At 72.2% G+C, this 230,686-nt stretch carries 186 protein-coding genes, 2 tRNA genes and 1 pseudogene (2 of these 189 running past the window's edge); 89 read left to right on the forward strand and 100 right to left on the reverse strand.

Annotation, left to right across the window (positions count from 1 at the left end; genetic code table 11):
- A protein-coding gene (locus ABZ857_RS08570; protein ID WP_357039676.1) for an indolepyruvate ferredoxin oxidoreductase family protein crosses the window boundary here: on the reverse strand, positions 1-1,707 show its beginning. Its footprint begins 1,749 nt before the window's first position; 1,707 of the gene's 3,456 nt are visible here — the first part of the coding sequence; it begins with the start codon at positions 1,705-1,707; its stop codon lies beyond the left edge, outside the window.
- 165 nt (positions 1,708-1,872) lie between these two features.
- Here ABZ857_RS08570 and ABZ857_RS08575 point away from each other — a divergent pair, with 165 nt between their 5' ends.
- Positions 1,873-2,352, forward strand: a complete 480-nt coding sequence (locus ABZ857_RS08575; RefSeq protein WP_193205244.1) for an Lrp/AsnC family transcriptional regulator — start codon at positions 1,873-1,875, stop codon at positions 2,350-2,352.
- On the opposite strand, the gene ABZ857_RS08580 is transcribed toward ABZ857_RS08575, so the two are convergent.
- The 6 genes from ABZ857_RS08580 to ABZ857_RS08605 form a co-directional block, all read right to left on the reverse strand.
- Positions 2,327-3,826, reverse strand: coding sequence for a protein kinase (locus ABZ857_RS08580; RefSeq protein ID WP_357039679.1), 1,500 nt, complete (start codon positions 3,824-3,826; stop codon positions 2,327-2,329). The genes ABZ857_RS08575 and ABZ857_RS08580 overlap by 26 nt on opposite strands.
- A gap of 107 nt (positions 3,827-3,933) precedes the next feature.
- The gene (locus ABZ857_RS08585; RefSeq protein WP_357039682.1) at positions 3,934-4,962 is read right to left on the reverse strand and encodes a LacI family DNA-binding transcriptional regulator; all 1,029 of its coding nucleotides are present in this window, start codon (positions 4,960-4,962) and stop codon (positions 3,934-3,936) included.
- Positions 4,963-5,027: 65 nt separating this feature from the next.
- Complete coding sequence (locus ABZ857_RS08590; RefSeq protein ID WP_357039685.1) at positions 5,028-6,713, reverse strand: hypothetical protein; 1,686 nt, start codon at positions 6,711-6,713, stop codon at positions 5,028-5,030.
- A gap of 27 nt (positions 6,714-6,740) precedes the next feature.
- Positions 6,741-7,547 carry a carbohydrate ABC transporter permease gene (locus ABZ857_RS08595; protein ID WP_357039688.1) on the reverse strand — a complete coding sequence of 269 codons (807 nt, stop codon included), beginning with the start codon at positions 7,545-7,547 and terminating at the stop codon, positions 6,741-6,743.
- Complete coding sequence (locus ABZ857_RS08600) at positions 7,544-8,512, reverse strand: sugar ABC transporter permease (RefSeq protein ID WP_357039691.1); 969 nt, start codon at positions 8,510-8,512, stop codon at positions 7,544-7,546. The genes ABZ857_RS08595 and ABZ857_RS08600 overlap by 4 nt, the downstream gene beginning before the upstream one ends.
- A 14-nt stretch (positions 8,513-8,526) precedes the next feature.
- Positions 8,527-9,801 (reverse strand): extracellular solute-binding protein, encoded by a 1,275-nt coding sequence (locus ABZ857_RS08605; RefSeq protein ID WP_357039694.1) that lies wholly within the window; start codon positions 9,799-9,801, stop codon positions 8,527-8,529.
- 352 nt (positions 9,802-10,153) lie between these two features.
- Here ABZ857_RS08605 and ABZ857_RS08610 point away from each other — a divergent pair, with 352 nt between their 5' ends.
- Positions 10,154-13,795, forward strand: a complete 3,642-nt coding sequence (locus ABZ857_RS08610) for a LamG-like jellyroll fold domain-containing protein (RefSeq protein WP_357039696.1) — start codon at positions 10,154-10,156, stop codon at positions 13,793-13,795.
- A gap of 176 nt (positions 13,796-13,971) precedes the next feature.
- Here the strand turns inward: ABZ857_RS08610 and ABZ857_RS08615 are convergent, their stop codons facing one another.
- Positions 13,972-14,550, reverse strand: coding sequence for a helix-turn-helix domain-containing protein (locus ABZ857_RS08615; RefSeq protein ID WP_357039699.1), 579 nt, complete (start codon positions 14,548-14,550; stop codon positions 13,972-13,974).
- Between the two features lie 222 nt (positions 14,551-14,772).
- Between ABZ857_RS08615 and ABZ857_RS08620 the strand changes: the two genes are divergently transcribed.
- Entirely contained in the window at positions 14,773-16,209 is a 1,437-nt protein-coding gene (locus ABZ857_RS08620; protein ID WP_357039702.1) for an MFS transporter, read from the forward strand.
- A gap of 24 nt (positions 16,210-16,233) precedes the next feature.
- Positions 16,234-17,121 (forward strand): oxidoreductase, encoded by an 888-nt coding sequence (locus ABZ857_RS08625; protein WP_357039705.1) that lies wholly within the window; start codon positions 16,234-16,236, stop codon positions 17,119-17,121.
- Positions 17,122-17,197: 76 nt separating this feature from the next.
- Here ABZ857_RS08625 and ABZ857_RS08630 read toward each other — a convergent pair whose 3' ends face one another.
- The 8 genes from ABZ857_RS08630 to ABZ857_RS08665 form a co-directional block, all read right to left on the reverse strand.
- Positions 17,198-18,892, reverse strand: a complete 1,695-nt coding sequence (locus tag ABZ857_RS08630; RefSeq protein ID WP_357039708.1) for an AMP-binding protein — start codon at positions 18,890-18,892, stop codon at positions 17,198-17,200.
- A gap of 62 nt (positions 18,893-18,954) precedes the next feature.
- Positions 18,955-20,301: a TIGR02679 family protein gene (locus ABZ857_RS08635; RefSeq protein ID WP_357039710.1), complete on the reverse strand. Its 1,347-nt coding sequence runs from the start codon at positions 20,299-20,301 to the stop codon at positions 18,955-18,957.
- Complete coding sequence (locus ABZ857_RS08640) at positions 20,298-24,704, reverse strand: TIGR02680 family protein (protein ID WP_357039713.1); 4,407 nt, start codon at positions 24,702-24,704, stop codon at positions 20,298-20,300. Before ABZ857_RS08640 ends, ABZ857_RS08635 begins: the two co-directional genes overlap by 4 nt.
- Positions 24,701-26,209: a DUF2398 family protein gene (locus tag ABZ857_RS08645; RefSeq protein ID WP_357039716.1), complete on the reverse strand. Its 1,509-nt coding sequence runs from the start codon at positions 26,207-26,209 to the stop codon at positions 24,701-24,703. Before ABZ857_RS08645 ends, ABZ857_RS08640 begins: the two co-directional genes overlap by 4 nt.
- The gene (locus ABZ857_RS08650) at positions 26,206-27,762 is read right to left on the reverse strand and encodes a TIGR02677 family protein (RefSeq protein WP_357039719.1); all 1,557 of its coding nucleotides are present in this window, start codon (positions 27,760-27,762) and stop codon (positions 26,206-26,208) included. The genes ABZ857_RS08645 and ABZ857_RS08650 overlap by 4 nt, the downstream gene beginning before the upstream one ends.
- A gap of 417 nt (positions 27,763-28,179) precedes the next feature.
- Complete coding sequence (locus ABZ857_RS08655; protein WP_357039722.1) at positions 28,180-28,899, reverse strand: haloalkane dehalogenase; 720 nt, start codon at positions 28,897-28,899, stop codon at positions 28,180-28,182.
- 11 nt (positions 28,900-28,910) lie between these two features.
- The gene (locus ABZ857_RS08660) at positions 28,911-29,282 is read right to left on the reverse strand and encodes a TIGR03618 family F420-dependent PPOX class oxidoreductase (protein WP_357039725.1); all 372 of its coding nucleotides are present in this window, start codon (positions 29,280-29,282) and stop codon (positions 28,911-28,913) included.
- The gene (locus tag ABZ857_RS08665; RefSeq protein ID WP_357039728.1) at positions 29,279-30,094 is read right to left on the reverse strand and encodes an NAD(P)H-binding protein; all 816 of its coding nucleotides are present in this window, start codon (positions 30,092-30,094) and stop codon (positions 29,279-29,281) included. Before ABZ857_RS08665 ends, ABZ857_RS08660 begins: the two co-directional genes overlap by 4 nt.
- A 286-nt stretch (positions 30,095-30,380) precedes the next feature.
- Here ABZ857_RS08665 and ABZ857_RS08670 point away from each other — a divergent pair, with 286 nt between their 5' ends.
- Positions 30,381-31,454: a LacI family DNA-binding transcriptional regulator gene (locus tag ABZ857_RS08670; protein ID WP_357039731.1), complete on the forward strand. Its 1,074-nt coding sequence runs from the start codon at positions 30,381-30,383 to the stop codon at positions 31,452-31,454.
- 168 nt (positions 31,455-31,622) lie between these two features.
- On the opposite strand, the gene ABZ857_RS08675 is transcribed toward ABZ857_RS08670, so the two are convergent.
- Entirely contained in the window at positions 31,623-33,338 is a 1,716-nt protein-coding gene (locus tag ABZ857_RS08675) for an RICIN domain-containing protein (protein ID WP_357039734.1), read from the reverse strand.
- Positions 33,339-34,193: 855 nt separating this feature from the next.
- Between ABZ857_RS08675 and ABZ857_RS08680 the strand changes: the two genes are divergently transcribed.
- Entirely contained in the window at positions 34,194-36,650 is a 2,457-nt protein-coding gene (locus ABZ857_RS08680) for an N-acetylmuramoyl-L-alanine amidase (RefSeq protein WP_357039737.1), read from the forward strand.
- Between the two features lie 140 nt (positions 36,651-36,790).
- On the opposite strand, the gene ABZ857_RS08685 is transcribed toward ABZ857_RS08680, so the two are convergent.
- Complete coding sequence (locus ABZ857_RS08685; protein ID WP_357039740.1) at positions 36,791-37,549, reverse strand: neutral zinc metallopeptidase; 759 nt, start codon at positions 37,547-37,549, stop codon at positions 36,791-36,793.
- A gap of 495 nt (positions 37,550-38,044) precedes the next feature.
- Between ABZ857_RS08685 and ABZ857_RS08690 the strand changes: the two genes are divergently transcribed.
- The 3 genes and pseudogenes from ABZ857_RS08690 to ABZ857_RS08700 all read left to right on the forward strand — a co-directional run.
- Positions 38,045-38,548: a hypothetical protein gene (locus tag ABZ857_RS08690; protein ID WP_357039743.1), complete on the forward strand. Its 504-nt coding sequence runs from the start codon at positions 38,045-38,047 to the stop codon at positions 38,546-38,548.
- Positions 38,549-38,572: 24 nt separating this feature from the next.
- Positions 38,573-38,809 carry an ATP-binding protein gene (locus ABZ857_RS08695; RefSeq protein ID WP_357039746.1) on the forward strand — a complete coding sequence of 79 codons (237 nt, stop codon included), beginning with the start codon at positions 38,573-38,575 and terminating at the stop codon, positions 38,807-38,809.
- Positions 38,810-38,856: 47 nt separating this feature from the next.
- Positions 38,857-39,042, forward strand: a pseudogene (locus ABZ857_RS08700) (IS5/IS1182 family transposase); the annotation flags it as partial.
- 91 nt (positions 39,043-39,133) lie between these two features.
- On the opposite strand, the gene ABZ857_RS08705 reads toward ABZ857_RS08700, so the two are convergent.
- Positions 39,134-39,550 carry a hypothetical protein gene (locus ABZ857_RS08705; protein WP_357039749.1) on the reverse strand — a complete coding sequence of 139 codons (417 nt, stop codon included), beginning with the start codon at positions 39,548-39,550 and terminating at the stop codon, positions 39,134-39,136.
- 8 nt (positions 39,551-39,558) lie between these two features.
- On the reverse strand, positions 39,559-46,977 hold the full coding sequence (locus ABZ857_RS08710) for an RHS repeat-associated core domain-containing protein (protein ID WP_357039751.1): 7,419 nt from the start codon (positions 46,975-46,977) through the stop codon (positions 39,559-39,561).
- Between the two features lie 419 nt (positions 46,978-47,396).
- On the opposite strand from ABZ857_RS08710, the gene ABZ857_RS08715 reads away from it, so the two are divergent.
- On the forward strand, positions 47,397-48,482 hold the full coding sequence (locus tag ABZ857_RS08715) for a Dyp-type peroxidase (protein ID WP_357039754.1): 1,086 nt from the start codon (positions 47,397-47,399) through the stop codon (positions 48,480-48,482).
- 296 nt (positions 48,483-48,778) lie between these two features.
- Here ABZ857_RS08715 and ABZ857_RS08720 read toward each other — a convergent pair whose 3' ends face one another.
- Positions 48,779-49,324 carry a hypothetical protein gene (locus ABZ857_RS08720; protein ID WP_357039757.1) on the reverse strand — a complete coding sequence of 182 codons (546 nt, stop codon included), beginning with the start codon at positions 49,322-49,324 and terminating at the stop codon, positions 48,779-48,781.
- Between the two features lie 424 nt (positions 49,325-49,748).
- Positions 49,749-50,741: a glycoside hydrolase family 11 protein gene (locus tag ABZ857_RS08725; protein ID WP_357039760.1), complete on the reverse strand. Its 993-nt coding sequence runs from the start codon at positions 50,739-50,741 to the stop codon at positions 49,749-49,751.
- 501 nt (positions 50,742-51,242) lie between these two features.
- Here ABZ857_RS08725 and ABZ857_RS08730 point away from each other — a divergent pair.
- The 6 genes from ABZ857_RS08730 to ABZ857_RS08755 all read left to right on the forward strand — a co-directional run bounded on the left by ABZ857_RS08730 (position 51,243) and on the right by ABZ857_RS08755 (position 65,703).
- Positions 51,243-52,226, forward strand: coding sequence for a BtrH N-terminal domain-containing protein (locus ABZ857_RS08730; RefSeq protein ID WP_357039762.1), 984 nt, complete (start codon positions 51,243-51,245; stop codon positions 52,224-52,226).
- 57 nt (positions 52,227-52,283) lie between these two features.
- Complete coding sequence (locus tag ABZ857_RS08735) at positions 52,284-52,475, forward strand: hypothetical protein (protein ID WP_357039765.1); 192 nt, start codon at positions 52,284-52,286, stop codon at positions 52,473-52,475.
- Between the two features lie 41 nt (positions 52,476-52,516).
- Positions 52,517-53,053, forward strand: coding sequence for a hypothetical protein (locus ABZ857_RS08740; RefSeq protein ID WP_357039768.1), 537 nt, complete (start codon positions 52,517-52,519; stop codon positions 53,051-53,053).
- A gap of 571 nt (positions 53,054-53,624) precedes the next feature.
- The gene (locus tag ABZ857_RS08745) at positions 53,625-55,184 is read left to right on the forward strand and encodes an alpha-L-arabinofuranosidase B (RefSeq protein WP_357039771.1); all 1,560 of its coding nucleotides are present in this window, start codon (positions 53,625-53,627) and stop codon (positions 55,182-55,184) included.
- 227 nt (positions 55,185-55,411) lie between these two features.
- Positions 55,412-60,376, forward strand: a complete 4,965-nt coding sequence (locus tag ABZ857_RS08750; RefSeq protein WP_357039774.1) for an amino acid adenylation domain-containing protein — start codon at positions 55,412-55,414, stop codon at positions 60,374-60,376.
- Positions 60,373-65,703: an amino acid adenylation domain-containing protein gene (locus ABZ857_RS08755; protein ID WP_357039777.1), complete on the forward strand. Its 5,331-nt coding sequence runs from the start codon at positions 60,373-60,375 to the stop codon at positions 65,701-65,703. Before ABZ857_RS08750 ends, ABZ857_RS08755 begins: the two co-directional genes overlap by 4 nt.
- Before the next feature lie 25 nt (positions 65,704-65,728).
- On the opposite strand, the gene ABZ857_RS08760 is transcribed toward ABZ857_RS08755, so the two are convergent.
- Positions 65,729-66,841: a hypothetical protein gene (locus tag ABZ857_RS08760; protein WP_357039780.1), complete on the reverse strand. Its 1,113-nt coding sequence runs from the start codon at positions 66,839-66,841 to the stop codon at positions 65,729-65,731.
- Positions 66,838-67,176: a PadR family transcriptional regulator gene (locus ABZ857_RS08765; protein WP_357039783.1), complete on the reverse strand. Its 339-nt coding sequence runs from the start codon at positions 67,174-67,176 to the stop codon at positions 66,838-66,840. The genes ABZ857_RS08760 and ABZ857_RS08765 overlap by 4 nt, the downstream gene beginning before the upstream one ends.
- A gap of 282 nt (positions 67,177-67,458) precedes the next feature.
- On the opposite strand from ABZ857_RS08765, the gene ABZ857_RS08770 reads away from it, so the two are divergent.
- From ABZ857_RS08770 to ABZ857_RS08835, 14 genes are all read left to right on the forward strand, one after another.
- Positions 67,459-68,061 (forward strand): cupin domain-containing protein, encoded by a 603-nt coding sequence (locus tag ABZ857_RS08770; protein ID WP_357039786.1) that lies wholly within the window; start codon positions 67,459-67,461, stop codon positions 68,059-68,061.
- A gap of 140 nt (positions 68,062-68,201) precedes the next feature.
- Positions 68,202-69,317 carry an ABC transporter substrate-binding protein gene (locus tag ABZ857_RS08775; protein WP_357039789.1) on the forward strand — a complete coding sequence of 372 codons (1,116 nt, stop codon included), beginning with the start codon at positions 68,202-68,204 and terminating at the stop codon, positions 69,315-69,317.
- A gap of 18 nt (positions 69,318-69,335) precedes the next feature.
- Entirely contained in the window at positions 69,336-70,244 is a 909-nt protein-coding gene (locus tag ABZ857_RS08780; RefSeq protein ID WP_357039792.1) for an ABC transporter permease, read from the forward strand.
- Between the two features lie 11 nt (positions 70,245-70,255).
- On the forward strand, positions 70,256-71,035 hold the full coding sequence (locus ABZ857_RS08785) for an ABC transporter permease (protein WP_357039795.1): 780 nt from the start codon (positions 70,256-70,258) through the stop codon (positions 71,033-71,035).
- Positions 71,036-71,039: 4 nt separating this feature from the next.
- Positions 71,040-72,200 carry an ABC transporter ATP-binding protein gene (locus ABZ857_RS08790; protein WP_357039798.1) on the forward strand — a complete coding sequence of 387 codons (1,161 nt, stop codon included), beginning with the start codon at positions 71,040-71,042 and terminating at the stop codon, positions 72,198-72,200.
- 77 nt (positions 72,201-72,277) lie between these two features.
- The gene (locus ABZ857_RS08795; protein WP_357039801.1) at positions 72,278-73,714 is read left to right on the forward strand and encodes an FAD-binding oxidoreductase; all 1,437 of its coding nucleotides are present in this window, start codon (positions 72,278-72,280) and stop codon (positions 73,712-73,714) included.
- Between the two features lie 114 nt (positions 73,715-73,828).
- Complete coding sequence (locus ABZ857_RS08800; RefSeq protein ID WP_357040206.1) at positions 73,829-74,185, forward strand: cupin domain-containing protein; 357 nt, start codon at positions 73,829-73,831, stop codon at positions 74,183-74,185.
- A gap of 255 nt (positions 74,186-74,440) precedes the next feature.
- On the forward strand, positions 74,441-75,010 hold the full coding sequence (locus ABZ857_RS08805; RefSeq protein WP_357039804.1) for a TetR/AcrR family transcriptional regulator: 570 nt from the start codon (positions 74,441-74,443) through the stop codon (positions 75,008-75,010).
- Positions 75,011-75,071: 61 nt separating this feature from the next.
- A complete protein-coding gene (locus ABZ857_RS08810; RefSeq protein ID WP_357039807.1) occupies positions 75,072-76,247 on the forward strand; it encodes a GDSL-type esterase/lipase family protein in 1,176 nt (391 codons plus the stop codon).
- A gap of 158 nt (positions 76,248-76,405) precedes the next feature.
- Entirely contained in the window at positions 76,406-76,627 is a 222-nt protein-coding gene (locus tag ABZ857_RS08815; RefSeq protein WP_357039810.1) for a glycosyltransferase, read from the forward strand.
- Positions 76,628-76,703: 76 nt separating this feature from the next.
- Positions 76,704-77,936, forward strand: coding sequence for an MFS transporter (locus ABZ857_RS08820; RefSeq protein WP_357039813.1), 1,233 nt, complete (start codon positions 76,704-76,706; stop codon positions 77,934-77,936).
- A 322-nt stretch (positions 77,937-78,258) separates the two neighbouring features.
- Positions 78,259-79,608 carry a potassium transporter TrkG gene (locus ABZ857_RS08825; protein ID WP_357039816.1) on the forward strand — a complete coding sequence of 450 codons (1,350 nt, stop codon included), beginning with the start codon at positions 78,259-78,261 and terminating at the stop codon, positions 79,606-79,608.
- 1 nt (position 79,609) lies between these two features.
- Positions 79,610-80,263 carry a TrkA family potassium uptake protein gene (locus tag ABZ857_RS08830; protein WP_357039819.1) on the forward strand — a complete coding sequence of 218 codons (654 nt, stop codon included), beginning with the start codon at positions 79,610-79,612 and terminating at the stop codon, positions 80,261-80,263.
- A 228-nt stretch (positions 80,264-80,491) separates the two neighbouring features.
- A complete protein-coding gene (locus ABZ857_RS08835) occupies positions 80,492-81,532 on the forward strand; it encodes a PP2C family protein-serine/threonine phosphatase (RefSeq protein ID WP_357039822.1) in 1,041 nt (346 codons plus the stop codon).
- A gap of 80 nt (positions 81,533-81,612) precedes the next feature.
- On the opposite strand, the gene ABZ857_RS08840 is transcribed toward ABZ857_RS08835, so the two are convergent.
- On the reverse strand, positions 81,613-83,475 hold the full coding sequence (locus tag ABZ857_RS08840) for a thiamine pyrophosphate-dependent enzyme (RefSeq protein WP_357039825.1): 1,863 nt from the start codon (positions 83,473-83,475) through the stop codon (positions 81,613-81,615).
- Positions 83,465-86,626 (reverse strand): FAD-binding and (Fe-S)-binding domain-containing protein, encoded by a 3,162-nt coding sequence (locus ABZ857_RS08845; protein ID WP_357039828.1) that lies wholly within the window; start codon positions 86,624-86,626, stop codon positions 83,465-83,467. The genes ABZ857_RS08840 and ABZ857_RS08845 overlap by 11 nt, the downstream gene beginning before the upstream one ends.
- Positions 86,627-86,900: 274 nt before the next feature.
- On the opposite strand from ABZ857_RS08845, the gene ABZ857_RS08850 reads away from it, so the two are divergent.
- The 5 genes from ABZ857_RS08850 (at position 86,901) to ABZ857_RS08870 (ending at position 91,907) form a co-directional block, all read left to right on the forward strand.
- Complete coding sequence (locus tag ABZ857_RS08850) at positions 86,901-87,110, forward strand: hypothetical protein (RefSeq protein ID WP_357039831.1); 210 nt, start codon at positions 86,901-86,903, stop codon at positions 87,108-87,110.
- A gap of 51 nt (positions 87,111-87,161) precedes the next feature.
- Complete coding sequence (locus tag ABZ857_RS08855) at positions 87,162-88,928, forward strand: thiamine pyrophosphate-dependent enzyme (protein ID WP_357039834.1); 1,767 nt, start codon at positions 87,162-87,164, stop codon at positions 88,926-88,928.
- A 320-nt stretch (positions 88,929-89,248) separates the two neighbouring features.
- Positions 89,249-90,205 (forward strand): NAD(P)-dependent oxidoreductase, encoded by a 957-nt coding sequence (locus tag ABZ857_RS08860; RefSeq protein WP_357039838.1) that lies wholly within the window; start codon positions 89,249-89,251, stop codon positions 90,203-90,205.
- Positions 90,206-90,356: 151 nt separating this feature from the next.
- Entirely contained in the window at positions 90,357-91,271 is a 915-nt protein-coding gene (locus ABZ857_RS08865) for an alpha/beta fold hydrolase (protein WP_357040209.1), read from the forward strand.
- A gap of 9 nt (positions 91,272-91,280) precedes the next feature.
- Complete coding sequence (locus tag ABZ857_RS08870) at positions 91,281-91,907, forward strand: TetR family transcriptional regulator C-terminal domain-containing protein (RefSeq protein ID WP_357039840.1); 627 nt, start codon at positions 91,281-91,283, stop codon at positions 91,905-91,907.
- 66 nt (positions 91,908-91,973) lie between these two features.
- Here the strand turns inward: ABZ857_RS08870 and ABZ857_RS08875 are convergent, their stop codons facing one another.
- From ABZ857_RS08875 to ABZ857_RS08885, 3 genes are read right to left on the reverse strand one after another with little or no spacing between them, the layout of a single operon-like run.
- The gene (locus tag ABZ857_RS08875) at positions 91,974-92,858 is read right to left on the reverse strand and encodes an AraC family transcriptional regulator (protein WP_357039843.1); all 885 of its coding nucleotides are present in this window, start codon (positions 92,856-92,858) and stop codon (positions 91,974-91,976) included.
- Positions 92,859-92,889: 31 nt separating this feature from the next.
- Positions 92,890-93,585, reverse strand: a complete 696-nt coding sequence (locus tag ABZ857_RS08880) for a response regulator transcription factor (protein ID WP_357039846.1) — start codon at positions 93,583-93,585, stop codon at positions 92,890-92,892.
- Positions 93,578-95,728 carry a sensor histidine kinase gene (locus tag ABZ857_RS08885; protein WP_357039849.1) on the reverse strand — a complete coding sequence of 717 codons (2,151 nt, stop codon included), beginning with the start codon at positions 95,726-95,728 and terminating at the stop codon, positions 93,578-93,580. Before ABZ857_RS08885 ends, ABZ857_RS08880 begins: the two co-directional genes overlap by 8 nt.
- A gap of 204 nt (positions 95,729-95,932) precedes the next feature.
- Here ABZ857_RS08885 and ABZ857_RS08890 point away from each other — a divergent pair, with 204 nt between their 5' ends.
- From ABZ857_RS08890 to ABZ857_RS08930, 9 genes are all read left to right on the forward strand, one after another.
- On the forward strand, positions 95,933-96,610 hold the full coding sequence (locus ABZ857_RS08890; RefSeq protein ID WP_357039852.1) for a hypothetical protein: 678 nt from the start codon (positions 95,933-95,935) through the stop codon (positions 96,608-96,610).
- Positions 96,611-96,668: 58 nt separating this feature from the next.
- Positions 96,669-97,715 (forward strand): LacI family DNA-binding transcriptional regulator, encoded by a 1,047-nt coding sequence (locus tag ABZ857_RS08895; RefSeq protein WP_357039855.1) that lies wholly within the window; start codon positions 96,669-96,671, stop codon positions 97,713-97,715.
- Between the two features lie 314 nt (positions 97,716-98,029).
- The gene (locus tag ABZ857_RS08900) at positions 98,030-100,249 is read left to right on the forward strand and encodes a glycoside hydrolase family 36 protein (protein WP_357039858.1); all 2,220 of its coding nucleotides are present in this window, start codon (positions 98,030-98,032) and stop codon (positions 100,247-100,249) included.
- Positions 100,250-100,311: 62 nt separating this feature from the next.
- Entirely contained in the window at positions 100,312-101,658 is a 1,347-nt protein-coding gene (locus ABZ857_RS08905; RefSeq protein ID WP_357039861.1) for an ABC transporter substrate-binding protein, read from the forward strand.
- Between the two features lie 149 nt (positions 101,659-101,807).
- Positions 101,808-102,761, forward strand: coding sequence for a sugar ABC transporter permease (locus tag ABZ857_RS08910; protein WP_357039864.1), 954 nt, complete (start codon positions 101,808-101,810; stop codon positions 102,759-102,761).
- A complete protein-coding gene (locus ABZ857_RS08915) occupies positions 102,758-103,639 on the forward strand; it encodes a carbohydrate ABC transporter permease (protein WP_357039867.1) in 882 nt (293 codons plus the stop codon). The genes ABZ857_RS08910 and ABZ857_RS08915 overlap by 4 nt, the downstream gene beginning before the upstream one ends.
- A gap of 139 nt (positions 103,640-103,778) precedes the next feature.
- Positions 103,779-105,230: a hypothetical protein gene (locus ABZ857_RS08920; protein WP_357039870.1), complete on the forward strand. Its 1,452-nt coding sequence runs from the start codon at positions 103,779-103,781 to the stop codon at positions 105,228-105,230.
- The gene (locus tag ABZ857_RS08925) at positions 105,227-106,357 is read left to right on the forward strand and encodes a hypothetical protein (protein WP_357039872.1); all 1,131 of its coding nucleotides are present in this window, start codon (positions 105,227-105,229) and stop codon (positions 106,355-106,357) included. The genes ABZ857_RS08920 and ABZ857_RS08925 overlap by 4 nt, the downstream gene beginning before the upstream one ends.
- Before the next feature lie 122 nt (positions 106,358-106,479).
- Positions 106,480-108,705, forward strand: coding sequence for a P-loop NTPase fold protein (locus ABZ857_RS08930; RefSeq protein WP_357039875.1), 2,226 nt, complete (start codon positions 106,480-106,482; stop codon positions 108,703-108,705).
- Positions 108,706-108,720: 15 nt separating this feature from the next.
- On the opposite strand, the gene ABZ857_RS08935 is transcribed toward ABZ857_RS08930, so the two are convergent.
- A complete protein-coding gene (locus ABZ857_RS08935; RefSeq protein ID WP_357039878.1) occupies positions 108,721-109,179 on the reverse strand; it encodes a hypothetical protein in 459 nt (152 codons plus the stop codon).
- Positions 109,180-109,316: 137 nt separating this feature from the next.
- Here ABZ857_RS08935 and ABZ857_RS08940 point away from each other — a divergent pair, with 137 nt between their 5' ends.
- Complete coding sequence (locus ABZ857_RS08940; protein ID WP_357039881.1) at positions 109,317-109,559, forward strand: hypothetical protein; 243 nt, start codon at positions 109,317-109,319, stop codon at positions 109,557-109,559.
- A 46-nt stretch (positions 109,560-109,605) separates the two neighbouring features.
- On the opposite strand, the gene ABZ857_RS08945 is transcribed toward ABZ857_RS08940, so the two are convergent.
- From ABZ857_RS08945 to ABZ857_RS08955, 3 genes are read right to left on the reverse strand one after another with little or no spacing between them, the layout of a single operon-like run.
- Positions 109,606-110,874 carry a cytochrome P450 gene (locus ABZ857_RS08945; RefSeq protein ID WP_357039884.1) on the reverse strand — a complete coding sequence of 423 codons (1,269 nt, stop codon included), beginning with the start codon at positions 110,872-110,874 and terminating at the stop codon, positions 109,606-109,608.
- Between the two features lies 1 nt (position 110,875).
- Positions 110,876-111,076 (reverse strand): ferredoxin, encoded by a 201-nt coding sequence (locus ABZ857_RS08950; protein ID WP_357039887.1) that lies wholly within the window; start codon positions 111,074-111,076, stop codon positions 110,876-110,878.
- A complete protein-coding gene (locus ABZ857_RS08955) occupies positions 111,073-111,690 on the reverse strand; it encodes a helix-turn-helix domain-containing protein (RefSeq protein WP_357039890.1) in 618 nt (205 codons plus the stop codon). The genes ABZ857_RS08950 and ABZ857_RS08955 overlap by 4 nt, the downstream gene beginning before the upstream one ends.
- 129 nt (positions 111,691-111,819) lie before the next feature.
- Here ABZ857_RS08955 and ABZ857_RS08960 point away from each other — a divergent pair, with 129 nt between their 5' ends.
- Positions 111,820-112,956, forward strand: a complete 1,137-nt coding sequence (locus tag ABZ857_RS08960) for a histidine kinase (protein ID WP_357039893.1) — start codon at positions 111,820-111,822, stop codon at positions 112,954-112,956.
- 169 nt (positions 112,957-113,125) lie between these two features.
- Positions 113,126-113,902, forward strand: coding sequence for an FCD domain-containing protein (locus tag ABZ857_RS08965; protein ID WP_357039896.1), 777 nt, complete (start codon positions 113,126-113,128; stop codon positions 113,900-113,902).
- Here the strand turns inward: ABZ857_RS08965 and ABZ857_RS08970 are convergent.
- The gene (locus ABZ857_RS08970) at positions 113,886-114,575 is read right to left on the reverse strand and encodes an isochorismatase family protein (protein ID WP_357039898.1); all 690 of its coding nucleotides are present in this window, start codon (positions 114,573-114,575) and stop codon (positions 113,886-113,888) included. The genes ABZ857_RS08965 and ABZ857_RS08970 overlap by 17 nt on opposite strands.
- A gap of 145 nt (positions 114,576-114,720) precedes the next feature.
- Here ABZ857_RS08970 and hydA point away from each other — a divergent pair, with 145 nt between their 5' ends.
- The 4 genes from hydA to ABZ857_RS08990 all read left to right on the forward strand — a co-directional run bounded on the left by hydA (position 114,721) and on the right by ABZ857_RS08990 (position 119,689).
- Positions 114,721-116,142, forward strand: coding sequence for a dihydropyrimidinase (gene hydA, locus ABZ857_RS08975; RefSeq protein ID WP_357039901.1), 1,422 nt, complete (start codon positions 114,721-114,723; stop codon positions 116,140-116,142).
- Positions 116,139-117,590, forward strand: coding sequence for an aldehyde dehydrogenase family protein (locus ABZ857_RS08980; RefSeq protein ID WP_357039904.1), 1,452 nt, complete (start codon positions 116,139-116,141; stop codon positions 117,588-117,590). Before hydA ends, ABZ857_RS08980 begins: the two co-directional genes overlap by 4 nt.
- 9 nt (positions 117,591-117,599) lie before the next feature.
- Positions 117,600-118,337 carry an SDR family NAD(P)-dependent oxidoreductase gene (locus ABZ857_RS08985; RefSeq protein ID WP_357039907.1) on the forward strand — a complete coding sequence of 246 codons (738 nt, stop codon included), beginning with the start codon at positions 117,600-117,602 and terminating at the stop codon, positions 118,335-118,337.
- Positions 118,338-118,537: 200 nt separating this feature from the next.
- Positions 118,538-119,689: a glutathione-independent formaldehyde dehydrogenase gene (locus ABZ857_RS08990; protein WP_357039910.1), complete on the forward strand. Its 1,152-nt coding sequence runs from the start codon at positions 118,538-118,540 to the stop codon at positions 119,687-119,689.
- Between the two features lie 43 nt (positions 119,690-119,732).
- On the opposite strand, the gene ABZ857_RS08995 is transcribed toward ABZ857_RS08990, so the two are convergent.
- The 3 genes from ABZ857_RS08995 to ABZ857_RS09005 are packed head-to-tail and all read right to left on the reverse strand — an operon-like array spanning position 119,733 to position 122,535.
- Positions 119,733-120,200, reverse strand: coding sequence for a RidA family protein (locus ABZ857_RS08995; RefSeq protein ID WP_357039912.1), 468 nt, complete (start codon positions 120,198-120,200; stop codon positions 119,733-119,735).
- Positions 120,201-120,231: 31 nt separating this feature from the next.
- Positions 120,232-121,662, reverse strand: coding sequence for an amidohydrolase family protein (locus ABZ857_RS09000; protein WP_357039915.1), 1,431 nt, complete (start codon positions 121,660-121,662; stop codon positions 120,232-120,234).
- 12 nt (positions 121,663-121,674) lie between these two features.
- Positions 121,675-122,535 carry a polysaccharide deacetylase gene (locus tag ABZ857_RS09005; protein WP_357039918.1) on the reverse strand — a complete coding sequence of 287 codons (861 nt, stop codon included), beginning with the start codon at positions 122,533-122,535 and terminating at the stop codon, positions 121,675-121,677.
- Positions 122,536-122,683: 148 nt separating this feature from the next.
- Between ABZ857_RS09005 and ABZ857_RS09010 the strand changes: the two genes are divergently transcribed.
- Positions 122,684-123,589, forward strand: a complete 906-nt coding sequence (locus tag ABZ857_RS09010) for a D-isomer specific 2-hydroxyacid dehydrogenase family protein (protein ID WP_357039921.1) — start codon at positions 122,684-122,686, stop codon at positions 123,587-123,589.
- Between the two features lie 17 nt (positions 123,590-123,606).
- Here ABZ857_RS09010 and ABZ857_RS09015 read toward each other — a convergent pair whose 3' ends face one another.
- From ABZ857_RS09015 to ABZ857_RS09035, 5 genes are read right to left on the reverse strand one after another with little or no spacing between them, the layout of a single operon-like run.
- A complete protein-coding gene (locus tag ABZ857_RS09015) occupies positions 123,607-124,413 on the reverse strand; it encodes an SDR family NAD(P)-dependent oxidoreductase (RefSeq protein WP_357039924.1) in 807 nt (268 codons plus the stop codon).
- 9 nt (positions 124,414-124,422) lie between these two features.
- Positions 124,423-125,334, reverse strand: a complete 912-nt coding sequence (locus tag ABZ857_RS09020; protein ID WP_357039927.1) for a transporter substrate-binding domain-containing protein — start codon at positions 125,332-125,334, stop codon at positions 124,423-124,425.
- A 43-nt stretch (positions 125,335-125,377) separates the two neighbouring features.
- Complete coding sequence (locus tag ABZ857_RS09025) at positions 125,378-126,142, reverse strand: amino acid ABC transporter ATP-binding protein (RefSeq protein WP_357039930.1); 765 nt, start codon at positions 126,140-126,142, stop codon at positions 125,378-125,380.
- On the reverse strand, positions 126,139-127,068 hold the full coding sequence (locus tag ABZ857_RS09030) for an amino acid ABC transporter permease (protein WP_357039933.1): 930 nt from the start codon (positions 127,066-127,068) through the stop codon (positions 126,139-126,141). The genes ABZ857_RS09025 and ABZ857_RS09030 overlap by 4 nt, the downstream gene beginning before the upstream one ends.
- A gap of 51 nt (positions 127,069-127,119) precedes the next feature.
- Positions 127,120-127,902 (reverse strand): FCD domain-containing protein, encoded by a 783-nt coding sequence (locus ABZ857_RS09035; RefSeq protein WP_357039936.1) that lies wholly within the window; start codon positions 127,900-127,902, stop codon positions 127,120-127,122.
- A gap of 943 nt (positions 127,903-128,845) precedes the next feature.
- Between ABZ857_RS09035 and ABZ857_RS09040 the strand changes: the two genes are divergently transcribed.
- The 3 genes from ABZ857_RS09040 to ABZ857_RS09050 all read left to right on the forward strand — a co-directional run bounded on the left by ABZ857_RS09040 (position 128,846) and on the right by ABZ857_RS09050 (position 131,933).
- A tRNA-OTHER gene (locus ABZ857_RS09040) sits at positions 128,846-128,910 on the forward strand.
- Between the two features lie 85 nt (positions 128,911-128,995).
- Positions 128,996-129,067 (forward strand) — tRNA-Ser (locus tag ABZ857_RS09045).
- Positions 129,068-129,179: 112 nt separating this feature from the next.
- The gene (locus ABZ857_RS09050; RefSeq protein WP_357039939.1) at positions 129,180-131,933 is read left to right on the forward strand and encodes an LAGLIDADG family homing endonuclease; all 2,754 of its coding nucleotides are present in this window, start codon (positions 129,180-129,182) and stop codon (positions 131,931-131,933) included.
- A gap of 90 nt (positions 131,934-132,023) precedes the next feature.
- Here ABZ857_RS09050 and ABZ857_RS09055 read toward each other — a convergent pair whose 3' ends face one another.
- Positions 132,024-133,235 carry an MFS transporter gene (locus ABZ857_RS09055; protein ID WP_357039942.1) on the reverse strand — a complete coding sequence of 404 codons (1,212 nt, stop codon included), beginning with the start codon at positions 133,233-133,235 and terminating at the stop codon, positions 132,024-132,026.
- A 137-nt stretch (positions 133,236-133,372) separates the two neighbouring features.
- Between ABZ857_RS09055 and ABZ857_RS09060 the strand changes: the two genes are divergently transcribed.
- A complete protein-coding gene (locus ABZ857_RS09060) occupies positions 133,373-134,311 on the forward strand; it encodes an AsnC family transcriptional regulator (RefSeq protein ID WP_357039945.1) in 939 nt (312 codons plus the stop codon).
- Between the two features lie 83 nt (positions 134,312-134,394).
- Here ABZ857_RS09060 and ABZ857_RS09065 read toward each other — a convergent pair whose 3' ends face one another.
- From ABZ857_RS09065 to ABZ857_RS09115, 11 genes are all read right to left on the reverse strand, one after another.
- Positions 134,395-135,651, reverse strand: coding sequence for an MFS transporter (locus tag ABZ857_RS09065; protein WP_357039947.1), 1,257 nt, complete (start codon positions 135,649-135,651; stop codon positions 134,395-134,397).
- A 6-nt stretch (positions 135,652-135,657) separates the two neighbouring features.
- The gene (locus tag ABZ857_RS09070; RefSeq protein WP_357039950.1) at positions 135,658-137,253 is read right to left on the reverse strand and encodes a hypothetical protein; all 1,596 of its coding nucleotides are present in this window, start codon (positions 137,251-137,253) and stop codon (positions 135,658-135,660) included.
- A 122-nt stretch (positions 137,254-137,375) separates the two neighbouring features.
- A complete protein-coding gene (locus tag ABZ857_RS09075) occupies positions 137,376-138,503 on the reverse strand; it encodes an ABC transporter ATP-binding protein (RefSeq protein WP_357039952.1) in 1,128 nt (375 codons plus the stop codon).
- Positions 138,500-139,291: an ABC transporter permease gene (locus tag ABZ857_RS09080; protein ID WP_357039955.1), complete on the reverse strand. Its 792-nt coding sequence runs from the start codon at positions 139,289-139,291 to the stop codon at positions 138,500-138,502. The genes ABZ857_RS09075 and ABZ857_RS09080 overlap by 4 nt, the downstream gene beginning before the upstream one ends.
- Positions 139,288-140,259 (reverse strand): ABC transporter permease, encoded by a 972-nt coding sequence (locus ABZ857_RS09085; protein ID WP_357039958.1) that lies wholly within the window; start codon positions 140,257-140,259, stop codon positions 139,288-139,290. Before ABZ857_RS09085 ends, ABZ857_RS09080 begins: the two co-directional genes overlap by 4 nt.
- Before the next feature lie 108 nt (positions 140,260-140,367).
- Positions 140,368-141,438 carry an extracellular solute-binding protein gene (locus tag ABZ857_RS09090; RefSeq protein ID WP_357039961.1) on the reverse strand — a complete coding sequence of 357 codons (1,071 nt, stop codon included), beginning with the start codon at positions 141,436-141,438 and terminating at the stop codon, positions 140,368-140,370.
- Positions 141,439-141,558: 120 nt separating this feature from the next.
- Positions 141,559-142,986 carry an aminobutyraldehyde dehydrogenase gene (locus ABZ857_RS09095; RefSeq protein WP_357039964.1) on the reverse strand — a complete coding sequence of 476 codons (1,428 nt, stop codon included), beginning with the start codon at positions 142,984-142,986 and terminating at the stop codon, positions 141,559-141,561.
- Positions 142,983-144,674 carry a thiamine pyrophosphate-binding protein gene (locus ABZ857_RS09100; protein WP_357039967.1) on the reverse strand — a complete coding sequence of 564 codons (1,692 nt, stop codon included), beginning with the start codon at positions 144,672-144,674 and terminating at the stop codon, positions 142,983-142,985. Before ABZ857_RS09100 ends, ABZ857_RS09095 begins: the two co-directional genes overlap by 4 nt.
- A 219-nt stretch (positions 144,675-144,893) precedes the next feature.
- Positions 144,894-145,952, reverse strand: coding sequence for an NAD(P)-dependent oxidoreductase (locus ABZ857_RS09105; RefSeq protein ID WP_357039970.1), 1,059 nt, complete (start codon positions 145,950-145,952; stop codon positions 144,894-144,896).
- 11 nt (positions 145,953-145,963) lie between these two features.
- Entirely contained in the window at positions 145,964-146,872 is a 909-nt protein-coding gene (gene puuE / locus ABZ857_RS09110; RefSeq protein WP_357039973.1) for an allantoinase PuuE, read from the reverse strand.
- 64 nt (positions 146,873-146,936) lie between these two features.
- Positions 146,937-148,313: an amidohydrolase family protein gene (locus ABZ857_RS09115; RefSeq protein WP_357039975.1), complete on the reverse strand. Its 1,377-nt coding sequence runs from the start codon at positions 148,311-148,313 to the stop codon at positions 146,937-146,939.
- Positions 148,314-148,845: 532 nt separating this feature from the next.
- On the opposite strand from ABZ857_RS09115, the gene ABZ857_RS09120 reads away from it, so the two are divergent.
- Together ABZ857_RS09120 and ABZ857_RS09125 are read left to right on the forward strand one after the other, a co-directional pair.
- Positions 148,846-149,568: an SDR family oxidoreductase gene (locus ABZ857_RS09120; protein ID WP_357039978.1), complete on the forward strand. Its 723-nt coding sequence runs from the start codon at positions 148,846-148,848 to the stop codon at positions 149,566-149,568.
- Between the two features lie 95 nt (positions 149,569-149,663).
- On the forward strand, positions 149,664-150,347 hold the full coding sequence (locus ABZ857_RS09125; protein ID WP_357039981.1) for an endonuclease V: 684 nt from the start codon (positions 149,664-149,666) through the stop codon (positions 150,345-150,347).
- A 114-nt stretch (positions 150,348-150,461) separates the two neighbouring features.
- Here the strand turns inward: ABZ857_RS09125 and ABZ857_RS09130 are convergent, their stop codons facing one another.
- The 5 genes from ABZ857_RS09130 to ABZ857_RS09150 all read right to left on the reverse strand — a co-directional run bounded on the left by ABZ857_RS09130 (position 150,462) and on the right by ABZ857_RS09150 (position 154,465).
- The gene (locus ABZ857_RS09130; protein WP_357039984.1) at positions 150,462-150,770 is read right to left on the reverse strand and encodes a thiamine-binding protein; all 309 of its coding nucleotides are present in this window, start codon (positions 150,768-150,770) and stop codon (positions 150,462-150,464) included.
- Positions 150,771-150,807: 37 nt separating this feature from the next.
- Positions 150,808-151,104, reverse strand: coding sequence for a hypothetical protein (locus tag ABZ857_RS09135; protein WP_357039987.1), 297 nt, complete (start codon positions 151,102-151,104; stop codon positions 150,808-150,810).
- Positions 151,105-151,355: 251 nt separating this feature from the next.
- Entirely contained in the window at positions 151,356-151,841 is a 486-nt protein-coding gene (locus ABZ857_RS09140; protein ID WP_357039989.1) for a DUF6194 family protein, read from the reverse strand.
- A gap of 131 nt (positions 151,842-151,972) precedes the next feature.
- Positions 151,973-152,830, reverse strand: coding sequence for a universal stress protein (locus ABZ857_RS09145; protein ID WP_357039992.1), 858 nt, complete (start codon positions 152,828-152,830; stop codon positions 151,973-151,975).
- Between the two features lie 216 nt (positions 152,831-153,046).
- Positions 153,047-154,465, reverse strand: a complete 1,419-nt coding sequence (locus ABZ857_RS09150; protein ID WP_357039995.1) for a cellulose binding domain-containing protein — start codon at positions 154,463-154,465, stop codon at positions 153,047-153,049.
- Positions 154,466-154,681: 216 nt separating this feature from the next.
- Between ABZ857_RS09150 and ABZ857_RS09155 the strand changes: the two genes are divergently transcribed.
- The 3 genes from ABZ857_RS09155 to ABZ857_RS09165 are packed head-to-tail and all read left to right on the forward strand — an operon-like array spanning position 154,682 to position 159,594.
- Complete coding sequence (locus ABZ857_RS09155) at positions 154,682-155,821, forward strand: glutamate--cysteine ligase (RefSeq protein ID WP_357039998.1); 1,140 nt, start codon at positions 154,682-154,684, stop codon at positions 155,819-155,821.
- A gap of 3 nt (positions 155,822-155,824) precedes the next feature.
- Positions 155,825-157,606 (forward strand): N-acetylglutaminylglutamine amidotransferase, encoded by a 1,782-nt coding sequence (locus ABZ857_RS09160; protein ID WP_357040001.1) that lies wholly within the window; start codon positions 155,825-155,827, stop codon positions 157,604-157,606.
- On the forward strand, positions 157,606-159,594 hold the full coding sequence (locus tag ABZ857_RS09165) for a prolyl oligopeptidase family serine peptidase (protein ID WP_357040004.1): 1,989 nt from the start codon (positions 157,606-157,608) through the stop codon (positions 159,592-159,594). Before ABZ857_RS09160 ends, ABZ857_RS09165 begins: the two co-directional genes overlap by 1 nt.
- A 16-nt stretch (positions 159,595-159,610) precedes the next feature.
- Here ABZ857_RS09165 and ABZ857_RS09170 read toward each other — a convergent pair whose 3' ends face one another.
- The gene (locus tag ABZ857_RS09170; protein WP_357040007.1) at positions 159,611-159,820 is read right to left on the reverse strand and encodes a hypothetical protein; all 210 of its coding nucleotides are present in this window, start codon (positions 159,818-159,820) and stop codon (positions 159,611-159,613) included.
- A gap of 151 nt (positions 159,821-159,971) precedes the next feature.
- Complete coding sequence (locus ABZ857_RS09175; RefSeq protein ID WP_357040009.1) at positions 159,972-160,727, reverse strand: hypothetical protein; 756 nt, start codon at positions 160,725-160,727, stop codon at positions 159,972-159,974.
- Between the two features lie 17 nt (positions 160,728-160,744).
- On the opposite strand from ABZ857_RS09175, the gene ABZ857_RS09180 reads away from it, so the two are divergent.
- Entirely contained in the window at positions 160,745-160,930 is a 186-nt protein-coding gene (locus tag ABZ857_RS09180) for a hypothetical protein (RefSeq protein ID WP_357040012.1), read from the forward strand.
- Positions 160,931-160,986: 56 nt separating this feature from the next.
- Here the strand turns inward: ABZ857_RS09180 and ABZ857_RS09185 are convergent, their stop codons facing one another.
- The 3 genes from ABZ857_RS09185 to ABZ857_RS09195 form a co-directional block, all read right to left on the reverse strand.
- Positions 160,987-161,739 (reverse strand): sulfite exporter TauE/SafE family protein, encoded by a 753-nt coding sequence (locus tag ABZ857_RS09185; RefSeq protein WP_357040015.1) that lies wholly within the window; start codon positions 161,737-161,739, stop codon positions 160,987-160,989.
- A gap of 179 nt (positions 161,740-161,918) precedes the next feature.
- Complete coding sequence (locus tag ABZ857_RS09190) at positions 161,919-162,362, reverse strand: protein-tyrosine phosphatase family protein (RefSeq protein WP_357040017.1); 444 nt, start codon at positions 162,360-162,362, stop codon at positions 161,919-161,921.
- A gap of 48 nt (positions 162,363-162,410) precedes the next feature.
- Positions 162,411-162,944, reverse strand: a complete 534-nt coding sequence (locus tag ABZ857_RS09195; protein ID WP_357040019.1) for a GNAT family protein — start codon at positions 162,942-162,944, stop codon at positions 162,411-162,413.
- A 394-nt stretch (positions 162,945-163,338) separates the two neighbouring features.
- Here ABZ857_RS09195 and ABZ857_RS09200 point away from each other — a divergent pair, with 394 nt between their 5' ends.
- Complete coding sequence (locus ABZ857_RS09200) at positions 163,339-164,388, forward strand: LacI family DNA-binding transcriptional regulator (protein ID WP_357040022.1); 1,050 nt, start codon at positions 163,339-163,341, stop codon at positions 164,386-164,388.
- A 28-nt stretch (positions 164,389-164,416) separates the two neighbouring features.
- On the opposite strand, the gene ABZ857_RS09205 is transcribed toward ABZ857_RS09200, so the two are convergent.
- The 4 genes from ABZ857_RS09205 to ABZ857_RS09220 all read right to left on the reverse strand — a co-directional run bounded on the left by ABZ857_RS09205 (position 164,417) and on the right by ABZ857_RS09220 (position 169,248).
- Complete coding sequence (locus ABZ857_RS09205) at positions 164,417-165,787, reverse strand: GH1 family beta-glucosidase (RefSeq protein WP_357040025.1); 1,371 nt, start codon at positions 165,785-165,787, stop codon at positions 164,417-164,419.
- Between the two features lie 68 nt (positions 165,788-165,855).
- The gene (locus ABZ857_RS09210) at positions 165,856-166,695 is read right to left on the reverse strand and encodes a carbohydrate ABC transporter permease (protein WP_357040028.1); all 840 of its coding nucleotides are present in this window, start codon (positions 166,693-166,695) and stop codon (positions 165,856-165,858) included.
- Positions 166,688-167,719, reverse strand: coding sequence for a sugar ABC transporter permease (locus tag ABZ857_RS09215; protein WP_357040031.1), 1,032 nt, complete (start codon positions 167,717-167,719; stop codon positions 166,688-166,690). The genes ABZ857_RS09210 and ABZ857_RS09215 overlap by 8 nt, the downstream gene beginning before the upstream one ends.
- Positions 167,720-167,928: 209 nt before the next feature.
- Positions 167,929-169,248, reverse strand: a complete 1,320-nt coding sequence (locus ABZ857_RS09220) for an extracellular solute-binding protein (RefSeq protein WP_357040034.1) — start codon at positions 169,246-169,248, stop codon at positions 167,929-167,931.
- A 581-nt stretch (positions 169,249-169,829) separates the two neighbouring features.
- Here ABZ857_RS09220 and ABZ857_RS09225 point away from each other — a divergent pair.
- Entirely contained in the window at positions 169,830-170,510 is a 681-nt protein-coding gene (locus ABZ857_RS09225; protein ID WP_357040037.1) for a hypothetical protein, read from the forward strand.
- A gap of 108 nt (positions 170,511-170,618) precedes the next feature.
- Positions 170,619-171,635: an alcohol dehydrogenase catalytic domain-containing protein gene (locus tag ABZ857_RS09230; protein ID WP_357040040.1), complete on the forward strand. Its 1,017-nt coding sequence runs from the start codon at positions 170,619-170,621 to the stop codon at positions 171,633-171,635.
- A 33-nt stretch (positions 171,636-171,668) separates the two neighbouring features.
- On the opposite strand, the gene ABZ857_RS09235 is transcribed toward ABZ857_RS09230, so the two are convergent.
- The 3 genes from ABZ857_RS09235 to ABZ857_RS09245 form a co-directional block, all read right to left on the reverse strand.
- Entirely contained in the window at positions 171,669-172,184 is a 516-nt protein-coding gene (locus ABZ857_RS09235; protein ID WP_357040043.1) for a hypothetical protein, read from the reverse strand.
- A 25-nt stretch (positions 172,185-172,209) separates the two neighbouring features.
- Positions 172,210-172,377 (reverse strand): hypothetical protein, encoded by a 168-nt coding sequence (locus ABZ857_RS09240; RefSeq protein WP_357040046.1) that lies wholly within the window; start codon positions 172,375-172,377, stop codon positions 172,210-172,212.
- A gap of 67 nt (positions 172,378-172,444) precedes the next feature.
- A complete protein-coding gene (locus ABZ857_RS09245) occupies positions 172,445-173,587 on the reverse strand; it encodes an FAD-dependent oxidoreductase (protein WP_357040049.1) in 1,143 nt (380 codons plus the stop codon).
- Between the two features lie 107 nt (positions 173,588-173,694).
- Between ABZ857_RS09245 and ABZ857_RS09250 the strand changes: the two genes are divergently transcribed.
- Entirely contained in the window at positions 173,695-175,326 is a 1,632-nt protein-coding gene (locus ABZ857_RS09250) for an integrase (protein ID WP_357040051.1), read from the forward strand.
- Here the strand turns inward: ABZ857_RS09250 and ABZ857_RS09255 are convergent.
- Together ABZ857_RS09255 and ABZ857_RS09260 are read right to left on the reverse strand one after the other, a co-directional pair.
- The gene (locus ABZ857_RS09255) at positions 175,316-176,083 is read right to left on the reverse strand and encodes a TSUP family transporter (protein ID WP_357040054.1); all 768 of its coding nucleotides are present in this window, start codon (positions 176,081-176,083) and stop codon (positions 175,316-175,318) included. The genes ABZ857_RS09250 and ABZ857_RS09255 overlap by 11 nt on opposite strands.
- A gap of 51 nt (positions 176,084-176,134) precedes the next feature.
- On the reverse strand, positions 176,135-177,019 hold the full coding sequence (locus tag ABZ857_RS09260) for a DUF2268 domain-containing putative Zn-dependent protease (protein ID WP_357040057.1): 885 nt from the start codon (positions 177,017-177,019) through the stop codon (positions 176,135-176,137).
- A gap of 117 nt (positions 177,020-177,136) precedes the next feature.
- Between ABZ857_RS09260 and ABZ857_RS09265 the strand changes: the two genes are divergently transcribed.
- The 4 genes from ABZ857_RS09265 to ABZ857_RS09280 all read left to right on the forward strand — a co-directional run bounded on the left by ABZ857_RS09265 (position 177,137) and on the right by ABZ857_RS09280 (position 181,627).
- Complete coding sequence (locus ABZ857_RS09265; RefSeq protein ID WP_357040060.1) at positions 177,137-178,093, forward strand: hypothetical protein; 957 nt, start codon at positions 177,137-177,139, stop codon at positions 178,091-178,093.
- Positions 178,094-178,121: 28 nt separating this feature from the next.
- On the forward strand, positions 178,122-179,444 hold the full coding sequence (locus ABZ857_RS09270) for an alpha-amylase family protein (RefSeq protein WP_357040063.1): 1,323 nt from the start codon (positions 178,122-178,124) through the stop codon (positions 179,442-179,444).
- Between the two features lie 43 nt (positions 179,445-179,487).
- Positions 179,488-180,840, forward strand: a complete 1,353-nt coding sequence (locus ABZ857_RS09275) for a histidine kinase (protein ID WP_357040066.1) — start codon at positions 179,488-179,490, stop codon at positions 180,838-180,840.
- Positions 180,841-180,973: 133 nt separating this feature from the next.
- Positions 180,974-181,627 (forward strand): response regulator transcription factor, encoded by a 654-nt coding sequence (locus ABZ857_RS09280; protein ID WP_357040069.1) that lies wholly within the window; start codon positions 180,974-180,976, stop codon positions 181,625-181,627.
- 189 nt (positions 181,628-181,816) lie between these two features.
- Here ABZ857_RS09280 and ABZ857_RS09285 read toward each other — a convergent pair whose 3' ends face one another.
- On the reverse strand, positions 181,817-182,932 hold the full coding sequence (locus ABZ857_RS09285; protein WP_357040072.1) for a class I SAM-dependent methyltransferase: 1,116 nt from the start codon (positions 182,930-182,932) through the stop codon (positions 181,817-181,819).
- Between the two features lie 417 nt (positions 182,933-183,349).
- Between ABZ857_RS09285 and ABZ857_RS09290 the strand changes: the two genes are divergently transcribed.
- Positions 183,350-184,573, forward strand: coding sequence for a beta-ketoacyl-[acyl-carrier-protein] synthase family protein (locus tag ABZ857_RS09290; protein WP_357040075.1), 1,224 nt, complete (start codon positions 183,350-183,352; stop codon positions 184,571-184,573).
- 8 nt (positions 184,574-184,581) lie between these two features.
- Here the strand turns inward: ABZ857_RS09290 and ABZ857_RS09295 are convergent, their stop codons facing one another.
- Complete coding sequence (locus tag ABZ857_RS09295) at positions 184,582-185,334, reverse strand: hypothetical protein (protein ID WP_357040078.1); 753 nt, start codon at positions 185,332-185,334, stop codon at positions 184,582-184,584.
- Between the two features lie 125 nt (positions 185,335-185,459).
- Here ABZ857_RS09295 and ABZ857_RS09300 point away from each other — a divergent pair, with 125 nt between their 5' ends.
- The 3 genes from ABZ857_RS09300 to ABZ857_RS09310 are packed head-to-tail and all read left to right on the forward strand — an operon-like array spanning position 185,460 to position 188,364.
- Positions 185,460-186,503 (forward strand): AAA family ATPase, encoded by a 1,044-nt coding sequence (locus tag ABZ857_RS09300; protein WP_357040081.1) that lies wholly within the window; start codon positions 185,460-185,462, stop codon positions 186,501-186,503.
- Entirely contained in the window at positions 186,500-187,420 is a 921-nt protein-coding gene (locus ABZ857_RS09305; RefSeq protein ID WP_357040084.1) for a DUF58 domain-containing protein, read from the forward strand. The genes ABZ857_RS09300 and ABZ857_RS09305 overlap by 4 nt, the downstream gene beginning before the upstream one ends.
- Positions 187,417-188,364: a VWA domain-containing protein gene (locus ABZ857_RS09310; RefSeq protein WP_357040087.1), complete on the forward strand. Its 948-nt coding sequence runs from the start codon at positions 187,417-187,419 to the stop codon at positions 188,362-188,364. Before ABZ857_RS09305 ends, ABZ857_RS09310 begins: the two co-directional genes overlap by 4 nt.
- A 19-nt stretch (positions 188,365-188,383) precedes the next feature.
- Here ABZ857_RS09310 and ABZ857_RS09315 read toward each other — a convergent pair whose 3' ends face one another.
- The 3 genes from ABZ857_RS09315 to ABZ857_RS09325 form a co-directional block, all read right to left on the reverse strand.
- The gene (locus ABZ857_RS09315; protein WP_357040090.1) at positions 188,384-189,796 is read right to left on the reverse strand and encodes a hypothetical protein; all 1,413 of its coding nucleotides are present in this window, start codon (positions 189,794-189,796) and stop codon (positions 188,384-188,386) included.
- Positions 189,797-190,027: 231 nt separating this feature from the next.
- Positions 190,028-190,906, reverse strand: coding sequence for a hypothetical protein (locus tag ABZ857_RS09320; RefSeq protein ID WP_357040093.1), 879 nt, complete (start codon positions 190,904-190,906; stop codon positions 190,028-190,030).
- Complete coding sequence (locus ABZ857_RS09325; RefSeq protein WP_357040096.1) at positions 190,906-191,466, reverse strand: RNA polymerase sigma factor; 561 nt, start codon at positions 191,464-191,466, stop codon at positions 190,906-190,908. Before ABZ857_RS09325 ends, ABZ857_RS09320 begins: the two co-directional genes overlap by 1 nt.
- A 129-nt stretch (positions 191,467-191,595) precedes the next feature.
- Between ABZ857_RS09325 and ABZ857_RS09330 the strand changes: the two genes are divergently transcribed.
- The 5 genes from ABZ857_RS09330 (at position 191,596) to ABZ857_RS09350 (ending at position 195,788) form a co-directional block, all read left to right on the forward strand.
- The gene (locus tag ABZ857_RS09330; protein ID WP_357040099.1) at positions 191,596-192,240 is read left to right on the forward strand and encodes a methyltransferase; all 645 of its coding nucleotides are present in this window, start codon (positions 191,596-191,598) and stop codon (positions 192,238-192,240) included.
- A complete protein-coding gene (locus ABZ857_RS09335; RefSeq protein ID WP_357040102.1) occupies positions 192,237-192,788 on the forward strand; it encodes a TrmH family RNA methyltransferase in 552 nt (183 codons plus the stop codon). The genes ABZ857_RS09330 and ABZ857_RS09335 overlap by 4 nt, the downstream gene beginning before the upstream one ends.
- A 236-nt stretch (positions 192,789-193,024) precedes the next feature.
- Complete coding sequence (locus ABZ857_RS09340; protein WP_357040104.1) at positions 193,025-193,822, forward strand: glycerophosphodiester phosphodiesterase; 798 nt, start codon at positions 193,025-193,027, stop codon at positions 193,820-193,822.
- A 119-nt stretch (positions 193,823-193,941) separates the two neighbouring features.
- Positions 193,942-195,291 (forward strand): MFS transporter, encoded by a 1,350-nt coding sequence (locus tag ABZ857_RS09345; protein ID WP_357040107.1) that lies wholly within the window; start codon positions 193,942-193,944, stop codon positions 195,289-195,291.
- A gap of 152 nt (positions 195,292-195,443) precedes the next feature.
- A complete protein-coding gene (locus ABZ857_RS09350; protein WP_030509898.1) occupies positions 195,444-195,788 on the forward strand; it encodes an RNA polymerase-binding protein RbpA in 345 nt (114 codons plus the stop codon).
- Between the two features lie 60 nt (positions 195,789-195,848).
- Here the strand turns inward: ABZ857_RS09350 and ABZ857_RS09355 are convergent, their stop codons facing one another.
- The 5 genes from ABZ857_RS09355 to ABZ857_RS09375 all read right to left on the reverse strand — a co-directional run bounded on the left by ABZ857_RS09355 (position 195,849) and on the right by ABZ857_RS09375 (position 201,487).
- Positions 195,849-196,709, reverse strand: coding sequence for a universal stress protein (locus ABZ857_RS09355; RefSeq protein ID WP_357040110.1), 861 nt, complete (start codon positions 196,707-196,709; stop codon positions 195,849-195,851).
- A 101-nt stretch (positions 196,710-196,810) separates the two neighbouring features.
- Positions 196,811-198,973, reverse strand: coding sequence for an MMPL family transporter (locus tag ABZ857_RS09360; RefSeq protein WP_357040113.1), 2,163 nt, complete (start codon positions 198,971-198,973; stop codon positions 196,811-196,813).
- Between the two features lie 23 nt (positions 198,974-198,996).
- Positions 198,997-199,545, reverse strand: a complete 549-nt coding sequence (locus ABZ857_RS09365; RefSeq protein ID WP_357040116.1) for a helix-turn-helix domain-containing protein — start codon at positions 199,543-199,545, stop codon at positions 198,997-198,999.
- A gap of 98 nt (positions 199,546-199,643) precedes the next feature.
- Positions 199,644-200,348 carry a zinc-binding dehydrogenase gene (locus ABZ857_RS09370; protein ID WP_357040119.1) on the reverse strand — a complete coding sequence of 235 codons (705 nt, stop codon included), beginning with the start codon at positions 200,346-200,348 and terminating at the stop codon, positions 199,644-199,646.
- A 194-nt stretch (positions 200,349-200,542) separates the two neighbouring features.
- Positions 200,543-201,487: an SDR family NAD(P)-dependent oxidoreductase gene (locus ABZ857_RS09375; RefSeq protein ID WP_357040122.1), complete on the reverse strand. Its 945-nt coding sequence runs from the start codon at positions 201,485-201,487 to the stop codon at positions 200,543-200,545.
- 139 nt (positions 201,488-201,626) lie between these two features.
- On the opposite strand from ABZ857_RS09375, the gene ABZ857_RS09380 reads away from it, so the two are divergent.
- Entirely contained in the window at positions 201,627-202,226 is a 600-nt protein-coding gene (locus ABZ857_RS09380) for a helix-turn-helix domain-containing protein (protein ID WP_357040124.1), read from the forward strand.
- 28 nt (positions 202,227-202,254) lie between these two features.
- On the opposite strand, the gene ABZ857_RS09385 is transcribed toward ABZ857_RS09380, so the two are convergent.
- Positions 202,255-202,851 (reverse strand): TetR/AcrR family transcriptional regulator, encoded by a 597-nt coding sequence (locus ABZ857_RS09385; RefSeq protein ID WP_204051213.1) that lies wholly within the window; start codon positions 202,849-202,851, stop codon positions 202,255-202,257.
- A gap of 109 nt (positions 202,852-202,960) precedes the next feature.
- Between ABZ857_RS09385 and ABZ857_RS09390 the strand changes: the two genes are divergently transcribed.
- Positions 202,961-203,767, forward strand: coding sequence for an SDR family oxidoreductase (locus tag ABZ857_RS09390; protein WP_357040127.1), 807 nt, complete (start codon positions 202,961-202,963; stop codon positions 203,765-203,767).
- Positions 203,768-203,827: 60 nt separating this feature from the next.
- Here the strand turns inward: ABZ857_RS09390 and ABZ857_RS09395 are convergent, their stop codons facing one another.
- A complete protein-coding gene (locus tag ABZ857_RS09395) occupies positions 203,828-204,847 on the reverse strand; it encodes a serine hydrolase domain-containing protein (RefSeq protein ID WP_357040130.1) in 1,020 nt (339 codons plus the stop codon).
- 79 nt (positions 204,848-204,926) lie between these two features.
- Entirely contained in the window at positions 204,927-205,829 is a 903-nt protein-coding gene (murQ, locus tag ABZ857_RS09400; RefSeq protein ID WP_357040133.1) for an N-acetylmuramic acid 6-phosphate etherase, read from the reverse strand.
- A gap of 29 nt (positions 205,830-205,858) precedes the next feature.
- Between murQ and ABZ857_RS09405 the strand changes: the two genes are divergently transcribed.
- On the forward strand, positions 205,859-206,965 hold the full coding sequence (locus ABZ857_RS09405; RefSeq protein ID WP_357040136.1) for a DUF1343 domain-containing protein: 1,107 nt from the start codon (positions 205,859-205,861) through the stop codon (positions 206,963-206,965).
- A 2-nt stretch (positions 206,966-206,967) separates the two neighbouring features.
- On the opposite strand, the gene ABZ857_RS09410 is transcribed toward ABZ857_RS09405, so the two are convergent.
- From ABZ857_RS09410 to ABZ857_RS09450, 9 genes are all read right to left on the reverse strand, one after another.
- A complete protein-coding gene (locus ABZ857_RS09410; protein WP_357040138.1) occupies positions 206,968-207,834 on the reverse strand; it encodes a GNAT family N-acetyltransferase in 867 nt (288 codons plus the stop codon).
- Positions 207,831-208,850 (reverse strand): ABC transporter ATP-binding protein, encoded by a 1,020-nt coding sequence (locus ABZ857_RS09415; protein WP_357040141.1) that lies wholly within the window; start codon positions 208,848-208,850, stop codon positions 207,831-207,833. The genes ABZ857_RS09410 and ABZ857_RS09415 overlap by 4 nt, the downstream gene beginning before the upstream one ends.
- Positions 208,847-209,890 (reverse strand): ABC transporter ATP-binding protein, encoded by a 1,044-nt coding sequence (locus ABZ857_RS09420; protein WP_357040144.1) that lies wholly within the window; start codon positions 209,888-209,890, stop codon positions 208,847-208,849. The genes ABZ857_RS09415 and ABZ857_RS09420 overlap by 4 nt, the downstream gene beginning before the upstream one ends.
- A 6-nt stretch (positions 209,891-209,896) precedes the next feature.
- Positions 209,897-210,829 carry an ABC transporter permease gene (locus ABZ857_RS09425; protein WP_357040147.1) on the reverse strand — a complete coding sequence of 311 codons (933 nt, stop codon included), beginning with the start codon at positions 210,827-210,829 and terminating at the stop codon, positions 209,897-209,899.
- Positions 210,826-211,860 carry an ABC transporter permease gene (locus ABZ857_RS09430; protein ID WP_357040150.1) on the reverse strand — a complete coding sequence of 345 codons (1,035 nt, stop codon included), beginning with the start codon at positions 211,858-211,860 and terminating at the stop codon, positions 210,826-210,828. Before ABZ857_RS09430 ends, ABZ857_RS09425 begins: the two co-directional genes overlap by 4 nt.
- Entirely contained in the window at positions 211,857-213,674 is a 1,818-nt protein-coding gene (locus tag ABZ857_RS09435; protein WP_357040153.1) for an ABC transporter substrate-binding protein, read from the reverse strand. The genes ABZ857_RS09430 and ABZ857_RS09435 overlap by 4 nt, the downstream gene beginning before the upstream one ends.
- Positions 213,675-213,824: 150 nt before the next feature.
- Positions 213,825-215,303, reverse strand: coding sequence for a glycoside hydrolase family 3 protein (locus tag ABZ857_RS09440; protein WP_357040155.1), 1,479 nt, complete (start codon positions 215,301-215,303; stop codon positions 213,825-213,827).
- Positions 215,304-215,397: 94 nt separating this feature from the next.
- Positions 215,398-216,402, reverse strand: a complete 1,005-nt coding sequence (locus ABZ857_RS09445) for a BadF/BadG/BcrA/BcrD ATPase family protein (protein ID WP_357040158.1) — start codon at positions 216,400-216,402, stop codon at positions 215,398-215,400.
- Positions 216,403-216,488: 86 nt separating this feature from the next.
- The gene (locus ABZ857_RS09450; RefSeq protein WP_357040161.1) at positions 216,489-216,713 is read right to left on the reverse strand and encodes a hypothetical protein; all 225 of its coding nucleotides are present in this window, start codon (positions 216,711-216,713) and stop codon (positions 216,489-216,491) included.
- Positions 216,714-216,880: 167 nt separating this feature from the next.
- Between ABZ857_RS09450 and ABZ857_RS09455 the strand changes: the two genes are divergently transcribed.
- The 3 genes from ABZ857_RS09455 (at position 216,881) to ABZ857_RS09465 (ending at position 219,551) form a co-directional block, all read left to right on the forward strand.
- Positions 216,881-217,465: an MFS transporter gene (locus tag ABZ857_RS09455; RefSeq protein ID WP_357040164.1), complete on the forward strand. Its 585-nt coding sequence runs from the start codon at positions 216,881-216,883 to the stop codon at positions 217,463-217,465.
- Between the two features lie 249 nt (positions 217,466-217,714).
- Complete coding sequence (locus ABZ857_RS09460; RefSeq protein WP_357040167.1) at positions 217,715-218,335, forward strand: copper chaperone PCu(A)C; 621 nt, start codon at positions 217,715-217,717, stop codon at positions 218,333-218,335.
- Positions 218,328-219,551: a Dyp-type peroxidase gene (locus tag ABZ857_RS09465; protein ID WP_357040170.1), complete on the forward strand. Its 1,224-nt coding sequence runs from the start codon at positions 218,328-218,330 to the stop codon at positions 219,549-219,551. The genes ABZ857_RS09460 and ABZ857_RS09465 overlap by 8 nt, the downstream gene beginning before the upstream one ends.
- A 174-nt stretch (positions 219,552-219,725) precedes the next feature.
- On the opposite strand, the gene ABZ857_RS09470 is transcribed toward ABZ857_RS09465, so the two are convergent.
- Positions 219,726-220,460, reverse strand: a complete 735-nt coding sequence (locus tag ABZ857_RS09470; protein ID WP_357040173.1) for a YcnI family protein — start codon at positions 220,458-220,460, stop codon at positions 219,726-219,728.
- A 104-nt stretch (positions 220,461-220,564) separates the two neighbouring features.
- Positions 220,565-221,155: an MFS transporter gene (locus ABZ857_RS09475; protein WP_357040176.1), complete on the reverse strand. Its 591-nt coding sequence runs from the start codon at positions 221,153-221,155 to the stop codon at positions 220,565-220,567.
- Positions 221,156-221,402: 247 nt separating this feature from the next.
- On the opposite strand from ABZ857_RS09475, the gene ABZ857_RS09480 reads away from it, so the two are divergent.
- Together ABZ857_RS09480 and ABZ857_RS09485 are read left to right on the forward strand one after the other, a co-directional pair.
- A complete protein-coding gene (locus ABZ857_RS09480; protein WP_357040179.1) occupies positions 221,403-223,265 on the forward strand; it encodes a cytochrome c oxidase assembly protein in 1,863 nt (620 codons plus the stop codon).
- A gap of 160 nt (positions 223,266-223,425) precedes the next feature.
- On the forward strand, positions 223,426-224,082 hold the full coding sequence (locus ABZ857_RS09485; protein WP_357040182.1) for a hypothetical protein: 657 nt from the start codon (positions 223,426-223,428) through the stop codon (positions 224,080-224,082).
- 42 nt (positions 224,083-224,124) lie between these two features.
- On the opposite strand, the gene ABZ857_RS09490 is transcribed toward ABZ857_RS09485, so the two are convergent.
- Positions 224,125-225,843 carry a DEAD/DEAH box helicase gene (locus ABZ857_RS09490; RefSeq protein ID WP_357040211.1) on the reverse strand — a complete coding sequence of 573 codons (1,719 nt, stop codon included), beginning with the start codon at positions 225,841-225,843 and terminating at the stop codon, positions 224,125-224,127.
- Positions 225,844-226,014: 171 nt separating this feature from the next.
- Positions 226,015-227,541, reverse strand: coding sequence for a von Willebrand factor type A domain-containing protein (locus ABZ857_RS09495; RefSeq protein WP_357040185.1), 1,527 nt, complete (start codon positions 227,539-227,541; stop codon positions 226,015-226,017).
- Positions 227,542-227,716: 175 nt separating this feature from the next.
- Between ABZ857_RS09495 and ABZ857_RS09500 the strand changes: the two genes are divergently transcribed.
- Positions 227,717-228,901 (forward strand): MFS transporter, encoded by a 1,185-nt coding sequence (locus ABZ857_RS09500; RefSeq protein WP_357040188.1) that lies wholly within the window; start codon positions 227,717-227,719, stop codon positions 228,899-228,901.
- Here ABZ857_RS09500 and ABZ857_RS09505 read toward each other — a convergent pair.
- Positions 228,868-229,692: an SAM-dependent methyltransferase gene (locus ABZ857_RS09505; protein WP_357040191.1), complete on the reverse strand. Its 825-nt coding sequence runs from the start codon at positions 229,690-229,692 to the stop codon at positions 228,868-228,870. The genes ABZ857_RS09500 and ABZ857_RS09505 overlap by 34 nt on opposite strands.
- A gap of 104 nt (positions 229,693-229,796) precedes the next feature.
- On the opposite strand from ABZ857_RS09505, the gene ABZ857_RS09510 reads away from it, so the two are divergent.
- Positions 229,797-230,686: the 5' portion of an MFS transporter gene (locus ABZ857_RS09510; RefSeq protein ID WP_357040194.1), read on the forward strand. The gene runs 433 nt beyond the window's last position; 890 of the gene's 1,323 nt are visible here — the first part of the coding sequence; its start codon is at positions 229,797-229,799; its stop codon lies off the right edge, out of view.

Below are 230,686 nucleotides of genomic sequence, written 5' to 3' on the forward strand. Positions count from 1 at the left end.
CAGCCGGACGCCCCGGTAGGTCTCGGGCTCCGGGGTGGTGATCACGACCCGGCGCACGCCCTCGGCCGCCAGCCACCGCGTCAGCGCAGGGACGTCGAGGCGGCCCTCGGCGCGCTGCCCGCCGGTCATCGCCACCGCGTCGTTGTAGAGCAGCTTGTACGTCATCGAGACGGCGGCCGCGACGGCGGCGCGTACGGCCAGCGAGCCGGAGTGGTGGAAGGTGCCGTCGCCGAGGTTCTGGGTGAAGTGGCGGTCGGAGGTGAAGGGGGCCAGGCCGAACCACTGGGCGCCCTCGCCCCCCATCTGCGTCATGCCGACCTGCCTGCCGCGTCCGTTCCCGTCCAAGGCGATCATGGCATGGCAGCCGATGCCCGCGCCCACCAACGTGTCGTCGGAGGCGCGCGTGGAGGCGTTGTGCGGGCAGCCCGAGCAGAAGTACGGCGTGCGGGCGGCGACCAGCGGGAGCGTACGGCGCTTCGCTCGGGTCGCGGACGGGGCGGGCGACAGGATGGCCGCCTGCCGGGGAAGCCGGTCAGGGCCGAGGCAGGTGGCGAGCGCCCCGGCCACGTCCTCGGCGCCGAGCGTGCCGCGCGCCGTCAGCAGTTCCCGGCCGATGACGTCGGGACGCTGCCCGGTGTCGTACAGCGCCTGCTTGAGGTGCCCCTCCAGGAACGGCACCTTGTCCTCGACCACGATCACCCGGTCGAGCCCGGCGGTCATGGCGGCGAGGTCGTCGTACGCGAGCGGGAACGGCATGGCGAGCCGGATGAGCCGCAGGCCGAGGTGGTCCATCGCGGCCTCGTCCAGGCCGAGGTCGGCCAGGGCGCGCAGGACCACGGCGTAGGAGGTGCCGGACGCGAGCACGCCCGTCGTGGCCCGCGGCGCGTCGTGGGTGACCCGGTTGAGGCCGTTCGCGCGGGCGTACTCGCGGGCCAGGCCGAGCCTGCGGGTGAGCATGTCGTGCTCGGCCTCCAGCGAGGGCGGGCCGACCAGGGTGGGCGGCGCCCCGCGGTCGGCGCGGTCCGGCGCCGGGACACCGGACCGGATGGTCGCGCGCAGCGATCCGAGGTCGACGGTGGCGGAGGCGTCGGCGACGTCCGCGACGATCTTCAGGCCGGCCCACAGGCCGGTGGCCCGCGACAGCGCCACCGCGTGCAGCCCGAGCTCGACGACCTCGGCCACCGAGCCGGGGGCGAGCAGCGGCATCGACAGGCTCTGGCACATCGGCTCGCAGGAGCTGGGCACGGTCGACGACTTGCTGCCGGGGTCGTCGCCGATCCAGGCCACCGCGCCGCCGAGCGGCGCGGTGCCGGCGAGGTTGCCGTGCCGGATCGCGTCGGCGGCCCGGTCGAGGCCCGGGTTCTTCCCGTACCAGAACCCGGTCACCCCCTCGTGCCGGCGGCCCGGCACCTGGGCGAGAAGCTGGGTGCCCGCGACCGCCGTCGCCGCGAGCTCCTCGTTGAGGCCGGGCCGGGCCACCACGCCCGCCTCTTCGAGGAACCGCGCGGCCCTCGCCATCTCCAGGTCGACCCCGCCCAGCGGCGAGCCGGGATATCCGGAGACGAAGACCCGCGTGTCCAGGCCGCGCGCGGCGTCGAGGCGGCGCTGCTCCAGGGTCAGCCGGACGAGGGCCTGGACGCCCGAGATCAGCACGGTGCCGTTCTCGGCCGCGTACTTGTCGTCGAGCGAGACGGGAGGCGTGGACACGGGCGAACCTCCTGAGGTCTGGGGGTGGCCCACAGCACACCAATGTCCCGGCGTACGCGCAAGCATCACGCGAGAAGGGGCCGCAAAGACGCAAAAAGATGGAGGAGCCCGCCCGGACCGCTACTGTTCTTTGCGCCGACGCCGGCGACGAGAGGGAGCGTGCCCATGGCGGAGATCGACGACATCGACCACCGGCTGCTGCGCCTGCTGCGCGAGGACGGGCGCAGGACGTTCTCCGAGATGGCCGCCGAGATCGGCCTGTCGGTGGCCGCGGTGAAGCGGCGGGTCGACCGCCTGCGCGAGATCGGCGTCATCACCGGCTTCACCGTGCGGATCGACTACGCCAAGCTCGGCTGGGGCATCGAGGCGTTCACCGAACTGCGCTATCCCGGCACCACGCCGGTCGGCAAGATCGTCCGTACCGCCACGGACGTGCCGGAGGTGCAGGAGGTGTTCACCATCGCGGGCGACCCGGACGCGCTCATCCACGTCCGCGTCCGCGACCTCGGCCACCTCCAGCAGGTCATCGACCGGCTGCGCCGCGCCGGCGACGTGACAGGCACCAAGACCCTGCTCGTGCTCGGCTCGTGGACCCGCGACATCGGGCCGGTCGAGGACCTCAGTCGTCGTCCTCCCGCGCGCTGAGGCCGGTGGCGTTCAGGAAGTCGACCAGCGGGCCGTCGGCCAGCCTGCCGGACTGGTACGCCTTTCTCAGCTTGATGAGCAGGTCGCGGACGCGCCGCGCGGCCTTGTCACCCCTGTCCCGGCCCCTGGACATGTCCCTGGCCGTCTTCCTGATCGCCTCGTGGGCGTCGCGGGCCAGCTTCGGCTCGATCCCGCCCCGGCTCTCCTGCTCCTGGACGGCGTGGTCGAAGGCGGCCAGCCACTCCTGGTAGCTCCGGTAGACGCGGCGCGTGGACGGCGTGGGCGACGGCTTCGGAGACGGACTGTGGGACGGTGTCCTGGACAGCCGGGGCGTCGGACTGGCCGTGACCTTCCTCGTCGGGGTGGGTGACGTCCCGGCGCCGGTGGCCGCCGGCGACTGGGCGGCGACCGCGGGTTCCGCCTGCCCGCCGCCGTCGGACAGCGCCGCCACCCCGATCGTGACCGCGGCGAGCCCCGCCACCGCGGCGCCGAGCCGGATGAGCGTGCGCCGCTCGGGCGACGCCCCCGGAGTACGCCCGGGAGGGCCGGCGGGCGGCGGGGCGTCGAGCAGCGCGGTGTCGCCCGCACGCGCGCCGTCCGTGTAGGACGCCTGCGGCGGGGGCGGCGCCGGTGTCCCGGCCCTCCGGACGGGCTCCCCCGCGGAGAGGGCGACGGCCGCCAGGACCCGGCGCGCGACCTCCGCGTCGGCGGGACGGGCGGCGGGGTCCTTGGCCAGCAACGCCATGATCAGGCGCTCCAGCTCGGCGGGGATGTCGGGGCGGTGCCGTCCGGGCGGCACCGGGGCCTGGTGGATGTGCTGATACACCAGCTCCGGAGCCGACCCGGTGAACGGCGGATGCCCGCACAGCAGCTCGTAGCAGACGCATCCCAGTGCGTAGAGATCGCAGGCGGCCCCGCCGCCCCTGCCGTCGATCTGCTCCGGAGCCAGGTAGGCGGCGGTGCCGACGACGGTGCCCACCATGGTGAGCCGCGCCGCCTCGGTCGCCACCTGGGCGACGCCGAAGTCGACCACCTTGAGCACGCCGCTCGCGGTGAGGTGCAGGTTGGCGGGCTTGACGTCCCGGTGCACGACCCCGGCGCGGTGGGCGGCGTCCAGGCCCGCGGCGGCCTGGCTCATGAGGTCGCACGCCTCCGCCACGCCGTACCGTCCCCGGTCGAGCAGCTCGGCGGCCAGGCTGCGGCCGGTGAGCAGCTCCATCACCAGGTACGGCCGCGCGTCCTGCTCGCCCACGTCGAGCACCGTCACCACGTTCGGATGGACGACGCGGGCGGCGGCACGGGCCTCGCGGGCGAAGCGCTCCCGCGAGGCGACCCCGGCGACCTGCGGCGCGAGGATCTTCACCGCCACGGGACGGTGCGCCCGCAGGTCCCGGCCCCGCCAGACCTCGCCCATCCCGCCCTGGCCGATCAGCTCCTCCAGCTCGTAACGACCGCCGAGCATGGACGGCACCACGTCCCGCACCTCCCCATCGCGACCGCGCCCAGATGATCGGGAGCCAACCTATCCTCTCGGGCAGGCCGGGCGGGAACGGGCGGTCGGGCCGGATCGGCCCGGATCGATCACGGTGGCGGCGCCGTGCTCGAACGCAGGGAGATCGGCTGGGAGAGCAGAACGTGACGGGGCGGCGTGCCGGGCTCGGCCATGCGCTGGGCCAGCAGTTCGACGGCCCTTTCGGCCATGTCGGTGATCGGGACGTCGGCCGCGGTGAGCGGCGGGTGGAACTCCTCGGCCCAGTGCCGCCCCACGACTCCGGTGACGGAGAACTGCCGGGGTACGGCGCGGCCGAGGCGTCGCAGCGCGCGCTCGATGCCGGGCAGGGCCGCCTCGTTCACCGTGACGACGCCGGTCACCCCCGGCCGGGCCGCCAGCAGGTCCTCCACGCAGGTCTCACCTGCCGTCGCCTCGTCGGGGCAGCACGAGGCGGTCGCGGCCAGGGAGCGTTCCGCCGCGGCGGCGTTGAACCCGTCCAGGGCGCGGCGGGCCGGGCCGTAACCGGAGTCCAGGAACTCTCGCGGCCGGTTGATCAGGGCGATCTCGCGATGCCCGAGGTCGGCCAGATGACGCACGCAGCTCGCGACGAGCCCGTGGTAGTCCAGATCCACCCAGTATCCGGTCGCGGCGTCCGCGGTATGGCCGATCGCCACGAAGGGCACGCCGGACTCCCGCAGGCGGGCGGCCCTCGCGTCGCGCAGCCGGACCTCCATCAGGATCACACCGTCGACGCGGCGACCGCGGACCATCCGCTCGAACGAGCGGTCGTGCTCGCCGCCGCTGGGCGACAGCAGCACGTCCAGCTCGCGCCGGCCGGCGGCGGCCACGATGTCGGCGACGAAGCCGAGCTGGATCGGAGTCAGCCGCCGCCCGGCGGGCGGGATGACCAGGCCGATGGTACGGGTGCGGCCCTCCGCCAGGGCTCTGGCGCTGGCGTTGGGCCGGTAGCCGACGTCGTCGATGACCTGCAGGATGCGCCGGCGGGTCGCGGCGGAAACCGCCCGCTTGCCGCTGAGAGCGTAGGAGACCGTGCTCCGCGACACGCCCGCCCGCCTGGCGATCTCCCCGATGTTCACCCGTCCCCCGCGGCAACTCATCGACACGATGTTTCGAATCGATTCGACAGCTGGTTATGCAGGCTACGCACGCGTGCGCGCTCGTGTCAAAGCCGCCGTGTCCCCCGTTCGAGTCGCCGTTGTCGGGCGGCGGCGAGGATGAGGTAGGCGCTGGCCGTCCAGGTGTAGGCGCGGTCGCGCAGCCCCTCACCGGTGCGGGCGTCGAAGTTCTCCGCGAAGCCCGAGCGCTCGCAGAGCCTCAGGAAGCGGGCGCTGATCTCGTCGGCCAGCCCGGTGTGGCCGGCGCGGCGCAGGCCGTCCTCGATGAGGACCGTCGAGGGGGCCCAGATCGGTCCGCGCCAGTAGCCGTCGTCCTGGTAGTGCTCGGACGCGGGGTGTTCGGTGGCCGGTCCGAACGCGGTCAGGTGCGTGGCGATGCGTGCGGCGAGCGCCGTGTGCACCGGCCCGGGGAGCTCGTCGCCGAGCACGATGGGCATGAGGTCGAGCAGGCTGGAGCTGCGCCAGGTGCTCCCCGAGTGCGCGCCGCGGGCGACGAACCCGTCCCCCGTCCACAGCTCGGCGAGCAGCGCGTCGCGCATCCGGTCGGCGGCGCCGGACCAGCGGGCCGCCGCGGCGGGGTCCGGGGCCCGGCGGGACAGTTCGCGCATCTGCAGGATGAGGAAGGCGGCCAGGTCGGCGGTCTCCACGACGCGTTCGGGGTCGAACGTGGTGGCGTTGTCCCAGCCGCTGTCGTTGCCGTGCTGGTAGTGCGGCAGCTCACGGCCGGGGACACGACGCGCCGTGAGCCAGAAGGTCGTCCAGCGTTCGAGCAGCCGGTAGACCTCCTCCGGCTCGGCCGCCGGTGGGAGGCGGCGCAGGGCCCAGCCGTGGATGGGCGGCTTGACGAAGTTGTAGAGGATCTCCGAGTGGGTGACGGAGTCGGGCAGCGCGCCGGCGTCGTCCTGGTGGTCGAAGGGCAGCCGGAACTGGTCCCAGGCCAGGCCGGGCAGGCCGTCCGCGAGGGCGATGGCGTTGAAGCAGTGGTCCCAGCTCCACACCTTGTCCATCCAGTGCTTGGACATCAGCACGGCGGGCCGGGCGACGAACCCGGCCGGGCGCACGGTCGCCGACCACAGGACGTAGGCGGCCAGCTCCGCCGCGGGCGTCCGGTCGCTGCGCCAGGGCGCGACCGCCGCGGTGAACGCGTCGAACTCGGCCCGCGCCGCCTTGACCACCTGCTCGAACGTGTCGGTGCCGCTGTAGGGGGCGCGAGCCGTCTCGTACTCCTCGACGGCGATCTCCCACTCGCCGCTCAGGACGACGCCCCGTTCGGCGGTGCCGAGCGCCTGCGCGCCCCGCGCCTCGGCCTGCCCGGCGAGCACCGTGACCCGGTAGCGGCGCCCGGTCTGATAGACGGTGAAGACGAACGATCCGTCCACCGGGTCCTGGTAGAAGTACGGGCCGCTGAACGGCGTCAGGACGGGGTCGGCGGCCAGGAGGCTCAGCCCGAGGCCCCGGCCGCGCAGCCGCACCGTGTCGGCGTTCTCGTACGCGAGGTCGATCCGGCCGCCGGCGCGGCTCCAGGTGAGCTGGTGGGGCCTGGCGGTGACGTCGCTCTCGGCGGACGGCGCCAGCCGCAGGATCGGATGCATCCCGGTCTGATGAGAGACCAGATGCACGTCCCGGGCGTAGGTCTTCTCGCCGACCACCGGCGAGAAGCCGAACCAGGAGCCGCGGTAGCTGAACGGGATTTCCCGCAGGGAGAACACCGGGCCTGAAGCGGCGACGGTCATGAAGAGGGGGTCCCTTCTCGAAAAGGTTCAGTCCTTGACGGCGCCGGCGGTGACGCCCGCGGCGACGTAACGCTGGGCGACGACGAGCAGGACGGTGGCCGGGATGGACGCGACCACGGCGGTGGCCATGATGGCGTTCCACTCCTGGTTGTTGTTGCCGATGTAGTGGTAGATGCCGAGCGTGATCGGCTGGTGGGCGCCGCCCTGGTCGAGGGTGGAGGCGAAGACGAAGTCCGACCAGGCCCACAGGAACGCGAACAGCGACACCGTGATGATCGAATTGCGGGAGACCGGAAGCACGATCGACCAGAAGGCGCGCACCACCCCGGCGCCGTCCACCCGGGCCGCCTGCAGCAGCTCCTCGGGAATGCCGGACATGAACGTGGTGAGGATCAGCACCGCGAACGGCACCGCGAGGGTGGAGTCGGCCACGATCAGCCCTGGGACCGTGTTCAGCACGCCGGTGGTGAGGAAGATGGCGTAGAAGCCCATCGCCATGATGATCCCGGGGATCATCTGGGCGATCAGCAGCACGAAGCTCAGCACGCCGCCCCCGCGCGGCCGCAGCTTGGCCAGCGAGTACGCGGCCGGCGCCGAGACCAGCAGGGTCAGGAGCACGGTGCCCAGCCCGACGACCAGGCTCACCCCCAGGTAGGGCAGCTGCCGCTCCAGCACCGCCCGGTAGCCGTCCAGCGTGCCGTGGACCGGGAACCAGTACGGCGGCGTCTTGCGCATGTCCTGGTCCCGCGTGAACGACACGTTGACCATCCAGTAGACCGGGAACAGCATCACGGCCGTCAGCGCCAGCCCGACGGCGGTCTTGAGACGCCTCATGCCGCGGCCTGCCGTCGCTGCACGCGGATGTAGACGAGCCCGAAGGCCAGCGCCATGAGAATCAGCAGATTGCCCACCGCCGCGCCGGGGCCGAAGGAGGGCACGAGGTTGCCGAAGCCGAGCCGGTAGGACCAGGTGGCGAACGTGGTGGAGGAACCGCTCGGCCCGCCCTTGGTCATGATCCAGATGATGTCGAACACCTTGAGCGTGTAGACCAGCCCCAGCAGGACGGTGATCGCCGACACGGGGCGCAGCAGCGGGAAGGTCACCCGCCGGAACCGCTGCCAGGCGCCGGCTCCGTCCAGCGCCGCCGCCTCGTACACGGCCGAGGGGATCGCCTGCAGGCCGCTGTAGAGCACGACCAGGTTGAACGGGATGCCGATCCAGATGTTCGCGATGATCACCGACCAGAGCGACCAGTCGGGGGAGGTCAGCCAGTTGACCGGGCCGGCGCCGACCCGGCTCAGGGCGGCGTTGACCACGCCGGAGTCGCTGTTGAGCATCCACGACCAGGTCGAGGACGACACGATCAGCGGCAGCAGCCACGGCACCAGGAACAGCGCCCGCAACGTCGCCGAAAGCCGGAAGTTCTTCTGGAAGAACAACGCCAGCGCCAGCCCGATGGCGAACTGGAAGGCCAGCGACACCAGCGTGAACACGATCGTGTGCCACAGTGCCGGGCCGAACGTGGCGTCGGCGAACACCTTGGCGTAGTTGGCGAATCCGGCGAACGGCGCGTCCCCCCGCACGAACGAGCGCACCGTGTAGTTCCGCAGGCTCAGCTCGACGTTGCGATACAGCGGGTAGGCGTAGAAGACCAGCAGGTAGACGACGACGGGGGCGAGGAACGCCCACGCCGCCCACTGCCCCGCTGCCCCCTGTCCCGGGCGAGTGCGTCCCGCCCGGCGCTCCCGCCCCTGAGCGGGGACGGGGGCGCGGGCGGTACGCACCGGCGTTCGTGTCACTCGGCTCATGCTCATTACTGCGTCGCGCTCGCCGCCGCCGACTGCGCCGCCGCCATCGCCTCCTGCGGAGCCGTGGAACCGCTCAGCGCCGCCTGCACCGCGCCCCACATGGGCTCGGAGATCTTCGGATACTTCGTGCCGAGGTTGTCGCTGGTGCGGCCCTTGGCCGCCTTGACCGCCTCCACCCACACCTTCAGCTCGGCGTTCTGCTCGACCTGCTTGGCCTGCACCGCTTCCGTGGGCGCGATGTACGACAGCGTCGTCGTCGTGGTGAGGGAGTTGTCCGTGCTCGTCAGGCAGCTCACGAGCTTCTGGGAGGTGGCGTAGCGGGCGGTGTCCGACTGCACCGGGATGCCGACGAACTCGCCGCCGGTCGGGGCGGGAGCCGTGCCGCCGTCCTTGCCGGGGATCGGGATGATGCCGTAGTCGAAGCCGGTCTTCTTGGCGTTGGCGAGCTGCCAGGTGCCGTTCTCCGCGAAGGCGTAGTCGCCGCCGGCGAACTCCTGCCAGCTCGTCGTCTGGGTGTTGTTGATGACCGAGTTGGGGGCGTAGCCCTTCTTGAGCCAGTCGGCCCACAGGGCCACCGCCGAGACGCCCTCGGGCGAGTCCAGTTTGGTGAGGTTCGCGCCGGAGCCCCAGAACCACGGCAGGAACTGGAAGCTGCCCTCCTCGGTGCCGATGGCCGAGAACGTGATGCCCTTCTTGCCCGCCGCCTTCACCTTCTCCAGCGCCGCGGTCAGCGACGCCCAGTCCTTCACCGCCGCCGCGTCCACCCCGGCCTTCTTCAACACCTCCTTGTTGTAATAGAGGGCGAGGGTGTTCGCCCCGATCGGGACCCCGTACGTCTTGCCGCCGATCTGGCCCGCCGCGAGGAGGTTCGGCGCGATCGACGAGACGTCGAGCCTGTTCTCCTCGGTCGTCGTCAGCACGCCGGCCTCGGCCAGCGTCGAGACGACCGGGTTGTCCACGATGAGCACGTCGGGTGAGTTGCCCTGCTGGGCCGCCAGCAGCGCCTTGTTCGTCAGATCGCTGGTGTCGTAGCCGGTCCGCTCGACCTTCGTCCCCGCCTGGGTGCCGCACGTTTCCAGCAGCTTCACCCATTCGGAGCTCTTGTCGTACTGGGGGTACGGATCCCAGATCGTGTAGGTCCCGCTCCCGGCGGCCTGGCTCGAGCTCGTCGAAGCACCGCCGCCGGACGGTGACGAGCAGGCGGCCAGCCCGGCGGCGGCGGCGGCCAGCACCGCCGCGCCCATGCCGGTCACACGCCGGCCGCTTGACCCTGATCTCATTGACGTGACCTCCGCTGACAGCGTTACGCGCCTGTTTCCGATTGGAGTCGAACCGATTCGGCGAATCGGTTCGCTGACGATAGGCCCGGTTCGTCGTCTCCGTCAATGGGATGCGCGGCAGGATTTGCGGATCGCCGCCGATGTGCGCCGTAACGGCTTCCCGGCTTCGCCCCGCTGCCGTGCCGGGCGGGCGCCGTGACACGCGTCCGCGCGTGACGGCGCGATGACGATGACGTGCCGCGAGGGTTTCCGGCCCTTGACCACTTCGCGGCACCCCGCTTATCGTCCAGTCGAATCGATTCGCCGAATCGATTCGACTCACCACTCACTCCCCCCGCGAATGGGACAGCGCATGGCCGTACCCTTGTCCGGGCGAGCACGCAGGCTCGCGCCTCACGCCGTTCTCGTCTCCGCCCTCGCGATGACCGCGATCCCCCTTGCCGCCTTACCGGCGCACGCCTCACCGACCGACAGCGCCGGCGCACCGGCACTCGTCCTCCACTACGACTTCGAAGGCGACCTGTCGAGCGGCGTCGTCGAGGACCGCTCCCCGTCCGGTCTCGACGGAGCCCTGGCCAACCCCGGGTCGGCCAAGGCCGCCGCGGGTCCCGACGGCACGCAGGCCCTGTCGCTGCCCGGCGGCCCGACCGGCTCGGCGACCGCCCCCTACGTGACGATCCCGAACGGCCTGTTCCGCGACCGCCACGCGATGACCGTCTCCACCTGGCTGAAGTGGGCGGGCGGCGCCGACTTCCAGTGGGTCTACAACCTCGGCAAGGACGCCGCGACCGCCACCTTCGTCACCCCGTCCTACGCGGGCGACGCGACCACGAGATCGTCCATCAAGCCGGTCAACGGCAGCGCCGAGGTGGGGGTGCCGGGCGCGCAGAAGCTGCCCACCGGTCAGTGGGTCAACCTCGTCACCACGATCGACGGCAGGACCCTCACCTACTACGTGAACGGCGTGGCCATCGGCAGCACCACCGCGCAGATCGACCTGGCCGCGGTGATGCACTCCGACCGCAACGGCACCTCCGGCTTCCTGGGCAAGCCGTTCTGGGGCGGGCACCCCTTCCTGGCCGGCGACCTGGACGACTTCCGCGTCTACGACGCCGCCATGAACGCCGAGCAGGTCGCGGAGCTCGCCGGAGACCACAAGGCCACTCTCACCAAGGTCGAGCAGACCTCCTTCGAGATCGTCACCTACCCGGGCACCGCGCCGGCACTGCCCGCGACCGTCAACGCGCAGTTCTCCGACGGCATCCGCCGGGGCGTGCCGGTCACCTGGGAGGCGGTCGACCCGGCCGGTTACGCCAAGCCGGGCAGGTTCACCGTCAAGGGCACCGCGTACGGGACCACGGTCGAGGCCGCGGTCAAGGTCGTCGCCAACGACCTGACCATCGACCTCGGCACCGAGACCGGCGCCTTCCACGGCGGCGCGTCGGGCACCCTGTACGGCGTGTACGGCGAGGGCGTGCCTACCTCCAACCTTCTCGAGGGCATGCGGCTGCGCACGGTCGCGACGAAGGCCCAGGACGGCCTGCAGCACCCCGGCGCCGACGCGCTGGAGGTGGTCAAGCCGCTCGCCGACAGCACCGGCGGCGACGTGTACATCTACATGACCGACATCTACCGCGGCTTCCCCTACCAGTGGCCCGGCGACACTCCCGAGGCCAGGCTGGACGACTTCAAGGCCAAGATCGCCAAGCAGGTCGACCAGGTCCTCAAGCTCGACCCCAAGTATCAGGACCACATCGTCTTCGTGCCGTTCAACGAGCCCGAGGGCAACATGTTCGGCACCGGCGCGTGGAGCTACAACAAGATCAATTGGCTGAGCGACCCCCAGTACTACTTCAAGGCCTGGGACGAGGTCAACGCCCTGATCAAGGGCAGGATGCCGAAGGCCAGGATCGCCGGCCCCAACACCAGCGTGCTGTACGACCAGGTGCAGGGCTTCCTGCGGCACGCCGTACAGGCGGGGACGGTCCCCGAGGTCATGACCTGGCACGAGCTGGGCGACCCGGCCCGCATCCGCACCAACGTGGCGAAATACCGCCAGTGGGAGCAGTCCATCTTCACGGGCACCCCGTACGAGGGCAGGCAACTCCCGATCAACCTGGACGAGTACGCCTTCAACTACCACACCTCGGTGCCCGGCCAGATGGTCCAGTGGGCCTCGGCCATCGAGGAGTCGAAGGTCGACGCCGACATCGCGTACTGGAACATCGACGGCAACCTGTCCGACTCGGCCGTGCAGGCCAATCGCGGCAACGGCCAGTGGTGGCTGCTCCACGCCTACGGCCAGATGACCGGCAACACGGTCAAGGTCACCCCGCCGCGGCCGAACGTCAGCTACACGCTGCAGGGCGTCGCGACACTCGACAAGGCCAAGGCACAGGCCCGCGCGCTGTTCGGCGGAGCGTCCGGTCTCGTCGGCATCCACTTCAACGACGTCGACACCACGCTGTTCGGCGGCACGGTGCACGCCCTGATCCAGGAGATCCCCTGGACCGGCCAGATCGGCGACTCCGCGCAGCCCCGCGTCGTCGCCGAGCTGAACCGGAAGGTGACGGACGGCGCGGTGAGCTTCGAGTTCGGGTCCGCGCTGCCCGCGTTGAAGGAGTCGTCGGCCTACCAGATCATCCTCACCCCCGGCGACCACGCCGCCTCCGGCACTCCGGCGACCACGCTCTGGCAGGCCACGTACGAGGCGGAGGACGCCGGCCACACCGGCGCGGCGTACAGCAGGAACGGCCCCGAGGGGACTCCGTCCGACGTCGGCAGGTTCTACACCTCCGGCGGCTACGACGTCGGCGGGCTGCGCACCGGCTCCGACGTCACGCTGAACTTCTCGGTGTCGGTCCCGCGGGACGGCACGTACGACCTGTCGGTCTTCGCGAACTCGCTGAACACCTCCAGCGCGGTCCAGGCACAGGGCCCGACCAACGTCTTCCTCCGGGTCGACGGCAAGGACGAGCGGGAGCTCCACCTTCCGCTGGGGTACAAGTGGGTGGTCTGGGACCACACCGACACGAAGGTCACGCTGTCCAAGGGGGACCACACGATCACCCTGGCCGCCAGGAGCCTTGACGGCACCCGCGCCACCAAGGGGGACGCGATCGTCGACAAGATCGACCTGTCTCTCGCCAACCCGGCCGCGAGCGAGGCGATCTACGAGGCCGAGTACGCCACGCTCGACGGAGCGAGCACCGGCTACAGCGAGAAGAAGGTGTCCGGCTCCGGCGTGGCCGACCTGCGCAAGGGACAGTCGGCGACGTTCTGGGTCTACTCGCCGGGCGACGGCGAGTCCACGCTCGGCGTGGACCTGCGCGGCGGCGGCAAGGGCACGCTGACCGTCAACGGGCAGGAGATCACCGAGCCCTCCGGGTCCTCCCAGGTCAAGACGTTCCTGTCCGGCGGCGTGAACAAGATCACCTACACTGCGCGGACGGGCCGGGTGCGGCTGGACCGGCTGCGGGTCGAGAAGACCGAGGGCACGCTCGCCCCGACCTGGTATGAGGCGGAGTCGGCCCACGTCGCCGGCGCCGCCAAGGTGGCCGCCTATCCGCTGGCGAGCGGCGGGAAGGCCGTCACCGGCATCGGCGGCGCCCCCGGCAACGCCGGCACCCTGACCTTCGACGTCACCGCCCCCAGGAACGGGACGTACGCGCTGACCGTTCGCTACTCCAATCCCGAACAGTCCCCCGCGTCCCACTACAACCCCGACCCGCTGGCCCGCCACGCCGAGATCTCCGTCAACGGCGCCGCTCCGCAGCGGGCCTGGTTCCCCCACTCGTTCCACGCCGACAACTTCTGGGAGCTGACCATCCCCGTCCAGCTCAGGAAGGGAGCCAACACCGTCGCCTTCGCCTCGCGAGAACTGCCGAACTTCGACGGCGACACCTACATCTCCGAGACCTTCCCGGACATCCTGCTCCGATCGAAGTACGCCCCGATCATCGACAAGATCGCGGTGACCCCGATCGCCGGGTAGCACGCCGGGCACATCAGCCGGGCGGGGCCGTCGGCCCCGCCCGGCATTCCTGTTTTCCCGCCACCTTTCCCCCCACGGTGACGGCGGCGCATCGGCACCCCGCGGCACGGCCCGGGCGGCCGGCCCGGCCGCCGCCTGTCGTGACCGTTGCCCGGCCTGCCCCAGCGGGAACCGGTTCAGGCCGGACGGGCCCGGACGCCGTCGAGGGCCATGCCCAGCACTCGCTCTCGCTGGTCGTCGTCGACGAACCCGCCCCCGGTGATGCCGGAGATCATCCGCAGGACGTCGTCGAAGCTCACGTCGCCGCGGACCACCCCGGCCTCCCTCGCCCGCTCGAACAGCGGCTCCCCCGCCTCGTACATCGCGGCCCGGCTCGACCGCATCATCTCCGAGTCGCGGTTGAGCGCCTCGTAGATGGCCCGCTTGGTGGCCGCGTAATCCACGAACCGGCGCAGCCAGGCGGCCAGCGCCTCCCACGGCGGCAGGTCCGCGACCTGCCCCGCCGCGTTGCACAGCTCGTCGATCTCGTCCAGGTAGACGCTGTCGAACAGGTCCTGCCGGGTGGGGAAGTTGCGGTAGAGCGTGCCGATGCCGACACCGGCGCGCCGGGCGACGTCCTCCAGCGAGGCTCCCGTGCCGTGTTCGGCGAACGCCTCACGCGCGGCGGCGAGCAGCGCGTCGAAGTTGCGCCGCGCGTCGGCGCGCTGGGGGCGCCGCACCCTCGTCCGGGGGCCTTCGGCCGCCTTCTCGTTCACCGGGATCCTCCCGAGGTTGTATCGGAGGCATACCTCCGCTAATGTGGAGGCACGCCTCAACTTTAGCAGGCGGGCGTTCGCGTTCGCGGTGGCCCTGCTTCGCCACCCCCACCTCGCCGTCCCTGTCTATCGCCATTCATGCCGTTCAACCCTGCCCTCGGCCAGGGCGCCCTGACCCGGCCGCGCCGCGGCGCGCCGGTTCCTCCTGTCAGAAGGATGTCCATGTCACGCACCACCTCGCCGCGGCGGCTGACGTTCCTCGCGCTGTCCGCCGCCACGGCCGCGTTCTCCATGCTCCAATCCCTGGTCAGCCCCGTGCTGTCCACCATCCAGCACGACCTGCACACCGATCAGAGCACGGTGACCTGGGTGCTCACCGCCTGGCTGCTGTCCGCGTCCGTCGCCACACCCCTGATGGGCCGCATCGCCGACATGATCGGCAAGGAGCGCGCGCTGCTCGTCGCGCTGGCCGCCATCGCGCTCGGCTGCCTGGTCGCCGCCCTCGCCCCCAACGTCGGGGTGCTCATCGCCGGACGGGTCGTGCAGGGGCTCGGCGGCGCCGTGTTCCCCGTGGCGTTCGGGATCGTCCGCGACGAGTTCCCCGCCGCCCGGGTGCCCTCGATGGTCGGCGTCCTGTCCGCCGTCATCGCCACCGGAGGCGGCGTCGGAATCGTGCTGGCCGGCCCGATCGTCGCGGCCCTGGGCTGGCGGTGGCTGTTCTGGATCCCCATGATCCTCGTCGCCGCCACCGCGGTCCTGGCGTACCGGTACGTCCCGCGGTCCCCGGTCCGCACCCCCGGGCGGGTCAACTGGGCCGCCGCCGCGCTGCTGTCGGGCTGGCTGGTGACGCTGCTGGTCCCGCTCAGCGAGGCGTCCTCCTGGGGCTGGGGCTCGGCCGCCGTGATCGCGCCGCTCGCCGCCGCCGTGGTGCTGTTCGCCGCATGGATCGCGGTCGAGCTGCGCTCGCGCGACCCGCTGATCGACATGCGCATGATGCGGCTGCCGGCCGTGTGGACGACCAACCTGGTCGCGCTGCTGTTCGGCGCGGGCATGTTCGCCTCGTACGCCTTCCTGCCGCAGTTCATGCAGATCCCGCCGGAGGTCACCGGCTACGGCTTCGGGTCGAGCGTGACCGAGGCCGGGCTGCTGATGCTGCCGATGCTCGTCACGATGGCCGTCGCCGGCACGGTGAGCGGCCCGATCACCCGCGTCGTCGGGGTCAAGGCCCAGCTCGTGTGGGGGTGCGCGCTCGGCGCGCTGTCCAGCGCCGGCGTCGCCCTCTACCACGACCGGCCCTGGCAGCTCGCCGCCGCGACCGCCGTGTTCGGACTCGGGCTCGGTCTGGCCTACGCCTCGATGACCAACCTGATCGTGCAGAGCGTGCCGGCCGGCCAGACCGCCGTCGCCGGCGGAATGAACACCAACATCCGCACCATCGGGGGCTCCATCGGCACCGCCGTGGTCAGCTCCATCGTCACCGGCCACCCGCGCGCCGACGGCCTGCCGTACGAGTCGGGCTTCACCACCGGCTTCCTGGTGCTGGCGGCGACCCTGACGGCCACCGTCGCCGTGGCGCTGCTCGTTCCGGCGGCCCGCCGCCGTACGACGTCCGGCGCCGAGACGGCCGGGCGGGTCCCGGCGGGCGCCGGGGCGCGCTGAATTCGCGACAGAAAGGATCCGATCATGTCGAGGACCTGGCTCATCACCGGCGCGTCCCGAGGCCTGGGACGGGCGCTCGCCGAAGAGGTGCTCGAACGCGGCGACCGCCTGGTCGCCGCCGCGCGCCGGCCGGAGCGGCTGGACGGCCTCGTCCACGCCTTCGGCGACCGGGTGCGCGCCGTCCGGCTGGACGTCACCGACGCGGCCGCGGCCCAGCGCGCCGTACGGCTGGCCGTGCGGGAGTTCGGCTCCCTGGACGTGCTGGTGAACAACGCGGGGTACGCGAACTCCTCGCCCATCGAGGAGACCTCCGACGAGGACTTCCGGGCGCAGTTCGAGACCAACCTGTTCGGCCTCGTCACCATGACCAAGGCCGCGCTGCCGGTGCTGCGCGCCCAGCGGTCCGGCCACATCCTGCAGATCGGCTCCGTCGGCGGCCGGGTCGGCGGCACGCCGGGGCTCGGCGCCTACCAGGCGGCCAAGTTCGCCGTGGAGGGGTTCTCCGAGGTGCTCAACAGCGAGGTCCGGCCGCTGGGGATCACCGTGGTCATCGTCGAGCCCGGCGGCTTCCGCACCGACTGGGGCGGCTCGTCGATGCGCATCCCCCCGGTGGGACCCGACTACGAGGGGACCGTCGGCCGGGTCAACGCCTACCGGCGCGCGGCCGACGGCGCCCAGCCGGGCGATCCGCGGCGCGCGGCCAGGGTGATCGCCGGGCTGGTCGACGTGGACGATCCGCCGCTGCGGCTGCTGCTCGGCTCCGACGCGCTGCGCATGGCCGAGCAGGCGTCCCGCGTCCGTGCCGCCGAAGCCGAACGGTGGGCCGCCGTCAGCCGTTCCACGGACTTCGACGGGATCGTCGGGATCCCCGAGTCGGCCGTCTCGCGACTGCTCCCGCAGCACGCGCGCTGACGGCCCAGGCCCCTCTGCCCGGCCCCGCGTCCGCGCGGCCGGCCATGGGGGCCGGGCCTGTGGAGGGGCAGCCCGGTCAGGCGCGCAACTCGGGGAACTGGTCGTCCCGCCACTCCCCGGACGGCGGGGTTCCCGCGTCCGCGGCGTCGGTCTCCCTGGCCCGCAGCTCGACCCGCCGGATCTTCCCCGAGATGGTCTTGGGCAGCTCGGCGAACTCGATCCGGCGCACCCGCTGGTACGGCGCGAGCCTCTCGCGGGCGTGCCGCAGGATGGCCGCGGCGGTCTCCCTGTTCGGCTCCCAGCCCGCGGCCGGCACCACGTACGCCTTCGGCACGGCGAGGCGGATCGGGTCGGGGGCGGGCACGACCGCCGCCTCCGCGACGGCGGGGTGCTCGATGAGCACGCTCTCCAGCTCGAACGGCGAGATCTTGTAGTCGGACGCCTTGAACACGTCGTCGGTGCGTCCCACGAAGGTGATCGAGCCGTCGGCGTCCCGGACCGCGACGTCACCGGTGTGGTAGAGACCCTCGGACATGGCCCCCTCGTCGCCGTCCAGATATCCGGTCATCAGGTTGACCGGGCGGGCGGCGAGGTCGAGGCAGATCTCGCCCTCGTCCGCGGGCCGGCCGGTCACGGGATCGACGACGACGACCGGGACGCCGGGAAGGGGACGGCCCATCGAGCCCGCCTTCACGGGCACGCCGGGCGTGTTGGCGATCAGCGCGGTCGTCTCGGTCTGGCCGTACCCGTCGCGGACGGTCAGCCCCCACGCCCGCTCCACCTGGGCGATGACCTCGGGGTTCAGCGGCTCCCCCGCGGCGACCGCCTCACGCAGGCCGCCCGGCCCGTCCCCGAGGTCGGCCTGGATGAGCATCCGCCAGACCGTGGGCGGCGCGCAGAAGGTGGTCACCCCGGCGCGGCGGATCTGCCCGAGCAGGGCGGCGGCGTCGAAGCGGGAGTAATTGTGCACGAACACCGTCGCCTCGGCGTTCCAGGGCGCGAAGAAGCAGCTCCAGGCGTGCTTGGCCCAGCCGGGCGAGCTGATGTTGAGGTGGACGTCGCCCGGTCGCACGCCGATGAAGTACATCGTCGTCAGGTGCCCCACCGGGTAGGACACCTGGGTGTGCCGCACGAGCTTGGGCCTGCTCGTCGTCCCCGAGGTGAAGTACAGCAGGAGCGGGTCGCCGGGGGAGGTCCGGGCCTCGAACGGCTCCGGCTCCGGCATCGCGTAGGCGTCGCCGTACCGGAGCCATCCGGCCGCCTCGCCCACGCAGACGCGGCCGTACTCTCCCGGCACGCCGTCGAACTTGTCCGTGTCGGCCGCGTTGGCGATGACGTGCCGGACACGTCCTCGCCGTACGCGGTCGGCGAGGTCCGCCGTGCCCAGGGCGGTGGTCGCCGGCATGATCACCGCGCCGAGCTTCATCACCGCCAGCATCGACTCCCACAGCTCGACCTGGTTGCCGAGCATCAGCAGCACGTGGTCGCCCTTGCCGACCCCCTGGGCGGCCAGCCAGGCGGCCACCCGATCGGAACGGCCGGCCATCTCGTCGAAGGAGTAGCGCCGCTCGGAGCCGTCCTCCTCCACGATCCACAGCGCCGTACGGGCGTTTCCCCGCGCGATGGCGTCGAACCAGTCCGTGGCCCAGTTGAACCTGTCGCCGAACACCGGCCAGGCGAACTCACGTGCCGCCCGCTCGGGCTCCTCCCCTAAGCGGAGCAGCAGGTCACGGGCTTCCCGGAAGACATGGGTGCTGGTCGTCTCGCTCACGCGGAACTCCTCATCGTCGAAGCGGTCCCAGCCGTCAACGTACGGCCGTCCCACGCACCGTGTCAGCCCCCCAAGATCTGCATGCGGAGATCGGCGAGCAGCGGATCGGCGACGGCCTCCTCGTAGACCGCGCTCCCATGCTCGCTCATCGCGTCCGCGAGGCCGGGATCCCAGGGCGTCGGCACCGGCCGCCCGGAGAGCCGGACGCGCTCCTCGTCGTCACCGGCCTCCCCGCCGCCGACCTCCCCGCCGCCGGCCTCCGCGTTACGCGGCTTCCCGTTGCCGGCCTTCCCGTCGCCGGCGAGACCGGCGAGATAGTCGGCGGCGGTCATGCGCCACGGCTCCGCGCCGTGCCGCCGCACGACGGCGCCGGCCATGTCCACTCCCGGCCAGTCGAAGTCGCCGTGGTAACGCAGGCGGGCCCCGTCGCGCACGGCGATCGCCGCCAGCCGGTGGAAGGCCGTCGAGGGGCGTCCCTCGGTGCAGATGAGGGGCGGGCATCCCGGCCCCAGCTCCGCCGCCGCCCGCCGCAGGACGGCCGGGTTCTCGCAGACGTGGACGACGGGAACACGCAAGTCGAGCGGGAAGGTGTTCAGCTGGTGGAGCGTGACCTGGAACGGCGTGCCGAAGCGGGCGGCGCCGGTCAGCCACTCCCCCAGCCCCTCGCCCTCCGCCGGCAGGTTCAGGACGAGGATCCGGCTGGCGAGATCGTCGACGACGACCTCGTAGCGGTCCCACAGTGCACGGCGCTCCTCGGCCGTGCCCGGGAGCGGAACGCCCGCGCGGATCGCGAGCGCCCGCAGGACCAGGGTGGACAGGGTGGTCCGATGGTTGAGGGCCTTGGGGTCGTCGGTGACCTCGGCGGCCAGTCCGGCGAGGGTGACCGGCACGCCGCCCTCGGGCCGGTCCTCCAGGAACTCCAGGACGCGGACGGCCTGCGCGAGCACGCCGACGGTCTCCGGGCGCGCGACGAGCCTGCCCACCGTGCCGTTACGACTCACCGCGCCCAGCCAGGTGCGGAACCACTCGGCGCTCTCGTGCAGCGGGCTCTCCTCCGCGGGCCGCAGGGCCTCACGCCTGGTGGCGAGGGCGCGGGCGGCTTCGGCGGGGTGGTTCGCCAGTGGGCGGCCGTCGATCGCCTCCAGCAGCCCGGCGAGGCTGAGCTCGGTGCCGGCGCGGACGACGGCGTCGAGATCGCGCAGCGTCACCCGGATGCGTTTGACGCTCGGGTCGCGGTAACGGCCGGTGATGCCGATGATCGCATTGCGCTCAGCCTCGCCCTGAACCTCGACGCTGACCGTGGCGTCCAGGCTGCCGCCGTTGTTCTCCAGGCCGCGCCGCGCGGCGCGGAGCAGGCGCCGGTACTCCGCCCCCCGGTAGCGCTCCACGGCATCCGAGGCCGAGGTCATATCGCGGCCTCCGCGTCGTCGGGTTCCTCGTCGCCGTCGGCGGCGAGGAGAGTGCCCTCGGTGAGGGCGGGGGCGCGGCGGCCCGGCCGGAAGCCGAGCAGCGTCTCGGCCAGCTCCTCGTTGCCGGAGAAACCGGCGTCGGCGTCGATGGTCTGGGCGCCGTCCCAGAGCATCAGCATCGCCGACACCGCGTGCGCGCTCTTGTCGTGGTGCATGTCGTAGTGCGCGGCCATCGGCACGGTGTCGAAGTGGACCCACAGGTCGTGGCCGGTCATGAACAGATCGAGGCCGAACTTCACGGTCAGGCCCAGCAGCTCGGGCTTGTACCGGTCGTCGATGCCGGCGAACGCCTCGTCCAGCGCGATCATGCGCGGGCAGGTGGGCTTGGCGGACGAGTAGAGGGCGTTGGCCGCGGCGAACAGCGGGAGGTGGATGGCCGCCGACTTCTCCCCGCCGGACATCTCCTCGTGCTTCGCCCGGGTGAGCTTCACCTCCTTCTCCCCCGGCACGGCCAGCACCAGCTCGAAGCCGTACCAGGTGCGGTAGTCGAGCACGTCGGCCAGGGCCTGCCTGTACGTGGCACGCGGATGGGCGGCCCGGTAGTCGCGGATCATCTCCCGCAGCAGGCCGCGCAGCTCGGCCAGCCCGGCCGCGCCGAGCCCCTGCGCGTCCCGGTCGAGGAGCCGCGAGACCGCGACCTGCCGATCGTTCAGCCTGTCGGAGCGGCCCCATCGGATGCCGATCCTGGTGCCGGACGACATGGGCCGCGACCGGGTGTCGTCGTTCATTCCGCGCACCAGGTCGCGCGCGGTGCGGACCCGGTCGTGCACCTGCTGGGCGAGCGCCGTGAGCAACTCGTCCTCCAGCACCGTCCGCTCCCGCTCCTCAAGCAGCATTCCTTGCTCCTGGACGCGGTCGGCGACCCGCCGGGCGAACGCGGCGACCGGATTGCGTCCGCCCTCGTCGCTGACGTAGACCATGACGACGCCGGTGGGGTCGTGCTCCAGGCGGTAGTCCTCGGCGCAGCCGTCCAGCGCGTCCTGGAAGGTCCGCAGCGAGGCCGACAGCCGGCTCGCGGCGTTCTTGAGCGTGCCCTCCCCCGGCACGCGGATGTCGGCCATCTCCGTGGCGAAGGCGTCCAGCAGCGCGGCCACGTCTCCCGGCAGCACCCGGCCGACCAGGGCGGCGGGATCCGGCGGCGGTCCGTCCCCCTCTCCAGGGCCAGGGTGGGCGGACAGCTCCGCCGCCACCGACGCGGCCGCCTCCGCCGGCTCGGGCCAGCCGACGTGGGCGGGCCACGGCGCCGTGGCGGTGACGCCGAGCAGCGGGCGCAGCTCCAGGTGCGCGTACGGCCCGAACGACGCGACGTGCTCGAAGAGGTGCCCGAGCGCCTGGCCGAGGGATGCCTGGCCGTGCTTGAGATCGTTCTGGGCGACGATCAGCGCCTCGTTCTCCCGCGCGGCCGTGGCGGTGTGCTCCTCGCACCGCCGGCGGACCTCGGCGAGGCGGCGCTCGGCCTCGTCGACCTGGGCGAGCACCTCGCGCAGCGGGGCGTCCAAGGCCTCCTCGCCCGCCCTGAGCTCCTCGGCGTCGGCCCGATGCTCCCGCTCCTTGTCCTCCAGAGCGCGGGAGTCCACGTCGTGCCGCTCGCGCTGCCGTGCGATCGCCGCCTGGCGGGACGCCAGGTCCCGCTCCTCGGACGCGGCCCGCTCACGGCCGTCGTGCAGCCGCTGCGCCGTGGTGAGGAAGTCGTCGACGGCCCGTGCGACCGCGTCGACCTCCTGTTCCGCGACGGGCATGCTCCTTTCCGCCGCGACCTGGCGCAGCCGCCGGCGTGCCGCGTCGACCTGGGCCACCGCGGCGTCGAGGTCGCGGCGGCGGTCCGCGAGCGCCGACCGCGCCTGGGCCAGCAGCGCGGACTCCTGCGACACGCGGGCGACGGCCTCGACGACCGCCGTGGCGGGCGGAAGCTCCCGCCGGGCCCGGGCGAAGTCCTCCAGGCGGCGGTTCGCGCGCGCCAGATCCCGCTCGGCGTCCTCGTGCGCCAGGCTCGTCTCGCCGATCACCTCGTCGCACTCGGCGAGCCTGGCCGCGCGGCGGTTGGCCCGGTTCGTGGCGCCGATGTACTCGGGCGACGGCTTGGGCCGGGCGCCGAGGAGCAGGCCCAGGCCGAACTGGGCCCGGCCGGTCACGATCGGCGCCGGTCCGCCCTGTTGATCCCGGCGGGGCGTGATCGTGTCGGACACCGCGACCGACCGCAGCACGTCCGCGACGACCGCCGCCGGCACCAGGTCCTGCTCCTCCGGCACGAGGACGTCGGCGAGCGTCCGGCCCGACGGGCGGCTCTCCTCGGGCAGCGGGAGCAGGTAGCCGTCGGATTCCAGGACCGCGACCGCGTCGAGGGTGTGCCGTTCCTCCGGGTGCACCCAGGCGGTCAGCAGCCCCGCGCCGTACAGGGCGCCTTCGAGACCGGCAGCCTCCTTCTCGTCGAGGCCGTCGGCGAACCGGACGAGCCGCCACAGGGGCGCCCCTGGGCGTCCCTCGCGGTCCGCCGTCCTGCGGTCGTCGTGCGGCGGCGCCTCGTCGCGTTCCGCCGCGATCTCCTCGCGCTCGCGGCGCAGGCGGACGAGGTCGGCGGCGAGGTCGCGCACCCGGGCGGACAGGCGTTCGGCGGACCTGGCCGCCTCCGTCCGCCGTTCCTCGGTCCGCACGCTGTAGACCTCGGCAGGCGACGGCGCCCCGGCGTCGCCGGCGCGGGCGAGGGCCTCCGCCAGCGCCTCCACGTCGGCGGGCCCGGCCACCGCCTCGCCGTCCTCCAGGTATGCGTCCCCCCGGCGCTCGTTCACCGGACGCGCGTCCTCCGCGTATACGTCCTCCGGGCGCTCGTTTGCCTGGGGCTTTGACGAACGGGCCCAGCGGTCGGCCCAGGCGTCGAGCGCCTCCCGCGCGAGGCGGCGCGCCGTCGCCAGCGCGGCGTCGGCGGCCTCGCAGCGCGATTCCCGTTCCGCGACGTCCTTGTCCGCCTTGTCCCGGTCGGTCTCCGCCCGCAGGCGGTCCCGCTCCGCCCCGGACACCTTCGCGATCTCGTCGCGGACCTTCGCGACGTCGTCCCGGCGGGCGGCGGCACGTGCCCTCGCCGTCGTGAGCAGGTCCTCCCCCGTGTCGGCCGGGCCGTCCCCGTCGTGGGAGACGCCGGCCCGCTCCGCCGCGTCGGCGAGGTCGGTTGCGTGGCGGACGATCGCCGCCCGTGCGCCCTCCAGCCGCTCCGCGAGTTCGCCGGCCTCGCCTTCCAGGGCGGCCAGGTGCTCGGCGCCGTCCGCCAGCCGGGCGCGCTCCCGTTCGATCTCCTCGCCCGTCTTGGCGATCTGGCGGCGACGCAGCTCCAGCTCGCCCCGCGCGCGGTACGCGTCGTCCGCGCGCAACGCGGCGAGGCGGCGCTCCAGCCCTTCCCGCTCGGCCTCGGCCGCGGCGGCCGCCGCCGAGGCGGCCTCGCGTGCGGCCGCGGCCCTCTTCCGCGCATCCTCGGCCCGCACGAGCGTGCGGGCGTGCTCCACCGCGCCGTCCATCTCGGTGTGGATGCGGGCGAGCCGGGCCTTCGCGTGAGTGCGCAGGTAGGCGACGTAGTCGGTCAGGAACGCGCGTACGGCCGCGTCCGCGACGGCGAAGTCGTCGAACTGCTTCTGGACCGCCGCCAGGTTCTCGAAGTCGCGGGCCGCCTGGTCGACGAGCTCCTCGTCGATGGGGCTGAGACCCGAGGTGAGCGTGGCCGAGACCTTGTCGGGGTCGAGGTCCTTGGCCAGCAGCGGGCGGCGCAGCGCCAGCAGCAGGTCGAGAAGCTGGGTGTAGCGCTCCCTGCCGAGCCCGAACAGCCGGGCGTCCACCGCGTCCCGGTAGTGCGTGGCGGTCTCGCTGTGGGCGTCCGGCCCGAGGACGGCCTTGAGCTGCCGCTCGGTGAGCGGCCGGGAGTCGGGCGCGAGCAGCCCGAAGTCGACGCCGAGGCGCTTGTCGGTGACGAAGAACGAGGTCCGCACCCCGTCCCTGTGCCGGTGCGCGCGGATTCCGATGATGAGGGTGACCGTCTCGTCGGTCTCGGCGGGCTCCGCCCCGATCCCCCGCCGGGCGAACTCCATCCACACGTAGCCGTACTCGGCCTCCTGCCCCCGGTAGAGCAGGTTGGACTTCATCGTGCGGTTCTCGCCGCTGAACGGGTCGAGCCGCCGGGCGTCCGCGACACCGTCGAGGATGAAAGGGAAGAGCACCTCCAGCGCCTTGGTCTTGCCCGAGCCGTTGTGCCCGCGCAGGACCAGACGTCCGTCGGCGAAGACGAACTCCTCGTCCACGTAGTCCCAGACGTTGATCACTCCGGCTCTGCTGGGCTGGAACCGGTCGGGCGGCGGCGTCATCGCTCCTCCTCCTGCGTGGACGAAACCTCCTGCGTGGACGGATCCCTCTGTGTGGACGGATCCCGCTGCGCCGGCGGGGCCTCCGATACCGGCGGATCCTCCGGCGCCGACGGATCCTGCTGCGCCGACGGGTCCTTCTGCACGGGCGAGCCGGGCAGTGCCAGCGACAACTGGCCGCCCGAGGTCCGGGTGGGCAGGGCGGCCCGGATGTTCCGGTATCGCAGCGCGGCGGGCAGGACGAGCACGCCGCCCGGCACCGGCCTGAGCAGCATCAGGTCAGCGAGGAAGCCGACGACGGCGTCGAGCAGCCCTCGGGGGTCCTGCTGCCAGGTGGTGGTGAACGAGGCCGCCCCGAACTCGTCGTACAACTCGGTCGTCATCGCCTCGAGGCGGCTGCGCTCCACGAACGGCGCCTCGGCAGGCGCGGGCCGGTCACCGGAGGACGGCTCGGCCTCGGACGGCGACCAGGCGAGCTCGGCGACGATCCCGTCCCGGGGCAGCCCCGCGTCCATCCGTGCGACGAGATCGGCCTGGTCGTCGGCGAGCGCGGGTACGGGCAGAGGCTCCGGCACGTGCTCGGGATCCTCCAGCAGGTCGGCGATCTTCGCCAGCAGGAGTCCCGCCGCCCGGCTCACCGCGTTGCCCCGGCCCGGGAACGGCCGGTCGGTGAAGACGCCCCCAGGGTCGGCGAGCATGACGCCCTCCGCGCGCCGTTCCAGGACCAGGCCGGTGAACCGGACGAGGTCCTCGGCGAGACCCGGGGCACGCAGCGCGTCGGCCACCTCGGGCTCGACGTCCGCGTAGTACACCACGGGGAACTCGACGAGCAGCCGCCGCGCCCTGCGGGCCGGGTTCGAATGCGGCGGCTCGTGCACAAGGCCGGCCGCGCTGGTGAGGTGCTGGACGGGCCGGGCAGGCTTGAACAGCACCGCGCAGATGTCGTGGTCGATGTCGTACAGCGCGTCGCCGCGTTCGGTGTCGCGCGCCCACCACTCCAGGCTGCCGTCGGACAGCCGGAGCGCGCCACGGTCCACCAGCCAGCCCAGCACGTCGACGATGGCGGCCTTGTGCGATCCGATCGCGGGGTCGAAGCCGAGACCGTCGATGGAGGTGGCCAGCGGTGTGAAATTCCGCACCAGCTCCGCCAGGCTGATCTCGATGCGGGAGCGCTGGAACGACCCGAGGACCAGGCACAGGTAGGCGAGCCTCCGGCGGTCGAACGGCTTGCCCTTGCGGGAGAAGATCGATCGCTGTGTGTCGTCCAGGACGTCGAGGCGGCGGACCAGGCGCACGTGGTGGGTCGTGGCGATCAGCGTGTAGCCGAGCAGTTCGCGGAAGTCGCGCGTCATCTCGTCGGCCCAGCGCAGCACCTGGTCGAGCACGCCGGGCCGCGGCCGCTCCTTGGTGATCAGGTCGCAGGTCAGCACGCGGCGGACCGCCTGCTGGTAGGAGCCGAGATCGGCGACGGAGACCCCGGCGGCGGCCCGGGCGCGAGGACTCGTCACCTGGAACCTCCTGCCTTCGAACCTGCCTTCGAACCCGTCACCGGCGTCCGCCCGGCGATCTCGACCCGGACCCCGGGCAGGTGGAGCAGTCCCTGCGTGGTGCGCACGGCGCTCCCGGTGTCGCACGGCACGAGCCGGATCATCACGGCGTCGTCGGCGCCGGAGCCCCTCTTCAGCCGGCCGGCGACGACCGTCCGTCCCTCCAGCGCCCGCGTCATCAGTTTCAGCAGGACGCGGGTCTCGGACTCGTCGAGCACCCGCCCGTGCGCGCCCAGCTCCGCCAGGTGGCCGGCGGCCGCCCGCTCGGCCGCGCGTTCCGCGGCCTGCTCGCGGCGCAGCGCCGCCCGCGCGCCGGGGTTGCCGCGCACCGGCGCGGGCACGCCCGGGGTGGGTGCCTTCCCACTGCGGAAGAGCGTGACCGACACCTCGACCCCCGGCGCGTCCCACCAGGTCGCCCTGGGCGAGATCTGTTCGGTGTCCTCATGGGCGGCGCCCAGGTGCCGCGCGCCCCGCAGGTTGAACGCCGCGCCCATCAGCGCGTGCGCGGCGCCCTCGTCCGGCGCGTTCCAGACCCACTCGGCCAGATGCCGCAACTGGGTGGCCCGGTTGACGCCACCGCGCTGCGCCTCCGAGATCTGCCGCAACAGCGCGATCACCCCCGACACCGCGATGCGCGTGGCGTTGCGCAGCTCCCCCGCGCGGGACTCCTGCGATCCCTCGGGGGCGAACCACGCCCGCAGGGCGGACCAGCGGCGGCGCCAGTCCTCCAGCCGCTCGTGCCGACTCATGAAGGGCCGCTCGTCCGCGGCCGCCGCGCGGTCGAGCAGGGAGGCCAGGCCGCTCGCCTCGACGTCACGCACGGCCGTGGCCAGGCGGGGCAGGTAGCGGTCGAGCTCCGCCATGAACTCGGACATGTGCGTCAGCAGGGCGTTCTTGTAGCGGAGGAACGTCTCGGGAGAGGCGTCGGTGGACCGGATGATCTCGCCGAGTGTCACGTGGAAGTGCGCGGAGCGGCGTCCCATGTCCTCCATCACCGAGTCCAGACGGGACAGCCTGCGGTAGACCTGCTCGCCCTCCCCCGCGCGGTTGGCCGCCGCGAGCGTCTTGAGGTCCTCCAGGATGTCGGAGAAGACCAGCCGCGACAGGTTGGCGTCCTGGATGCGGGCCGCGAGCAGTCCCTCGACCGAGGTGTACGCCCAGTAGCCCAGCTCGCTGAACTGGTAGACCGACTGCCTGTTGCGGTAGCGGACCAGGTTGCCGGCCCGGGACGCGTCGTCGAACCGGTGCACCACCCCGTCCAGGTACAGGGCGTCGAGCCGGTCGCGCAGGTTGCCGTCGAACGTCGGGACCTCGTCGTGGAGCCGGGCCAGCTCGTTCAGGGCCGCCTGCACCTCCCCGGCGTCCACCTGGACCTGGTGCACCTCACGCAGCCGGTCCATCGCCCGCAGGACCCAGAGATAGGCCACATGGTCGTCGCGCCTGGTGAAGTTGAACAGCCTGAACCGATCGCTGATCGCCAGCGCGTCGAGGTCCAGCGCCCTGCGGTCCGCCATCCGGCCCCCCAATCCGTGTCGCACCCGCCCGATCGCGGAGTCCCGCCCACGAGAGGCGGGCGGGGCTCCGCGTGCCGAGACGACCGTATTGGAGGGCACCGACAGTTGCGACCTGCCCCGGGCGTCCGCGGGCGATCCGCCTTCGGATCACCGGAAGCAGGAGTCGGCCCAGATGGTCTGGGGACCGGCGCCGGCTCTCCTGGTCGGGCCCGCCTCGGCCCGAGGCGCGCGTGGAACGTGCACGCCCCGGCACCTGGAGACCCGGACGCCCGGGTGTCACCGGAGCCCGTGCGCCTGCGCCCAGTCCCGCGACGGCCGCGGCGATCAGCTCGGGGTGGTCTTCCGGGGTGTGGTGCCCCGCGACCTCGTCGTACTGCCGGATCTCGAGGCCGGCCATGGTGGAGGCGCACCAGTCGATCATGTCCTGGTGCACCATCGTGCCGGGTCCGGGCGCGAAGGCGAGCAGCAGCTTCGGCACCTCCGGGCTGGCGGCCAGCCATGCGTCGTACGCCTCCACGCGTGCCACCACGTCGGCGGGCTCGCCGCCCAGCGGCATCGAGCGCGCCACCGCAGCAGCGGCAGGCGGCTCTCCCTGGTCGGGTACGGCTTGCGGTAGACGGCGAGGTCGCTCTGGCCGATCGGGGTGGAGACGGTGCCCGGCAGTCCCTGTTCGATGAATGCGTCGTCGTCCAGGATCATCTTCTCCCCGACGCCGTCCGTCTTGATCGCCGCGAACAGCTCCCGGCCGCCTTCGGGGAACTCCTCCCAGCTCATCGGCTTGACGATGGTCTCGGTGAAGGCGATTCCCCGCACCCGGTCCGGGTGGCGGGAAGCCCAGTCGAAGGCCAGTGCGCCACCCCAGTCGTGGCCGACGAGGACCACATCGCGAAGGGCGAGGGCGTCGAACCAGGCGTCCAGGTAGCGCGCGTGATCCGCGAAGGTGTACGCGATGTCGGGCTTGCCGGAATCACCCATGCCGATCAGGTCGGGCGCCAGCCGGCGGCCCTCGCCGATCGCGGGGATGACGTGCCGCCACAGGTGGGATGAGGTGGGGTTGCCGTGCAGGAAGACCATCGGCGCACCGGAACCGATGTCGCGGTAGTGGATGGTGGAGCCGAGAACGCGCTGAACAGGCACGACAGGTCCTTTCAGATGTCGAGCTTCATCGTTCGATCGACCGCGATCCCGATGACGACGCGGCCGGGCGGGTTGGGCGGGGCGACGCCGTAGCGTCCGGCGTAGCGACGGACCGCCTCGCCGACGCGGCCCGGGTCGTCGTCGACGGCGGCGGAACCTTCGAGGGTGACCCAGCGGAACCCGTCCACCTGGCAGAGGGCGGCACGGCCGCCCTCCGCCAGGTTCCGGGCCTTGCGCGAGGAGGCCACGGAAGGCACGCGGGCCAGGGCCGCTCGGGAATCCCAGGTGAAACGCACGGCCACCACGTGCGGCGAGCCGTCGGGGCGAAGGGTGGTCAGGGTCGCCACGCGCGACTCGGCGAGGAACGCCTCGATCGGGCTCATCGGAAGGCGGCGACGTTGCGACCGGCCCAGTCGGCGAAGGACAGGGGCGCACGGCCGAGGACCCGCTCGACGTCCGGGCTGACCCGCAGCTCGGCCTCCGTCGGCTCGCCCAGGATGGCGAGCGTCCCCTCCACCACCTGCTCGGGCATGAACCCCAGCATCTGCGCCCGCGCCTCCTCCCGGGTCTGCTCGGCGAACCGCACCGGCGCACCCAGTGCGGCGCCGATGGCCGCCGCACGTTCCCGCGGCGTCGCCTGCGCGGGTCCGGTCAGTTCATAGGTGCGGCCCACGTGCCCGTCCTCGCACAGGACCACAGCGGCGACCTCGGCGATGTCGGCCGGGTCGACGGTCGGCAGGCCGATGTCGCCGAACGGGGCGGCGACGGCGTCGCCGCGTCGGATGGACTCCGCCCAGGCGTAGGCGTTGGAGTGGAAGCCGCCGGGCCGCAGGATCGTCCACTCCAGGCCGGACCGGCGCACCGCGTCCTCGAAGGCGGCGGGGTGGCGGTAGAACTCCGGTCTGGTCCCCGCCCCCTGCGAGGACAGCAGCACGACCCGCCGGACCCCGCCCGCCCGGGCGGCGTCGAGGATCGCCTGCGGGTCCTGACCGGCCACCAGCAGGAACAGCGCGTCCGCACCGTCGAAGGCGTCCTTCAACCCGGCGGGGTCGTCCAGGTCTGCTCGCACATGCCGTACGCCCCGGGGCGGTTCCGCGGCCCGCCGCGAGACGGCGGTCACCCGCTCACCCGCGGCGGTGAGCAGCGCGACCAGTGGGCGTCCGACGTTCCCGGTGGCACCCGTAACCACGATCATTGTTACTCTCTTCCTTCTTAGTTAGTTGGCTGACTGATAAGAGACCGTAGCGGCTCATGAGCCGCTTGTCGACTCTTGGACGGCCGGCCGGCTCAGTAGTACGGCGAACGTGCGCGACCCCACCCGCGCCCGCCGGGGTACGGCTGCAAGCGCGACCCGCTCGCACTATGAAGTCACCCCACCCGGCCTTCCGGCGCGACGAACGCGGGCGGCCCGATGCCGGCGCAGGACGCGGCGAGGAAAATCGACGACGAGGCGAACGCCGCCATCAAGTAGGCTCTCACCCATGGGGGTTACCGGTAACATGCCAGCCGACGACGCTCCGCGCGGCCGGTCCGCGAGCATCTGGGACGTCGCCCGGGTCGCCGGTGTCTCCCAGCAGACCGTCTCCCGTGTCATCAACGGCAAGGCCCGGGTCAGCGAGTCGACCCGGGCCAAGGTCCTGCAGGTCATCGCCGAGCTGGGCTACCGGCCGAACCGGCTGGCGCAGGCGCTGGCCGGCGGTCCGGTGCGCTCGGTCACCGTGCTCACCTCCGACACCGCCCTGTACGGGGCGGCCGCCACGCTGCGTGGCATGGAGGAGGCGGCCAGGACAGCCGGCTTCTCCGTGGGGATAAGCGTGCTGGAGCGTGACTCCGACCAGACGGACATCGCCCTGCGGCTCAACCGGCCGGGCGAGGCGGTCATGGTGATCGCCTTCGACGAGGCGGGCGTGCGCGCCCTCCGGGCGCTGCCGCCCGACGTCCCGGTGGCGGCGGCCGTGGAGCGCCGCCCGGACGGCACCGCCGATGGCGCCACCGACGGCACGCAGGACGGCAACCCCTGGCAGGTCTGGCTCGACGACAGGGCGGCCGCCGCCCACGCGACCCGCTACCTGCTCGGCCTCGGGCACCGGACGGTCCACTATGTGGCCATCCCGTCCACCACGAGCGTGCTGCCGCAGCGCACCCAGGGCTGGCAGGACGCGCTGCGCGCGGCCGGGCGCCCGGTGCCCGAGCCGCTGCACGGCGGATGGACCCCGCGTTCGGGCTATCTCGCGGTGCGCTCCCTGCTGGCGAACCGCTCGGTGACGGCCGTCCTGTGCGGCAACGACGACCTCGCGCTCGGGGTCATGCGGGCCGCGCGCGAGGCCGGGCGGGACATCCCCGGCGACCTCAGCGTGGTCGGCTTCGACGACTCCCCGCCCTCGGCCTATCTGAACCCCTCGCTCACCACTGTGCGGCTCGACTTCGAGGGGCTCGGCCGCGCCTGCTTCGGCCTGCTGCACCGCAGACTGGAGCCTCGGTCGGCCTCTCCCGTGCCCGCGTGGAGCGAGCCTGAGCTCATCGTGCGGGAGAGCAGCGGCCCCGCACCGGCCTGACCTCCCCCGTTGCGCGCAACGAGGGAGAGCCCGTCACCGTCCGCCGGCGCACTGGTCCACCTCGTACGGGAGTGACGCGCCGGCTCGCCTCGACGGCGAATCGGCGCGTCCCCATCGGCGCGCCCCTGGCCGCGGTACGGCACCGCGGCCAGGGGATCGGCATCGGAATCAGCGCGGGGTGAGAACCAGGCGGTAGGCGCCGCCGGCGTTCTGGTTCGCGATCGGGATGGTGACGCTGCCGTTGGTGACGGTGTAGGCGTTCGACCACACCTGCGTCGGTCCCGACACGTTCGTGGTGCGTCCCGATCCGGGCACGGACTCGAGGGTGGCGGTGACCGAGGAGCCCAGCCCGCCGATGCCGTCCACGCGGATGGAGCTGTTGCCCGACTGCCCGCCGAAGACGATGCTCACGGTCCTGCTGCCGCTGTCGTAGGCGGCCACGGCGTCGTTGGACGTGGTCGGGGTCACCTTCACGATGTTGCCGGTCTGGTCGGCGTACCACTTGTACATCCAGTACGACGCCGTCGGCTGCCCGTTGTACAGCAGGCCGTTGAGCGTGCCGGCCTCGTACCAGAACGCGCGCTCCGCGTCGCGGACGCCCGCGCGCTCGAACTGCGCCACGTAGTGGTTCGCGCTGCTGGGGACGTCGATCTCGCCGGTCGCGGCGTACTCGTTGATGGAGATGGGCCGCGGAGATATGCCGAGCTCACGCTCCAGATTGCGGTAGGCCTGGACGTTGCCGGTCACCTGCTGCCATCCGCTCAGCTCGTGCCACGACACGACCTGCGGCAGCGTGTTCGTCGCCTTAGCGTTGGTCAGGAAAGACCGCATCCGGTTGACGTCCCAGTATGAGTAGCTGGGTCCCATGATGGCCGTATTCGGCTCGCTCTGCCGGATGCGCTGGTAGGTGCGCACCCACCCGTCGTTGAAGGAGACGCCCGACGCCGAGGGCCAGGTCCAGTCGGGCTCGTTCCACGGCTCCCAGGCGTCGATGTTGGTCACGCCCGCCGACTTCGCCGCCGCGATCATCTTGTCGATCCGGCTGTACCAGTCGTTCCAGTTCGTCCAGTTGTACGGGAAGCCGTCGAAGCTGTCGGCCATGTCGACCGTGATCACGGCGCCGATGGCGGCGGCGTTCCGCCAGACGTTCAACGTGTCGCCGATCGGGACCGGGGAGCCGTTCGGCCGGTGCTGATGCAGCGGCGGCGGCTGCCGGAGCTGGTGCAGCTTCAGCGGCTGCATGATCGACACCGGCGGGGTGTTCGCGTCGGACAGGCCGTACAGGGTGCCGGAGCCGACGCGGGTGACCGGGCGCACGACGGTGCCGGCGTCGACGACGAGGGTGGCGCCACCGCCGGTCGTGGTGCTCCACTTCTGGTTGCTCTGCCCGTTGCAGGTCCACAGGATGACCGCGGTGCCGTTGGCCGTGCCCGCGTGGTCGACGTCCAGGCACAGCCCCGACTGGACTCCGGTGACGGAGCCGTCGGAGTTCTGCCGCCACTTCTGGTTGTTCTGGCCGTTGCACGACCAGATGACGACCTGCGTGCCGGGCGAGGTCTGGTTGTTGTAGGCGTCCACGCACCGCGTGCCGTTCAGCGTCCGCAGCTCGCCGGCCGAGGTGAACTCGAACGCCTGGTTGGCCTGGCCGTTGCAGTCCCAGATGTCCAGGATCGTGCCCAACGTGTCGACGTTGCCCTTCACGTCCAGGCACCGCCCGGAGGCGGCGCTGACCAGCGGCGCGGTGGCCGCCGACGCCGGGGGCGCGGGTGACGCCACCAGCCAGGCGAGGGCGGTGACGATCGCCGTGAGGACGGCGGCGACGGTGGGCCGGCGCCGTCGCCGGGCCGCCGCATGGGCGGATGACTCGACGGGTGCCTCGTGCATGTCTCTTCTCCTCGGGGGAGCCGCTGATGTGGGAGGACTTCGCGGGTAGGAGGGCCAGGATGCGGAGCGGTGCGGGACGGGGGCGCGGGAGGGGCTGTGCGGGACGGAGCGGAGCAGTGCGGGACGGGGCGGTGCGAGACACGGCGGAGCCGGCCGCTCGGGCGGGCCGCCGCGGGCTCTGCGAGTGGGTGCTTACCGGGAAATGAGGCCTGTGCGTTATCGGTAACACAATCGTTTAGGGCGTCCCTCTCCCCCTGTCAAGACCGCCCTCGGCCTCGCCACCGTTACCGCACGTGAAAGAGCCCGGAAGGCGTGAAACCTTCACACCCACCCGGTTCCGCCCGCCTCCGATGTTGACCTGATCAGGTGATACCGATAACATCAGGCACTGATCTTTTCCCTGCCGGCCCCGTCCCCGGTGGTGACGCACGCGTCGCGGGCCGCGGGTTCGAACCGGACAGGCGACGGGGCAGGGCCGAGGACGGGGCACCTGCGACGTCGTCGAGACGGGCCCGGCCCCTGCGGTCACCGTCGACACGGGCGCGTCGTACCTGCCGGTCAACCGCGACAGCGGCAATGCCCTCAAAGTCTGGGAATCGCCCACCTCCGACGGTGGCCGTATCTCGCGGTACGCCGACCTCGACGGCACCCACCAGCAGCGGCAGCTCGTCGAGGTCACCGCCTATCCCGACCCGGGCCACGTTTCGGCGAGGATTTTCATCTGACTCAATATGTCTGGCGAAAAGTTACGATCTCGACGAGATTTGCGTGGCGCTCTGGCGTACGCCCGCGCGCGGCGGTGTGATTGCCCCGGCCTGATCCCCCCACAGGCATTCGAGAAGGGGTCGCACAACGTTGAGAACTCCACATCGCGGCATCGCCGTCGCGGTCGCCGCGGCGGCTTCGCTGTTCCCCGCGGCGCCGGCCGTCCTGGCCTCCACCTCCACGGCAGGGCCGCGGGTCTCCTGCACGGCGACGCTGTCGGCGCCGACGCGTGAGGCGGCCTTCGGCGAGGCGGCCAAGGCGACGGGCGTGCCCGAATCGCTGCTGAAGGCCGTGGCATACATGCTGTCGCGGTGGGACGACCACCAGGGCAGGCCGAGCTCCGACGGCGGCTACGGCGTGTTCGACCTCGGCGACCGGGCGCCCGAGGCCTGGGACGGCGCGGACAAGGGACGAGCGACCGGCGCCAAGAGCCAGATCTCGGCGGCGGCCGAGCTGACCGGCCTGACGGCCGAGGCGTTGCGCCGGGAGCCGAACGCCAACATCTGCGGCGGTGCGGCACTGCTGGCGTCCTACCATCACGGCGGCGACGGCCTGGGCTCCTGGCGGGAGGCCGTGGCCCGGTTCGGCGCGAAGAACGACTTCGTCCGGCAGGTCTACCAGACCCTGCGCACCGGCGAGAGCCGCGTCACCACCGACGGCCAGACGGTGACCCTCTCCGCCGACGACTCGATCGCCCTGCCGCCCGCGCGGCTCGCCGCCGGCGCGGGCGTCGACTGCCCGTCCGGCCTCGACTGCGAGTGGCTGGAGGCGCCGTACGCCAAGCGCGTCCCGGCCGACCCGGACAACACCACACGCTACGGCAACCACGACATCGCCGACCGGACCGGGCCGGGCGGGCCGAAGCTCGACTACATCGTCATCCACGACACCGAGGGCTACTACGAACCCTCGGTGCGGTCGGCTCAGGATCCGACCTATCTCGCCTGGAACTACACCATCCGCTCCGCCGACGGCCACATCGCCCAGCACCTCGACCCCAAGGACGTCGGCTGGCACGCCGGCAACTGGTACGTCAACATGCACGCCATCGGCATCGAACACGAAGGCTTCGCCGGAACCGCCACCTGGTTCACCGAGTCCATGTACCAGACATCGGCCGCCCTGGTGAAACACCTCGCGCAGAAGTACGGCATCCCCCTCGACCGGGCGCACGTCATCGGCCACGACCAAGTCCCCGGAACCGTCCTCGGCGCCACCACGAGCATGCACTGGGACCCCGGCCCCTACTGGGACTGGGACCACTACTTCACACTGCTCGGCGCCCCCATCGGCGGCGAACGGGCGGCCACCACCGACGTCGCGCCGGGCGATGTCGTGGAGGTGCGCACCGGTTACCAGGACAACCCGCAGCCGCTGACCGGCTGCGCCGCCGCCTCCCCGCACTCCCCCGACTGCGTCCCCGGGGCCGGCACCAACTTCCTGCCGCTCTACCAGTCGCCGTCCGAGACCGCGCCGCTCGCCGCCGACCCCGGCTGGAAACCCGGCTCCACCGCGGGCACGACCTATGTGAGCGACATCAGCGCCCGCGTCGTCTCCGGCCACAAACTCGTCGTCGCCCAGGTCCAGGGCGACTGGCTCGGCGTATGGTGGGCCGGCTCCCTGGCCTGGCTGCACAACCCCGCCGACCGGCCCGTCGTGGTCCGCACCCAAGCCAAGACCGTCACCGTGAAAACCGGAGCGACCACCCCCGCCTCCGTCTACGGCCGCGCCTACCCCGAGCCGACCGCCTACGCCGGCACCGGCATCCCGGTCCAGGCCCTGTCACCGCTGGAATACAAGATCCCGGTCGCCCAGACTTATGCCGTCAGCGACGACGACGTCGTCACCGACTACTACCGAGCGACCACCTTCGACGGATCCGCACCCGGCGACCGCACCGACCTCAAGGGCCAGGACCGCTACTACCAGCTCTGGTACGCCCACCGCCAGGTCTTCGTCCGCGCCGCCGACGTGGACCTCCACGACGCGCGGCGGTCGCCGGTGTCCACCACCGCACCGCCGGTGATCAGCGGGGCCGCCAAGGTCGGCGGGGAGCTCACCGCCTCACCCGGCACCTGGTCGCGGCAGGTGACGGGCTTCACCTACCAGTGGTTCGTGGACGGCAAGGCCGTCTCCGGGGCCACCGAGTCCACGTACCGGCCGGGTGTCGCGGACCTCGGCAGGACCGTGGTCGTCGAGGTGACCGTCGACGACCCGTACTTCGCGGCCACGTCGGCCAGGTCGGCGGCCACCGCGCCGGTCGCGCCGGGGACGTTCACCTCGGCCGAGCCACCGGCCGTGACCGGAACGCCCAAGGTCGGCCGTACCCTGCGGGCGTCCCCCGGCACGTGGACGCCGTCGCCCGAGAAGGTCACCTACCAGTGGCTGCGCGACGGCGTCCCGGTCAAGGGCGCCACGGGGCGGACCTACCACCTCACGGGCCACGACCGCGGCGCCCGCATCGCCGTACGGGTGACCGTGTCGGCGAGGGCGTACGCGAAGGCCACCGCCACCTCCGCGGCGACCCGGCCGGTGACCTCCCGATGAACGGGTGACTCCTGACGGAACGGCCGGCCGGGGAGGGCGATCCTCCCCGGCCGGCCGCGCCTGCCGGCGAGGCCCGCGCCGGTCGCCGGTCGCAGTTCGGGCGTCACTCAGGGCGTCCACGCCGCGGGATGCCCGGGGCCTCAGGCCACCTTGGCGGACGGCACGGTCCACGTGTTGCAGGAGGCGGGGTCTCCGGTCGCGAAGCCCTGACCGGCCCAGTAGGTGAGCGACTTCCTGCTTCCGGTGTTCTTGCCCGCCCAGTCACGCATGTAGAAAAGCATGTCGTCCCAGTCCTCCCGGCCACGGCGAAGGGACTTCCAGACGCTCGCGACGAAGGTGCTCGCGAGGCAGATGTTCTGCAGGTAATACCGCCGGTTCTGCTCGGCGTACTCCGCCTTGCTGCCGTAGGGAAGCTTGTTCACGGCGCGGTGCATGCCGGTGAGGTTCTGCACGTGCTCGCCGTACAGCGAGGCCATCAGGAAGAACAGGAAAAGGTCGTCGGGGTCCTCCAGGAAGTCCTTGTTCAGGACGATCTCCATGGTGCGGGTGGCTTCACAGTAATAGGTGCCCCAGTCCTTCCACTTCGCACCGCAGAATCTCGCCGGTGCCTTGGTGGCGTACACGACCCTGGGCGTGGACCACTTCAGGCCCGCCGCCTTGAATTCCCCGGCCCAGGTCCGGTTGAGGCAGGTGAGGACGCCGTTGAGGTAGCTTCTCGCCGATTTCGGGTCGAGCTTCTTGATGGGCTTTTCCGGGCACGCGCTGGTGGGCAGCGCTCCGGCCTCGTACAGGGCGTTCTCTGTGAGGGTCTTGTCCTTCACGGGGCGGGCGGCGGCGGAGGTGGCCGGGACAAGCGCGACCGCCGTCGCGGCCGCAAGCACGATCATGGTCTGTTTCACGGCCGACGAGGCTATAGGCAACGCGAAGCCAGGCGCAAAACGATTCGCAGCAATTTATCCGAGTCGAGATGTGACCGCGAAGAGCGCACCTATATCGACGGTGATCTCGCACAACCTCGTGACGCGGCAAAGGCGCTGACTCAAATGCTCTCTGTGGTGGTGCGGGAGGACGGGAGCGGAGGCGGCCGACCCTGGGCGAGGTAACCGGACACGCTGGCGTATCGCCGCGCTCGCCAGGAGTGGCACCGAGCCGCCGAACACCCAGATTACGGATACTCCGATAAGAAGTACGTCGTTCCAGGAGACCCGCCGTTGCCTCTACAAACCAGGCTCGAAGTGGTCCGAGAGGCCCCGTTGACGAACCAAGCGAAACCATGATCGCATCGTCAAGACCCACTTGGTTGAAGAGAGCTTCCACCGGAGGGAAGGAAACCACCTCAGCCCACGTCGGCCACCCTTGGCGTGCATGTGATTACTCCATGTAACCTCCTGGCCATGACAACGATCGATCGCGGAACGCTTCTGGAGCTGGTCCGCAACCGCCCCCTGCTCGCAGCAGAGCTCCTCGGGGACGCCCTGGCTGCTGACGGTGAAGAGGCGAGCGATGAGGAGACGCTCCGGCGGCGATTCCCCCGGCTGGAGCTCACGAGCACGGACGAGCCCGCCCTCGCCGCCCGCTACCGCGAGATCATCACCGACGCGCGCAGGGCCCGCAGGCACCAGGCGGAAGCCGTGTTCGAGGGGTTGATCGCGTTCCTGCGTGCCCGCATCGCCGAGGATCTCGACGCGTACCGGGCCGCGGACGCCGGGAAGCCCGACTCACACAAAGTGGAGCAGGACCTGGCCGCGAAACGGAACCGCGTGGATTTCCTGGAGTCCGTGCTCGTCAACGAGCTCTACCTGGCGCTCGAAGAACACGCCCAGGCGGAGCACCTGCTGAAGCTGGAAGCATTCGCGTACAACTGGCACACCGACTACCAGGACGACTGGCAGCCCTGAGCACCGCACCCACCGCGCCAATGAATGGTGCGGGGAATTGACGCGCGGCTGCGGCGGCTGCTCTCCGAACCACTCGACAACGCCCGGCGACACGCCGGCACTCTTGTCCTCGTCCACGTCCGGCGTACGGCCGACAACGCCCAGCTCGTCGTAGCCGGCGACGGGATCGGTGCGGAGGACCGGGAGCGGATCTTCGACCGCTCCACCCGCCTCGACGCCGCCCGCTCTCGCGACGGGGCGGCACCGGCCTCGGCCTGGTGATCGTGTGGAACATCGTGTACGCCCACGAGGGCGAGGTGCACGCGGCACCGGAGTGCTACGGCCCTTGGAAGACGGTCCACAACCGGCATCGCCGCTGGTTACTGGACGGAACGTGGGCCCGTATCCTCGACCGGCTCCGTGCGGGGTGCGACGAGGCCGAGGGCAAGGACTGGACCGTCAGCGCCGATTCCACCATCGTGCGCGCGCATCAGCATGCGGCGGGGGCACGTCGTGTCCCCTCCGCCGATGCCCCTTCCAAGGAGTCGTCCCTCCCTCCAGGTGGCCGACCCAGAGCTCCCAATACTCGGCGCGACCGACCCGTACTTATGCCATTGCAGCGTGAATGACCTGCGTCCCATCACGAACCGCGTCAAGCAAGGCCTGGTACTCGCGATCACCGCATTCCGCAGATGGGTTCTCAAGGGTGCGCAGGTAGGCCTGCCAAAATTCATATATCGTGCCGGCGACGTTGCCCGGCAACACAAGAAGTCGTGGATATTCACCTTCACGGAGTGGGCGCCGACCGGGATCCTTGTACCACATGTTCAGCCTGGCCATTGCAGAGATCCACGAACCGACCAGCTCGATGAGATCATTCCCGACAGTCGGGCTTGCCAGAATTGAGAGGGCAAGGTTCAGCGACGGCACCGGCGTGGGCACCGTCAGCTCTTCCGGTGGTGTCCAGCTTGGCGGCGGATCACGAAACTCCCGCATCCAATCAGGAAAATTGTCGACTTCCATCACCTCCTTCAGAAGTTAGTATTGAACAGCCACGACAGAATGCCGCTGGTAGTTTTAGGAACTCCTTCAACCCCGCCAGCCCGAAGAATGTCGCCACAGTAAGTCAGGCAACTCTTGTGCTCCAGATCATATAGCCCAAGCATTCCTCGCGCCTGGTATACCTCCTGCGCGGCAAGGGCACCACCCGCCCTGGGCAGCGGGATCTCGATGATCCCGTCGGCTCCGGGCCCGCCAGTCCAGGTTCGGGAGAATGCCTTCGTTCCAACGGTCCCCAGTTGATGCGTGTGCATCGAATCTCCCCCGAACTGGATCACTTCGATGGAAGCATGCCCCGCCTCACCTGGCGCTGCCGGCGGGTGCAGGTGGACACGCGCCAGCCCATCCGGCCCACAGCCACTGTTGTGAACGAGGATGGGGGTAGAGCCCGCCAGCACATGGTAGGTGTGCAGATGGGCGACGGTCAGGTTGTAGACCCGTGTGTGAGCGGTCTCCCTTGTGACCGCGGTGACCTGGACATGGGTGCCCGCGCCGGTGCGCAGCCACATGCCAGGCTTCAGCCGGTCGGCGGTAAGCCACTTTTCGAGGACCGGCTCCCAGAAGGGATGCCCGTCCGTGGCGGTGACCGTCCCAGTCGCGGTTCCGCCTGGGCCGTCCGTGTCGACGGTTATGTGGATGAGCTGTTTGTCGCCTTCCCCCGTGATGAGACCGGTGACCTCTTCGGGGCGGGTCTCGCCGGTCTCCGGGTCGGCGGCCAGCACCTTGTCTCCGACGCGTACGGCGGAGATCGGCTTGCGGCTGCCGTCGGCCATCACCACTAAGGTGCCGGCGGTGAAGCTGTTGAGCAGGCACCGCCCGAACTTGGGCAGCTTGGCGAACGCGCCGAACAGGCCGCCCAGCAGGCAGCCGCTCAGGGCCGCCCCACCCACGCCGCTCAGTCCCCAGTCGACCTTGCGGCCCGACAGGCGCTGGCTAAGGTAGTCGATTGCGCCGTCGGTGAGGCCTCCAACCAGGCAACCGACGACCAGAGGGTTGTTGCCGGAGGGGTCGGTGTAGTTCGTCGGGGAGTTCCCGGCGTAGGCGTACAGGTTGGTGCCGCCGGCGATTCCGATGGGGTCCTCGCTGATGAAACGCTGCAGCGTGGGGCTGTAGTAGCGGGCCCGGTAGTACATCAGGCCGGTGCCGTCGTTCTCCCGGCCGGTGTAGGTCAGGGCGTTGCCTTCCGGGTCGCCGCTGACGGTGGCGTTGCCGTACGGGTCGTAGGCGTAGGACGCGGTGATTTGGCCGGAGGCGTCGCCGAGCGCTAGGACGGAGCCGAGTGGATCGGTCAGGTACACCCGGGTGCCGGCAGGCGAGGTACGGGCGAGCCAGCGGTCGATGCCGCCGGAGAGCAGGGTCGTGCCGGGGCCGTTGCCGTCGGTTTCGGTTACGGGGTTGCCCTGACCGTTCAGGTAGTTGCGACTGTTCCCTGCGACGGTGCGGCGGTCCCGGTCCCCGAGGGGGTCGTAGCCGAAGGTAGCGCTCAGGCCGGTGCGGTTCAGGCCGGTGAGCTCGCCGCGGGCGTTCCAGTTGTAGGTGGTGGTGCCGTCATTGGTGAGGTTGCCGTCGTTGTCGTAGGTGAGGTTCTGGCCGTCTCGGCCGGTCAGGCGGTTGGCGTCGTCGTAGGTCAGGCCGGTAACGGCTTGGGGCAGGGTGATCCGGGCGAAGTCACCTGTGGCCTCGGCCAGGTCGCCTGTGGGGCCGTACACCTGGTTCAGCACGCCTTTGACGGTGCTGCCGTGTTTGTAGGTCACGGCCGTGACCCGGTTGCGCGTGTCGTAGGTGTAGTTCTGGCTCCAGGAGCCGGGCAGGTCGAGACGGTCGACGCGTCCGAAGCCGTCGCGGTGGACGTCGGTCTGCTGCGCCCCCTGGGCGATGCGGGTGACGTCACCGGCGTCGTCGTAGGTATAGGTGACCGGAGTTTGACCGATGGCGGTCATGGAAGCGAGCCGGTGCGCGACGTCGTAGGTGTAACCGATCGCGCCGTTCGCCGTGGTCACCTGGGTCGTGCGGTCGAGGCTGTCGTAGCCGAAGGTGGCCGGGGTGGTGGTCGCGGTGTCGGTGACCTGCTGTAACCGGTCGAAGGCGTCGTAGGAGAACGTGGTGCGCGACTCCGCAGTTGTGCCGCTGACGCCGTAGGAGACGCGGGTGGGCCGGCTCAGCGTGTCGTAGTCGATCTGAGTGACCGTGCCCTTGCGGCTCACGGTGGTGGCGGGGCGTCCCGCGGCGTCGTAGGCGGTGGAGGAGGAACGGCCCAGCGGGTCGGTGAACCCGATGACCCGGTCGGAGTCGTCGTAGTTCCAGGTGATGCTGTGCCCTCGGGCGTCGGTGAGCGTACGCAGGTTGCCGGTGTCGTCGTAGCCGAAGGTCAGCGTGTGGCCGAGCGGGTCGATGGTCTGGGTGACCTGGTTGCGCGAGTCGTAGACCACACGCGAGGTCGTACCGTTGGGAGCGGTCACCCCGATCCGGCGCCCCGCGGCGTCGCTGAAGAAGGTCGTGGTGGCGCCCGCCGAGTCGGTGGCGCCGGCCAGTTGGCCGTGGCGGTAGGTGAACGTCGTGGTCTGCCCGGTGAGATCGGTGACCGAGGTGAGCTGTCCGGCGCGGTTGTGTACGTAGGTCGCCGAGCGGCCCATCGGGTCGGTGACCGAGGCCAGGTTGCCGTTCTGGTCGTAGCCGAACTTCGTAGTCTTGCCCAGCTCGTCGACGATTTTCGTCGGCTGGCCGTACGGTCCCGTGTAGGTGACCTTGGCGGAGTCGGTGGCGTCCGCGGTGCCCGCCAGAGTGGTGGTGTGGGTGACGTTCCCCCGCGCGTCGTAGTGGTAGGCCCTGCGCCGTCCGAAGGGGTCGACGACGGCGTCCACCCGTTGGTCGGTGCCGCGTTCGTAGGTGACGGTGCGCGCGAACGGCGTGCCATATGCGGTGGTGTCGGTGTTCACCAGGCCGTCCGCGAAGGTGACGCGCCGCACCCTGCCACCGGGTTCGGTGACGCGCGTCTCGGTGATCTGGCCGTTCGCGTCGGTGGTGTAGGCGAAGTCGTACACCTGCCCGTCGGTGAGCGTCTGCCGCCGGACCCGCCCCGCGGTGTCGTACTCGTTGGTCAGGTAGGTGATGCCGCGGCCGTCCCTGGCCGTGGCGAGGCGTCCGGAGGAGTCGTAGGTGTAGCGGGTCACCTTGCCCGCGGGGTCGGTCACGGTCTCCAGGCGTCCGGCGGCGTTGTAGGTGTATCCGACTGTGCGGCCTATGTTGTCGCGGGCCTGGACGACGCGGTGCTGGGCGTCGTAGCTCAGCTTGATCCACTTGCCGCTGGGGGAGGTGATCTGCGTCAGGTCCTCGGTCGGATTGACGGCCCGGGTGAGCCGGATCTCGTTGCCGTACCGGTCCCGGATCGCGCTGAGCCGCGAGTACTGCGGGAAGACGTACTCGGTGCCGTCCCGGAGGGTCAGGCGCCAGTCGCCGACCCAGCTGCCGTTCCCCTTGAACCACACCCTCGAGCCCTGGAACTCCCCGGTGGTGCCGCGCGCCTCGAACACGGCGTCGGTGAAGCTGACGCCGGGCGAGGTCCGCACGTAGTGGACCTTGCCGCCGCCGGGGATGTAGAGGTCCACCTCGGTGTACTGGTCCTCCGAGTGGAGGATCATGCCGTAGCGGGAGGTGATCCCGGCCCCGAACTCACGCGACTCGACGTCGCCCTGCCACATGACACGGGTCACGTCGATCGGCATCACGTCGTCGACGGCGAGGTCGGTCCGGGTGTCGGACATCAGGCCCGACGACAGCTCCACCGGGTCGCCCGAGAGCCAGTCGGTGAAGTCCTTCATCCACTTCTTCAGCCACGGCGGGATGAACTCGGTGTTGAACATGGCGCCGTGGAACGCCCACACCTTGGTGCCCGGGTCCGGGACGACCTGGCGGGCGTCGGCGCTCACCCGGCCCTTGCCGTAGACGTACCAGCCGCGCCGCTCTGGATCGTAGTTCCAGAAGTCCACCCGCGTGCCGGCCGGCAGCTTGGTGTAGTTCGGATAGATGATCTGCGCCCCGTCGGGGAAGATGTACGTCCCGCCCGGCTGCACAGTGAAGTAGACCGGCACGATGCCGCGCTCGGGCAGCGGGAACGGCGGCCGGTCGATCGGGATCGGCGTGATCCCCAGCTCGGTCACGATCCGGCCGCCGCCGTCGCGGATGACCGAGCCGGCGGGGATACGCACCTCCAGTCCCGGGATCTTCGGGGTGCGCAGCACGGTCTCCGCGGTCGTCGGCGAGGGGAAACGCACCATGTGCTCGGTATCGAGCTGCTGCATCCAGATGGTGTACGGCAACGCGGTGGTCCGGTCGGCGGCCACCTCCACCTTGATCTCGTAGTGGCCGTACCTGACGCCCTTACGGCCCGCCGGGCCACCGTCGACAACCAGGGTTCCCGTCCCCGCGGGCGCTCCGATAAGCAGGAACCTGCCCTGGGCGTCCGTCTCCCCGCGTGCCTCGCCGAGCCGTACGGCGACGCGCGGCAGCGCCCGGCCGTCCACCGTACGGACCTGGCCCGACAGCGCGGTCTGGCCGGACGCCGCGGTCAACGCCTGCGCCGGCTGTGCGGGGCCGCGCCGGATGTTCCAGTCGAAGCCGCCCAGGTTGACGTGGTCCGGTTGCCATGACGGGCCCTTGCTCATCGCCTCCCCCGCCAAGGCCTGGACGTACGGAGGCGTGAGCCCCGAGGAGGACGGCACGGGCGTGGGTGTGGGAGTCGGTGTGGGAGTGGGAGCCGGCGCGGTGCGAGCCGCCGGCGCGGCGGCCGTCCTGGTGGCGAGCGCGAGGGTGACCGTTCCCGTGGCCGCGTTGCCGATGTCCACCACGACCTTGTAGGACCCGGAGACGGGCAGGGCCGGAACCGTGACCGCCCCGTCGGCGCTGAGCGTGGCGTACCCGCTCAGCTCGGTGCCGTCGGGTTTGATCACTGTGACGAACACGTTGCTTCCGCCGAACGACGCCACGCCGGACACGTTCAGCCGCAGAAGCTGCCCACTGGTGCCGCTGAAGGTGTAAATCGCGTCCTGCCCCGCCCGGGCGAGCGTGGCCGGCAGCGCCGCGCCGTTCACGGCCAGCTCGCCGGGCAGGACCGACAGGGAGCCGGTCACGGTGATGCTTCCTGTCACCCCGTACGCCGGGTCGATGACGAGCTGGTAGGTGCCCGACGCCGGGAGCGACAGCAGGTCCAGATCGCTCTTCGAGTACGCCGCGACGCTCCGGTCGTTGACCACGACCGTCCCGTCGGGCGCCACGAAATCGAGGTAGATCTGGTCGGTGAACGTGTTGGCGGTGAACCCGAAGTTCACCGCCTGCCCTGCCGTCCCGGTGAAGGTCAGGACGGCGTTCTGGCCGAGACGGCTGATCGTCACCGTCTTCGCGGGTCCCGTCGTGGTGACCTCGCCGGCGGCAACAGGAGTGGAGAGCGTCGCGGTGACGTTGCCCGTCCCGGCGTCGACGATGTCGAGCCGAAGCCGGTAGGTGCCGTCGGCCGGCAGCGTCAGGTCGACGTTCCCCTTGCTGTAGGCCACCAGGAGCCGCCCATCCACCAGGAGCGAGCCGTCCGGTCTGCTGATGTAGATGTAGGCGTTCTTGGTCAGCGTGGTGCTCAGCCCGAGGTTGACCTTCGTGCCGGCCGTCCCGGTGAAGGTGAAGACGGCGTCCTGGCCGGGGCGGGTGATCGACGCGGTGAGCGCGGAACCGTTCACCGTGAGCGGCCCGGCGGTGGCGGGAGGGGAGAGCGTCAGCCGCACCCCGCCGGTGCCGGCCGACGCGGGGTCGAGCCGCACGGTGTAAGTGCCGGTCGCGGGCAGCCGCGTGAGGTCGATGTCGGAGGCAGAGTAGATCTTCAGGAGAGTCCAGTCCACCAGGACCTTCCCCGAGGGGTCCTTGACGGTGAAGTTGGTGTCCTGGTTGAGCGTGTTGGAGGTGAGGCCGATGTTGGCCATCTCGCCCTCGGTGCCGCTGAAGGTCACTACCGCGTCCTGACCGGGACGGGTGATGGCGATCTGGGTCGCGGCGCCCGTGGGAGTCAGGACGGCGGTCTGCGCGGCCGACAACGTGAGGGTGACGTTGCCGGTTGACGCCTGGTTGGGGTCGATGCGGACTACGTACGTGCCGGACGCGTCAAGCACCGGAAGGTCGATGTCGGCGACCCCACCGCTGGTGACCTGATAGTCGCCGACCAGAACCGACAGGTCGGGGGCCAGGATGTCGACGAAGGCGTAGCTGGTCAGCGTGTTGGCTGTGAAGCCCAGGCTTAAATCGTCGCCCTCCTGGCCCGTGAAGGTGAACAGTCCGTCCTGACCGGGCCTGGACATCGCGGCGACCGACGGCGAGCCGTTCACGGCGAGCTGCCCGCCAGCCGGAGCGCTCAGGGTCACATGAACCTGCCCGGTGTCCGTCGCGACGTTGGGATCGAGCAGCAACTGATAGGTGGCGCCAGCCGCCAGACGGGTCAGCTCCAGATCGCGAGCCGGAATGCCGGACAGCTCGGCGACCACCTTGCCCTTGGGGCCGACCACCTGAGCCGTGATCGAGCTGCTGAAGGTCGAGGCCGTCAGCCCGATGCCGACCTGGCCGTCGTCGGGGGCTCGGAACACCACCAGCGCGGCCTTGCCCGCGGTGCCGACGCTGACCGCCTGGGGGGGGCCGCCGACCGTCATCGGGGTGACACTCTCGATGAGGGCCGCGTCGACGCCCGGGTAGGGCACCGAGAACCGGCCGGGCACCTGCGTACCGCCCGCGGGAGTGGTCACGAGGATGTCGCCGGTGGTCGCTCCGAGGGGAACCACGAACTGCAGGCTGGTCGCGGTGACCGCCGTCACCTCGGCGAGGGTGCCGTTGACGTCCACCACGTTGTTGGCGAGCACCGGGTCGAAGCCCGAGCCGGTCAGTGTCACGGTGGTGGACGGGGGCCCGGCCGTGGGCGAGACCGCGGTGACGGCCGGTGGCGCCGCGGCGACGGTGAATGTCTCCCCGGTGACCGTGGTGCCGCCGACCTGCACGCGTACAGGGCCTGCCGTCACCGCGGCCGGCACCTCCACTTGGAGCGAGGTGGGGGTCGCCCCGACGACCGTTGCCGTCGTGCCGTTGAAGGTCACCTGATTCGCCGATTCGGTGGCGGAGAAGCCGGTGCCGTTGATGGTGACGGTCGCCCCCGGCCGGCCGGAGGTGGGGACCACACTCAGCACCGACAGGTCGGTGGACGGGAAGCGGTCGACGCCGAGCAGGTTCCCGGTGGGGTCGTAACGGTAGCGGGCCGTGTCCCCTGAAGGTTGGGTTACCCCGACCAGACGTCCGGCGGCGTCGTAGGCGTAAACGGCCGGACCGGGTTCTGGCCCCGCGGCGACATCTGCGGCTCCTGCGAAGCCCACTTTCACGGGATGTGGTCCAGCGGTGGGAGATTTCGGGACGGCGGCGTTTCCAGAATCGACATGGGCCGGAGATCGCGCTGAATCTGATCCTGAGGCCGAGTGGCTCGGAATCGACGGCAACGCCATGCTCAGGCTGAGCAGAGCGGCAACGACCGTGAAACGTCCCCGTATGCGCATGCCCCGTCCGTCCGCAGAATCTTCGAGGGCCGGTCGCCCCGCACCTCTTGACACATTGTTCAATTCGCTTGAAGATCGCTGTCGACAGGAGGGATCATGACATAAGGCACAACTTCCAGCAAGAGCTGATTAGGAAACCCATCCTTTCGAGGGACGCGTGATCAAGAATTACATTCATGAGCGATCTACCAGGCGATTTTTATGCACGGCAGGATAGGGGGCGCCGGAATCGCCGTTCACTGATGCCCGAAATCTTCAATGGGCCGCTGTCCCGGCGGAAGGCGTTGACGACGGCGGGGACGGTGGTGGGCGGCGCTCTACTCATGAGCGGTAGCGGTGGGTATAGCCCGCAGGTTCCTCAGCCGATCATGCTCATGTCACCGCCGCCCACGTACGCGGAATTCACCGCCATCGACATCGGTGAGGCCACGTCGTTCTTCCGCGAACTCAGGGCCTCGATGCTGATGTTGCCCGCCTCTGTCGAGATCACCATCGGGCTCGGGGCATCGCTATTCGATAAGGGGGTGCCTTTTCAACGTCCCCGGCAGTTGAGACAGATGCCGTCATTCCCGGGGGACCTACTCGATCCCGATTTCACGCACGCAGATGTGCTGATTCAAATCTGCGCGGCGACGACGGAAGAGGCGCAGAGCGCAACTCAGGACCTGCTGAGCCGGATTCCCCACCACCAAATCCGATGGTCGGTGCACGGCTTCAGAAGGGACAACCGAGAGGAGAACGGCCGGGCGCTCACCCGCAATCTCTTCGGGTTCACAGAAGGCTACGGTAATCCAGATCGTCAAGACAGCCAGCGGGCGTTGCGAGAGATGATCCAGGTCCCCGATACGGCACAAGAGCCGGTCTGGGCACGCGCCGGCACCTACCAGGTGGTCCGGCTCATCCGACTAGCCCACGCGCTATGGGACGCCGACCCCGTGAACGTGCAGGAAAAGGTCATCGGCCGGCGACGTGACGGAACGCGCTTGGACGGGGCTGCCCCGTTCGCCAATACGCCGTTCACCGGAGACGACGATGGATCAATCACTCCACTGGACTCCCACGTTCGCCGAGCGAATCCCCGTCTGCCGGGAATCGAACCGCCTCGCATGCTTCGCCGCAGTTTCTCCTATAGTCGGGGCAGGGACGGCTTCGGCAATCTGGACGAGGGACTGTTGTTCGTCTGCTATCAGGCCGACCTGGCGCGTGGGTTCGAAGCCGTCCAGCAACGCTTGGCGGGCGAGGCTCTGGGCCGGTACACGCTCACGACAGGTGGTGGCTATTTTTTCGTCCCCGCCCAACTGAACCCCGACCGGTGGTGGGATGGCTGAGGTCAAGCTGTTCGGCCCGATCGCCTCCTTGCCGCAGGCGCGCTTGTCGCGTCCGCTCTTGTCGCCCCCGCCGCGCTGGTCGTTCCGGCCCACGCCTCCGCCACCACGGCTGCGGCGAGTTACTACCAGCGCGTCGGCAACCACTGCAACTGCATCACCCCGGGCGCCTACTGACGGGGAACGCAGAGAACAGCCCCGCCCTCCTTGGGCGGGGCCGGTACCGCAACTCGCTCGCCAACAGCGTTCACATCATCGAGGGGACGAACGCCAGCGTCGAGATGTGCAACGAGACGGGACTACAGCCAACCCGTCCAACTGCCCCCGGGGGTTATCTGCCACTTGTAGTGCCACATGTTGTCGGGACCGTAGACGGCGATTCCCAAGTTCCCTTTGCCGTCCGTGGCACACCAAACGCCCTGGCCGGAAGCGATGAGGCCACCGAGGCTGTGCCAGCCGCTCCAGTCACCAGCCGGCGTCGTCTGCCAATTGTGGTTGACATCCCCGCCGGCGGCCTTGACGAAGATCTCCAGCCGGCCGTCCTTGTTCCTGTTGCCGCACCAGCTGTCGTAGATCACTCCGCCGAGGCTCTGCGACGAGGACCAGGATTCGTCGGCGTTCTGCCACCGGTGCCAGAGTGCGCCGGGGTTGGTGTAGTACGTGGTCGCCGTGCCGACCCGGAAGATCTCCGGACGCCCGTTCAGGTTGTACAACGTCTGCGACTGTCCCGACGGGACGGTGTACCAGGAACCGTTCCACACCTCGTCGGCAGATGCCCGTATTGCCGGCACCACGCAGCAGAGCAGGACAGCGGTCACCACGACCGCCACACGTCTGCGAAGCATTTCCACTCCTTTCGTTGGCATGAAGCCGGGGGACGGCTTAGGCAGAGCATCGGACAGGCCGGTATAGGCGAGGTATAGGTTCTGGTGAAAAGCGCTGCGGCGCCTCAAGATCAGTCCTGTCTCCGGCAGGAGGCTGGACGCCATACGGCGCAATCAACCTGGTTGAAGTCTGGCGCCAGGCTGAAGGCCGTTGTGGCAGGTGAAGGTGCACACGTCAGACCTCATGCTGAAAGATCCTGACAGCGCGCTGACGGAATGCCGAGGTTCTGACGGACGTGAAGTTCGCTCCCGGCAAAGTGTGCCGGTTGGAGCGACGGAGGTGGTCAACGCCGATAGCAGGGCGGCCATCGGCCGCCCTGCTATCGGCCGCCGCGCCGCGGGTGTGGGCGCAGTGGTGCGAGTGTGGTGTGACGCGGGTGCGGGGTCAGCTCGCGCTGCAGGAGACCGTCGGCCAGGTCCAGTTGCCGTTGTGCTGGATCGTCACACCCCAGTTGTTGCCGCTGCCGTTGGGCTTGGCGGTCAGCACCTGAGAGCTGGGATAGCTGGCGGTGATGTTCCAGGTAGAGAGGATCTTCGCTGGGGACGGCACATTCATCGTCACGGTCCAGTTGTTCGAGCCGCTGACCGAGACGTTGAGGTTGTAACGGTCACTCCACTGCTGGCCGGCGGACAGCGTCGCGGTGCAGCCGCCGCCGGTCGGGGGCGGGCTGGAGCTGCCGGTGGGGGCAGAGCCGCCTATGGTGATGTTGGAGTTTCCGCTGCTCTGGTATCCCTCGGTGGCGAGGATCTGGTAGTCGTGGCTGCCCAGGTTCATGCCGTAGCGGGCCCACGCGTCGAAGTGGTTGCCGGTGGTGATGCTTCCGCCGGTCCTCTTCTGCTGCCGGACGCTCCAGTACTGGTTGAACGTCTTGTTGCCCTCGATGGAGGGCGCGTTGTAGCGGGTCGTCTGGTAGATGTCGTAGGTGCCGCCGTCGGTGGTGACGGTGCCCTTGTAGGTCCCCGTGGGCCGGTAGGTGCCCCAGTTGTCGACGACGTAGTACTCCACGAGCGGGTTTCTGGTCCACCCGTAGAGAGCCAGGTACGCGTTGCCGGACGGGTTGAAGCTGCCCGAGTAGGTCACGGTCCTGCGCCCGCCGGTGCTCCAGCCCTTGCCGGCGACGAAGTTGCCGGTGTTGCGCCATGAGGTGCTGTAGTTGCCGCCGGACCCCAGCTCCATGGAGACCGTTCCCTGGCTGTCGGTCCAGAACGAGTAGAAGTAGCCGTTGTTGGTGCCCGTCTGGTTCGTGGTCACGGCCGCGTGGGCGACACCGGGCAGCATCGCCACGGCCGCGGCCAGCACCACGGCGCAGGCCCGGCCGACCAGCAGCCGGACGCGGCCGCGTCTGCGGCCTTTCCAGTGAGCGGGGGCGTCGATCATGCGCGCTTCCTCCTCATGAAGGCAGGCGGGGGCCAGGCGGCGTACGACGAGTCGGCGGGGCCGTCAGTAGGCGGGTCGCGGCCACCGGACGTCAACGCCGCACACTTCCGAAAACTATCGGAATATTGACGAAAGTATCGGATCGGACTTGTCCAGTTGTCAATGATTCCCGCAATGCCGCCGGAGCCTTATGCTGGCGGATATATGCGTTATCGCTGGACAACGTCCACCATTAGGCCAGTGCAAGTCCCGCTAAGTCATCCGGAATCCGGATCGAAGTCCTTGAAAGTTTCAGTTTCATCCCGGGGCGTACCACCCCCGCTCCCCCACGGAAGGCGTGCGTACTGAATCGCCGGTAGCGTCCCGTGCCGGGCAAACATCGCGCGAGGTCCTCCGGGACGGCCACCGCCCCGGCGCTGGACTCTCCCACCGTGGGAGGCTTCATGCTGCTTCCAGCGGTTGATCTGACCGTTCGCCGCGCCAGCATGAGGAGAGCGACCCATGGCCATCGTGAAGGGCATCGAGACCCGTGGCATGCAGCACTGCGAGACCACGGCGCTGGGGGTGCTGTTGCGGCATGAGGGACTCGACCTGTCCGAGCCCATGCTGTTCGGGCTGGGCTCGGGCCTGTCCTTCATCTATTGGGACAGCAAGGGCATGGCGTTCCCCTTTCTCGGAGGCCGCGTCAAGCCCTTCGACCTCACCAGGAACCTGGCCGCCCGGCTGGGGCTGACGTTGACGGACGAGGAGACCACCTCACCGCGCAAGGCGTGGGAGAACGTGGCCGCCCCCATCGACGCCGGTCGGCCGGTGGGCCTCCAGCTCGACTGCTACCACCTGGACTATTTCCGCACGAAGGTGCACTTCGGCGGTCATGTCGTCGCCATGTACGGCTACGACGAGCACGACGTCTACCTCGTGGACACCGACCAGCAGGGAGGAGCGGTGCGCACCAGCCGGGCCGGCCTCGCCGCGGCACGAGCGGAACGCGGCCCGATGACCGCCAGGAACCGCTCCTTCACCATCACCCTGCCGGCTCACCCGCTCTCCTGGCAGGACCAGATCATCCCCGCCATCAAGGACTGCGCCGACGCCTTCCTCTCCCCTCCCATCGCGAACCTGGGCCACCGCGGCATCGAGAAAGCCGGAAAACAGGTGCCCAGGTGGCTGATGCGGGCCGGCGAGCCGCAGCAGGACCTGCCGCAGGCCGCCCTCCTCATGGAGAAGGGCGGCACCGGCGGCGCCCTGTTCCGCGCCCTCTATCGCGACTTCCTCGACGAGTGCACCCGGCTGATCGACGACGGCAACCTCCGTACCGGTCACCGGTTGTACGCGGAGGCCGCCGTCCTGTGGACGCACGTGTCCACCCTGATCGCGAAGGCGGGAGAGAGTGGCGACGCGGGGTACCTCGGGCACGCCGGCGTCATCCTCCACGATCTTTCACGCATCGAGAAGGACGCCATGCAGGCACTGCGTCGGTTGTAGCGCACAGGGAAAGCCCGTTGTCTCCTTTTCCGCCGCCGCGTCCGGTACGCCTGGCTGTTGCCCCAGCGTGCGGATGAGGTCCTGGCGGGCTCCGGCCACCTCGCCGAGGTCGTCGCGAACCCGAACGTGTGGGTGGGCAACCGGGAAGAGCTGAGCGACCAGTCTCCCCGCGCCGGCCTGCCGGTCATGAGCATGAGCGAACACGCAGCCTTGATCGACACGGCTGAGCTCCTGCTTCAGAGGAGCTGATCCGTGGCCGACCGATCGGAAATCGCTGGTGGAATGTCCGTGTGGACAGAGTGCTGATCGCGGGGATCTCCGGGGCGGGGAAGACGACGATGGCCAGGGCCCTGGAGCAGCGGCTCGGGCTCCCCCGTCACGAGCTCGACGCGTTGCACCACGGGCCGGGCTGGACGAAGCGGCCGGAGTTCGAGTCCGACGTCGACCACTTCTCGTCCGAGCCTCGGTGGGTGACGGAGGATCAGTACCACGGGTTCCTGCACGACCTGCTGTGGGAACGGGCCGACACCGTCATCTGGCTCGACCTCCCCCGCCGCACCGTAATGCACCGGGTCGTACGCCGCTCGCTCGCCTGCGCCGTGGTCGGGAAGGAGCTGTGGAACGGCAACCGGGAGAGGGTGCGGGACTGGGTCGACCCCGGGCACCCCATCCGCTGGGCATGGTCCCAGCACGCACGGAGGCGGACGACGACGCTGGAGCGCGTCGGCCGGCATCCGCATCTCACCGTCGTACGGCTGCGCACCGCGGGCGAGGCCCGCCGGTGGCTCGCCGGCGTCGGCACCCGCGAGGAGGCGGGGCGACCGTGAGCACCCCGAATGACGACAGGTGCCAGGTCCTCTTTTCGAAACGCCACACCCGGCACGGAATGTTATCTATAACATTTTCGACCTGCGATTCGGGTCGGAGAGGACGTGACGAGGCGCCTGCGGGCGGCGGGTACGGCAGGCATCTGCCGTCACTGTGAGCGATTCCGGCGCGCCCGTCAAGACCGGAAACAGGTCGAGCGGCGGCGCAGTGCGCCGGTCGTGAAACTTTCACGATTTCCCGTCCTCCGCTCGCGGGACCGGCCGGACGCGTACGTCACGGCGGGCGAGCGAGTATCGCCTCCAATGGCATGACCAGCGGTAACGCAACGCTGATCACCTCGCAGGGTCGCAGTCGCTCGTCCGCGAGGTCAACCCGGGACGAGACCCGGACGGCGCACGCGAGCGCCCCCTCAGCGAATTCGGGCCTTGACGGAGATGGGTCAGACGCCAAAACTGAGCGCACCGATCCCCGTGCACGACTGTGAGACGGCGGCGGCTCACAGTCGTGATTGTTAGCGCTAACAAAACATCGGTCAGAGACACCCCCCACCAGGAAGGCACGAAAGCCATCATGATTTCCCGATTACGGCATCTGAAGAGGGCGGCGCTGTCCGCGGGCGCGGCGATCACGCTCGCCACCGGAGTGCTGGCCGGCATCTCCGCACCGTCGGAGGCCGCCACGCAGGGGCCGTGTGACATCTACGCCGCGGGCGGCACGCCGTGTGTGGCGGCGCACAGCACCACCCGCGCTCTCTATGGCAACTACAACGGGGCGCTCTACCAGGTGCGCCGCTCCTCTGACAACACCACCCGCGACATCGGCGTGCTGAGCGCGGGCGGAGTCGCCAACGCCGCCGCACAGGACTCCTTCTGCTCCGGCACCACCTGCCTGATCACGATCATCTACGACCAGTCCGGCCGGAACAATCGCCTCACCCAGGCGCCTCCCGGCGGGTTCTCCGGTCCCGCCGCGGGCGGCTACGACAACCTCGCGGTCGCGACCGCGGCGCCGATCACGGTCGGCGGCCACAAGGCGTACGGCGTCTACGTGGCCCCCGGCACCGGCTACCGCAACAACGCCACCAACGGCGTCGCCAAGGGCGACCAGCCGGAGGGCATGTACGCCATCTTCGACGGCACCCACTACAACGGCGGCTGCTGCTTCGACTACGGCAACGCCGAGACCAACAGCCGCGACAACGGCAACGGCACCATGGAGGCCATCTACTTCGGCAACAACAAGGTCTGGGGCTACGGCGCCGGCAACGGCCCCTGGATCATGGCCGACCTGGAGAACGGCCTGTTCTCCGGTGTCAACCAGCGATACAACGCGGGCGACCCGAGCATCAGCCACCGGTTCCTGACCGCCATCGTCAAGGGCGAGCCGAACCACTGGGCCATCCGCGGCGGCAACGCCCAGTCGGGCAGCCTGTCGACCTTCTACAACGGGGTCCGGCCCAACGTCGCGGGCTACAACCCGATGAAGAAGGAAGGCGCCATCATCCTCGGCATCGGCGGCGACAACAGCGTCGGCGCCAGGGGCACCTTCTACGAGGGCGTGATGACCTCCGGCTACCCGTCCGACGCCACGGAGAACGCCGTGCAGGCCAACATCGTCGCCGCCGGATACGCCACGTCGACAGGCGGCGTCCAGAACGGCACGCTCACCCCCGGCTCGGCGATCTCGCTGCGCGCGACGACGTCCGGCTACACCGACCGCTACATCCGGCACCAGAACGACAACGCCGTCACGTCGGTGATCACCTCGTCCAGCTCCACCCTGGACAAGAACGACGCCACCTGGATCGTGCGCAGCGGCCTGGCCAACAGCTCGTGCGTGTCGTTCGAGTCGAGGAACTACCCGGGCGACTACCTGCGCCACCAGAACTACCAGCTCTACCGGCAGCGCGACGACGGCAGCTCGCTGTTCGCCGCGGATGCCACCTTCTGCCCACAGGCGGGGAAGAACGGCCAGGGCACGTCGTTCGCCTCCTACAACTTCCCGGCCCGGTTCATCCGCCACTACAACAACACCGTCTACATCGCGAGCAACGGCGGCTCGAACGCCTTCGACAGCGCCACCTCGTGGAACGACGACGTCAGCTGGATCGTCAGCCAGCCCTGGGCATAAGCCCCACCATGAGCGGAGCCGCCCCCGGCCCTCGGGGGCGGCTTTCCGTTCCCGGCGACGCGATTACAGGAAGTGGTCAAATTTCCGGACCATCGCAGGTCCAATTCGGTTCGATATCACTGAGATAACAGAACGATCTTCGGTCTAACTCATCCGTGGCGCCGTTTGTGACGATGCCCGCGTGCGATCCATGCACCACCTTCCCTTCCGACACGAGGAGATCGCAGGTGGCTGGCAACCTTGCATCGATCGAACCGGCCCACAAGGCCTTCGAACGGCAGGCGCGACGGACCCCGCAACACACGGCGGTCGTCTCCGGGACCACCCGCACGACCTACGCCGAACTCGACGCCCAGGCCAACCGGATAGCCCACGAGCTCGTCTCCCGCGGAGTGCGGCGTGGCTCGGCCGTCGGCGTGTGCCTGCACCGCGACGAGAGGCTGATCGCGGCGCTGCTGGGCGTCTGGAAGACCGGCGCCGCCTACGTGCCGCTCGACCCGGCCTATCCGGCCGACCGGCTGGAATTCATGATCGCGGACGCCGGGGTGACGCACACGGTGACCTCCGCCGAGCCGGCCGGGCGGCTGCCGCGACGCGAACTCGTCCTGCTGGACGAGATCGGCGACCGCCCCGACTGGGATCCGGACCTGCCGAGCGACCCGGCCGACCTGGCCTACGTCATCTACACCTCCGGCTCGACCGGCCGTCCCAAGGGCGTCGCGATCGAGCACCGCAACGTGATGACCCTGCTCCGCTGGGACGCCGGCTACTTCACGGCCGAGGAGCTGGCCGGGTTCCTCGCCTCCACGTCCGTCTGCTTCGATCCGTCGGTCCCCCAGCTCTACCTTCCGCTGCTGCTGGGCGGCACGGTGATCATGGCGGACAACCCTCTCGCGCTGCACACCCTGCCCGCCAGGGACGAGGTCACGATGGTCAGCGCCGCGGCCTCGGCGCTGACCGCGCTGCTGCGTGAACCGTTGCCGCCGAACGTGCGCACGGTGCTGTCCAGCGGCGAGCCGGTGAGCCGGGCGCTGGCCGACCGCGTCTTCGCCAACCCCGGCGTACGGCGGATGGTGAACCTGTACGGCCCCACCGAGTGCACCGTGCACTGCTGCGCCCACGAGATCGCCAGGGACGAGACGGGCGAGCCGCCGATCGGCACGCCGTACGCCTGGTCGGAGCTGTCGGTGCGGGGCACGGGCGGCGGGACGCTCGGCGACGGCGAACTCGGCGAGCTGTGGGTGGCCGGGCCGCTGGTCGGCCGGGGCTACCTCAATCGGCCCGAGCTGACCGCCGAGCGGTTCGTGACCGACGCCGAGGGCGTGCGACACTACCGCACCGGCGACCTGGTCCGCAGGGAGGGCGGCGTCTACTTCTACGAGGGGCGGATCGACGACCAGGTGAAGGTCGCGGGCTTCCGCGTCGAGCCGGGTGAGGTGCGGGGGAGGCTGGAACGCCACCCGCTGGTGAACCAGGCCGTCGTGCTCGCCCCCGCCGACGAGGAGGGCACCCGCAGGCTCGTGGCGTACGTCGAACCGGCCGGCCCCGGCCTGGACGACGGGCGGTTGCGGTCCTGGCTGCGCGAGTGGCTGCCCGACTACATGATCCCCGCCAGGATCGTGTTCCTCGACGCCATCCCGATCGGCCCGACGGGCAAGGCGGACCGCTCCCGCCTGCCCGAGGTCGCCTTCTCCCCGTCGCGGGGCGGCACAGAGCCGCAGCGGGACGACACCGAGCGACAGCGGGACGACACCGAGCGACAGCGAGGAAGCACAGAGCCGCAGCGGGACGGCGTCGAGCGGCGGATCGCCGCCATCATCGCCGAGACGCTCGGCGTCGAACGGGTCGGCGTCCACGACCACTTCCTCGACCTGGGTGGGCACTCTCTGGCCGCCGCCAGGATCTGCGCCGGGATCGAGCAGGCGTTGGGCGTGCGCGTCGCGCTGACGACGTTCCTGGCCCGGCCAACCGTCGCCGAGCTGGCCGCGTACGTCGCCGAAGCCGTGTCGTCCGGCCCGTCGTCCGCCCCGTCGTCCGCCGTACCGGGCGCCGTGCCGGGCGCCGTGACGCCGCTGGTCCGCCACGCCGGCCGGATCCGCTATCCGCTGCCCGCCGCCCAGCGCGGCAAGCTCCTGCTGCGCGAGGTCAGCCAGAACCCGCACGCCACCGCCATCGCCTTCCGGCTCGGGCTGCGCGGCCTCACCTCGGCGGAGCCGCTGCGCGCCGCCCTTGACGCGATCGTGCGGCGCCACGAGGCCCTCCGCTCCGTCGTCGTGGACGGCGTCGCCACCGAGGTCAGGCCCCCGTCGCCGGTGCCGCTGGACGAGCACCGCCCGGCCTCCCCGGCGGAGGCCGACGCGCTGCGGCGGGCCGCGGTCGCCGGCGACTTCGACCTCTCCCGGGACTCGCCGCTGCTGCGGGCCACCCTGCTGTGGTCCGGGCCGGACGGCGCGGAGCTGGTGCTGCTCACCGACCACACCGCGTTCGACGGCGCGTCGCTGGGGATCGTGATGCGGGAGCTCCTCGACGGGCTCGCCCACGGCGGCGACGTCCTCCTGCCGGAGCCGCCGCTGCAGATCGGCGACGTCGCGCTGCGCGAGCACGAGACCGTACGGGACGCCGAGGCGTTGCGGGCCTTCTGGTCCGAGGAGCTCGCCGGGGCGGTGCCGCCGTACGAGCTGCTGCCCCGCCGGGACGACCGCCCGAGCCGCCTGCGCGGTGAGCGCCTCGTACGGCGGCTGGACCCGGACACGGTCGCGCGGATCGGCGAGCTCGCGGCGGGCTGCGGCGCGACGCCGTTCGCCGTCCACCTGACCGTGCTCGGCATGCTGGTGGCCGGGCTGACCGACCGGCGGGACGTCGTCGTCGGGGCCGCCGTGGCCGACCGCGCCGCCCCGGGCCTGGAGGCCGTGGTGGGCGTGCTGGTCGACGTGCTCCCGGTGCGGCTGCGCCTGGACGACGGGCTGTCGCTGCGCGCGGCCGTACGGCACGCGGGGGCCGCGACCGCCCGCGCGATGGACCACCGAGGGCTGACCGAACAGGAGCTGACCGAGGCGACGGGCGTCGAGCGCCCGCCCGGCTGGGTGCCGACCCCCGTCACGCTCTCGATGCAGCCGCCCGAGGTGCCCCTCTCCCTGGACGACGGGGGCGTGGGCGTGGACCTGATCGGCGAGCTGGACGCCGGCAGCGTGCAGGTGCCGCTGATGGTCTACGTCAACGCCACAGCGGCCGGGCCCGAGCTTCAGGTCGAGTACGACCTGGAGCACCTGGATCGGGCCGCGGCCGAGACCCTGACCGGCCGTCTGGTCCGCCTGCTCGACGACGTACTGGCGCACCCGGACCGGCCGCTGTCGGCGTTCGAGGTGATCGACGAGGAGGAACGGGCGGCGCTGCTGGCCGCGGGCACCGGTGCGCCGCTGCCCGCGGACGCGCCCCGGACGGTCGTGCGGGCGGTGCTGGAGCAGGCCGTGCGGCGTCCGCACGCCCCGGCGGTCGTCGACGGCGACGGCGTGCTCACCTACGGCGAGCTGGTGAGCCGGGCGTGGCGGGTGGCCGCGGCCCTGGGACCGGAGGCGTCGGGCTCCCGCGTGGGGGTGTGCCTGCCCCGCGACCGGCACCTGCCCGCCGCGCTGCTGGGCGTGCTGCTCGCCGGCGCGGCCTACGTCCCGCTCGACCCGGGCCACCCGCTGCGGCGGCTCCGCCACCAGGTGGACGACTCCGGCGCCAAGGTGATCGTCACGGCGGGCGAGGGGCTCGCGGTGGCCCGCAAGCTGGGCGGCGTCGTCGTCGACCTGGCCGAGCTGCCGTCGCCGAAGGCCGCGCCGGACGGCGTGGAGGTGGCCCCCGGCGACCTCGCCTACGTCCTCTACACCTCCGGCTCCACCGGCAGGCCCAAGGGCGTGGAGATCACCCACGCCAACCTCGCGGCGTTCGTCGCCTCGATGACGATCACTCCGGGGGTGGGGCCGGACGACGTGATGCTCGGCCTGACGCCGTTCTCGTTCGACGTGTTCGGCTTCGACGTGTGGGTGAGCCTGTGCCGGGGGCTGCGGCTGGAGCTGCTCGGCCGCGACGAGGCGCTCGACGGGCGGGCCGTCGCACGGCGGATCGAGGAGGCCGGGGTCACGCTGATGACCGCGACGCCGACGACGCTGCGCATGCTGGTCGCCTCAGGCTGGCGCGGCGATCCCTCGGAACGCGGCGGGAACCCGCGGGTGATCAGCATCGGCGAGGTGCTCGACCCGGTCCTCGCGGGCGAGCTGCTGGACCGCGGGGTCGAGCTGTGGAACGCCTACGGCCCCACCGAGACCACGATCTACTCCACCATGATCCGGGTGACGGCGCCGGTCGGCGACCGGGTGCCGATCGGCCGGCCGCTGGCCGGGGAACGGGCGTACGTGCTCGACCGGGCGGGCCGCATGCTGCCCGCGGGGGTGACCGGCGAGCTGTGGATCGGCGGCGCCGGGGTGGCCAGGGGCTATCGCGGCCGGCCTGACCTGACCGCCGCCGCCTTCACCGACGACCCGCTCGGCACACCCGCCGGGGATGCGGCGGGCGGGCGCCGTTACCGCACCGGCGATCTGGCCCGCTGGCGGCCCGACGGCACACTCGACTTCCTCGGGCGGCGCGACGGGCAGGTGAAGGTCCGCGGCCACCGGATCGAGCTGGGCGAGATCGAGGCCGTGCTCCGAGAGACCGGGCTCGGGGAGAGTGTCGCCGACGCGGCCGTGACCGTGCACGGGGGCGACCACCTGGTCGGCTACCTCTCCGCGCCGCCGGGGACCGACGTCCGCGAGCTGGAGCGGCGGCTGAGCGCCCGGCTCCCCGACTACATGGTCCCCCGCCGCTGGGTGCTCCTGGACGCCCTGCCCGTCACGGCCTCCGGCAAGGTGGACCGCACGGCCCTGCCGGAACCCGGCGACGAGACGCCGCGGGTGCCGCCGGGCACCGAGGCCGAGCTGCTGGTGTCCGAGGTGTGGGGCGCCGTCCTGGACCGCGCGGAACTCGGCGTGGACGACGACTTCTTCGCTCTCGGCGGCCACTCCGCCACCGCCGCCCTCGTGGCGGCCCGGCTGAGCGACGCCCTCGGCCTGACCGTGCCGGTGCGCCTGCTGTTCGAACGGCGGACGCTGGCCGGCTACGCCGCCGGCATCGAGGCCCTGCTGCTGGCGGACCTGGAGGTGACGCCGTGACCATCAGCGACGAGCGCAGAAGCGCCCTCGCCGACCGGCTCGCGGCGGCCCGCCGCGCCGCCGCCCGGGCCGTCCCGGCGATCCCCGTCAGGAGCGGGGACGGCGGCCCCGCTCCCCTGTCGCCCGCGCAGGCCCGCCTGTGGTTCCTCGCGCAACTCGACGACGTGGCCGCCTACAACGTGCCGACCGTCGTACGGCTGCGCGGCCCGCTGGACGTCCCGGCGCTGCTCGGCGCCGTACGCGACCTCGCCGACCGGCACGAGGTGCTGCGCAGCCTGTTCACCGACGACGGCGCGGTCCCCGTCGAGGCCGAGCGGGTCCCGATCACGGTCGAGGACCTCGACGACGACGCCCTGCTCGACGCGCGGCTGCAGGAGGAGCTCGCCCGGCCGTTCGCGCTGGACGCGCAGCCGCCCGCCCGTGTGCTGCTGCTCAGGCTCGCCGCCACCGGGGAGCATGTGCTGTCGCTGACCGTGCACCACATCGCGTTCGACGCCTGGTCGCGGAACCTGGCGCTGAACGAGCTCGCCGCCCTGTACGCGGCGCGGCTCGGGCGCGCAGATCCGCCCGCGCCGCCGCAGGTGCAGTACGCCGACTACGCGGCCTGGCTCGCCGGGCAGCCGGAGGGCGACCTGTCCTGGTGGACCGGACGGCTGGCCGGGCTCGAACCGGTCCTGGACCTGCCGGTGGACCGGCCGCGGCCCTCGGTCGCCGATTGGACGGGCGCCACGGTCCCGGTGCGGCTCGCGCCCGCGCTGACCGCCCGGGTGCGGCAGGCCGCCGCCGAGACCGGCTGCACGCCGTTCATGGTGCTGCTCGCCGCCTGGCAGGAGCTGCTCGGCCGGGTCTGCGACACCGACGACGTGCCGGTCGGCGTGCCCGAGGCGGGACGGCTCCATCCCGGCACCGCGCGCATGCTCGGCTGCTTCGTCAACACGCTCGTCCTGCGGGGGGACAGGTCCGGCGAACCGACCGGCCGCGAGCTGCTCGCCCGGACCAGGGCCGCCGTGCTCGACGCGCTCACCCACCGCGACGTGCCGTTCGACCGGATCGTGGAGCACCTGCACCCCGAGCGCAACCTCGCCACCACGCCGATCTTCCAGGTGCTGCTCAACGTGCTGGAGGACGGCCCGCAGGCGCCGGACTTCCCCGGCCTGACCGCCGAGCAGGTGCAGTTTCCCCTGCGCACCACCAAGTACGACCTCAACCTCGCCCTCGACAACATGGGCGAGACGTACGAGGGCGAGCTCGCCTACCGGGTCGACCTGTTCGACGAGGCGACCGCCCGGCGCGTCGCCGGCTGGTTCCTCACCCTGCTGGACGGCATGCTCGCCGACCTCGACGCGCCCGCGGCGGCCGTACCGCTGGAGCCGGTGACCGGGCCCGCGGTCTCGGGCACGCGGATGCCGATGGACCTGACCCGGCCGCTGCACGCGTTCGTCGGCGACCACGCACGCCGCACGCCGGGGAAGACGGCGGTCGCCGACGCCTCGGGCTCGCTCACGTACGGCGAGGTGGACCGGCTCGCCAACCGCCTGGCCAACCACCTGGTGGCGGCAGGGGTGCGGCCGGACGAGCCGGTCGGCGTCCTGGTCGGGCGGCACCGGGGGCTGGTTCCCGCGCTCCTCGGCGTGCTGCGCGCGGGCGGGGCGTACATGCCGATGGACCCCTCCTATCCCGACGACCGTCTCGGCTACATGCTGGAGACGGCGGGCGCGCGGGTCGTACTGGCCGATCCCGAGCACGCGAACCGGCTCCCCGGCACGCTGGTCCTGCCCGACCTCCTGGCCGCGGGGCCCGAGGATCCTCCGGACGTCGACGTCGCCCCGGACCGTCTCGTCCACGTGATCTTCACGTCCGGCTCCACCGGGCGGCCCAAGGGCGCCGGGATCGAGCACCGGTCGGCCCTGCACTATCTGCACGGCCTGGCCGAGCTGGTGCCCGACGTCCACGAGTCGTACGGCGTGGTCTCCACCATCGCCTCCGACCTGGGACTGACCTGCCTGTACGGCGCGCTTTTCCGGGGCGCCGCGGTCCATCTCGTGGACCAGGAGACCGCCACCGACCCGGAGGCGTACACCGCCTACCTCGCCGCGCGTCCCATCGATGTGATCAAGATGGTGCCCAGCCATCTGGAGCTGCTGGCCGCCCACGGCGACCTGGCCCGGATGCTGCCGCGCCGGCTGCTGATCCTCGCCGGGGAGGCCACGTCGTGGGAACTGGCCGAGCGCATCCGCGCGGCCCGCCCCGACCTGGAGGTGCAGATCCACTGCGGGCCGACGGAGACGACGGTCTCGGTGCTCGGCGGCCGGGCGCCCGGCACGCCCACGGGGCCGGGGTCGGTGCCGCTCGGCCGCCCGCTGCCCGGGGTGGACTGCTACATCGTGGACCGGGCCGGCCGCCCGCTGCCCGCCGGGGTGCCGGGCGACCTGTGGGTGGCGAGCCCCAGCGTGGCCCGCGGCTACCTGAACCGCCCCGAACTGACCGCGCAGAGATTCGTCCCCGATCCGGTGACCGGAACCCGGCGCTGCTACCGCACCGGCGACCGGGTCCGGCTCAACTCCGCGGGGCTCGTGGAGTTTCTCGGCCGGATGGACGACCAGGTCAAGATCAGGGGCTTCCGGGTGGAGCTGGGCGAGGTGAAGGCCGCCCTGCAGGAGCAGCCCGGGGTCCGGGAGGCCGCGGTGCTGCCGGTCGGCGAGGGGCACTCCCGGCGGCTGGCCGCCTGGGTCGCGCCCGCCACCGTGGACGTCGCCGCGGTCCGGGCCGGGCTGCGTGAGCGGTTGCCCGACTACATGGTCCCGCCCGCGATCGTCGTCCTCGACGAGCTGCCGCTCACCCCGCTCGGCAAGATCGACCGGGCCCGTCTGCCGGCCCCCGAGGCGGCGCCCGCGGCGGAACGGGTGGCGCCGAGCACGCCGGCCGAGGCACGGATCGCCGCCGTGTGGGCGGACGTCCTGGGCGTGACGGACTTCGGCGTCGACGACGACTTCTTCGCGCTGGGCGGCGACTCCTTCCGGGCGGTGCGGGCGGTCCGGGAGATCGACCCGGCGCTCCGGGTGATCGACCTGTTCACCCGGCCCACGGTGCGTGAGCTCGCCGCCCACCTCGACGGCGGCGCGCAGGCCCCCGCCGGGCTGCTGCATCGCCTGGCCGGTCCGCGTACGGCGACCCGCACCCTCGTCTGCCTGCCGTACGGAGGAGGTTCTGCCGCCGCCTTCCGGCCGCTCGCCGAGGAGCTGGCCCGCCTGTCTCCCGGCACGGCGGTGGTCGCCGTCGAGCTTCCCGGGCACGACTCCGCGCGGCCCGGCGAGGCCATGTTGCCGATCCCGGAGCTGGCCGACCGTCTCACGGCCGAGCTGGCCGGGATCTCCGGCCCGATCGCCTTGTACGGCCACTGCGTCGGGTCGGCCGCCACGACCGAGCTGGCGTTGCGGCTCGAGGCCGCCGGGACGCCGGTCGCCGGTGTCGTCGTCGGCGGCAGCTTCCCCGACGCGCGGCTGCCCGGACGCCTGTCGGCCTGGTGGAACCGGAGGTTTCCCTCCCACCGCTGGTCCTCCGACCGCGCCCAGCGCGACTTCCTGCGCACCCTGGGCGCGGTGGACGACGACTTCGGCGACACCGGCATCATGCTGCGCGCCCTGCGGCACGACGTGGAGGAGGCGCAGGCGTGGTTCAGCCGCCATCTCAACTCCCCCGCGTACGAGGAGCGCAGGCTCAGGGCGCCGCTGCTGTGCGTGATCGGCGAGCGGGACCGGTCGACCGAGCTCTACCGGGAGCGCTACCGCGAGTGGGGGGCGTTCGCCGAGCGGGTCGAGCTCGCCACGATCCCCCGGGCCGGTCACTACTTCCTGAAACATCAGGCCGAGACGCTGGCGCGGCTGATCGGCGAGCGTCTGGACCGCTGGGCCGGCGGCGACCTGCCCGATCCGGTGGGGCGGGTCGAGGTCGCCGGGCGGAGCGCGCGGCAGGAGCTGCGGCGCTTCTACACCGTCGCGGCCGGGCAGACCGTGTCGCTGCTCGGCGCCGCGCTGACCTCCTTCGCGCTGGGCGTGTGGGCCTACCAGGAGAACGGCCGCGTGCTGGACTACGCCCTCGTCAGCATGCTCGCCCTGCTGCCGTCGCTGCTGGCGGCGCCGCTGGGCGGGGCGATCGCCGACCGGGTGGACCGGCGGCTGGTCATGCTGACCTGCGACGGCGTCTCCGCCGTGGCCACCGCGGCGCTGGTGATCCTGCTCTGGCTGGGACGGCTGGAAGTGTGGCAGGTCGGGATCATCGCCGGGCTGCTGTCGCTGGTGACGGCGTTCCACCGGCCCGCCTACCTGGCGGCCGTCGCGCAACTGGTGCCCAAGCCCTATCTCATGCAGGCGAACGCGCTGGCCAACCTGGGCACCGGCCTCGGCATGCTCATCGGCCCGCTGGGCGGCGCCGCGCTCGTCACGGTCGTCGGGCTGCACGGCGTGGTGGCGGTGGACGTCGTCACGTTCCTCGCCGGGCTCGGCACGCTGCTGCTGGTCCGCTTCCCGGACAGGCTGTTCCGCCGTCTCGAGGAGTCCTTCGGGCAGGCCATCGCCGGCGGCTGGCGTTTCCTCGTGCGGCGGCGCCCGCTGATGATCATGATCGGGTTCTTCGTCGTGGAGAACTACCTCGGCATGCTCGCCCTGGCCGTGACCGTGCCCGCGGTGCTGTCGTTCAGCGACGTCGCGGGCGTGGGCACGGTCACCGCCATGCAGGGCCTGGGCGCGGTGCTCGGCTCCCTCACCATGGTGTTCTGGGGTGGCACCGAGCGGCGCGCGATCGGCATGGTCGGCTTCGTGATCGGGTTCGGGGCCGGGGTGCTGCTCGTCGGCCTGCGGCCCTGGCTCCCGCTGGCCGCCTTCGGCGGGCTGATGTCGTGGGCGTTCCTCAGCGTGCTGAACGCGCATTGGCTCGCCATCATCCAGCTCAAGGTCGGGCTGGAGCTCCAGGGCCGGGTGCTTGCGACCAACCAGATGCTCGCCGTGTCCATGACGCCGCTGGCGTTCCTCACCGCGCCGGTGCTGGCCGACGACGTCTTCGGCCCGCTGCTCGTCCCGGGCGGTGCCCTCGCGGACACGGTCGTCGGCGACGTGGTCGGAGTGGGGCCGGGGCGCGGCGTCGCGCTGTTGCTGGCCGTCTGCGGTGCGCTGCTGATGCTCTGGGGCGCGCTGGGACTGTGGTTCCGGCCGCTGCGGCGCATGGAGGACGCCCTGCCCGACGCGGTCGCGGGCGCCGAGATCGCCGACGACCTCGACGCGGTCCAGGTCGAGGCGGACGCCAAGCTGCTGGAGGACGCCGTTCGGACGTAGAACGCGATATGCCTGGCCGGGAGCGCTATCCGGGCTGCCCGCGCACCACGGTGAGGTCACGGTCCGTCGCCCGCAGCGCCCGTACGCCGATGACGACGAGCGTGATCCCGCCCGCCACGAGCACGGCCAGTTGCAGGGTCGCGTTGAGGCCGATCACGCCGGTCTCGCCGGTCTCGCCCCAGGGCATCGTGCCCACCCGGGCGAGCACGGCGGGCCCGGTCAGGATCGCCGCCCCCAATGCCACGGGCGCGGCAGGCTTTCCCGACGCCCCGTGCCGGGCCAGGCACCACACCGTGACCGCCAGCAGCGACACGCACATGAGGCCGGGCGTGTCGATCCACATCCAGGCGGACATGAGGGGCTGCGCCGGGACGGTCCCCGCTCGCACCATCGCCGCGAGGACACCGACGACCACACTGAGCAGGACGCCGGCGGCGATCGGGAGCGCGAGCAGGAGCAGGGCCCGCCGCGCGGGCAGGCGGGGCTGCGGCGCGTCGCGGTGGAATCCGATCGCCAGCGCCAGCACCGTGACCACGGCCGGCAGGACCGAGCAGGCCCAGCTCACCACGCCTTCCGGCCGGACGAACAGCGGCGGGAACAGCACGAGCGGCACGACCAGGGCAGCGATGGCCGCCGCCTTGGCCGTGCGGGCGCGGCCTCGGACGAGCGCGCCGAGGCCGGCCGCCCACAGCAGGGGCGTCAGGTCGGCCAGCACAAGCCGCACGCGCTCGGGCGACCCCGGATCGCCGATACCCATGACACCGTCAGGGAGAGCATCCGCGGGGATGCCGTATGTGAGCACCGCCTGCCCGGCGTACAGGCCGCTGATCACCGTCCAGAAGACGAGGCCGAACAGGGCGGCCCCGCGGACCGCCTCACCCCACAGGTAGGACCTTGGCGGTGACCCCGGACCGCCCAGCCGCAGCCGCAGCGCGAGCGCGGCCACGCTGGCGATCTCCAGGAAGCGCGGGCGCTGGTCATCGTGTCCGGCCCGCCCGGACTGGGCGCCTTCCAGGAAGGCCGAGACCATCTCCTCCTCGCGCTCGGCGCGGTAGGACGCGGGCAGCAGCCGCAGCCACCGCCGGTAGCGTTCCTCCAGCACGCTGTGTCCACTGGTTCGCTCGCTTCGCTCACTCATGCCGGCCCTCCCGCCTGCCTGAGCCGCAGCCGCTCGACGGCGCGGCGCGCGTTGCCGGCCAGCCGTACGGCCTCCTCCTCCAGCGCCCGCGCACCCTCGTCGGTCAGCCGGTAGTAGCGGCGCAGCCGCCCCTGCCGCACTTCCTCGCGGTCCGCCTCCACGAACCCGTCGGCCGCGAGCCGGTCCAGCACGCCGTACAGGGTGCCGATCTTGAGTTGGACACGCCCTCCGGAGAGCCGCTCGACCTCCTGCGCGATGCCGTAGCCGTGCCGCGGCTCGTCGACGAGTGCGGTGAGAACGAGGAACGCCGGTTCCGTCATCGCCCGTGCTGTCACGCTTCCAGAATATATCGGCAGACATGATATTCAAGCGCGCCATACAGCCATGGCCAGGCCCCTTCCATCGTCCTGCCGATGGGGACACGTCGCCGTTCTCCCTGACGGTCGGCGCGGGTTCGGAGCGCCTCGACGCCCGGCGTCGGGACCAGGACCAGCATCATCGACTGCTATGTGACAGTTTCGTTATCTGCGAGCCCCTTGAGAATCCGAGGACCGTCTCTATACAGTCCCTGCATCCCAATCAAACAGAATGTTTAGTAAAGAAGATCGGAATGTTTGATGGTGCTTGAGGTCGGGGCTGACGACGACTCCGAGGCGGACGCCGTACGTCTCGGGGCGCGCATCAGGGCATACCGCGCCATGCGCCAGATGACACTGCGAGACCTCGCCGGCCAGGCGGGGGCCAGCCCCGGCTTCATCAGCCAACTCGAACGCGGACACACCAGCGCGAGCATCGGTATGATCCGGCGGATCGCCGGGGCACTCGGTCTCACGGTGGCCGACCTGTTCAGCGAGAGTGACATCGTCGCGCCCCGGGTCATGCGCCGATCCGAGCGCCCGGAGTTACCCACCGGACCAGGAACCCGTAAGTACCTGATCTCGCAGCGACCGCTCCAGAACCTGGAGATGTACAGCGGTGAGTTCGACCCCGGAGCCTCCACCGGCGACGAACCCTACACGCACGGTGACTCCCAGGAGATCCTTCTGGTGCTGCGCGGCCGAGCCACCTTGTGGATCGGACCATCGGAGTCGGCGTCCTCCTACGAACTGGAGGCCGGAGACAGCATCGAGTACCGGACCTCGACGCCGCACCGCGTCGTCAACGAGAGCACAGAACCAGCCGAGGTGCTCTGGGTGATCAGCCCGCCCACCCCGGCCTGACCTGTCGGCACGAGGGACCGCCATCCCTCGGGACCGACACCTGCACGGCGGCTTCCACGCCCTCCACGCGCCCGCGGCTTTGCGTGGCGCGACGAGACGCACGTGAGCCCGCTCAATCACCCGCTACCAAAGGGGAATCCATGGCAACAATATCACGATTCGTCTCTTTCACCGCCGTCGCCGCGTCGTTGCTCCTCGCGGCGGCCTGCGGCGGCGGCACGCCGGAGCCCGCGCAGATCGACCTCGGCTCCGGGCCGGCCACCGCCGGCACCGTGAAGAAGGACGCGCTGAAGGGCGTCAACCTGACCTTCGTCTCGTACGGCGGCGTCTATCAGAAGGGCCAGCAGGAAGCGGCGGTGGACCCGTTCGCCAAGGAGTCCGGCGCGCAGGTGCTGCAGGACGGTCCGACCGACTACGCCAAGATCAAGGCGCAGGTCGACTCCTCCAACGTCACATGGGATGTCGTGGACAGCGACGCGATCTGGGCCCAGGCCCAGTGCGGCAAGCTGCTCCAGCCGCTCGACTACTCGATTATCGACAAGTCGAAGATCCCGGACGGGCTGGCCACAGAGTGCAGCGTCCCTGCCATGCAGTACGGGATGGTCCTCGTCTACAACGCGAAGAAGTTCGGCGCGAACCCGCCCCAGGGCTGGAAGGACTTCTTCGACACGGCGAAGTTCCCCGGCAAGCGGGCGATCCCCGGTGTTCCGGGTGACGCCTCCCCCGGTCCCTGGGAGGCGGCGCTGATCGCCGATGGGGTCGCGCCGGACAAGTTGTTCCCGCTGGACGTCGAGCGAGCGAGCAAGAAGCTGACCTCCGTCCGCTCCGACCTCGTCTTCTGGAAGACCGGCGCCGAGTCGCAGCAGCTCTTGGAGTCGGGTGAGGTCGACATGGCCATGGTCTGGAGCGGCCGCGCGTACGCGGCGGTCAAGAACGGCGCGCCCTTCCAGGTCCAGTGGAACCAGTGGATGCCGATCATGGATGCGATCAGCGTGCCCAAGGGCGCCAAGAACCCGAAGGCCGCGATGGCGCTGATCAACTACTACCTGGGCGCGCGGCAGCAGGCCAAGCTGACCGAGCTGACCTCCTACTCCCCGATCAACACCGACGCCAAGCCGGCTCTCGACGACCTCGGCGCCTCCTTCCTCACCACCCGGCCGGAGTCCGCTTCGAAGGCCACCCCGATCGACTCCAAGTGGTGGGCGGACAACCAGCAGGCGATGATCGAGAAGTGGTCCGCCTGGCTGGGCGGCTGAGGCGGGACCTGATCTGACATGGTCCTCGACCAGCTTTCCGGCGATGTTCCCGGCGCCGCCCGTCCCGCAGCCAACGCGCCCTCACCGGTGCGAACGGCCCCCGATGCGGGCGGGCGCCGCCCGGCGCTGCTGATCCTGCCCGCGCTGATCGCGCTCGCCGCGTTCTTCATCTACCCCCTGGCCCTGGTCGCCTGGAACGCCTTCACCGATCCGGCCCCGGGCCTCGGCAACTTCACCTGGTTCTTCAGTGAGCGGGCCAACCTCGAGACGCTGGCCCGCACGTTCACCACGGCCCTGTGGGTCACGGTCGTCTCACTCGTGCTCTCCTACCCGTACGCGTACGCGATGACGGTGGCGGGCTCGCGCGTCCGCGGCCTGCTCATGATGCTGGTGCTCCTGCCGTTCTGGACCAGCCTGATGGTCAGGACCTTCGCCTGGGTGATCCTGCTGCAGGACACGGGTGTGATCAACCAGATACTCGGAGCGATGGGCCTCGGCCCGTTCAGCCTGATCCGCACGCAGGCCGGGGTGATCATCGGCATGGTGCAGTTGCTCATGCCGTTCATGGTGCTGCCGTTGTACGCGGTGATGTCCGGCATCGACGGGCGTCTGCTGCCGGCCGCCCGCAGCCTCGGGGCCCGCCCGGCCACGGCGTTCGTCACGGTGTACATGCCGCTGTCACTGCCGGGTGTCTCCGCGGGGTGCCTGACGGTGTTCATCAGCGCCCTCGGGTTCTACATCACTCCGGCGCTGCTCGGCTCGCCGACCGACGCGCTGATCTCGCAGCAGATCTTCACGCAGGTCAACGGCCTCCTCAAATGGGGACGCGGCGGCGCCATGGGCGTGGTCCTGCTCGGCCTGACGCTGGCCATGATCGCACTGCTGGCCGTCTCGCTGCGCCGTGCCGGAAAGAGGGTCAGCGGATGAGGACCTTCCGTTTGGGACGCGCGTTTCTGTGGGCGCTGTGCGCTGTCATGGGCGCCTGGCTGGTCGTGCCGGTCCTCATCGTCATCCCGCTCAGCTTCACCGGCAAGCCGTCCCTGAAGTTCCCGCCGGACAGCTGGTCCACCCGGTGGTACGCCAACTTCTTCGGCGACAGCGCCTGGATGTCGGCGCTGTGGACCTCTGTCCAGGTGGCGCTGCTCGTCACCGTGGTGGCCACCGCGCTCGGCACCGCAGCCGCGATCGGCCTGACCCGGGCACACGTTCGCGGGCTCGGCGCGGCCCAGGGGGCGATGCTCGCGCCGATGATCGTGCCGGGTGTCGTCCTGGCGATCGGCACGTACTCGGTCTTCCTGAAGTTGCAGCTCGTCGGCTCGCTCGCCGGGTTCGTCATGGCGCACACCGTGCTCGCCCTGCCGTTCGTGATGATCCCGGTCACGGCGAGCCTGCGTGGCTTCGACCGTCGCCTGGAGAACGCCGCCGCGAGCCTCGGTGCGGGGGGGTGGACGACCTTCCGCACGGTCACGCTTCCGCTGGTGGCTCCGGGCGTGGCGTCGGGTGCGCTTTTCGCGTTCGTGACCAGCTTCGACGAGGTCGTGGTCTCCCTGTTCATCCAGAGCCCGTACCTGCAGACCCTGCCGGTCAAGATGTACGCCAGCGTGACCCGGGAGACCGACCCCACCATCGCCGCGGCTGCCACGATGATCATCGTTCTCACGACGACGCTCGTCTTCGCCGCCACTTTCTTCGTCGCCAGGAGGAGCCGTGCCAAGTAGCGCCGTGTCGAGTAGCAATGTCCAATCACCGGCCTCGAACGCCGCGTCCGGCCGCAACGACCTCGCAGGTCGTGGCGCCCGGATCGAGCTGACCGATCTCTCGAAGCGCTACGGCGACTTCGCCGCGGTGGACGACATCTCACTGGTCATCGAGCCCGGCGAGTTCATGACCCTGCTGGGGCCCAGCGGCTCGGGCAAGACCACGACCCTCAACATCGTCGCGGGGTTCGTCACCCCGACGGCCGGGTCCCTGAAGGTCGACGGCGCGGCGATCGAGTCGACGCCGGCGCACAAACGTGACATGGGCGTGGTGTTCCAGCACTACGCGCTCTTCCCGCATCTCACCGTGGCCGAGAACATCGCCTACCCGCTCAAGCGGCGGGGCATCCCGAAAGGCCGCCGGGCAGAGCTGATCCGCGCCGCGCTCAATACGGTCCACCTCGGTGAGTACGGCCACCGCTATCCGCGCGAGCTCTCGGGCGGCCAGCAGCAGCGGGTCGCCGTCGCCCGTGCGATCGTCTACGGCCCGCGCGTGCTGCTCATGGACGAACCGCTCGGCGCGCTCGACAAGAAGCTGCGCGACTGGCTGCAACTGGAGATCAAGCGCATCCACGCCGAGTTGGGAACCACGTTCGTCTACGTCACGCACGACCAGGAGGAGGCGCTGGTCCTCTCCGACCGGATCGCCGTCTTCAACCACGGCCGCATCGAGCAGGTCGGCCCTGCGAGCGAGCTGTACGAGCGCCCAGCCACCCTGTTCGTCGCGAAGTTCCTCGGCGAGTCGACCGTGCTGCGTGGAGACGCCACCCGTGAAGGTGACGGCTCGGCGGTCGGCGTGTGCGCCCGCACGCTCCAGACCCCCGGGCAGATCGAGGGCTCCCGAGCCGCGATCGTCGTACGGCCCGAGCGGCTCGCCGTACGGCCCGGCGGCCACCAGCCGGAACCCGGCTGGAACGCGCTGCCGGCCACCGTCACCGGGGAGATCTACCTCGGCTCCAGCCGGAAACTCGAGCTGACCCTCCCCGACGGCTCTCCAGCCCTGGTGCGAGAGCAGGCGGGGACGCTGAGCGACGCACGTAAGGGCGACGAGGTCACCCTGACATGGCGGGTCGGAGATTCCGTGCTACTCCCCGACGACCCCGATGTGGAGGCGGTCTTCACCTGACCGGCCCGGATGGCCGCCGGACGCGCGCTGAGCGCGGTGGGCCATCGGCAAGCACAGTATGCAGCCATGGAGTTCTTATGAGTGACAACGGACTGAACGGCATCCCCTTGACGAGCGACTTCGCCAACGGCGGCCTCTCGTTCTGGTACCGGCAGATCGGCATTCCCGGGCAGCGCCCTGCCCTGCCCGGGTCGCGGGACTACGACGTGGCAATCGTGGGCGGTGGCTACACCGGCATGTGGACCGCGTACTACCTGAAGAAGGCGCAACCCGACCTGCGGATCGCGATCCTGGAAAAGGAGTTCGCCGGGTTCGGCGCCTCTGGGCGCAACGGGGGCTGGCTGTCGGCGGAGTTCGCCGGCTCCCGCGAGCGACACGCCGCCGCGCGCGGGCGGCAGGCCATGATCGATCTCCAGCATGCCATGTTCACAGCCGTGGGCGAGGTGATCGAGGTCGCGAAGGCCGAGGGGATCGACGCGGACATCCACAAGGGCGGCCTGATCCACGTCGCGACGAATCCGGCGCAGGACCGACGCACGCGGGCCAACCTGGCAGCCCTGCGCACCTGGGGCTTCGCCGAGCAGGACATGCGGCTGCTCACCGCCGACGAGCTGGGTGAGCGCATCCGGGTCGCCGGGGCGCTGTCGGCCACCTACAGCCCGCACTGCGCGCGCATCCAGCCTGCGAAGCTCGCGGTCGGACTGGCCCGCGTCGTCTCCGGCCTGGGCGTGGACATCTTCGAGAACACCACCGTTACCGAGATCCTCCCGAGGAGTGCCGGCAGGGCGGGCAAGGCCGCGGCCGTCACCGACCGGGGTACGGTCACCGCCGAGTACGTCATCCGCGCCACCGAGGGTTTCACCGCAAGCATCAAGGGACAGCACCGCCAGTGGCTGCCGATGAACAGCTCGATGATCGTCACTGAGCCGCTCTCGGACGAGGTGTGGGAGCGGATCGGCTGGCGGGGGTACGAGCTGCTCGGCGACGAGGCGCACGCGTACTGCTACGCCCAGCGCACCGCCGACGGCCGCATCGCGATCGGCGGGCGCGGTGTCCCCTACCGGTACGGCTCACGCACGGACGTGCGCGGAGCCACCCAGCCGCAGACGGTCGCCGCACTCTGGAAGATCCTGACCACCCTGTTCCCGGCCACCGCCAAGGCGAAGATCCAGCACTCGTGGTGTGGTGTGCTCGGCGTGCCCCGCGACTGGTGCTCCACCGTCCACGTGGACCACACCACCGGCCTGGGCTGGGCCGGCGGCTACGTCGGAAGCGGTGTCACGACCACCAACCTGGCCGGACGCACGCTCCGCGACCTCGTGCTCCGGCAGGACACAGAGCTGACCGCTCTGCCCTGGGTAGGCCGCCAGGTACGCCAGTGGGAGCCGGAGCCGCTGCGCTGGATCGGCGTACAGCTGATCTACTCGCTCTTCCGCACGGCCGACCGCCGCGAGACGCGGATGGAAAACACGTCAGCCTACGCCCGGCTGGCCAATCTCATCTCCGGCCGGTGACCCGGCTGTCGCCTTCGGCGAGTGCCCGCGGCCATGTGAACGCCCTGGCGCCGTCGAGGGCGAAGCCGTTACTCATACACCTCAGGCCTGTCAGAAGGAAAACTCTTGAGCGACATGTTCAACGCCCTGGCCCACCTCGTTGACGCCGCCCAGGCCGGGCTGCCTTCCCCGCAGCCCAAGCCGACCAGCCTGACCGGGCAGGAGGAGAGCACCCTCGTGCTCTGGGCAGCCGACCGCGACGGCGCCGAGGCCGGGATCTGGGAGTGCGAGCCGGGCACCTTCACGGCCGTCCGCGACGGCTTCCACGAGATCTGCCAGATCCTTACGGGCCGCGCCACCGTGCGCGGGGAGGACGGCCAGGTCGTGGAGCTGGTCCCCGGTTCGACGGTGGTCCTGCCGGATGGCTGGCGGGGCACCTGGGAGGTCCACGAGACCATGCGCAAGACGTACGTCACCGTAACCGCCCGCTGAGCCGAGCAGAGGATCATCCACCGGCGCCGGGAAGACGACGCGGGAAAGGAGCGACAGTCGATCTTCCGTTAACGACAACCTCCCCGGTCGCGCCCGTATGAATCGACAGCGCCCCGACAGGGGTGTCACGCCTCCAGAATATATCGGAAGACAGGATATTCAAGAGCACCGCACCTCTCCGTGAGCACCATCCGCGATTTGCCTAAGCCTGTTAGGCAAATCCATAATTGGTTCAGGCCAAGCAGGGAGAGGGTTATGGTGCGGGCAGGGCTGACCACGGAGCGCCTGATCAGGGCGGGGGCGGAACTGGCCGACGAGGTCGGCTTCGACCAGGTGACGGTCTCGGCACTGGCCCGGCGGTTCGGCGTCAAGGTCGCGAGCCTGTACTCGCACCTGAAGAGCTCCCAGGACCTCAAGACCGGGATCGCCCTGTTCGCGCTGGAGGAACTCGCCGACCGGGTCGCGGACGCGGTGGCCGGGCGCGCCGGCAAGGACGCCCTGGCCGCCTTCGCGGCCGCCTACCGCGACTACGCCCGGGAGCATCCCGGCCGCTACGACGCCGCCCGGCTCAGGCTCGACCCCGAGACGGCGGCCGCCAGCGCCGGCGTCAGGCACGCACAGATGACACGGGCCATCCTGCGCGGCTACGACATCGCGGAGCCGGACCAGACACACGCGGTCCGGATGCTGGGCAGCGTCTTCCACGGCTACGTCAGCCTGGAGATGAGCGGAGGCTTCAGCCACACCGCCGTCGACCCGGAGCAGTCCTGGTCCTGGATCGTGGACTCCCTCGACACCCTGCTGCGCAACCGGACCACGCCCTGACTCCCAGGGGCCGCACCGACGCATCGGAACACTTCGGCAATCCCGATCGACAGGCTGAGCGATGAGCATCGAGCACGACTGGATCACCACACCCGTCACCCCGGACCTCCTGCGCGGCGTCCTCGACGTGGAACGCACGGCGCACGGCCTGCTGCCGCACCGGCTGCCCGCCTGGGCTCGCCGGCAGATCCCCGACGAGCAACTGGCCATCGCCGAGGCCCAGCCGTCCGGCGTACGTCTGGCGTTCCGGACCCGGGCCACCACCATCGAACTGGACACGCTGCCCACCAAGAGGGCCTACCGGGGACTCCCGGCCCCGGCGGACGGCGTGTACGACCTGCTCGTCGACGGCCGCCTCGCGACCCAGGCCACCGTGACCGGCGGCAACGTCCGCACGATCGACATGGCCACCCAGTCCGTCGAACTCCGCGAAGGACCTCCCGGCACCGCCCGGTTCACCGATCTGCCCGCGCGTGACAAGAACGTCGAGATCTGGCTTCCCCATACGGAGATCACCGAGCTGATCGCCCTGCGCACCGACGCCCCGATCGAGCCGGCGCCGGACAGCGGGCGCAGGGTGTGGCTGCACCACGGCAGCTCCATCAGCCACGGCTCGAACGCCGCCCACCCGACCGCCATCTGGCCGGCGCTGGCCGCCGCCCGGAGCGGAGTGGAGCTGATCAATCTGGGGTTCGGCGGCAGCGCCCTGCTCGACCCGTTCACGGCCCGCGCGATGCGGGACACCCCCGCCGACCTGATCAGCGTCAAGATCGGCATCAACATCGTCAACGGCGACGTGATGCGCCTGCGCGCCTTCACCCCCGCGGTCCACGGCTTCCTCGACACCATCCGCGAGGGGCATCCGGCCACACCGCTGCTGGTCGTGTCCGCCATCCTGTGCCCGGTCCAGGAGGACACCCCCGGCCCGCTCGCGCCCGACTTCGACGGCGGGACCGTGCGGTTCAAGGCCACGGGCGACCCGGCCGAACGCGCCGCCGGGCGCCTGACGCTCAACGTCATCCGCGGCGAACTCGCCAGGATCGTCCGGCAGCGTGCGGTCGACGACCCGAACCTGCACTACCTCGACGGCCGCGACCTCTACGGCGAGGCGGACTACGCGGAACTGCCGCTGCCCGACGAGGTGCACCCCGACCCCGCGGGACATCGCCGCATCGGCGGGAACTTCGCACGCCTCGCGTTCGGCGCCGGCGGCCCGTTCGCCGTCACGACCGGCTGACCGCGATCCCAGCGGCACAAGACGGCACGCGGCCGGCCGAGTTTATGGTCTCGGTCTACGGGCAACCGGCTTTGGTAGATCGCGTTAGATGATCATGCCCGGGAGGGCGCGCATCCGCCCTGCGGGGTGGCGTGCGCCCGTGCTCGAAAGGCACTGCGATGCTGACACCGGTCTGGGAGGTCGAACCCGGCACCAAACACAACGGCCTGCTCGTCGACCCGGTCGATCTCGACGGCGTACGCGCCGCGCTGGCGCGGCTGCTCGACGATCCCGCGCTGCGGCGGGAGCTGGGCGAGCGTGCCCGGGCCGGGGTGCTCAAGCGTTTCACGATGCGACGACTGGCCGGCGACTACCTGAAGGTGATCGCAGGAGCTCCCTGAGTCGCCTGCGCCTGTACGGCGACCGGGGCGCCGGAGCGCCCCGGTCCGGCTCGAAAGCATGGAAAGGGGGGGACACGTGCGCTCGCAGCGGGCATCCGTGTTCATCGTGTTCGTGCTCAACGGCGTCATCGCGGGCTCCTGGGCGCCACGCATACCGACGCTGGCCGGGAAGATCCACGCGGACCCCGGCGTGCTCGGCATCGTCCTGCTCGGCGCCAGTGTCGGCCTGACCGTGGCCGCGTCGTTCGCGGGCCGGTTGTGCGCCCGCTTCGGCGCCCCCGCCGTCGTGGTCGCGTCGGCCGTCAGCGCCGCGTGCGCGCTGCCCGTCCTCGCGCTCGTCACGACACCACTGCAACTCGGCCTCGTCCTGGTGTGGATCGGCGCGTCCTTCGGCGTGTTCGACGTGTCGATGAACGTCGCCGCCGTGACCGTCATCCGCCGCGTCGAGCGGCCGCTGATGCCGGTCTTCCACGCCGGATTCAGCTTCGGCGGACTCGCCGGCTCGCTGGGCGCCGCTTTCGCCGCCGGTCGAGGCGTCGACCTGCTCCCGTACTTCGCCGTGGTGACCGTCGTCTCGCTGGCCGTCACCGCCGGCGTGATCCGGTTCGTGCCACGGGAGGAGCGCGCGGCCGTCACCCGGGAGCACGGCGGGCCCGACCGCCGCATGCTGCGCCGCCCGGTGCTCTGGCTGCTCGGCAGCATCGCGTTCGTCTCCGCCATCGTCGAGGGCTCGAACGGCGACTGGTCGGCGTTGTTCGCGGTCCGCGAGCGAGGCGTGTCCGAGGGGGCCGGCGCGCTCGTGTTCTCCGTCTTCTCCGTCGCGATGGCGGTGGTCCGGTTGCTCGGTGAGCGGATCCAGCGCCGCTTCGGCCCCTTCGGGATCCTGGTCGCCGGATCGCTGTTCGCCGGGATCGGCCTGCTGACGGCCGCGATCGTGCCGGTCGCCTGGCTCACCTACGTCGGCTACGCGCTGGCCGGCGGGGGTGTCGGGCTGGTGTTCCCGATCGTGCTCGACCTCGCCGGCGCGGTCAGCCGGCGCGGCGACGGCACCGGCGGCGAGCGGGAGATCGGGTTCGTCACGAGCATCGCCTACTCGGGCTTCCTCGTCGGACCGCCCATGATCGGCGGCGTCGCCCAGCTGACGAACCTGTCGTTCGCGGTCGGCTTCATCGGGGTCGTCGCGATGCTGATCGTCCCGGCCGCGCTGTCCTCGGCCGCGGCGCGGCGGCGCGAGAAGCGATCCACCGGCGATGCGGACAGGCGCGAGACCACGCTCAGGACCGATCTGTCGGTTCCGGCTGAAGACTGAAGACCGAACCTGGGCTTTACATCGTAGATTCGCGGCCGGGCACGGTGGAGGGGCCGTCCGGTCAGGTCCGGCCCTGATGTGCCTGGTGGGAAATGTGCTGTTACGGTAGGCCGCGGTGTGCCGGGAAGTCGGGTCGGCGAGTGGTCCAGTTGCCCGCACGGAGGTTCTCGGTGATATCACGGTCGGCCCCCCAGGGTGGCACGCACGAGCCGGGCCGCCCGCGCCGGCGCGTACGAGACCGCGAACACAGCCGCGAGAGCAACCGCGAGGGCGTCCGCGAAAGCATCCGCGAGGGCATCCCCGAGGGCACGGAGCGACCGGCATGAGACTGTTCTGGGCCATGGTGGCGCGTTTCCACCAGCCGGCGCAGGTCATCACGACCGTGTTCGGCGCGACGGTCCTCCTGGGGACGGCCCTGCTGTCCAGTCCGCTCGCCACGACCTCGGGGAAGCCCGCGGACTGGGTCACCGCCCTGTTCACCGCGACGTCGGCGGTGTGCGTGAACGGGCTGACCGTCGTCGACACCGCCACGCACTGGTCGGCGTTCGGCGAGGTCGTCATCGCCGCCCTGATCCAGGTGGGCGGCCTCGGCATCATGACCCTCGCGACCGTCTTCACCCTGCTCGTCTCCCGCAGGCTGGGCCTGCGCGCCCGGTTGTCGGCCCAGGCCGAGACCAAGGTGCTCAACGGCAGCGACCTGCGGCGCGTGGTGGGCAAGGTCGTCGTGTTCAACCTGCTCTGTGAGGCCGTCGCGGGGACCGTTCTGACGCTCAGGTTCGTGCTCGGGTACGGCGAGCCCGTCGGGCGCGGCCTGTACCTGGGCCTGTTCCACGCGGTCTCGTCGTTCAACAACGCCGGTTTCGCGCTGTGGCCCGACAGCCTGGTGAGGTTCGCCGGCGATCCGTGGATCTGCCTGACCGTCGCGACGGCGGTGATCGTGGGCGGGCTCGGCTACCCGGTGGTGTTCGAGCTGCGCCGTTCCTGGCGCCGCCCCGGCCGCTGGTCGCTGCTGACCCGCATCACGCTCACGGTCACCGCCGTCCTGCTGGCCGGCGGCACTGTGGTCTTCCTCGTCACGGAGTGGACCAATCCCCGCACACTCGGGCCCCTGGACGAGCAGGGCAAGCTGCTCGCCGCGTTCTTCACCGCCGTCATGCCGCGCAGCGCCGGGTTCAACAGCCTCGACATCACGCAGATGCACCCCTCCAGCTGGCTGGTCACCGAGCTGCTGATGTTCGTCGGCGGCGGCAGCGCGGGCACCGCCGGCGGCATCAAGGTCACCACGCTGGGACTGCTCACGTTCATCGTCTGGGCGGAGCTGCGCGGCGAGAGCCGGGTGAACATCGGCCACCGCCGCCTCACCGAGGCGGCGCAGCGGCAGGCGGTCTCGCTCACCGTGCTGAGCGTGGGCCTTGTCGCGCTCTTCACCTACGTGCTTCTGGTGCTGACGCCGCACTCCCTGGACCAGGTGCTCTTCGAGGTCGTCTCCGCCTTCGGCACGACCGGACTGTCCGTCGGCGTCGCCTCCGTCGTCTCCCCCGCCGCGCAGGTGCTGCTCACGCTGCTGATGTTCATCGGCCGGATCGGACCGCTCACGCTGGGATCCGCGCTGGCGCTCAAGGAGCGCACCCGCCGCTATGAATTACCGGAGGAGGACGTCATCGTTGGCTGACATGAGAAACGACCCCGTGGCGGTGATCGGTCTCGGTCGCTTCGGCACCGCGCTCGCCCTGGAGCTGGTGCGGCGCGGCACCGAGGTGCTGGCCGTCGACCACCGCCCCAAGGTGGTGCAGAGCCTCGCGGGGCAGATCACCCACATCGCCACCGCCGACGCCACCGACCCCGAGGCGTTGCGCCAGCTCGGCCTGCCGGACTTCTACCGCGCCGTGTGCGCCATCGGCAGCGACCTGGAGGCGAGCATCCTCACCTCGTCGCTGCTGGTGGAGATGGAGATCGACGACATCTGGGCCAAGGCCGTCAGCCGGCAGCACGGCCGCATCCTCAGCCGGATCGGCGTCCAGCACGTGGTCTTCCCCGAACACGACATGGGCGAGCGCGTGGCCCACCTGGTGAGCGGGCGGATGCTCGACTACATGGAGGTCGACGAGAACTTCGCCCTGGTCAAGACCCTCCCGCCGAAGGAGTACGTCGGAGTCCCCCTCGGGGAGTCCAGCCTGCGCCGCAAGTACGGGGTGACGGTGGTGGCGGTCAAACGGCCGGGCGAGGAGTTCACCTACGCCACCGCGGAAACCGAACTCGGCTACGGCGACGTCATCATCGTGTCCGGCCGTACGGACCAGGTGGAACGCTTCGCGGAACTGCCCTGACCGCGTGGGGAAAGGCCGGATGCCGGCTTTACCGGCCGCCGCGTCACGAATTCGAGTAACGTCACTACTCGTAGTGATCAGATGGGGCACGCCGCGACTTGACCGACCGGCCCGAAATGGCGCCATCCGTCGCGGACAATGGGGAGTGCCCCGTTCACTACGCGGGAAGGAGTAAAGCCATCAGGAAAGGAATCATGTGCTGACGTGGGGGCCGGCAATGGAGTCGCGATGAATTCCCAGAGCGTCCTTCGTTCGTTGCCGTTCATCGTGATCTTCCTGGTCGTCGTCGTCGACCTGAGCATCGGGCCCGGTGTGGGCTTCCTGCCGCTCCTCACCCTGGGCCCGACCTTCGCCTCGGTGGCCGGCGGCGTTCGCCGTACGGCCCTCATAGGGGCGCTGGCCCTCGTCATCTGCATCCCCCTGGCCGTCTACAACGACCTCCTCGGCACACCGCAGAACAACCTCACCCTCGTGACGATCATCGGCGTCACCGCCGCGAGCATGCTCGCCAGCAGGCTGCGGATCCGGCGGGAGCGCGAGCTGGCCAACATCCGGCTGGTCGCCGAGGCGGCCCAGCGGGTGCTCCTGCGGCCGGTCCCCCGCCGCGCCGGCGACCTGCGGGTCGCGCTCTCCTACACCTCCGCCGCCGCGGAGGCCCAGATCGGCGGGGACCTCTACGAGGTGGTCACCACCCCCGAGGGCGTACGGATCCTCATCGGCGACGTGCAGGGCAAGGGCCTGGAGGCGGTCGAGACCGCGGCGTGGGTGCTCGGCGCCTTCCGCGAGGCGGCCTACGACCAGTCAGAACTCGCCGGCGTGGTCGAGCGGGTGGAGACCAGCCTGGCCCGGCACCTGAGCGGCGAGAAGTTCGTCACCGCCATCGTCGCGGAGGTCCACGACGGGGAGATCTCCCTGCTCAACTGCGGCCACCCCGCCCCTCTGGTGCTGCGGCGCGACGGCGGCGTCCACTTCGCGGAGCCGCAGGAGGAGGCCCTCCCGCTCGGTCTCGGCATGCTCGGCTCGCCGCGCCCGAAGCCGCACCGGGTGCCGTTCGGGGACGGCGACCAGATCCTCTTCTACACGGACGGCGTGGTCGAGGCCCGGGACCGGGAGGGCCGCTTCTACCCGCTCGCGGAGCGGGCGCATCTGCTGCGGGGCGCCGATCCCCAGGCGGCCCTCGACGGACTGCGCGCCGACCTGCTGCGCCACGTCGGCGGACCGTTCCCCGACGACGCCGCCATGCTGCTGCTGCACCGTCATCCTGGATAAGCCTGGCATCCCGGATAAGCCTGGCATCCCGGATAAGCCTGGCACCCCCGGCTGGCTCTGGGGCCCCGGCTGACACGACGTCATTGCGGGTGCTCGCCCCTGGCGCGGTCGCGGAGCCTGCCCACCAGCGTGGCCGCGGCCTGGCCGACCCTCCGGGGTACGGCGTGCGCAGGGCTGGCCGCGAAGCTCGACTCGTCCAGCATGTCCTTGACCATCTGCAGGGCGATGCGGTTGCGGTTCGGCGTGCCCTGCACCAGCGCCTCGGTCAGCTTCTGCACCTGGTGGCTCTTCACCTTGGCCGGGAGCGGCGGCTCGTGCTGGTCGACCAGGCACTCGACGATGACGGGACCATCCCACGAGAGCGCCTCGTACATCTGGTCGGCGCAGCTTCTCGGGTCCGTGATGCACATCCCCCGGGCGCCGCACGCCTCGGCGAATTTGACGAAGTCGATCGGGGCGAGGTTGACGCCGTACTCGGGGTTGCCGAGGAACACCATCTGCTCCCACTTGATCAGGCCGAGAGAGTTGTTCTTCGCCACCACGATCTTGATGGGCAGCTCGTGCTGCACGGCGGTGAGGAAGTCACCGAGTTGCATCGTCAGCGACCCGTCCCCGGTGAAGGCGACGACCTGTCGTCCCGGATAGGCGACCTGCGCGCCGATGGCGTACGGCAGGCCGGCCGCCATCGAGCAGTTCGTGCCGGAGAAGCTGAACATCTGCCCGCGGCGGATCTTGATCTGCCGGGCCGCCCAGCTCGTGACCGTGCCGGAGTCGCCGCACACGATGGCGTCCGGTCTGAGCGCGCCGTTCAGCGCCCAGGCGGGCACCTGCGGCTTCATCGGCGTGTCGGTGCGCGTGCCGCGCTCCTCCATGAGCCGCCACCACTCGCGCATGCCCTGCTGGGCCCTGGTCAGGAACGACCTGTCCTCGTTGCGGGTCAGCAGCGGCAGGAGCTCGGCCAGGGTGGCCCGCGCGTCGCCGGCCAGCGGCACGTCCACCGGGTAGCGCAGGCCGAGCCGTTCCGGCCTGTCGTCGATCTGCACGCACACGGCCTGCCCGGGCGAGGGGTAGTACTCGATGTACGGCATGGTGGACCCGACGATCAGCAGCGCGTCGCACTCCTCCATCGCGTCCTCGCTCGGGCGGCTGCCGACCAGGCCGATGGGCCCGGTGGTGTAGGGGCTGTCGTCGGGCACGCAGTCCTTGCCGAGCTGGGCCTTGACGATCGGCGCGCCGAGTTTCTCCGCCACCGCCTCCAGTTCGTCCACCGCGCCGCGGGCGCCCGCCCCGGCGAGGATGACCGGCCTGCTGCGGCCCGACAGCACCCGCGCGGCCGCGTCGAGGTCCTGCCGGCGCGGCACCCGGATCGGCGGCCGGTAGGCGGTGGAGGTGTGGCCCTCGACGTTGCGCCGGAAGCGGCTGCCCGAGCCGGCCGGGGCCGCCTGGTAGTCGATCGGGAACGTGAGGTGGGCCGGGCCGCGCTGGGTCAGCGCCGTGCGCACGGCGTAGTCGGTGACGTTGACGACGTGCGCCGGCCCCATGATGCGCTGGTTGTACAGCGCCACGTCGTCGAACATGTAGTCGGTGTTGACGTCCTGCAGATAGCTGGTGCCGACGAGGTCGTGGTAGGTCATGCCGCTGATCGCGAGCAGCGGCGCCTGGTCGGTCCGCGCGTCGAGCAGCCCGTTGAGCAGGTGGGCCGCGCCCGGCCCCGAGGTCGCGAAGCACACCCCGAGCCGCCCGGTGAACTTGGCGTAGCCGACGGCGGCCATCGCGGCCACCTCCTCGTGGCGGCAGTGGATGTAGCGCAGGTCCTGCCTGCGGTTGTGCAGGGCGTCCATGAAGCCGTTGATGCCGTCGCCCGGCAGCCCGAAGACGACGTCCACCCCCCACTGGATCAGCCGGTCGACGAGGACGTCCGCGGCGGTGAGCTCATCGCCCATGATCGGTCTCCCTCGATGAAACGCGTACGCGCCGCCGGGCGGCGAGTGCCGCCGCGACGGCCACGGCGGCTCCCGCGCCGCCGGCGACGGCCGCGCGGAGGCCGTCACGCCCGCCGGCTCCGTCTCCGGCGGCCTCCCTGGCGGCGCTGTCGACCGCCTGGTCCACGGCGTGGCCGGTCGGCCCGAGTTCGCCCTCGCGGATCGCGAGGGCCAGCACCTGGGCCAGGTGCAGGGGCCTGCGGCCGGTGCCGGCGGTGATCTGGCCGCGGCAGCTGAACCCGTCGGCGACGATCAGCGTGCCGGGGTCGGCGGCGCGCGCCTTCGGGAGCAGCACCCGCTCCCCCGCCGCCATCGACACCGCGTAGTGCTCGCCGGCCTCGTAGCCGAAGCTCCCGGCCATTCCGCAGCACCCGGAGTCCGGGATCTCCACGTCGAGTCCCATGTCGCGCAGCAGCGCGCGCTCGGCCTCGAAGCCCATCACCGCGTGGTGGTGACAGTGCACCTGGACGAGCGCCCGACGCCGCAGCCGGGGCGGCGGCCAGCCCGGCGCGTGCCGCGTGAGGAACTCCGACAGCAGGTAGCTGCCGGCGTGCAGCCGCCGCGCGTCGAGGTCGTCGGGCAGCAGGTTGGTCAGCTCGTCGCGGAAGACGGCCAGGCAGCTCGGCTCCAGGCCGACCACCGGGATCCCGGCCTCGACGAGCGGGCCGACCGCGTCGAGCACCCGGCGCAGGTAGCGCCGCGCGAGCGTGAGCATCCCGTAGTCGTACAGCGGGCGGCCGCAGCACAGGGGACCCTCGGGCACGATCACGCGGAACCCGGCGGCCTCCAGGACGTCGACGGCCGCGACCCCCACCTCCGGCTGGAAGTGCTCGGTGAAAGTGTCCGGCCACAGCAGGACGGGCGGCCCGCCCGGGTTGCGCGGCACGTGACCGGCCATGACGCGGCGGAACGTGCGGGGCGCGAAGCGCGGCACGTCACGCTCGGGCGCGATCCCGGCGGCCAGCTTGACCACCCGGCCGAGCACCGGCGCGTGGGTGACGGCGTTGGCCAGGCGCGGGACGCGCGAGGCCAGGCGGGCCCACACGTCGACGAGCCCCAGCGCGTACGCCTGCCGGGGCCGCGGCCGGCCGGCGTAGTAGTGGTGGAGGAACTCGGCCTTGTAGGTGGCCATGTCCACCTTCACCGGGCAGTCGCTCTTGCACCCCTTGCATGCCAGGCAGAGGTCGAGGGCCTCGCGTACGGCCTCGCTGCGCCAGCGGTCCCCGACGGGGCCCGCGCTCTCGGCCATCTCCTGCAGCAGCCGGGCCCGGCCCCGGGTGGAGTGCTTCTCCTCGCGGGTCACCATGAAGCTCGGGCACATCACCCCGCCGGACAGGTGGCGGCACTTGCCCACGCCGAAGCAGCGGCCGGCCGCCTCGGTGAAGCTGCCGCCGTCGAGCGGGTAGCCGAAGACGTGCTCCAGGTCACGCGGGCGGTACGCCGGCCCCTCGCGCAGGTGCGCGTCGAGCGGGTAGGGGTCGATCAGCTTGTGCGGGTTCATCCGGCCGTCGGGGTCCCAGACGCGCTTGAACTCCTCGAACGCCCGCATCAGCTCGGGCGGGAACATGCGCGGCCACAGCTCGGCCCGCCCGTGCCCGTCCCCGTGCTCCCCCGACAGCGACCCGCCGTACGCGACGACGAGGTCGGCGGCCTCCTCCATGAACCGCCGGAAGGCCCGGACGCCGCCGAGGCTGCGCAGGTCGAAGTCGATGCGGCTGTGGACGCATCCCTGGCCCCAGTGGCCGTAGAAGACGGCGTCGTAGCCGTGCCGGTCGAGCAGGCTCAGGAAGTCGCGCAGGTAGGGCCCGAGCACGTCCGGGTGGACGGCGGCGTCCTCCCAGTTGGGCCAGCCGCCGTGGCCGCCCAGGCCGACGGGCATGCGGGCGGTGCCGGCGGAGTGGCGCCGGATCTCCCACACCGCGGCCTCGTCGGCCGGGTCGTCGTAGAACCTGCAGCTCGGGCCGTGCGGGCGCGCCCGCACGGCCCGGACCAGCCGCGCGGCCCGCGCGTCGGCCTCGCGCTGGGTCTCGCCGCCGAACTCCATGAGCAGCCACGCCCGGCCGGGCGGCAGCAGGTCCTCGCCGCCGAAGCGGATCCCCTTGGCATGGAGGTTGGTCACGACGTGGCGGCTGGTGAACTCCAGTCCGATGGCCCCGAACCGCAGCAGCCAGGGCACGTCGTCACCGGAGGAGGGGATGTCGGGGTAGCCGAGCACGACGAGCGCGCGGCGGGGCGGCAGCCGCACCAGCCGGCAGGTCGCGTCGAGGGTCAGCGCCAGCGTGCCCTCCGAGCCCACGAGCGCCCGCGCGACGTGGAAGCCGTTCTCGGGGAGCAGCGCGTCGAGGTTGTAGCCGGACACCCGGCGGGGGATGTCGGGCAGGCCCCGGCGGATCGTGTCGGCGTAGGTGTCGCGGATGTGGCGCAGCCCGGCGTAGATGGCGCCGCGCCGCCCGCCGGCCGCGATGACGCACTCCAGCTCGTCCTCGCCGGTGGCGCCCACCCGCATGCGGGTGCCGTCGTAGGTGAGGATCTCCAGGTCCTCGATGTTGTCGACGGTCTTGCCCGCCGTCACCGAGTGGGTGCCGCAGGAGTTGTTGCCGACCATGCCGCCGATCGTCGCGTGGTCGTGGGTCGCGGGGTCGGGGCCGAAGGTCAGGCCGTACGGCGCGGCGGCGTCCCTGAGCCGGTCGCAGATGACCCCGGGCTGCACCCGCGCGGTGCCGCGCATGGGGGCGAGCTCGGCGATCCGGTCCATGTGGCGGGTGAAGTCGAACACCACGGCCCCGTTGACGGCCTGCCCGGTCAGCGAGGTGCCGCAGCCGCGGGCGAGCACGGGAGCACCGAAGCGGCGGCACACCTCCAGCGCGGCCTCGACGTCGGCGGCGTCCCTGGGCGTCACCACGCCGACCGGCACCTGCCGGTAAATCGACGCGTCGTAGGCGTACATGGCCCGGTCGCCGCCGCCGAACCTGACCTCGCCCGCGATGGCCTCGCCGAGCCGGTCGCGCAGTTCTTCGGCGTACGGAGGCAGTGGCGGGTTCCTCGCCTCTCCCGCCCCCGGCCACGCGCGGGGCGGCGCCGACGGCTCCGGTCCCGGGAAGACACGGGTCATGTCCGCCTCCTCGCGGATCGCCGGCCGGCCGGACACGTGTGCCTGACGGGCGTGCAGCGGCGGCCTCCCGCGGCGACCCTTCCCGCCGAGCGCCGGGAGGACCGCGGGGGCGGGTAAAAGCGCGGCGGGGATTCGCCCATGCGGGCCGTGCGATTTCCGGTTCTGCTGCGCACAAAGCCGCTGTGACCAGCGGATTCGTTTACGTGTACGGGGGGCGGGAAGGGCGTTTTCCGAGCCGTTCGATGCCGTGAGTCGTTCGATGCCGGAGTCGATCATGAACGTGCAGAGCAACGCGGTGAAGAGCGCGGGCGACACCCTGGCGTCGGCGATCGGCAGTGTCGCGGGTGCCGTGGCCGACCCGAAGGGCGCCCTGAAGCAGGCGAAGTCGGCCGTGTCGTCCCCGAAGCCGCTCGCCGTCGCCGCCGGCCTCGCCGCCGCGTACGTCCTCGGCTGGCGCCACGGCCGCCGAAGCGCGACGCGGTGAGGGGCGCGGGCGCCCGGGCACCCGTACGGCTGATCTCAATCGGAGGCGGACATGACCGAGATCGTGGGTGAGAGCCTGGCCCGGCGGCTGGTGGAGTGGGGGGTCGACACGATCTTCGGGCTCCCCGGCGACGGGATCAACGGCCTGATGGAGGGCTTCCGCCGGCACCGGGACAGGCTGCGGTTCATCCTCGTCCACCACGAGGAGGCGGCCGCGTTCATGGCGACCGGTTACGCGAAGGCGACCGGCCGTCTCGGCGTGTGCGCCGCGACCTCGGGGCCGGGCGCGATCCACCTGCTGAACGGCCTGTACGACGCCAAGCTCGACCACGTGCCCGTGCTGGCCCTGACCGGCATGCAGGAGACCTCGGTGCTGGGAACCCACTACCAGCAGGAGGTCCACCTCGACCGCCTGTACGCGGACCTGGCCGCCTACAACCTGATGATCACCAATCCGCAGCAGATGCCCGGCGTGGTGGACCTCGCCGTGCGCAACGCGCTGACCAAGCGGACGGTGTCGCACCTGACCTTTCCCAACGACATCCAGGTGGCGGCGGCGGCCGAGGACCCCTACCGGCACGTCGGGCCAGGCAGCCCGCCCGCGAGCCTGCCGACCTGCTCTCTCCCGCCGCTGCGGCCCGTGGAGGAGGACCTGACCAGGGCGGCCGAGGTCCTGCGGCAGGGCGAGCGGATCGCCATGCTCGTCGGCGTCGGCGCCCGGCACGCCCGCGAGGAGGTGCTGGCGGTCGCCGAGAGGCTGGCCAGCCCGATCGTGAAGACCCTCCCCGGCAAGTTCGTGGTGCCCGACGACCACCCGCTCACCACCGGCGGGCTCGGCCTGCTCGGCACCGCGCCGAGCGAGGAGCTCATGGAGGAGTGCGACACGCTGTTCATGGTCGGCACGTCCTTCCCCTACGGGAAGTACCTGCCGCCCGACGGGCAGGCCCGGGTGGTGCAGATCGACGCCGAGCCCACCCTGCTCGGCATCCGCCGGCCGACCCAGGCCCCGATCGCCGCCGACGCCAAACTGGCGTTGCAGGCGCTGCTGCCGATGCTGGACCCCGCCAAGGACCGGTCGTTCCTGGAGAAGTACCAGCGGAAGATGGACGCCTGGCGGGAGGACATGCAGGCGCTGCAGGACCCCTCGCGCGATCCCATCGCACCGCAGTACCTCATGGCCTGCGTCGACGAGGCGGCCTCCGACGACGCCATCCTGACCTGCGACTCAGGGACCATCGCGACGTGGGCCGCGCGGCACTGGACGATCCGCGGCGGGCGGGAGTTCTACCTGTCGGGCAACCTCGCCACGATGGCCCCGGGCCTCCCGTACGCCGTCGGGATGCAGCACGCCTTCCCCGGCCGCCAGGTGATCGCCTTCGTGGGCGACGGGGGCTTCGCCATGCTCATGGCCGACTTCCTCACCGCCGTACGGCACGACCTGCCCATCAAGGTCGTGATCAACAACAACAACAGCTACGGGCAGATCCTGTGGGAGCAGATCATCCTCGGCTACCCCGAGTACGCCGTGCGGCACCGGCAGCCCGAGGCCGACTTCTCCGCCTGGGCCCGCGCCTGCGGAGCGTACGGCGCGAAGATCAAGGACCCGAAGGACCTGCCGGGCGCGATCCGCGAGGCCCTGGCGCACGACGGGCCGGCCCTGGTGGACTGCGACGTCAATCCCAACGAGCCGCCGATGCCGGGCAAGGTCAAGTACGACCAGGCCAAGCACTTCACCGAGGCGTTCCTGCGCGGCCAGCCGCACAAGGCGGGCGTCCTCGCCACGGTCGCCCGCGACAAGATCAACGAACTGCTTTCCTAGTGGGGTGTCCACGGACCTTGGCCGGGTCGGTCACTGCGCCGGAAGGGACCTCCGGCCCTCGCGAAGCCCGCTTCGCCGGGCCTTCCCCGCGGTCCTCGCTCTCTTCCGCTCCGCTCCCTCCACCCCGGTGAACGTGGGTGGACAGCGCACTGGCCAGGTCGCCCTGAGGGCAGGATTGTGACCCTCCGCCCACCGACCGCAGGGAGCCGGGGTCGCGATCGTGCGCCTCCGCGTGGGCCTGGGCGACCCGCTCTGCGGCGTGCCCGGCGGGGCGGCCGGCAACCCGGGCGTACACAATCGTTCAAGACCGCCACCGCGTCATGGGCTACAACGGTCCCCGGCGCCGCCCGGAGAGGGCGGCGCGGCGACGTGCGCGGGGAGGCGAGCGGATGGACGTGGGTTTCGTCGGTCTCGGGATCATGGGGCAGCCCATGGCGCTCAACCTGGCCCGTGCGGGAACCCCCCTCGTGGTGTGGAACCGCACGGCCGCCAGGAGCGAGCCGCTGCGCGCCGCGGGCGCGCGGGTGGCGGGCAGCGCGGCCGAGGTGTTCCGGCGGGCGCGGGTGGTGATCCTCATGCTGGCCGACGAGGCCGCGATCGACGCGGTGCTGGAGCGCGGCACGCCCGCCTTCGCCCGCACCGTCGCGGACCGGGTCGTCGTCCACATGGGCACGACCTCCCCCGTCTACTCGGCCGGGCTGGAGGCCGAGGTGCTCGCGGCCGGAGGCCGCTACGTCGAGGCGCCGATCTCCGGCTCCCGCGTGCCCGCCGAGCAGGGGCGGCTGGTGGCGATGCTGGCCGGCCGGGCGGACGCCGTGGAGGAGGTGCGCCCGCTGCTGAAGCCGATGTGCGCCAAGACGGTGGTGTGCGGGCCCGCGCCCAAGGCGCTGCTGATGAAGCTCGCGGTCAACATCCTCCTGATCACCACGGTCACCGGTCTCGCGGAGTCGCTGCACTTCGGCGAGCGCCAGGGCCTCGATATCGGGCTGCTCGTCGACGTGCTCAACTCGGGCCAGATGGCGAGCGACGTGTCGCGGGTGAAGGCGGTCAAGCTGGCCGGGCGCGACTTCGCCGCCCAGGCCGCCATCGCCGACGTGCTGAAGAACAACCGGCTCATCGCCGAGGCGGCCCGCCGGGCCGGCATCGCCTCGCCGCTGCTGGACGTCTGCCACGCCCTGTTCGGTGAGACCCTCGCGCTGGGCCACGCCGATCTGGACATGGCCGCCGTCGTCCACGCGATCGAGGCCAGGACAGCTGGGGAAGACGCCCGCGGATGACCTCTCGCCCGGTCGTCGTCATCGGAGGGACGACCACGGATGTCACTGACGTCGGCGGAGAAAGCGCTCGGCTGGCCGCAGCCCACTGCCGCTGAGCCCCATCCCGTTGTTAGGATACGACTGTATCCATTCAGGAGGGGTCACTGTGCGCATGCCCGACCGGCCGTCGTCCTTCGTCAGCGACTCCGCCCGTGACAAGTACTACGCCACCTATGACCGGCTGCTCCGCGAGCTGTGGCCGGTGCCGGTGGACGCTGTCGACGTGGAGACCCGCGCCGGCAGTGTGCGGATCCACCGGGCCGGGCCCACCACGGGAGATCCCGTGGTCCTCCTGGCCGGTGCCGGCGGGAACGCGCTGGCCTGGTACCGCTACATGGAGCCGCTGGCGCGCAGGCGTCCGGTCCTTGCCGTCGATCCGCTCGGCGAGCCCGGCCGCTCGGTCCAGACGCGGCCGCTCGCGACCGGCGCCGAGGTCGGCGGCTGGCTCACCGACATGCTGGACGCGGTCGGTGCCGAACGCGCGCATGTGGTGGGTTCCTCTTACGGCGGCTGGACCGCGGTGGAACAGCAGCGTGGCGGGGGCGGCAGGGTCGCGGCGCTGACGCTGGTGGATCCGGGCGGCTTCGCGCCGTTGACCGGGCGTTTCTACCGGTGGGCCCTTGCCGGGGCCATCGCCTCCATGCTTCCTCGTACTCTGCGACACCGCATGGCCGGCGTAGCGGGCAACGGCACGCTGCGCGAGGACGCGCTGATGGAGCTGATGCTGGCCGGACGGTCCTTCCGCCGGCGTCTGCCCATGCCGCCGATTTACGCCGACGAGCAGGTACGGGAGCTGTCCGTGCCCGTGCAGGTGCTGCTGGGCGAGCGCAGCGCGCTGCTCGACGCGGAGGCGGTGGCCGCGCGGCTGGCCGGCATCGCGCCGTCCTGGCGCGTGGAGATCGTGCCCGGCACCGGGCACGCGCTGCCCGTCGAAGCTCCTGACCTGGTCGTCGAGCGGATCCTTACCTTTCCCGGCCAGGCGTGGCCCGGGATCGCACCACCGAACCACAGCGCGACCCACCGCTAGGAAACCGGCATGCCCAGACAGGTGGATCACGATGAGCGGCGGCGCCGGCTGACCGAGGCGCTGCTGCGCATCGCCGGCACTCGCGGCCTGCAGGCCGTGTCGATGCGGGAGATCGCCGCCGAGGCCGGGGTCTCACTGCGCGTCGTCCAGTACTACTTCACGAACAAGCAGGCCCTGCTCGAGTCCGGCCTCGCCGAGCTGGGCGCCCGCATGGACCGCCGGGTCAGGCAGCGGGCTGCCGCCACCGCGGGCGGGCTGTCCACGCGAGGTCTCTTCGCCGCCGTCCTCGGCGCGATCCTTCCCTCCGACGAGCAGAGCCGCCTGGACTCTCTGGCCTGGACCGCCTACTACACGGCCGCCCTCACCGACCCGGCGCTCGCTGCGACCGGGCTCACGCTGCCCAACGCACTGGAAGACTTCCTCACCGAACGGTTCGCTATCGCGCAGCAGGCCGGGGACGTCGACGCCGATCGTGACCCGCGTATCGAAGTCGCCGCCCTTCTGGCCCTCGCCAACGGCCTGACCTCCAGCGTCCTCAGCCGGCAGCGCAGCCATGAGGCCGCCGCCGCGATCATCGACTACCACCTGGACCGCCTGTTCGGGCCGGCGTCCACGCTACGGCCGCCCCCGGGCTGAGACATCACCCGGACACCGTGGCCACACCGTGGCCACACCCTGGCCACACCCTGGACACACCCGCGCTCACGCGAGCGCGGCGGTCCACCGGGCGGGTGTGAGGCCGTAGGCCCGTTTGAACATGCGCGACATGTGGGCCTGGTCGGCGAAGCCGGCGAGCTGGGCCGCCTCGGCCAGGGGCACGCCGTTGCGCAGCAGCCCGCGGGCCAGGTCGAGCTGCCGCATCGTGCGGAAGCGGGTCGGGCTGGTGCCGAACGCGACGCGGAACTGCCGCGCGACCGTCCACCGGTCCAGGCCCGAGACCTGTTCGAACTCCGTGAGCGTGTGCCGCACCGTCGGGTCGCCGGCGATCAGGTCGCGCACGCGGGCCAGCGCCTCCAGCGCCAGCGGAGCCCGCCCGCCGGGCCGCGGGGAGCTCCATGCGGAGGGGTTCCGCATGCCGGAGTGCCGCACGAGCGTGCGGACCACCCGCAGCGTGAGCGTCAGCCGTTCGACCTCGTCCAGCGGCTCGTCGATGTCCCGCAGCCACGCGGCGAGCGCCGGGTCGGCGTCGCGCCGCCCGATCACGGGGTCGGCGACGAACGGCAGCGGCGCCCCGCCCAGCGCCTCCTGGACGAGGGAGGGATCGAGGTAGATGATCCGGTAGCCGAACCCCTCGTCGGTGCCCGCCACGCCGTCGTGCGGTTCGTCGGGATGCAGGACGTGCCACTCCCCCGGCAGGCAGTGCCTCGGCTCGCCGCGGTAGCGGAACGTCTGCACGCCCCGCAGCGTCATCCCGATCGCGTACGTGTCGTGGCGGTGCGTGGCGAACCCCTCGCCGACGAGCGACGCCTCCAGCCGCTCGATGCCCGCCGCGCCGGAGCCGAACCGCAGCCGGTGGCCGGGCCGGGCCCCGCCGTCCGGCAGATGCCGGCGCAGGCCCGCAGCGCCGTCCGGTGACTCGTGCCGCACGCGCCGAGACTACAGGCGTTCGCGGCCGTCGTCAGGGCCGCCGGCCGCCGTTACCACGGCCGAGCCCCGCGTCCCGGGCCCGGATGATGGCCTCGGCACGGTCGGCGACCTGCAGTTTGGCGAAGATCGTGGAGACGTTGTTGCGCACCGTCTTCTGCGACAGGAACAGCGCCTCGGCGATCTGCGCGTTGGTGCGGCCCGCCGCGACGAGGGAGAGGATCTCCCGCTCGCGCGGCGTGAGCTGGGGGAAGACCTCCTGGTCCGCGGCCGGAGGTCCCTCGGTGAAGAACTCGGCGACCCGGCGGGCCACGGCGGGGCCGAAGATGGCCTCCCCGTGGGCCACGGCGGTGACGGCCCGCAGGATCTCGCTCTGGTTCGCCCCCTTCAGCAAGTAGCCCCGCGCCCCGGCCCGCATGGCCGCGAACAGCGTGGCGTCCTCCTCCGACATCGTCAGCACGACCACCCCCATGCCGGGGTTCGCGGCGATGATCCGCCGGGTCGCCTCGATGCCGTCCAGGTCGGGCATGCGCACGTCCATCACCACGACGTCCGGTCGCAGGGCGGCGGCGCGTTCGACGGCCTCGCGCCCGGTGGCGGCCGTGCCCGCCACCTCGACGCCTGCCATCGAGCCCAGCAGCGCGGCCAGGCCGTCCCGGTAGACCGGATGGTCGTCGGCCAGCAGCACCCGGATCGGCCGGCTCGGTTCTTCAGACACCTCTTCAGACACCGGTGAACTCCCTCGTCTCCGTCAGCGGCAGCCGCGCGTGGACCACCGTCCCCCCGCCCTCCGGGCAGGTGACCACGCAGTCGCCGCCGAGTTCGGCCGCGCGCTCCCGCAGGGACCGCATCCCGACGCCCGCCGTGACGTCCTCGCCGATCCCCACCCCGTCGTCCCGTACGACGACGTGCAGCATGCCGTCCCGCACGGCGAGCCCGATCTCGCAGCGGGCCGCCTCCGCGTGTCGCGCCACGTTCGCCAGCGACTCGGAGACGATGCGGTAGGCCGCCACCTCCACCGCCGCGGGAAGCGCGGGCAGCGGCTCGTCGTCCCCGGTCAGAACCCCGCCCATGACCACGGTGAGCCCGCCGCGGAAGCGGCCGGCCTGCTGCTCGACGGCCCCGCGCAGACCCAGCTCGTCGAGGGCGGGCGGGCGCAGGTCGTGCACGATCTGGCGGACCTCCGCGACAACGGCCGACACCTCCTCCGCCGTCCGCGCGAGGATCGCGTCGGCCTGCTCCGGAGCGGTGCGCGACAGGTTGCGGGCGGTCTCGATGCGCAGCGCCACCGCGCCGAGGCTCGGCCCCAGCCCGTCGTGCAGGTCCCGCCGCAGCCGCCGCCGCTCCTCCTCCCTGGCCACCACCATCGTGGCGCGGATGCGCTGCAGATCGGCGCTCATCTCCGTGGCGCGGGCGGCCGCGGCGGCCTGCCGTACGAGGTCGCCGAGCAGCCGCTGGTCGCGCACGTTCAGGTCGGTGCGGCACAGCACGAGCCGGCCCACCTGCTCGCCCCGGTAGGCCACCGGCAGCGACACCGCCGGGCCGCGGGCCACGCCGTGCTCGACCGCGGAACGCTCCCCGTCCGGCCTTTCGATCTCCACCCGTACGTAGGACAGCCGGAACGCCTCGGCCAGCGTGCGGGCCAGGGCGACGAGCTGCTCGCCCGGGCCCGCCGCGAGTTCGAGCCGTTCGGCCAGCGCCGAGACGGTCGCGTACGGATCCTCGCGCGGCCCGCGCAGCAGCCGCCTGACGGTGCGCACGAGCCACGTCCGGGCGGGAAGGTAGACGAGCGTGACGACCGCGATCGCGGCGAGTGCCGCCTGGCGCTCGTCCACCGCCCCGGCGGCGGCGGTGAAGACGGCGGCGTCGACCACGACGACGAGCACGGCCGCCATGCCGTAGCCGAAGGTCGCGGGCAGCAGCCGGTCGACGTCGTACAGCCGGTGCTTGGCCACCGCGACGACCACGGCGAAGGAGGCCACCGCCACGGCCACGGGGAGCAGGAACGCGGGCACGTCCGGCGGCAGCACCAGCGGGAGCAGCAGCACGAACATGCCGGCCAGTGCCGCCCACATCAGCCACCGGATCTGCGCCCTGCGGTCGGCGTCCCCGGGACCGCCGGACCCCGCGGCACGGTAGCGGTGCACCGTCACCGCGAACGGCACGACCAGGCTCACCACCACCGCCGCCGAGGCGGCCGTCAGCAGCGGCTCCCAGACCGCGTACGGCAGGGGCAGGGTGACCGGGTCGAGCGCCAGCCGGGCGAGCTCGGGCGGAAGCGGCACTCCCCCGTGCCGGCTGAGCACCGACACGGGCGCCACCAGCCGCAGCGCGGGCAGCGCCGCGGTCAGCGCGAGGCTGGCGATCGAGAGCCGGCGCCAGAGCGGGGCGCCTGGGAGCCTCCCGTCCGGGAACAGCAGGATCAGCAGCGGCAACTGGAGCAGCAGCGCGGCGCCCAGCCGGGTGTAGAACCAGTAGGCGGCCGACGCCCCCGGCAGGCCCGGCTGGACATACACCGCGTACGTCGCCCACGCGGCGGCGGCCCCGTTCAGCAGCCACATCACGCCGGAGCCGGTCAGCACCCACGCGACGGGGTGCCGCGGCAGGCGCCGCAGCAACAGGACGCCGGGCACGGCCTGCGCGAGCCCGGCCAGCGCGGAGGTCCATCCGGGATCGAGCTCGGCGCCCGCGGGCACCCGCGCTCCCCTCGCGAGGACATCCAGCAGCACCGTGCCCGCGACCACGGCGAGCAGGGCGGCGACGGCGGACACCACGGCCGCCGCTGGCAGACGGCCCTCGCCCGCGGCTGCGGCCCCGGCGGCCTCCGGCTCGTCCGCCGTCTCCGCTTCCGCCGCTTCCCCTGCTTTCCTCACGGCAAGCATTGTGACGGGTCGAATCGCCCGGTTTTGCACGGAGCCGGGGTGTCCCGGCCGAAGGAGGACCCGCGTCCCGAATCGGACGGACATGTCAGGGGCGCGATCGGGGACCGGCGGCCCTGCCCTCCCGGGTCCGGCGTCCCCGAGCCTTGACCCCGCGCGGCCGTCCCGGCCAGCGAACGAACCGACGAAGGACGTCACATGGAACCGCACTACACCACGACCCCGGCCAGAGCCCGCACCGACGTGCGCGCGGGCGCCCCCGTCCCGCCCGAGACCGGGCCCGCCCCGATCACCGTGGGCAGGGTTCGCCGCCTCGGCCTCGGGCTGGCCGCCGGAACGCTGATCTGGGCCGTGACCATCTTCCTGTTCGACCCGTCGGCCGACGGCACGGCCGGACGGATCGGCGACCTGGGCGGGCTGGCCTTCCAGATCGGCCTGTTCGGCCTGCTCACCGTGCAGTCGCGGACCGGCGCCACGGGCACCTCGCGAACCAGTGTGATCATGCTGAGGACCGAGGCCGTGCTGCTCGCCCTGGCGAGCGTGTGGTCGCTGCTGCACGCGATCCTGCCCGAGGCGGCGGGCGACGGCGTGCTGCTCGGCGTGCTCGACCTGTTCTGGCCGCTGTCGATGCTCGGCATGTTCGTGATCAGCGTCAAGCTCCTACTGGCCCGCCGCTGGAGAGGTCTGCTGCGCTGGTGGCCCCTGGTCGCCGAGAGCTGGGGCGTCGTCACCGTCCCGGCATACGCGCTGGTCGGCGACGCGGCGTCCCGGTGGGTCGGCGGCGGTCACCTGCTCGTGGGATACACCGTGCTCGGCCTGCTGCTCGCCCGGCGGCCGGAGGACGCCCTGCCGGAGCTGGAGGCGGCGGACTCGTGACCACTCGGCCCGGACGGCGGTTTTGACCCCGGCTCGCCACACCGATCACGATGGGGGCGTGAACGAAACCCCTGTTGAGGTGCCCTCGCCGCGTCCCGGCCGGGAGACGGTGCCGAGCATCCGGGACGTCGCGGCGGCGGCGGGCGTGTCCAGGCAGACGGTGTCCCGGGTGCTCAACGCCTCACCCAAGGTGAGCGACGAGACGCGGCGGACCGTCATGGAGGTCATCGAACGCCTGCAGTACCGGCCCAACCGCGCGGCCCGGGCACTGGGGACGGGGCGGGCGCGAGCCGTGACGGTGGTCACCTCCGACACCATCCTGTACGGGTACGCCTCGACGCTGCAGGGCATCGAGGAGGCGGCGCGGGTCGAGGGGCTGGCCGTCGGGGTGCGGGTGGTCGAATCGGACCGCGAGGGCGACGTGCGCAACACCGCCGGCTACGTCAGCGACCCGAGCGCGGGGGGCGTGATCGTGATCGCGTTCGACGCGGCCGGCATCGCGGTGCTGCGTGCGCTTCCCGAGTCCCTGCCCGCGGTGGCCGCGATCGAGCCCGGCGTGCCGGGCGTGGGGCGGCCCGCGATCTGCCTGGACGAGCAGCAGGCCTCGGCCGAGGCGACGCGGCACCTGCTGGCTCTGGGGCATCGGACCGTCCATCACGTGGCGATCCCCTCGGAGTCGGAGCACAGCGGACGTCAGGCGGGGTGGCGCCGTGCGCTGGCCGAAGCCGGAGCGGCCGTTCCGCCGGTGGTGGCGGCGGGCTGGGACGTGCGATCGGCGTACGAGGCGGGACGGGTCCTGGCGGCCGATCCCGGAGTGACGGCGATCTTGTGCGGCAACGACGACATCGCCCTGGCGGTGCGCCGCGCGCTGTTCGAGGCGGGCAAGGACGTGCCCGGTGACGTGAGCATCGTGGGCTTCGACGGGGTGCCGGGCTCGGAGTACTGGACGCCGGCGCTCACGACGGTCGAGATGGACTTCGCCGGGCTGGGCCGCGCCACGGTGGCGGCGGTGCTGGCCGAGCTCGCCGGGGAGCCCCAGCCCGCGGTGTCGCTGACGCCGCCGCGGCTGGTGGTGCGCGAGTCGACGGCGCCCCCGCGCCGGTGAGCCGCATCCCCGCCGCCCGGCCCGCCCGTGAAACGCCGCCCGGCCCGCCCGTGAAACGCCGTGCGGCCGCGGCGGCCAACGGCTGATCCGGGCGGGCCGACGGATGTTATTAACAACAACGTAACGGGCTCTTCCCCTTGGTCGTGTGACCGGTCACACTCGCATTCGTGCGGATGTGACCGGTCACACGCATGCGGAGGGGTGATCCCCGGGCTCGCCCGCCGCCCGCGGCCTGTCTCCTCGCGAGGGTCACCGTCACGTCCCGCGCGCGCAAGGACCTCCGGAGAACCCGGCTCGATCGTCAGGAGACGCAGTTGAACTCACGGCACACCGAGACCAGCCTGGTGTGGGGGCACTCGGCACTGCGGGTGGTGATCGCCATATCACCCGACGGTGTGGTGAGCATCCGCGAGCTGGGCGCGGGCGACCCGGGGCCGAGGCCGCCCGCGCAGCCCCTCGTGGAGGTGCTGCTGGCCGGTCAGGGACGGGCGCGGGCGTCCCACCGCTTCTCCGACACCGCCGTCGGCCGCCGCTTCGCCTACGTCGGGGCCGAGCAGGTCCGCGACGGGCAGTGGCACGAGCTGCGGGTCACCGTGCGGGACGAGCAGACCGGTCTGGAGGCGCACACGCACCTGCGCTCGGCCGAGGGCGTGCCGGCCGTACGGTCCTGGACGACCGTCGTCAACCGCGGCACCCGGGAGGCGGTGGTGCTGGGCGTGACCTCGTTCGCCGCCGGGTTCCCGGCCGGCTCGGCCGGCCGTCTGCAGGTGGTGCGCGCCGACAGCGAGTGGCTCGGCGAGAGCCGCTGGCGCGTACGGCCGCTGCGCGAGGAGATGGCGGACCTCAACCTGCCGCTGCACGGCCAGGACGGCCGGGGCCGCCTGGCGGTCACCAGCACCGGCACCTGGTCGACGGGGCAGCACCTGCCCACGGCGGGCCTGCTCGACCCGGACTCCGGCCGGGCGTGGCTGTGGCAGGTCGAGCACAACGGCCCGTGGCGGTGGGAGGTCGGCGAGCGCAGGGACGGCGCCTACGTCGCGCTGCTCGGCCCCACCGACATCGACCACCAGTGGCACGCCGTCCTGGCCCCCGGCGAGTCGTTCACCACGGTCCCGGCGTCGGTGGCCGTCTCCTCCGGCGGGCCGCACGGTGTCTCCGGTGGGTCGCACGGTGTCTCCGGTGGACTGCACGGTGTTTCCGGTGGGCTGCACAGCGTCTTCAGTGGGCTACACGGCGTCTTTGATGGACTACACGGCGCGGCGGCCGCGCTCACCGCCCATCGCCGCGCCCTGGTGCGCCCCCATCCGGACCGGACCCGCCTGCCCGTGGTGTTCAACGACTACATGAACACCCTCATGGGCGACCCGACGACCGCGAAGCTGATCCCGCTGATCGACGCCGCCGCCGAGGCGGGCGCCGAGGTCTTCTGCATCGACGCCGGCTGGTACGACGACGACGGCGACTGGTGGGACAGCGTGGGCGAGTGGCAGCCGTCCCAGACGCGGTTCCCGCGGGGCATCGAGGAGGTCCTCTCCCACATCAGGGGGCGCGGCATGGTCCCGGGCCTGTGGCTGGAGCCCGAGGTGATCGGCGTACGCAGCCCGATGGCCGACAAGCTGCCCGCCGAGGCGTTCCTGCAGCGGGGCGGCACGAGGATCGTGGAGCACGGCCGCTACCACCTCGACCTGCGCCACCCGGCCGCCGTCGCCCATCTCGACGAGGTCGTCGACCGGCTCGTGGAGCAGCTCGGCGTGGGCTACTTCAAGCTCGACTACAACATCGACCCCGGCGCGGGCACCGACGTGGACGCCGCGAGCCCGGGCGCCGGGTTGCTCGCCTGCAACCGGGCCCACCTGGCGTGGCTGGAGGCGGTGCTGGACCGCCACCCTGACCTGATCCTGGAGAACTGCGCCTCCGGCGCGATGCGCATGGACTACGCCCTGCTGTCGCGGATGCAGCTCCAGTCCACCAGCGACCAGCAGGACCCCCTGCGGTATCCCCCGATCGCGGTGGCCGCTCCCCTGTCCGTCCTGCCGGAGCAGTCGGCGAGCTGGGCCTACCCCCAGCCGGACATGGACGACGAGCAGCTCGCCTACAGCCTGTGCACCGGCATGCTGGGCCGCCTCTATCTGTCGGGGCACCTGCCCACCATGACCGGCGCGCAGCGCGACGCGGTCGGGGCGGCCGTCGCCGCCTACCGGGACATCCGCGCCGACCTGGCCGCGGCCGTCCCCGTCTGGCCGCTGGGGCTTCCGGGCTGGGACGACCCCTGGCTCAGCCTCGCCCTGACCACACCGGACCACACGTACGTGGGGGTCTGGTGCCGCGCGGACGAGCGGGCGACCGCCTCGCTGTCCCTCCCGCACCTCGCCGGACGTCAGGCCGGCGTCGAGCTCGTCTACCCCCGCCACCTGCCCGGCTGGGGCGCGGAGTGGGACCGGGAGACGGGCCGGCTCGTCCTCACCAAGCCGGTTTCCGGCCCTTCTGCCCGCATCTTTCGCATTTCACCCGTCTCATCATCCTCGCCCGATTAATCCCACCTGCTCTACAATCCCGGGCCTGCGGTCCGGGCGCCCCCAGAAGAGAGATCGAACCCATGAAGAAATGGCAGACCCTCGCGGTCGTCGCCGTGCTCGCCGCGGGCGCCGCGGCCTGCAGCGACCCCTCTGTGGACTCCTCAGTGGATCCCGCCGCGGACCCCGCCGGCGGCACCTCGGACGCCGCGGCCGCCGCCACCTGGGCCGAGCCGACGGCCAGGCTCGACGGCGTCTCCCTGACGATCTGGGCCGCGCAGAACAGCAACGCGGTCCCCAAGCAGGTCGTCGACGCGTTCAGTAAGGCCACGGGCGCGATGGTCGAGATCGTCACCATTCCCGACCCGTACGAGCAGGGCGTGCAGACCAAGGTCGCCACCGGGGACAAGCCCGACCTGGCGTTCTGGCAGCCGACCGCGTCCATGCTCACGGCCATCAACGCCAAGGCGAACCTGCAGCCGCTGGACCAGGCCCCCTGGCTGTCCAAGCTCGCGCCCCAGCTCAAGGACATCACCGGCATCCTGAACGGCACGCGGTACGCCGCGCTGGTCACCAGCCCGGCCGTCGAGGGCGTCTACTACAACAAGGAGGTCTTCGCGGCCAACGGGATCACCGAGACCCCGAAGAACTTCGACGAGATGGTCGAGCTGGCCCGCACGCTCAAGGCCAAGGGCGTCACCCCCTTCTACGAGATGGCCGGCGACCGGTGGGCCACCCAGTGGTGGGTCCAGGTCCAGCTCGCCGACGCCGCCAAGGACGGGCTCTGGGACAAGATCAACAAGGGCCAGGAGACCTTCTCCAGCCCGGTCGTGCTCGGCGCGATCAAGAAGTACAAGTCGCTGATCGACGAGGGACTGTTCAACAAGGACATCAAGACCGCCACGTTCGAGGACCAGGGCAAGGCCCTGCTCGACGGCAAGGCCGCCATGGTGGTGCAGGTCAACTCCTTCTTCGGCCAGCTCCAGGCGACCGCCGACACCGCCACCCTCGACAAGAGGATCGGCTTCTTCCCGATCTCCCCCAGCGGCAACGTCGGCACCTTCATCCCCGACCAGTCCAACGCCCTGGTGGCCTTCACGACCGGCGACGCCAAGCGCGAGGCCGCCGCGCGGCAGCTCCTGTCGTTCTGGATGGGCCCCGGCTACAAGGACTTCGTCGCCGACCGCGACACCGTCTCGCTGGAGACCGACGTGCCGAGCCCGGCCTCGGTGCCCAAGGCGCTGCGGCAGGTGCACGACTCCCTCGGCGAGGCCGTCGGCTCCATGCAGGCCTTGGCCGTGGCCAACCCCGACCTGTACATCAACCTCGCCGACATGATCACCGGCACCATGACGCCCGAGCAGGTGGCCTCCACCACCCAGGAGCAGTTCGCCCAGCTCGCCAAGGCCGCCGGCGCGGCCGGTTTCTGACGCCCGACGACTCGCGGCCGACAACTACGCGCCCGACGACTCGCGCCCATCGACTCGCGCCCATCGACAGACCCATTGACAGGGCGCGGAGGCCGCGGCTCGCCCCGTCTCCGCGCCCGGTCGATGGGCCCGGCACCTGAGGACATGCCATGCTGACTGCCACGGACACCCCCGTCCCGGACCGGCCGCTCGCGCCGCCGCCCGCCCCGCGCGGTCCCGCCGGCCGCACCCGCCGCAAGCCGGACCGGACCCACCCGATGTGGTTCATGGCCCCGGCGTTCGCGATCCTGCTGGTGTTCTTCTTCCTGCCGACCGCGTTCAACTTCGTCTACGCGTTCACCGACTGGTCGGGCTTCAAGAGCGCCATCAGGCCGGTCGGGTTCGACAACTTCGCCGACCTCGCCTCCAGCGGCACGCTGTTCTCGGCGCTACGCATCACCGTGGTCTACGCCGTGCTCGTGGCGGTCTTCCAGAACCTCTTCGGGCTGGGCCTGGCCCTCCTGCTGGAGCGCGACACCTGGGTCAACCGCACGCTGCGGGTGTTCTTCCTCATCCCGGTGCTGATGTCCGCACTCGCCGTGGGCTACATCTTCCAGGCCCTGCTCAAGCCCGAGGGCAGCCTCAACCAGGTGCTGTCACAGGTCTTCCGGCACCACATCGACTACGCCTGGCTGGGCGATACCCGCTGGACCATCGTCGTGGTCGCCCTGGTCCACGCGTGGAAGTGGATGGGCCTGTCCATGCTCATCTACCTGGCCGGGCTCAAGACGATCCCCGAGGAGATCATGGAGGCGTCCCGCATCGACGGCGCCTCGCGCTGGCACGCGTTCCGGCGCCTGCGCTTCCCGCTGCTCGCCCCGGCGATCACGTTCAACGTCGCCACCGCCCTGCTCGGCTCCATGAACGGCTTCGACGTCGTGCAGGCCACCACCGGCGGCGGTCCCGCCCGGACGACCGAGATCCTCAACATCTTCATCTACCGGACCTTCGGGCAGGGCCTGTTCGCCCAGGCCACGACCATGAGCCTGGTGCTGTTCCTGCTCGTGTCGCTCATGGCCTTCCCCGTCATCCGCATCCTGCGCAAGCGTGAGGAGATCCTGTGACGCCGCACTCCCCCGCCCGCCGGCCCGCCTCCTCCATGACCGGCTCCGTGGCCAGGGACGCCTCGTTCCCGACCCGCCTGCAGCCGTTCGCCGCCACGGCGCTGGCACTGGTCGTCATCGGCATCCCGCTGTGGCTCGTCGTGGCGACCGCCGGCAAGTCGCGGGGCGAGGCCCTCATCCCGGACCTCACCCCGCCCACCCACTGGCACCTGCTGGAGAACCTGGGCGAGGTGTGGAGCGAGGGCGAGGTGCCCGCCGCGTTCTTCGGCAGCCTCCTCGTCGTGGTGCCCGCCGTCATCGGCGTCCTGATCTTCGGGTCGATGGCGTCCTGGATCCTCGCCCGGCGCGCCACCCGGCTCAACGCCGTGCTGTACGCGCTCGCCATCAGCGGCATCATCCTGCCCCCCGCGGTGGTCACGGTCGTGCTGCTGCTGCGCCAGCTCGGCCTGGCGGGCAGCGCCGTCGGGATGATCGGCGTCTACATGGGCATCTACATGTCCACCGTCATCTTCTTCGTCACCGGCTTCGTCCGCACCATCCCCACATCACTGGAGGAGGCCGCCCAGATCGACGGCGCCGGGCCCGTGCGCGTCTTCTTCCACGTCGTCCTGCCCCTGCTGCGGCCGGTCCTGGCCACCGCCACGATCCTCGTCTGCCTCTACGTCTGGAACGACGTCTTCTACGCCTTCTTCGTGGTCGGCGGCCGCCTCGACACCCTGCCGCTCAACCTCTTCCGCGTCGCCGGCGCCGGGCTCTACCTCAACAACTGGCATCTCATCTTCGCCTACGTCATCCTCATGAGCCTGCCGCTCGTCGTGGTCTTCGCCGTCGCGCAGCGGAAGATCATCTCCGGCATCACCAGCGGCGCCGTGAAGTAACGACCGCGCGCGCCCTTTTCGCCTCCGATCCCGGCGGTGCCCGTCGAGCCCGCCGTACCACCCCCTCCGGGGCGCTCACGCGTCCCGGTGACAGGAGAGGACACCCATGCACCGACAAAGGTCATTCCGGCGTGCCCGCGTGACGGCCGTGACCGCGGCCCTCGCCGCGGCGGCCCTGACCGCCGGGCCCCTCGCCGGCCCGGCCGGCGCGGACACCGCCGCCGACGTCGTCGCGGTCGACTTCGCCCAGGCCACCGGGCCGGTCCACGGCGGCGCGACCGGCATGCTGTACGGCCTGTCCGACCCGGGCGTCCCGGGAGACCCCCTCGTCGCCGGCGCCCGGCCGCGTACGGTCGCCCAGAAGGCCCCGGACGGCGACCAGCACCCCAACGGCGACGCGCTCAAGATCGCGGATGGCTTCTTCGCCTCGGGCGGCGAGGAGATCGTCGTCTACATGCAGGACGTCTACAGCAAGTGGCCCTACGAGAACCTCGGCATCGACGACTACCTCGCCAAGGTCGACGCGATGGTCCGCAAGGTCGTCACCGAGCGCCCGAAGGACAAGGACAGGTTCGTCTGGGTGCCGTTCAACGAGCCCGACTGGATCTGGTACCAGAACTGGTCCACGATGAAGCAGAAGTTCTTCAGCGACTGGAAGGCGGTCGTCGAGCGCATCCGCTCGATCGACCCCGGCGCCCGCATCGTCGGCCCGAACGAGTCGTGGTACAACCCCGGCCGCCTGCGCGACTTCCTCACCTGGGCCAAGGACGACACCTGCGGCGGGAAGAGCTGCCTGCCGGACATCATGGCCTGGCACGAACTGTCCCGCGGCAGCCTCGCCGACTACCGCGGCCGCTACGAGGACTACCGGCGGATGGAGCGCGAACTCGGCGTCGGCCCGCTGCCGATCAACATCGACGAGTACGGCAACCGGCGTGACATGTCGGTCCCCGGCCAGATGGTCCAGTGGATCACCATGTTCGAGGACACCAAGGTCGACGCCGACATGGCGTTCTGGACCTACGCCGGCAACCTCTCCGACCACGCCGTGCGCACCCGCCAGGCCAACGGCGCGTGGTGGCTGCTCAAGTGGTACGCGGACCTGACCGGACAGACGGTGAAGGTCACCCCGCCGCAGCCGGACGTCCCCGACACGGTCCAGGCCCTCGCGGCCGTCGACCCCTCCGTACGGCGGGGCACCGTGCTGGTCGGCGGCGGCGCCGCGCCGGTCCGGCTGGACCTCTCCGGGCTCGACCCCGCGGTCTTCGGCACGCGGGTCGACGTCGTCGTGTCCAAGACGACGTGGACCGGCTACGAGGGCGACGCCACGCGGCCGCCGGTCGTCGCGGCCACCCGGACCACTGTGCGTGGCGGCACGCTCCAGGTCGACCTGCCGGGCGGCGACGTGATGGCCGCCTACCGGGTCACGATCGTCCCGTCGAGCGGCGGCGCGCCCGCGCCCGACGCTCCGTGGAGCGTCTCGGTCGAGGCCGAGTCGGCCACGCTCACCTCGGCTCAGGCGTACAACCAGGACACCACGGCCGACCCGCAGCTCTACGCGACCTCGGCAAGCGGGACGTCGGCTCCATGAACAAGGCCGGCTCCGCCGTCACGTTCCCGGTGACCGTGCCCCGCGACGGCCGCTACCGCCTGGGCGTCTTCCAGGGCGCGAACAAGGCGCCGGGCAGGCACGCGCTGTTCGTGGACGGCACGCTCGACCAGATCGTGCAGTACTCCGCCGACCTCGGCTGGACCTACCGCGGCCGCACCGACGTGGAGGTCGAGCTGACCGCCGGCGCCCACGAGCTGTCCCTGCGCACCAGCGCCGACGGCACGACCCTGCTGCCCGGCAGCGACATCACGCTGGACAGGTTCGACCTCACCGAGGTCACAGGACCCGAGCGGGCGGCGTACCCGGCCGACGAGGCCCGGCTGTCCGGCGGCGCGGGCATCGCCCGTGAGGGCAAGGGCGCCGCCGTCACGCTCGGCGGCACCGCCCGCGCGACGTTCTTCGCCGCCGTGAGCGAGGACGGCTACTACGACCTCACCTTCTCCTACAAGGCGGCGGGAGCCGGCGACCTCGACGTCCGCGTCGACGGACGGCGGATCGCCGGGGTGCGGGCCACGCGCCCCGGCGAGGCGGCCTCCCGGGCCCGCGTGTACCTCCCGGCCGGCGTCTCGGTGGTCCAGGTGGGCGGCCCGGCCGGCCTGCGGCTGCGCGGCCTGACCACGGTCCGGGCCGAGGAGGCGGACGCGGCGGCCTACCGGATCGAGGCCGAGCAGGCGCAGCGCGCCGGAACGGCCCGCGTGGTCACCGTCCCGGCCACGAGCGGCTCGAACGCCTCCGCCGGCGCCTACGTGGGCGACATCGGCAACGGCGCGGGCAACACGCTCACCCTGACCCGGCCCAAGGGGTTCGGCCCCGGCGAGTACGTCCTGGTGGCGCGCTACGCCAACGCCGACAGGAACACCGGGCACCCGTACAACACCGACGTCATCAGCCGGTTCCTCGACATCACCGAGACGGGCGGGGCGACGACGCGCGGCGTGTTCCGGCACAGCTACGCGTGGGACAACTTCTGGTCCCAGGCGACGCCGCTCACCCTGACGACCGCCTCCGGGGCGCTCGTCCTCGGCAACGCCACGGCGTACGCGCCCAACCTCGACCGGTTCGAGCTCGCGCGGCTCGTGCTGGAGGTCGACAACACCGCCAAGTGACCGGCAGGGCCCGCCGTGCCCGTCCACGGCGGGCCCCCCTTCGCCCACCGGCCGTACGGACGACCGGGTCATGGTAGGTGAGAAGTGCCGCATGTCCTGTCGGGGCGTAGGACGATGTGACCATGAGCACTCCCCCGGCTTCCACAATCGAGCAGGCCGTCGCCGGCATCAGCGACGAAACAGGGGCGGTCAGGGGCGCCGGCGTGCTCGTCGCCGCGGATCTCGTGCTGACGTGCGCGCATGTGATCGCCCGCGGGAGTAACGAGCAGCCGGGGACCGTGCTCGTGGACTTCCCGTTCCTCCGCACCGGGCCCTTGCGGGCGAGTGTCCACTTCTGGGCGCCGCAGGTGCCGGGTTCGGAGCCCGGAACCGGGGACCTCGCCGTCCTCCGGCTGGAAAGGTCGTTGCCGCCGGACGTCCGGCCGGTCGAGTTCGCCGCCGCCGCGCCGCCCGGTCTTCAGGTCAGCGCCTACGGATTTCCGCGCGGCTACCAAGACGGGCGCTGGGCGTCCGGGCGCACGGTGGGAAGCCTGCCGAACGGCGCCGTCCAACTGGAGGCCACCGACAGCACGGGGTTCACGGCCGGCTACTCCGGAGCGCCCGTCTGGAGCCCCGAACTCGGTGCGGTGCTCGGCATCCTCTACGCGGTGGACGGTCCAGACGACAGAGCCGGGTACATGAGCCCGGCTCCCGCTCTCGCCGAGATGTGGCCGGAGTTCGGCGCCGTCGTCCGCTCTGCTCGGGAGCGGGCCGCCGAGGTTCCCGAGGCCCGGCGCCGAAGGCCCGGAGAGTTCGCGCCGGGCGGGCGGGAGCGCACGCAGTGGGTCAGCGACGCGCCGGCCGACCGCGATGTGCTCAGGCGGGCCGCGCTGGCGAACGTGCTCGCCAGGCAACTGCGCCACGCGCGGACGGAGGCCCCGGACGCGTCGTTTCTGGTGCACGTCGACGGTTCGTGGGGGACGGGCAAGAGCACCCTGCTCAAGCTGCTCGCCCGCGACCTGCGGAGCGACTCGATCGTGGCTTTCTTCGACACCTGGCGGCACGTGCGGATCGAACCACCCTGGTGGGCGCTGCTCACCACCATCCGCAAGGCGGTCGTCCAGCACAGGCCCCGCTGGCGGCGTCCCTTCTTCCTCATACGAGAGCTCCTCGCGCGTGTCCGTCGCGACGGCGCCCCTCAGGTGCTGTCGGGCCTGCTGCTGGTCGGCGCGGCGCTCCTCGCCGCGTTCCTGTTCAGGGCGGGCGTCATCACGGTCCGCAGCGTCGAGCCGACCTTCAAGACCGTCACCACCGTCGTCGGAGCGGCCGGCGCGCTGTGGACGGCCGGGATCCTCGTCAGCAGGTACGCGATGTGGGGATCGGCGCGCAGGGCCCGCACCTTCGAGCAGTCCCACACCGACCCAATGAACGACGTCGCCGAGCACATCGCCTGGCTCGTGCGCCACGCCGGCCGGCCCATCGTCGTCTTCGTGGAGGACCTCGACCGCTGCAACGCCGACTACGTCGTGAACTTCCTCGATTCCGTCCAGACGCTCGTCCGCGACGTGCCCGAGCACTGGCGTCGGCCCGTACGCCACACTCCGGACTTCCATGCCCCGAGCTTCGTCGTCGCGATGGACGGCGCCTGGCTGCGCTGCGCCTACGAGAACGCCTACGAGACGTTCACATCGGCGGTCGCCGAGCCGGGACGCCCCATCGGCTACCTGTTCCTGGACAAGCTCTTCCAGCTCAGCGTCCCCATGCCCAAACTCGGCGGAGCCAGCCGGGACCTGTACTTCGGCGAGCTGCTCGGCGTGAACGTCGCGAAGCCACCGCCGGCCACCGCCGACCGGGTCCGCGCGGCACTCACCACGAGCAGCGACGAGATCGAGGTGCTGGAGACGTTGGCGAAAGCCGACCCCCAGGTCCGCGAGATCGTGGCCTCGCAGGCGGTCGAACGGATGCTCGACGCCGGCGTACAGGACGTCTCCCACCACGCCCTCGCGAAGTTCTCCCGGTTGCTGCACAGCAATCCGCGCGCGATGAAACGGTTCGTCAACACCTACACCGTCCTGCGTGCCGTACGCGTTCTGGAGGGCAGCCTGGTGCCGACCGACACCCTCGCGCTGTGGACGCTTCTTCGCATCCGATGGCCGGAGCTGGCGGACTACCTGGAGTCGCATCCCGAGGCCGTCGAACGGATCACGGAAGGTTCCGGTGTGCAGGACCTGCCGGAGTCGCTCTCGCAGTTGGCGGCCTCGCAGGACCTCCATGAGGTGCTGTGTGGCGTACCGGGCGTGACGCTCACGCCGGACGTGATCCGCGCCTGTTCCGGAGCGGGCGACGACCTGGCACCGCTCCGTACGTAGAAACCGGCGGGCGATTCACGCTCTGATCGTCTTCGTCGCGCAGTGCGCGGCCGGGCCTTCGAGTCCTTTGGTGACGCAGACCCGCAGGTCGACCCTCGTGACCTTGCCACGCGACTCGAAGAGGAAGCCCACGTAGCGGCTGCCTGAGGGCGAGCACAACCCGCGGGACGGCGACCGCTCCCTCTCGCCGGTGCGGTAGTGGAACACGGCCTGGACGGAGGCGCAGTGGCCCCGGTGCCGGTCGCGGTCGTACAGCCGGCCGTAGATCTGGAAGTACCGCTCCCCGAAGCCGGTGGTCCACACCCGTGCCTCGGCCCGCCCCGAGTGCGCGGGCGACGAGGTGACCGTCCCCCGGCCGACGTCCGCCCCTGTGACCGCGCCCGTGACCGCGCCCGTGACCGCGCCGGCCGCCGTCGCGGGCAGGCCCGCCGCCAGCGCACCGGCCAGCGCCACTCCCAGAATCGCCGCACGCATCGCTTCTCCTCTCCTTTCCCTCCTGATTACGGCAGACCGCTTGGAACCGTCTTGCGTCCCGCTGCCGCCGCAGGCCGGGCTCCCCGCTTCGGCTGGCGGGGCTGCCGGACGACGAGCGCGACCGGGTCCGCGCGGAGGTGCGGCGGCGCTACCTGCCCGGCGGCGAGGGCCGGCTCGACGGCGCCGTCCGCTGCGCACGCGACGATCCCGGCGAGCTGGCCGCGGCCATGCTGGGCGTCCTCGGCGACACCGAGGCGGCGGACCGGCTCGCCCAGCGAGGGGCCGCGTACGTGCGGGAGCGCTACAGCTGGGCGCGCACCGCCCGGCGCACCCTGACGGCGTACGCCGACGCGGCGCGCCCCCGTCCTGCCGCTCGATGACGGCCGGCCCCGATCATCCGGACCCCGGCGACGACCTCGCGGGCGGTCAGCCGATGCGGAGCGGAAGCGTGCGCGGTCCCCGCACCTGGCCGGGGGCCCAGGCCACGGCCGAGGGGTCGGCGAGGCCGAACACGGGGACCCGCTCCAGCCAGACCTCCAGGGCGACCCGGAGCTCCATGCGGGCCAGGTGCGAACCCACGCACCGGTGGATGCCGAGCCCGAACGCCGCGTGCCGGTTGATCTCGCGGTCGATGATCACCTCGTCGGGCCGGTCGAACTGCGCGGGGTCGCGGTTGGCGGCCGGGAACGACAGCAGGACCCAGTCGTCGGCCTTCATGTCGACGCCGCGCCAGTGCATGTCCTCCTTGACCAGCCGGGCCATCGTGACCGGCGCGTACGCCCGGAGGAACTCCTCCATCGCGGTCGGCAGCAGCTCCGGCTCGGCGACCAGGCGCTCGCGGTCGGCCGGGGTCTTCGCCAGGTGCCACAGCGAGGCGCCGATCGCGCTCCACGTCGTGTCGATCCCGGCGATGAGCAGCAGGGCCATCGTGCCGGCCACGTGCGAGGGGTCGAGCTTGTTGCCGTACAGCTCCGCCTCGATCAGGTAGGTGGTGAGGTCGTCGCGTGGGTCGCCGACGTGGTCGCGGATCTGCTCCAGCAGGTAGTCGAACAGCTCCCCCATGTTCGCGACCCGCTCTTCCGGCGGAAGGTTCACGCCTTCGAGCGCGTGCTCGATGAACTCCCGGAACCGCGGCCCGTCCTCGGGCGGGAAGCCCAGCATGTCGGAGATGACCCGCATCGGGATGTGCTGCGCGTAGTCACGGGCGGCGTCGACGATCTCCGCGCCCTCGAACGCGTCGATCAGCGAGTGGCAGAACGCCCGGGTCGCCTCCTCCCGCTTCGCCACCTCCTTCTTGGTGAACGCCGGGAGCAGCAGCTTGCGCGCGTCGTGGTGGAACGGCGGGTCGGAGGAGATCGGCGGTACGGCTCCCACCGGCGCGATTTCCCTGGGCGGCCGGTAGTTGCTCATGATGATCGCCCGGGAGGAGAAGCGCTCGGTGTCGTAGGCGATGGCCGCGACGTCCTCGTACCGCGTCGGCAGCCATCCGCCGCCGAACCTCTCGGTGTGCGCGATCGGGCAGCGCTCCCGCAGGTCGTCCTGGATGGGGTACGGATCGGCGGCCCACTCGGGCTCCAGGTGGGAGAAGTCGGTCGCCCAGTCGGAGACGGGCCCGGTGATGATCTCGTTGCGCGTGCCGAGGGGCGCCTCCTGCGACTCCCGGAAGTCGCGGACGAAGCGGTCGTCGACGGTCATCTCACGCCTCCTCAAGGAGAGCGACCGCCTTCTCGGGACAGTTGGAGGCCGCGACCCGCGCCGCGCGCTCCTCGCCCGGCGGCACGACGCCGTCGCCGGCGACCTGCCCGTAGCCCTCGTCGTCCTCCTTGAACAGGCCGGGCGCGAGGTCGTAGCAGCGGCCGTGTCCCTGGCAGCGCTCGGGATCGATCTGCACTTTCACTGGTGCTCCCCCTTGTGGTGTGTGGGGTCGGTCGGGGCGATGGCGGTGACGAGACGGGTGAGCAGGGCGCTCCACTCCTCGTCGCCGACCGCGTGCAGGTCCGGCGTGAGGAGCGCGCTGCCCATCGCGAGCAGGAGGCACAAGTGGGCGACCGCGCCGGGAGAGAGGGCCGCGTCGATCTCGCCGTCGTGCTGGGCGGCGCGGACGAGCCCGGCGAGCCAGTCGGCCCGCTCGCCGACGTAGTCGTGCATCGGGCGGGCCACGTCCTCGTCACGGCGGGCCGCGACGAGCGCCTCGACGATCAGGGAGCCGCGGGCGTCGGGACGGCGCGGGAGGCGGCGGCCCACGGCGACGAGCAGGTCCGCGACCGGCCGGTCGGGGTCGGCGGCCAGCAGATCGGCCAGCAGCCGCGGCCCGTGGGCGCGCAGTGCGGCCACGATCAGCTCCGCCTTGGAGCCGAAGTGCGCGTACAGGGCCCCGTTGCTCACCCCGGCCGCCGCGGCGATGTCGGCCACGCGCGTGCCGTCGTACCCGCGCCTGGCGAACACGTCGACGGCGGCGCGCAACAGCCGCTCCCGCGTCTCCGCGGCGGTGACGCCCGGGATCCGCCCCATGCCGGAATTAAATGGCCGTTCATTTGATTCCGTCAAGACCGCCCCGCGTCGAGCGCCCGGTCTTCAGGCGGGTGACGTGCGGCGATGCTCGATGTGACGACTATCGGATAAAAGTCGCAAACTAGCATCATGTGGACAAAATGGGGGATAGTTCGCCGTCGTGACTGGTTCGTCGACGCGGCGCTGGCCACGGCCGTCATCGCCTTCACCATCCCCACCACCCTCATCGGCTACAGCTTCTCCCTCTGGGGCAGCACGCCGGACGGGCTCGAGATCGCGATAGGGGCGATCACCGCGGCGGCCATGCTGGTGCGGCGCCGCACCCCCTGGCCCGCGATCGTCGCCTCGGCCGTGTGCGCCTGCTTCACCGGGCAGGTCGTGCCGATGATCCTCGCCGTCTTCTCGATGACGGCCGAGCACCGGGTGCGCCGGTGGCAGTACGTCGCCCTGGCCCTGACGGTGGTCTACTTCGCCGTCGACTACGTGAACCCCCACACCGACCACTCGGTCTACCTGAACATCGTGCGCGCGCTGACCCTCATCTACCTGCCCGCGGTGGTCGGCACCTGGGTGTACGCCTACCGGCAGCTCATCAGGGACCTGCGTCTCGGCGTACGCGAACGCGAGGAGATCGCCGCCTCCGAGGAGCGCCGCAAGATCGCCAGGGAGATGCACGACACCGTCACCCACGCGGTCACCGCGATGGTGCTCAACGCCGGCATGGCCCGTGACACCACCGAGCCGGGCGAGATCCAGGAGCTGACGGCGGCCATCGAGGACAAGGGTGTGCAGGCGCTTGGCGAACTGCGGCAGCTGCTCACCGTGCTCCGCCGCGAGGACGGGGACCTCGCCGAGGGCACCGAGGCGATCGCCCGGCTGGTCGGCGAGGCGCAGGCGACCGGAATCAAGGTGGATCTCCGCCTCGACGCTCCCCCGGGGGCGCTGCCGAGACAGGTCTCGCACGCCTGCTACCGGCTGGTGCAGGAGGGGCTCAGCAACGTGCGCAAGCACGCGCCGGACTCCCGGGTGCAGGTCACGTGCGAGGTCACAGGCGACCAGGTGGCCGTCTCCGTGGTCGACACGCCGGACCGCGGCGATCCCGGCGGAAAGGCGGTCAGGGCCGCGCCCTCCCTCGGTGGCGGGTACGGCCTGGCCGGCATCCGGGAGCGCGTGTCCCTCGCGCAGGGCCGGTTCTTCTCCGGGCCGACTCCCGAGGGCGGTTTCGTGCTCGCCGCCCGGCTCCCCCTGCGGCGGCCGGACGGCTGAGGCGCCGGGGGTCGAGCTCACCGATCCCGACAGCCGGGTACGGCGCCTCGAACGACGTTCCAGGCGCCGGGCGGAACGATATTATGGGCGCTTCAGTGGGGTCCTTGAGGATGGGGAGGCTCGCAAAGTGGCTAGGCGAGCGCGACCATCGGCTTCCGACGCATCCACGGTGAACGGCACCACTCCCGAACTGAACCTCGAAGAGGAGCGGCTGCTCGGCATCGTGTTGCGGGCCGACGGTCCCGTGGGCGCCCGGCTCGCGGGCCGCCAGCTGCGCGAGAGCGGGCTGGAGGTCAGCGAGGCGACCGTCTCACGGATCTTCAAACGCCTGGACGACTTCGGCCTCACCATGCCCTCGGGACGCAAGGGCCGCACGCTGACCGAGCACGGGCGGCGCTGCGCCGAGGCGTTGTCCGCACGGCAGCGCCACGAGGAGGAGTTCGCCCGGGCCTTCGACATCCGCACCGTGGAGCAGCTTCTCGACCTGCTGCACGCCCGGCGCGGCGTCGAGCGGGAGATCGCCGGCCGGGCGGCGAGCAAGGCGACCGACGACGACGTCGCGAGCCTCGAGGAGATCCTGCGCAGTCACGAGAAGCGACTGGCCGACGACGAGGACGCCCGCCAGGTCGGCATGGACTTCCACCGCGCGATCGCCCGCATCGCGGGCAGCGACCTGCTGGGGGCGCTGGCGGGCGCCGTGCTCAACGAGTCGCTCATCCCGCTGGAGAAGGTCCTCGACGTGATCACCGGCGGTCACGGCACCGTGGGCCAGTCCGTGCCCGAGCACGTGGAGATCGTCTCCGCGATCCGCCGCCGCGATCCGGCGGCGGCGGAGGAGGCGATGGCCCGTCACCTCACCCGGCTGATCGACGAGGTCACCGAGTTCTCCCGCAGCGACCAGGTCCGCATCTTCGACCGGTTGCTGATGTTCACCCGCCAGTCGTGACGGCGCCCGTCCGCGGGCGTCGCCCGAGGTGGTCGATGACCTCCTCGATGGGCAGCACGTCGGCGTAGCGGGCGTTGATGTCGAACAGGTTGGCCTCGTGCGCCGAGGCCGAGCGGTCGCCGACGGCCTCGGCCGGGACGATGGCGCGGAAGCCGTAGTCGAGGGCGCTCTCGCAGGTCGAGCGGATGCACCCGCTGGTGCTGCACCCGACGACGATCACCGTGTCGATCCGCTGGGCGACGAGGATGCTCAGCAGGTTGGTGTTGAAGAACGCGCTGGCCCGCGGCTTCTCGATGAGCGCCTCGTGCGGGCGGCGGTCCAGTTCGGGCACCAGCCGGACGCGCTCCGACCCGCGGATCATGCGCTCCGAGTGCGGGGTCTTGAGCCGGGTCACGAGGGGCAGGTCGGAGTACGTCTCGTCGTACGCCATGGTGGTGAACACCACCGGGATGTCGTCCCGCTCGCGCACGACCTCCAGAAGCCGCCGGATGTTGTGCAGCACGCCGTCGAGGTCGGCGCCGATCATCTCGTCCGGCCGTGTCCAGGCACCGGCCATGTCGATGACCAGGAGGGCGACGCGTTCCCCCCATCCGACACTCCCGGCGAACCCGGCCGCCAGGTACTGGTCGAGCAGGTCCCGGTTGCCGAGGCCGTGGGTCTGCACAGCGGTCATGTTGGCATCACCTTTCACCCAGGGGCGACGATTTACGATCGTCACCATACAGCCATCTTCCTCATTTTTGATAGACCTGGACACTAGCAGGGGCTTTGCGATAGACATCGTTCTGTATTGATGGATAATCGCCGGGAGATGTCTGGTGCGTGATGACTTTGACCTCGTAGTGAGCGGCGCGCTCGTCGTGGCGGAGCACGACATCGAGGTCGCCGACCTCGGCGTCGCGGGCGAGAAGATCGCGGCGCTCGCCGCGCCCGGCACCCTGAGGGGGACGCGGATCGTCGAGGCCCGTCCCGGCTCGGTCCTGGTCCCCGGGGGGATCGACACCCACACCCACATCGCCTGGCCGATCGCGGAAGGCGTCCGCAGCCTCGACGACTTCGCCTCCGCGACCCGGGCGGCGGCCGTCAGCGGCACCACCACGGTGATCGACTTCGTGCCGGCCTCCGGCGGGTCGCTCGTGGCCGCGGCGCGCGAGCGCATGGCCGAGGCGGCGTCATCGGTGATCGACTACACCTTCCACCCGGTGATCGCCCGCATCACCCCGGAGCGGCTGCGCGAGATCCCCACTCTGGTGGACGAGGGCCTGGCCTCCTTCAAGATCTACACGACGTACGACGACCGGCTCGACGACGGCGAGATCAGGGCGGTGATGACCACGGTGGCCGAGGCGGGCGGCCTCGCCGGATTCCACGCGGAGAACCACGCCATCCTCGAACACGCCAAGTCCGCGGTGCTGGCCGAGTCCGGCGCGGTCATCGACCGGTTCCCCGGCAGCCGTCCCGGCAGCGCAGAAAGCGCCGCGATCGGCCTGGTGACGCACTTCGCGCGGGAACTCGGCGCGCCGGTGTACGTCTACCACGTCTCCGGCGGCGAGGCGCTGTCCGCCATCGAGGCCGCCCGCGAGACGGGCGTCCTGGTGCAGGCGGAGACCTGCACCCACTATCTGGTGCTCGACGACTCCGTGTACGGACGCCCCGACGGGTGGAAGTACGTCATCACGCCGCCGATCAGGGACGCCGCCGATCAGGACCGCCTCTGGGGCGCCCTGCGCGCCGGAGTGCTGGGCAGCGTGGCCTCCGACCACTGCGCGTACGGCCTGGAACACAAGCTCCCCGGCGCCGCCGACTTCACCGCGCTGCCTCCTGGGGCCCCCGGCCTGGACGCGCGCCTCCCCCTGCTGTGGCACCACGCGGTGACCCGGGGCCGGCTCGGCCTGCGGGGATTCACCGAGGTGTCGGCCACCGGCCCGGCCCGCACGTTCGGCATCTATCCCCGCAAGGGCGTCATCCGTGTGGGCGCGGACGCCGACCTCGTGCTGTGGAACCCCGAGCGGGAGTGGACCTGGCCGGTCTTCGAGGCCGGCTGGGGCAGCGACTACGAGCCGTACGAGGGCATGACCGGCGTCGGCCTGCCCGAGCTCACGATCTCCCGCGGCCGGGTGGTGGCCCGCGACGGCCGCTTCACGGGCTCCGGCGGAGCCGGGCGCTTCGTCCCCCAGCGGATCGACATCGGTCAGTGGCCCAGGACGGCTCCGGCGGCACAAGAGGCGGTGCGGAAATGAGCGGTGAACGGCTGATGTTCGTCGGCGGCGAGTGGACCGAGGCCCGCGACGGAGCCCGGACGCCGGTCGTCGAGCCGGCCACCGGCACGACGCTGACCTCGGTGCCGGCGGGCGGGGCGGCGGACGTGGACCGGGCGGTCGCGGCGGCCAGACGCTGCTTCGACGAGGGCCACTGGAACGGCGAGGTGCCACCCCGGCGCCGCGCCGCCGTGCTGAACCGCATGGCCGAGGGCATCCGCGCCCGCGCGGACGAGCTGGCCCGGCTGGAGGTGCGCGACTCGGGCAAGCCCCTGCGGAACGCCCTCGCCGAGGTGGAGGAGGCGGCCTTCGTCTTCGAGTACTACGCGGGGTGGGTGACCAAGCTCGCCGGCGAGGTGACCCCCGTGGGCCCCGGGGCGATCAACATGATCGTGCACGAGCCGGTCGGGGTGTGCGGGCTCATCGTCCCCTGGAACTTCCCGCTGCTGATGGCCGCGCAGAAGGTCGCCCCCGCGCTGGCCGCCGGGTGCACGGCGGTGCTGAAGCCCGCCGAGGACACCCCGCTGACCGCCCTGGAACTGGCCGCCGTCGCGGCTGCGGCGGGACTGCCCGCCGGGGCGCTGAACGTCGTCACCGGAACCGGGCCGGACGCCGGCGCCCCGCTGGTGGAGCACCCAGGCGTCGACAAGATCAGCTTCACCGGCTCCCGGGAGGTCGGGGCGACGGTCGCCGCCGGCGCCGGAGCGGCGCTGAAGCGGGTCACCCTCGAACTCGGCGGCAAGTCGCCCAACATCGTGTTCGCCGACGCGTCCTTCGACGAGGCCGTCGCGGGCACGTGCAGGGGCGTCTTCGACAACCAGGGCGAGGTGTGCTCCGCGGGCACCCGGGTGCTGATCCAGCGGGACGTCTTCGACGCCGCGCTGGCGGCGATCACGGAGCGGGCGAGCGCGCTCCGCCTCGGCGACGGGCTTGACCCGCTGACCACCATGGGCCCGCTGGTCTCGGCCCGGCAGCGCGACCGGGTGAACCGCTACATCGAGATCGGCGAGCGGGAGGGCGCGCGGGTCGTGTACGCCGGCACGCCGCCCGCCGGAGACCGGCTCGCCGGCGGCTACTTCGTCCCCCCGGTCGTCTTCCACGCGCCGTCCCAGCGCCTGCGGATCGCGCAGGAGGAGATCTTCGGGCCGGTCATGACCGTGCTGCCGTTCGACGACGCCGACGAGGCGATCCGGCTCGCCAACGACACGGCGTTCGGCCTGGGCGCCGCGATCTGGACCAACGACGTCCGCCAGGGCCTACGCGTCGCCAAGGCCGTACGCGCGGGCGTGGTGTGGCTGAACGACACGCAGGCCGCCCCGACCGAGGGGATCTGGGGCGGGTTCAAGGCGAGCGGGATCGGCCGCGAACTGGGCCGTCAGGGCCTGGAGGCCTACCTGGAGCCCAAGCAGATCTACATCAACCTCACCTGAAGGAGCAGCATGTCCGTGTTGGAGGGGCGGGTCGCCCTCGTCACCGGAGGCGCCCGCGGCATCGGCAGGCACGTCGCCGCGACGCTCGCGGCCGACGGCGCGACCGTGGTCGTGGCGGACCGGCGGATCGAGGGCGTGGCGGCGGGCGACGACGGGATCGCCCGCGTCCACGAGGCGGACGTCGCGGTCCGCGAGCAGGTGGCCGAGGCCGTCCGGGCCACGGCCGAGGAGTTCGGCGGGATCGACGTCCTGGTGAACAACGCCGGCATGGACATCGCCCGGCAGGACACCTGGAACCAGTCGCCGGAGGAGTGGAGCCGGGTCGTCGACGTCAATCTCAACGGGGCCTGGTGGTGCACGTCCGCGGCCCTGCCGTACATGATCCCGCGAGGCGACGGCCGGGTCGTCTTCATCGGTTCCAACGCCGCCAGGCTCGGCGGTTTCGGCATCGGCCACTCCCCCGCCTACTCCGCGGCGAAGGCCGCGCTGTCCGGCCTGGTCGTCGCGCTGTCCTCACAGCTGGAGCAGTTCGGCATCCGGGTGAACGCGATCTCCTCGGGGCCGACGGGCACCACCGGCACACCGCCCACGGACGAGGAGCGCGCCGAGCACCTGCGCCGTTTCCCGCTGGGCTACGGCGGCTCCGGCCCGATCGCGGCCGCCGTCCGCTATCTCGTCCACCCGTCCGGCGACTGGGTGAGCGGCACGGTCATGAACGTCAGCGGCGGAGAGCACCGGGGCATCTGACCACGGCGGCATCTGACCACGGCGGCATCTCACCATCGGGGCATCTGACCAGGCCGGGCGGCGGTTTTCGCCCCGCCCGGCGGGGGTACGCATTTCACACCGATACAGCGGGCACGTGGACCCGGAACGCATCCGCCGGGCCGCCGTCGCGCGACCCGCTCCGCACGCGTCCGCCGTAACGATCGCGTTTGTGAGTAGCCATGAAAGCCGTGGTCTACGAAGGCCCTCGACAGGTCAAAGTCACCACCGTTCCGGACGCCCGGATCGAGCGGCACACCGACGTCCTCGTCCGCGTCACCACCTCCAACATCTGCGGCTCCGACCTGCACATGTACGAGGGCAGAACCAGCTTCGAACCGGGTCGCGTCCTCGGGCACGAGAACCTCGGCGAGGTCGTCGAGATCGGGGACGCCGTCGACCACGTCAAGGTCGGCGACATGGTGTGCCTGCCGTTCAACATCTCGTGCGGCTTCTGCGCCAACTGTGAGAAGGGCCTGACCGCCTTCTGCCTCACCACGAACCCCACACCGGGCCTGGCCGGCGCGGCGTACGGCTACGCCGACATGGGCCCCTACAACGGCGGCCAGGCCGAGCTGCTGCGCGTGCCGTACGGCGACTTCAACTGTCTCGTCCTGCCCGAGGACGCGCGGGAGAGGCAGACCGACTACGTGATGCTGGCCGACGTGTGGCCCACCGGCTGGCACGCCACGATGCTCGCCTGCGTGCAGCCCGGCGACACCGTCGTGATCTACGGCGCGGGCCCGGTCGGCCTGATGGCCGCCTACTCCGCCCTGCTCAGGAACGCGAGTGGCGTGATGGTCATCGACCACCATCCGGACCGGCTGGCGAAGGCGGAGGAGATCGGCGCGATCCCGATCGACGACTCCCGGTCCTGCCCGGTCGAGCAGGTCCTGGAGCTCACCCAGGGGATCGGCGCCGACCGGGGCTGCGAGTGCGTGGGCTTCCAGGCGCACGACCCGGAGGGCACGGAGCGTCCCAACATGACGCTGAACAATCTGGTCAAATCGGTGAAGTTCACCGGGAACATCGCGGTCGTCGGCCTCTTCGTCCCCCGCGACCCCGGCGGTGGGAACAACCTCTACAAGCGGGGAGAGGTGTCCATCGACTACGGGACCTTCTGGTCCAAGGGCCAGACGATGAGCACCGGCCAGTGCAACGTCAAGAACTACAACCGCCAGCTGTGCGCCCTCATCCACGAGGCCGGCGCCCGGCCGTCCTGGATCGTCTCGCACGAGCTGGACCTCGACGACGCGCCGGAGGCGTACGAGCACTTCGACGCGCGGGAGGAGGGCTGGACCAAGGTGGTCCTGCACCCGAACAAGGCCGGTTGAGCACGCGGGCCCCGCCGGGTGGCGGGGCCGCGTGCCCGCGCGGTCAGGGACGTACGGCGACGACGAGTTCGATCTCCACGGGCTGGTTGAACGGCAGGCTGGAGGTGCCGATGGCCGAGCGGGCGTGCTGACCCTTGGCCCCGAACAGCTCGACCATCAGATCCGAGAAGCCGTGCATGACCGCCGGCTGGTCGTGGAACCCCGGCGCGCTGTTCACGAACCCCAGGGCTTTGACGATCCGCTCGATCCGGTCGAGGTCGCCCAGGTGGTCGCGCAGCGTCCGCAGCAGTTGCACCCCGGTGGCCCGGGCCGCCCTGATCGCGTCCTCGACGCTCACCTCCGCGCCCACCTGCCCGCGGTAGAGCAGGTTGCCGTCGTTGTCCTCGGGGCCGTGGCCGGAGACGAACAACAGGTCGCCGTGCCGCACGACCGGCACGAGGCCGGCGCCGGGCCGGATCTTACGGGGCAGCTCGATGCCCATCGACGCGAGTTTGCTCTCGACGGCACTCACGGGAAACTCCTTCTGTAGAGGACAGAACACATCAGCGGAACGGGCGGAGGGAGGACGGCGCGACCTCTTCGAGGGTCCGGCCGAGCCGGTCGTGGTCCGGCACCCGGGCCCAGGAGCGCTCGCCGGCCCGCTGGAGGCGCTCGGCGAGCCCCTCCTCGTCCACGGTGAGCACGACGCCGTCCCGCATGACCCACGCGCCGTCGATGATCACCGACGCCAGGTCCTCCCGGGTCGCGTAGTAGACGAGGTTCCTGACGGGGTCGCGGACCGGTGACATGGCGGGGGTGTCGAGCCGCCACAGCAGCAGGTCGGCCTTGGCTCCCGGCGCGATCCTGCCCAGGTCGTCGCGGCCGAGCAGCCGGGCCGCGTTGACCGTCGCGGCGTCGAGCAGGTGGGCGGCGAGCCAGGAGTCGGCGCGCCGGTCGGCCACCTTGCCCAGGATCGCCGACCAGCGGATCGACTCGATCATGGACTGCGGCGTGGTGTCGGTGCCGAGCGTGATGTTCACGCCGGCTCTGCGGTAACCGGGGAGGGATTCGACCATGATGCCGCGCCGGGCGAACGTCCAGGCGTTGTAGGAGATCGAGGCTCCGGAGTCCGCGATGCGCCGCAGGTCGTCGCCGGGCAGGTTCAGCCACGAGGTGCCGGTGGTGAAGATCGCGTGACCGAGCACGACCCGGGGGCCGAGGAACCCGGCCGACTCCAGATACTCGATGGGCGTCATGCCGTGCGCCGCCATGACGTCCATCACCTCGAAGACGGCCTGGGCGGCGTGGATCGTCAGCGGCACCTCCAGCTCGTCGGACAGCCGCCGCGACTCCTTGAGCAGGTCGGGCGTGCAGGTGTTGGCCTGCCACGGGGACAGGAAGCCCCGCACGCGGTCAGAACCGCGGCCGCGCAGGTCCTCGATCAGCCGCACGGCCCGTTCCAGGCCGGCGAACCCGCCGTCCTCGTCCCACTCGTACGCGACGCTGTTCCCGTCGGGGGTGTACCACCGGCCCGACTTGTAGCCGTCGGCGACGTAGGCGCGCAGGCCCGCCCGGTCGCAGGCCTCGGCCACCCGCCGGCCCCGCAGCCCCTGGTGCATCACCGTCGTGGTGCCCGTACGGATGAGCTCGGACATCGAGAACTCGATGCAGGTGCCGACGCCCTCCTCGTCGATGGACGCCTCCTGCAGCAGCAGGGTCTCGACCAGGCCGGTGGAGAAGAACTGCCGCTGCCCGACGTCCTCCTGGAAGGACTTGTCCAGCGGGGCGGTCTCCAGGTGGGCGTGCGTGTTGATGAAGCCCGGCGTCACCAGCGTCTCGCCGGCGTCCACCCACTCGTCGGCGGGTCCCCCGTAGCCGCGGCCGGCGAAGACGACGCGGTCGCCGTCCACGACGACGGTGCCGTTCTCCAGCAGCCGGTGCTCACCGTCCTGGAAGGCCACCACATAGCGGGCGTCGATGCGCAGGATCGGCACGTGCCCCTCCCCTCACTCCGCCGGGGCCGCCGGGGCCGCCGGGGCGGTCCAGGCGTCGAAGATGTCGCTGAGCGTGGCGATCCACAGCTCCGGCAGCGAGGTCGCGTACTCCAGGAAGCGGTCGAGCATCATCATGTGGTGCGGCCGCCCGATCGACTGCGGGTGCAGCACGAGGGTCATCACGCCCGGCCGCACGTACTTCAGCCCGTAGTCGAGCGAGTCGGTCCACCGCCGCAGGACCACGTCGGTGTCGGACAGGCCCATCGAGTATCCGCCGACGTACTCGAAGGCCACCCAGTCCTCCAGGAACCACGAGGTCGGGAACTCCAGCACGCGGTACGGCCGGCCGAAGACGGTGGCCCCGTGCAGGTTGATCTCCTTGATCTCCCTCGGGTGGTACGGCTCGAAGTCGCGGCCCGACAGGCTGCTGTGCCAGTCGAACCCGAAGTCCTCCAGGATGGTGAACGTGTTGTGGGTCATCGTCCCCGAGGGCGCCCGGTAGCCCCTGGGCCGCGTGCCGAGCACGTCGAGGTGCTGCTGGATCTGGTGCTCCATGAGCTTGCGCTCGATGGGCTCGGGCATGTCGGTGAGGTTCTCGTGGTAGACCCCGTGGGCGCAGATCTCGTGCCCACCGGCGAGAACGGCCTTGCAGCGATCGGGCCAGGTCATGATCGAGTGGCCGGGGATGCCCCAGGTGGTCGGGATCCGGTAGCGGTCGAAGATGTCGAGCAGCCGCGGCACGCCCACCTCGGCCCCGAACTCGCCCCGGGCCAGGATGGCGGGGTCGTTCTTGCCCTTGGCCAGCCACGCCGCCTGCGCGTCGAAGTCGACGGTGACGGCGAGGGCGAACTGCTTGTCGTGCGGAAGGGGCATCGTTGCCTCCTGGGCGATATGCGCGCGATGGGACGGATGAGTGGGAATGAGCCGGGCCGTTGATCGGCTGAGGCGGGCGGACCGTACTGTTGGGGAGGAAAGCCGCGGCCCGCGGAGGCGCCCGGCGCGAGCAGGAAAGGACAGGCGCGTGCTCACCGTCTGCGTAGCCCCGGCGGACCCACCGTTGATCGTCGAGTCGGTTCGCGCCGCGGGCGGCGAGGTCGTCGCCGACCCCCGCCGGGCGGAGGCGCTGGTCTGGACCGACTCGCGGCCCGAGGGCGTGCGGGAGTACCTGACGCCGAGCGTGCGCTGGGTGCAGCTGCCCTCCGCCGGAGTCGAGCGCTGGACGCGGGAGGGCCTCGTCGACGCCACGCGCGTCTGGTGCTCGGCGGCGGGGGCCTACGCCCCGCAGGTCGCCGAGCACGCCCTCGCCCTGCTGCTGGCCGGGGTGCACGGGCTGCCCGCCGCCGCCCGGCGCCGTACGTGGCGGCGGGAGCAGCCCGGCACGCTGCGCGGGAGCACGGTGGCCGTCGTCGGCGCGGGCGGGATCGGCCGGGCGGTCATCCCCGGGCTGCGCGCGCTCGGCGCGGACGTCCTCGCGGTCAACCGCTCCGGCGAGCCCGTCGAGGGCGCGGTGGAGACCGTGCCGTTCGAGAGCCTGGCCGCCGTCTGGCCGCGGGCCGACCACGCCGTCCTGGCCGCGCCCGCCACCCCGGAGACGTACCGGATGGTCGGGCGCGACGAGCTGCGCGCACTGGGCCCGCACGCGTGGCTGGTCAACGTGGCCCGGGGCGAGCTCGTCGACACCGACGCCCTGCTCGCCGCGCTGCGCGCGGGCGAGATCGGCGGCGCCGCCCTCGACGTCACCGACCCCGAGCCGCTGCCGGACGGGCACGGCCTGTGGGCCGAGCCGAACGTCCTGATCACCTCGCACAGCGCCAACCCGCAGACCCGCCTCACCGAGAGCCTCGCCGAGCGGGTGCGCGAGAACGTCGCCCGCTACCTGCGCGGGGAGCCGCTGCTGGGCCGGATCGACCCGGCCAGAGGCTACTGAGGCGGCTGCCGGGCGGGTCACTTGGGCACGACGGTGGCCAGGCCGGCGGGCTGCGCGGCCATCGCGCCGCCGTCGACGAGCAGCTCGGCCCCGGTGATGAAGGACGCCGCCGGCGAGGCGAGGAACAACGCGAGGTCGGCCACCTCCTCGGCCCGGCCGATCCGGCCGAGCGGCCGTACGGCGCCCCAGCGCCGGATGGCGTCCTCCGCGTCGCCGGACAGCTCGGCCTCGGCCCGCAGCGCGGGCGTGTCGATCGCCCCGGGAAGCAGCGAGTTGACCCGGATCCCGTGCGGCGCGGCCTCCAGCGCGAGCGCCCGCATCAGGCCGCCGACGCCGGCCTTGGCCGCGGCGTACGCGCTGGTCTCCGCCATGGTCCGATAGCCGTGCGGCGACCCGGTGAACAGGATGACCCCGGACCGCCGGGGGCGCATGGCGAGGAAGGCCCTGCGGGCGACCAGGAACGCGCCGGTCAGGTCGATGTCGAGCACCCTGCGCCACTCGTCGGGCTCGGTGGTGGAGACGGGCTTGATCCAGCCGATGCCCGCGTTGCAGTAGGCGACGTCGATCCGGCCGTCCTCGGCCAGGACCGCGCCGACCGCGCGCTCGACGTCCGCGTCGCCGGTCACGTCGCAGCGCAGGAAGCGGGCCCGCCCGCCGCCGGACACGATGTCCGCCGCCAGCGCCTCGCCCCGGCCGGCGTCGACGTCGAGCACCCAGACGGAGGCGCCCGCGGCGGCGAAGGCCGTCGCGCTCGCGGCGCCGATGCCGCTGGCGGCACCCGTGATCACGACGGTCTGGCCGCTGAAGTCGTGCGTGATGGTCATGGAACGCTCCTACTTCCCGCCGTTGATCGTCGCCTCGTCCACCGCGGCGGCGGACAGGTTCCACTTCGCCAGGATCTTCTGGTAGACCCCGGTCTTGATCAGCTCGTTGAGCCCCGCCTGGATGGCCTTGCCGAGCTGTTCGTCGTCCTTGCCGAAGACCACGCCGTACGGCGCCCGATCGAACGGCTCGCCCGCCGTGGGCGCCCACACGCCGGGTTCCACCTTCATCTGGTACGCCTGCGGTTCCAGGCCGGTCAGGTTGGCGACGGCCCTGCCCTGCTTGACCTGGATGAGCTGCTCGGCGGCGGACACCGCGCCGAGAGACTTGATGGGCTGCCTGCCGGCGCAGTGGTCGGCCGACAGCTTCTCGATGACGCTGAAGTAGCTGGTGCCGTTCGCCGCGACCACGGTCTTGCCGCACAGGTCGGCGACGCTCCTGAACGAGGGCGCCTGCGCGGCCGTCGTGATGAACTGGTCGCCGGTGAGGAAGTAGTCGACGAAACTCACCGACGCCTGGCGCTCCTTCAGGTCCTTCACCGCCGACATCACGATGTCGGTGCGCTTGGTCTGCACGGAGGGGATGAGCTGGGTGAAGTCGTTGACGACCGAGGTCTTGACCTGCACGCCCAGCACCTCGCCCAGGGCCTGGACGAGGTCGACGTCCACGCCCATCAGCGGGCCGCCCGAGGCCTCGGTGTACTCCATCGGGGCGTTCGGCGACTGCACGGTGTTGACGAGGTATCCGCGGTCCCTGATCTTCTGGGGCAGCATCGCGTGGATTTCGGGGTTCGCCGTGCCGGCGGGCACGCTCTGGGTGGGCGCGGCCGCCGTGGTCGTGCCGGCGGTCTCCGGGCTCCCGCAGCCCGCGGTGAGGGCGAGCACCGCCCCCGCGAGCAGGCCGGCGATCGTCTTGTTGCTCATGTCGGGAACTCCATCTCTGGCTGGGGGTCGTGAGGAGCCGAAGTCATCGGAAGACGCTGGAGACGAAGGCGCGGGTCCGCTCGTGCCGGGGCCGGGCGAGCACCTCGCCGGGCGGCCCCGCCTCGACGATCACGCCGTCCTCCATGAAGAGCACCTGGCTGGCGACCTCGCGGGCGAAGCGCAGCTCGTGGGTGACGACCAGCATGGTCATCCCCTGCTCGGCCACAGCGCGCATGACGCCCAGCACCTCGCCCACGAGCTCGGGGTCCAGGGCCGAGGTGGGCTCGTCGAACAGCAGCACCTTCGGCTCCATCGCCAGGGCCCTGGCGATGGCCACCCGCTGCTGCTGGCCGCCCGACAGATGGCGGGCGTAGGAGTCCCGCTTGCCGGCCAGGCCGACCCGCTCCAGCGCGCCGACCGCCAGCTCGCGGGCCTCCGCCTTGCCGAGCCCGCGCAGCCTCCGGGGCGCGAGGGCGATGTTCTCGGCCGCCGTGAGGTGGGGGAACAGGTTGAACCGCTGGAACACCATGCCGACGTCGCGGCGCTGCCGTTCGATGTCGCGCTCGCGGCGTTCGACGAGCCGCCCGCCCCGGTCCTCGTAGCCGATCAGCTCGCCGTCGACGAGGATCCGCCCGGCGTCGGGCTTCTCCAGGTGGTTGACGCAGCGGAGCAGGGTGCTCTTGCCCGATCCGCTGCGCCCGATCAGGCAGACCACCTCCGACCGCTCGCAGGAGGCGCTGACCCCGCGCAGGACCCGCAGGCCGCCGAACGACTTGTGGACGTTCTCGATCCGCACCATCGCGCTCATCGCGCACCCCTCCTCAGCCTGGCCAGCGCCGCGGTGACGATCCGGTCGGCCGCGCTGCGGCGCCGTACGGCCGAACGGTGGAAGCGGCGTTCCAGGTAGTACTGGCCGACGCTGGTGACGGACGTGGCGACCAGGTACCAGAAGGCGGCCACGATCAGCAGCTCCATGACCTTGCCGTTGACGTAGTAGATCTGCTGGGCGTTGGTCAGGATCTCGGTGTAGGAGATGGTGGCGGCCAGCGACGAGGTCTTCAGCATGCCGATCGCCTCGTTCCCGATGGGCGGGATGATCGCCGGCATCGCCTGCGGGAGCACCACCTTGACCAGCGCCGTCCTCCGGGACAGGCCCAGGGCGGACGCCGCCTCCGTCTGGCCGGAGTCCACCGAGAGGATGCCGCCCCTGATCACCTCGGTCAGGTACGCGCCCTCGTTGATCCCCAGGCCGAGCAGCGCGGCGACGAACGGCGTGACGACGTCGATCGTCTGGGCCTGGAACAGGCCGGGGACGCCCAGGGTCGGGAAGATCAGGCTGAGGTTGAACCACATCATCAGCTGCAGCAGGACCGGCGTGCCCCGGAACAGCCACACGTACAGCCAGGCGATGGTGGACACCACGGGGTTGGCCGACAGGCGCATCACCGCGAAGCAGGTGCCGAGCGCGATGCCGATCATCATGGCGAGCACCGAGATCAGGATCGTCTGCGCGAAGCCCGACAGGATCTTCTGCGCGGTGAGGAACCCCCGGACCACACCCCAGTCGATCTGGCCCCGGGCGAAGGACAGGACGAGGAAGCCCAGGACGACCAGGACGAGCGCGCCGGTCACCCATCGCATCGGATGGGAGCGCGCGTGCAGCCGGTCCTCCGGTGGGATCTCGGCCGGAGAGTCGAGATGGACGGCCGGAGCGGAGGACGTTGACGATCCCATCTCCTATCACCTTCTTCTTCGTGCGATCGGTGGGCGGGAGCCCGTGGTGCCTCAGAGCGTGAGCTCGATCAGGCGTTTGACGACCTCGGCGCCGCGGTCCGTCGCGGCGCGCTCGGCCTCCTCGATGAGCCGGTTGACGTGCGCGAGCATCGTCCGCTCCGCCTCGTCGGGGTCGCCCGCGCGGATGGCCGCCAGGACGTCGGTGTGCTCGGGGGCGGACTGGGCGAAGGTGCCGTGGCCGCCGGTGATGACGTCCAGCACCAGCTCCAGGGGCTCCAGCGACTCGTCGAGCACGACCTCGCCGATCGCCTGGAGCAGCCGGTTGCGGGAGATGCGGAAGATCTCCCGGTGGAAGCGCATGCCGCACAGGCGGGCGTCGCCGCCGAGGTCGAGCGCCTCGCGGTGCCCGCTCACCAGCTCTTCGAGCCGTTCGATGTCCTCCGGGGTGGCCCGCGTCGCGGCCCACCGGGCGGCCTCGCGCTCCACGCCGCGCCGGGCGTACAGCAGGTCGAGCAGCTGACGCGCGTTCTGGATGTCCAGCGCCTGGTGCAGTCCCTTCGCCTGGCGGCGGGTACGCCGGGTGAACTGGGCCAGGCGGCGGCCCGCGTCCGTGACCGTGCGGCCCTTGCGTCCCGAGGAGACGGTCAGCCCCAGCTCGTCCAGCCGGGCCAGCAGGCGGGAGGTGCTGGCCTCGCTGAGCGCGATGCCGCTGTCGCCCAGGCGGCGTGTCGCGATGCGCGCGCCGACGGGGTCGGCCGACTCGGCGACGATGTCGAGCAGCAGCAGCTCCTGATGGGACAGGTGGGAGGAGATCGGATTGGGGACGTCGCTCACTGGTCAGGGATCCATTCGAACGGGCTCGGCGGACCGGAATCGCGAGCACCGGAGACTCGCGGCACGGGAACGTCGATCGCCAAGCTGACATGTACGTCAAATATGACTGATAACCCTCGCCCTTCGCGGAGCTATGCGGTTACATGAGGAAGAGTCCACCGGTGTGAGATGACCTGTCTAGATACATCCTGTTAAGAATTGGTAACGTCCATCAAGTTTGAGGGACGTTAGTCGAATGCCGGTGCTGCGGGCGATCATCCTCTATCTGGTGGTGCCGGCCCTGTTCACCGAGATCGCCGACGCGGTGACGGGCGAGGCGTGGGAGACGGTCCTCCACGGCCTGAGCGGGGCACGGAGCGGCTTTCCCTGGTGGCTGGAGGTCGCGGGCCTACGGCCCGTCCGTCCTCGGGGCGCTGCCGGCCGTGCTGCTGCACCGCAGGCTCGGCGCCTTCCGCCTGGCCTGGTGGGCCCTGCTCGCGAGCGCGCCGTTCACTTCACCCGACTCGGATCATGGGTGAAATGGATCCGCATCGGCAGAAGAGGCGAGCGGAAATTGCTCAAGTATCGAATGACGCATCCTGAAGAATGGCGCCTTCCCCTCCGGCCGGCCGGATGCCTGTACCGGACGCAAAAGGCGCGGGAGATCCGTGACGGCGGAAAAGTACGGCTCCGGGCGTCCAGGCTCCACCACCCGGGGAGAGGGCACGCCGCGTCTGCCGCTCGGTCCCTCCAGGTTCATTGCCGGTTGTATCAACCGTCGTAGTCATCTCGTTACCCTGACCGTCTTCCAGCGCCGCCCGTCCAAAAAAAACGGGCTGCGAACCGGGGCGCGGCAGGGTTACGCTCCTGGCGTTCCAGGTGCGAAGGCCCCGGCTACTTCTTCAGGTGAATTACGCCGGCGCCGTCCCCGGCCTCTGGAGCACACAACTTGATATGCACCTCCCGGTGCGAAGGCAACGGTTACTTCCTCTTCCGAAGGAGCAACGCGGGTTCGAATCCCGCCGCCGACTCGTTCGGCGTCGTCCAGCGGCCCAGGACACTTACGTATTTCCGTCGCCGAATCTGATCTCGGGAGGAACACAACTTCAGAGCGTGCCCGGTGCGCAGGCAACGGTTACTTCGATTCGAGATCGAGTGGTCGCAGGTTCGAGTCCTGTCCGGTCGGCGAATCCGGCCGGTAGCTCAGATGGCAGAGCACTTACGTGCCGTCGCCGACCTTGATCTCGGGCACGGTCTCTGGACGCGGGCTCCTCCCATCACGGAAGGGGCCCGTTCTCATGTCCAAGTTCAACCGCAGCACAACCCAGGCCGCGACGACCAGCCCGGTCATCACCGAGACGACGCCGACCGGGCGCACGTACGAGGGCGCCCCCGGATACATCCGCGACGCCAAGTCCGAGCTGTTCCTCCTGGCGGTCTCGAACATGGTCGGTGAGGACACCTTCTACGAGAAGGCCGGTGACCGCGACGAGCGCTTCCGCGCCCTCGTCCACCAGGTCGCGGTCGAGGACGGCGACTGGGTGGCCCGCTTCCTGCCGTGGCTGCGCGGCGAGGCGAACATGCGCTCCGCACCGATCGTGGCCGCGTTGGAGGCGGTCAAGGCGCGGCTGGCGGCCGGGCTGCAGGGCGGCAACCGCGAACTGGTCGCGTCCGTGCTGCAGCGCGCGGACGAGCCCGGTGAGGCACTCGCGTACTGGACGTCCCGGTACGGCCGAGCCGTCCCGAAGCCGGTGAAGCGCGGCATCGCCGATGCCGTCCAGCGGCTCTACACGGAGCGATCCCTGGCCAAGTACGACAGCGGCGCCCGCGGCTTCCGCTTCGGCGACGTCATCGACCTCGTCCACCCCACCCCGGCCGGCGACAAGCGGCTCTGGCAGGGCGATCTGTTCGCCCACGCGCTCGACCGGCGCCACAACCGCGACAAGCCCATCCCGGCGTCGCTGCGGATGCTCCGCGCCCGCGCCGAGTTGCTCGCCCTCCCTCTGGAGGAGCGGCGTGCGGTGCTGACCGTTCCGGAGCGGCTCGCCGCGGCGGGCATGACGTGGGAGGCGCTCGCCGGCTGGCTCCAGGGGCCGATGGACGCGCAGGCGTGGTCCGCCGTGATCCCCTCGATGGGCTACATGGCCTGCCTCGCCGAAGGCACCCCGGTATGGCTCCCCGACGGCACCACCGCGCCCATCGAGGACGTCGTGACGAGCCGACTGCCCGTCTTGTCCTATGACAAGGCGTGGGACGCGCGCCCTGTCACTTATGGCCCGAACCAGCCTCCCAGAGACAGGAGCGTCGGCAGCCTCGTCCCCACGACCCCGGTCGCCTGGCTCGACAACGGCATCCGCCCCGTGGCGGCCATCCGCTTCGTCTCCGGCAGGGTCATCGAGGCTACCCACGACCACCGGTGGATCACCCGCCGGCAGACGGGACGCCAGGCGTGGGAGTGGAAGACCACGAGCGACCTCCAGGTCGGCGATCAGGTCCCCATCCCGCTGACCGCGTCGTACTTCGGCGGAAAGGGTGACGCGTGGGACGGCTACTTCATCGGTGCCATGCTCGGCGGCGGCGGAATGACGGGGACCACACCGGAGTTCCGCGGAGATCCGGACGACGGCGCGGTCGCCTTCATCCGGGAGTACGCGGCCAAGCTGGGCTGTGATGTCACCGAGATCCCCATGCCGGGCTGCGTGCGGCTCCGGCTGACCGGCCCGCGCCACAAGCGCAACGCGGCGATCGACGTCCTACGCGAGTACGGCGTGTGGGGCAAGCGCGCCGAGGCCAAGGCCCTACCCAACGAGCCTTTCAGCCGTGAGTTCTGGATCGGCGCTCTGTCCGGCCTCTTCGACACCGACGGCCGTGTCCGCGAGAGACGAAACGCCAAAGGTGCTCCGCACGGGTCGGTGGAGTTCGGCGTAGTGTCCCGCAGGCTGGCCGAGCAGGTCGCCGACGCCATGCTTCGCCTCGGCGTGCCGAGTGTTCTCCGCGAGCGGGCGGTCCCCGCCCGTAAGCAGGGTGTGATCACCGGCAGGCTTCCACTCCATGTCGTCGAGGTCGGCGGGGCTTCCGCTCTGGTGCGCCTGGCCGAGCTGCTTGATCTCCGAGTCGGGCATAAGGCCGCCAAGCTGCGCTCTCTCGCCGAGAGGCCGGCTCACGTGCAACCCGCTGCCGGCGAGATGCACGGCCATGATCCGGCGGTCGCCATCGACCGGGTGGCGGCGATCGAGAGCGTGGGAGAGAAGCCCACCTACTGCGTGACCGTCGAGCCGTCGAACCTGTTCGTGGCCAACGGCGTCATCACGGGTAACTGCCTGCGGAACCTGCGGAACTTCGACGAGGCCGGAGTGTCCGACGAGGTCGCCGAGAAGGTCGCCGCGCGGCTGGCCGACCCCGAGCAGGTCGCCCGCTCGCGGCAGCTGCCGTTCCGTTTCTACTCGGCCTACCGGTCGGCACCGTCCCTGCGCTGGGGGCACGCGCTGGACAAGGCGCTGACACTGGCCACCCGGAACGTGCCGTCGTTCAAGGGGCGCACGCTCGTGCTCGTCGACACGTCGGCTTCCATGTCGTTCGGCACGGTCTCCGCGCGGTCGACGGTCACGCCCGTCCAGGCCGCGGCACTGTTCGGCATCACCCTGGCCGCGCGCGGCGACCAGGTAGACCTCGTCGGCTTCGCCGACGGCACCTTCCGGCACGAGATCCGGCCGGGAGCGTCGGTACTGCGCGAGGTCGAGCGGTTCTGCACCCGAGTAGGCGAGGTCGGCCACGGCACACAGATCGCCGACGCGCTGCGCGGCTCCTGGAAGGGGCACGACCGGGCCGTGATCCTCTCGGACATGCAGACCATGACCGGCTACTACGCGAGTGGGGTCACGTCGGCGGTTCCGGCGAGCGTGCCGCTGTACGGGTTCAACCTCGCGGGCTACAAGGCCGCGGCGATGCCGACCGGCTCGGGCAACCGCCACGAGTTCGGCGGATTCTCCGACGCGTGCTTCCGGCTGATCCCGCTGCTGGAGGCCGGCGACTCCGCCGGCTGGCCGTTCTGAGCACCGCACCGCCCCGCCTGCCTTGGCGTCAGGCGAGGCGGTGCCGCCCGCCTGCGGCTTGCCGGCCATCGCGTGGGCCGTACGAGACCGTCAACGACTCCGGCGGACGCGCCGCAGGAGCAGCACGGCGGCGAGGACCAGCGCCAGCAGCAGGAAGGCGGCGGACGAGAGCAGCCCCACGGCGGCCGGGTCCAGCCTGCCGTCCAGCGCACCCGCGAGGAAGTACCCGCATGAGCCGCCGGCGACGGAGGCGGACCCGAAGTAGGAAAACGCCTCGGCCCTGCGGCGCAGGCCCATACGTCCCTCGATCTCGGTCGCCATCAGGCCGTTGAGCGGCACCATGAACAGCCCGGCGGCGAACAGCCCGGCGGCGTACCCGAGGGGGCCGCCGGCGAGCCCGGGCGGCACGGCCAGCGCGGCGGAGGCGAGCAGCATGGCCAGCGTGACCGGCAGGGCGCGGTGGCGGGCCGGCGGCCACGCGCTCACCACGACCCCACCCAGGCAGGCCCCGGCGGGCAGGGCCGCGGTGAACCAGCCGGAGGCGCCCGAGTCGAGGCCGTACTGCGCCATGCGCTGCGGGACGTTGGCCATGAGCAGCCCGTACGCCAGGCCGACCCACAGCACCAGGGCCGAGACGAGCTGCGTGTCGCGCGGCGGGAGGAGGCTGTCCGGACGCCGGGGCGCCGGCGGCAGCGGCGGGACGGCCCGCATGAGCCAGGCGCCCAGCAGCGACAGCGCCGCCATCCCGGCGAGCGCGGCGACGGCCCCGCCCGCCACCACGAGCACGCTGACCAGGATCGGGCCGACCACCGAGCACAGCTCGACGAGCAGGGACTCGGCGAAGTGGGCGCGGCGGAGCTGGACGGCGGGGACCGTCACGACGAGCAGGGCCCGCATGCCGCCCCACATCCCCGCCGTCGCCAGCCCGAGGCCTGCGGACAGGACGTACAACGCCCAGGCCGGCGCCCCCAGCTCGGCGGCCACGACCAGGCCCAGGGTGACGATGCCGGACAGGGCCACCGTCACCCTCATGGCGCGGCGCAGCTCCAGACGGTCGAGCAGACGGCCGAAGATCGGGCCGGGCGGCCCCGAGCAGAGGCTGAGCACCCCGGCCAGCAGCGCGCCCTCCGCCAGCGAGCCGTTGACCCGCTCGCCCACGAGCATCATCACCAGCCCCGCCATGGAGGTGGGCAGCCGGGCCAGCAGGGAGCCGAGGAGCCAGTGCCGCCAGGGACGGTGCGTCAGCAGCCCGACGGGGCCCGGGCGGACCTCCGGCGACGACGGAGGGTTGTCTGTTCGCATTTTCACCGTTTCCGCGGAGTTGATCGTGGATATTTGCCGCTTCGCTCCCGTACGCACGCGTTAATGGCCGTAGGGGGTCTGTGCCAGACTGTCCGGGAGGGCCGTCGCGGGCGGTGGCGGGAACGGGAAGCGGATCCTTGACGCAGCGATACGAACTGGACGCGCAGGACCAGGCGATCATCGACCTGCTGCGGGAGGACGGCCGGGCTCCGCTGGCGCGCATCGGAGAGCAGGTCGGCCTGTCCGCCGACGCGGTCCGGGCCCGCATGGCGCGGCTGGCCGGCGACGGCGTCCTGCGGGTGATCGGCCTGGTCGACCCGGCCGTCCTCGGCTACGACGTGCTCGCCACCGTCGGCCTGCGTTACCGCGGCCCCGTCGAGCGGCTGCGCGCCGCGCTCAACGCCCACCCCCAGGTCACCTTCGCCGCGCAGACGGTCGGCGCGTACGACGTGATGTGCGAGGTCGGCGCCCGCGACGACGCCGATCTCGCCGACGTCGTGCAGCGGATCGCCGACACGGTCGAGGGCGTGCGGGACTACGAGGTCTGGCGCCAGCTCGACGTGGCCAAGTGGGAGAGCCAGGGCAGGCCGCGGCGGTCCGGCCCGCCGGCGCCGAGGCGGCCGGACCTCGACGACCTCGACGTGGCACTGCTGCGCCTGCTCGTCGACAACCCCCGGGCCAGCTTCCGGGAGCTGGAGACCGGGCTCGGCGTCCCCTACTGGGCGGTGCGCAAGCGGGCCCAGGCGCTGTTCCGCGACGGCACGATCCAGGCGACGGCCATGGTCGACCGGGTGTCCACCGATCCCGTCACCATGGCCTCCGTCGGGATCACCCTGGGCGGCTCCCCCGACGCCGCCCTGGACGCCCTGGTCGCGCTTCCCGAACTGCCCATCGTCACGCTGACGGCCGGCCGCTTCCACGTCATGGCCGAGGCGGCCTGCGGCTCGGCGAGGGACCTGGCCGCGCTGATGCGCCGCATCCTGGCCGCGGACGGCGTGCGCGGCCTGACCGTGCTGACCTACGCGCGCGTCCTGGTGCTGCCCCGCCCGTGGCGGTTCGAGACGGCCACCGGCTGACGCGCCCGCCCGGCACCGACTGGCAAAGGTCCCGCTCACCGGGCCTGTCACTGGGCCTGTCACTGGGCCTGTCACTGGGCCTGTCACTGGGCCCGCGCCGGGGGTGCGGCCGGAGTGAGCGCCAGGACGCCGGCGAGCATCGCGGCGGAGACGCAGGCGCCGGCCAGGAACACGCCGCGGGGCCCGGACACGTCGAGCAGCGCTCCGAACACCACCGGCAGGACCAGCATGCCGGCGCCGTTGAGGTAGTTCGTCGCGGCCAGCCTCAGGCCGGTGCCGCCGGCGGCGCCCTGCGCGGTCGCGAGCAGGTTGGTGGCCCCGATGCCGGTGGCCCCGGCCAGCCCGTGCAGCACGGCGCCCGCGGCGACCCCGGCGAAGCCGTTCCCGGCGAGCCCCACGGCGGCCAGCCCGGCCGCCGCGCACACGCCGGACACCGCCACCGCGCCGCGCAGTCCCACGCGGACGACCACCCGGCCGAAGAAGGGTCCCGCGGCGACCGAGGTCAGGTCGCGGCACAGCAGCAGCGTCAGCACCAGCCCCGGCAGGCGCTCGGCGGGAACGTCGAGCGCGATCGGATAGAAGGAGTTGCCGAGCAGGACCACGGTGTTGAGGTTGAGGTTGATCAGCGACGACGCCTGCAAAGCGGGCTCGCGGCGCAGCATGCGCAGCGAGGCCGCGTAGCCGCCGAGGGCGCCGTCCGTGCCGGCCAGGACGGCGGGGTCGTCCCGGTCGGCCCGGCCCCGCACACGCCGCGCGAGCAGCGCGAAGGCCAGGGCCGGCAGCACGACCAGCCAGAGTCCCGGCCCCGCGGCGCCCTCGGTGCCGAGGCGCGCCAGCAGGGCGACCGACAGCGCCGCCGCCAGCGCGGCCGACAGGCGCTGCGCCGCGCCGTTGAGCCCCTGGGTCCGGTATCGGTCGCCGGACCTGGCGACCACCGCCAGCGTGGTGGTCACCACGGACCCCCTGGCCAGGCCGTACCCGAGCAGGGGCACCGCCCAGATCCACAGCGAGGACTGCGACGTGGCGGCGGCGAGCCCGGCCGCGCACCCGGCGAGGGCCAGGCCGCCGGCGAACAGCACGCGGCCGCGCCCGCGGCGGTCGGCGCGCAGCGCCGCCGGTGGGGCCATGACCACGCCCGCGCCCTGGGCGAGCGCGAGCAGCACGCCGATCAGCAGCCCGGACCCGGCGCCGCTCGCCTCCAGGCCGACCGGCAGCAGGATCTGCACCAGCGACTCGGTGAGGAACAGCGCGACGACCATCGCCACCGCGAGCGCGGTCCCGCTCGCCCCCGCCGCCTCACCCCGGTGCGGGTCGCGGCGGGGGCGGGAGAGCGTGCCCATGGACGGCTAGAGCTTCTCGCCGAAGTCCGTCGTGGTGGGCAGTTGCCACTCGAAGCCTCGGGCGGTGGTCACGTACTCGGGCCAGGGCAGCTCGACAGGTGGCGCGAAGTCGCGGGGCAGCAACGGGTCGCGCAACGCCTCGGGCGCGGCGTCGCGGTTGCGCTCGAACTCCTCCGTGGCCGCGGCCAGCAGCCCGGCGTCGTCGACGAGCCGCAGCGCGGTCGCGGCGATGACCTCGCCGGCGTAGCCCCACACCGGGTCGATCGCCGGGGCAAGGCCGTTCATGGCGTTGTTGGCCCAGTGGTTGAGGTCCTCGCCCACCACCCGCAGCAGCGGCTTGGCGGTGTAGAAGCGCACGGTGGGGGCGTGCCAGGTGTACTCGGTGCAGTCGTCGGCCCCGGTGCAGTCCTGCCACGGCGGGAGGGTGGCGCGGGTGGCCGCGTCGTGCTCGCGCGGGTCGGTGACCTGGTAAAGCATCGGCCGGAAGGGGTCGTCGGAGGGCTCGTGGCCGAGGGTGCGCTCCAGCTCGCGGGCGAACTCGTACGCCTCCGGCGCGAACCGGCGCGGGCCCAGCTCCAGCAGGTTCTCGTACGTCGCCTGCGCCATGACGTGGTTCTTCAGGCCCGGCCGGGTGCGGGTCACCCAGCGCATCGAGACCTCGCAGTTGGCCAGCCCGGCGACGTGCGTGGCGTTGCGCCTGAGGACCTCCAGGATCTGCTCCTGGACACCGATGAGGGGCGAGCGCCAGCTGAACTGGATCTGGGTGATCCGCGGCGGAAGGTTGTCGGCCGTCGCGTTGGCCGCGCCCAGGATCGCCTCGTTGAGCGACCACAGGCCGGTCCGGGGGAACATGTTCTCCTTGGCGTACTTGGTCGCCGTGAGCATCAGTCCCAGCGCGTCCAGCGCCCCCGGAGAGCGGACGCTGTTGTGCGCGCCCATGCCCGACCCCTCCAGCGGGTCGCCGCTGATCCACGGCGGGGCGTCGTCGCGCTGCGCCTCGAAGCACTGGAAGGTGAAGACCGCCGACCAGTACAGGCAGTTGTGGATGTCCCACACCGCGGTGTTCTCGAACAGGGGGTGGTAGCTGATCACCGCGTCGAGCCCGTCGTAGTAGCCCTTGGCGGCATGGACGGCCTTGGAACCGCACACCTTCTCGGCCGGCTCGCCGAACAGGTGGACGACCCCCCGGCCCCCGGTGCGCTCGATCGCCCGCTTGGTCGCGATCGCCCCGGCGAGGGCGCCGACGCCCAGGGCCGAGTGCGCGTCGGTGAAGCCGGGCGCCCACGGGTGGAGGCCGGGGCGCGGCTGCCGGTAGGGCACGGTGTCCTGGGAGTAGCCGGGTGAGGCGTCGTATTCGGCGTACATCCCGATGGCGGGGCCGCCGTCGCCCCACCGCGCGTGGAAGGCGGTCGGCATGCCGCCCGACCCCTCCTCCACCTCGAAGCCCTCGGCCTTCAGCAGGTCGACGTACGCCTGCGCCGACCGGTACTCCCGCCAGGCGGGCTCGGCGTACGACCAGATGAGGCGGTGGAACTCCGAGAGCTCCTTGCCGAGTTCATCCACCGCGGCGACTCCGGCGCGCTGGCGCTCGGTCAGTCCCATGTCGCTCCTCGTTTCTTCTCGGGGGTGTATCTCGGGGGTTTACGGGGTCAGGGGAGGTTTCCGGGCATGCCGGAGACGGGGGCGCCGCCGGGCGGCGCCCTCGTCGTGGGGGGGGAGCGCGGTCAGGCCGCGCCGGTGATGATGTGGCAGGAGCCGGGATCCCACTCCAGGACGACCTCGTCGCCCACGGAGCACGGCAGCGGGGCGCCGGACTCGCACCTGACCACCAGTTCGGCGCCGTCGGCGCCCTCGACCAGGACCTTGCGCGAGTCGCCCGCGTAGATGTCGGCGCTCACGACTCCGGGCACGCGGGAGACGGCCGCCGCCGGGGGCTCGGCCCCGGCGGGCCGGATGCGGATGGCCGACGGCCGCACCACGACGACCGCCTCCCGCTCCCCCGGCGTGTCGCCGGGCACGAGGACCCGCCCGTACGGCAGGGCCAGCACGGCCTGCGACCCTTCCCGCCGGACCCGGCCGCGGAACAGGTTGGACTCGCCCAGGAAGCGGGCGGCGACCTCGCTGTTGGGCAGCCCGTACAGCTCCTCGGGCGTGCCGTGCTGGACCAGCCGCCCGCCGGCGAGCAGCGCGATGTGGTCGCTCATCGTCAGCGCCTCCTCCTGGTCGTGGGTGACGTTGATGACGGTGAGCCCGAGTTCGCGGCTGAGCCCGCGGATCTCGATCTGCATGGCCTCGCGCAGCCGGCGGTCGAGGGCGCCGAGCGGCTCGTCCATCAGCAGCAGCGGCGGCCGGGCCACGATGGCCCGGGCCAGCGCCACCCGCTGCTGCTGCCCGCCGGACAGTTCCTTCGGGGAGCGCCCGCCGTACCCGCCGAGCTGCACCGCCTCGAGCGCCCGCTCGACCAGGGCCGCCCGGTCGCGGCGGCGCACCCGCCGCATCTCCAGGGGGAAGGCGACGTTGGCGGCGACCGACAGGTGCGGGAACAACGCGTAGTTCTGGAACACCATGCCGATCTCGCGGCGGTGCACCGGGACCTGGGAGATGTCGCGGCCGTCCACCACGACCCGGCCCTCGTCGGCGTCCACGAAGCCGGCGATGATCCGCAGGAGCGTGGTCTTGCCCGACCCGGAGGCGCCCAGCAGCGTGAGGAACTGACCGGGCTCGACGGTCAGCGACACGTCGTCGACGGCCCGCACGTCGCCGTACCTCTTGACGATGCCGGCCAGTTCGACCCTCGCCCCCGGCGAGCCCTCCCGGCCGGTCGGCCCGGCCTGGGTTGCCGTCTCGGTCACGTCCTTCTCCTAACCTTCTTCACCACGGCCGGCCCCACCAGGACCAGGGCGGCCATCAGCAGCGAGACGAGGGTGATCAGCGTCGCCACCGCCGAGATGGACGGCTCGACGCCGGAGCGCACCTGGCTCCACATCACGACGGGGAGGGTGCGGAACCGCGGCGTGTTCAGGAACAGGGCGACGACCACCTCGTCCCAGGAGGAGACGAACGCGAGCACGCCGCCGACCAGCGCGGCCGGGGCGACCAGGGGCAGCGTGATCCGCACGAGCGTCACCGTCTCGGTCGCGCCGGACACCCGCGCGGCCTCCTCGACGCGGCGGTCCACCCCGGTGAGCGCGGCCAGGACGTTGACGAACACGAACGGCAGGCCGAGCACCGCGTGGGCGATGCCCAGGCTGAGCGCGTTCCCCGACAGGCCGACCCGGACGTAGACCAGGTAGAAACCGATGCCGGCGACGACCAGCGGCACGGTCATCGGCAGCACGGCCAGGCCGGTGACGAGGGCGGGCGGCAGGAAGCGGCTGCGCGCCGCGGCGAAGGCGAGCGAGGTGCCCGCCGCCATCGCCAGCACCGCGGCCAGCAGCCCCACCTGCACGCTGTTGCCGAGCGCGGTGAGCCACTCGGGATCGGTGAGGACCTCCTGGAACCAGCGCGGGGAGAAGCCCTTCGGCGGGAAGGTCACCATCGAGCCGGAGGTCACCGAGGTCGCCGCGACGATCAACGTGGGCGCGACGAACAGCAGCGCGACGAGGCAGGCGAACAGGCGGACGCCGAGCCCGGCCCTCATCGCCGCCTCCCCATGCCGACGCCGAGGATCCTGCCCAGGCCGACGAACCGGGCGGCCAGCCCGAGGACCGCCAGCACCGCCAGGAACAGCAGGACCGCCATCGCCGCGCCGACGCCCGGCTTGAGGAACTGCTCGATCTGCTGCATGATCGCCTGCCCCACGTACACCTGGCGAGCGCCGCCGAGAAGCTGCGGCGTGATGTAGAAGCCCAGGGCGAGGACGAACACCAGGACGCCGCCGGCCACCGCTCCGGGCAGCGAAAGAGGCAGGGTGACCCGCGCGAACACCCGCCACGGCCGCGCCCCCATCACCCGCGCGGCCCGCTCGACGTCGGGGTCGATCGAGCGGAGCTGGGCGAACAACGCGAGCACGGCGTACGGCAGGAGGACGTGCACCATGCCGACGTAGACCGCGAACGGTGTCCTGATCATGTGGATCGGCGCGGACGTGAGGCCGAGCCAGTCACGCAGCGCGGTGTTCACGATGCCGGTGTCGTTCAGCACGATCTGCCAGGCGTAGGTGCGCACCAGCAGGCTGGTCCAGAAGGCCAGCATCAGCGCGACCATCAGGAAGGTGCGCATCGCCGCCCCGGACCTGGCCATCGCGTAGGCGTACGGGTATCCGATCAGCAGGCACAGAACGGTGACCGTCAGCGCCATCTCCAGGGTGTCCACCACGGAGCGCTGGTAGACGGAGCTGGTGAAGATCGCGGCGTAGTTCTCCGGTGAGGGATCGGTCAGGCTCTTGACCACCACCACGGCCATCGGGACGACGAACGCGGCGACGACGAAGGCCAGGCCGGGCAGTCCGGCGCCGCTCCAGAAGTCGGGCCGGGGGAGGCGCCCGGCGCGGGCCCTGCCCCCGCCGGGCCCGCCGCCGTGACCGGCCCGGCCGTCCGAGGCGGCCGCGGGACTCGCCTGCGTGCCGGGGGACGACGCGCGGGATGGGATCTGGGAAAGTGCGCTCACTGTGCTCCTCGTTTCGCTCTGCGCTTCGCTTGCGCGTTTCGCGTGCGAGCACGTTTCGCTCTCGGGCACGTTTCGCTCTCGGGCACGGTCAGGCCGCCGTCACGGTGGTCAGCCCGCCAGCCAGGCGGTGGTCTTCTCGATCGCCTTCTCCATGTTGGCGTTCCACCAGGCGGAGTCCATGACGATCGGGGCGTCCTCGCCCTCCAGCACGTGGGCGGTCGGGGCGTCGGCGGCGTACGCGCCGGAGGCCGTGGCCTTGGGGTTGGCCGGGCCGTACGGGATGTACTGGGTGATCTTCCCGTTGTTGGCCGCCGAGGCGATGTAGGCGATGAGCTTCATCGCGTTCGCCTTGTCGGGGGCGCCCTTCGGCACGAAGAGGTAGTCGCACAGGTAGATCTGCTGGCCCCAGGTGTTGTCGATCGGCTGGCCCTCGTCCTTGGCCAGCTTGACGCGCCCGTTGTAGCAGTTGCCCATCACGGCCTCGCCGGAGGAGACCAGGTTGATGCACTCCGCGGCGTCCTTGAAGACGATCAGGTCGTCCTTGATCGGCTCCAGCAGCTTCAGCGCGCGGTCGACGTCGAGCGGGTAGAGCTTGTCGCGGGGCACGCCGTTCGCCATCAGCGCCGCCTCCAGGATGCCCTGGAAGCCCGCGGTGCCGTCGATGGCCCGCTTGCCCGGATACTTCGCCGTGTCGAAGAAGGCGGCGTAGTTCCTGGGCGGGTTGGCCCCGAACTTGCCGGTGTTGTAGGCGAGCACGATCGAGAAGACGAACAGCGGCACGCCCTGCTTGTAGACCTTGAACGGCCCGTCCGCGTAGTCGCCACAGGAGACGACCGAGCAGTCGATGTCCTCCAGGCGCGGGTTGCCCTCCAGCCCGAAGTCGGCGCCGCCCTGGGCGATGTCCCAGGTTACGTTCTTGGCGTCGACCATCTGCTGGATCTTGGCGTACGTCACGGGGTTGTCCTGGACCACGCCGACGCCGCTCTCCTTGCCGAACGGGTCGAGCCACGCCTTGGCGATGGCCTCCTGGCCGGTGCCGCCGAAGCCGGCGTAGGTGACGGAACCGGCGTCGCCCGACGCGCCGGCGTCGCCGCTCCCGCTCCCTCCGCCGCAGGCGGCGGTGAGGGTGAGGGCCAGCGCCAGCGAGGTGACGGCCCACGAAGTGCGTGAAACCTTCACGTTCTCACTTACCTTTCCTTTTCTGGGTTGGTCGTCCGACCGGCCGGGCGCCGGCTCGCCGGCCCCCTCCCGCGGCCCGGCCCGGCCCGGCGGACGTGTCCGGTGCGCGGCGGCAGCCGCTCACCGCTCCCCGGTGAAGCTCATGACGTGCTTGACGCGCGTGTAGTCGTCGAACCCGTAGGCCGACATGTCCTTGCCGTAACCCGAGTGCTTGAAGCCCCCGTGCGGCATCTCGGAGACCAGCGTCATGTGGGTGTTGAGCCACACGGCCCCGAAGTCGAGGCGGGCGGCGACGCGCAGCGCGCGGGCGTTGTCCCGCGTCCACACGCTGGAGGCCAGGCCGTACGCCGTGTCGTTGGCGAGCGCCACGGCCTCCTCCTCGGCGGCGAAGGGCTGCACGGTCACCACGGGACCGAAGACCTCCTCGCGCACCACCTCGTCGGCCTGCCGCACGCCGGCGACGACGGTGGGGGCGAAGAAGTAGCCCGCGCCGCCCGCGCGGGCCCCGCCGGTCGTGACGGTGGCGTGCGCCGGGAGCCGTTCCACGAATCCGGACACCCGCCGGAGCTGGCTCGCGTTGTTGAGCGGGCCGATCGCGGCCTCCGGGTCGTCCGGCGGCCCGACGCGGACGGCCGCCGCGGCGGCGGTCAGCTCCGCCAGGAACTCGTCGTGCACGCTCTCGTGCACCAGCACCCGGGTGGCCGCGGTGCAGTCCTGGCCCGCGTTCGCGTACCCGGCCTCGGCGACCGTGCGGACGGCGACGTCCAGCTCGGCGTCCGGGAAGACCAGCACCGGCGCCTTGCCGCCGAGCTCCAGGTGGAGGCGCTTGAGCGACGCCGACGCGGCGACGGCCACCTCCGTCCCGGCCCTGACCGACCCGGTGATGGACACCATCTGCGGGATCTGGTGGGACACCAGGGCGCGCCCGGTGTCGCGGTCGCCGCACACCACGTTGACGACGCCGGGCGGCAGGATCCCGGCCGCGATCTCGGCGAGCAGCACCGTGGTGAGCGGCGTGGTGTCGCCGGGTTTCAGCACCACCGTGTTGCCCGCCGCCAGCGCCGGGGCGATCTTCCAGACCGCCATCATCAGCGGGTAGTTCCACGGCGTCACCTGGGCGCACACCCCCACCGGCTCGCGCCGGATCATCGAGGTGTGGTCGTCGAGGTACTCCCCCGCCGACCTGCCCTCCAGGAGGCGGGCGGCGCCGGCGAAGAACCGCAGCACGTCCACGCACTCGGCGACCTCGGCCCCCGACGCGGCGATCGGCTTGCCGGTGTTCGCCGACTCGGCCCGCGCCAGTTCCCCGGCCCGGGCGGCGACCGCGTCGGCCAGCCGCAGCAGCAGGTCCTGCCGGACGCGCGGCGTGGTCCGCCGCCACCCGGCGAAGGCCCGCCCGGCCGCCCGGCAGGCGGCGTCCACGTCCGCGGCGGCGGACAGCGGCGCGGTCGCGATCACCTTCTCGGTGCTCGGGTCCACCACGTCGGCCGCGCGCCCGTCGGCGGCGTCCCGCCACTGCCCGTCGATCAGGTTGCGTACGGCCCTCACGGTCCCACCTCCCAGACGATCACGGTCGGCCGTGCGGCCGTCAGCGCGGCGGCGGCCTGCTTGGCCGCCTCGGCGGCGCCCGTCACGCGGACGCCGTGGCAGCCCATCGCCTGGGCGAGCGCCGCGAAGTCGGGACGGGCCAGGTCCACCGCGTACGGCGCGATGTCGCGGTCGAGCATGTTCTGCCGGATCTCGCCGAAGCCGTGGTTGTCGAGGATCACCACCGGCAGCGGCAGCCCCAGCTCGGCGCCGGTGACCAGCTCCTGGGCGCTGAACATGAACGCGCCGTCGCCGAGCAGGGCCACCACCGGCCGCACCGGCTCCGCGAGCCGCGCCCCGATCGCCGCCGGCAGGCCGTACCCGAGGGTGGAGTAGCCGACCGGCACCAGGTAGCGGCGCGGCCCGGAGAGCGGCCAGAACGGCGCGGTGCCCAGGTAGGAGACCTGGGAGCTGTCGCCCACCACGACAACGTCGCCGGGCAGCTCGGCCCGCAGCGCGTCCTGCACCTCGCGCCACCGGCCGCCGCGCTCCGCGGCCTGCTCCAGACATCCGGCCCGGGCTTCGGCGGCCCGCCGTTCCCCGGCACGTTCCGTTCCGTCGAGGCCGGCCGGGCCGGCGGGCCCGGCGGGCACTGAGGGCACGGCGGGCACTGAGGGCACGGCGGGCACTGAGGGCACGGCGGGCACTGAGGGCACTGAGGGCACGGCGAGCCCGGCCGCCAGTGCGGCCAGCGCCTCCCCGGCGTCGGCGTGCACCGGCAGCGCGGCGCGGAGGTTCTTGTGGAGCTGGGCCGGGTCGAGGTCGATCCTGATGACGGCGCCGCGCGGCGCCAGGCGGTCCGGCAGTTCGGCGTCGCCGAGTTCGCTGCCGACCACGAGCAGGACGTCGGCGTCCTCCATCAGCCTCCTGGCGGCGGCGAAGCCGAGGAAGGGGCCGACGGCCAGCGGGTGGTCCTCGTCGAGCACGCCCTTGCCCGCGGTGGTGGTGACCACGGGCGCGCCGAGCGCCTCGGCGACGGCCCGCAGCGGCGCGGCGCCGCCCAGCGCGCCTCCCCCGGCGACGATCACGGGGGACCCGGCCCGCGAGAGCAGGCCGAGGGCCTCCGCCACCGCGGCCGGGGACGGCGCCGGCGGGTGCGGCGCGCGCCACGGACCCGGAACGTCGCCGTCCCAGGGCGCCTCCAGCACGTCAAGCGGCACCTCGATGTGCACAGGACGCGGGCGCTCGACCGCCCAGCGGGCGAAGGTCTCGTGGACGGCGTCGACGGCCTGCGCCGGGGTGCCGGGCCGGACGCTGCGCGCCACCGCGGCGTCGGCGGCGGCCCGCTGGTCCTTCATCTCGTGCAGCCACCCGTAGTCGGCGCGTTCGCGGCCGGTCGGCACTCCGGGTGACAGCACCAGGAGCGGGACGGAGTCGGCGTAGGCGGTGCCCATCGCGGCCATGGCGTTCATCAGGCCGGGCCCGCTGGTGGTGACGACGAGGCCCGGGCGGCCGGTGACGCGGGCGTACCCGTCCGCGGCGTATCCCGCGCCCTGCTCGTGCCGGGTCACCACGTGGCGGATCCCGCTCGCGGCCATGCCGCGGTACAGCTCCAGGTTGTGCGTGCCGGGGATGCCGAAGGCGAGGGCCGCCCCGTTGGCGGCGAGCGCCTCGGCCATGGCGGTCCCGGTCGTGCGTCGCGTGCTCATGCGTCCGGCTCCGTGAAGCCGTGACGGGCCGGGGTGGGGGTGTCGTGGTGCCATCGGCCTCTCCGGGTGGGGTGCGGCGGGCGACACGACCAGGACACGCCTCGCGGATTTCGGTTGAGCATCATCTCGGGTTTCCAAACGGTAAATTTAGCGACTTATAGATCTTGATGCGCGTTTTTGACGATGTGGTGTCGTGCTGCGCGTGAATGTGAGAGACGCCTACGCTGGCGTGCCGGGCTTCCCCGGAGCCCTGTCGCTTGCCGGATCCCGGTGGTCCGCGGGATCCCCGTGGTTCTGAGGCGACCAGTGCGCGAGGGCCCACTCCCGGTACTCGTCCACCTGCCGCGGCAGGTCCCGCGGTCGCCACCCCAGCAGCCGCGCCGCCCTCCGCACGCTGTAGGTCCCGTCCTTGCCCGAACGCAGCGCGGGGTCGGCGTCGGCGACCGCCCGCTCCCCGTCGGCGGCCAGTTCGACGCCGAACAGCTCGGCCAGCCGCGGCACCGGGACGCTCACCCCGCCGGCCAGGTTGAACGCCACGCTGCCCACGTCCGGCCTGGTGCACAGCAGGCCGAGCGCGGCGGCGACGTCGACCGCGCTGATCCAGTCGCCGGCCGCCCGGAGCGTCCTGGGCGTCACCGTCAGCGGCGTCCCGGCGACGAGAGCCCGCGCCAGGTGGTACGGCAGGGACATCAGGGCCCGTGAGGAGGTGGGCCGCTCCATCGGGCCGAACACCTTCGTGCAGCGCACGATCGGCACGCTGATGCCGTAGAGGGCGGCGAACCGCCTGGCCACCAGCTCGGCGGCCACCTTGCTGACGCCGTACATCTCGTCGGGGTCGAGGGGCGTGTCCTCGTCCTGCGGCTCCGTCCGCCCGGGGTCGCCGGCTCCGTACACGGCCGCACTGCTGACGTGGACGACCCGGCCGACCGAACCGGCGCGACGGGCGGCGTCCAGGACGGCCGCGGTGCCCATGACGTTGACGTCCAGGAACCGCCCGGGGTCCTCCCGCTCCCACTCGGGCACCAGGGTCACGGTGGCGCCGTGCACCACCGTCTCGGGCCGGTGGCGGGCGAGCAGCGTCGCGACGCGGTCGCGGTCGCGCACGTCGCAGCGCTCGAAGTCCACCCGGCCGGCGACCTCGGCCAGGTGGCCCGACCAGGCCTCGTCCGGTTCGCCCACGTCGAGGGCCAGCACCCGCGCCTCCTCGTGGTCGCGCAGGAAGCACCGGATGAACACGCTCATCACGAAGCCGCAGGCTCCGGTCACCAGGACGCGCATCGCCACTCCCGTCAGGACTCGGACGCCGGGCCGGCGGGATGCGCCGCGTGCCAGTGCCGGGCGACGTCGACGCGGCGGGTCACCCACACGTCGCCCGCCTCGGCGGCGTAATCGAGGAAACGCACCAGGTCGGCGGCCCGGCCGGGGCGGCCGGCGATGCGCGTGTGCAGCCCGACGCTCATCATCTTCGGCCGGTCGTCCCCCTCCTCGCGCAGCAGGTCGAGGGCCCGGCGCAGATAGGCGGAGAAGCTCTCCGACTGGAAGCCGTAGGTGTTCAGGTAGCGGCCGTCGTTGTTGTCCAGGGTGTACGGGACGACCAGGTGCGCCCGGTCGCCGACGTGCTCCCAGTAGGGCAGGTCGTCGGCGAAGGAGTCCGAGTCGTACAGGAACCCTCCCTCCTCCACCACCAGCCGGCGGGTGTGCGGGCTCATGCGGCCGGTGTACCAGCCCTCGGGCCTGCTGCCGGTGACCTCGGTGTGCAGGTCGATCGCCCGGCGGATGTGCTCCCGCTCCAGCTCGGCCGGCATCTCGGCGTAGTCGATCCAGCGCAGGCCGTGGCAGGCGATCTCCCACTCCGCCTCCCGCATCGCGGCGACCGCCTCGGGGTTGCGCCGCAGGGCCTCGGCGATGCCGAACACCGTGACCGGCAGCCCCCGCTCGGTGAACAGCCGGTGCAGCCGCCAGAACCCGGCGCGGCTGCCGTACTCGTACTGGGACTCGACGTTGAGGTTGCGGATGTTGGGGAACTCCCGGGTCGGCTCCTCGGTCAGGAACGCCTCCGAGCACCGGTCCCCGTGCAGGACCGAACGCTCGCCGCCCTCCTCGTAGTTGACGACGAACTGCAGGGCGACCTTCGCGCCGCCCGGCCAGCCGGCGTGCGGCGGGCGCCGGCCGTATCCCTTGAGGTCTCGTGGGTACATGGGGTTCTGCTCACCTCTCGACGGGGGTGGTTCGGGGGTCGTCGGGGCTCCGTACGGTCACGTCTCAGCAGTCGGGGACGGAGACGGCGCCCCGGACCGGCAGGAGCGGCACCACGCCGGTGTCCGCGCCCGAGTCGGCGACGAGCGGGGCGGCCAGCCGGCCGCTCTGGTAGACCGCCCGCACGTCCCACAGCCGGGAGACGTCGCGGGTGGCGTCGCCGCCGACCACGAGCAGGTCGGCGAGGCGGCCGGGCGCGAGGGTGCCCACCTGGTCGGCGATGCCGCACGCCTCGGCGGCGACCGCGGTCGCCGCGCGGATGGCCGCGAGCGGTGACATGCCGGCCGCCACGGCCAGCTCGATGCCGTGCTGGAGCCCGCCGAAGGCGACGTCGTACGGACCGGCGTCGCTGCTGATCGCGATGCGCGGGCCCAGGCCGTCGGCCAGCATCGACGACAGGATGCCCAGCTTCATGTCGAAGTACGCCTCGATGGCGGAGACCCGGCCCCGCTCCACGTCGCCGAGCGGGCCGCGCTCGGCCCGCCGGCGCAGCTCCACGAGGGTCTCCCAGCCGCCGGTCTGGGCAGTGAAACTGATGAAGGTGCCCGCGTCGTGCACCGTCTGGGCGACCGCCGGGTCATAGACCATGCGGCCGCTGGAGGCGACGCCGCCGCCGAACTCCATCATCTCGCCCGGCACGAGGAACTCGCCGTGCTCGATGCAGTCGAGGCCGGCCTCGACCGCGTTGACCATCGAGGACGTGGCCCGGCAGTGGGCGGTGGTCAACCGGCCCAGGCCGTGCGCCGTCTCGACGGCGACGCGCATCTCGGCGGCGGTGTAGGAGGAGTAGTAGGGGATGTTGCCCGCCGTCGCCCCGCCGGAGGCCATGATCTTGATGTGGTCGGCGCCCTCGGCCACCAGGCGGCGTACGGCCGCGCGGATCTGGTCGGCCCCGTCCGCGACTCCGTTGCACCAGTAGAAGTGCCCGTACGAATGGGTGATGGGACGACCTGCCAGCAGCATCCGCGGCCCTCTGACGTAGCCGCGCTCGACGGCCTCCCGCACCTCGAACACGATGCGGTTGCGCCCGCCGTTGTCCCGGATCGTGGTGACGCCGGAGGCGAGATGCCGCTGCAGGTTGCTGACGGCGATGAGCGCCATCATCTCGTCCGAGTCGAGAACCTGCCGCTCGTACGGGGTGCCGTCCCCGGTCAGCGTGATGTGGCAGTGCGCGTCGACGAGACCCGGGACGACGGTGGCGTCCCCGTAGTCGATCAGGCGCACGCCGGGCCTGGCGAGATCCTCGGCGGCGTCCGCGGCGGCGCACACCCGCACGACGCGGTCGCCCCGCACCTCGATCACCGCGTCGTGCAGGACGTCGTCGCCGAGGGCGGGATACACCCGCGCCGCCCGGAGAAAGCGCTGGTCCGAGCTGAGGTCCACTGGATTCCTTTCTACCGGCGGCCTCGGCGGCCCGCGGCCCGCGACCCACGGCCCGCCGCGCCCGGGCCGGGGGCGGGCACGGCCGCCCGCCGCGGCCCTTGGCGAGGCACGGGCGGGAGCGGGCATCGGACGACCGCCGCCGGACCGGCCGGCCCGGGCGGACGGCGCTCTCCCCGGAGCCCCGGCGCCCGTTGCCGAGGGGTCGATCAAGTTCCTCAAATGTGACAGAGGTCTTCCAGGGTTGTCTAGGGGGCGGGCGGCGTTCACATCGATTTCACGCAGGCCCCCGTCCCGCCTCCGGCGGCCCTCGACGGGATCCCTCCTCACCACCAGTAGGTTCGCGCAGCTCAACACGCATGCCAGCCCCTGTCGCGGCCTGCGTTATCGAACCTTGACGCCTTGAGACCTGGACATCCCGCAGAGGCGAGGGCATATTGTCGGCCCCACAGCTCACTCAAACTTGACGAACATTTCCCCCGACTGACGGATGCTTGGGGCCGCCGTACCGGGGATCCGGGAGAGAGGAAGCACGATGCCTGGAACCGTCCTGGTGACCGGAGCCGCGTCGGGGATCGGCGCCGCCACCGCGCGACGCCTGCACGAACGCGGCTGGCGGGTGTGGGCGGCAGACGTCGACGAACACGGCCTGGGAAGGCTGAGTCCCGGGATCGTCAGCCGGGCGATGGACGTGACCGACGAGGCCGCCGTCGAGTCGCTGCTCCAGGAGGTCGGGCAGGCCGAGGGACGCCTCGACGGCGTCGCGGCCTGCGCGGGGATCAGTCACACCGCTCCGGCCCCCGAGACTCCGCCGCGGACCTTCGACGAGGTGCTCAACGTCAACCTGCGCGCCGTTTTCCTGCTGGCCCGGGCGGCCCTGCCGCTGCTCGCCCGCTCTTCCGCTCCTTCTTTCGCCGCGGTCGCGTCCGAACTCGGCACGGTCGGCGCTCCGGGGCTGAGCGCGTACAGCTCGTCGAAGGCGGCGGTGATCAACCTCATGCGCGTCCTCGCGCTGGAGAACGCCGCGCGGGGCATTCGCTTCAACGCCGTGGCGCCCGGCGGCACGAGGACACCGATGCTGGAGCGGGAGCAGGCGCGTCTCGGCAGGACGCTCGCGGACTCCGCGGCGAACATCCCGCTCGGCCGGCTGGCCGAGCCCGCCGAGATCGCGTCGGTCGTCGAGTTCGTGCTGTCGCCCGACTCCTCGTTCATGACGGGAAGCGTGCTGGTCGCCGACGGCGGCTACACGGCGCGCTGAGGCGCTCGCGGGCCGGCCGGCTGCCCGGTGGGGAGAGGCTGCCCAGCGCGTGGCCGGCCACCGGCAGGTCGCCGCCGGCGTCTATCGTCGCGGGCATGAAGGTCTGTTCCATCGCCGCTCCGGCCACGGTAGAGGAGGCCGAGGCGATCCAGGACGCCCTGCGGCCCCGGCTGGACCTGACCGGCCCAGGTCCCCGTGACCCCGCCCTGGTCGCGGGGGTGGACGTGGCGTACGCCGGTGACCTGCTGGCCGCCGCGGTCGTGGTGCTCGACGGGGCGAGCCTGGACGTGGTCGAGCAGGTGACGGTGCCGGGACGGCCCGCCTTCGAGTACGTGCCCGGCCTGCTCGCCTTCCGCGAACTGCCCAGCCTCGTCGAGGCGCTGGAGCGGCTCACCGTCACGCCCGACCTGATCGTCTGCGACGGGTACGGCCTGGCGCATCCGCGGCGGTTCGGACTCGCCTGCCACCTCGGGGTGCTCACCGGCCTGCCCACAATCGGCGTCGGCAAGACGGCCTTCGTCGGCTCCTTCGAGCCGCCCGGCCGGGAGCGCGGCTCGTGCAGCGAACTGCTCCTGGACGGCCAGGTGACCGGCCGGGTGCTGCGCACCCGGGACGGGGTCAAGCCGGTCTTCGTCTCCGTCGGCCACCGCGTCGACCTGGAGACCGCCTGCCACGACGTGCTGGCCCTGACCCCGCGTCACCGGCTCCCGGAGACGACACGCGCCGCCGACCGCCTGTCCCGCATGGCGCTGAAGGCCGCCCTGACCGCCTCCACCTGACGAGTCCCCCGTCGTACTGCTGAACGAGGGCACCGGCCCGCGTCGCGACGCGGTCGCCGGCACTCCTCGGTCCGCGGCAGAGCCTGGCGGCGCGGCGCGCGTCGCCGGCCGTGATCAGGACGGGCGCTCGGCGAGGTGGCGCTCCACGGAGGCGACCTTGGCGTCGAGCCTGCCCTGCCCGGCGCGGGCGTCGGCCTTGAGCACCAGGCTGACCCGGGAGCAACGGGCCTCCACGGCGGCGACCGCGTCCTTGACGACGCCGAGCACCTCGTCCCACGTCTCCCCCTCGACGGTGGTGAACATGGCGTCGGTGCGGTTGGGCAGCCCGGACGCGCGGACCACGCGCACCGCCTCCGCCACCGCCTCGCCGACATCCTCACCGGAGCCGATCGGAGTGACGCTGAACGCGACGAGAACCGACATGAGACCTCCTTTTGAACATGCCCACCCACCACAGCCCTCACGATCGCCGCACCTGGTTAGGGCGACCGACGGTCACCCACGGCGGCCTTCGGAGACGATCCTGCCGGGAAGAGCTGGAGTTCGACAGGGTCAAGCGCCGCCATCCCGTCCGCCAGGCGTTGCAGGCCGAGTCCTTCGCCTTCACCACCTTCTCCGGATTCGCGGCCATGACCCGATTCGCGCCGATCATGCCGCCGCGGGCCTCATCCTCTGCAGGGCGGCACGAGATGTGGCCGGCATAGACAACCACCGCCCGTACCTGGTGCGTGTCGCGGTCGACCAGGCCCTCGCCCACCAGAGCGCGTTGCGCAGGCGCAAGGAGACCTACCTGGGCCCGTGGCTGCCGGAACCGCTGATCACCGGTCCCGACGCCGCCGTGCCCGCCGTACGCGCGGGCGCGACATCTACGTGGTCAGCAATCCGGACAAGCTCGGATCCATCTCCGACCACACCGCCGAGCGAGGTCGCGAGACGCCGGAAAGGCGTGACACGACGAGCCGGTGATTCCCCTGCCCGGGCCCGGCCGCCCGCACTCGCGCCGCCGGGTCACGCGCGCGTGGTCCGCTCACCCGTCCTGTGGCGGGCGGCCGCACGGGCGTGCGCGTCGGCGAGGAGAGCACGCACCCGCGCGGCGGTGGCCTCGCCGGGGTTGAGCACGCAGATCCAGGACTGGGCGGCGTAGACGGGGTGCGGCAGGAGCCGGTCCGGCACGCGGTAGTCCAGCGCATCGTGGTGGTCGGCGTGCGCGGCCGGCGGATAACCGAGCAGTTCCTCGAACACGGCGCGGCCGACCCCGATGTTGACCCGGAAGACGCCGGGCCGGTTCAGGTCGGAGGCGGTGTCGAACCCCTCGTAATCCTTCACGACGATCGTGGCGAAGGGCATCTTCCGGTTGGCCGGCTCGTCGTCGGGGTCGTAGTAGAAGAAGGTGTCTCCCCATGCCGCCCGCGGAGCGCCGTTGTCCTCCGCGGCGGTGAAGGCGACGACCCCCGGCAGGCCGGTCGCGAATTCGATGACGTCGTTCTCGGTCACACGAGGTCCTTTTCTCGCTGGATTTCCTCCTTCAAGTTTCTCATTCAACTCCTCTATGGGACTTTTCCGGGAAATCCGCTGTTGGACCTTCGCCGACCCTCAACTCGGAGGTAAGACCTGCGTGCTCGGCCTCAGCTCCGGGGAGGCCGCACCACCGCGACCGGGCAGTGCGCGTGGTGCAGCACCGCGCGGCTCACCGAGCCGAGCACCGCCGCGCCCACGGCGCCGCGCCCACGCGACCCCACGACGAGCAGGTCGGCCTTCTCCCCGGCCTCCACCAGCGCGACGACCGGGTGCGCGCAGACGGCCCGCATCTCCGCGGCGACGTCGGGATACCGGTCCCGGTGGGTCCGCAGCGCGTCCGCCACGTAGTCCTCCTGGGCCTTGCGCACCTCGTCCACGTCATAGGTGATCTCGGGGGCGAAGGGATACACCGGAAGCTGCCAGGCGTACAGGGCGAGCAGGGGGCAGTCGCGCAGCCGCGCCTCCTCGAACGCGTAGGTCAGGGCGGCGCCGGCCTCGTCGGAGCCGTCGACTCCGACGACGACCAGCCCGTGGGGCGCCGACACCCCGGCGCGCACCACGACGACGGGGACGTCGACCTGACCGGCGACGTGCGTGCCGACCGATCCGAGCAGCATGCCGGTGAACCCGCCGAGTCCCCTGCTGCCGATCACGATCTCCGCCGCGTTCCGGGCCTCCTGGCGCAGCACTCGCGACGGGTCGCCCTCGATCATGGCGGTGGCGACGCGGACGGCCGGGTGGGTCTCCCGCACGGCCTGCTCGGCCTCCTCCAGGATCCGCCGGCCGGCCCGGTCGAGCTGGTCCTCCACGGGGATGGGATAGCGCGCGATCTCGTACGGCAGGCGGTCCACCGCGTGGACGATCCGCAGCGGCAGGCCCTTGCGCGCCGCGTCGCCCGCGGCCCACTCCACCGCGGCGGCCGCGCCGCGCGAGCCGTCGGTGGCCACGATGACGGGTCCGGTCATGGCTCCTCCTTCTGTTCCTGCCCCCATCCGACCGCCTGCGCGCGATCGGGGGCAGGGCCGCTGGTCCCTGCCCCGGGGGACCTTTCTCCTCCCGGGGGCGCACTGCTCTCTCGCCGGATTCCCGGGGAGGGGCGGATCAGAGTCAGAGGATCGTGAAGGTGCTCGCGCGGATCGGCCGGCTCGCGTGCCGCGGGCGCTGCGAGCCGGCCGGAGGGGTCAGGAGCAGGTGAACCCGCTCGCCCCCGGGGAGGAGGGGCCGGACGCCTGGAAGCCGAAGCTCGCCGACGCGCCGGGCGCGAGATTCGTCGCCCAGGAGGGCGCCTTGGCCGTCCAGCGGGCGCCGCTGGAGGTCACGGTCGCGCTCCAGCCGCTGACGAGGCTCACTCCTGACGGCATGTCCCAGGTGACCGTCCAGTTCTGCCAGGCCGCGGCGCCGGTGTTCTTGACCGTGACGTTCGCCGTGAACCCGCCCTGCCACGAGCTGGCCACCTGGTAGGTCACCTGGCAGGTCCCGGGGTTCACCGACGGGGACGGGCTGGGGCTGGGCGACGCGGACGGGGACGCGGACGGAGACACGGACGGAGACGCCGACGGCGAGGCGGAGGGCGAAGCGGACGGGGATACCGAGGGCGAGACGGACGGGGAGGCGGACGGGGAGACGGACGGGGACGGCGACGGCGAGCCGCTGGGCGTCGTCGTGGTGTAGCTCGCCTCGGTGTAGTCCGCGCCGCACTGCGATCCGCAGGACGCGGGCAGGGCGAAGCTGTAGACCCGGCCGCCGTTCACCAGCGCGTCGGACGCGTCGCGCACCCGGATCTGGAACCGCGTCGCACCCTGCGTGACCCCGCCGATGATGTACGACTGGCCCATGTCGGAGTTCATCTGGGCCTGCTTCCAGGCGCCGTCGGCGTAGTACTCCACCCCGTGGATGCCGTTGGGCAGGTGGGAGACCGCGATCGCGGGCCACCACGCCTGCGCGCCCTTCATGAACCCGATCCTGATGTCGCCGCTGTAGCCGGGCGCCGGGACGAACGACCAGGTCACGTGGCGGTTGTTCCAGTGGTTCGGGTACATGTCCCCGACCGGCGCCCCGTTCTTGACGAACCTGTTGAGCGACGGCTTCGACAGGTCCAGGTGGTAGCGGTCGTCGCGGCACCAGCCGTTGGAGTCGCCGCAGCTGTCGGCGACGAGCATGGTGAGCGTGGCGCCGTTGTAGGCGTCGGAGACCCACGAGCCGTTGCGGCAGAACGGCTGGCCGGGCGCGCCGTCGTTGACGCCGGTGCAGTAGTCGGAGACGGTCACCTTCACGTACCGGCCGCAGTTGAGGCCGTTGTTCCACAGCCCGGCCTTGGACGCGTTCGCGCCGGTCAGCGGCCGGGGGTAGAAGGAGTAGTCGCCGGGGGTGTCGTACACGTTGAGCGCGACGAAGTCCTGCGAGTCCAGCTCCGGCTGCGGCAGGCCGCAGCCGCCGTACGGCGAGCCGAGGCCGTCGAAGTAGGTCGCGTTGCCGGTCACCGGCGCGGGCGGGTCGTCGACCGCGCCGGCCGGCGTCGCGGCGGGCCAGGCGGTGAGCAGCACCGCGGCGAGGGCGGCGGCCCAGATGCGGCGTCGGACGGAAGATGCGCGGCCGTTCATCGGGCTCCCTGCGCTCATGGTCGTGCTCGGAACGGCGCGATCGTGGCGGCGGGGGCCCGTGGCGGTCAAGGCGGCCGCCGAGGGCGAGGCCGGTGAGCTGGGCACTCCTTCGGTGAAGGCCTGTAACTTTCATCACCATGCCAAACCAGAGACGTGCGTAAGCCGACTTTCGGGGCAGAGGGCACGAAAGCACTCATCAGCCTGGGGAGCGGCTACATGACAGACCTCGCACGGGACATGGCGGTCGGCGTCGAAGAGGAGTTTCACGTCGTGGACCTGGGAACCCGGCGGCTCGTCCCGCGCGCCGGTCTGCTCCTCCAGCAGTTGCCGCCCGACCGGTTCACGCAGGAGCTGCAACGCTCGGTCGTGGAGGCCAACACCCGCCCGTGCACCCGCCTGGAGGACCTCTCCCGGGAGCTGACCGGTCTGCGGGCCGACGCGGTCGCGGCGGCGGACGGCCTCGGCCTGGGCATCGTCGCCGCGGGGACGGTCCCGCTCGTCGACCCCGAGACGATGAAGATCTCCCCCGACCCGCGCTACGAGCAGATGCTGGCCGACTACCAGGCGCTCGCCCGCGAGCAGCTCATCTGCGGCACGCAGGTCCACGCCGAGGTGCGCGACCGCGACCTCGCGGTGGCCGTCACGCACCGGCTGGCCCCCTGGCTGCCGCCGCTGCTGGCCCTGAGCTGCAGCTCGCCGTACTGGATGGGGGCCGACACCGGCTACGCGAGCTTCCGGTCGATGGTGTGGCAGCGCTGGCCGACCGCGGGGCCTGCGGCGCGGTTCGAGTCGGCCGAGGAGTACGACGCGATGGTGGACGAGCTGGTGCGCTCGGGGGTCATCAGCGACCCCGGCATGCTCTACTTCGACGTCCGGCCGTCGGCGCACGTGCCGACCGTCGAGCTGCGGGTGTGCGACGCCTGCCCGCGGGTGGACGACATCGTGCTGATCGCCGGACTGTTCCGCGCGCTGGTCCGGTGTGAGCTGGACATCCTCGCCTCCGACGGCTCGCCCTCCGCGCCCGCGGAGTCCGTCCGTACGGAGCTGGTGCGGGCCGCCTCCTGGCGGGCGGCGCGCTCGGGGCTGGACGGCGAGCTGGTCGATCCCGTCGAGGGCGTGCCGAGGCCGGCCCGCACGGTCGTCGGCCGGATGCTGGAGAGGCTCCGGCCGCAGCTGGAGGAGTCCGGCGACTGGGCACTCGTCTCGTCGCTGGCGGCCCGGGCGCTGGCGGACGGCGGATCGGCCGCCCAGCAGCGCGAGGCGTTCCGGCGCGGCGGCCGGCTGACCGACGTGGTGGACCTCCTGCTGGCCGAGACGAGATCCGGGGACCGGCGACTCGCGGCGGCCGGGAGGTAGGACATGTGCGGACTGACCGGCGAGATCCGGTTCGACGGGCGGAGCGCCGACATCGGCGCGGTGGGCAGGATGACCGACGCGATGCACGATCGCGGCCCGGACGGCTCGGGCCTGTGGTCGCAGGGCCCGGTCGCCCTCGGCCACCGGCGGCTGAAGATCATCGACCTGTCGGACAAGGCGGCCCAGCCGATGGCGGACCCCTCCCTCGGCCTGGCCGCGGTCTTCAACGGCTGCCTCTACAACTACCGGGAGCTGCGCGAGGAGCTGCGGGCCGAGGGATACCGCTTCTTCTCGGGCTCCGACACCGAGGTCCTGGTCAAGGCTTTCCACCGCTGGGGCTCCGACTGCGTGCACCGCTTCGCGGGGATGTTCGCCTTCGCCGTCTTCGAACCGGCGACGGGACGGCTGACGCTCGCCCGCGACCGGCTCGGCATCAAGCCGATGTACGTGTCCGGAGACGGGCGGCGGCTGCGCTTCGCCTCCACCCTGCCCGCGCTGCTGGCCGGGGGCGAGGTGTGCACCGACATCGACCCGGCCGCGCTGCACCACTACATGACCTTCCACTCGCTGGTGCCCGGCGAGCGCACCATCCTCGCCGGCGTGCGCAAGCTGCCTCCGGCGACCGTACGCACGGTCGAGGCCGACGGGACCTCCCACGACACGGTCTACTGGGAACCGCCCTTCACCCGGCTCCCGCGATACGAGGGGATGGACGCGCACGACTGGCGCGAGGCCGTGCTCGACCGGCTGCGCGCCGCCGTCCGCAGGCGCATGGTCGCGGACGTGCCCGTGGGCGTGCTGCTGTCGGGCGGGCTCGACTCCAGCGTCATCGTGGCCCTGCTGGCCGAGGAGGGCCAGCGGGACCTGTCGACGTTCAGCATCGGATTCCAGGCGGCCGGCGGCGACGCGGGAGACGAGTTCCGCTACTCCGACCTGGTCGCCGAGCGCTTCGGCACCGGCCACCACCGCATCCTCGTCGAGGACTCCCGCCTGCTGTCCGGCCTGCCGGAGGCGGTGCGGGCGATGAGCGAGCCGATGGTCAGCCACGACTGCGTCGCCTTCCACCTGCTGTCGGGGGAGGTGGCCAGGCACGTCAAGGTCGTGCAGTCCGGGCAGGGCGCCGACGAGGTGTTCGCCGGGTATCGCTGGTTCCCCCCGCTGGCCGACGTGCCACGCGAGGGCGCCTTCGCGACGTACGCCCGGGAGTTCTTCGACCGGCCGCACGAGGACCTGGCCGGCATCGTCGCGCCCGACTACCTGGTCGAGGAGGACGTGAGCGCCGATGTCGTCCGCTGCCACCTCGACCGGCCGGGCGCCGAGACCGCGCTCGACGCGGCGTTGCGCCTGGAGACCCGGCTGATGCTCGCCGACGACCCGGTCAAACGGGTGGACAACATGACGATGGCCCATGGTCTGGAGGCCCGCACGCCGTTCCTCGACCACGAGCTGGTCGAGCTGGCGGCGGCGTGCCCGCCGGAGCTGAAGCTGGCCGGGGGCGGCAAGGGCGTCCTGAAGGAGGCCTCCCGGGCGCTGCTGCCGCGCGAGGTCGTCGATCGGCCGAAGGGCTACTTCCCGGTGCCCGCGATCCGGCACATCGACGGGCCGTTCCTCGACCTGGTGCGCGACGCGCTCACCGCGCCCGCCGCGCGATCCCGCGGCCTGTTCGACAAGGCGTACGTCGAGGAGCTGCTGGAGAACCGGGAGGCCCACCGCACCACGACGGGGGTCAACATGCTGTGGCAGCTCGGACTGCTGGAGATGTGGCTGCAGGCTCAAGGAATCTGATGGCGGAGCACCTCCTCGGCGCCGTGTTCCCCGACACCGGGTTTCTCGACGTCTGGGGCTGCTGGACCCCGGCTTTGTCGCCGGACCGGCGCGCCGTCGCGTACGTCAGCGACCGGGACGGCGCGCCGCGGGTCTGGGTCCAACCGGTGGAGCCGGGCGGGCCGGCACGGGTCGTCGACACCGGGCCCGAGCCGGTCGCGGACGTGAGCTGGTCGCCGGCCGGGGACCGGCTGGCCGTGCTCGTCGCTCCGGGCGGCGGCGAGCACACGCGGGTCTGGACGGTCCGTGCCGACGGCGGCGATTTGCGTCCGCTGGCCGCGCCCGAGAGCGGATCGGCATGGTTCGTCGAGTGGACCGGCCGGGGCGACCTGCTCCTGGTGGCCGAGGTCTCGGCGGCAGGGCTGACCGAGGCCCTGCTGATCGACGCGGCCACCGGGAGCCGGGAGACGGTCGCCGCCGGGCCGCTGCTGCACCCGGAGGCGGTCAGCCGCGACCACGCGAGGGTGCTGCTGCGGCGCGGCCCGCGCGGAGTCCGGCGGATGTACGTCAAGGACCTGTCTCCGGGCGGCGCCGGCCTGCCGGGGAGCGGCGCGGACCTGCCCGGCGGTGGCACGGGCCGGTCCGGGGGTGGCACGGGCCGGTCCGGCGGTGGCACGGGCCGGTCCGGGGGCGTCGCCGAACTGCCGCTGCTTGCCGACCTGCCCGGCTCGACCGAGCACGGCGTGCTCTCCCCCGACGGCGGAACCGCCTACCTGCTGACCGACGCGGGCCGGGACCGCACCGCGCTGGTCGCCGTGCCGGTCGCCGTGCCAGTCGACGGACTGGTCGACGGACCGGCCGGCGTGCCGGTCGACGGGGGCCGGGAGTGCCTGCCGGTCGTGGTGGCCGAGCGCCCGGACGCCGAACTGGACCGCTTCGCGCTCAGCGCGGACGGCCGCCGCCTGGTGCTGGTGTGGAACGCGGCCGGACGCTCCGAACTGGAGGTGCTGGAGGCGGGCAACGGCACCGGCGGCGGCCCCGGATGGGTGCGGTGCCCGCTCCCCGCTCCGCCTGGTGAGGTGGTCTCCTCGATCAGGCTCTCGCCGGACGGCCGGGTGGCCGTGCTCGCCGTCGAGGGGCCCGCCCAGCCGTCGCGCGTCGTGGTGTGCGACCTGGAGGCGGGCCGATACATCGCGGTCGCCGGGGCCGGCCGGCTCGCCGGAGCCGTGGACGCCGAACTCGTGCGCGTCCCGGCCCGCGACGGCCTGGAGCTCAGCGGGTGGCTCTACCGACCACCCGGCGCGCTGGGCCCGGCGCCGTACGCGGTCTTCCTGCACGGCGGGCCCGAGGACCAGGAGCGACCGGCGTTCACCCCGCTGTATCAGTGCCTGGTGGCCGCCGGCATCGGCGTGTTCGCGCCGAACGTGCGCGGCTCGGCCGGGTTCGGCCGGGCGTTCCGCGACGCCGACAACCACGCGCTGCGCTTCCGCGCCATCGACGACGTGGCGGACTGCGCCGCCCACCTGGTGCGGACCGGGCTCGCCGACCCGGCCAGGCTCGCGTGCCTGGGCTGGTCGTACGGCGGCTACCTCACGCTGGCCGCGCTCGTCACGTATCCACGGCTCTTCCGCACGGGAGTGGACGTGTGCGGGATGGCGGACTTCGCCACCTTCTATGAGCGCACGGAGCCGTGGATCGCGGCGGCCGCCGTGAGCGAGTACGGCCATCCGGAGGCCGACCGCGACCTGCTGCACGCCCTGTCGCCACTGCACGCCTTCGACCGCCTTGCCGCTCCCCTGCTCGTGGTGCACGGCGCACGGGACACCAACGTGCCGGTGCACGAGGCCGAGCAGGTCGTCCGCGCGGCCCGGGCCAGGGGCGTGCCCTGCGAGCTGCTGCTGTTCGAGGACGAGGGACACGAGATCCGGCGGCGGGCCAACCGGGTCAGCTTCCTGAGGCGGGTGACCGAGTGGCTCGGACGGCACCTGACCGGCGTGTCCTCCGGGTGACTCTCGGCGGAGGCCCTCAGCGAGACTCGTGCAGCCGCGCCAGGTCGCTCTCCATCTTGGCGATGACCCGCTGGTACCCCTCCCAGCCGTACAGCCGGAACAACTCGGACTTCATGCGGAGCGTCTCCTCCTGCACCGCCTCCGGACCCTGGCGGCGTATGGCGTCGAGCGCGAGACGCGCCCGACGCTCTCGGTCGGTGGTTCCGGCGAGATCCTCGCGTCTCATCTCAGGAGTAGGCATGGGGCTCTGCCCTCCGGGTCTGGACGAACGGTGCCTACACCTGACGCGCCTCGGCGGCACTAGGTTGACGGCCGCGGGAAAAACTTTCGGACGAGCGCCTACCGGCGAGTAGGCATCACGGTCCCCCGACGCCCCGTCACGGCGCCTCGCCGCCGGGGACGTCGACCGCGATCTCGCCGCCCAGCAGATGCCCTCCATGCAGGGCGAGGTGGTCGCCGCTCCAGAACCTTCCGGGGTCGTACCAGTTCGGGCGGCGGCCGGCGGGCAGCAGGCCCATCGCCTCGTAGGTCACGGCGACGACCTCCGCGCAGTAGGCCGTCTCCAGCGCACGGTCCAGCGCGCCGTCCCGGGCACCGTCCTGGGCGCCGTCCCGGGCACGGACCGGGGCGCCGTCCCGGGCACGGACCGGGGCGCCGTCCTGGGCACGGTCCGGGGCGCCGTCCCGTGCTTCGCGCCGGAGCGAGGGCAGCCGCCCGCGCAGCCAGCGCCCGGCCAGGCGGGCGGTCGACGGGAACGGCGTGCCGTCCAGCCGCGCGATCGTCCGCAGGACGGCGTCCTCCATCTCCCTGGTGGCGGGGGGCTCCAACTGCCGTAGCCAGGCGCGCTGGCCGTACCTGGCCGCCCAGACGCGGACCGCGTCACGCATGTCGTGCAACTGGACGCCGCGCTGATGCGTGCCCGACCACATGTCGGGCAGCGACCGGCCGAGTTCGGCGTGCCACATGAGCGGCGGCAGGTCCTCGATGACGACGGCCATGCCGACGTGGTTCACCGGGCTGTTGGTGGTGACCTGGATGGCGCGGTCCGGCACACTGCGTCCGCGGAACACCCAGAGATCGCCAGTACGGGCTAGTTCGAGCGCCTTGTCGAGACTTATCCGCGTATGAGCCACGGCAGTAGCCTAGGCACATGCGCTGGTGGAAGATACTCGGTCTGGCGGCCTTCGCGGGTGTCGCGGCGACCGGTGTGGTGATCGCCCGGGCCGAGCGCCGGCGGCGCGCGTACACGCCCGAGGAGATCCGGGAGCGCCTGCGGGCCCGGCACGCCGAGGCCGTCGCCTCGGCGGAGGCGCCCCGCGGCACCGCCGCCCGATAAGCTCGCCGCCGCCCACGCGGCAGCCCCGCGCGGCGAGAACCGCCGGGGATCGCTGCTCAGCCGCCGCGGTAGGCGTCGACGCCGAGCTTGACCGCGACCGCGAGACCGCAGATGGCCGCGGCGAGGCGCAGCGTCTGGCCGGGCAGGCGGCGCGCGACCGCCGGGCCGAGCCAGCCGCCCACGAGGAACCCCACGGCCAGCGGGCCCACCGCCGCCCAGTCGACCGGGCCGAAGACGGCGAACCCGACGGCTGCGACGGCGTTGGCCAGCGCCGAAACGATGTTCTTGACCGCGTTGACGCCCACCGCCGGCCGGTCGAGCGCCGCCGCGAGCACGGCGAACATGATGATCCCACCCGCGGCTCCGAAGTAGCCCGTGTAGACGGCGACGCAGAAGACGCCCACGCGCAGCGCCAGGCCGCCCTCCCCGCCGAGACTCACCTGCCCGGGGCGTGGCGGGCGCAGCAACAGCAGCAGCGAGGCGCCTGCGACCAGCCACGGGGCGACCATCTCGAACGTCCGCGACGGTGTGACCAGCAGCAGCCCCGCGCCGGTCGCGCCGCCCAGCGCGGCGGCGAATCCGAGACGGCCGACGAGTCGGCCCTGGCCCGCCAGCTCGGGCCGCGACCCGGCCGCCGCTCCCACACCGGTGAACAGCAGCGCGACCGTGTTGGTGACGTTCGCGGCCAGCGGCGGCAGGCCGAAGGCCAGCAGCGCGGGGTACGACACGATCGAGGCCAGGCTCACAACCGTGCTGACCACTCCGGCGACCAGGCCGATCCCGGCCAGCCCCAGCACGTCCACAAGCACAAGGGCACCCAACCACATCGGGTCCGGACACCTGTTACCGCCCTCCCTCCGCGCGAGCGCTCGTGGCGGTGCCGGCCGGGTTCGCGGCGGTCCCGGTCGTGGTGGAGCGTGTGTCGCAGAGCTACACCGGCCGCGCGCTCACGGCCGACGGAACTCGCACGTACGCACGTACCGCGCGGTCAGGACGCGGGAAAGCGCAGCACCCAGCGACGCTGCCAGGGCGTTTCCACGGCCCGTGGGTGATATTCGGCGCGGGTCCAGGCGACGGCCCGGTCGGCGGGCAGGCCCGACAGGATGGCCAGGCACGCGATCACGGTGCCGGTGCGCCCGACTCCCCCACCACAGGCGACCTCGACCCGGCGGCCAGCGCGCGCGTGCGCGTGCAGCGCCCGGATGCGGCCGATCGCGTGCTCCCGGTCGCGGGGCAGGAGGAAGTCGGGCCAGTCGATCCACTCGTGCGGCCACGTGAGGCCGTGGTCATGCCTGTGCCTGAGCCGCCGGCTGCCCAGATAGAGGCCGTGGTCGGGCAGGACGCCCGGTGGCGTGGGATGTCTCAGGCCGCGGCCCCGCACCGGGGTGCCGTCGGGTAGCCGGACGGCACCAGGAAAATCATCGATGGGCATGCCTCATCTTGCCCTTCACCGCGCCGCCCTGGCAGGGGATTTTCCGGCTCATCCGGACGCGAGGTCGAACTCGTCTCGCAGGATGGAGAACAGGAGCTGGTCGTGCCAGCGCCCACCTCGCCACTGAGCACGCCGGACCACGCCTTCGAGCTGGAACCCGATCTTCTCCAGGCACCGCATCTCGGCCTTGTTCTCCGGGTCGGTGGTCGCCTGGATCCGTTCCACCCGCGTGTGCGTGAACAGATAGCGGACGAGTTCCCGCTGGGCCCGGGTCCCGATTCCCCTGCCCCGCCAGTCCGGCAGCAGGCCGACGGCGATCTCCCAGCACAGCGACGTGTCACGGCGGCCCCAGCGCCGCTCCAGCCACTCGACCCGTCCCGCGAGTTCGCCGTTCACCGTGACGGCGAGCATGTTGTCGGCTCCGGCCAGGAGCCCGCGGGTGCGCAGTGCCTCCCGTAGCGCGACGGTCGGAGTGAATCCGAACCACTGGTGCGGAGTCGCGCCGCTCTCGCTCTGGAAGGCCGAGTCGAAGGCGTCCAGGTCGGCTTCGGTGACGGGTCGAAGTGCCAGGTGATCGGGCATTCCTGTCGCTCTTCCTCACGGTCGGTCGAGTGCGGGCGGCCTCGGCCCGCCGGGCCGGGGAGATGTTCACATTGTCCGCTCGGAACGGTGGCCGCGGAGCCGATCATCGCATGCCCCACGCCGGTGATCGCCGGCTGCGCGGCCGCCCGTCCCCGCGTCCGCGCTCAGGCCTGCTCGGTGCGACCGGCGGAGTGATTCGCACGGCGTCGAGCCGGACCGCGTCGTGCTCGTGACGCGCGCCGGCGACGACGACCCCCGCGTGGCGGCCTTTCGCGAGTACGCCGAAGCCCATCTCGAAAGTGACCTCGGCGGGGGCCGCAGGCGCCGGTTCACGCTGTCCAGCCGCGCCCGCGACGCCGGAGAGCGCTCTCCACCTCGTGCTATAAATGGCTGCATGAGCAGCGATCTCCCGCCGGCGTCGGGAGCCCCCACGCTGGAGGACGTGGCCCGCGTGGCGGGAGTGTCCCGGGCGACCGTCTCGCGTGTGATCAACGGTATCCGCAACGTCGCGCCGGAGATCCAGGAGGCGGTGCACCGGGCCATCGCGACGACCGGCTACGTGCCGAACCGGGCCGCCCGATCCCTCGTCACCCGCCGCACGGGAGCGGTCGCGCTGGTCGTGTCGGGCGCGGGCGACGCGGAGGGCGGCGAGCCGTTCGAGTCCCGGGTCTTCGCCGACCCCTTCTTCGGCCGGGTTGCCTCCGGCGTGGTGGGCTACCTGCGGCCCCGGGGCATCCACCCGGTGCTGATGCTGGCGGACTCGGCACAGACCCGCGACGACGTCGTGTCCTTCCTCCGGCAGGGCAGCGCCGACGGCGCCCTGGTCGTCTCGACGCACGGCGAGGACCCGCTGCCGAAGCTGCTGGTGGACGCCGGGCTGCCCGCCGTGCTGTGGGCGCGGCCCGCCCGGCCGATCCCGATCAGCTACGTCGACCTCGCCCACCGGGCCGGCGCGGCGCTGGCGGCCGACCGCCTGGTGGCGCGCGGCTGCCGGCGGGTGGCCACGATCAGCGGCCCCTTCGACGTGCCCGCCGCCCAGGACCGGTTGTCGGGATTCCAGGAGGCCATGGCCGGGCACGGCCACCCGTACGTGCCGGCCGTGGAGGGCGACTTCATGCCGGCGAGCGGAGAGGCCGGCATGCACCGGCTCATCAAGGAGCACCCGGACATCGACGGCGTCTTCGTCGCCAACGACCTGATGGCGCAGGGCGCGCTGCTCGCGCTGCGCGACCTCGGGCGCCGCGTGCCCGAGGACGTCGCGGTCATCGGGTTCGACGACAGCGCCGCAATCGCCTGCCGCCCGCCGCTGACGACCGTGCGCCAGCCGATGGAGGACATGGCCGCCGAGATGGCCCGCCTGCTGCTGGCGCACGTCGCGGACCCGGACTTCCAGGTCACCTCGGTCATCGTGCAGCCGACGCTGGTGGTCCGCGAGTCGGCCTGACGGACCACCGGCGCCCCGTTCGCCTCTCTCAGGCCACCCGCAGCCGCTTGCTCGCTTTGATGATCTCGGCGTAGCGGTGACCGCTCGACTTGATCGTCCGCGCCTGGGTGTCGTAGTCGACGTGCACCAGGCCGAACCGCTTGTCGTACCCGTAGGCCCATTCGAAGTTGTCCAGCAGCGACCACGCGAAGTAGCCCGCCACCGGTGCCCCCTGTTCGATGGCCCGGCCGCAGGCCGCGATGTGGTCCTCCAGGTAGGCCAGGCGCTCCGGGTCGTCGACGGTGCCGTCCGGGCCGACCGTGTCGGGCCAGGCCGACCCGCTCTCGGTGACGTAAAGACGGGGCGCGGCGTACTCCCGGGCGAGGCGCACCAGCAGACGTTCTAGGCCGGCCGCGTCGGCCTCCCAGCCCATGGCCGTGGTCGTCGCCCCCGGCACCTCGACCTGCCGCGCGTACGGCACGGGCCCGTCGGGGTCGGCCGCCACCACCTGCCGGAAGTAGTAGTTGACGCCCAGGTAGTCGAGCGGGGCGGCGATCGTCTCCAGGTCGCCCGGCTTGATCGGCAGGTCGACGCCGTACACCGCGACCATGTCCTCGGGGTAGCCGCGGCCGGTGACCGGGTCGAGCCACCACCGGTTGACGTGCCCGTCGAGGCGCCGCGCGGCGGCGTGGTCCTCCTCGCTGTCGCTCGCCGGGTCGCAGGGGCTGAGGTTGTTGACGATCCCGATCGACGGCGTCAGCCGCGCCGCGGCCCGTACGGCCTGCGCGCCCAGGCCGTGGGCGAGGTGGAGGTGGTAGGACGTGCGGACGGCGGCCTCCAGGTCCTTGACCCCCGGCGCCATCGAGCCCTCCAGGTGCCCATGCCAGGAGCAGCACAGCGGCTCGTTGATCGTCGTCCAGTCGGCGACGCGGTCGCCGAGCCGTCCGGCCACGACGGCGGCGTAGTCGGCGAAGCGCTGGGCGGTGTCGCGCTCGGGCCACCCGCCGCGGTCCTGCAGCGCCTGTGGCAGGTCCCAGTGGTAGAGGGTCACGAACGGCCGGATGCCGGCGTCGAGCAGGGCGTCCACGAGACGGTCGTAGAAGGCCAGCCCGCGTTGGTTGACCTGGCCAGTGCCGTCGGGCACCACGCGCGGCCAGGCCACCGAGAAGCGGTAGGCGTCCAGGCCGAGGCGTTCGAGCAGGCCGACGTCCTCGCGCCACCGGTGGTAGTGGTCGCAGGCCACCTCCCCGGTGTCGCCGCCGTCGATCGCCCCGGGCACCCGGCAGAAGGTGTCCCAGATCGAGGGCAGCCTGCCGTCCTCGAGGGCCGCGCCCTCGATCTGGTAGGCCGAGGTGGCCACGCCCCAGACAAAATCGGTGAAAGCGGTTACATCCGGGGCGTGGCCGCGCTGCGGCTCCATTCGCTGGTTCTCCTTGAATCGATGGTGATTGTGATGGTGGGGGGGATGGTGAGGGGGCCGGTGAGGGGTCACTTCACGGCGCCCGCGGTGAGTCCCTGGACAAGGTAGCGCTGCAGCAGCAGGAACCCGGCCACCACAGGGACGCTGACGACCAGGGAGGCCGCCATGATCTGGTTCCAGTAGACGTCGTTCTCGGTGGCGTACCCCTGGAGGCCGACGGCGAGGGTGCGGCTCGACTCGTCGGTCATGACCGAGGCGAACAGCACCTCTCCCCACGCGGTCATGAACGCGTAGATCGCGACGGCCACGATGCCGGGGGTGGCCGCGGGCAGGACGACCCGCAGCAGGGCCCCGACCGGGCCGCTGCCGTCCACCTGGGCGGCCTCGTCCAGGGCCGTGGGGATCGAGTCGAAATACCCGGCCAGCATCCAGATCGAGAACGGCAACGAGAAGGTCAGATAGGTGATGATCAGCCCGGTGCGGCTGGCGTACAGCTCGACCCCGAGCGCGGTCCCGAGGTTCACGTAGATCATGAACAGCGGGAGCAGGAAGAGGATGCCGGGGAACATCTGCGTCGACAGCACGGTGACCGAGAAGATCCGGCGGCCGGGGAAGCGGAAGCGGCTGATCGCGTACGCCGCGAAGATCGCGATGACGACCGACACCAGCGCGGCCACCGACGCCACGATCAGGCTGTTGGCGAAGTAACGCGCGAGCGGGACCGTCCGCCACATGTCGGCGAACGGCCGCAGCGTGATCGTCGTGGGAATCCAGTGGAAGTCCCCCTGCACGTCCCGCAGCGGCTTGATCGCCGAGGTCAGCATCACGTACAGCGGGGTCAGGGTGAACAGGCCGAGCAGGCCGAGGCCGGCCCACCGCGCCCACGGCAGCCAACGGGGGTCACGCATCGCTCCTCCTCCGGGACGTCGCCACCAGATACGCGGCGGTCACCAGCAGCAGGAACAGCAGGAGCAGCACCGACATGGCCGAGCCCGAGCCGAAGTTCCAGGTGACGAACGAGCTCTGGTAGATGTGGATCGAGATCAGGTCCGCCTCGTGCGGGGCCGACTTGCCGAACAGCACGTACGGCGTGTTGAAGTCGTTGAACGTCCACAGGAACAGCACCAGGACGAGCACCTGGTTGATGGGGCGCAGCATGGGCAGCGTGACCGCGCGCAGCCGCCGGCCCCAGCCCGCGCCGTCGATCGCCGCCGCCTCGTAAAGATCGGTGGGGATGTTCTGCAGCCCGGCCATCAGCACCAGGAAGGCGAACGGCCACGACCGCCACACGCAGACCACGATGATCGACATGAAGCTGTTGGACCCGATCAGCCAGAACGGGCGTTCGCCGAACAGGTGCAGCTGGTCCACGAGCACGTGGTTGACGAGCCCGGAGTCGCGCTGGAGCAGGAAGCTCCAGGTGATCACCCCGGCGTAGACCGGCAGGGCGTACGGCACGAGGAACAGCGCGCGCAGCACGGCCCGGCCCCGGAACGAGCCCTGCATGAGCACGGCACCGCAGATGCCGAGCAGCCACGACAGCCCGACGGTGAGCGCGGTGAACGCGACGGTGACGAGGAACGAGTGCAGCAGCGAGCGGCCGACCGCGCCGTCGAAGTCGACGGCGACGCCGTAGTTGTCCAGCCCGGCGAAGGGCGCGGCCGACCAGTTGCGCAGGAAGAACTGGGTGAGCTTGAGGAAGCTCATCCCGATGCCGATCAGCATCGGCACCAGGTGGACGAGCAGTTCGAGCAGCACGGCCGGAAGGATCAGCAGGTACGGCAGGGCGACGCGGCGCAGCCGCGCGGGGACGCGGTCGGTGATCCCGCGCCGCCGGCCGCCGGGAGGCGGAGGGCCGTCTGAGCGGCCCGCGCCGGACCGGGACGTGGTGGACACGACCGTGGGATCCGGCGCGGGGACCGCCGGATTCATGCGGCCGGGGGATCGCTTGCCCGATGCCGTCCTTGCCGGAGGGGCAGCGGTCAGGGCTTGGCCGTCGCCTGCCCCGGCCATCTCAGCCGGGGACAGCGAGAAGCCGTCCTCTTCAGGGGACGGTGGAGTCACGGACTTCCTCTCGATGTCGAGGGTCTGCGTCGGGGCGCCGGGCGGAGCCTCCGCCCGGCGCCGGGTCATCGGGCCGCTCAGCCGCCCATCTGCTGGTTGGCCTCGGTGAGCTTGGCCTTGACGGCCTCCTCGGTGACCGGTTTGCCGCTCGCGACGTCCGCGAACAGCTGGTTCATCGCGTTGCCCACGAGCGTCTCGAACTGGCTCTCCTGCGCCACCTGCGGCAGCGGCGCGGCCGTGGTCGAGAGGATCTGCTGGAACGTCTTGATCGTCTCGCTCTCGAACGCCGGGTCGTCGTAGGCGTCCGTGACGGTCGGCAGCGAGCCGTACGCCTTGTTGAGGTTCTGCTGGGTCTGCTTCGACGTCATGAACTGGGCGAACTTCAACGCCCCGTCCTTGTTGGCGGCCGTCTTGAACACGGCGAGGTTGATGCCGGCGACCATGGCGTTGACCTGCTTGCCGCCCTGCGACGGGTCGGGCAGCGGGATCGGGGCCAGGCCGTAGTCGTCCTCGGTCCAGCCGGCCTGCTTGAGCTGCGTGGCGATCGACTGCCACATCAGCATGCCGGCCTTGCCGGAGACGAAGTCCTGCACCGCCTCGGTGCCGTTGGCGTACTCTGCGTTGCTGGGGTTGACGATCTTGTGGGCGGCCATCAGGTCGAGGTACTGCTTGATGGCCGCGACCTCCTGGTCGGAGTCGAAGTGCGGCTTGCCGGAGGCGTCGAACAGGTCCGCGCCGTGCTGCCGGCCGAAGATGAAGGCGTGGTGGGCGTTCTCGCTGACGCTGGCGCCCTCCACGGCGAGCCCCCACTTGCCGTCCTTGGTCAGCTTCTTGCCGTCGGCGATCAGCTCGTCCCAGGTGGCCGGCGGTTTGTCGATGCCGGCCTCCTTGAACATCTTCTTGTTGTAGAAGAGGCCGTACGTCATGCCGTAGATCGGAACGGCGGTGGGCGGCTGGCCGGGGGCGCCGGTCGCGGCGAGGCTGGGGCCGAGGAAGCGCTCCTTGCCGCCGAGCGTCTTGAGCAGCGCGTCGTCCCACGGCACGAACGCCCCGGTCGCCTGCAGCGAGGCCGACCAGGTGTTGCCGATGTTGACGACGTCCGGGCCCTTGCCCGACGTGGTCGCGGCGAGGATCCGGTTGAGCAGGTCGGCCCAGGGGACGACCTCGAGGTTCACCTTGATCCCGGTCTCCTTGGTGAACCTGTCCAGCTCGGGCCCCAGCACCTCCTTGTCGTTCTCCAGGCTGGTGCCCTGGTTGGACGCCCAGTAGGTGATCGTCTGGGCCGCGCTCCCACCGGCCGATCCTGCCGTGGACGACGAGTCGTCGGCGCCGCAGGCCGTCGCGGCGAGCACGAGGGCTCCGGCGACGGCGAAGAGATATGGCTTGTGTCTGCGCACGGGTGTTGTCCTCACTCTTGCGGGTGCGACCGCCCACCCGTGAGGGCGGCGGCCTGGGGGGTGAACGGGTGCTGTGACAGCGCGGTCCTGCGACAGCGCGGCCCGGACGGCCCCCGCCGGTGCGGGAGTCGCCCCACGTGACGGGCGCCGGCACGCGAGCGCCGGGCTCTCCTCATCGCCAATGGCTTGGAGAGCGCTCTCCAAGGAGGAGAGTGTCGCGGAAGGCGGAGAGTGTCAAGGGGCGGCCCTCCCGCATGCTGGGCGCAGCCGACCGCCCCGGCCCGGTATCCCCTGAATGAACTGCGGATTTCCGTCGCGTTGAAAGCCGCTCTTGACAGGGCGGTCAGCGGAGACCAGGCTCTGGGAAAGCGCTCTCCCATCCGCTTGCCCGCATTTCCACCGAAGAGAGGTCACCCTTTCCCCACCGCACGCCGGGCACGTCCCCGGCCGAAGCGAGCCGCCGCAGGACGCCGGTCATCAGCAAACCGGTCTCAGCAGGCCGGGCAACAGGGCGCCGCGCGGCAGGTCCGGCAGGCGGCGCACGACCGGGCACGGCAGATGACCGCGCCCGCCGCGCCGGCGTGACCCGGGCGACGGTGTACCGGCGGTTCCCTGACAGGATCCGGCTGCTCGTCGCCGCGATCGGCGCGGGCCTGGACGCGCCGCCTCCGCCGCCGCCGGAGCCGGGCGACATCGAGCAGATGCTCGCCGTATGGGCCCACCACCTGGCCCGGCCCCGGCTACGACAGCTCACCCGCCGGCTGATGACATCGCTCCACGACTATCGGCCCGGAAGACGGCCACCATTGGTACGACGTGGACTTCCCGGACGTCATCGAGATCGCCCGAGCCGGCTGTACTCCGCGCGTCCCGGTCATACCACCGTCGGCGCATCCGTCACCGAGCCCGGCTGGCTCGATTCCGTCCCGCGGGACAGGCTCGCGATCGTGGTCGCCGACGGCCTGCTGAACTTCCTCCCCGAACACGACGTACGGCGGATCCTCAGCCAGATCGTCGAGCGTTTTCCCAGCGGCGAGATCTGCTTCAACATCACCTCCCCCGTGGTGCGGAAGCAGCGTGAGAAACGGCCCATACCGCTTTTCACGAAGTTCGGGATCGCCGAACAATGGTTTCCCGACGACCCGCGCCACGTCGAAGGATTCCACCGCCGGCTTCGCCTCGCGGAGACCGGCAGCCCAGGTGACGCTTCCCACCGCTGCGCTCGCCCGGCGCGGCCCCGCCGGCACGCTGGACACCGGTAACGCGGGAGTTCCGATGACCGAGGCCGCCGAAACCCCCGATCGCGCGCGGGTTACGATCAAGGTGGAGTACGGATCGAGGAGAGCGGCGATGGCGCGAGGGATCTGGACGTGAGGGCCGCCCGGCTGCACAAGGTGGGCGACATCCGACTGTCCGACGAGCCGCCGCCCGTTCCCGGGCCCGGCGAGAGCCTGGTGCGCGTCACCGCCGTCGGCCTGTGCGGCTCCGATCTGCACTGGTACTCCGAAGGCGGCATCGGCGACGCGGTGCTGGACGATCCACTCGTCGTGGGACACGAGATCGCCGGAGTGATCGAGGGTGGGCCACGGCACGGCACGCGGGTGGCGGTCGACCCCGCCATCCCCTGCGGCCGGTGCGGGGTGTGCGCGACGGGGTACGCCAACCTGTGCCCGGACGTCCGCTTCGCCGGGCACGGCACGCTCGACGGCGGCCTGCGCGAGTATCTCGCCTGGCCCGACGACCTGCTGCACCCGCTGCCCGACGCGCTCTCCGACAGCGACGGGGCCATGCTCGAACCGCTCGGTGTGGCGCTCCACACCGTGGACCTGGGACATCTGGGGCTCGGGGCGCCCGTCGCCGTCGTCGGCTGCGGGCCGATCGGGCTGCTGGTGGTCCAGCTCGCCCGGCTCGCGGGCGCCTCCACAGTGGTCGCCGTCGATCCCCTGCCGCACCGCCGCGCCGCCGCCCTGCGGCTCGGCGCCGACCACGCCCTGTCCCCCGAGGAGGCGGGACCGGCCGCGTGGACCGGGATCGACGGGCTGGACGGCCTCGGCGTACGGGTGGCCTTCGAGGTGGCGGGCGACGACGACGCCGTGCGCCTCGCCATGACCGCGGTCCGGCCCGGTGGGCGGGTCGTACTGGCCGGCATCCCCGACGAGGACCGCACGTCGTTTCCCGCGTCGCTGGCCCGGCGCAAGGGCCTCACGCTCGCGCTGGTCCGGCGGATGAACCTCACCTATCCCCGGGCGATCCGCCTCGTCGAGAACGGATCGGTGGACGTGTCGTCGCTGGTCACCGAGCGTTTCCCGCTCACGGCCACGGCGGACGCCTTCGCCGCCGCCGTATCCCGGCGCGGCCTCAAGGTCGTGGTGGAACCGCACGGCTGAAGGGCGCTGCGCCCGGTTGCGGCCGGCGTCCGGTCACCACCGGCTGATGAGCGGCGTGTCCGGCCCGTGCTGCCGCCAGGCGTCGCCGACGCGGACGAGGCGGGTCGGGGTGGCGATGCCGCGCACGGTTGCGATCTTGCCGCCTGTGATGTCGAACGTCACGGCACCGATGACCTGGTCGCCGATCACGAAGAGGATGGCGGGGGCGTTATTGACGAGCGCGTAGTGGATGGCGGGCGTGCCGCCGGCGAACCGCCGCTTCGCGGGTGTGGGTTTGAAGCCGGCCCGTACGACGGCGGCGATGCGTTGCGGAGTGTCGTACCACAGCGGCTTCTCGGCCAGGCCTGCGCCGTCGGAGATCGCGGTCGCGTCGTCGGTGAGCAGCGCCACCAGCCGTTCGGTGCGGCGCGAGGAGGCGGCGGCGAGGAACTCCTCGACGACCCTGCGGGCGGATGCCGGGTCGACTTCGCCGTCGCGTGCGTGGCCGGCTGTGCGGCCGTGTCTGCGACGGTGGCAGCAGGGCGGGAGCGCAGGCCGCCGGCTAGGCACAGCACCATACCGAGCGTGAGCCAGGTCACCAGGACGGGGCAGAGTGGGTGATGCCGTGGCTGTCGAAGAAGGCGGTGGAGCGCAGCAGCCGGCCACCGGCCTTGGGCCGTGGCGGTTGGCCGAGGGTGCCGGACCAGCCGGGCAGCATCTCGGGTGCCGTTGCGGTGCCCGACAGGGCGCTGCCTATGAGCAATCATGGTGGCGGCGCCGAGGCCGGCGTACCCGATCAGAGAGGGGAGTTCATCGCCGGCTGAGCGGGGTTACGGACCCGACGCGCGTCGGCTTTTCCGGATCGCCGACGTAGTGGATGCCGCTGATGCGGGCCTTCTCGACACGACCGGCCTTCTCGGCGGTCGCATCCGGCGCGGCGGCCAGGTGGCACTTGCGCTTGGGCATGCCGAAGGTCGGGTGCGAGGTGGCCCACAGCGACATCTTGATGATGCCCGCCGGACCCGCGCGGCCTTCCTGCCGCCCACATACTTGGGCTTCGCATGCCCTTCGTCGTCGACCATCTGCAGGATCCCGTCCTGCCGCCCGAGACTGATGTGGTTGTACGTGTAGACGAGCCTGGTGTTCGCGATCTTCCGGCCGGTCAGGCGTCCCACGATCGCCTCGACAGCCTGCCGGCCGGTGTAGCCGGCCGAAGCGCAGGACATCGGCAGCGGCCGGCCGCTGTCGCCGATGGCGTAGGCGCTGTCACCGATGGCGTAGACGTTCGGGTGCGAGACCGACCGCATGGTTCGATCGACGACGATCTGACCGGTCCCGGTGACCTCCAGCCCGCCGGCGGCGGCGATGGGGGTGACCGCGAACCCGGCCGTCCACACGGTCGCGCCGGACGCCAGGGCGGTGCCGTCGGCGCACGGCACCCGCGTCGCTTCGACGGCTTCGACGCTGGTGTGCTCCAGGACAGTGATGCCCAGCCGGTCGCAGGCCTGGCGCAGGTGGCTGCGCGCCCCGGCGGAGAGCCGGGCGCCCAGCTCGCCGCGGGCGACCAGCGCCACCGACAGGCCGGGCCGGGATTCGGCGATCTCGGTGGCGGTCTCGATTCCGGTCAACCCGTCGCCGACGACCACCACACGCCCGCCTTCGCCCCGCCCGTCCAGGCTGTCCAGGCGCTCGCGCAGGCGCAGCGCCGAGGGCCTGGCGGCGATGTCGAAGGCGTGCTCGGCCGCGCCGGGGACGGCGCGGCCGGCGCCGTGGCTGCCGAGCGCGTACACTCGACAGGAACCGCATGTGGCATGGGCCACAGATCGGCAGGAGTGTCGCCCGACGGTGCTCGCGGCGCCACACCCGGTCGAATTGACAGTCATACCAATATGGGCGCGACGACACTCGTCAAGATTCTCGCGAAATACCGGTGCGGCCGGCGCGAGACCGGGTATGTTCTGAGCATCGCGCAAGCGAACACAGGCTTCACCGGGGCACTCGCCCCCGAGGGCGCGGTCTTTATGGGCCGCGCCCTCTTTATTTCCCCGATGTCCTGCACACCCCCCGAGGTTGCGTCAGCATGCATGCGATTCCCGCCGGTCGTGACCCCCGGTCCTCCTACTCCCGGCATGTCACCACCCGGCTGCTCGATTTCACCCGGCAGGGAGCCCCCTGGCCGATTCGCTTGTGGGATGTCGGCTCGTTCCTGGCGCTCGAGGAGTTGTACGAGGCCGGGGTCTGGGTCGATCGGCGGGTGCTGTCGCAGCCGGCGGTGGACTGGCAGCGCCATGCACTGGAACGCCTGCTCGGTGACGATCCCGCCCTGGGCACCTCGGCCTACCGCCGCGAGCTGCGCGAGGTTCTGCAGACGACCCTCACCCTGGCCAGCGACGGCCGCCGCAAGCTGCGCCATCTCATCGACATCGGACGGCCCGGCTACCTCGACCGCTGGTCGTCCTGTGCGGCCGCGCAGGAGCCACCCCGGGCCGAACGCGTGGCCCGGGCCGTCGCCGCCCACCTACTCGACAGCGGGCACAGCCTGGCCGGTGTGCAGCGGTGGCTGCGCAGCGGCCACCTGAATCTGTCGGCGACGGACCTGATCGCCGAGGCGTCCGCCCTGCTGGCCCGGCCGCCGCGCCAGTGGCGGGTCGTCGTCCCCTTTCGCTCGCTCAGCCGTCACGAGGAACTGGCCGGTTGGCTGCCCAACTGGCTGACGGCCGAGCAGACGCGGCCCCTGATGGCGGGCGCGAGCGCGGAGCGGCACCGGGAGGTGGTCGGCGGACTGAGTTACTCGGTCGAGGCCAGGGACGCCGAGCGCGCCGTGGAGATCGTCTCCGACCTGGTCGAGCGGCTCCAGGCGCGGGCGCGCTTCACGGCCGCGGGGGCGGTCGTCCCGCTGGGCGAGGCGTACATCGGAGGCGAGGACCGCTCGTTTCCCCTCCTGCTGCCTCCGCGCGGCGCGCAGGTGCTCTCGCTGGCCGCCGAGCGGCAGCTGTACGTGGTCGGCCAGGACGTGCAGCGGTTCGGCGAGCAGGCCAGGAGCACGGTGGACGAGGCCCTGGAGATCGCCTCCGCGCTCAACCAGGGACCGCTGGCGCCCGCCATCGCGGGAGGCTGGGCGGCTCTCGAGTCCCTGCTGACCGAGGCCAGGGATCCCGACGAGCGGGAGAAGGTCGTGGCCGCCTCCCGCGCCGCCGCGCTCGTCGCCTGTTCCTGGCCGCGTGCCGAGCTGACCGCGCTCTCCTATCGGGTACGCGAGGTGCCCGGCGACGCCCTCCCGGACAAGTTGTCGGCCTGCGCGTCCAACCGGGAACGTTCCACACTGATCGCCGCGGAACTGGAGTGCCGGGACGGGCTTCCGCTCGTCCGGTCCTGGCGGACCGGCAGTGACGTGGCGTCGGTGTTCCGGATGAAGGCGCTGCTCGCCGACCGCCGGCGCGTGCTGGAGCGGGTGCGCGGTTACCTGGAGGTGTCGCTGCGGCGGCTGTATCGGTGCCGCAACATCGTGCTCCACGGCGGTTCCACCGGGGGCGTCGCCCTTCCCGCCACCCTGCGGGTCACGGCGCCGCTGGTCGGCGCCGCCCTCGACCGGATCGCGCACTCCCATCTGGTGGCCGAGGTCCCTCCGCTCGCGCTCGCGTCGAGGGCGGAGACCGCGCTGCGCATGGTGGACGACGACCTCGGGCCCGGCCTGTGCGATCTCATCGACTGAGGAACTCGTCGTATCCGAGCTTGGCGACCAGGGCGGCCACCACGCACAGCAGGACGACGCGGACGAACCCCGCGCCCCGGTTGAGCGCCATCCGCGCGCCGATCTGCGCTCCGGCGATGTTGCAGGCGGCCATGGCCAGGCCGAGCGCCCACACCACATGGCCCTGCGCGGCGAAGACGACGAGCGCCCCGAGGTTGGTGCCGGTGTTGACGACCTTCGCCGTGGCCGAGGCGTGGACGAAGTCCATCCCGAGGATCGAGGTGAACGCGATGAGCAGGAACGTGCCGGTGCCCGGCCCCACGATGCCGTCGTAGTAGGCGATACCGACACCCGCCACCGCGACTCCCGTCACCACCCGCACAGGCGTACGCAGGTGCGGGTGGGGCAGGCGGCCGAACCCCGGCCGCAGGGTCACGAACGCTCCCACGCCCAGCAGCACGACCATCACCAGCGGCTTCAGCACGCCCGCGTCGAGCAGGGCCGCCGAGGCGGCGCCCAGGCCGGCGAAGGCGACCGCCAGCGCCGCGGCCGGTACGGCCACCGCCCGGTCGAGCTTGGTCTTCCTCGCGTAGGTGACGGCGGCCGACCCCGTCCCGAAGATCGCGGCGGACTTGTTCGTCGCCAGCGCCTGAACCGGCGTGAGACCGGCCAGGAGCAGCACCGGAAGCTGCAGCAGCCCTCCCCCTCCGACGACGGCGTCCACCCACCCGGCGGCCACGGCGGCGAGGAGCAGGAGCACGACCTGTCCGGCACCCATGTGGCTCGGTTCCCCCTTTGCGCCCGTTTGACCACGGCTCGACGAGCGAGCCTAGCGGGCGGCGGGCAGCCCGGCGTTGGCCAGGATCTCCTCCCGGGGCAACGTCGTGCTCTCGGCGGCGGTCAGGCCCGAGGCGGCGAGGTGGGCGTCGACGATCCGCAGCCCGACCGGGTAGCCCGCGTGGTCGGGCAGGCCGACGGGCGGCTGCCCCATGAGCTCCGCCGTGGCGTCCCCGTGCACGTACGCCGCGAAGTTGTGCATGCCGGTCAGGTCCAGGGCCCCGGCGATCGTGGCGTACGCCGCGTCGAGTACGGGCCCGCCCAGTGAGGTGCTCCACGGCCCGAGTCCCTCCGGCCCGTGCAGTTCGCGTACGAACGCCTCGGCGAGCCCTTCGGAGACGACCTGCTCGCCGAGGGTGACGGTCGCGGGGTCCCAGACGACGTTCGAGTATCGGATGTTGTGGTTGAGCTCGTGGACGGCGCAGTGCCCGAGACGGCCGAGGTTCTCCTCCGTCGGCCAGACGAGGAGGTAGACCAGGCCCTTCCCGCTCATGCCGAGGTAGCCGTGGTTGCGCCGCACCAGGTGCTCCGCGTCCGGGTCGCCGAGGACGATGTAGACCTGCAGGGTCTCGGGGTGCCGGATGCCGGGCACGGCCTCGCGCTGGTGCCTCCACGCCGCGGTGAGCGCCTCGCGGACCTGCTCCCACACCCCCGCGTCGCGCATCCTCCGCAACGCGGGCAGGTAGCGCTCGTCGTCCCGGTCGACGCGGAAACCGGAGCCCTTGTGGTGCATGCCGACGACGTCGGCCACGGGCATCCAGGGCACGGCGTCCCACATCGGGCGGAGCATGGCGGTGAGCGCCGCGGGCCGTTCCGCGAGGGGGGCGGCGAGCAGATCGGCCATCTCCCTGGCCGTGTCGTGAACGATGATCTCCATGCCGACGACGCTAGGAGCTCACGCTACGTGAGGCTCAAGGGCTTTTCCCCCGCGCGGGGGAGGCGGGTCCCGCCCGATGGGGAGGCCCGGCGAGGGCGCGACCGCGAGCCTGGAGCCATGGAAACGGCAGACCTTCACCGGAAGTCCCCGCCCAGGCGCACCGGCACGCTCGCCACCGCCGCCGCGGCGGTGGCCGGTCTCGCGCTGGCCGGCGCCGGGGCGAGCGGGATCGCCTTCGACATCGTAGGCGGGATCATGGCGGCGATCGGGGCGGTCACCGGGGAGAGCGGCGTCGTCGACCTGGGCTTCGACTGGCCGATGGCCGCCGCCCGCGCCGCCGCGCTCGGCGCGGGCACGGCGCTCCTCGTGACCGCCGTACGGCGTCGCCGCCGCGCGCGCGGCGCCTGCGCACGCTGCGGCCGGTCCGAAGGACCCGGCGATGTTCAGGACGAAGGCCGCGACGACGCGGGCCACACCTCTCCCGCCGGCGGGGGCCGGGGGACGTGGCAGGCCCGGGGATCGTGGCGGAGGCTGAGCGTCCGCGCCGGATACCTGACCGTGGTGCTCGCGGCGGGGTACGGCGCGCTGAAGGTGCAGTGGGGCCTCGGGGGCACGCTCGGCCTCTCCGATCCCCGGGCGTTCGGGGACGTGCACCTGTGGACGCCGGGGCTGGGCGACACCGGGGTGCTCGCGCTGATCGGCATGGCGCTCGGGCTCGGTTTCGCCCGGACCTGGCGGCCGCCGCTGCGCATGCCGCGGTGGATGCCCCTGACCGCCGCCTTCGTGGGGAGCGTGATGCTGGTCCCGGTCGGAGTCCTCGGCACGGGGCTGCGCGTCGCGGTCGCCCTCGGCCTCGCGAAGCCGTCCCTGGAGGGCGTCTCTCCCTGGGTGTTCGACGTCATCTATCCCTGGTTCCTCACCTGGGGGCTGGCGATGGGGACGGCGGCCGTCGGCTACCACCACCGCACGCGTGGCGTCTGCCGCTCCTGCGGCCGGGGGCGTCCCGCCTTCGTACGGCACGCCCGGATGGAGGGGCCGCCGGCACGGGAGGGGGCGGCGGCGACGACACTGTGACCAGAGGGACGAGCGGTGAGGAGCGAATGTGACGTCGTGGAGCGACCACGCGATCTGGTGGCATGTGTACCCTCTGGGCTTCACCGGCGCCCCGCTCACGGCGCCGCCCGAGGGCGCGCCGGTCCGGCACCGGCTGCGGCGTCTGGAGAGCTGGCTCGACTACGCCGTGAACCTCGGCTGTTCGGGTCTCCAGCTCGGCCCGATCTTCGCGTCCGAGACGCACGGGTACGACACGGTGGACCACTTCCGCGTCGATCCCCGGCTCGGGGACGACGACGACTTCGACCACCTGGTGGCGCAGGCACGGCGGCGCGGGCTCCGGCTGCTGCTCGACGGGGTGTTCAACCACGTGGGCAGGGGGTTCCCGGTCTTCGCCCGGGCGCTCGCGGAAGGGCCGGACTCCCCCGCCGCCCGCTGGTTCCGCCCGGGTGAGGGCGCCGGCGGCTTCGCCGTGTTCGAGGGCCACGACCACCTGGTCGCGCTGAACCACGCGGAGCCCGCCGTCCTCGACCACGTCGTACGGGTGATGAGCCACTGGCTCGGTCGCGGCGCGTCCGGCTGGCGGCTCGACGCGGCGTACGCGGTGCCGCGCGCCTTCTGGCGGGAGGCCGTCACCCGGGTGCGGCGGGAGCATCCGGACGCCTGGTTCGTGGGCGAGGTGATCCACGGCGACTACGCGGCGTACGTGGCCGAGGGTGGGCTCGACTCGGTGACGCAGTACGAGCTGTGGAAGGCCGTTTGGAGCTCGCTCAACGACGGCAACTTCTTCGAACTCGCCTGGGCCCTCGACCGGCACGACCGGCTGCTGGAGGTGTTCGCGCCGATGACGTTCGTCGGCAACCACGACGTGACACGCCTGGCCAGCAGGCTCGCCGATGCGCGGCATCTGGGGCACGCGCTGGCCGTCCTGATGACCGTGGGCGGGGTGCCGAGCGTCTACTACGGAGACGAGCAGGCCTTCCTCGGGGTCAAGGAGGAACGCGCCGGGGGCGACGACGCGATCCGGCCCGCCTTCCCTGACGGCCCGGGCGACCTGGCGCCGCACGGCATGCCCGTCTACCGGCTCCACCAGCGGCTGATCGGGCTGCGCCGCCGGCACCCCTGGCTGGTCCGGGCCCGTACGAAGGCCGAGCACGTCGCCAACAGGGCCCTCGCGCTGCGCAGCGAGGGGCCGAAGGGAGAAGTGGTCACGCTGCTCAACATCGGCGACGACGACTACCGCTTCCCCCTGGACGTCTCCCGGCTGACCGTCGCGGACGGCGGCCCGGGAGACTCCTGGATGAACGGCCCGGACGCGGATCCCGCTCTCGTGCCCGCGCACGGGTGGCGGGTGCTCGTCCACAGGCCGTGACCGAACGGCACGGCGGTCGCCGGGAATGCGGGAGCATCGGAACGTGAACCGCGTCCTCGCCCCGCTGCTCGACAGGGTCACCTACCGCAGGTGGGCCTGCCTGATCATCGGCGGGGCGCTGCTCATGCCCTACATGATGGCCGGAGAGGTCGCGACGGCGCTGTGGCGTCCGACGCCGGACGTCGGCGATCCGCTGCTGTCGGTGCAGCCGTTGATCTTCATCGGAGTGCTCCCGGTGGTGGCCGTGTCGGGACTGTTCCTGCCGGTCCGGGCCTTCGAGGTCGCCGCCGCCCGCACGTTGCTGGGCGCGGCGGTCGAGACCCCGCCGTCGTCCGTACGGCGGACATGGTCCGAACGGCGCCGGACCGCGGCGTGGTTCACCCTGCATCTGGCCATCGGCGGCGTGGCGAGCGGGGTGACCCTGGCCATGGTGCCGTTCGCGGTCTGGCTGGCGCTCCTCCCGCTGTCCGGTGACCATCTGGGGCTGGTGGACCGCGGGCTCCGCGGCGGCTGGGCGACGGCGTGGGGTCCGCCGGCCGGGCTGGCCGTGCTCGTCTGCCTGCTCTTCCTCGCGATCGGCGCCGGGGCGCTGCTCGCCCGCCTGGCCCCCGCGTTCCTCGGGCCGTCCGCGGCCGACCGGCTCGCCCTGGCCCGGCAGGCGGCCCACCGGCTGGCGGTGCGCAACCGGCTCGCGAGGGAATTGCACGACTCGGTCGGCCACGCGCTCAGCGTGGTGACCGTGCAGGCCGCCGCGGCGGGCCGGGTGCTCGACCGGGATCCCGCCGCCGCCCGGGCCGCGCTGGAGGCGATCGAGACCTCCGCCCGGAGCGCGCTGGACGAGCTCGACCATGTCATCGGCGTGCTGCGGGAGGGCGCGGGGCGGGCCTCGCCGGAACCGTCCCTCCGCGACCTTCCCGCACTGCTCGACACCGCCGGCCCTGGGGACAGGCCGGTCACCCGGCGGCTGGGCGACCTGTCCGCCGTGCCTCCCGTGATCTCCCGGGAGGCCTACCGCGTCGTGCAGGAGGCGTTGACCAACGCGATCCGGCACGGCACGGGCCCGATCGAGGTGGCGGCCGGCGTGCGTGGCCGCGTCCTGGAGGTGTGCGTGCGCAACGAGGTCCGTGCGACTCACCGGCGAGGCCCCACCGGACCACGCCGGCGCGGCGGCGGTGGCGGCATGACGGGCAGGGCCGGGCACGGGCTCGACGGCATCCGGGAGCGGGTGACGCTGCTCGGCGGCCGGATGGAGGCGGGAGGCGACGGCGAGGCATGGCGGGTCGAGGTCCGCGTCCCGCTTCCGGGCGCGGACGCCGCCCTGCACCCGGGCACGCGTGCCGAGAGCGCGGGCGAAGGCACGGACGGGGACTCCGGCGAGGGGCGGACGGGGACATGAGCGAGCGAAGCGCGCGAATCAGTGGACAGCGAATCAGTAGACAGCGAATCAGTGGACACTGTGCGATTCGTGCGGTGTCGACCTGCGCGCCTCCGGCACGACGCGACCCCGAGCCGCCAGGCGAGGGGGTGGCATGAGCACGGGCATCGGGGTGCTGCTGGCCGACGACGAGGACCTGATCCGCACCGGCCTGCGGATCATCATCGAGTCCGAGCCCGGCCTGAGCGTCGTGGGCGAGGCGGCCGACGGCGCGGCGGCGGTGTCGCTGGCCCGCTCGCTCCGGCCCGACGTCATCCTGATGGACGTACGTATGCCGGCGGTCGACGGCATCCAGGCGACGCGCGCCCTCGCGGCCGCCGAGGGCTCGCCCAAGGTGCTCGTGGTGACGACGTTCGAGAACGACGACTACGTCTACGAGGCGCTGCGGGCCGGCGCGAGCGGGTTCCTGCTCAAGCGGGCGAGGGCCGACGAGCTCGTCCAGGCGATCCGGGTGGTCGCGGCGGGCGAGTCGCTGCTGTTCCCCGCCGCCATCCGGTCGCTGGTCGCGGCCCGCGGCGCCGCCCGCGCCGTCCCCGGCATCGGCCGGCTGACCGCGCGTGAGGGGGACGTGCTGCGGCTGATGGCGCGCGGCCTGTCGAACGCGGAGATCGCCGCGGAACTCGTCGTCGGCGCGGAGACCGTCAAGACCCACGTGGGGAACGTCCTGTCCAAACTGGGCGCCCGCGACCGCACGCAGGCGGTGGTCGCCGCCTACGAGTCGGGCTTCGTCTCGCCCGCCGGGCCCTGACCGCGGAGGATGGCTCCAGCGCCACGACCTGCCCGCCGGTCATGGCCGAACGTTCGAGGGTTCGCGGAACCGCTCGGCCATCGCCGCGTAGCCGTCGCCGCCGTGGCCCCCTGCCGTGGCCCTCTGCCGCGGCCCGGTCGGCCAAGGCCTTGATGAATCTCGGGAGTTCGGCGTCGACGCCGACCCGCGTCACGTGCCGGCCAGACGCCACAGTGAGGTGATCTCCGCGGCTCGGGCCGCGTGGAGGAGATCGGCGCCGTCCGTCGCCCGTGGGCGCCGCGGCCTGGTGTCGATCTTGTCCACCACGCGCAGGCCGGCCGCCTCGACCAGGGCCGGCAGATGGCCGCGTGGCCTGAGCCCGAGGTGCTCGGCCAGGTCCGACAGGATGAGCCAGCCTTCGCCGCCCGGTCGCAGGCGGGCGGCGAGCCCGTTCAGGAAGCCGTGGAGCATGCCGCTGTCCGGATCGTAGACGCCTTGTTCCAGGGCCGAGGTCGGCCGGGCGGGAATCCAGGGAGGGTTGCAGACGACGAGATCCGCGCGCCCCTCCGGGAAGAGACAGGGACCGGTCACGTCGACGCGGGCGGCGAGGCCCAGCCGGCGGACGTTGTCACGGGCGCAAACCAGCGCACGCGGGTTGACGTCGGTGGCGACGACGTGATCGAACCCCCGGTGAGCCAGCACGGCGGCCAGCACTCCGGTCCCCGTGCCGAGGTCGAACGCGGTGCGGCGGGCGCGGCCGAGCGGCGTCCGGGCGACCAGGTCGACGTACTCCCCCCTGACCGGGGAGAAGACGCCGTAGTGGGGATGGACGCGAGCGCCGAGGGCAGGTATCTCCACGCCCTTGAGACGCCACTGGTGCGCCCCGATCACGCCCAGCAGTTCCGTGAGGGAGACCGCCGTCGGCTCGTGAGGCGGGCCGTACGCCTCGGCGCACGCCCGCCGTACGTCCGGAGCCCTGCGCAGGTCCAGGGCATGGGTGTCGTCCAGCACCACGACCAGGCTGCCCAGGACGCGGGCGCGTTCGCCGCGGGCCCGGCGGTGAAGGTGGAAGGCCGCACGGGCGTCGTCTCCCGAAGGCAGAGGTTTCCGGCCGATGCGGCGGCTCATCGCCCGCAGGAGCTGACGCGCGTTGTGGTAGTCGCCTCTCCACAGCAGCGCCGTCCCCTCACAGGCGAGCCGGTAGGCGGTGCCGGCCTTCATGCGGTCGTCCGCGACGACGATCCGCCCCGGCGGCGGGGCGGCGCTCTCGGAATGCCAGCGGGCGGATCGGGCGATGCGGGCTTCGGTCCAGTGGATCGTGGACACGACGTACTCCTCGTGATCGACGTGTGCGTGGGCACGAAGAGCACTTCGACGAGGAGCACGGCGGACTCGCCCGTGCTGCCGCACAGGCGCGGGTGACCGAGCAGGAAGGGTTACCGCTCCCGCGTCGAAGCGCGAGAGGAGGCGTCGCCGAGAACCATTCCGAGCGTCACGATCAGCCCTTTCCGAAAGACGCACACGAGATTCGCACACCGCACTGCGACAGGCAAACACGGACCGGTGAGGAGCGGTGGGGGCTGCGCGGCGCCGACAAATCTTGCGCGACTTTTTGGTTGATCGTCACGCCTGCCCGGGGTGGGGGCACTTTGGCAGCGTGAGGACCGGAATCGGCCGGCGCGATACGCACACCGCCGTACAGGACGAGTCGGGTGCGGTCATCGCGGAACGAAGGGGGCGTCGATGGGAGACGGGATCAGGGCGCATGTGTCGGTCACCGGGTTGGGCGCCACCACTCCGCTGGGCGGAGACGTGGCCACCACCTGGGCGGGCCTGCTCGAAGGACGGTCCGGCATCCGCCTGATCGAGGAGGACTGGGCCGAGCGCCTGCCCGTACGGATCGCCGGCAGACTGCCGGTGGACCCCGCCGCGGTGCTGGGCCGGGTGGCGGCACGGCGGCTCGACCGCTGCCAGCAGGCGGCAGTGGTCGCCGCGCGGGAGGCGTGGGCGGACGCGGGGGCGCCCGGCGTCGAGCCCGAGCGCCTCGCCGTGGTGATCGGCACGGGCGTCGGCGGCGTCCTGACGACGCTCAGCCAGAACGAGATCCTCGAAAGGTCCGGGCCGCGCAGGGTCTCGCCCTACACGGTGCCCATGCTGATGCCCAACGGGCCGGCGGCGGTGGTCAGCATCGAGCTGGGCGCGCTGGGCGGCGCCCACACGCCGGTGAGCGCGTGCGCCACCGGCGCCGAGGCGATCGCGATGGGGCTGGACCTCATCAGGCTCGGGCGCGCCGACGTGGTCGTCGCCGGAGGGTCGGAGGCGTGCGTGCATCCGCTGACCCTGGCCGGGTTCGCCCAGGCCAAGGCCGTCTCCACGCGCAACGACGCACCGCGGGAGGCGTCGCGGCCCTTCGACGTGGGGCGCGACGGCTTCGTGCTGGGCGAGGGGGCCGCGCTGGTGGTGCTGGAACGCGAGGGGTTCGCCGCCGCCCGCGGCGCGCGGGTGCACGCCACCCTCGCCGGCGCCGGCGTCACCTCCGACGCCCACCACATCACCGCCCCCGACGCGGCCGGACAGGCGCGGGCGATGCGGCTCGCCCTGGCCGACGCCGGTCTGGACGCGCTCGACGTGGGGCACGTGAACGCCCACGCCACCTCGACCCCGCCGGGCGACCTGACCGAGAACGCGTCGATCGCCGAGGCGATCGGGACGCATCCCGCGGTCACCGCGATCAAGTCGATGACCGGCCACCTGTGCGGGGCGGCCGGGTCGCTGGGCGCGATCGCGACCGTCCTCGCCCTGCGCGACGGGGTGATCCCCGCGATCCGCAACCTGGACGACCTCGACCCGGAGGTCAAGCTCGACGTCGTCACCGGAGCGCCGCGCCGGGGGCGGTGGACGGCCGGGCTGGTGAACTCCTTCGGCTTCGGTGGCCACAACGCGTCCCTGGTGTTCACCGCCGCCTGAGCCGCGCGTCAGATGGGGCCGCGGCCGTCGAACAGGTCGTCCGGCCAGGGGCTCTGGCTGCCGTCGCCGCTGCCGGACGGGCCGGGGGTGGGCTGCTGCGGCTCGGGCGAGGCGGGCTCGGGCGGAGGGGTGGGCACGAACTGTGTGTTCGGCAGCGGCCGGGGCGGCTCCGGCTCGTCCTCGCCGCGGAACAGCAGCATCCAGGTGACCAGCGCGAGCACGAGCACGAGCGTGGCCAGCAGCGCCGAGGCGAGCACGACCGAGCGCCGGGTGGCCACCGGCGGCGGGGGCGGCGCGGGCGGGGCGGGCAGCGCGGGGGTGCGGTCGCCCAGCCAGTAGTGCGCGAAGTCGGGCCCCTGCCGCCGCCCGATCAGCGTGCCGGACACGGTGACCGGGTCGAGGAACCGCTCGGCCCCCGGGCCGTTCGGCACGTACGGCACGGCCACCCAGGGCGCGGGCCCGTCCTGCATCGCCAGGACGGGAGGCGCGTCGGGGGACACCCTGCCGCGCACGCGGTCCACCAGGGAGGCGCCCCACCCGCGTACGCCGGTCCTTCCCTGCGCGTCCTTGATCGCGGTGACGAACCGGTCCCGCGCGGCGGCGTCGAGGGCGGCGCCACTGGACAGGACGGCCACCGACACCACCCGTCCGTCGGGCGCCTGGCCCAGATAGACGAGCCCCGCCGGGGCCGTCTGCAGCCGCGCCTGCAGCGCGAACGGCCCCACGTGGGGCGGGTCGCCGTACTGCAGCGGAGTGACCATCCCCCACATCAAAACACACGCCCACATCCGGAACACACGGGCGCGGCAGGGGGTGTGGCACGCGCCGGGACGGGCAAATGGGAGAGAAATGGATTCTCCAGCCGAGTCACGATTGAATAACGAGCATGACCGTTGCCGATGAACGCAGTGACCCGGAGCCCGGCGAGGGCGTGACGGAGCAGGAGGAGGACGAGGCCCGGCTGGACGCCCTGCGGGAGGCGCTGGCCGAGGTCCGGCGCGTGATCGTCGGACAGGAGCACATGGTCGAGCGGCTGCTGGTGGCGCTGCTCGCCCGGGGACACTGCCTGCTCGAAGGCGTCCCGGGGGTCGCCAAGACGCTGGCCGCCTCGACACTGGCCACCGTCGTGGGCGGCACGTTCGCCCGCATCCAGTTCACCCCCGACCTGGTGCCCAGCGACATCGTCGGCACCCGCGTCTACCACCCGGGCTCCGAGCGGTTCGACGTCGAGCTCGGGCCGGTGTTCGTCAACTTCCTGCTCGCCGACGAGATCAACCGCGCTCCGGCGAAGGTCCAGTCGGCCCTGCTGGAGGTGATGGCCGAGCGGCAGGTGACGCTCGCGGGGCGCACCCACCCGCTGCCCCGGCCGTTCGTCGTGCTGGCCACCCAGAACCCGATCGAGTCGGAGGGCGTCTACCCGCTGCCCGAGGTGCAGCGCGACCGGTTCCTGTTCAAGGTGCGGGTGTCCCACCCGAGCGCGCACGAGGAGCTGGAGATCCTGCAGCGGATGAGCGTGCGCCCGCCCGTGCCCAGGCCGGTGCTCGACCCGGCCACGCTGGTGCGGCTGCAGGACATGGCCGAGGAGGTCTCGGTCCACCAGCTCGTGGCCGACTACGTCGTACGGCTGGTCATGGCCACGCGCGCCCCGGCCGACTACGGCCTGGCCGACCTGCAGGACACGATCGAGATCGGGGTGAGCCCCCGGGCGACGCTGGGCCTGATCGCCGCCGGCCGGGCCCTGGCCCTGCTGCGCGGGCGCGACTACCTGCTGCCCGACGACGTCCGCGACGTGGCCGTCGACGTCATGTCGCACCGGCTGATGCTCACCTTCGACGCGCTGGCCGACGAGGTGGACCCCGACGACGTCGTACGCCGGGTCCTGCAGGCGGTGCCGCCGCCGCTCGTCGTGTGGAACCAGGGCATGCGATGAGCGGGGCCAACCCCGACCAGGCGCTGCGGCGGCTGGAGCTGACGGTGGTGCGGCGGCTGGACGGGCTGCTGCAGGGCCGCCACCAGGGGCTGATCCCCGGGCCCGGCAGCGAGCACGGTGACAGCCGCGTGTACGTGCCCGGCGAGGACGACGTGCGCCGCATGGACTGGGCGGTGACCGCGCGCACGACGGTCCCGCACGTGCGGGACCTGATCGCCGACCGGGAGCTGGAGACCTGGGCGGTGGCCGACCTGTCGGCGAGCATGGAGTTCGGCACGGCCGACATGTCCAAACGCGACCTGGTCGTCAGCGCCGTCGGGGCGATCGGGATCCTGGCGAGCCGGGTGGGCGACCGGTTCGGCGCCTACATCCTGTACGGCGACGACGTGCACCGCTTTCCGGCCAAGCCCGGCCGGCCCCGGCTGTACGCTCTGCTGCACTCGCTGCTCAGCGCGCCGCCCGCGCAGGGCGCGGTGGACCTCGGGGAGGCTCTGGAGATGATGGCGACGGCGCACCGCAAGCGCGGGCTGCGGGTGGTCGTCTCCGACTTCCTCGACTCGCCGGACTCCTGGGAGCCGCCGCTGCGCCGCCTGGCCGCGCGGCACCAGGTGCTCGCCGTGGAGGTCATCGATCCCCGCGAGCTGGAGCTGCCCGACGTCGGGTTCGTCACCCTCGCCGATCCCGAGACCGGGCGCTCGCGCGGCGTCCACCTGTCGTCCGCGCTCAGGGAGCGCTACGCCGAGGCGGCGGCCGAGCAGCGCTGGGCGACCCGGGCGGCGCTGCGCCGTGCCGGGGCCGCCCATCTGGTGCTGCGCACGGACCGCGACTGGGTGTTCGACATCGCCGAGTTCGTGCTGCGGCAGCGGCGCGCATCCCATCTGCTGCGCCGGGCCGCGAACAGGAAGGCGGGCGCATGACCTTCCTCACCCCCGGCTGGCTCTGGCTGTTCGTCCTGGTCGCCGCGCTGGTCGCGGCGTACGTCGCGGCGCAGTTCGCGCGCCGCCGCTACACGGTGCGCTTCACGAACCTCGCGCTGCTGTCGCTGGTGGCGCCCGAGCGGCCCACCTGGCGCCGGCACGTGCCGGCCGTGCTGTTCCTCGTCATGATGAGCCTGCTGGTCCTCGGCGCCGCCCGGCCCGCCGGCGAGGTGAAGGTGCCCCGCGACCGCGCCACGATCATGGTCGCCGTGGACGTGTCACTGTCGATGGAGTCGGCCGACGTCCCGCCCACCCGGCTCGTCGCGGCCAAGCAGGCCGCCCAGCAGTTCGTGCGAGACCTGCCCGAGCGGTTCAACGTCGGAGTGGTGGCCTTCGCCAGGTCGGCCGCCGTGGTGATCTCCCCCACCACCGACCACGCCGCGGTGAACACCGCGATCTCCAGCCTGACCACCCGGCCCGGCACGGCGATCGGCGAGGCCGTGTTCAACTCGCTCGACTCGATCAGGTCGTTCGACCAGCGGGCGGTCACCGATCCGCCGCCGTCCGCCATCGTGCTGCTGTCGGACGGCGACAACACCTCCGGGCGGTCGGTCAACGAGGCCATCGAGGCGTCGGTCGGCGCCAAGGTGCCGGTGTCCACGATCGCGTACGGCACGCCCGAGGGCACGGTGACGATCGACAACCGGGCGGTGCAGGTGCCGGTCAACAAGACCACGCTGAAGTCGCTGTCGGACGGCACCGGAGGCCGGGCGTACACCGCCGAGTCGGGCAGCGAACTGCGCGACGTGTACGCGCAGATCGGCACCTCCCTCGGTTACAAGGTCGTCCATCAGGAGATCACCCAGCGGTTCCTCGTCGCGGCGATCGTCGCGGGCCTGCTGGCCGCCGCGGCGGCGATGCTGCTGGGCGCCCGCATCCCCTGACCGGATCACCCGGCACGTTTCAGCCGACCGGCGCCTCGCGGCGCCGCTCGCGGGCCCTCTCCGCCGCCGCGCGGCGAGGAGGCCCGGCGAAGGCCAGCCCGGCCGCCAGGCACGCCACGGGCACGACGGGAAGCACGTAGCGGTGGTCGAAGTCGAGCACGGCCACCGGCGCGACCAGCAGCGTCACGGCGACCGCCCACGGCAGCGCCGCCGTCCGCCACGGTCGCCGCACCGCGCCGACCGCCCCCAGGAGCAGGATGGCGGCCAGCAGCGGCCCGCGCAGGTAGGCCGGGTACTGGTAGGCGATGAGCAGGTCGGCGTACGGCCGGACCGAGCGCATGCCGGTGAGATCGGGGTCGTACTCCCGTCTGACCTGCTCGACGAGCGGCTGGTCGGCGGGCAACGGCCAGGTGTCGAGGGCGAAGCCGAACGCGGGGACGGTGCGCGCCGGGTGGGCGACGGGGGTCCAGGCGAACGCGAGCGCGGTGTCCTTCACCACGTCGCGGAGGTAGTCCACCGGCTGGGCGGCGACGGCGCGCAGCGCGAAGGCACGTGCCCGGTCGTTGAGCGCGACGTGTCCGCCGGGGAGCCGGTTGAGGGAGGACTCCTTCGCCCACACGTACTCCCCCGAGGCGTCGAGGACGGTCCCGTTCGGGCACAGCGGCGCGAGGTCCGGCGGGGGCTGGATCACCGCGCAGTCCGCGAAGGTCATCGTACGGGCCCACAACGCCACTCCGTCCGTGCCGCTGACGCCGAACCGGCCGTGGACCCCGCCGTACCATGTCGCGTACGCGGCGACCGGCAGCAGCCCGGACAGGGCGAGCACGGCCGTCCGGCGCCAGGGGACGCGCCGGACGGCGAGCACCAGCAGGACGAGCAGGATCAGCGGCAGCGCGATCGTCCGGGTGAGGGCGGCGCCCGCGAGCAGCAGGCCGGCGGTCGCGGCGGCACGCGTGGACGGCACCGGCCGGCGGGCCAGCAGGGCCGTCGCGGCGACGACCAGCAGGATGAACAGCGAGTCGGACACCACGGCGTGCTCCAGGCGGAGGAACGACGCGTCGAACAGCACCGGCGCCGAGGCGGCCACGGCGGCCCAGCCGGGCAGTCCCCGGCCGCGCAGCGCCGCGTAGACGACGACCCCGGTCGCCAGTCCCATCGCGTGCTGCACGGCGACGACCACCTCGACGCTGTGGAAAGGCAGCAGGGCGCGCAGCAGCAGGGGGTATCCGATCGGGTGGAACCCCTGCTCCGGCCGCAGGTGGACGGCGTTGTGCAGGTAGGTGTACGAGTCGTACCAGTACATCCGGGCGGGCGGGTAACCGAGCATGGTGACCACCCTGAGCGCGGCCGCGGCGACGAGCGCGACCGTGAAGGCCCGGTGGCGCCCGATCCCGGCGAGGACCGGGAGCAGGCGGCGAGGATATGCGGGCATGGCGAATCCGATCGTCTAGTGGGGGTGGCCACGAACCTTGGCCGGGTCGGTCACTGCGCCGGTGGGAGAATTCGGGCAGACCACGCCGCCCGGCGGCCGACTGGAGGGCTGTGGGGCATGCCGATCAGCGGCGGCGGAGCGATCCACTGTGACCGGTGCGGGCGGCGTCCGCGCTCGCCCGCCCGGCGCGGCCCGCGCCGTCCCACGGGGGCGCGGACCGCGTGGCCGTTCTCAGTGGGGATCGGCGCAGAAGGCGTTCCTGGGGCGCGGCTGGGGGTTGGGGGTGGGGTTGACCAGCATGAGCGCCTGGCCGTCGGCGACCATGACCCCTTCGTGGACGTACCAGTCGGCGGGGGCGGACGACCTGGTGCTCTTGGTGACGTAGGAGGTGAACTCCGCCCGCACGCCGCGCTCCCGGAGCAGGGGCAGGATCTCGGCGACCGTCTTGTTGACGTAGTCCACGCAGTGGAAGGGCTGGCCCTCCATGTCGATGGCCTCCAGGAGCCCGTAGCGCTCCCCGGGCCGGGCGGCGCGGCCGATCAGCACGGTCGCGTGCCCGCGGAAGCCGACCGGGATGCGGAAGCCGATCGGGCAGCCGGCGAACCGCACGCACTCGCCCGGCGCCTCGATCGTGGTGATCGCGCTGTGGTCCCGGGTGCCGTCGAGGTAGAGCGCCCGTCCCGCCGAGCCCGCCGCCGTCGGCACCAGCCGCACCTCCACGTCCAGGCCGCGGTCGTGCAGCTCGCGCTGGTATGTCGCGGGGTCGGCGAACAGGTCGCGCACCATGACGACGTAGTGGTCGCCCTCCCGCCTGATGTCGAGCGCCGCGGCGGCGGGCGCGGGGCCGAGGCCCGCCGCCCCGGGCACGAGCCAGCCCACGGCGAGCAGGACGGCGGTGAGCGAGACGATCACGGGCAGCATGCGGGGGCTGCGCACGAGGGTCCGGGCGACGCCGGCGACCGCCTCCGTCACACGCGGGCAGTGGGTCGCCGGAGCCGGGCCCGAGACGATCTCCTCCAGCAGTTCCATGGCGGCCGGCGTCACCCCCGGGCCCGGGTCCGGGGCGATCCCGGCGACGAGCCGGTGCAGGTCATCGCGGTCGTGGGTCATCACGCCTCCCCTCCCGCCAGCGCCGGCATCCGCACGCCGTACCTGGCCACGTCCACCCCCGCGGAGCTCAACTCCTTGGCGAGGCGCTTGCGGGCCCGGTGCAGCCGCAGGCGGGCGGCTCCGCGCGAGCAGCCCAGCACCGCGGCGATCTCCGCCGATCCCAGCCCCTCCCAGCTCACCAGCGCCAGCACCTCGCGGTCGTCGGGGCCGAGACGCAGGAACGCCGCGCGTACGGCGTCGAGATCCTCGTGGTCCGGCTTCCGATCACGCTCGTCCCATTGGCCGAGTTCCGCGCCGAGACGTTCCACGAGCGCGCTCCTGCGGGTCTCGGCTCTTCGGCCGTTGGCCAGCACCCGCCGGGCCACTCCGTACAGCCATAATCGGGCCGACGGGCCGGCCGGGACGTCGGCGATGCGCCGCCATGCCGTCGCGAAGGTCTCGGCGAGGGCGTCGGCGGCGTCCTCGGGGGATTCGGTGCGGCGCCGCACGTATCCGAGGAGATCCGCGTAATGCGCCAGATAGATCTCCTCGAAACGACGCCTCAGGTCCGAGCGGGCCACCGATACTCCCCCTTCACCGTTTTCTCCGCCATCTCGTACGTGTCCGGAAGGCCGGAAGTGTTTCAGCCGCCTCCGGTCCTCGCACCGGCGCGGAGATCAGCGGTCTCCGGCGTTGGTACGTTTGGGCACGTGGCCCATTACTTCGAGGAGAGCCCCCAGGCGGCCAGCCGGCCCGGTTCGGTCACCCTGGTTCTCCCGGATCTGCACCTGCGGCTGGAGACCGACCGCGGCGTGTTCTCCCCAGAACGGATCGACCCGGGGACGCGGGTGCTGCTGGAGACCGTCCCGCCGCCCCCGGCCGAGGGCGACCTGCTCGACCTCGGATGCGGCTACGGCCCCGTCGCGCTGACGATGGCGTCGCGGGCGCCGAGGGCCACGGTGTGGGCCGTCGACGTCAACCGGCGCTCGGTGGAGCTGTGCGATCGGAATGCCAAGAGCGCGAGCCTTGACAAAGTAAGGCCAGTGCACGCGGACGAGATACCGCAGGACGTCAGGTTCCGGGCCATCTGGTCGAACCCGGCCATCCGGATCGGCAAGGCCGCGCTCCACGAGATGCTCACCCGGTGGCTCGACCGGCTCACTCCCGACGGCAGCGCGTACCTGGTCGTGCAGAAGCACCTGGGCTCCGACTCCCTGCAGCGCTGGCTGACCGAACAGGGCTGGCCCACCTCACGGCTGGCCTCCCGGTCGGCCTACCGCGTGCTGCGGGTCGACGCCCGTCCCGCCGAGATCCAGACGCGAGAGATCCAGCAGCGAGAGAGCAAGGAGCGATGAGCACTCCCAACCCGCGCAGGCAGCTCAAGCCGACCGACGTCAAGCGGCTCAACCGCACCTGGCGCCGCAACACCGAGGGCCGTCTCGCGCTGATCCTCGAATCGGTGACCGGCCCCTTCAACGTCGGATCGATCTTCCGTACGGCCGCCGCCTTCGGCGCGGAGACGATCTGGCTGGCCGGCAACGCCACCCCGCCGACCAACCCCAAGGCGCAGAAGACCGCGCTCGGCACCGAACGGCTGGTCGAGTGGCACGAGCCGGTCCCGGTGGCCGAGGCCGTACGCTCCGCCAGGGAGGAGGGCTTCCGGGTGGTCGCCGTCGAGCTGACCGGCGACGCCGTCCCCCTGCACGAGGCCAAGCTCGACGGCGACGTCTGCCTGGTGCTCGGCAGCGAGGACCACGGCTGCTCCCCCGCCGGCCTCGAGGCGGCCGACTCGGTCGCCTACATCCCCCAGGTCGGCAGGGTCGGATCGGTCAACGTGGCGGTCGCCGCGGCCATCGCCATGGCGGAGACCAGGCGGCAGGAATGGGCGTCGCCCTCCAGGTAGCCGCCCCCGGAACGACCCGCCCGGCCGAGCCCGGGACCGCGTGCCCCGGCTCGCATGCCCCGGCTCGCATGCCCCGGCTCGCGGCCGGCCCGAGGCGGCAAGGGCCGGCGGACACGGGGTGAACCGCGACACGCCGCCCAGGATCATCCGCCCTCAAGGATGACAAGGGACTCTTGTGACGCAAATGTTCACCTACGTGCGCTGACTGTACGGCCGGGACCCGGCATACTCCTTTCGTGCACCGCCGTTTCACGTTCCTCGACCACCCCGGGCCGCTCGCCTTCGCGCACCGAGGCGGTGCGGCGGAGGCCCGCGAGAACACCATGGCGGCCTTCTCCCGGGCGGTCGAGCTCGGCTACACCTACCTGGAGACCGACGCGCACGCGACCGCCGACGGCGTCCTGCTCGCCTTCCACGACCACACGCTCGACCGCGTCACCGACCGCGCCGGCCGCATCTCGCGGCTGCCCTACCGCGAGGTGCGCAGGGCCAGGATCGGCGGCCGGCACGAGATTCCGCTGATGGAGGACCTGCTCGGCACCTGGCCGGACGTGCGGTTCAACATCGACGTCAAGGAGAGCGCCGCGATCGTGCCGCTGGCCCGGGCGATCCGCCGCACCCGCGCCTACGACCGGGTGTGCCTGACCTCGTTCTCCGACGCGCGGCTGGCCCGCGCCCGGCGCGCCATCGACCGGGAGGTCTGCTTCTCGCTCGGCCCGCGCGGCCTGGCCGCCCTGCGTACGGCCGCGATGGGCGGCGGGTACGGCAGGCTGCTGTCCGGGCTGGCCCGGGCGGGAGTGCCGTGCGTGCAGGCGCCCATCGGGTTCCGCGGCCTGCGGGTGACCACCCGCACCCTCGTGCGCACCGCGCACGCGATCGGCATGCAGGTGCACGTGTGGACGGTGAACGACCCGGTGACGATGGCCCACCTGCTCGATCTCGGCGTCGACGGGATCATGACGGACAACATCAGCGGCCTGCGCGACGTGCTCAAGTCACGCGGGCAGTGGCACCCCCGCCCGGACGTGTCGTGACCCAGGACCACCCCGCCAAAGCCCTGGCCCCCCGAACCTGACCCCGTCACCCCGGCCCCGCTTCAACCTGCCCCGCCGAACCCGCCCCCCGGCGACGCTCCACCCCGTGAGGAGAGACCATGACCGCCCCCCAGGTCGTCCACGAGGAGATCCCCGGCGCGCGGCGGCGCGAGCAACGCGGCTGGTACTGGTACGACTGGGCGGACTCGGCGTTCCAGACGACCGTCCTGACCGTCTTCCTCGGGCCGTACCTGACCTCGGTCGCCACGACGGCGGCGGGCGGCGAGGACGGCTTCGTGTCGTTCCTGGGCCTGGACCTGCGGCCGAAGGCGTACTTCACGGCCCTGGTCACGATCTCGGTGCTGCTGCAGATCGTGATCATGCCGATCGTCGGCGCCCTGGCCGACCACACCGGCCGCAAGAAGCAGATCCTGGGGGCCTTCGCCTACCTGGGCGCGGCGGCCACGCTCGGCTTCTACCTCGTCTCCGGCGGCGGCTATCTGCTCGGCGGCGTGCTGTTCCTGGTCGCCAACGTGACCTTCGGCTCGGCGCGCGTGGTCTACGACTCGTTCCTGCCACAGATCTCCGGCGCGGAGGAACGCGACGCGATCTCCAGCAGGGGCTGGGGCTTCGGCTACCTCGGCGGCGGTCTGCTGCTCGCGCTCAACCTGGTGCTCTACCTGTCCGGCGCGGTCGAGGAGGGCCTGGCGGTCCGCGTGAGCCTGGCCTCGGCGGGCCTGTGGTGGGGCGCTTTCGCCCTGATCCCGATGCTGCGCCTGCGCAACCGGCGGGTCCCCGTCCACGAGGCGACCGCGGTGCGGGCCGTGGCCGGCAGCGTCCGCCAGCTCGGCCGGACCCTCGCCGACCTGCGCCGTTATCCCCGCACGCTGCTGTTCCTCGCGGCCTACCTGGTCTACAACGACGGCGTGCAGACGGTGATCGGGTTCTCCGCGACGTACGCCGACCAGGAGCTGGGGCTGAGCCAGACGCACCAGATCGGGGCGATCCTCATGGTGCAGTTCATCGCCGTCGGCGGCGCGCTCGGGCTCGCGCGGATCGCGGCCAGGATCGGGACCAAGCGCACGGTCCTGGCCAGCCTGGTCGTGTGGACGGCGGTGGTGGGCGTGGCCTACTTCCTGCAGAAGGGAGCGGCGGTCCAGTTCTACGCGATCGCCTTCGCCATCGCGATCGTCATGGGCGGCACGCAGGCGCTGTCGCGCTCGCTGTACTCCCTGGTGATCCCGCCCGGCCGGGAGGCGGAGTACTTCAGCCTCTACCAGATCAGCGACAAGGGGTCGGCGTTCCTCGGCTCGCTGGTGCTCACGCTGGCGCTCCAGCTCACCGACAGCTACCGCACCGCGATCGTCTCGCTGATCGTGTTCTTCGTCGTGGGGTTCGTGCTGCTCACCGTGGTCAACCTGCCCCGGGCCATCCGTGAGGCGGGGAACGAGGTGCCCGACCACATCTGAGGGCTCATGTCCGACGGCCACATCTGAGACCAGTGGGACGGAAAAAGCGCGATTGGATCAGGTCTCGGCTGGGAATCCACACACGGTATCAGGCGTTGTACGCGGTGGCGAACGAACCCCTCGAAGGCGGGGACCTCAGGAGGCTTAAAGACATGGGCGAGCGTGCACTTCGCGGTACCCGGCTCGGCGCGACCAGCTACGAGAACGACCGCAACACCGATCTGGCCCCGCGCCAGGAGGTGTCCTACACGTGCCCCAAGGGCCATCTCACCACCGTCCCGCTCGCCGTCGAGGCCGAGATCCCCACGACCTGGGAGTGCCGTCACTGCGGCAGCCCGGCGCTGCGGGTGGACGCGGAGCAGCCCCAGCAGAAGAAGGCGAAGCCCCCGCGGACCCACTGGGACATGCTGCTGGAGCGTCGCTCGATCGAGGACCTCGAAGAGGTGCTGAACGAGCGCCTCGCCATTCTGCGCGAGCAGCGGCGCAAGAGCGCGTAGGACGCCGGCAACGCCCCCGGCGGCCTGGATTCCCCCAGGCCGCCGGGGGCGTTCGCGTGCTCAGTGGGCCGGCGCCGGCCCGCGGACGACGACCATGGGGCACGTCGCGTAGTGGAGCATGGCCTGGCAGACCGACCCGAGGATCAGGCCGCTGAACGCGCCGTGGCCCTGTGACCCGATGACGAGCAGGTCGGCGCCCGCCGACGCCTGCCGCAGCACGTCCACCGGATGGCCCCGGACGACCTCCTCGATGACCTTGACGTCGGGGTAGAGCTCGCGGCGCCCGGCGAGCGCCTCCCTGACCATCCGCACCTCGACCTTCTCGTCGTCGAAGTCGTCCGGGACCGGCGCGAAGCCGCCGCCCGCCTCCAGCGGGCTGTAGGCGTGCACCGCCCGCAGGCCCGCCCCGCGCAGCGCCGCCTCGGCGAAGGCGAAGTCGAGCACCTTGGCGCAGGCGGGGGATCCGTCGACGCCCACCACGACCTCCGGGCGCGGCGCCGAGGGCACCTCCCGCACGACGACCACGTCGCACGGGGCGTGACCCGCCACGCCGTACGCGACCGAGCCGAGCAGCAGGCCGCGGAAGCCGCCGAGCCCATGGTTGCCGAGCACCAGGAGATCGGCGTCCACGGCCGCCTCGATGAGCGCCGGGCGCGGGTCACCGGCCAGGATCGCGGTGTCGACCGGCACCCGGGGCGCCTCCGCGTGAACCCGCTCGGCCGCCGCGCCGAGCACGGTGGCGGCGCCGTCGCGCATCCACGCGGCGACGCTGGTGTACGGGCCCTGCCGCGCGGTCGAGCACGCCCAGGCGGGGATGGCGTTGGCGATCCGCAGGGGAACGCCGCGCAGGTCGGCCTCCCGGCCCGCCCAGCAGGCGGCCTCCATGCCGGCGTGCGAGCCGTCGACACCCACCACGATCATGACACCCTCCCCTCGGCCGGTCCTTCCATCGGACCGTTCCCCCGGCGGGGCGTACGAGCGCCGCCGAAGGTCCCGCCCGTACGGGACCTCCGGCCCCAGCTCTAGGACACCCCAGCGTGCTCCGGTGAGGCGGCGGCGCGGGCGGTGAGGTGGTGGCGCAGGCGCTCGCCCTCGACGTCGAGGTCGGGCAGCGCCCGGTCCAGGGCGCGGGGCAGCCACCAGGCGGCACGGCCGAGCATGGACATCACGGCGGGGACGAGGGTCATGCGGACCACGAAGGCGTCGACCAGCACGCCGACGGCCAGCGCGAAGCCCATCGACTTGATGATCGGGTCGTCCATGAACACGAACCCGCCGAACACGGCCGTCATGATGAGCGCCGCGGCGGTGACCACCCGCGCGTTGTGCCCCATGCCGTTGATCGTCGCCTGGCGGGGGGTGTCGCCGTGCACGTAGTCCTCCCGCATCCGCGAGACCAGGAACACCTCGTAGTCCATGGCCAGGCCGAACAGGATGCCGATGAGCAGGATCGGCAGGAAGCTGACCAGCGGGCCCGGCACGTCCACGCCCAGCAGGCCGGCCAGGTGACCCTCCTGGAAGATCGCCACGGTGATTCCGAAGGTCGAGCCGACGGTGAGCAGGAAGCCCAGCGCCGCCTTGACCGGGACCAGGATCGAGCGGAAGACGAGCATGAGCAGCAGCACCGACAGGCCGACCACCAGCAGCAGGTACACCGGCATGGCGTCGGCGAGCTTATCGGAGACGTCGATGCCCACGGCCGTGGCGCCGGTGACGGCGATCTCGGCGCCGCCGATCGCGGCGACCTTGGCGCGGATGGCGTGGACGGCGTCCTCGGTGGCCGCGGCGGTGGGCCCGGCCTTGGGGATGATGGTCAGCAGCGCGGTGGTGCCCGCTGCGTTGGGCTGCGGCGGTGCCACGGCCAGCACGCCGGGGGTCTGCTGGATCAAGCGGGCGGCCTCACCGGCGGCGGCGGTCGTCGCCGCGCGGTCGGCGGCGGTGACCACGGCGATCAGCCGGGCGTTGAAGCCCTCGCCGAATCCCTCGCTGGTCAGGTCGTAGGCCTCGCGGGCCGGAGTGCCGGGGGCGGCGGTGCCGGCGTCGGGCAGGGCCAGCCGCAGGTCCTGGGCCGGCAGCGTGAGCGCGCCCAGGGCGAGGACCCCGGCCAGCAGGATCGGCACGCGCAGCCGGGTGACCACCCGCCCCCACGTGTAGCCGAAACCCCGGCCGCCCGCGCTCGCGTTCTCACCGGTGCGCTGCTTGCGGGGCAGCACCCGGGATCCGGCGTACGACAGGAAGGCGGGCAGCAGCGTGAGGGCGACCAGCACGGCGACGGCCACGGTGCCGGCGGCGGCCAGGCCCATCACGCTCAGGAACGGGATGCCGACCACGGACAGACCCGCGAGCGCGATGACCACGGTGGCTCCGGCGAACACGACCGCGGATCCGGCGGTGCCGACCGCCCGGCCCGCGGCCTCCTCCGGCGCCACGCCCTCCGCCAGGAACTGGCGGTAGCGGGAGGTGATGAACAGCGAGTAGTCGATGCCCACGGCCAGGCCCAGCATCAGCGCGAGCACCGGCGTGACGGAGGTCAGTTCGACGAGGCCGCTGAGCGCGAACAGGCCGCCCATGCCGGCCCCCACGCCGATCAGGGCGTTCAGCAGGGTCATGCCGGCGGCCACCAGGGAGCCGAAGGTGACGATCAGCACCACCGCGGCGATCACGACGCCGATGCCTTCCGACCCGCCCACTTCCGGCGCGGCGTTCAGGACCTCGCCGCCGTGCTCGACCCGCAGCCCGGCCACTGAGGAGCCGGCCTTCAGGTAGGCAGCGCGCTGGGCGTCGGTCACGTCCTTGAGCCCGCGGTCGAACTGCACCTGGACCAGGGCGTAGCGGCCATCGGCGGAGACCGAGCCGACCTGGAACGGATCCATGGCGGCGACGACGCCGGGGACGGCGGCGGCCTCCTTGACCACGGGCGCGACCGCGGCGGGGTCCAGCTTCCGGCCCTGCGGAGCGGCCACGACGATGGTGCCGGTGGCACCGCTGGCCTGCGGGAACTCCTTGGCCAGGGCGTCCAGCGCACGCTGCGACTCGGTGCCGGGCATGGCGAACTTGTCGCCGGTCGGGCCGTGGAAGGCGGCGGCGGCCAGGCCCAGGACCACGAGCAGCAGCAGCCACACGGCGACCACGCGCCCGCGTCTGCGGAAGGAGAACCGGCCCAGCCGGTACAGCAGGGTTGCCAAAGCAGATCTCTTTCTTCGGGAGGTCAGTCGGTCTGCAGACCGAGCGTGCGCAACGCACCGCGGGTCAGCTCCGCGCGCAGCGTCTCCTCGGGGAGCGCGAGCTCGCCGGCGCTGGTCAGGATGATCCCCAGCATCGCCATCCAGGCCCAGACCCGGGCCTGGGGGGCGGCCGAGCGGCCGGACAGGGCGTCCGTCAGCCGTTCGGTGAGGCCGTCCACGTCGGGCAGTTCCGGCCGGTTGATCAGCGCGTCGACGTCCTGCAGGAGGATCTTCACCTGCAACCGGAAGCGCAGGGACAGGTCGACGAGCCCGGCGACGGCGGCACGGGCGGCCTCCTCGCCGTCGAGCCCGGCGAGCCGCGCTTCCAGTGCGGCGAACTCCGGCCCGACCGGTGCCAGCAACTCGGTCAGGATCGCGTCCTTGTTCGTGAAGTGGTAGAGCAAGGACGCCTTGGAGCAGCCCGCGTCCGTGGCGATGTCCTGCAGGGAGGTGCCGCGGAAGCCGTGCGCGGCGAACAGCCGCACGGCCGAGTCCAGGATGTCCGCGCGCATGGTGGTTGCGGAACGTGCCATGCGGACACCCTAGCTGACCGATCGGCCAGCATTTGACCGATCGGCCAGCGAAAGGGGTTCGAGTGACGGGGTTCACACGCAGAGGGCGAGGCCGGAATCTATCCGGCGAGCCGGCCTCGACGGAGAACCAGTTTCGTGGTCTTCGCGGCGTACGCGGTGGGGGCGTCGTCCCAGTCCGCGAGCAGGGTGGTGACGCGTTCGGCCGGAAAGCCGGTGCGGTGGACGAAGTCCAGCAGGTCCGGAAGGGTGACGCGGACGTGGGAGACGCCGACCCGGAGAGTGACGTCGGTGGCGTACATGCGCATCAGCGGGACGCGAGTGCCGCTCGCGAGGTAGTAGCCGACAGCCGTGCAGATCCCGCCGGGAGCCGTCGCGGCGAGTGCGCGGCGCAGGCCCGGAGCGCGTGAGGTGGCTTCGACGACGATGTCGTAGACGCCGCGGGTGGCGGCGTCCGGCGGCCGGGCTTCGGTGCCGAGGGATTCGGCGATCTCCCTCCGGTGCGGGTCGTCGTCGAGGTAGTGGACCGTCGCGGCACCGTGCGCGGCCGCCAGTCCGGCGGCGTACAGGCCGATGCTCTTGGCGCCGCCGAGGACGAGCACGGTTCCGCCTTCGCGGCGGGCGAGCGCGGGGACGACGGCCCTCCAGGCGTCGGCGAGGTTGTCACCGGCCGCGGCGACGCGGATCGGCGGAACGCCGTCCGGCACGGGGACGAGCATGTGGTCGGCGTGGGGGACGCGGATCCGGTCGGCGACCATGCCGCCCCAGGGGCCGCTGGCGGGGCCGAACCCGTAGGCGGCGAGCACGCCTCGGGTGGTGGCGGCGCATTTGGAGGTGAGCCCGGCCAGGCAGCGGCGGGCGATCAGGCCGGCACGCCCCTGCGGGAAATGCGAAGGCCCGGCCTGGGAAGGCCGGGCCTCGGCGCGGGCGGACCGTGCCGCAGATCATGAGGCGCAGATCATGAGGCGCAGATCATGAGGCACGGATCACGCAGCGCGGATCACAGGTCGAGCAGGTCCGCCGACACCTGCCAGAGCAGGGTGGCCGCCTCCGGGTCGAGCGCGTACGCCGCGACGCCCCGGCCCGCGCCCGGCTCGACGATCTCCGCCTCCTGGTTGTCCTCGAAGTAGCGTCCGCTGACGCCCTCGACCAGCGGCGAAGCGGCGAGTAGCACGGAGGTGGCCGCACCCTGCTCGGTGTTCTTCCATGTCACGCCGGTCGAGTTGCCCAGCGCGCGGCGGCGCTCGATGTAGTCCGGCTCCAGGTGCCGCTGCAGGCCGGTCGGGATGCCGCCGGGCATGAGCGCGTTGACCGCGATGCCGTCACCGGCCCACCGCCTGGCGGCCTCGACCGCGAACAGCACGTTGGCCGTCTTCGACTGCCCGTACGCCAGCCACGGGTCGTACGGGCGCTCCCGGAAGTGGATGTCGTCGAAGACGACCGGCGAGCGCAGGTGGGCGCTGGAGCTGACCGACACGACGCGGGCGCCACCGGCCGCCGCGAGCGCCGGGTGCAGGCCGACGGCCAGGGCGAGGTGACCGAGGTGGTTGGTGGCGAACTGCAGTTCCCAGCCCTCCGGCGTCCGGGTCTCCGGACACGCCATCACCCCGGCGTTGTTGACGAGGATGTGCAGCGGGCCCTCCCACGCGGCGGCGAACGCGGCGACGGAGGCCCGGTCGGCGAGGTCCAGCGGCGCGACGAGGACGGCCTCGCCTTCGGTGGTGGCGGCGATGTCCTCCGCGGTCCGCTTGCCCGCGTCGAGGTCGCGGACCGCGAGCGTCACCTCCGCCCCCGCCGCGGCCAGCGCCCGGGCGGTCTCGACGCCGATCCCCGACGCCCCGCCGGTCACGACCGCCCGCCGCCCGCGCAGGTCGACCCCCTCCAGGACCTCGGCCGCGGTGGACTGCCCGGTGAACGGCGTCGTGATGCGGTTGCTGTGAGTCATGTTCGTCCCCGTCCCGTACGGCGGCAGGGCCCCTGGAGAGCCCGGCCGCTACAATCAGGAAACCGGAGGAACCTCCGGTACGCCTGGACTCTAACCGGAGAATCCTCCGGTTAGCAAGCCGCGTCCATATGGAGGAGCCGTGTCCACCCCCGCTCGACCGTCCGGAGCCAAGCCGTTGCGCGCCGACGCCCGGCGCAACCGTGAGCGGTTGCTGGACGTCGCCCTGCGGGCGTTCTCCCAGGACGGGCCGGACGTCACGCTCGACGCGATCGCGAAGGAGGCGGGCGTCGGCATCGGCACGCTCTACCGCCATTTCCCCACGAGAGAGGCGCTGATCGAGGCGGTCTACCGCAACGAGCTGGCGAAGCTGTGCGACGCGGCGGCCGAGCTTGCCGGCGAGATGCCGCCCGACGTGGCGATGCGCACCTGGATGGACCGTTTCGTCGACTACCTGGCGACCAAGCGGGGCATGGCCGACGCGCTGCGCGCCGTGATCGCCTCCGGGGCGAACCCGTACGCGCACAGCCGCGACCGGCTGCTCGGCGCGATCGGCACGCTGCTCGACGCGGGCGGCGCCGCCGGGACGCTGCGGCGGGACGTGGCGGCCGAGGACGTGCTCACCGGCATGAACGGCATCTGCCTCGCCACGGGCGAGCCCGAGCAGCGCGAACAGGCCGGGCGCCTGCTCGACCTGCTGATGGACGGCCTGCGCCGGAGAGCACCCGGCGCGGACGCCTGACGACAGGCCGCGCCCGGCGATCCCCTCTTCATCCCACGGCGTGGCCGATCGAGTCGAACGCGACCTTCAGTAGCTCACGGAGGGGAACGGCGCCCTTCTGCCGGGTCCAGGTCTCGCCGGCGGCGTCGAGACAGGCAATCGCGCCGGCGACGACGGCGGCTGCCCGCAGGTCGGCCAGGCCGTCGCCGGGATCGGCCGGGAGCCGCCGCTTGACCTCGGGGAGCAGGTCGGCCTGCCACTGCAGGTGTTTCTCCAGACTGCGGGCGCGCAGGGAAGGCGTGCCGTACATCATCTCGGAGATCTTGAGCAGCCGCTCCCGCTCGCCGGGTGCCTCGTCGATGAGCGCGACCACGTTCAGCAGCGCCGTCCAGAGGGGCTCGTCGTCGGGACGCTCGGCCAGCGCGGCCGCGGCGCGGGCGCCCTCGCCGGCCAGGTTGCCGAGGACAACGTCCTCCTTCGTGCCGAAGTAGCGGAAGAACGAGCGCCGGGAGATGCCCGCGGCGGCCGCGATGTCGTCGATCGTCGTCGCCTCGAAGCCCTTCTCCAGGAACAGTTCCATCGCGACTTCGGCGATCTCCGCGAACGCGGCCCGGCGGGTGCGACTCCACAGGCTCTCGCTGCTCATGCTGCCTCCTCCGGCCGTGAGCCTATCCGGGCCTGCCCTCGATGTCTAATTGACACTCAGTGCCAGACGGTCGTACGGTGACGCAACAGCCCGTTGAGAAGGAGTCGCCATGTCCACCGTCGATTACCGCGGTCAGAACGTCCTCATCACCGGCGCCAGCTCCGGCATCGGCGCCGAGTTCGCCCGCCAGATCAGTGCCCGAGGCGCGAACGTCGTGCTCGTCGCCCGCAGGCAGGACCGGCTTGAGGCTCTCGCCGCCGAGCTCGCCCAGCGGCACCGCGTCGAGGCGACCCCCATCGCCGCGGACCTGACCACGCCGAAGATCGGCTCCGTCCTCGACCGCGAGCTCGCCCGCCGCGGCATCGAGATCACCGGCATCGTCAACAACGCCGGCTTCGCCACCCATGGCCTGTTCCACGAGGAGGACCCGGAACGGCTGGCCGCCGAGATCGCCCTCGACGTCACCAGCGTCGTGGAGATCAGCCGGACGTTCATCGAGCGGCTGCGCCGCCGCGGTGACGGGTTCCTCGTCAACGTCGCGAGCATGGCGGCCTACCAGGCCAACCCCACGATGGCCGTCTACGGCGCGACCAAGGCGTTCGTCCTCAGCTTCACCGAGGCCCTGTGGTACGAGTCGCGCGGCACCGGGCTGCGCGTGCTCGCCCTGTCCCCCGGCGCCACCGAGACGGAATTCTTCGACGTCGCCGGAAGCGGCGCGGACGGCGGCACCCGGCGCATGGCCGCCGCGGACGTCGTGAAGACCGCTCTCGCCGCCCTCGACCGCCGCAACCCGCCGCCCAGCGTGATCGCCGGCCGGGTCAACCGCACCGCCGCCGCTCTCGGCCGGCTCCTCACCCGCCGCCAGGCCACCATGATGATCGGCGCCATGATGAACCGCTCGGCGGCGGCGGCCTGACCCGAGACCAGGTAGCGCTTTCCACGGCGGCCGGAACGGACGAAGCTGGAACCGCCGGGTTCAGCCGGCCAGGCGAAGGGCCTCGGCGGCGACGGCGTGCCGGAGGTCGCGGATGCCGGGCCGGCCCCGCAGCGGGTGGACGTTGTTGGTGAGCAGCACGACGGTCAGCCGGCGGGCGGGATCGGCGACCAGCGAGGTGCCGGTGAAGCCCGAGTGGCCGATCGCGCCCGCGAGCGGCCCCACGATGGCCGGGTCGTCGATCCGCACGCCGAGCCCCTGGCGGAAGGCGGCGCCCGGCACGCCCTGGTCGCGCAGCATCTCGGCGGTCCAGGCGGGAGACAGGACCGGGCCGCCGCCGGTACGCAGCGCCTCGCCGAAACGCACGAGGTCGGCGGTGGTGGAGAACAGCCCGGCGTGCCCGGCCACGCCGCCCAGCGCGTGGGCCGTCTCGTCGTGCACCTCGCCCCGCACGCAGGTGCCGCGCTTGAACTCTGTGGCGACGGCCCGGCCCGGCTCGACCGGCCCGTACGTCGTGGCGGCGAGCCCGAGCGGCCCGGTGACCCGCTCGCGCACGAGCACGTCCAGCGGCGCCCCGCCGGCGGCCTCCGCCACCCGCCCGGCCGTGATCAGGCCGACGTCGGAGTACAGGTGCGTCCCCGGGGGTCCCTGCACGGGGGTGGACAGCACCAGGTCCCAGCGGGCCTCCTCCGGCTCGTTCTCCACCCGGCGGCTCGCGGGCAGGCCCGCCGAATGCGTCAGCAGGTGCCGTACGGTGATCTCGGGCCGGTGCCGGTAGAACCGGGGCAGCCGGACGGCCACCGGCTCGTCGAGGTCGAGCGCGCCCTCCTGGGCCAGCGAGACCAGCACCACGGCCGTGAACATCTTGGTCAGGGAGGCGATGTCGAAGAGGGCGTCCATCGCCACGGGCGGCCGTTCCGGCAGCAGCCCCCCGGACGGGTCGGCGTACCGCACGGCCTCCCCCACGGCGGCCGCGGCGACCGTGCGCCCGTCCACGGCGATCACGGCGACCGCCGCCGAGGCGACCTCGGGCACCGCGGCCCGCAGGACGTCCTCCAGCATGTGATCAGGCCCTTTCCGATCAGGCACTGTGTTGTCAGGCACTCTGTTGTCAAGCACTGCGTTGTCAAGCACCGTGTTGTCAAGCACTGTGCAGCGCCGGGCCGAGCCGGTTGCCGTGCGCCGCGAGCAGCGCCCGCGCGTCGTCGGCGCCCACGCCGCGCTCGATCATCACGACGGCCGTCTTCACGTCCCGTCCCGCGCTCTCCAGGACCTCCCGGGCTCGCGGCACCTGCGTGCCGGTGATGTCGGAGACGATGCGGGCCGCCCGGTCGACCAGCTTGGAGTTGCTGGCCACGACGTCGACCATGAAGTTCCCGTACGTCCGGCCCGACCTGATCATCGTGATCGTGGAGATCATGTTGAGGACGAGCTTCTGGGCCGTGCCGGCCTTCAGGCGGGTCGAGCCGGTGACCACCTCGGGCCCCACGATGACCTCGATCGCGTGGTCGGCGGCCCGCGCGAGCGGGGTGCCGGTGTTGCAGGCCAGGCCCACGGTCAGCGCGCCGAGCCGCCGGGCCTGCTCGACCGCCGCGACGACGTACGGCGCGCGCCCGCTGGCGGAGATGCCCACGACCGAGTCGAGCGGGCCGGTGTGCTTGTCCCGGATCACGGCGGCGCCCGCCTCCACGTCGTCCTCGGCGCCCTCGACCGAGCGCACCAGCGCGGCCTCGCCGCCCGCGATGATGCCCTGGACCAGGTCGGGGTGGGTGCCGAAGGTCGGCGGGCACTCGGAGGCGTCGAGCACCGCGAGCCGCCCGGAGGTGCCCGCGCCCACGTAGAGGAGCCTGCCTCCGTCGGCCATCCGCGCTGCGATCGCGTCGATGGCCGTGGAGATCGCCGGGACGGCCCGGCCCACCGCGGCCGGGACGGCGGCGTCGCCCGCGTTCATGAGCCGCGCGATCTCATCCGTCGGGAGCGTGTCGATCCCGCTGTAGCGGGGATCGCTCTGTTCGGTGGCGAGAGCGGCGAGTGATTGCGTCATGGTCATGGTTCCTCGGCTTCGGAGTCTTCATGGATCGCGTGCGTACGGGGCTTGAGCTGCTGGTGAGCGCGCCGAAGGCCGCGTGGGGGCGGGTGGGCCTCGTCACCAACCCCACCGGAGTCCTGCCCGATCTGACCGCCGCCGCACCGGCCCTGCTGGCCGCCGGGGTGCCCGTGACCACGCTGTTCAGCCCCGAGCACGGCCTGCGCGGCACGGCTCAGGCGGGCGGCGGCGAGGGCGACGCCGTCGACCCGGTCACCGGCCTGCCCGTGCTCGACACCTACCAGAGGACCGGAGACGACCTGGACGCGCTGGTCGCGTCGTCGGAGGCGGACGCGCTCGTCTTCGACGTGTGCGACGTGGGCGCGCGCTTCTACACCTACGTCTGGACGATGTACGACCTGATGGGTTCGGCGGCCCGGCTCGGGCTGCGGTTCACCGTGCTCGACCGGCCCAACCCGATCGGCGGGGCGGTGGCCGAGGGCCCGGTGCTCGACCCGGCCTTCGCGAGCTTCGTCGGCCGCGCCGCCCTGCCCGTGCGGCACGGCCTCACGCCGGGTGAGATCGCGCTGTCCGTCAACGGCGCGATCGGCGCCGAGCTGGAGGTCGTGCCGATGGAGGGGTGGCGCAGACAGTGGCAGTTCGACCGCACCGGGCTGCCCTGGGTGATGCCGTCGGCCAACATGCCGACCCTCGACACCGCCCTGGTCTATCCCGGCACCGGGCTGCTGGAGGGCGTGAACGCCGCCGAGGGCCGCGGCACGACCCGGCCGTTCGAGCTGGTCGGCGCGCCGTACGCGGACGGCCGGTTCGCCGCCGCGCTGAACGACCTCGGCCCGCCCGGCGTGCGCTTCCGCGACACGTGGTTCACGCCGACGTTCGGCAGGCACGCGGGGGTGACGGTGCGCGGCGCGCAGCTGCACGTGACCGACCGCGAGGCCTTCCTGCCGGTGCTGACGGGCGTGTCCGTCCTGCACGTGCTGCGCGCCCTCTATCCGGGCGACTTCGCCTGCGAGCCGTTCCTCGACCTGCTGTGGGGCTCGGCGTCGCTGCGCGAGCACCTGGAGGCGGGCCGCGACCCCCGGGGGCTGTGCCCCCCGCCGGGCCCGCCCCAGGGTGAACTGCTGTACGGCTGACATCAGTCCAGCGCGCGGCGGTAGAGCCAGAACACCCGCTCGGTGCGGGCGCCCACCGCCCGGGAGTAGAAGCGGAGCGGGCCCACCCAGCCGATCTGCGCCGACGCCTGACCCGCGGCGGCCTGGTCGGCGAGGCAGCGGCGCAGCAGCACCCGGCCCACGCCGAGGCCACGGGCGGCCTCGGCCGTGCCCATCGGCCCGAACCAGAGCGGCCGGGCGCCCCAGGCGGCGAAGCCGAGGATCTCCCCGTCGCGCGCTGCGTAGTGCAGGCCGGTCGCCTGCTCGGCCTCCCAGGCCCACTTGTCGTTCCACTGTGCGCGGACGAAGGCCGCGACCGCTCCTCGATTCCCGACGGGGGCCGCGGCGACGGTGACCCCGGCGGCGGCGAGCTTCGCCAGGTCGGCCTCGTGCTCGGCCTCGTCGTAACGGGCCGGCAGGTCGGCCGTCATGTTCCACGCCACGCGGTACTGCTCGTATCCGAGGCTCTCGGCCAGGCAGGCGGCCGGGGTGTAGCGCACGTCGATCCCGGGCCAGGCGTAGCAGGGCGGGTTGCCGGCGAACCTCGCCTCGGCCGCGCCGTGCGCCCGCATCCACTCCTCGGCCGCGCCGATCAGTGCCCGTCCGATCCCCCGTCCCCGGGCGGCGGGGTCGACGGCGATCAGGTCGATGTGACCGGCGCCGTCCGCGCCGATCGACACGAACACGGCTCCCTCGCGATCCGGCGTGGCCAGGATCGTCCAGGTCCGCTCCCGCGGCGGGTCGGCGAGGCGCCGTACGACCAAGGGGGCGTCCTCGGCGTCGGCCCACAGCGCGGCGGCGGCCAGGCGCTCCAGCCGCTCGTCCACCTCGACCGGAAGGATGTCCGTCACTCGCCCACCCCCACCGGGATCACGCTGCGCCGCCTGGGGTGGAAGCAGGCATGTTCCTGTTCCGTCTCCTGTTCGAGCCCGCCGTCGCGGCCCAGCACGGGCATCTCGCTCTCGCAGCGCTCGGTGCCGAACGGGCAGCGCCGCGCGAACAGGCAGCCGCCGTCGGGCTCGCCCTCCCGCTGCATCTCCCTCGGCACGACCCGCTCGGCGCCCGGCCGTTCCAGGCCGTGCAGCACCGGGATCGCCGACAGCAGCGACTGGGTGTACGGGTGGACCGGGTCGGCGATGATCTTCTCGGTGGCGCCCCGCTCGACGACCTGGCCGCGGTAGAGCACGTACAGCTCGCCGTCGTCGCCGATGTAGCGGGCGGTGGCGATGTCGTGGGTGATGAACAGCACGCCCACGCCGAGGCGCTCGCGCAGGTCCTTCAGCAGGGCGAGGATGCCCAGGCGCAGCGACACGTCGATCATCGAGACGGCCTCGTCGGCGACGAGCACCTCGGGGTCCATGGTGAGCGCGCGGGCGATAACCACGCGCTGGCGCATGCCGCCCGACAGCTGGTGGGGGTAGCGCGGGAGCACGTAGCCCGGGTCGATGCCGACCATCGCCAGCAGCTCCGCGGCCCGCCCGTCGACCCACGACCTCGGGCGGCCCGTCTGCCGGGCGCGCAGCGCCAACGGCGCCTCCAGCGCCTGGTGGATCGTCCGCGTGGGGTTGAGCGCCGAGTAGGGGTCCTGGTGGATGAGCTGGACGCGGCGGAAGTACGGCTGCCGCTTGCGGTGGCTGAGCGACGACATCGGCACGCCGTCGATGACGATCTCGCCGGCGTCGTGGGTCTCCAGCCCGGCGATGATCCGGCCGAGGGTGGTCTTGCCGCTGCCCGACTCACCGATGAACGAAACGGCGCCGCCCTTGGCGATGGCGAAGTCCACGCCCCGCAGCGCGGGCACCTCGCGGGCGCCGAGCACGCCGCCGCGCTGCTTGAAGATCTTGGTGATGCCGGTTCCCGTGATCACACGAACTCCTTCCGCTTGACCAGGGTGAGGTGGCGGTCGGCGGCGTGGCAGGCGACCGTACGGCCGTCCCGGTTGACGGACATGGGCTCGTCGGTCTCGCACACCTCCATGCGCCGCTCGCAGCGCTCGCGGAACACGCAGCCCTGCCTGGGCAGCGTCCCGAGCGTCGGCGGGCGTCCCGGCAGCGCCCGGGCCAGCGACAGGTCGCCGGACAGGCGCGGGATCGCCCTGATCAGGCCCTGGGTGTACGGGTGCCGGGCGTCCCCGAGCACCTCGGTCACCGGGCCGTGCTCGACCACCCGGCCGCCGTACATGACGGCGAGGCTGTCGGCGACCTCGGCGACCGCGCCGACGTCGTGGGTGATGACGAGCGTGGTGAGCGCCCGCTCCTCGTGGACCTCGCGGATGATCCGCAGGATCGTGGCCTGCGTGATCATGTCGAGGGCGGTGGTCGGCTCGTCCAGAACGACGACCTTGGCGTTCAGGACGAGCGCGAGCATGATGCCGACCCGCTGGCGCATGCCGCCGGACAGCTCGTGCTGGTAGGAGTCGAGCACCCGGGCGCCGTCCATGCCCATGCGGGCCAGCAGGTCCTTGGCGTCGCGCACCAGCCCCCGCAGGTCCTCCACGTCGTGGGAGCGGCCGAGGTCGAGCAGCTGCTTGCCGATGGTCTTGAGCGGGTTCAGCGAGTTCTGCGCGGCCTGGAAGACGTACCCGACCTGGCGGCCGCGGGCGCGGCGCAGGTCCTCGCCCCGCAGCGCCAGCACGTCGCCGAGGCCGTCAATCTCGACACTGCCCGCCGCGATCCTGCCGGGCGGCTGAACCGCGTTGAGCAGGGAGAACGCGAGCGTCGACTTGCCCGAGCCCGACTCGCCGACGACGCCGGTGATCGTGCCGGGGGCGAGGGTGAGGTCGACGCCGCGTACGGCGGGCAGCTCGCCGGCGGGCGTCTTGTAGACGACCGTGAGGTCCCGGATCCGGACCCCCGGTGCTTCCATGTCACGTGCTGCCATGTCACGTGCGGCCGTGTGAGCCGTCATAAGGGGCTACTCCTCCCGCAGGCGGGGATTGAAGATCTCGTCCATCGCGTCCACGATCAGCACGATGCCCAGGGTGAGCAAGAGGATCGCGATCAGCGGGGCCAGCAGGTACGGCAGCGCGGCGGGAGTGGTGAGCGCCCCGCCGTTGAACACGGCGAGGTTCAGCATCACGCCCCAGTTGTTCGACTCGAACGGCAGCACGCCGAGGAAGAACAGGCCCACCTGGGCGTACACGGCGCCGGTGACGGCGATGAGCATGTTCATCGCGATGTAGGGCGCCATGCTCGGCAGCAGTTCGCGGCCGATGATGTGCCGGGTCGGCAGGCCGAGGCCGCGGGCGGCCTCGATGAAGCCGCGCTCGCGCAGCGACAGCGTCTGCGACCGTACGGCGCGGGCGATGCCGCCCCAGCCGAGCAGCCCGAGCACCAGGCCCATCTCCAGCGGGCTCTCGAACTTCCACACGGTGGACAGCACGAGCAGCAGCGGCAGGCCGGGGATCGCGAGGTTCATGTCGGTCAGCCGCATCAGCACCGTGTCCCACCGGCCACGGCGGAAGCCCGCGAACAACCCGATGAGGGTGCCGACCGCGACCGTGATGACGGCCGTGGCCAGGCCGGTGAGCAGCACGTAGCGCGCGCCGGTGACGACCAGCGCGAGCACGTCGGTGCCCTCGAAGTCGGTGCCGAAGGGGTGGGCCAGGCTCGGCGGCGCGTACAGCGCGTTGTCGTCGCGCGGCAGCTGCGCGGGGTAGATCAGCGGCCCGGCCACGCCCATGACCGCGAACAGCCCGACGATGACCACGCCGGCCATGCGGCTGGGCTTGCGCCGCAGCACCCGCCACACCCCGCGCCAGAAGTTGCGCCGCAGCGTCGCCCGGGTGGTCCCGGCCGGCGCGGCCTCGGGGCTGATCGCCCCCTCAGGGTTGACGATGACGGTCATGCCGCGCCTCCGCTCCTGACCCGGGGGTCGATCACCGTGTACAGCAGGTCGGCGGCGATGTTGGCGACGACGATGCCCACCGTGATCACCAGGAACGTGCCGCCCATCAGCGCGTAGTCGCGGCTGCTGATGCTGTTGACGAGCAGCAGGCCGAGGCCCGGGTAGTTGAAGATCTCCTCGATGAAGATCGAGCCGCCGAACAGCATGCCGATCGACAGGGCGAGGATCGTGAACAGCGGCAGGATCGCGTTGCGCGCGAGATACCGGAACACGAAGCCGCGCCGCAGGCCACGCAGCTCGGCCGCGAGGATGAAGTCGTCGCCGAGCACGGCGACGACGTTCGACTTCATCGCGAGGATCCACCCGCCGTAGCTGGCCAGCGTGTACGTGACGACCGGCAGCACGGCGTGGTGCACCAGCGAGCCGAGGTAGCCGGCGTTGAAGCCGGGGACGAACTCGACGTCCACCGGCCCGCCCGACGGCATGATCGGCCACAGCGTGGCGAAGATCGCGGTGAGCAGCAGGCCGATGACGTACACCGGCACGCCGTGCAGCAGCGAGCCGGACAGCGCGAGCGCGTCGCCCAGCTTGCCCGACCGCTTGATCGCGGCGTAGACGCCCATGGTGACGCCGAGCAGGAAGCTCAGCAGCGTGCCGGCGAGGACCGGCAGCACGGTCCACCGGGCCGCGTGCCCGATGAGCGTGGTCACCTCCACGCCGGGCGTGCTGAGCGAGCGCCCGAGGTCGAGGTGGAGCAGCGAGCCCATGTAGCCGACGTACTGCTGCCACAGGTTGCCGGTGGGCAGGAAGCCGTACAGGACGGCGGTGGCCCGCTCGGCCTGCTCGGGCGACATGCCCTTCTGGATCAGGCTCTCGTACTGCCCGAGCACGGGGTTGCCGGGGATCTCCCGGATGATGACGAAGCTGATGGTGGCGACGACCCAGATCATCGCCAGGCCGCGGACCAGGTGGCCGCCGATCTTCCTGGCGATGGCGCCCAGCCGGGGACGCCCCGGAACGACGTGCGTCATGCCTGCCCCTTCTCCGCTTTCCTGATCATCCCGAGCTGCATCCACACGCCGGACGACAGCCGCAGGGACTCGTCTTCGTCGGGCGGGAACGCGGTGTACCGGGACGTGTTCACGAACTGGGTGTTCACGTAGTCCCAGAGCTGGACGACCGGGAGCTGCTCGTTGGCGACCTTGGCCAGGACGCCGACGATGCGCTGCTGCTCGTCGTGGGACGCGTAGTTCAGCCTGCTGGTCAGCTCGCCCGGGTCGACCGTGCCCGCGGTGCCGGCGTCGACCTTCTGCGGGCCGCCCATCCAGTTGCCCTCGGTGCCCGGCGCGACGTGGCGCAGCCGGCCGCCGAACATCTGCCAGCCGTTCGCCTGCCCGAACAGCCGCTGGAAGATGTTGTACGGCGAGGGGCCGAGGCCGATCAGCCAGAACCCGAGGTCGTACTTGCCGTCGGCCAGCTCTCCGAGATAGAGCGTGTAGTCGGCGGCGGTGACCACGCTCGCGTCGATGCCGTGGTCGCTGAGCTGGCTGCTGATCGACTTGGCCGCGGCGACCCAGTCGGAGAACGACGCGGGCACGTGGATGCGGACCTTCCACGGGCTGCCGTCCGGCAGGGCCCACCGGCCGCCCCGCTTGGTCATGCCGGCCGCCTTCAGCTCGGCGTCGGCCTTGGCGGGGTTCACGCGGTACTTCTCAAGGGTGTCGAACGCGTCGCCCAGCCAGGCCCGGGCCGCCTTGGCGTGGATGCCGGAGGTGGTGGCGGCGGGCGTGCCGCCCTCCGGGGAGGCGATCCTCGTGACCTGGGCGCGGTCGATCAGGTAGGCCATCGCCCGCCGCACGTGCACGTTGTCGTACGGCTTGTGCGACTGGTTGAACGCGAGGGAGACCGCCACCGGCGAGTAGCCCTTGACCACCTTGCTGCCCCGCGCGTCGCGGATCCGGTCCATGACGGCGGTGGGCACGGAGGTGAAGGGGGCGTTGTCCAGCCGGCCGGCGATCAGGTAGTTCCAGATCTGCTCGTTGCCGGTGTAGTTCAGGATCTTCACCTTGTCCGGCGCGATGTTCTGCCGGGCGTAGAAGTAGGGGTTGCGCTTCAGCAGCGCCGCGCCCGGGTTCACCCGCTCCAGCACGAACGGCCCGGCGGACACGTCGTGACCGGGGTTGAAGGCGATGACCTTCTCCGCCAGCCCGGTGATCTGGTTCTTCGCCTTCTCGGCCGCCTCGCCCTGGCCGTGCTGGGCGACCTTGAGCGTCTGCCAGAAGTCGGCGGGCAGCAGCTTCCCGAAGACGTGCGCGGGCACGACCACGGTCGACAGCAGGTTGGCGAGGAATGTCGAGCTGCGGTTGGCGCCCTGCGTCACCCTGATCGTCTTGGGGTCGACGACCTGGATGTCGGCGGCGGCGCCCGCCGCCTTCGGGTCCAGCGCGTACGCCGTGCCGCCCTGGGTGTAGGCGAGACCGATCGAGACGCGCACGTCCTCGCTGGTCACCGCCGCGCCGTCGGACCACCTGGCGTTCGGCTGCAGGTGGATGACGACCTCCGACCGGTCCGGGGACATGCTCCAGCTCCTGGCGATGGCCGGGTAGAACTGGTTGGGATCGGTGGGGTCGTTCTTGGGCCACGCCAGCGCCATGCCGTTGTATCCCGAGAAGACCGATCCGACGGGGTTGAACGGGTTGATCGGCGCGCTCGCGTTGATCTGCTTGCTGCCGTCGATCGTGGTGTACACGCCACCCTGCTGGGCGGTGTCCGTCGTCCCGGTAGTGCCGCAGGCGGTGGCTGTGACGATCGACGCCAGAGCCACGATCGCCGCGAGTCGCTTCATGGGCTGCTCCTGGTTCCCGATTGCCTGGACAATACGGGCGCTCTCGCGATGCCGTCAATTTTTTCCACCGATAGACGCGGCTATGGAGTTAATTTTTACCCGAGCCCGCTACCTGCGAAGACGTCCCACGCGAGGGATCGGCGAGACCGGTCAGACGCCGCCGGTGAGCCAGCCGGCCGCGGCCCGCGCGGAGGCCGTGGAGTTGCCGTGGGTGGCGAGATACAGCCGCCCGGCGGGCGGCCCCGGCACCCCCGTCTCGACCACGACCGCGTCCGGGCGGGCCCGCAGCGCCTCATCGAGGAGCCGCCGCATCCAGGCGTGCCGTACGGCGTCGTGGACGGCGATCACCAGGGGACGCCCCGTCTCGCTCAGGTCCGGCAGGTGCCCGTCGTCGTCCACCTCGGCCGTCACCGTCCCGGGCAGGATCTCCTCGATCGCCTGGCCGAGTTTCAGGGGCTTCGCGCGGCCGACGGCCTGGCTGGGCCGTGCCGCCAGGTGCACCACCAGCGGCGCCTTCGACAGCGGCGGCGCCTTCTCCGCCGGGGTCGCGCGCAGGGCCGCCGTCGCCGCCGCCAGGCCGAGGCCCTCGTCGGCGTCGCGGGCCACCGCGGCCCTGGCGCCGGCCTGCGCGTCGTACCACACGGCCAGGTCCCGCACCCGGCCCGCCGCCTCGGCCAGGCGCTCCTCCGCCAGCCGTCCCTCGCGGACCGCGCCGCTGATCGCGTCGCGCAGCGCGTAGACGCTCTCCCCTCTGGCCGAGGACACCCCGACGCAGATGGCGTCGGCCCCGGCGGCCAGCGCGCGGACCGCGATCTCGCCCGGCTCGTGCAGGGCGGCGACCGCGCGCATCTCGATCGCGTCGGTCACCACGAGCCCCTCGAACCCCAGCTCCTGCCGCAGCAGGCCGGTCAGCACGGCCCGGCTCAGCGTCGCGGGCAGCGCGTCGACGGCGGGGACGAGCAGGTGACCGCACATCACGGCGCGCACCCCGGCCGCGATGGCGGCCCGGAACGGCGGCAGGTCGCGCCGTTCTATCACCTCGCGGGAGGCCCGTACGGCGGGCAGTTCGAGGTGGGAGTCGGTCACGGTGTCCCCGTGGCCGGGGAAGTGCTTGGCGCAGGCGGCCACCCCCGCGCTCTGCAGTCCCTCGATCCACGCGGCGCCGTGGCGGCCGACGTCCTCGGGGTCGGAGCCGAAGGAACGCACGCCGATGACGGGGTTGCGGGGGTCGGCGTTGACGTCCACCACGGGGGCGTAGTCGAGGGTGACGCCGGCGGCGGCGACCATCCGGCCGATCTGCCGCGCCACCCGGCGGGTCAGCGACTCGTCGCCGGCGACGCCCAGCGCCAGGTTGCCCGGCCAGGAGCTTCCGGTGGCGGCCTCCAGCCGGGTGACGGCGCCGCCCTCCTCGTCCACGGCGACGACCACGTCCGGCCGTTCCCGGCGCAGCTCGGCGGCCAGGGCGGCCGTCCCGCCGAGACCGTCGGCGTCACGGGAGACGTTGCGGGCGAACAGGACCACGCCGCCCAGGCCCTCCGCGAGCGCCCGCCGCAGCCACGCGGGCGGCTCGGTGCCCTCGAAACCGGGCTGGAGCACGGCCATCGCCATCCGGTCCAGCTCGCCGCTCATGCCCCCTCCTCGCCAGATGGCTCGGAGTCAGGTCGTGCCGAAGGCGCGCAATGGAGCACCCCGCGAAACGCACCGTGTCTACCGATTCGCTCGCTCATGCGCCCCCCTGCCCGATCAAGGCGCGGTGCGCCTCGGCGGCACGCGGGTCGCCGGGCAGGGCGGCCCGCACCGCGAGCGCGGCGGCGCCCGCCGCGTTGTCCCGGGCGCGCACCAGCACGGCCCTCCTGCCCAGCTCGGCCCTGACCAGGTGGGCGAGCTCGGTCGGCTCGGTCAGCAGCGACCCCGCGAGCACCAGCGGCTCTCCGCCTCCCTCCGCCTGTGCTCCCCTGGCACGGGCACTCTCCCCGGCGACCACCCGTGCCGTACGGCACAGCCTGCGGGCCGCCTCCGCGACGACGCCGCGTGCCACCTCGTCACCCTCGCGGGCGGCGACGTCCACCACGGGCGCGAGCGTGCCGAGCCAGGCGGGCCCCGACTCGGCGACCCGCGCGTACACGGCCGCCACCAGGGCCTGGGCGAGCGCGGGCCCGTCGTCCTCACCGGCCGCCCCCGCTCCCAGGACGGCCTCGGCCACCCGGGCGACCAGCACCGTGGGGGCGCCCCGGCCGTCGATCGCGTTCAGCGCCGCGCTGGCGGCACGGCGGCCCAGCCACACGCCCGAGCCCTCGTCGCCGAGGAGCCAGCCGAGGCCGTCGGCCCGCCGTACGACCCGGCGGTCGCGGATGCGGGCGCCGATCGCGCCGGTGCCGGCCACCAGGACCGCGCCGTCGGGCCGGTCGGTGGCGCCGGTGAAGGCGACGAGCATGTCGGCCACCACCGCCGGGCGCCCGGCGAGCCCGGCCTCGCGCCAGGCCCGTTCGGCCGGCTCCGCGGCGCGGGCCGCCCCGGCCAGGCCGAACACGCCCCCGGCGACCAGCGCGGGGTCCAGGCCCTCCAGCGCGCCGAGCAGCGCCGCGCGCAGGTTGGCGGCCGGGTCGGGGACCGAGATCGCGTTGGCGCCGCCGGCCCGTCCCCGCCCGGCGACCTCGCCCGACTCCGTGACCACGACACAGCGCGTGCTGGTGCCTCCCCCGTCCACACCGACGAACAGAGCCCCCACGGCCGCTCCCTTTGTAGATACCTTCCATCAACCTATAAGGCGATGGAAATCTTCTACAACGGCCGCCGGTCGGGCGGAAACCCCGATTATTTCCCGCTGTCGGTGAGATCGACGAGCGCCGTGGCCGCCCGGAAGAACTTGTTGCGGCCGAGGTCGCCAACGGTCTTGATGTGGAAGGCCTTCTTCAGCAGCTCCGCGTCCTCCGCGCTCACCCCGGCCAGCGCGTCCACCGGCGCCTTGATGATCTCGTCCAGGGTCTTGTCCTCGTACTCGCGGTCGAGCAGCTTCGCCAGGTCCGCCGATACAGCCATGGTTCCCCCCATCGAACACGCCCCCGATACCTCTTGAAGTGCCCAAACGGCCCATTCCCTATGCCGCTCGCGAGCCTCCCGCCGGGTGGCGGGCCGCCCTTGGCCCGCGAGCGACACGGCGTCCCGGTACGGGGACCGGGCGTCCGGCATGCGATATTGGCTGTGCCATGCCGGTGACATCGCCCCTCCGCCTCGCCCGAGCCGCCGCCTTCACCGCGGTGTGCCTCGGCCTTGGCGTGGTGGCGCACCTGCTCAGCGGCGGCGCGGTCGCCCCCGGCGCGCTCGCGCTGGGACTGCCTGCGGTGTTCGCCGCCGCGCTGCCCCTGTCCGGCCGGGAACGGACCCTGCGCGCGATCCTGCCCCTGCTCGCGGCTCTGCAGGTCGCCCTGCACGTGCTGTTCGCCCTGTCGTGCCCGTCGTCGTCCGCCGGACCCGCCATCGCGGGCCACGTCATGGACGGGCACGGGATGGCCGGGCATGCCATGGCCGGGCCGGGCTTCGGCATGCTGCTCGGCCACGGCTGGGCGGTGGTGCTGACGGCACTGTGGCTCGCCAGGGGTGAGGCCGCCCTGTGGGCGCTGCTGCGGCGGCTCGCCGTACGGCTCACGCGGATCGCGGCCGATCCGGCGCCGCCGGTGTTCACGCGGCCGGCGTCGCCGCACCCGGACGAGCCGCGCGTGCCGCGCTCGTCCGCGCCACGTCACTGCGTCACGCGGCGCGGCCCGCCCCGCCTTCTCCTGCCGTCCGCCTGACGGCGCTCCTCATTCCGCTCCCCGGCGGCATACGGCCCCGGGGGCGTATCAATGATCTTTCCGGCGGTGCATGCCCGCGCGCACGCCCCCGCAGCCGTGGCGGCCGTCCCGTGACGCCTTCTTCCAGAGCCTTCGCGCCGGTCCCGCCGCGCCCTGACTCGCATCGCCCGGGTACGGCCCGCAGGGGCCGCCCCGCGCGTCCGGGAACGCCGCCCGCATGCCGCCGGACGACCGAGAGAAGGCTTCCGCATGACCATCACGACCCTTAACCGCATGCTCCCGGCGGCGCTGGCCGCCCTTCTGGCCGCCGGGGCCTGCGCGGCGCCGGCCGACACCCGGGCCGGCGCTGTGTCGTCGGGCACTGTGTCGTCCGGCGCTGTGTCGTCCGGCGCTGTGTCGTCGGGCACTGTGTCCGCCACCGCAGCCGCCTCGCCGGCCGCGGCGCAGGCCCCCGCCTCCGCGGCCGCCACGGCCGCCGCCCCGCTGGCGATCAGCGACCCGTGGGTGAAGACGGCCCGCTCCGGTATGAGCGCCGCCTTCGCCACGCTCGTCAACACCACCGGCGAGGCGGTCACCGTCGTCTCGGCGAACACCCCCGTCTCCCCGACGGTGGAGTTGCACGAGGTCGTCGGAGGCGACGGCACGATGACCATGCGCCGCAAGCAGGGCGGGTTCGTGATCCCCGCCGGCGGCCGGCACGTGCTCCAGCCCGGCGGCGACCACATCATGCTCATGAACGTGCGCACGGCCGTCGAGCCCGGTGCGGAGGTGCCCTTCACGCTCACCCTGAAGGACGGCAGGACGGTGTCCTTCACCGCGGTGGCCAAGGACTTCGCCGGCGCCAACGAGTCCTACGCCCCTCATGAGTGAGCGCAGGGGGGAGTCCGCCCCGGCGGGACGGCGGCTGACCCGGCGCGGCCTGCTCGCGGGAGGGGCCGTCGCCGCCGCGGCGGCGGCCTGCGCCCCGGCCTCCGCCGTACCGGACACGGCGGGGCGCGCATCGGCCGGGCCCGCGCCCCTCCCCGGCGGTGACGCCGTCGAACCCTTCCACGGCGCCCATCAGGCGGGCATCGCGACGTCTCCGCAGACGTTCGGGGTGTTCGTCGGGTTCGACCTGCGGCCGGGGACCGATCGCGCGGCGCTCGCGCGCCTGATGCGGCTGCTCACCGACGACGCGCGGCGGCTGACCCGGGGCGAGCCCGCCCTCGCCGACACCGACGCCGAGCTGGCGCTGCTGCCCGCGCGGCTCACCGTCACCTTCGGGTTCGGCGCCGGGCTGTTCGAGGCGGCGGGGGCCGGGCATCTTGGGCCACGGCCGCTGCCGTCGTTCAAGGTCGACGCCCTCCAGCCCCGCTGGAGCGGCGGCGACCTGCTGGTCCAGGTGTGCGCGGACGACCGCGTCACGCTGGCGCACGCGCTGCGCGTGCTCGTCAGGGACGCCCGCTCCTTCGCGACCGTACGCTGGACTCAGCACGGATTCCGGCAGAGCCCGCAGGTGCGCACGCCGGGGACGACCCAGCGCAACCTGATGGGCCAGCTCGACGGCACCGTCAACCCACGTCCGGAGTCGGCGGACTTCGACCGGGCCGTGTGGGTGCGCGACGGGTGGCTGCGCGGCGGCACCACGCTGGTGCTCCGCCGCATCCGGATGGACCTGGAGAAGTGGGACGCCGCGGACCGGGCGGCCAAGGAGTTCAGCGTCGGGCGGCGGCTGGACACCGGTGCTCCGCTGACCGGCCGGGCCGAGACCGACGAGCCCGACTTCGCCGCGCTCGGCCCGTCGGGCCTGCCGGTCATCTCCGAGTACGCGCACATCCGCCGCGCCCGGGTGGCCGACCCGGGCATGCGGATCCTGCGCCGGGCCTACAACTACGAGGACGGGCTCAGCCCGGAGGGACGACCGGACGCCGGCCTGTTGTTCGCGTCCTACCAGGCCGACGTGGCGCGGCAGTTCGTCCCGATCCAGCGGCGGATCGCGGAGGTGGACCTGCTGAACCAGTGGATCACCCCCATCGGGTCGGCCGTCTTCGCGGTACCGCCCGGGTGTGCCCCGGACGGCTGGATCGGAGAGACCCTCCTGTCCTGACCGCCGTACCTCCCTGCGGGCCCGGCCCGGATCCTGCGACGGGGTCCGGGCCGCGCCCCGCATGCCGGGTTCGCCCGCCGCATGACCTGCCTCCCCGGAGAAGAGGAGCCCCTTTCCGAGACGCATGTCCCGGAAAGGTGCTCCCGGCGGTGCGCCGCGCGCTCGGCCGCGTGCTCAGCCGCGCGAACGGCGCAGCGCCGTGACGCCCGCTCCGGCCCCGACCAGGCCGGCGACGAGGCCGAGGCCGCCGAACACCAGGGCCGGGGTGGTGTTCCCGCTCTCCTGATCGTCGTCATCGCTCGCCGCGGCCGCCACCGTGGGGGCGGCGGCCGGCGAGGCGGAGGCGGCGCCGTGCTGGTCGTCCTCGCCCTCCTCGGCGGCGACGAGCTTGAGCGTCGGCGCGGGGTGTTCGGGCTCGGAGCCGTCGGCCTTCGGGGCGTCCGCCCACTTGACCACCTCACCGCTGGAGTAGGTCTGCGCCGTGGGGAACTCGAGCGCGTCCACGTTCTTCGGCAGCGGGCCGACCGACGCCTCGAACTCCTGGAACTGGCCGGACTCGATCTTCCCGCCGGACCAGGTGATCTTCAGCACCGACTCGGTGATCGTGTCGCCGCTGTCGGAGACGACCGGCTTGGGCAGCTTGCCGCGGGTGAGCTTGACGTCCCAGCCGGGAACCGGGCGGACCGAGACGAACGGCAGCGGGTGGTCGGTGGGAAACTCGACCTCCACCTTGGTGGTCGAGGCGTTGTCGCGCTCGTTGGGGACGCGGAAGGCGATCTTCGTCCAGCTGCCCTGTACGGCGGTGCCGGGGTTGACGGTGACGTGGGCGAGGGCGGGCACGGCGAGACCGATGGTGAGCGCGAGGGCACCGGCGGTGACGGCGGCCGCGCGACGGACGTACGAGGTCATGGGGGTTCTCCAGTCGTCTGCGAGATTACGAAGGCGCGCGAGCGCGGTCCCATGGGCGCCAAACGTGGTCCCAGGGAGAGATACGCGTCGCTCGCGCGTGAAGCTCAGAGGACGGGAAGAACCGGTGGCCCGCGGCGGACGACCGCATGCCGTAGAACGCCCGCGGTGCGCGGGGCGCGCTCGGAGCCCGGCAGCGCGCGGGGGCGAGGACGTCCGGCGCCCGCGAGATCCGCTCCCCGCAGCGCCAGCAGCGCACGCACCAGCGCGGCCACCGCCCGCAGGCAGCGGACCGCTCCGGCGCCGATCCCGCGCAGCACGGACCACAGGGCCTCCTCGCCGCGCGACAGCCACCAGCCGGTGAGCAGCGCCGCGGTGAGGTGGGCGGTGAGCATGCCGGTCTGCGCGCTCAGGCCGCCGTGCCAGGTCGGGTGCGACACCGCGGCGGACCCCGTGACGTCGAGGAGACAGTGCAGGAACGCCTGGGCGCCGGCCAGCAGGGCGACGATCGTCTGAGGCGATCGTTCCCGGCCCGCCGCGACGGCCGCGCCGGCCGTCACCGTGAGCACCCCGGTGAGGAGCGCGGCGGGCGTCGGCCCGCCTCCGCCGGCGAACCGGTGCGCGCCGACGGCGAGGAGCACGCAGACGGCCGAGAAGGCGGCCGACCGCGCGAGCCTGAAGGAGAGCGTGGCGCGCATGACGCCGGGATTGTCTCACACCCCGGCGATCTCGGCTGGTCCGCCGCCGATCTTCCGCGCACGCCGTCACCGCACCGGCATCGGGCCCTCTCCCGTACGGTCCGCATCAAGTGCCGCCGGGAAGGACCGTTGAACGTTTCAGCCGGACGCCGAAGTGAGGGCCGATCCTCCCGCGGGGGCTCCCCAGAGGGCGGCCCTTCGGTCATACTCGCAAGCGATCAACGGTGCCGAGCCGAGGACGCCGACGATGACACCTCCCCAGCGCCTCCGCGGCGCGGTCGTCCCCGCCGTCGTCGCGACGGCGCTCGCCGCGCTGGTGCTCGCCCTGTGGTTCGGCGGCGGCAGACCGCAACCGGCGATCCAAGGTCTGCCCTCCCCCGGCGCGCTGACCACCTGGGGCCTGCCGGTCGCGCGCCTCGCCCACGACGTCTGCGCCGCCGCCACGATCGGGGTCCTGCTGGCGGCCGTCGTGCTGGCCCCCGCGAGCGGCCGGGCCGTCGTACGGGCGGCCGGGGCCTGGGCGCTCGGCTGGGCGGCGAGCGCGGCGGTCACCGAGGTGCTGACGCTGTCGGACTTCCTCGGGCTGCCCCCGGGGGACGCGCTGCGCTCCGGCGCGCTGTCCGCCTTCCTCTTCCACATCCCGCAGGGACAGGCGTTCCTGACGGTGACGGTCGCGGCCCTGGCGGTCGCCGCCGGGTCGCTCCTGCCGCACGGCCCCCTGCTCCGGTTCGCGCTGCTCGCGGTGGCGCTCCTCGCGGTGCTGCCCCCGGCGTACGTGGGTCATTCGGCCTCGGCGGCCGACCACAACCTCGCCGTCCTCAGCCTGATGGCGCACGTCGCGGCCGTCACGCTGTGGATCGGCGGCCTGTACGCCCTCGTGGCGCACCTGCGCGCCGCGCCCGGGCTCACCGTCGCCGTGCGCCGCTTCAGCACGCTCGCGCTGGGCTGCTTCGCCGCCGTCGGGGCGTCCGGCGCCCTCAACGCCTGGGTCAGGCTCGGCTCGCCGCCCCTGCTGTGGCAGTCGAAGTACGGCCTGCTCGTGCTGGCCAAGATCGCCGCGCTGGCCGTCCTGGGCTGGTTCGGGTGGCGGCACCGGCGCAGGACCATCGGGGCGATGGAGTCCGGCGGGGCCCGCGCGCCGTTCCTCCGCCTCGCCTGCGGCGAGATCGCGGTGATGGCCGGCACGCTGGGCCTCGCCGTGGCGCTCGGACGCACACCCCCGCCCGCCACGGAGACAGGCGCGCACCAGCACGACGCGCTGGGATACGCCCTGCCTCCCCTCACCCCGGGCGCGCTCGCCACCGAGGTGCGGCCCGACCCGATCGCGCTGCTCCTGCTGGCCGCCGCCGCGGCGGCGTACCTGTCCGGCGTACGGCGGCTGTCCCGCACTTCGGGGGACGGCGAGCGGTGGCCGGCCGGGCGGACCGCCTCCTGGCTGGCCGGTCTGGTCGTGCTCGCCTACGCCACCTCGGGAGGAGTGGCGGCCTACGCGCCCGCGCTGTTCTCCGCGCACGCGGCGCAGTACGCGCTGCTCGGCGCCGCGGGCCCGGTGCTGCTCGTGTTCGGCGCCCCGGTGACGTTGTGGCGGCGGGCCCGTCCGGATGCCGATCCCGCCGGCGGTCCCGCCGGCCGCGCGTTGTCCCATCCGGTGACGGCGCTGGCCCTGTACGCGCTGCCGTACCCGGCGCTGTATCTGACGGGCCTGTTCGGGTACGCCCAGCCGAGCCTCGCCCTTCGGCTGACCGCGCAGGCGGTGGTGACGGTCACCGCGGTGCTCTTCCTCGCGGTGGCCGCGGGCGTGGACCCGCTCCCGCGCGCGATCCGGCCGCAGGTCCGCGCCTGGATGCTCGCCGGGGCGATCGCCGTACGCGCCTGGACGGGCCTGGTGGTGCTGGCGGGGCCGCCGCAGGCGCCGGAGTGGTACGCGGCGCTCGGGCTGCCGTGGGCGCCGGACCGGGGTGCCGACCAGCGGCTGGGGGCGCTGCTCGGCACCGGCGTGGCCGTCGCCGTCCTCGCCGGCCTGCTCGCGCTGCTGCTCGCCCGCTGGCACGCGGCGCGGCGCAGGACCGGCGCGGCCGCCCGCACCGGGAGGTCCGTGGGCGCCCGCTGAGCTTTCCGCATCCGGACGGCCATGGCGAGAAGTCTGTGGCCGGCCACGCATTTTCCCGCGCGGCCTATTTCGATGGAAGTCCGCGGACCTGAAGAGGTGCGGTTCAGCCGGATATTCATCTATTGAGCTCCTATGGCGCGGAACTCTAGGATGCCGTCCCATGCGTCCTCTGATCTTGAGCGGTTTCGCCGCCTCCCTCCTGCTCGCGTGCGCCGCTCCCGCGTCGGCAGCCGAGACCGGCAAGCCGCTGACCCCGGCCCAATTACGCGCGGCGCTGCTGACCCCCGAGGATCTGGGTGACGGCTACGTCCCGAATACCAAGCGCAATCGCGAGGTGCTGGACGCGGAGGAGGCTCACACGAAGAAATGCGCGACGGCCCTCCGGGCGCTGAAACCACTCCTGAAAAGCAGAGCGGCGGTCTTCATCAACGAGGAGGACAATCCGGCTGGGGTCAAGCAGTTCGCCCTCAGCGGCACCTCCGCCGCCGTGTCCTCCTGGAAGAAGGCGGGGACGGTCATGGTCCGCGACTGCGCCGGGGTCAGGACGAAGACCCACGGCGTCAAGCAGAGCATCACCAGGCTCTCCGTCGGGAAGCTCGGGAACTGGGCGTACGGGATCAGGTACAGCAAGCTGATTCCCTCGGTGAACCCGGACCCGATCCACGCGTCGGACCTTGTGCTCATCGGAGCGGGGAACACCGTGACCCTGCTGGTCACCGACGGATTCTTCGGGACGTTCGATCCGGATCTCAGCGAGCGGGCCGCGCAGCTCGCGGTGCCGAAACTGCGGGACGCCCAGGAGACGGCCGTCCGGTGAGAACGGCCGTCGCCCGGATCCGGCGGCGCCCTGAGGAGAAGGTCAGCGGCGGCCGCGGGGGGCGCCGTCGCGGTCCCTGCGCACGACCGGCTTCCTGCCCTTGATCGTGGTGCGGCGCAGCGCCGAGACCACCTCGTCCACGGCGCCGTCCGGGATCTCGACCAGGGTGAACCGGTCGGCGATCTCGATCGCCCCGATCTCGCGCCCGCTGACCCGGGTCTCCCCGGTGATCGCGCCGACGATGTCCTGGGGGCGCACGCCCGCGCTGCGGCCCGCGCCGACGAACACGCGGCTCATCGCGCCGCCCCCGCGCCGCCCGCGCCGGTCGTCGCGGCCGAACCTGTCGTCGCGCGGCCCGCGCTCGGGCCGCTGCGGGCGCGGCGTGACCTCGGGGATCTCCTCCTCGTCTGCGGCGGCTCCGGTGGACTCGTGGGCGAGCTTGACCGCCGCGAGCGCGATGTCGACCAGGTCGAACTCGTCGGCGAGCGTCTCGACCACCACCCGGAAGCGGTCGAGGTCGCCGTCCTCCATCAGGCTCTCCTGCAGGGCGGCCCTGGTCAGCTCCAGCCGGCGGGCGCGCAGGTCGGCGACCGTCGGCACCTTCTCGACCGCGATCTTGCTGCGGGTGACGCGCTCGATGGTCTTGAGCATGCGGTGCTCGCGCGGCTCGGCGAGCGTGATCGCGACGCCCTCGCGGCCGGCCCGGCCCACCCGGCCGATGCGGTGCACGTACGACTCGGGCGCGGACGGCACGTCGTAGTTGATGACGTGGGTGAGCTGCTCGATGTCGAGGCCGCGCGCGGCCACGTCGGTCGCGACGAGCAGGTCGGCGGTCCCGCTGCGCAGCCGGCCCATGACCCGGTCGCGCTGCTCCTGGCCCATGCCGCCGTGCAGGGCCTCGGCGCGGTAGCCACGGCCGTTCATCGTCTCGGTGAGGCTGTCGACCTCCTCACGGGTGCGGCAGAAGACGATCGCCGCGGTGGGGGCCTCCACGTCGAGCACCCGGCCCAGCGCGGCGGGCTTGTACGCCCGCGACACGATGTAGGCGCTCTGCCGGATGAGCGGGGCCTCGCCGGCGGCGGGCGCCTCCCGCTCGATCCTGATCCGCACCGGCTCGCGCAGGTGGCGGCGGGCGATCCCGTCGATGCGCGGCGGCATGGTCGCGGAGAACAGCACGGTCTGCCGGTCCTCCGGGGTGTCCTGGAGGATCGCCTCGATGTCGTCGGCGAAGCCCATGTCGAGCATCTCGTCGGCCTCGTCGAGGACGACCATCCGCAGGCCCTTGAGCGGCAGGGTGCCCCTGCCGATGTGGTCGAGCGCCCGTCCCGGCGTGGCGACGACGACGTCCACCCCGCGCTCCAGCGCGCGCAGCTGCCGCCCGATCGGCTGGCCGCCGTAGATCGGCAGCACCCGCGTGCCGAGGTCGCGGCCGTAGCGGTGCATGGCCTCCGACACCTGCACGGCCAGCTCGCGGGTGGGCACGAGCACCAGCCCCGCGGGCTCGCCGCCGTCGGCCTCCATGGCCGCCGGGTGGAGGCCGCCATGCAGCCGCTGGAGCATGGGCAGGGCGAACGCGGCCGTCTTGCCCGTGCCGGTCGCGGCCTGGCCGAGGAGGTCTCGGCCCTCCAGCAACGGCGGGATGGCCTCCCGCTGGATGGGCGTGGGCTCCTCGTAACCGAGACCGGTCAGGGCCTTGAGGAGCTCGGGGCCCAGCGCCAGATCGGCGAATCCGGGGCCTTCGTCAAACTCGTTCACGGCCATGTCCTGCTCCTGGTCCTGCTCCTGGTCCCGGCCTGCGGCGGGGCGAATGTGCACGGGACGACCCTATGGTCTTTCCGCCCTTACCCCGAACGCAGCCCCCGGCACCCGGCCCGGCGTCGCCGTGGGTTCCACAGCGCACCGGGCCGCGGGCCGCCGTCCGCGTGCGGGCGGTCAGCCCAGGTCACGGTCCCTGCGCAGCAGCGTGGCCAGCTCGGATACGGCCGGGTCCTCGGTCCGCGCCGCCAGGCGGTCGGCCTGGTCGATCAGCTCGGCGAGGCTCCACGTCCCGCCCCTCCCGGACCACCGGCCGCGCAGGTGCTCGGCGAAATCGGCGGCCACGGCGTCGACCTGGAGGCGGACGGAAGCGCTCCCCCACAGGGCCGGGGCCAGCGCGTACACGTCGACGCTCCGGTCCGCCTCCGACGGCCGCCGGGTGTCGGGGTCCAGCCAGCGCACCGTGGCGGTGGCGAGCCGGCCGTCCGCGCCGGGGCGCAGGCGCACACGGTAGAGCGCGGTGACCGAGTGGCCGGGACCGATCTCCCCGCCGTCCTTGCTGTCGTCACGGAAGTCCTCCGAGGTCAGCGCGCGGTCCTCGTATCCGAGAAGTGCGTACGACTCGACCGCCGACGGGTTGAAGGAGACCTGCGCCTTGGCGTCTCGGGCACGCACCTCCAGCGTGGTGGTGAGCCGTTCGGTGAAGGCCTTCCGCACCTCGTCCTCGGTGGAGACGTACACGGCCGCGCCGTCGCCCCTGTCCGCGAGCTGCTCCATGAGCTGGTCGCCGTACTCGCGGCCGACGCCCACGCACAGTAGAGTGATCTTCTTGCCGGCGTACTCGCTCACCCGGTCGAGGATCGCCTGCCAGGCGGTCTCGCCGGTGTTGGCCAAGCCGTCGGAGAGCAGGATGACGCGGTTGGTGGCGTCCTGTCTGAAGGCGCCCGCCGCCAGGCGGTAGCCGGTCTCGAGGCCGTCCGACAGGTTGGTCGATCCGCCGGCGCCCAGCATGTCGATAGCCTCATGCAGCTCGGCCCGGTAGGTGACCGCGGTCATCTCCGCAACCACGTGGGCCTCCTCCCGGAACGACACGATGGCAACCTGGTCGCCGGGCACGAGCTGGTCGACGAGCGTGTGCAGCGCCCGGCGCACGAGGTCGAGCCGGCCGGGCTCGGCCATGGACCCGGAGACGTCGACCACGAAGGTGAGGCTGACGGGCCGCCGCACCGACGCGTCCGGCTCTCGGGTCTGCAGGCCGACGCGGAGCAGCGCCGTCCCCTTCTCCGGCATCCTGGCCCCGTCGAGGTGGACGGCGAAGCCGTCGCCCTCCGGCTCCGCGTAGTCCTGGCGGAAGGCGTTGACGAACTCCTCCGTACGCACCTGTCCCGGTTCCGGCCGGCGACCCTCCTGTATGGCACGGCGGGCGTAGCCGTAGGAGGCCGTGTCGACGTCGAGGGCGAAGGTCGACGGCTCCTCCGCGCTGTGCTCCTCCGCACGCTCCTCCGCACTGTGCGACGCCTGCTCCTGGTCGAGTGAGCGCGCCTGGCCGCCCGGGTAGTCGCGCCGGGCGGAGTCCGGGGCGTTCTGCGGGGCGGCCGGTGCTCTGGCCCCGGCGTCCGGGGCGCTCTCCCCGGCGGAACAGGCGGTGGCGAACAACAGGGCGATCATGGTCAGGGTCGCGAGGATCGGGCTGGACTTCTTCATGGGCGCCTCCAAGGTCTGTCCACCCTCTGGGACGGACCCCGGACGGCCGTGGGCCGCCTCGGTCATCCAAGTGAGGACGAACCGTTCCCGGCTCGTGATCGTTCAAGCCCGGCCCGTCACGGCTGTCGCAGCGGTCACACTGTCGGCATGGCCCGCGAGGACATACCGTGTGATCGTGGATCTTCGGGAGCTGAGACGGGCCAGGTTCGCGGTGTCGGTCACCTTCGCCCTGCACGGCGCGGTGACCGGTGGCTTCGCCTCCCGCATCCCCTGGATCCAGGACCACGTCGGGGCCGGGCCCGGCCAGCTCGGGCTCGCCCTGCTCGCGCCCGCGGTCGGCTCCATCCTCGCGATGCCGACCGCGGGGCGCCTCACGCACCGGTTCGGCGGGCGGGCCGTCACCCGCGTCTCGATCGGCCTGTGGTGCCTGGTTCTCGTCCTGCCACCGCTGGCGCCGAACCTGCCCCTGCTGTGCGCGGCACTCCTGCTGTACGGCGCGGTGGCCGGCCTCGGCGACGTCGCGATGAACGCCCAGGGGGTGGTGGTCGAGCAGCGGCTCGGCCGTTCGATCATGTCCGGGCTGCACGGCATGTGGAGCGTGGGGACGCTCGCGGGCGGCGCGGTGGGCACGCTGGCCGCGAGCGCGGGCCTCGACGCCCGGCTCCACCTGGGCGGGACGGCGGTCGTGCTGTTCCTCGTGGCCCTGGCCGTGGGACCGCTGCTGCTCGACGTGCGGGCGGGCGAGGACGAGCCGGCCCCGCCCCATTTCGTGCTCCCTCCGCGCGGAGTGCTCCTCATCGGGCTGGTGGGCTTCTGCGCGGTGTTCGGCGAGGCCGCCGCCCAGGACTGGTGCGCGGTCTACCTCCGGCAGGTCGCGGGCGCGTCCCAGGCGGTGGGCGCCGCGGCGTACACGGCCTTCGCCTGCATGATGGCCGCGGGCCGGTTGTGCGGCGACGCGGTGGTGCGGCGGCTGGGGCCGGTCGCGACCGTGCGCGGCGGCGCGGCGCTGGCGGCGCTCGGCGGGCTGCTCGTCGCGGTCTCCCAGGTCCCGGTGCCGGCGACCGCCGGGTTCATGCTGATCGGCGTGGGGATCGCGGTGGTCATCCCGCTGGTGTTCGCGGCGGCGGGCAACGCCGGGCCCTCACCGAGCGAGGGCGTCGCGGGCGTGGCCACGGTGAGCTACGCGTCGGGGTTCGTCGCGCCGAGCGCGATCGGCGGGATCGCCACGCTGGCCGGGCTGCCCGCCTCGTTCGCGCTGGTCACCGTGTTGCTGCTGGCGGTCCTGCTGGGCGCGGGCAGGCTCGCGCCCTCGGCGGGTGCGGCGCGTCAGGAGACGCGGCCCACCCCGCACAGGAAGTAGTTCTTGACCGCCAGCAGGCGCGGGTCGAACGCCTCGTGATCGGGCCGCCACTGGTGCAGGTTGACCACGCCGGGCTCGACCAGGTCGAGCCCCTCGAAGAACGGCGTGATCTCGTCCGACTGCCGGGCCACGAACTGCGCGGACGCGCCCTGGTAGACCTGCTCGACGTGCGGCGCCCGCTCCGGCTGCTCGTCCACCGCGACGTGCGAGATGGCCACGTAGCTGCCGGGCGCGAGCGCCTCGCGGATCTCCTTGATCAGGCGGCGGGGCTCGTCGGAGTCGGGCAGGAAGTGGACGATCGCGAGCAGCAGCACGGCGACCGGCCGGTCGAGGTCCAGGTGGCCCCGCACCTCGGGATGGGACAGGATCTCCCCCGGCCGCCGCAGGTCGCCCTCCACGACGCGCACCTGCGGGCTGTCCTGGAGCAGCGCGCGGGCGTGCGCGAGCACCTGCTGGTCGTTGTCGACGTACACCGTCTTCGCCCCGGGCGCGTGCTCGGCCGCCACCTGGTGGACGTTGCGCTGGGTGGGCAGGCCCGCACCGATGTCGAGGAACTGCCGGATGCCCCGGCCGGCGAGGAACCGCACGGCGCGGACGAGGAACTCCCGGTTCTCCCTGATCCCCAGGGGGATCTCCGGGACGTGCCGCAGCACCTGCTCGGCCGCCGCCCGGTCGGCGGGGAAGTTGTCCTTGCCGCCGAGGAAGTAGTCGTACATCCGGGCCGCGTTGGGCACGTTCGGGTCGAAGCCGGGCCCCATCGCCGCCGGATCCATGGCGCCTCCCCTGGTCATCGGTGAACCCGAACGATCTTAGCCCGTTGCACACGAAGCACCGTATCCATAGAGGAACGCGACATTTCCCGAAGATCGGGGCCGAACAATGTCATGATCGTTCCATGACACCCCTGCGCCGAGTGCTGGGCGCGTACCTGGCCGACGGCGTCACCCGTGCCAACATGTGGGCCCTGCTGGCGCTGGCGACCGTCGGCACGGCGGTGATCTCCTTCCTGCCGTCCGCCCAGCCGCACATCCTCACCACGATCCTGGGGCTGCCCGAGTCACGGCAGGGCACGGTCGTCGGGCTGCTCAACACGGCGGCCGAACTCGCCATGGTCGCGAGCCTCGCGTGGTACGGCGCGCTGGCCGACCGGTTCGGGCGCAGGATGATCGTGGTCTCCGGCCTGGTGCTGTGCGCCGCCGGCACCGCGCTGTTCCCGTTCGCGGCCAACACCGCCGTGCTGGCGGTGCTGCGGGTGGTGTTCGGCCTGGGCGTCGCGGCGATCAACGCGATGCTGTCGACGATCGCGATCGACTACGTGCGCAGCAGGTCGCGCGGGGCGTCGTACGGGCTCGTCGGCTTCTTCGGCGGCCTCGGCGCGCTGGTCGCGGTGCTGGTCCTGGTGCGGCTGCCGCAGACGCTGGAGGCGGGCGGGATGGAGCCGGTGCAGGCGGCCCGCACGGCGTTCCTGCTGATCGCCGCGGGCATCCTGGTCACGGCGGGCCTGCTGTGGCTGACGCTGTCGCCGGCGCGGCCGGTCGCCGCCGAGCGCGTGCCGCTGGTCCGGCTGGTGCGCGAGGGCGTGGCGCTCGTCCGCGACCCGGGAGTGGCGCTCTCGTACGCGGCGTCGTTCGTGGCGCGGGCCGACCTCGCCATCGTGGTCGCCTTCATGTCCCTGTGGATCAAGAACTACGGCACCGAGCACGGCGGCCTGTCCGGTGCGGAGGCGCTGGCCAAGGCGGGCGCCGTGGTGGGCGTCTCGCAGATGGTCGCGTTGCTGTGCGCGCC

This window comes from Microbispora sp. NPDC046933 (assembly GCF_040644635.1).
In the GTDB taxonomy this organism is placed as follows: domain Bacteria; phylum Actinomycetota; class Actinomycetes; order Streptosporangiales; family Streptosporangiaceae; genus Microbispora.

Excerpts from the sequence above, each read along its gene's own strand:
- ABZ857_RS08575 (WP_193205244.1), top strand. The coding sequence starts at position 1,873 with ATGGCGGAGATCGACGACATCGACCACCGGCTGCTGCGCCTGCTGCGC.
- ABZ857_RS08585 (WP_357039682.1), bottom strand. The coding sequence starts at position 4,962 with ATGAGTTGCCGCGGGGGACGGGTGAACATCGGGGAGATCGCCAGGCGG.
- ABZ857_RS08590 (WP_357039685.1), bottom strand. The coding sequence starts at position 6,713 with ATGACCGTCGCCGCTTCAGGCCCGGTGTTCTCCCTGCGGGAAATCCCG.
- ABZ857_RS08595 (WP_357039688.1), bottom strand. The coding sequence starts at position 7,547 with ATGAGGCGTCTCAAGACCGCCGTCGGGCTGGCGCTGACGGCCGTGATG.
- ABZ857_RS08605 (WP_357039694.1), bottom strand. The coding sequence starts at position 9,801 with ATGAGATCAGGGTCAAGCGGCCGGCGTGTGACCGGCATGGGCGCGGCG.
- ABZ857_RS08610 (WP_357039696.1), top strand. The coding sequence starts at position 10,154 with ATGGCCGTACCCTTGTCCGGGCGAGCACGCAGGCTCGCGCCTCACGCC.
- ABZ857_RS08620 (WP_357039702.1), top strand. The coding sequence starts at position 14,773 with ATGTCACGCACCACCTCGCCGCGGCGGCTGACGTTCCTCGCGCTGTCC.
- ABZ857_RS08625 (WP_357039705.1), top strand. The coding sequence starts at position 16,234 with ATGTCGAGGACCTGGCTCATCACCGGCGCGTCCCGAGGCCTGGGACGG.
- ABZ857_RS08635 (WP_357039710.1), bottom strand. The coding sequence starts at position 20,301 with ATGACCTCGGCCTCGGATGCCGTGGAGCGCTACCGGGGGGCGGAGTAC.
- ABZ857_RS08640 (WP_357039713.1), bottom strand. The coding sequence starts at position 24,704 with ATGACGCCGCCGCCCGACCGGTTCCAGCCCAGCAGAGCCGGAGTGATC.
- ABZ857_RS08650 (WP_357039719.1), bottom strand. The coding sequence starts at position 27,762 with ATGGCGGACCGCAGGGCGCTGGACCTCGACGCGCTGGCGATCAGCGAT.
- ABZ857_RS08660 (WP_357039725.1), bottom strand. The coding sequence starts at position 29,282 with ATGAGCCCGATCGAGGCGTTCCTCGCCGAGTCGCGCGTGGCGACCCTG.
- ABZ857_RS08665 (WP_357039728.1), bottom strand. The coding sequence starts at position 30,094 with ATGATCGTGGTTACGGGTGCCACCGGGAACGTCGGACGCCCACTGGTC.
- ABZ857_RS08670 (WP_357039731.1), top strand. The coding sequence starts at position 30,381 with ATGGGGGTTACCGGTAACATGCCAGCCGACGACGCTCCGCGCGGCCGG.
- ABZ857_RS08675 (WP_357039734.1), bottom strand. The coding sequence starts at position 33,338 with ATGCACGAGGCACCCGTCGAGTCATCCGCCCATGCGGCGGCCCGGCGA.
- ABZ857_RS08690 (WP_357039743.1), top strand. The coding sequence starts at position 38,045 with ATGACAACGATCGATCGCGGAACGCTTCTGGAGCTGGTCCGCAACCGC.
- ABZ857_RS08695 (WP_357039746.1), top strand. The coding sequence starts at position 38,573 with ATGGTGCGGGGAATTGACGCGCGGCTGCGGCGGCTGCTCTCCGAACCA.
- ABZ857_RS08705 (WP_357039749.1), bottom strand. The coding sequence starts at position 39,550 with ATGGAAGTCGACAATTTTCCTGATTGGATGCGGGAGTTTCGTGATCCG.
- ABZ857_RS08715 (WP_357039754.1), top strand. The coding sequence starts at position 47,397 with ATGCCCGAAATCTTCAATGGGCCGCTGTCCCGGCGGAAGGCGTTGACG.
- ABZ857_RS08720 (WP_357039757.1), bottom strand. The coding sequence starts at position 49,324 with ATGCTTCGCAGACGTGTGGCGGTCGTGGTGACCGCTGTCCTGCTCTGC.
- ABZ857_RS08725 (WP_357039760.1), bottom strand. The coding sequence starts at position 50,741 with ATGATCGACGCCCCCGCTCACTGGAAAGGCCGCAGACGCGGCCGCGTC.
- ABZ857_RS08730 (WP_357039762.1), top strand. The coding sequence starts at position 51,243 with ATGGCCATCGTGAAGGGCATCGAGACCCGTGGCATGCAGCACTGCGAG.
- ABZ857_RS08745 (WP_357039771.1), top strand. The coding sequence starts at position 53,625 with ATGATTTCCCGATTACGGCATCTGAAGAGGGCGGCGCTGTCCGCGGGC.
- ABZ857_RS08760 (WP_357039780.1), bottom strand. The coding sequence starts at position 66,841 with ATGAGTGAGCGAAGCGAGCGAACCAGTGGACACAGCGTGCTGGAGGAA.
- ABZ857_RS08770 (WP_357039786.1), top strand. The coding sequence starts at position 67,459 with ATGGTGCTTGAGGTCGGGGCTGACGACGACTCCGAGGCGGACGCCGTA.
- ABZ857_RS08775 (WP_357039789.1), top strand. The coding sequence starts at position 68,202 with ATGGCAACAATATCACGATTCGTCTCTTTCACCGCCGTCGCCGCGTCG.
- ABZ857_RS08780 (WP_357039792.1), top strand. The coding sequence starts at position 69,336 with ATGGTCCTCGACCAGCTTTCCGGCGATGTTCCCGGCGCCGCCCGTCCC.
- ABZ857_RS08795 (WP_357039801.1), top strand. The coding sequence starts at position 72,278 with ATGAGTGACAACGGACTGAACGGCATCCCCTTGACGAGCGACTTCGCC.
- ABZ857_RS08800 (WP_357040206.1), top strand. The coding sequence starts at position 73,829 with ATGTTCAACGCCCTGGCCCACCTCGTTGACGCCGCCCAGGCCGGGCTG.
- ABZ857_RS08805 (WP_357039804.1), top strand. The coding sequence starts at position 74,441 with ATGGTGCGGGCAGGGCTGACCACGGAGCGCCTGATCAGGGCGGGGGCG.
- ABZ857_RS08810 (WP_357039807.1), top strand. The coding sequence starts at position 75,072 with ATGAGCATCGAGCACGACTGGATCACCACACCCGTCACCCCGGACCTC.
- ABZ857_RS08815 (WP_357039810.1), top strand. The coding sequence starts at position 76,406 with ATGCTGACACCGGTCTGGGAGGTCGAACCCGGCACCAAACACAACGGC.
- ABZ857_RS08825 (WP_357039816.1), top strand. The coding sequence starts at position 78,259 with ATGAGACTGTTCTGGGCCATGGTGGCGCGTTTCCACCAGCCGGCGCAG.
- ABZ857_RS08830 (WP_357039819.1), top strand. The coding sequence starts at position 79,610 with ATGAGAAACGACCCCGTGGCGGTGATCGGTCTCGGTCGCTTCGGCACC.
- ABZ857_RS08835 (WP_357039822.1), top strand. The coding sequence starts at position 80,492 with ATGAATTCCCAGAGCGTCCTTCGTTCGTTGCCGTTCATCGTGATCTTC.
- ABZ857_RS08840 (WP_357039825.1), bottom strand. The coding sequence starts at position 83,475 with ATGGGCGATGAGCTCACCGCCGCGGACGTCCTCGTCGACCGGCTGATC.
- ABZ857_RS08845 (WP_357039828.1), bottom strand. The coding sequence starts at position 86,626 with ATGACCCGTGTCTTCCCGGGACCGGAGCCGTCGGCGCCGCCCCGCGCG.
- ABZ857_RS08850 (WP_357039831.1), top strand. The coding sequence starts at position 86,901 with ATGAACGTGCAGAGCAACGCGGTGAAGAGCGCGGGCGACACCCTGGCG.
- ABZ857_RS08855 (WP_357039834.1), top strand. The coding sequence starts at position 87,162 with ATGACCGAGATCGTGGGTGAGAGCCTGGCCCGGCGGCTGGTGGAGTGG.
- ABZ857_RS08860 (WP_357039838.1), top strand. The coding sequence starts at position 89,249 with ATGGGCTACAACGGTCCCCGGCGCCGCCCGGAGAGGGCGGCGCGGCGA.
- ABZ857_RS08865 (WP_357040209.1), top strand. The coding sequence starts at position 90,357 with ATGCCCGACCGGCCGTCGTCCTTCGTCAGCGACTCCGCCCGTGACAAG.
- ABZ857_RS08870 (WP_357039840.1), top strand. The coding sequence starts at position 91,281 with ATGCCCAGACAGGTGGATCACGATGAGCGGCGGCGCCGGCTGACCGAG.
- ABZ857_RS08890 (WP_357039852.1), top strand. The coding sequence starts at position 95,933 with ATGGAACCGCACTACACCACGACCCCGGCCAGAGCCCGCACCGACGTG.
- ABZ857_RS08905 (WP_357039861.1), top strand. The coding sequence starts at position 100,312 with ATGAAGAAATGGCAGACCCTCGCGGTCGTCGCCGTGCTCGCCGCGGGC.
- ABZ857_RS08910 (WP_357039864.1), top strand. The coding sequence starts at position 101,808 with ATGCTGACTGCCACGGACACCCCCGTCCCGGACCGGCCGCTCGCGCCG.
- ABZ857_RS08925 (WP_357039872.1), top strand. The coding sequence starts at position 105,227 with ATGAACAAGGCCGGCTCCGCCGTCACGTTCCCGGTGACCGTGCCCCGC.
- ABZ857_RS08930 (WP_357039875.1), top strand. The coding sequence starts at position 106,480 with ATGAGCACTCCCCCGGCTTCCACAATCGAGCAGGCCGTCGCCGGCATC.
- ABZ857_RS08935 (WP_357039878.1), bottom strand. The coding sequence starts at position 109,179 with ATGCGTGCGGCGATTCTGGGAGTGGCGCTGGCCGGTGCGCTGGCGGCG.
- ABZ857_RS08945 (WP_357039884.1), bottom strand. The coding sequence starts at position 110,874 with ATGACCGTCGACGACCGCTTCGTCCGCGACTTCCGGGAGTCGCAGGAG.
- ABZ857_RS08955 (WP_357039890.1), bottom strand. The coding sequence starts at position 111,690 with ATGGGGCGGATCCCGGGCGTCACCGCCGCGGAGACGCGGGAGCGGCTG.
- ABZ857_RS08960 (WP_357039893.1), top strand. The coding sequence starts at position 111,820 with ATGTGGACAAAATGGGGGATAGTTCGCCGTCGTGACTGGTTCGTCGAC.
- ABZ857_RS08970 (WP_357039898.1), bottom strand. The coding sequence starts at position 114,575 with ATGACCGCTGTGCAGACCCACGGCCTCGGCAACCGGGACCTGCTCGAC.
- ABZ857_RS08980 (WP_357039904.1), top strand. The coding sequence starts at position 116,139 with ATGAGCGGTGAACGGCTGATGTTCGTCGGCGGCGAGTGGACCGAGGCC.
- ABZ857_RS08985 (WP_357039907.1), top strand. The coding sequence starts at position 117,600 with ATGTCCGTGTTGGAGGGGCGGGTCGCCCTCGTCACCGGAGGCGCCCGC.
- ABZ857_RS08990 (WP_357039910.1), top strand. The coding sequence starts at position 118,538 with ATGAAAGCCGTGGTCTACGAAGGCCCTCGACAGGTCAAAGTCACCACC.
- ABZ857_RS09005 (WP_357039918.1), bottom strand. The coding sequence starts at position 122,535 with ATGCCCCTTCCGCACGACAAGCAGTTCGCCCTCGCCGTCACCGTCGAC.
- ABZ857_RS09015 (WP_357039924.1), bottom strand. The coding sequence starts at position 124,413 with ATGACCATCACGCACGACTTCAGCGGCCAGACCGTCGTGATCACGGGT.
- ABZ857_RS09020 (WP_357039927.1), bottom strand. The coding sequence starts at position 125,334 with ATGAGCAACAAGACGATCGCCGGCCTGCTCGCGGGGGCGGTGCTCGCC.
- ABZ857_RS09025 (WP_357039930.1), bottom strand. The coding sequence starts at position 126,142 with ATGAGCGCGATGGTGCGGATCGAGAACGTCCACAAGTCGTTCGGCGGC.
- ABZ857_RS09030 (WP_357039933.1), bottom strand. The coding sequence starts at position 127,068 with ATGGGATCGTCAACGTCCTCCGCTCCGGCCGTCCATCTCGACTCTCCG.
- ABZ857_RS09050 (WP_357039939.1), top strand. The coding sequence starts at position 129,180 with ATGTCCAAGTTCAACCGCAGCACAACCCAGGCCGCGACGACCAGCCCG.
- ABZ857_RS09055 (WP_357039942.1), bottom strand. The coding sequence starts at position 133,235 with ATGCGAACAGACAACCCTCCGTCGTCGCCGGAGGTCCGCCCGGGCCCC.
- ABZ857_RS09065 (WP_357039947.1), bottom strand. The coding sequence starts at position 135,651 with ATGGGCACGCTCTCCCGCCCCCGCCGCGACCCGCACCGGGGTGAGGCG.
- ABZ857_RS09070 (WP_357039950.1), bottom strand. The coding sequence starts at position 137,253 with ATGGGACTGACCGAGCGCCAGCGCGCCGGAGTCGCCGCGGTGGATGAA.
- ABZ857_RS09080 (WP_357039955.1), bottom strand. The coding sequence starts at position 139,291 with ATGAGGGCCGGGCTCGGCGTCCGCCTGTTCGCCTGCCTCGTCGCGCTG.
- ABZ857_RS09100 (WP_357039967.1), bottom strand. The coding sequence starts at position 144,674 with ATGAGCACGCGACGCACGACCGGGACCGCCATGGCCGAGGCGCTCGCC.
- ABZ857_RS09105 (WP_357039970.1), bottom strand. The coding sequence starts at position 145,952 with ATGCGCGTCCTGGTGACCGGAGCCTGCGGCTTCGTGATGAGCGTGTTC.
- puuE (WP_357039973.1), bottom strand. The coding sequence starts at position 146,872 with ATGTACCCACGAGACCTCAAGGGATACGGCCGGCGCCCGCCGCACGCC.
- ABZ857_RS09120 (WP_357039978.1), top strand. The coding sequence starts at position 148,846 with ATGCCTGGAACCGTCCTGGTGACCGGAGCCGCGTCGGGGATCGGCGCC.
- ABZ857_RS09125 (WP_357039981.1), top strand. The coding sequence starts at position 149,664 with ATGAAGGTCTGTTCCATCGCCGCTCCGGCCACGGTAGAGGAGGCCGAG.
- ABZ857_RS09130 (WP_357039984.1), bottom strand. The coding sequence starts at position 150,770 with ATGTCGGTTCTCGTCGCGTTCAGCGTCACTCCGATCGGCTCCGGTGAG.
- ABZ857_RS09145 (WP_357039992.1), bottom strand. The coding sequence starts at position 152,830 with ATGACCGGACCCGTCATCGTGGCCACCGACGGCTCGCGCGGCGCGGCC.
- ABZ857_RS09150 (WP_357039995.1), bottom strand. The coding sequence starts at position 154,465 with ATGAACGGCCGCGCATCTTCCGTCCGACGCCGCATCTGGGCCGCCGCC.
- ABZ857_RS09155 (WP_357039998.1), top strand. The coding sequence starts at position 154,682 with ATGACAGACCTCGCACGGGACATGGCGGTCGGCGTCGAAGAGGAGTTT.
- ABZ857_RS09160 (WP_357040001.1), top strand. The coding sequence starts at position 155,825 with ATGTGCGGACTGACCGGCGAGATCCGGTTCGACGGGCGGAGCGCCGAC.
- ABZ857_RS09165 (WP_357040004.1), top strand. The coding sequence starts at position 157,606 with ATGGCGGAGCACCTCCTCGGCGCCGTGTTCCCCGACACCGGGTTTCTC.
- ABZ857_RS09170 (WP_357040007.1), bottom strand. The coding sequence starts at position 159,820 with ATGAGACGCGAGGATCTCGCCGGAACCACCGACCGAGAGCGTCGGGCG.
- ABZ857_RS09180 (WP_357040012.1), top strand. The coding sequence starts at position 160,745 with ATGCGCTGGTGGAAGATACTCGGTCTGGCGGCCTTCGCGGGTGTCGCG.
- ABZ857_RS09190 (WP_357040017.1), bottom strand. The coding sequence starts at position 162,362 with ATGCCCATCGATGATTTTCCTGGTGCCGTCCGGCTACCCGACGGCACC.
- ABZ857_RS09195 (WP_357040019.1), bottom strand. The coding sequence starts at position 162,944 with ATGCCCGATCACCTGGCACTTCGACCCGTCACCGAAGCCGACCTGGAC.
- ABZ857_RS09200 (WP_357040022.1), top strand. The coding sequence starts at position 163,339 with ATGAGCAGCGATCTCCCGCCGGCGTCGGGAGCCCCCACGCTGGAGGAC.
- ABZ857_RS09205 (WP_357040025.1), bottom strand. The coding sequence starts at position 165,787 with ATGGAGCCGCAGCGCGGCCACGCCCCGGATGTAACCGCTTTCACCGAT.
- ABZ857_RS09210 (WP_357040028.1), bottom strand. The coding sequence starts at position 166,695 with ATGCGTGACCCCCGTTGGCTGCCGTGGGCGCGGTGGGCCGGCCTCGGC.
- ABZ857_RS09215 (WP_357040031.1), bottom strand. The coding sequence starts at position 167,719 with ATGAATCCGGCGGTCCCCGCGCCGGATCCCACGGTCGTGTCCACCACG.
- ABZ857_RS09250 (WP_357040051.1), top strand. The coding sequence starts at position 173,695 with ATGCATGCGATTCCCGCCGGTCGTGACCCCCGGTCCTCCTACTCCCGG.
- ABZ857_RS09255 (WP_357040054.1), bottom strand. The coding sequence starts at position 176,083 with ATGGGTGCCGGACAGGTCGTGCTCCTGCTCCTCGCCGCCGTGGCCGCC.
- ABZ857_RS09260 (WP_357040057.1), bottom strand. The coding sequence starts at position 177,019 with ATGGAGATCATCGTTCACGACACGGCCAGGGAGATGGCCGATCTGCTC.
- ABZ857_RS09265 (WP_357040060.1), top strand. The coding sequence starts at position 177,137 with ATGGAAACGGCAGACCTTCACCGGAAGTCCCCGCCCAGGCGCACCGGC.
- ABZ857_RS09280 (WP_357040069.1), top strand. The coding sequence starts at position 180,974 with ATGAGCACGGGCATCGGGGTGCTGCTGGCCGACGACGAGGACCTGATC.
- ABZ857_RS09290 (WP_357040075.1), top strand. The coding sequence starts at position 183,350 with ATGGGAGACGGGATCAGGGCGCATGTGTCGGTCACCGGGTTGGGCGCC.
- ABZ857_RS09295 (WP_357040078.1), bottom strand. The coding sequence starts at position 185,334 with ATGGTCACTCCGCTGCAGTACGGCGACCCGCCCCACGTGGGGCCGTTC.
- ABZ857_RS09300 (WP_357040081.1), top strand. The coding sequence starts at position 185,460 with ATGACCGTTGCCGATGAACGCAGTGACCCGGAGCCCGGCGAGGGCGTG.
- ABZ857_RS09305 (WP_357040084.1), top strand. The coding sequence starts at position 186,500 with ATGAGCGGGGCCAACCCCGACCAGGCGCTGCGGCGGCTGGAGCTGACG.
- ABZ857_RS09310 (WP_357040087.1), top strand. The coding sequence starts at position 187,417 with ATGACCTTCCTCACCCCCGGCTGGCTCTGGCTGTTCGTCCTGGTCGCC.
- ABZ857_RS09315 (WP_357040090.1), bottom strand. The coding sequence starts at position 189,796 with ATGCCCGCATATCCTCGCCGCCTGCTCCCGGTCCTCGCCGGGATCGGG.
- ABZ857_RS09320 (WP_357040093.1), bottom strand. The coding sequence starts at position 190,906 with ATGACCCACGACCGCGATGACCTGCACCGGCTCGTCGCCGGGATCGCC.
- ABZ857_RS09335 (WP_357040102.1), top strand. The coding sequence starts at position 192,237 with ATGAGCACTCCCAACCCGCGCAGGCAGCTCAAGCCGACCGACGTCAAG.
- ABZ857_RS09345 (WP_357040107.1), top strand. The coding sequence starts at position 193,942 with ATGACCGCCCCCCAGGTCGTCCACGAGGAGATCCCCGGCGCGCGGCGG.
- ABZ857_RS09350 (WP_030509898.1), top strand. The coding sequence starts at position 195,444 with ATGGGCGAGCGTGCACTTCGCGGTACCCGGCTCGGCGCGACCAGCTAC.
- ABZ857_RS09355 (WP_357040110.1), bottom strand. The coding sequence starts at position 196,709 with ATGATCGTGGTGGGTGTCGACGGCTCGCACGCCGGCATGGAGGCCGCC.
- ABZ857_RS09365 (WP_357040116.1), bottom strand. The coding sequence starts at position 199,545 with ATGGCACGTTCCGCAACCACCATGCGCGCGGACATCCTGGACTCGGCC.
- ABZ857_RS09375 (WP_357040122.1), bottom strand. The coding sequence starts at position 201,487 with ATGACTCACAGCAACCGCATCACGACGCCGTTCACCGGGCAGTCCACC.
- ABZ857_RS09385 (WP_204051213.1), bottom strand. The coding sequence starts at position 202,851 with ATGAGCAGCGAGAGCCTGTGGAGTCGCACCCGCCGGGCCGCGTTCGCG.
- ABZ857_RS09390 (WP_357040127.1), top strand. The coding sequence starts at position 202,961 with ATGTCCACCGTCGATTACCGCGGTCAGAACGTCCTCATCACCGGCGCC.
- ABZ857_RS09395 (WP_357040130.1), bottom strand. The coding sequence starts at position 204,847 with ATGCTGGAGGACGTCCTGCGGGCCGCGGTGCCCGAGGTCGCCTCGGCG.
- murQ (WP_357040133.1), bottom strand. The coding sequence starts at position 205,829 with ATGACGCAATCACTCGCCGCTCTCGCCACCGAACAGAGCGATCCCCGC.
- ABZ857_RS09405 (WP_357040136.1), top strand. The coding sequence starts at position 205,859 with ATGGATCGCGTGCGTACGGGGCTTGAGCTGCTGGTGAGCGCGCCGAAG.
- ABZ857_RS09420 (WP_357040144.1), bottom strand. The coding sequence starts at position 209,890 with ATGACGGCTCACACGGCCGCACGTGACATGGCAGCACGTGACATGGAA.
- ABZ857_RS09425 (WP_357040147.1), bottom strand. The coding sequence starts at position 210,829 with ATGACCGTCATCGTCAACCCTGAGGGGGCGATCAGCCCCGAGGCCGCG.
- ABZ857_RS09430 (WP_357040150.1), bottom strand. The coding sequence starts at position 211,860 with ATGACGCACGTCGTTCCGGGGCGTCCCCGGCTGGGCGCCATCGCCAGG.
- ABZ857_RS09435 (WP_357040153.1), bottom strand. The coding sequence starts at position 213,674 with ATGAAGCGACTCGCGGCGATCGTGGCTCTGGCGTCGATCGTCACAGCC.
- ABZ857_RS09440 (WP_357040155.1), bottom strand. The coding sequence starts at position 215,303 with ATGAGCGGCGAGCTGGACCGGATGGCGATGGCCGTGCTCCAGCCCGGT.
- ABZ857_RS09450 (WP_357040161.1), bottom strand. The coding sequence starts at position 216,713 with ATGGCTGTATCGGCGGACCTGGCGAAGCTGCTCGACCGCGAGTACGAG.
- ABZ857_RS09455 (WP_357040164.1), top strand. The coding sequence starts at position 216,881 with ATGCCGGTGACATCGCCCCTCCGCCTCGCCCGAGCCGCCGCCTTCACC.
- ABZ857_RS09460 (WP_357040167.1), top strand. The coding sequence starts at position 217,715 with ATGACCATCACGACCCTTAACCGCATGCTCCCGGCGGCGCTGGCCGCC.
- ABZ857_RS09465 (WP_357040170.1), top strand. The coding sequence starts at position 218,328 with ATGAGTGAGCGCAGGGGGGAGTCCGCCCCGGCGGGACGGCGGCTGACC.
- ABZ857_RS09470 (WP_357040173.1), bottom strand. The coding sequence starts at position 220,460 with ATGACCTCGTACGTCCGTCGCGCGGCCGCCGTCACCGCCGGTGCCCTC.
- ABZ857_RS09475 (WP_357040176.1), bottom strand. The coding sequence starts at position 221,155 with ATGCGCGCCACGCTCTCCTTCAGGCTCGCGCGGTCGGCCGCCTTCTCG.
- ABZ857_RS09480 (WP_357040179.1), top strand. The coding sequence starts at position 221,403 with ATGACACCTCCCCAGCGCCTCCGCGGCGCGGTCGTCCCCGCCGTCGTC.
- ABZ857_RS09485 (WP_357040182.1), top strand. The coding sequence starts at position 223,426 with ATGCGTCCTCTGATCTTGAGCGGTTTCGCCGCCTCCCTCCTGCTCGCG.
- ABZ857_RS09490 (WP_357040211.1), bottom strand. The coding sequence starts at position 225,843 with ATGGCCGTGAACGAGTTTGACGAAGGCCCCGGATTCGCCGATCTGGCG.
- ABZ857_RS09495 (WP_357040185.1), bottom strand. The coding sequence starts at position 227,541 with ATGAAGAAGTCCAGCCCGATCCTCGCGACCCTGACCATGATCGCCCTG.
- ABZ857_RS09505 (WP_357040191.1), bottom strand. The coding sequence starts at position 229,692 with ATGACCAGGGGAGGCGCCATGGATCCGGCGGCGATGGGGCCCGGCTTC.